The 228,324-nt window shown below is 71.0% G+C and carries 204 protein-coding genes, 4 tRNA genes, 1 other RNA gene and 1 riboswitch (2 of these 210 cut by a window edge); of the genes, 108 read left to right on the forward strand and 101 right to left on the reverse strand.

Features of this window, described 5'->3' with window-relative positions; all coding sequences use genetic code 11:
- The 4 genes in view from thiO to moeB are tightly spaced (at most 2 nt apart) and all read left to right on the forward strand, a layout consistent with a single transcriptional unit that may run on beyond the window.
- Positions 1-729: the 3' portion of a glycine oxidase ThiO gene (gene thiO, locus P8S73_RS05285; RefSeq protein ID WP_039100572.1), read on the forward strand. 543 nt of this gene lie to the left of the window's left edge; the window shows 729 of its 1,272 coding nt (coding positions 544-1,272); the start codon falls outside the window, past its left edge; the stop codon is at positions 727-729.
- Complete coding sequence (gene thiS / locus P8S73_RS05290; RefSeq protein WP_372747947.1) at positions 726-1,079, forward strand: sulfur carrier protein ThiS; 354 nt, start codon at positions 726-728, stop codon at positions 1,077-1,079. Before thiO ends, thiS begins: the two co-directional genes overlap by 4 nt.
- 2 nt (positions 1,080-1,081) lie before the next feature.
- Entirely contained in the window at positions 1,082-2,059 is a 978-nt protein-coding gene (locus P8S73_RS05295) for a thiazole synthase (RefSeq protein ID WP_039100571.1), read from the forward strand.
- Positions 2,056-3,315 carry a molybdopterin-synthase adenylyltransferase MoeB gene (gene moeB / locus P8S73_RS05300; RefSeq protein WP_039100570.1) on the forward strand — a complete coding sequence of 420 codons (1,260 nt, stop codon included), beginning with the start codon at positions 2,056-2,058 and terminating at the stop codon, positions 3,313-3,315. The genes P8S73_RS05295 and moeB overlap by 4 nt, the downstream gene beginning before the upstream one ends.
- A 245-nt stretch (positions 3,316-3,560) precedes the next feature.
- Here moeB and P8S73_RS05305 read toward each other — a convergent pair whose 3' ends face one another.
- From P8S73_RS05305 to P8S73_RS05315, 3 genes are read right to left on the reverse strand one after another with little or no spacing between them, the layout of a single operon-like run.
- Positions 3,561-4,205 carry an LUD domain-containing protein gene (locus tag P8S73_RS05305; protein ID WP_039102022.1) on the reverse strand — a complete coding sequence of 215 codons (645 nt, stop codon included), beginning with the start codon at positions 4,203-4,205 and terminating at the stop codon, positions 3,561-3,563.
- Complete coding sequence (locus P8S73_RS05310; RefSeq protein WP_039102021.1) at positions 4,202-6,187, reverse strand: LutB/LldF family L-lactate oxidation iron-sulfur protein; 1,986 nt, start codon at positions 6,185-6,187, stop codon at positions 4,202-4,204. The genes P8S73_RS05305 and P8S73_RS05310 overlap by 4 nt, the downstream gene beginning before the upstream one ends.
- Complete coding sequence (locus P8S73_RS05315; RefSeq protein WP_039102030.1) at positions 6,184-7,026, reverse strand: (Fe-S)-binding protein; 843 nt, start codon at positions 7,024-7,026, stop codon at positions 6,184-6,186. Before P8S73_RS05315 ends, P8S73_RS05310 begins: the two co-directional genes overlap by 4 nt.
- 326 nt (positions 7,027-7,352) lie before the next feature.
- Between P8S73_RS05315 and P8S73_RS05320 the strand changes: the two genes are divergently transcribed.
- Entirely contained in the window at positions 7,353-9,023 is a 1,671-nt protein-coding gene (locus P8S73_RS05320) for an L-lactate permease (protein ID WP_039102020.1), read from the forward strand.
- An 85-nt stretch (positions 9,024-9,108) separates the two neighbouring features.
- Entirely contained in the window at positions 9,109-9,852 is a 744-nt protein-coding gene (locus P8S73_RS05325) for a FadR/GntR family transcriptional regulator (protein WP_039102019.1), read from the forward strand.
- Between the two features lie 348 nt (positions 9,853-10,200).
- Here the strand turns inward: P8S73_RS05325 and P8S73_RS05330 are convergent, their stop codons facing one another.
- Positions 10,201-10,947, reverse strand: coding sequence for a response regulator transcription factor (locus P8S73_RS05330; protein ID WP_039102018.1), 747 nt, complete (start codon positions 10,945-10,947; stop codon positions 10,201-10,203).
- Between the two features lie 23 nt (positions 10,948-10,970).
- Between P8S73_RS05330 and P8S73_RS05335 the strand changes: the two genes are divergently transcribed.
- From P8S73_RS05335 to P8S73_RS05345, 3 genes are read left to right on the forward strand one after another with little or no spacing between them, the layout of a single operon-like run.
- Positions 10,971-11,177, forward strand: a complete 207-nt coding sequence (locus P8S73_RS05335) for a hypothetical protein (RefSeq protein ID WP_039102017.1) — start codon at positions 10,971-10,973, stop codon at positions 11,175-11,177.
- A complete protein-coding gene (locus P8S73_RS05340; RefSeq protein ID WP_235005127.1) occupies positions 11,174-12,373 on the forward strand; it encodes a sensor histidine kinase in 1,200 nt (399 codons plus the stop codon). The genes P8S73_RS05335 and P8S73_RS05340 overlap by 4 nt, the downstream gene beginning before the upstream one ends.
- Complete coding sequence (locus P8S73_RS05345; protein ID WP_135010758.1) at positions 12,370-12,708, forward strand: MGMT family protein; 339 nt, start codon at positions 12,370-12,372, stop codon at positions 12,706-12,708. Before P8S73_RS05340 ends, P8S73_RS05345 begins: the two co-directional genes overlap by 4 nt.
- Before the next feature lie 49 nt (positions 12,709-12,757).
- On the opposite strand, the gene P8S73_RS05350 is transcribed toward P8S73_RS05345, so the two are convergent.
- Together P8S73_RS05350 and purD are read right to left on the reverse strand one after the other, a co-directional pair.
- Positions 12,758-13,729, reverse strand: a complete 972-nt coding sequence (locus tag P8S73_RS05350) for a phosphoribosylaminoimidazolesuccinocarboxamide synthase (protein ID WP_039102014.1) — start codon at positions 13,727-13,729, stop codon at positions 12,758-12,760.
- Complete coding sequence (gene purD, locus P8S73_RS05355; RefSeq protein ID WP_208546988.1) at positions 13,726-15,087, reverse strand: phosphoribosylamine--glycine ligase; 1,362 nt, start codon at positions 15,085-15,087, stop codon at positions 13,726-13,728. The genes P8S73_RS05350 and purD overlap by 4 nt, the downstream gene beginning before the upstream one ends.
- A 70-nt stretch (positions 15,088-15,157) precedes the next feature.
- On the opposite strand from purD, the gene P8S73_RS05360 reads away from it, so the two are divergent.
- From P8S73_RS05360 to purM, 5 genes are all read left to right on the forward strand, one after another.
- Positions 15,158-16,159: an asparaginase gene (locus tag P8S73_RS05360; RefSeq protein WP_039102012.1), complete on the forward strand. Its 1,002-nt coding sequence runs from the start codon at positions 15,158-15,160 to the stop codon at positions 16,157-16,159.
- Between the two features lie 13 nt (positions 16,160-16,172).
- The gene (locus tag P8S73_RS05365; protein ID WP_039102010.1) at positions 16,173-16,532 is read left to right on the forward strand and encodes a sterol carrier family protein; all 360 of its coding nucleotides are present in this window, start codon (positions 16,173-16,175) and stop codon (positions 16,530-16,532) included.
- Between the two features lie 80 nt (positions 16,533-16,612).
- On the forward strand, positions 16,613-16,954 hold the full coding sequence (locus tag P8S73_RS05370) for a DUF2273 domain-containing protein (protein ID WP_019310023.1): 342 nt from the start codon (positions 16,613-16,615) through the stop codon (positions 16,952-16,954).
- Positions 16,955-16,967: 13 nt separating this feature from the next.
- Positions 16,968-18,515 carry an amidophosphoribosyltransferase gene (purF, locus tag P8S73_RS05375; RefSeq protein WP_121566328.1) on the forward strand — a complete coding sequence of 516 codons (1,548 nt, stop codon included), beginning with the start codon at positions 16,968-16,970 and terminating at the stop codon, positions 18,513-18,515.
- The gene (purM, locus tag P8S73_RS05380) at positions 18,512-19,669 is read left to right on the forward strand and encodes a phosphoribosylformylglycinamidine cyclo-ligase (protein ID WP_121566327.1); all 1,158 of its coding nucleotides are present in this window, start codon (positions 18,512-18,514) and stop codon (positions 19,667-19,669) included. Before purF ends, purM begins: the two co-directional genes overlap by 4 nt.
- 93 nt (positions 19,670-19,762) lie before the next feature.
- Here the strand turns inward: purM and P8S73_RS05385 are convergent, their stop codons facing one another.
- The 5 genes from P8S73_RS05385 to P8S73_RS05405 form a co-directional block, all read right to left on the reverse strand.
- The gene (locus P8S73_RS05385; RefSeq protein ID WP_019310020.1) at positions 19,763-19,963 is read right to left on the reverse strand and encodes a DUF3073 domain-containing protein; all 201 of its coding nucleotides are present in this window, start codon (positions 19,961-19,963) and stop codon (positions 19,763-19,765) included.
- Positions 19,964-20,340: 377 nt separating this feature from the next.
- Entirely contained in the window at positions 20,341-23,004 is a 2,664-nt protein-coding gene (gene clpB / locus P8S73_RS05390; RefSeq protein ID WP_191872552.1) for an ATP-dependent chaperone ClpB, read from the reverse strand.
- 99 nt (positions 23,005-23,103) lie between these two features.
- Positions 23,104-23,706: a DNA-3-methyladenine glycosylase I gene (locus P8S73_RS05395; RefSeq protein WP_121566325.1), complete on the reverse strand. Its 603-nt coding sequence runs from the start codon at positions 23,704-23,706 to the stop codon at positions 23,104-23,106.
- Complete coding sequence (locus P8S73_RS05400) at positions 23,703-24,413, reverse strand: GNAT family N-acetyltransferase (RefSeq protein ID WP_121566324.1); 711 nt, start codon at positions 24,411-24,413, stop codon at positions 23,703-23,705. The genes P8S73_RS05395 and P8S73_RS05400 overlap by 4 nt, the downstream gene beginning before the upstream one ends.
- Positions 24,410-25,102 carry a hypothetical protein gene (locus tag P8S73_RS05405; protein ID WP_121566323.1) on the reverse strand — a complete coding sequence of 231 codons (693 nt, stop codon included), beginning with the start codon at positions 25,100-25,102 and terminating at the stop codon, positions 24,410-24,412. The genes P8S73_RS05400 and P8S73_RS05405 overlap by 4 nt, the downstream gene beginning before the upstream one ends.
- A gap of 53 nt (positions 25,103-25,155) precedes the next feature.
- On the opposite strand from P8S73_RS05405, the gene P8S73_RS05410 reads away from it, so the two are divergent.
- Together P8S73_RS05410 and P8S73_RS05415 are read left to right on the forward strand one after the other, a co-directional pair.
- Complete coding sequence (locus P8S73_RS05410; protein ID WP_121566322.1) at positions 25,156-25,830, forward strand: HAD family phosphatase; 675 nt, start codon at positions 25,156-25,158, stop codon at positions 25,828-25,830.
- 226 nt (positions 25,831-26,056) lie between these two features.
- Positions 26,057-26,707 carry an HAD family phosphatase gene (locus tag P8S73_RS05415; RefSeq protein ID WP_059281727.1) on the forward strand — a complete coding sequence of 217 codons (651 nt, stop codon included), beginning with the start codon at positions 26,057-26,059 and terminating at the stop codon, positions 26,705-26,707.
- A 208-nt stretch (positions 26,708-26,915) separates the two neighbouring features.
- On the opposite strand, the gene P8S73_RS05420 is transcribed toward P8S73_RS05415, so the two are convergent.
- From P8S73_RS05420 to P8S73_RS05430, 3 genes are all read right to left on the reverse strand, one after another.
- Entirely contained in the window at positions 26,916-28,559 is a 1,644-nt protein-coding gene (locus P8S73_RS05420) for a DEAD/DEAH box helicase (protein ID WP_121566321.1), read from the reverse strand.
- Positions 28,560-28,745: 186 nt separating this feature from the next.
- Complete coding sequence (locus P8S73_RS05425; protein WP_121566320.1) at positions 28,746-29,498, reverse strand: SDR family NAD(P)-dependent oxidoreductase; 753 nt, start codon at positions 29,496-29,498, stop codon at positions 28,746-28,748.
- Positions 29,499-29,647: 149 nt separating this feature from the next.
- Entirely contained in the window at positions 29,648-30,427 is a 780-nt protein-coding gene (locus P8S73_RS05430; RefSeq protein WP_396350550.1) for a type 1 glutamine amidotransferase domain-containing protein, read from the reverse strand.
- A 205-nt stretch (positions 30,428-30,632) separates the two neighbouring features.
- On the opposite strand from P8S73_RS05430, the gene P8S73_RS05435 reads away from it, so the two are divergent.
- The gene (locus P8S73_RS05435; RefSeq protein WP_019310009.1) at positions 30,633-31,031 is read left to right on the forward strand and encodes a DoxX family membrane protein; all 399 of its coding nucleotides are present in this window, start codon (positions 30,633-30,635) and stop codon (positions 31,029-31,031) included.
- Positions 31,032-31,198: 167 nt separating this feature from the next.
- Complete coding sequence (locus tag P8S73_RS05440; protein ID WP_059281724.1) at positions 31,199-32,707, forward strand: sodium:alanine symporter family protein; 1,509 nt, start codon at positions 31,199-31,201, stop codon at positions 32,705-32,707.
- A 13-nt stretch (positions 32,708-32,720) separates the two neighbouring features.
- Here the strand turns inward: P8S73_RS05440 and P8S73_RS05445 are convergent, their stop codons facing one another.
- From P8S73_RS05445 to P8S73_RS05460, 4 genes are all read right to left on the reverse strand, one after another.
- Complete coding sequence (locus P8S73_RS05445; protein ID WP_059281723.1) at positions 32,721-33,578, reverse strand: D-hexose-6-phosphate mutarotase; 858 nt, start codon at positions 33,576-33,578, stop codon at positions 32,721-32,723.
- 62 nt (positions 33,579-33,640) lie between these two features.
- Positions 33,641-35,101: an amino acid permease gene (locus P8S73_RS05450; RefSeq protein ID WP_059281722.1), complete on the reverse strand. Its 1,461-nt coding sequence runs from the start codon at positions 35,099-35,101 to the stop codon at positions 33,641-33,643.
- A 218-nt stretch (positions 35,102-35,319) separates the two neighbouring features.
- Positions 35,320-36,786, reverse strand: coding sequence for a sodium:alanine symporter family protein (locus tag P8S73_RS05455; RefSeq protein WP_059281721.1), 1,467 nt, complete (start codon positions 36,784-36,786; stop codon positions 35,320-35,322).
- Positions 36,787-36,978: 192 nt separating this feature from the next.
- Complete coding sequence (locus P8S73_RS05460; RefSeq protein WP_059281720.1) at positions 36,979-38,229, reverse strand: multidrug effflux MFS transporter; 1,251 nt, start codon at positions 38,227-38,229, stop codon at positions 36,979-36,981.
- A gap of 100 nt (positions 38,230-38,329) precedes the next feature.
- On the opposite strand from P8S73_RS05460, the gene trmB reads away from it, so the two are divergent.
- Positions 38,330-39,160 carry a tRNA (guanosine(46)-N7)-methyltransferase TrmB gene (gene trmB / locus P8S73_RS05465; protein ID WP_059281719.1) on the forward strand — a complete coding sequence of 277 codons (831 nt, stop codon included), beginning with the start codon at positions 38,330-38,332 and terminating at the stop codon, positions 39,158-39,160.
- 162 nt (positions 39,161-39,322) lie between these two features.
- On the opposite strand, the gene P8S73_RS05470 is transcribed toward trmB, so the two are convergent.
- The 4 genes from P8S73_RS05470 to dnaK form a co-directional block, all read right to left on the reverse strand.
- Positions 39,323-39,829 carry a heat shock protein transcriptional repressor HspR gene (locus P8S73_RS05470; protein ID WP_059281718.1) on the reverse strand — a complete coding sequence of 169 codons (507 nt, stop codon included), beginning with the start codon at positions 39,827-39,829 and terminating at the stop codon, positions 39,323-39,325.
- 1 nt (position 39,830) lies between these two features.
- Positions 39,831-40,853 carry a DnaJ C-terminal domain-containing protein gene (locus P8S73_RS05475; protein WP_059281717.1) on the reverse strand — a complete coding sequence of 341 codons (1,023 nt, stop codon included), beginning with the start codon at positions 40,851-40,853 and terminating at the stop codon, positions 39,831-39,833.
- An 84-nt stretch (positions 40,854-40,937) separates the two neighbouring features.
- A complete protein-coding gene (locus tag P8S73_RS05480) occupies positions 40,938-41,564 on the reverse strand; it encodes a nucleotide exchange factor GrpE (protein WP_082698407.1) in 627 nt (208 codons plus the stop codon).
- Positions 41,561-43,429, reverse strand: a complete 1,869-nt coding sequence (gene dnaK / locus P8S73_RS05485) for a molecular chaperone DnaK (protein ID WP_019310000.1) — start codon at positions 43,427-43,429, stop codon at positions 41,561-41,563. Before dnaK ends, P8S73_RS05480 begins: the two co-directional genes overlap by 4 nt.
- 332 nt (positions 43,430-43,761) lie before the next feature.
- Between dnaK and P8S73_RS05490 the strand changes: the two genes are divergently transcribed.
- A complete protein-coding gene (locus P8S73_RS05490) occupies positions 43,762-45,750 on the forward strand; it encodes a BCCT family transporter (RefSeq protein WP_059281874.1) in 1,989 nt (662 codons plus the stop codon).
- A gap of 92 nt (positions 45,751-45,842) precedes the next feature.
- On the opposite strand, the gene P8S73_RS05495 is transcribed toward P8S73_RS05490, so the two are convergent.
- Positions 45,843-47,297, reverse strand: coding sequence for an MFS transporter (locus P8S73_RS05495; RefSeq protein WP_259905492.1), 1,455 nt, complete (start codon positions 47,295-47,297; stop codon positions 45,843-45,845).
- Positions 47,298-47,559: 262 nt separating this feature from the next.
- On the opposite strand from P8S73_RS05495, the gene P8S73_RS05500 reads away from it, so the two are divergent.
- From P8S73_RS05500 to P8S73_RS05515, 4 genes are all read left to right on the forward strand, one after another.
- Entirely contained in the window at positions 47,560-48,273 is a 714-nt protein-coding gene (locus P8S73_RS05500) for a TetR/AcrR family transcriptional regulator C-terminal domain-containing protein (protein WP_059281876.1), read from the forward strand.
- An 88-nt stretch (positions 48,274-48,361) separates the two neighbouring features.
- On the forward strand, positions 48,362-48,805 hold the full coding sequence (locus tag P8S73_RS05505) for a low molecular weight protein-tyrosine-phosphatase (RefSeq protein ID WP_223110227.1): 444 nt from the start codon (positions 48,362-48,364) through the stop codon (positions 48,803-48,805).
- Positions 48,775-49,428 (forward strand): uridine kinase, encoded by a 654-nt coding sequence (locus P8S73_RS05510; RefSeq protein WP_223110228.1) that lies wholly within the window; start codon positions 48,775-48,777, stop codon positions 49,426-49,428. Before P8S73_RS05505 ends, P8S73_RS05510 begins: the two co-directional genes overlap by 31 nt.
- On the forward strand, positions 49,425-50,324 hold the full coding sequence (locus tag P8S73_RS05515; RefSeq protein ID WP_121566600.1) for an aminotransferase class IV: 900 nt from the start codon (positions 49,425-49,427) through the stop codon (positions 50,322-50,324). Before P8S73_RS05510 ends, P8S73_RS05515 begins: the two co-directional genes overlap by 4 nt.
- A 99-nt stretch (positions 50,325-50,423) precedes the next feature.
- On the opposite strand, the gene P8S73_RS05520 is transcribed toward P8S73_RS05515, so the two are convergent.
- The 10 genes from P8S73_RS05520 to P8S73_RS05565 form a co-directional block, all read right to left on the reverse strand.
- Positions 50,424-51,227 carry an energy-coupling factor transporter transmembrane protein EcfT gene (locus P8S73_RS05520; RefSeq protein ID WP_191872566.1) on the reverse strand — a complete coding sequence of 268 codons (804 nt, stop codon included), beginning with the start codon at positions 51,225-51,227 and terminating at the stop codon, positions 50,424-50,426.
- Entirely contained in the window at positions 51,224-52,822 is a 1,599-nt protein-coding gene (locus P8S73_RS05525; RefSeq protein ID WP_019309992.1) for an ABC transporter ATP-binding protein, read from the reverse strand. The genes P8S73_RS05520 and P8S73_RS05525 overlap by 4 nt, the downstream gene beginning before the upstream one ends.
- The gene (locus tag P8S73_RS05530) at positions 52,819-53,442 is read right to left on the reverse strand and encodes an ECF transporter S component (protein ID WP_019309991.1); all 624 of its coding nucleotides are present in this window, start codon (positions 53,440-53,442) and stop codon (positions 52,819-52,821) included. Before P8S73_RS05530 ends, P8S73_RS05525 begins: the two co-directional genes overlap by 4 nt.
- A gap of 56 nt (positions 53,443-53,498) precedes the next feature.
- Positions 53,499-53,605: riboswitch (TPP riboswitch) on the reverse strand.
- Positions 53,606-53,769: 164 nt separating this feature from the next.
- Positions 53,770-54,042, reverse strand: coding sequence for a DUF4235 domain-containing protein (locus P8S73_RS05535; protein ID WP_019309990.1), 273 nt, complete (start codon positions 54,040-54,042; stop codon positions 53,770-53,772).
- A gap of 129 nt (positions 54,043-54,171) precedes the next feature.
- Positions 54,172-54,537: a monovalent cation/H(+) antiporter subunit G gene (mnhG, locus tag P8S73_RS05540; RefSeq protein ID WP_019309989.1), complete on the reverse strand. Its 366-nt coding sequence runs from the start codon at positions 54,535-54,537 to the stop codon at positions 54,172-54,174.
- Positions 54,534-54,803 (reverse strand): monovalent cation/H+ antiporter complex subunit F, encoded by a 270-nt coding sequence (locus tag P8S73_RS05545; protein WP_019309988.1) that lies wholly within the window; start codon positions 54,801-54,803, stop codon positions 54,534-54,536. The genes mnhG and P8S73_RS05545 overlap by 4 nt, the downstream gene beginning before the upstream one ends.
- Positions 54,800-55,447: a Na+/H+ antiporter subunit E gene (locus P8S73_RS05550; protein ID WP_019309987.1), complete on the reverse strand. Its 648-nt coding sequence runs from the start codon at positions 55,445-55,447 to the stop codon at positions 54,800-54,802. Before P8S73_RS05550 ends, P8S73_RS05545 begins: the two co-directional genes overlap by 4 nt.
- Complete coding sequence (locus P8S73_RS05555; protein WP_070636959.1) at positions 55,444-57,081, reverse strand: Na+/H+ antiporter subunit D; 1,638 nt, start codon at positions 57,079-57,081, stop codon at positions 55,444-55,446. The genes P8S73_RS05550 and P8S73_RS05555 overlap by 4 nt, the downstream gene beginning before the upstream one ends.
- Positions 57,071-57,601: a Na(+)/H(+) antiporter subunit C gene (locus P8S73_RS05560; RefSeq protein ID WP_019309985.1), complete on the reverse strand. Its 531-nt coding sequence runs from the start codon at positions 57,599-57,601 to the stop codon at positions 57,071-57,073. Before P8S73_RS05560 ends, P8S73_RS05555 begins: the two co-directional genes overlap by 11 nt.
- Positions 57,598-60,699 (reverse strand): Na+/H+ antiporter subunit A, encoded by a 3,102-nt coding sequence (locus tag P8S73_RS05565; protein ID WP_019309984.1) that lies wholly within the window; start codon positions 60,697-60,699, stop codon positions 57,598-57,600. Before P8S73_RS05565 ends, P8S73_RS05560 begins: the two co-directional genes overlap by 4 nt.
- Positions 60,700-60,917: 218 nt before the next feature.
- On the opposite strand from P8S73_RS05565, the gene P8S73_RS05570 reads away from it, so the two are divergent.
- Positions 60,918-62,339 (forward strand): MFS transporter, encoded by a 1,422-nt coding sequence (locus P8S73_RS05570; RefSeq protein ID WP_019309983.1) that lies wholly within the window; start codon positions 60,918-60,920, stop codon positions 62,337-62,339.
- Positions 62,340-62,343: 4 nt separating this feature from the next.
- Here the strand turns inward: P8S73_RS05570 and dcd are convergent, their stop codons facing one another.
- Complete coding sequence (dcd, locus tag P8S73_RS05575) at positions 62,344-62,922, reverse strand: dCTP deaminase (protein ID WP_019309982.1); 579 nt, start codon at positions 62,920-62,922, stop codon at positions 62,344-62,346.
- A 266-nt stretch (positions 62,923-63,188) separates the two neighbouring features.
- Between dcd and P8S73_RS05580 the strand changes: the two genes are divergently transcribed.
- The 7 genes from P8S73_RS05580 to P8S73_RS05610 all read left to right on the forward strand — a co-directional run bounded on the left by P8S73_RS05580 (position 63,189) and on the right by P8S73_RS05610 (position 69,542).
- A tRNA-Gly gene (locus P8S73_RS05580) sits at positions 63,189-63,259 on the forward strand.
- A 123-nt stretch (positions 63,260-63,382) separates the two neighbouring features.
- Entirely contained in the window at positions 63,383-63,835 is a 453-nt protein-coding gene (panD, locus tag P8S73_RS05585; RefSeq protein ID WP_121566962.1) for an aspartate 1-decarboxylase, read from the forward strand.
- 169 nt (positions 63,836-64,004) lie between these two features.
- Positions 64,005-64,925, forward strand: coding sequence for an AEC family transporter (locus P8S73_RS05590; protein WP_121566832.1), 921 nt, complete (start codon positions 64,005-64,007; stop codon positions 64,923-64,925).
- A gap of 127 nt (positions 64,926-65,052) precedes the next feature.
- A complete protein-coding gene (locus P8S73_RS05595; RefSeq protein WP_019309979.1) occupies positions 65,053-66,369 on the forward strand; it encodes an extracellular solute-binding protein in 1,317 nt (438 codons plus the stop codon).
- Positions 66,366-67,334, forward strand: a complete 969-nt coding sequence (locus P8S73_RS05600) for a carbohydrate ABC transporter permease (RefSeq protein ID WP_019309978.1) — start codon at positions 66,366-66,368, stop codon at positions 67,332-67,334. Before P8S73_RS05595 ends, P8S73_RS05600 begins: the two co-directional genes overlap by 4 nt.
- A gap of 6 nt (positions 67,335-67,340) precedes the next feature.
- The gene (locus P8S73_RS05605; protein ID WP_019309977.1) at positions 67,341-68,177 is read left to right on the forward strand and encodes a carbohydrate ABC transporter permease; all 837 of its coding nucleotides are present in this window, start codon (positions 67,341-67,343) and stop codon (positions 68,175-68,177) included.
- Between the two features lie 45 nt (positions 68,178-68,222).
- On the forward strand, positions 68,223-69,542 hold the full coding sequence (locus P8S73_RS05610; protein ID WP_019309976.1) for an ABC transporter ATP-binding protein: 1,320 nt from the start codon (positions 68,223-68,225) through the stop codon (positions 69,540-69,542).
- A gap of 232 nt (positions 69,543-69,774) precedes the next feature.
- Here the strand turns inward: P8S73_RS05610 and P8S73_RS05615 are convergent, their stop codons facing one another.
- Positions 69,775-70,425 (reverse strand): hypothetical protein, encoded by a 651-nt coding sequence (locus tag P8S73_RS05615; RefSeq protein ID WP_019309975.1) that lies wholly within the window; start codon positions 70,423-70,425, stop codon positions 69,775-69,777.
- 258 nt (positions 70,426-70,683) lie between these two features.
- Here P8S73_RS05615 and P8S73_RS05620 point away from each other — a divergent pair, with 258 nt between their 5' ends.
- A complete protein-coding gene (locus P8S73_RS05620; RefSeq protein WP_396350551.1) occupies positions 70,684-71,664 on the forward strand; it encodes a hypothetical protein in 981 nt (326 codons plus the stop codon).
- Positions 71,665-71,679: 15 nt separating this feature from the next.
- On the opposite strand, the gene P8S73_RS05625 is transcribed toward P8S73_RS05620, so the two are convergent.
- The 11 genes from P8S73_RS05625 to malQ all read right to left on the reverse strand — a co-directional run bounded on the left by P8S73_RS05625 (position 71,680) and on the right by malQ (position 84,086).
- The gene (locus P8S73_RS05625) at positions 71,680-73,752 is read right to left on the reverse strand and encodes an NHL domain-containing thioredoxin family protein (protein ID WP_224764949.1); all 2,073 of its coding nucleotides are present in this window, start codon (positions 73,750-73,752) and stop codon (positions 71,680-71,682) included.
- A 309-nt stretch (positions 73,753-74,061) separates the two neighbouring features.
- Entirely contained in the window at positions 74,062-76,212 is a 2,151-nt protein-coding gene (locus P8S73_RS05630; RefSeq protein WP_191551002.1) for a cytochrome c oxidase assembly protein, read from the reverse strand.
- Between the two features lie 85 nt (positions 76,213-76,297).
- Positions 76,298-77,563, reverse strand: a complete 1,266-nt coding sequence (locus P8S73_RS05635) for a Dyp-type peroxidase (RefSeq protein ID WP_145001341.1) — start codon at positions 77,561-77,563, stop codon at positions 76,298-76,300.
- The gene (locus P8S73_RS05640; RefSeq protein ID WP_145001343.1) at positions 77,553-78,335 is read right to left on the reverse strand and encodes a copper chaperone PCu(A)C; all 783 of its coding nucleotides are present in this window, start codon (positions 78,333-78,335) and stop codon (positions 77,553-77,555) included. Before P8S73_RS05640 ends, P8S73_RS05635 begins: the two co-directional genes overlap by 11 nt.
- Before the next feature lie 427 nt (positions 78,336-78,762).
- Positions 78,763-79,428 carry a copper resistance CopC family protein gene (locus P8S73_RS05645; protein ID WP_135010735.1) on the reverse strand — a complete coding sequence of 222 codons (666 nt, stop codon included), beginning with the start codon at positions 79,426-79,428 and terminating at the stop codon, positions 78,763-78,765.
- Between the two features lie 114 nt (positions 79,429-79,542).
- Positions 79,543-80,133, reverse strand: coding sequence for a hypothetical protein (locus tag P8S73_RS05650; RefSeq protein WP_191551003.1), 591 nt, complete (start codon positions 80,131-80,133; stop codon positions 79,543-79,545).
- Positions 80,134-80,293: 160 nt separating this feature from the next.
- The gene (locus P8S73_RS05655; RefSeq protein WP_019309967.1) at positions 80,294-80,578 is read right to left on the reverse strand and encodes an HU family DNA-binding protein; all 285 of its coding nucleotides are present in this window, start codon (positions 80,576-80,578) and stop codon (positions 80,294-80,296) included.
- A 74-nt stretch (positions 80,579-80,652) separates the two neighbouring features.
- Positions 80,653-80,958: a 30S ribosomal protein S14 gene (gene rpsN / locus P8S73_RS05660; RefSeq protein ID WP_012397436.1), complete on the reverse strand. Its 306-nt coding sequence runs from the start codon at positions 80,956-80,958 to the stop codon at positions 80,653-80,655.
- Between the two features lie 4 nt (positions 80,959-80,962).
- On the reverse strand, positions 80,963-81,130 hold the full coding sequence (gene rpmG / locus P8S73_RS05665; RefSeq protein ID WP_012397435.1) for a 50S ribosomal protein L33: 168 nt from the start codon (positions 81,128-81,130) through the stop codon (positions 80,963-80,965).
- 1 nt (position 81,131) lies between these two features.
- On the reverse strand, positions 81,132-81,368 hold the full coding sequence (rpmB, locus tag P8S73_RS05670) for a 50S ribosomal protein L28 (RefSeq protein ID WP_012397434.1): 237 nt from the start codon (positions 81,366-81,368) through the stop codon (positions 81,132-81,134).
- A 486-nt stretch (positions 81,369-81,854) separates the two neighbouring features.
- Positions 81,855-84,086: a 4-alpha-glucanotransferase gene (gene malQ, locus P8S73_RS05675; RefSeq protein WP_135010734.1), complete on the reverse strand. Its 2,232-nt coding sequence runs from the start codon at positions 84,084-84,086 to the stop codon at positions 81,855-81,857.
- A 103-nt stretch (positions 84,087-84,189) separates the two neighbouring features.
- Here malQ and P8S73_RS05680 point away from each other — a divergent pair, with 103 nt between their 5' ends.
- Positions 84,190-84,891: an HAD family phosphatase gene (locus tag P8S73_RS05680; protein ID WP_070636971.1), complete on the forward strand. Its 702-nt coding sequence runs from the start codon at positions 84,190-84,192 to the stop codon at positions 84,889-84,891.
- Positions 84,892-84,942: 51 nt separating this feature from the next.
- Here P8S73_RS05680 and P8S73_RS05685 read toward each other — a convergent pair whose 3' ends face one another.
- Together P8S73_RS05685 and P8S73_RS05690 are read right to left on the reverse strand one after the other, a co-directional pair.
- Entirely contained in the window at positions 84,943-85,788 is an 846-nt protein-coding gene (locus P8S73_RS05685) for a CoA ester lyase (protein ID WP_019309964.1), read from the reverse strand.
- A 363-nt stretch (positions 85,789-86,151) separates the two neighbouring features.
- The gene (locus tag P8S73_RS05690; protein WP_191551005.1) at positions 86,152-87,228 is read right to left on the reverse strand and encodes a glutathione S-transferase family protein; all 1,077 of its coding nucleotides are present in this window, start codon (positions 87,226-87,228) and stop codon (positions 86,152-86,154) included.
- A 157-nt stretch (positions 87,229-87,385) separates the two neighbouring features.
- Between P8S73_RS05690 and P8S73_RS05695 the strand changes: the two genes are divergently transcribed.
- Both P8S73_RS05695 and P8S73_RS05700 read left to right on the forward strand, forming a co-directional pair.
- Positions 87,386-88,204: a hypothetical protein gene (locus tag P8S73_RS05695; protein ID WP_396350552.1), complete on the forward strand. Its 819-nt coding sequence runs from the start codon at positions 87,386-87,388 to the stop codon at positions 88,202-88,204.
- 49 nt (positions 88,205-88,253) lie between these two features.
- Positions 88,254-88,739, forward strand: a complete 486-nt coding sequence (locus P8S73_RS05700) for a MarR family winged helix-turn-helix transcriptional regulator (protein WP_070636974.1) — start codon at positions 88,254-88,256, stop codon at positions 88,737-88,739.
- Between the two features lie 514 nt (positions 88,740-89,253).
- Here P8S73_RS05700 and P8S73_RS05705 read toward each other — a convergent pair.
- Together P8S73_RS05705 and P8S73_RS05710 are read right to left on the reverse strand one after the other, a co-directional pair.
- Positions 89,254-90,165, reverse strand: coding sequence for a LysR family transcriptional regulator (locus P8S73_RS05705; protein ID WP_019309960.1), 912 nt, complete (start codon positions 90,163-90,165; stop codon positions 89,254-89,256).
- Between the two features lie 134 nt (positions 90,166-90,299).
- On the reverse strand, positions 90,300-92,009 hold the full coding sequence (locus tag P8S73_RS05710; protein ID WP_019309959.1) for a long-chain-fatty-acid--CoA ligase: 1,710 nt from the start codon (positions 92,007-92,009) through the stop codon (positions 90,300-90,302).
- Positions 92,010-92,136: 127 nt separating this feature from the next.
- On the opposite strand from P8S73_RS05710, the gene P8S73_RS05715 reads away from it, so the two are divergent.
- The 5 genes from P8S73_RS05715 to P8S73_RS05735 all read left to right on the forward strand — a co-directional run bounded on the left by P8S73_RS05715 (position 92,137) and on the right by P8S73_RS05735 (position 97,211).
- Positions 92,137-93,132 carry a hypothetical protein gene (locus tag P8S73_RS05715; RefSeq protein ID WP_102613593.1) on the forward strand — a complete coding sequence of 332 codons (996 nt, stop codon included), beginning with the start codon at positions 92,137-92,139 and terminating at the stop codon, positions 93,130-93,132.
- A gap of 60 nt (positions 93,133-93,192) precedes the next feature.
- Entirely contained in the window at positions 93,193-93,909 is a 717-nt protein-coding gene (locus P8S73_RS05720; RefSeq protein ID WP_029603191.1) for a response regulator transcription factor, read from the forward strand.
- A 67-nt stretch (positions 93,910-93,976) separates the two neighbouring features.
- Positions 93,977-95,236: a sensor histidine kinase gene (locus P8S73_RS05725; RefSeq protein ID WP_102613592.1), complete on the forward strand. Its 1,260-nt coding sequence runs from the start codon at positions 93,977-93,979 to the stop codon at positions 95,234-95,236.
- Entirely contained in the window at positions 95,233-96,258 is a 1,026-nt protein-coding gene (locus tag P8S73_RS05730) for a hypothetical protein (protein WP_019309955.1), read from the forward strand. The genes P8S73_RS05725 and P8S73_RS05730 overlap by 4 nt, the downstream gene beginning before the upstream one ends.
- Before the next feature lie 410 nt (positions 96,259-96,668).
- Positions 96,669-97,211, forward strand: a complete 543-nt coding sequence (locus P8S73_RS05735; protein WP_019309954.1) for a DNA-3-methyladenine glycosylase I — start codon at positions 96,669-96,671, stop codon at positions 97,209-97,211.
- 199 nt (positions 97,212-97,410) lie between these two features.
- Here the strand turns inward: P8S73_RS05735 and P8S73_RS05740 are convergent, their stop codons facing one another.
- The 5 genes from P8S73_RS05740 to P8S73_RS05760 form a co-directional block, all read right to left on the reverse strand.
- Complete coding sequence (locus P8S73_RS05740) at positions 97,411-98,835, reverse strand: dihydrolipoamide acetyltransferase family protein (RefSeq protein ID WP_019309953.1); 1,425 nt, start codon at positions 98,833-98,835, stop codon at positions 97,411-97,413.
- 58 nt (positions 98,836-98,893) lie between these two features.
- On the reverse strand, positions 98,894-99,868 hold the full coding sequence (locus tag P8S73_RS05745) for an alpha-ketoacid dehydrogenase subunit beta (protein ID WP_019309952.1): 975 nt from the start codon (positions 99,866-99,868) through the stop codon (positions 98,894-98,896).
- Entirely contained in the window at positions 99,865-101,076 is a 1,212-nt protein-coding gene (locus P8S73_RS05750) for a thiamine pyrophosphate-dependent enzyme (RefSeq protein ID WP_019309951.1), read from the reverse strand. Before P8S73_RS05750 ends, P8S73_RS05745 begins: the two co-directional genes overlap by 4 nt.
- A gap of 608 nt (positions 101,077-101,684) precedes the next feature.
- Positions 101,685-103,784, reverse strand: a complete 2,100-nt coding sequence (locus P8S73_RS05755) for a lipase family protein (RefSeq protein WP_029603190.1) — start codon at positions 103,782-103,784, stop codon at positions 101,685-101,687.
- Positions 103,781-104,182 (reverse strand): hypothetical protein, encoded by a 402-nt coding sequence (locus tag P8S73_RS05760; RefSeq protein ID WP_047978544.1) that lies wholly within the window; start codon positions 104,180-104,182, stop codon positions 103,781-103,783. Before P8S73_RS05760 ends, P8S73_RS05755 begins: the two co-directional genes overlap by 4 nt.
- Before the next feature lie 192 nt (positions 104,183-104,374).
- Here P8S73_RS05760 and purB point away from each other — a divergent pair, with 192 nt between their 5' ends.
- Positions 104,375-105,817: an adenylosuccinate lyase gene (purB, locus tag P8S73_RS05765; protein WP_047978545.1), complete on the forward strand. Its 1,443-nt coding sequence runs from the start codon at positions 104,375-104,377 to the stop codon at positions 105,815-105,817.
- Here purB and P8S73_RS05770 read toward each other — a convergent pair.
- The 6 genes from P8S73_RS05770 to manA form a co-directional block, all read right to left on the reverse strand.
- Positions 105,805-106,770 (reverse strand): glycerophosphodiester phosphodiesterase family protein, encoded by a 966-nt coding sequence (locus P8S73_RS05770; protein WP_059280777.1) that lies wholly within the window; start codon positions 106,768-106,770, stop codon positions 105,805-105,807. The two genes, purB and P8S73_RS05770, sit on opposite strands and share 13 nt — an antisense overlap.
- 144 nt (positions 106,771-106,914) lie before the next feature.
- Positions 106,915-109,722, reverse strand: coding sequence for a pyruvate kinase (locus P8S73_RS05775; protein WP_396350553.1), 2,808 nt, complete (start codon positions 109,720-109,722; stop codon positions 106,915-106,917).
- A gap of 85 nt (positions 109,723-109,807) precedes the next feature.
- A complete protein-coding gene (locus P8S73_RS05780; RefSeq protein ID WP_082142023.1) occupies positions 109,808-110,146 on the reverse strand; it encodes an acylphosphatase in 339 nt (112 codons plus the stop codon).
- A gap of 142 nt (positions 110,147-110,288) precedes the next feature.
- Positions 110,289-110,951 carry an SDR family oxidoreductase gene (locus P8S73_RS05785; RefSeq protein ID WP_047978546.1) on the reverse strand — a complete coding sequence of 221 codons (663 nt, stop codon included), beginning with the start codon at positions 110,949-110,951 and terminating at the stop codon, positions 110,289-110,291.
- Between the two features lie 174 nt (positions 110,952-111,125).
- The gene (locus P8S73_RS05790) at positions 111,126-111,680 is read right to left on the reverse strand and encodes a TetR/AcrR family transcriptional regulator (RefSeq protein ID WP_047978547.1); all 555 of its coding nucleotides are present in this window, start codon (positions 111,678-111,680) and stop codon (positions 111,126-111,128) included.
- Between the two features lie 57 nt (positions 111,681-111,737).
- Positions 111,738-113,039 (reverse strand): mannose-6-phosphate isomerase, class I, encoded by a 1,302-nt coding sequence (manA, locus tag P8S73_RS05795; RefSeq protein ID WP_059280775.1) that lies wholly within the window; start codon positions 113,037-113,039, stop codon positions 111,738-111,740.
- A 90-nt stretch (positions 113,040-113,129) separates the two neighbouring features.
- Between manA and P8S73_RS05800 the strand changes: the two genes are divergently transcribed.
- Positions 113,130-114,539, forward strand: coding sequence for a phosphomannomutase/phosphoglucomutase (locus P8S73_RS05800; protein WP_047978548.1), 1,410 nt, complete (start codon positions 113,130-113,132; stop codon positions 114,537-114,539).
- 94 nt (positions 114,540-114,633) lie between these two features.
- On the opposite strand, the gene P8S73_RS05805 is transcribed toward P8S73_RS05800, so the two are convergent.
- From P8S73_RS05805 to P8S73_RS05815, 3 genes are all read right to left on the reverse strand, one after another.
- The gene (locus tag P8S73_RS05805) at positions 114,634-115,818 is read right to left on the reverse strand and encodes a globin domain-containing protein (RefSeq protein WP_047978549.1); all 1,185 of its coding nucleotides are present in this window, start codon (positions 115,816-115,818) and stop codon (positions 114,634-114,636) included.
- 123 nt (positions 115,819-115,941) lie between these two features.
- On the reverse strand, positions 115,942-116,433 hold the full coding sequence (locus P8S73_RS05810) for an Rrf2 family transcriptional regulator (protein ID WP_047978550.1): 492 nt from the start codon (positions 116,431-116,433) through the stop codon (positions 115,942-115,944).
- Positions 116,434-116,547: 114 nt separating this feature from the next.
- Complete coding sequence (locus P8S73_RS05815) at positions 116,548-118,413, reverse strand: phosphoenolpyruvate carboxykinase (GTP) (protein WP_047978551.1); 1,866 nt, start codon at positions 118,411-118,413, stop codon at positions 116,548-116,550.
- A 273-nt stretch (positions 118,414-118,686) separates the two neighbouring features.
- Between P8S73_RS05815 and P8S73_RS05820 the strand changes: the two genes are divergently transcribed.
- Both P8S73_RS05820 and P8S73_RS05825 read left to right on the forward strand, forming a co-directional pair.
- Positions 118,687-118,759: transfer RNA gene (locus tag P8S73_RS05820), tRNA-Arg, on the forward strand.
- A gap of 26 nt (positions 118,760-118,785) precedes the next feature.
- Entirely contained in the window at positions 118,786-119,952 is a 1,167-nt protein-coding gene (locus P8S73_RS05825; RefSeq protein ID WP_396350554.1) for a DUF1524 domain-containing protein, read from the forward strand.
- Positions 119,953-120,093: 141 nt separating this feature from the next.
- Here P8S73_RS05825 and P8S73_RS05830 read toward each other — a convergent pair whose 3' ends face one another.
- From P8S73_RS05830 to upp, 3 genes are all read right to left on the reverse strand, one after another.
- Positions 120,094-120,615 (reverse strand): histidine phosphatase family protein, encoded by a 522-nt coding sequence (locus tag P8S73_RS05830; protein ID WP_271073816.1) that lies wholly within the window; start codon positions 120,613-120,615, stop codon positions 120,094-120,096.
- Positions 120,616-120,779: 164 nt separating this feature from the next.
- Positions 120,780-121,580 (reverse strand): winged helix-turn-helix domain-containing protein, encoded by an 801-nt coding sequence (locus tag P8S73_RS05835; RefSeq protein ID WP_070636985.1) that lies wholly within the window; start codon positions 121,578-121,580, stop codon positions 120,780-120,782.
- Positions 121,581-121,798: 218 nt separating this feature from the next.
- Positions 121,799-122,434 (reverse strand): uracil phosphoribosyltransferase, encoded by a 636-nt coding sequence (upp, locus tag P8S73_RS05840; RefSeq protein ID WP_019309933.1) that lies wholly within the window; start codon positions 122,432-122,434, stop codon positions 121,799-121,801.
- Between the two features lie 341 nt (positions 122,435-122,775).
- On the opposite strand from upp, the gene P8S73_RS05845 reads away from it, so the two are divergent.
- The 14 genes from P8S73_RS05845 (at position 122,776) to P8S73_RS05910 (ending at position 142,988) form a co-directional block, all read left to right on the forward strand.
- Complete coding sequence (locus P8S73_RS05845) at positions 122,776-123,681, forward strand: ABC transporter ATP-binding protein (protein WP_059281448.1); 906 nt, start codon at positions 122,776-122,778, stop codon at positions 123,679-123,681.
- Entirely contained in the window at positions 123,678-124,961 is a 1,284-nt protein-coding gene (locus P8S73_RS05850) for an ABC transporter permease (RefSeq protein WP_121566895.1), read from the forward strand. Before P8S73_RS05845 ends, P8S73_RS05850 begins: the two co-directional genes overlap by 4 nt.
- 51 nt (positions 124,962-125,012) lie before the next feature.
- Complete coding sequence (locus tag P8S73_RS05855; protein WP_121566896.1) at positions 125,013-125,708, forward strand: hypothetical protein; 696 nt, start codon at positions 125,013-125,015, stop codon at positions 125,706-125,708.
- Positions 125,709-125,713: 5 nt separating this feature from the next.
- Positions 125,714-126,190, forward strand: coding sequence for a tRNA adenosine(34) deaminase TadA (gene tadA / locus P8S73_RS05860; protein ID WP_059281445.1), 477 nt, complete (start codon positions 125,714-125,716; stop codon positions 126,188-126,190).
- A gap of 215 nt (positions 126,191-126,405) precedes the next feature.
- A tRNA-Ser gene (locus tag P8S73_RS05865) sits at positions 126,406-126,495 on the forward strand.
- A gap of 158 nt (positions 126,496-126,653) precedes the next feature.
- On the forward strand, positions 126,654-127,706 hold the full coding sequence (locus P8S73_RS05870) for a flavin reductase family protein (RefSeq protein WP_249494090.1): 1,053 nt from the start codon (positions 126,654-126,656) through the stop codon (positions 127,704-127,706).
- Positions 127,707-127,776: 70 nt separating this feature from the next.
- On the forward strand, positions 127,777-128,889 hold the full coding sequence (locus P8S73_RS05875; protein ID WP_070636986.1) for an acyl-CoA desaturase: 1,113 nt from the start codon (positions 127,777-127,779) through the stop codon (positions 128,887-128,889).
- Between the two features lie 197 nt (positions 128,890-129,086).
- Entirely contained in the window at positions 129,087-129,908 is an 822-nt protein-coding gene (locus P8S73_RS05880) for a thioesterase family protein (protein WP_019309926.1), read from the forward strand.
- 278 nt (positions 129,909-130,186) lie between these two features.
- Positions 130,187-130,513, forward strand: coding sequence for a 2Fe-2S iron-sulfur cluster-binding protein (locus P8S73_RS05885; protein WP_019309925.1), 327 nt, complete (start codon positions 130,187-130,189; stop codon positions 130,511-130,513).
- Positions 130,514-130,564: 51 nt separating this feature from the next.
- A complete protein-coding gene (locus P8S73_RS05890; RefSeq protein ID WP_070636988.1) occupies positions 130,565-133,528 on the forward strand; it encodes an FAD-binding and (Fe-S)-binding domain-containing protein in 2,964 nt (987 codons plus the stop codon).
- On the forward strand, positions 133,525-134,313 hold the full coding sequence (locus P8S73_RS05895) for a DUF4232 domain-containing protein (RefSeq protein WP_039101655.1): 789 nt from the start codon (positions 133,525-133,527) through the stop codon (positions 134,311-134,313). The genes P8S73_RS05890 and P8S73_RS05895 overlap by 4 nt, the downstream gene beginning before the upstream one ends.
- On the forward strand, positions 134,303-139,675 hold the full coding sequence (locus tag P8S73_RS05900) for a DEAD/DEAH box helicase (RefSeq protein WP_396350244.1): 5,373 nt from the start codon (positions 134,303-134,305) through the stop codon (positions 139,673-139,675). The genes P8S73_RS05895 and P8S73_RS05900 overlap by 11 nt, the downstream gene beginning before the upstream one ends.
- A 119-nt stretch (positions 139,676-139,794) precedes the next feature.
- Entirely contained in the window at positions 139,795-141,864 is a 2,070-nt protein-coding gene (locus P8S73_RS05905) for a DUF262 domain-containing protein (protein WP_396350245.1), read from the forward strand.
- 116 nt (positions 141,865-141,980) lie between these two features.
- Positions 141,981-142,988 (forward strand): DNA-formamidopyrimidine glycosylase family protein, encoded by a 1,008-nt coding sequence (locus tag P8S73_RS05910; RefSeq protein WP_396350246.1) that lies wholly within the window; start codon positions 141,981-141,983, stop codon positions 142,986-142,988.
- Positions 142,989-143,058: 70 nt separating this feature from the next.
- Here P8S73_RS05910 and P8S73_RS05915 read toward each other — a convergent pair whose 3' ends face one another.
- Entirely contained in the window at positions 143,059-144,072 is a 1,014-nt protein-coding gene (locus P8S73_RS05915; protein ID WP_396350247.1) for a CAP domain-containing protein, read from the reverse strand.
- 221 nt (positions 144,073-144,293) lie between these two features.
- Positions 144,294-145,262: a pseudouridine synthase gene (locus P8S73_RS05920; protein ID WP_396350248.1), complete on the reverse strand. Its 969-nt coding sequence runs from the start codon at positions 145,260-145,262 to the stop codon at positions 144,294-144,296.
- A 74-nt stretch (positions 145,263-145,336) separates the two neighbouring features.
- Here P8S73_RS05920 and idi point away from each other — a divergent pair, with 74 nt between their 5' ends.
- Positions 145,337-145,879 carry an isopentenyl-diphosphate Delta-isomerase gene (gene idi, locus P8S73_RS05925; RefSeq protein WP_396350249.1) on the forward strand — a complete coding sequence of 181 codons (543 nt, stop codon included), beginning with the start codon at positions 145,337-145,339 and terminating at the stop codon, positions 145,877-145,879.
- A 104-nt stretch (positions 145,880-145,983) separates the two neighbouring features.
- On the opposite strand, the gene P8S73_RS05930 is transcribed toward idi, so the two are convergent.
- Positions 145,984-146,682 carry a type 1 glutamine amidotransferase domain-containing protein gene (locus P8S73_RS05930; RefSeq protein WP_102614054.1) on the reverse strand — a complete coding sequence of 233 codons (699 nt, stop codon included), beginning with the start codon at positions 146,680-146,682 and terminating at the stop codon, positions 145,984-145,986.
- A gap of 137 nt (positions 146,683-146,819) precedes the next feature.
- On the opposite strand from P8S73_RS05930, the gene P8S73_RS05935 reads away from it, so the two are divergent.
- From P8S73_RS05935 to P8S73_RS05950, 4 genes are all read left to right on the forward strand, one after another.
- Positions 146,820-147,398, forward strand: coding sequence for a TetR/AcrR family transcriptional regulator (locus tag P8S73_RS05935; protein WP_102614055.1), 579 nt, complete (start codon positions 146,820-146,822; stop codon positions 147,396-147,398).
- Positions 147,399-147,463: 65 nt separating this feature from the next.
- The gene (locus P8S73_RS05940) at positions 147,464-148,387 is read left to right on the forward strand and encodes an NAD-dependent epimerase/dehydratase family protein (RefSeq protein WP_135010718.1); all 924 of its coding nucleotides are present in this window, start codon (positions 147,464-147,466) and stop codon (positions 148,385-148,387) included.
- 122 nt (positions 148,388-148,509) lie between these two features.
- Positions 148,510-149,682, forward strand: coding sequence for a glycoside hydrolase family 76 protein (locus tag P8S73_RS05945; protein WP_135010717.1), 1,173 nt, complete (start codon positions 148,510-148,512; stop codon positions 149,680-149,682).
- A gap of 62 nt (positions 149,683-149,744) precedes the next feature.
- The gene (locus P8S73_RS05950; RefSeq protein ID WP_070637000.1) at positions 149,745-150,287 is read left to right on the forward strand and encodes an NUDIX hydrolase family protein; all 543 of its coding nucleotides are present in this window, start codon (positions 149,745-149,747) and stop codon (positions 150,285-150,287) included.
- Between the two features lie 31 nt (positions 150,288-150,318).
- Here P8S73_RS05950 and P8S73_RS05955 read toward each other — a convergent pair whose 3' ends face one another.
- Positions 150,319-150,717 carry a PIN domain-containing protein gene (locus P8S73_RS05955; RefSeq protein WP_396350250.1) on the reverse strand — a complete coding sequence of 133 codons (399 nt, stop codon included), beginning with the start codon at positions 150,715-150,717 and terminating at the stop codon, positions 150,319-150,321.
- Complete coding sequence (locus P8S73_RS05960) at positions 150,714-150,944, reverse strand: hypothetical protein (RefSeq protein ID WP_019309911.1); 231 nt, start codon at positions 150,942-150,944, stop codon at positions 150,714-150,716. The genes P8S73_RS05955 and P8S73_RS05960 overlap by 4 nt, the downstream gene beginning before the upstream one ends.
- Positions 150,945-151,081: 137 nt before the next feature.
- Between P8S73_RS05960 and tgt the strand changes: the two genes are divergently transcribed.
- Both tgt and P8S73_RS05970 read left to right on the forward strand, forming a co-directional pair.
- A complete protein-coding gene (gene tgt, locus P8S73_RS05965; protein WP_135010716.1) occupies positions 151,082-152,368 on the forward strand; it encodes a tRNA guanosine(34) transglycosylase Tgt in 1,287 nt (428 codons plus the stop codon).
- A gap of 367 nt (positions 152,369-152,735) precedes the next feature.
- The gene (locus P8S73_RS05970; protein WP_135010715.1) at positions 152,736-153,593 is read left to right on the forward strand and encodes an MBL fold metallo-hydrolase; all 858 of its coding nucleotides are present in this window, start codon (positions 152,736-152,738) and stop codon (positions 153,591-153,593) included.
- 43 nt (positions 153,594-153,636) lie between these two features.
- On the opposite strand, the gene P8S73_RS05975 is transcribed toward P8S73_RS05970, so the two are convergent.
- Positions 153,637-154,401: a queuosine precursor transporter gene (locus P8S73_RS05975; RefSeq protein WP_135010714.1), complete on the reverse strand. Its 765-nt coding sequence runs from the start codon at positions 154,399-154,401 to the stop codon at positions 153,637-153,639.
- 121 nt (positions 154,402-154,522) lie between these two features.
- Between P8S73_RS05975 and P8S73_RS05980 the strand changes: the two genes are divergently transcribed.
- The 3 genes from P8S73_RS05980 (at position 154,523) to P8S73_RS05990 (ending at position 157,725) form a co-directional block, all read left to right on the forward strand.
- Entirely contained in the window at positions 154,523-155,350 is an 828-nt protein-coding gene (locus P8S73_RS05980; RefSeq protein ID WP_070637566.1) for a hydroxymethylpyrimidine/phosphomethylpyrimidine kinase, read from the forward strand.
- 151 nt (positions 155,351-155,501) lie between these two features.
- Positions 155,502-156,167 (forward strand): TetR/AcrR family transcriptional regulator, encoded by a 666-nt coding sequence (locus P8S73_RS05985; RefSeq protein WP_039101642.1) that lies wholly within the window; start codon positions 155,502-155,504, stop codon positions 156,165-156,167.
- Positions 156,168-156,414: 247 nt separating this feature from the next.
- A complete protein-coding gene (locus P8S73_RS05990; RefSeq protein WP_135010713.1) occupies positions 156,415-157,725 on the forward strand; it encodes an endonuclease/exonuclease/phosphatase family protein in 1,311 nt (436 codons plus the stop codon).
- A gap of 156 nt (positions 157,726-157,881) precedes the next feature.
- On the opposite strand, the gene P8S73_RS05995 is transcribed toward P8S73_RS05990, so the two are convergent.
- On the reverse strand, positions 157,882-158,796 hold the full coding sequence (locus P8S73_RS05995; RefSeq protein ID WP_082019305.1) for a glycosyltransferase family 25 protein: 915 nt from the start codon (positions 158,794-158,796) through the stop codon (positions 157,882-157,884).
- 294 nt (positions 158,797-159,090) lie between these two features.
- Between P8S73_RS05995 and P8S73_RS06000 the strand changes: the two genes are divergently transcribed.
- Entirely contained in the window at positions 159,091-161,037 is a 1,947-nt protein-coding gene (locus P8S73_RS06000) for an ExeM/NucH family extracellular endonuclease (protein WP_070637005.1), read from the forward strand.
- A 264-nt stretch (positions 161,038-161,301) separates the two neighbouring features.
- Positions 161,302-161,697, forward strand: a complete 396-nt coding sequence (locus tag P8S73_RS06005) for a hypothetical protein (RefSeq protein WP_039101639.1) — start codon at positions 161,302-161,304, stop codon at positions 161,695-161,697.
- A gap of 188 nt (positions 161,698-161,885) precedes the next feature.
- Here the strand turns inward: P8S73_RS06005 and P8S73_RS06010 are convergent.
- Positions 161,886-161,970 (reverse strand) — tRNA-Ser (locus tag P8S73_RS06010).
- A gap of 152 nt (positions 161,971-162,122) precedes the next feature.
- Between P8S73_RS06010 and ffs the strand changes: the two genes are divergently transcribed.
- The 12 genes from ffs to cls all read left to right on the forward strand — a co-directional run bounded on the left by ffs (position 162,123) and on the right by cls (position 175,246).
- Positions 162,123-162,213: signal recognition particle sRNA small type (ffs, locus tag P8S73_RS06015), an RNA gene on the forward strand.
- Positions 162,214-162,280: 67 nt separating this feature from the next.
- Positions 162,281-165,490 (forward strand): DNA polymerase III subunit gamma and tau, encoded by a 3,210-nt coding sequence (locus P8S73_RS06020; protein WP_135010712.1) that lies wholly within the window; start codon positions 162,281-162,283, stop codon positions 165,488-165,490.
- 169 nt (positions 165,491-165,659) lie between these two features.
- Positions 165,660-166,265 carry a recombination mediator RecR gene (gene recR / locus P8S73_RS06025; RefSeq protein ID WP_012397356.1) on the forward strand — a complete coding sequence of 202 codons (606 nt, stop codon included), beginning with the start codon at positions 165,660-165,662 and terminating at the stop codon, positions 166,263-166,265.
- Positions 166,266-166,416: 151 nt separating this feature from the next.
- On the forward strand, positions 166,417-167,703 hold the full coding sequence (locus P8S73_RS06030) for an aspartate kinase (RefSeq protein ID WP_135010711.1): 1,287 nt from the start codon (positions 166,417-166,419) through the stop codon (positions 167,701-167,703).
- A 16-nt stretch (positions 167,704-167,719) separates the two neighbouring features.
- On the forward strand, positions 167,720-168,193 hold the full coding sequence (locus tag P8S73_RS06035) for a MarR family winged helix-turn-helix transcriptional regulator (protein ID WP_396350251.1): 474 nt from the start codon (positions 167,720-167,722) through the stop codon (positions 168,191-168,193).
- Entirely contained in the window at positions 168,186-169,097 is a 912-nt protein-coding gene (locus P8S73_RS06040; RefSeq protein WP_070637006.1) for a 3-methyladenine DNA glycosylase, read from the forward strand. The genes P8S73_RS06035 and P8S73_RS06040 overlap by 8 nt, the downstream gene beginning before the upstream one ends.
- Entirely contained in the window at positions 169,094-169,453 is a 360-nt protein-coding gene (locus P8S73_RS06045) for a Rieske 2Fe-2S domain-containing protein (RefSeq protein WP_135010710.1), read from the forward strand. The genes P8S73_RS06040 and P8S73_RS06045 overlap by 4 nt, the downstream gene beginning before the upstream one ends.
- A gap of 207 nt (positions 169,454-169,660) precedes the next feature.
- Positions 169,661-169,918, forward strand: a complete 258-nt coding sequence (gene purS / locus P8S73_RS06050) for a phosphoribosylformylglycinamidine synthase subunit PurS (protein WP_019309891.1) — start codon at positions 169,661-169,663, stop codon at positions 169,916-169,918.
- Between the two features lie 2 nt (positions 169,919-169,920).
- The gene (gene purQ, locus P8S73_RS06055; RefSeq protein WP_135010709.1) at positions 169,921-170,712 is read left to right on the forward strand and encodes a phosphoribosylformylglycinamidine synthase subunit PurQ; all 792 of its coding nucleotides are present in this window, start codon (positions 169,921-169,923) and stop codon (positions 170,710-170,712) included.
- Between the two features lie 173 nt (positions 170,713-170,885).
- Positions 170,886-173,183: a phosphoribosylformylglycinamidine synthase subunit PurL gene (gene purL / locus P8S73_RS06060; RefSeq protein ID WP_145000116.1), complete on the forward strand. Its 2,298-nt coding sequence runs from the start codon at positions 170,886-170,888 to the stop codon at positions 173,181-173,183.
- Between the two features lie 41 nt (positions 173,184-173,224).
- Complete coding sequence (locus P8S73_RS06065; RefSeq protein WP_102613961.1) at positions 173,225-173,746, forward strand: GNAT family N-acetyltransferase; 522 nt, start codon at positions 173,225-173,227, stop codon at positions 173,744-173,746.
- 9 nt (positions 173,747-173,755) lie between these two features.
- A complete protein-coding gene (gene cls, locus P8S73_RS06070; protein WP_396350252.1) occupies positions 173,756-175,246 on the forward strand; it encodes a cardiolipin synthase in 1,491 nt (496 codons plus the stop codon).
- Positions 175,247-175,487: 241 nt separating this feature from the next.
- Here the strand turns inward: cls and P8S73_RS06075 are convergent, their stop codons facing one another.
- The 4 genes from P8S73_RS06075 to P8S73_RS06090 all read right to left on the reverse strand — a co-directional run bounded on the left by P8S73_RS06075 (position 175,488) and on the right by P8S73_RS06090 (position 178,357).
- A complete protein-coding gene (locus tag P8S73_RS06075) occupies positions 175,488-176,552 on the reverse strand; it encodes an alcohol dehydrogenase (RefSeq protein ID WP_121566439.1) in 1,065 nt (354 codons plus the stop codon).
- Between the two features lie 317 nt (positions 176,553-176,869).
- Entirely contained in the window at positions 176,870-177,097 is a 228-nt protein-coding gene (locus P8S73_RS06080; protein ID WP_101888244.1) for a hypothetical protein, read from the reverse strand.
- A 96-nt stretch (positions 177,098-177,193) separates the two neighbouring features.
- A complete protein-coding gene (locus tag P8S73_RS06085; RefSeq protein WP_121566440.1) occupies positions 177,194-177,607 on the reverse strand; it encodes a hypothetical protein in 414 nt (137 codons plus the stop codon).
- Between the two features lie 69 nt (positions 177,608-177,676).
- A complete protein-coding gene (locus P8S73_RS06090) occupies positions 177,677-178,357 on the reverse strand; it encodes a trans-aconitate 2-methyltransferase (protein WP_121566441.1) in 681 nt (226 codons plus the stop codon).
- A gap of 215 nt (positions 178,358-178,572) precedes the next feature.
- Here P8S73_RS06090 and P8S73_RS06095 point away from each other — a divergent pair, with 215 nt between their 5' ends.
- Together P8S73_RS06095 and P8S73_RS06100 are read left to right on the forward strand one after the other, a co-directional pair.
- Positions 178,573-179,565, forward strand: a complete 993-nt coding sequence (locus P8S73_RS06095) for a hypothetical protein (protein ID WP_135010737.1) — start codon at positions 178,573-178,575, stop codon at positions 179,563-179,565.
- Entirely contained in the window at positions 179,565-180,281 is a 717-nt protein-coding gene (locus tag P8S73_RS06100; protein ID WP_239357574.1) for a succinate dehydrogenase/fumarate reductase iron-sulfur subunit, read from the forward strand. The genes P8S73_RS06095 and P8S73_RS06100 overlap by 1 nt, the downstream gene beginning before the upstream one ends.
- A gap of 111 nt (positions 180,282-180,392) precedes the next feature.
- On the opposite strand, the gene P8S73_RS06105 is transcribed toward P8S73_RS06100, so the two are convergent.
- The gene (locus P8S73_RS06105) at positions 180,393-180,968 is read right to left on the reverse strand and encodes a hypothetical protein (RefSeq protein WP_259900846.1); all 576 of its coding nucleotides are present in this window, start codon (positions 180,966-180,968) and stop codon (positions 180,393-180,395) included.
- A gap of 150 nt (positions 180,969-181,118) precedes the next feature.
- Between P8S73_RS06105 and P8S73_RS06110 the strand changes: the two genes are divergently transcribed.
- On the forward strand, positions 181,119-182,369 hold the full coding sequence (locus tag P8S73_RS06110) for a hypothetical protein (protein WP_396350253.1): 1,251 nt from the start codon (positions 181,119-181,121) through the stop codon (positions 182,367-182,369).
- A 159-nt stretch (positions 182,370-182,528) separates the two neighbouring features.
- Here P8S73_RS06110 and P8S73_RS06115 read toward each other — a convergent pair whose 3' ends face one another.
- Together P8S73_RS06115 and ilvD are read right to left on the reverse strand one after the other, a co-directional pair.
- Positions 182,529-184,016 carry an alanine/glycine:cation symporter family protein gene (locus tag P8S73_RS06115; protein ID WP_396350254.1) on the reverse strand — a complete coding sequence of 496 codons (1,488 nt, stop codon included), beginning with the start codon at positions 184,014-184,016 and terminating at the stop codon, positions 182,529-182,531.
- A 154-nt stretch (positions 184,017-184,170) separates the two neighbouring features.
- Positions 184,171-186,009: a dihydroxy-acid dehydratase gene (gene ilvD, locus P8S73_RS06120; protein ID WP_239357561.1), complete on the reverse strand. Its 1,839-nt coding sequence runs from the start codon at positions 186,007-186,009 to the stop codon at positions 184,171-184,173.
- Between the two features lie 445 nt (positions 186,010-186,454).
- On the opposite strand from ilvD, the gene P8S73_RS06125 reads away from it, so the two are divergent.
- Positions 186,455-187,981 (forward strand): gluconokinase, encoded by a 1,527-nt coding sequence (locus tag P8S73_RS06125; RefSeq protein ID WP_019309874.1) that lies wholly within the window; start codon positions 186,455-186,457, stop codon positions 187,979-187,981.
- Positions 187,982-188,019: 38 nt separating this feature from the next.
- On the opposite strand, the gene bioD is transcribed toward P8S73_RS06125, so the two are convergent.
- The 4 genes from bioD to bioB all read right to left on the reverse strand — a co-directional run bounded on the left by bioD (position 188,020) and on the right by bioB (position 192,816).
- The gene (gene bioD, locus P8S73_RS06130) at positions 188,020-188,739 is read right to left on the reverse strand and encodes a dethiobiotin synthase (protein ID WP_029603179.1); all 720 of its coding nucleotides are present in this window, start codon (positions 188,737-188,739) and stop codon (positions 188,020-188,022) included.
- A 138-nt stretch (positions 188,740-188,877) separates the two neighbouring features.
- Positions 188,878-190,056, reverse strand: coding sequence for an 8-amino-7-oxononanoate synthase (locus P8S73_RS06135; RefSeq protein ID WP_059281755.1), 1,179 nt, complete (start codon positions 190,054-190,056; stop codon positions 188,878-188,880).
- Complete coding sequence (gene bioA / locus P8S73_RS06140; RefSeq protein ID WP_035885159.1) at positions 190,053-191,387, reverse strand: adenosylmethionine--8-amino-7-oxononanoate transaminase; 1,335 nt, start codon at positions 191,385-191,387, stop codon at positions 190,053-190,055. Before bioA ends, P8S73_RS06135 begins: the two co-directional genes overlap by 4 nt.
- Positions 191,388-191,406: 19 nt before the next feature.
- On the reverse strand, positions 191,407-192,816 hold the full coding sequence (gene bioB, locus P8S73_RS06145) for a biotin synthase BioB (protein WP_396350255.1): 1,410 nt from the start codon (positions 192,814-192,816) through the stop codon (positions 191,407-191,409).
- A 263-nt stretch (positions 192,817-193,079) separates the two neighbouring features.
- On the opposite strand from bioB, the gene P8S73_RS06150 reads away from it, so the two are divergent.
- On the forward strand, positions 193,080-193,607 hold the full coding sequence (locus P8S73_RS06150; protein WP_019309869.1) for a TetR family transcriptional regulator: 528 nt from the start codon (positions 193,080-193,082) through the stop codon (positions 193,605-193,607).
- 195 nt (positions 193,608-193,802) lie between these two features.
- Positions 193,803-194,297 carry a GNAT family N-acetyltransferase gene (locus tag P8S73_RS06155; protein WP_019309868.1) on the forward strand — a complete coding sequence of 165 codons (495 nt, stop codon included), beginning with the start codon at positions 193,803-193,805 and terminating at the stop codon, positions 194,295-194,297.
- Between the two features lie 118 nt (positions 194,298-194,415).
- Here the strand turns inward: P8S73_RS06155 and P8S73_RS06160 are convergent, their stop codons facing one another.
- From P8S73_RS06160 to P8S73_RS06190, 7 genes are all read right to left on the reverse strand, one after another.
- Positions 194,416-195,810: a short-chain fatty acid transporter gene (locus tag P8S73_RS06160; RefSeq protein WP_191871862.1), complete on the reverse strand. Its 1,395-nt coding sequence runs from the start codon at positions 195,808-195,810 to the stop codon at positions 194,416-194,418.
- Between the two features lie 206 nt (positions 195,811-196,016).
- On the reverse strand, positions 196,017-196,973 hold the full coding sequence (locus tag P8S73_RS06165) for a cytochrome c oxidase assembly protein (RefSeq protein WP_223110040.1): 957 nt from the start codon (positions 196,971-196,973) through the stop codon (positions 196,017-196,019).
- Positions 196,973-197,512, reverse strand: coding sequence for a DUF2243 domain-containing protein (locus tag P8S73_RS06170; protein WP_144802032.1), 540 nt, complete (start codon positions 197,510-197,512; stop codon positions 196,973-196,975). The genes P8S73_RS06165 and P8S73_RS06170 overlap by 1 nt, the downstream gene beginning before the upstream one ends.
- Before the next feature lie 303 nt (positions 197,513-197,815).
- On the reverse strand, positions 197,816-199,006 hold the full coding sequence (locus P8S73_RS06175; RefSeq protein ID WP_121241440.1) for an acetyl-CoA C-acetyltransferase: 1,191 nt from the start codon (positions 199,004-199,006) through the stop codon (positions 197,816-197,818).
- A complete protein-coding gene (locus P8S73_RS06180) occupies positions 199,003-199,680 on the reverse strand; it encodes a CoA transferase subunit B (RefSeq protein ID WP_102614028.1) in 678 nt (225 codons plus the stop codon). Before P8S73_RS06180 ends, P8S73_RS06175 begins: the two co-directional genes overlap by 4 nt.
- Positions 199,677-200,417, reverse strand: a complete 741-nt coding sequence (locus P8S73_RS06185; RefSeq protein WP_019309862.1) for a CoA transferase subunit A — start codon at positions 200,415-200,417, stop codon at positions 199,677-199,679. The genes P8S73_RS06180 and P8S73_RS06185 overlap by 4 nt, the downstream gene beginning before the upstream one ends.
- A gap of 109 nt (positions 200,418-200,526) precedes the next feature.
- Positions 200,527-201,279 (reverse strand): 3-hydroxybutyrate dehydrogenase, encoded by a 753-nt coding sequence (locus tag P8S73_RS06190; protein WP_121241442.1) that lies wholly within the window; start codon positions 201,277-201,279, stop codon positions 200,527-200,529.
- A 282-nt stretch (positions 201,280-201,561) separates the two neighbouring features.
- Here P8S73_RS06190 and P8S73_RS06195 point away from each other — a divergent pair, with 282 nt between their 5' ends.
- From P8S73_RS06195 to P8S73_RS06215, 5 genes are all read left to right on the forward strand, one after another.
- Entirely contained in the window at positions 201,562-202,977 is a 1,416-nt protein-coding gene (locus P8S73_RS06195) for an MFS transporter (protein WP_191871864.1), read from the forward strand.
- Positions 202,978-203,179: 202 nt separating this feature from the next.
- Positions 203,180-204,403, forward strand: a complete 1,224-nt coding sequence (locus P8S73_RS06200; RefSeq protein ID WP_059281762.1) for a thiolase family protein — start codon at positions 203,180-203,182, stop codon at positions 204,401-204,403.
- Positions 204,404-204,410: 7 nt separating this feature from the next.
- Positions 204,411-205,361 (forward strand): enoyl-CoA hydratase/isomerase family protein, encoded by a 951-nt coding sequence (locus P8S73_RS06205; RefSeq protein WP_223110041.1) that lies wholly within the window; start codon positions 204,411-204,413, stop codon positions 205,359-205,361.
- Positions 205,358-206,224, forward strand: coding sequence for a 3-hydroxyacyl-CoA dehydrogenase family protein (locus P8S73_RS06210; RefSeq protein WP_191871866.1), 867 nt, complete (start codon positions 205,358-205,360; stop codon positions 206,222-206,224). The genes P8S73_RS06205 and P8S73_RS06210 overlap by 4 nt, the downstream gene beginning before the upstream one ends.
- A 535-nt stretch (positions 206,225-206,759) precedes the next feature.
- Positions 206,760-207,533: a hypothetical protein gene (locus P8S73_RS06215; protein WP_039101613.1), complete on the forward strand. Its 774-nt coding sequence runs from the start codon at positions 206,760-206,762 to the stop codon at positions 207,531-207,533.
- A 129-nt stretch (positions 207,534-207,662) separates the two neighbouring features.
- Here P8S73_RS06215 and rraA read toward each other — a convergent pair whose 3' ends face one another.
- The gene (rraA, locus tag P8S73_RS06220; RefSeq protein WP_102614022.1) at positions 207,663-208,130 is read right to left on the reverse strand and encodes a ribonuclease E activity regulator RraA; all 468 of its coding nucleotides are present in this window, start codon (positions 208,128-208,130) and stop codon (positions 207,663-207,665) included.
- 146 nt (positions 208,131-208,276) lie between these two features.
- Complete coding sequence (locus P8S73_RS06225) at positions 208,277-210,034, reverse strand: helix-turn-helix domain-containing protein (protein WP_223246185.1); 1,758 nt, start codon at positions 210,032-210,034, stop codon at positions 208,277-208,279.
- Positions 210,035-210,195: 161 nt separating this feature from the next.
- Between P8S73_RS06225 and aceA the strand changes: the two genes are divergently transcribed.
- The gene (aceA, locus tag P8S73_RS06230) at positions 210,196-211,482 is read left to right on the forward strand and encodes an isocitrate lyase (protein ID WP_102614021.1); all 1,287 of its coding nucleotides are present in this window, start codon (positions 210,196-210,198) and stop codon (positions 211,480-211,482) included.
- A 288-nt stretch (positions 211,483-211,770) separates the two neighbouring features.
- On the opposite strand, the gene P8S73_RS06235 is transcribed toward aceA, so the two are convergent.
- Positions 211,771-212,256, reverse strand: coding sequence for a hotdog fold thioesterase (locus P8S73_RS06235; RefSeq protein WP_223110042.1), 486 nt, complete (start codon positions 212,254-212,256; stop codon positions 211,771-211,773).
- A 186-nt stretch (positions 212,257-212,442) separates the two neighbouring features.
- Between P8S73_RS06235 and paaZ the strand changes: the two genes are divergently transcribed.
- A complete protein-coding gene (gene paaZ, locus P8S73_RS06240; protein ID WP_191871868.1) occupies positions 212,443-214,578 on the forward strand; it encodes a phenylacetic acid degradation bifunctional protein PaaZ in 2,136 nt (711 codons plus the stop codon).
- Positions 214,575-215,093: a GNAT family N-acetyltransferase gene (locus tag P8S73_RS06245; RefSeq protein WP_249494115.1), complete on the forward strand. Its 519-nt coding sequence runs from the start codon at positions 214,575-214,577 to the stop codon at positions 215,091-215,093. Before paaZ ends, P8S73_RS06245 begins: the two co-directional genes overlap by 4 nt.
- Here P8S73_RS06245 and P8S73_RS06250 read toward each other — a convergent pair.
- The 4 genes from P8S73_RS06250 to P8S73_RS06265 form a co-directional block, all read right to left on the reverse strand.
- Complete coding sequence (locus tag P8S73_RS06250; protein WP_019309849.1) at positions 215,083-215,229, reverse strand: hypothetical protein; 147 nt, start codon at positions 215,227-215,229, stop codon at positions 215,083-215,085. The two genes, P8S73_RS06245 and P8S73_RS06250, sit on opposite strands and share 11 nt — an antisense overlap.
- A gap of 29 nt (positions 215,230-215,258) precedes the next feature.
- Positions 215,259-215,885, reverse strand: coding sequence for a TetR/AcrR family transcriptional regulator (locus tag P8S73_RS06255; RefSeq protein WP_047979482.1), 627 nt, complete (start codon positions 215,883-215,885; stop codon positions 215,259-215,261).
- A 97-nt stretch (positions 215,886-215,982) separates the two neighbouring features.
- Positions 215,983-217,320: a phenylacetate--CoA ligase family protein gene (locus P8S73_RS06260; protein WP_047979481.1), complete on the reverse strand. Its 1,338-nt coding sequence runs from the start codon at positions 217,318-217,320 to the stop codon at positions 215,983-215,985.
- A 5-nt stretch (positions 217,321-217,325) separates the two neighbouring features.
- The gene (locus P8S73_RS06265; RefSeq protein ID WP_144802046.1) at positions 217,326-217,736 is read right to left on the reverse strand and encodes a PaaI family thioesterase; all 411 of its coding nucleotides are present in this window, start codon (positions 217,734-217,736) and stop codon (positions 217,326-217,328) included.
- A gap of 244 nt (positions 217,737-217,980) precedes the next feature.
- Here P8S73_RS06265 and paaA point away from each other — a divergent pair, with 244 nt between their 5' ends.
- The 8 genes from paaA (at position 217,981) to P8S73_RS06305 (ending at position 226,240) form a co-directional block, all read left to right on the forward strand.
- Positions 217,981-219,033, forward strand: coding sequence for a 1,2-phenylacetyl-CoA epoxidase subunit PaaA (paaA, locus tag P8S73_RS06270; RefSeq protein WP_070637033.1), 1,053 nt, complete (start codon positions 217,981-217,983; stop codon positions 219,031-219,033).
- Positions 219,034-219,035: 2 nt separating this feature from the next.
- A complete protein-coding gene (paaB, locus tag P8S73_RS06275; RefSeq protein ID WP_012397288.1) occupies positions 219,036-219,332 on the forward strand; it encodes a 1,2-phenylacetyl-CoA epoxidase subunit PaaB in 297 nt (98 codons plus the stop codon).
- Entirely contained in the window at positions 219,329-220,165 is an 837-nt protein-coding gene (gene paaC, locus P8S73_RS06280; RefSeq protein ID WP_012397287.1) for a 1,2-phenylacetyl-CoA epoxidase subunit PaaC, read from the forward strand. Before paaB ends, paaC begins: the two co-directional genes overlap by 4 nt.
- A gap of 50 nt (positions 220,166-220,215) precedes the next feature.
- Positions 220,216-220,752, forward strand: a complete 537-nt coding sequence (gene paaD / locus P8S73_RS06285) for a 1,2-phenylacetyl-CoA epoxidase subunit PaaD (RefSeq protein WP_082019307.1) — start codon at positions 220,216-220,218, stop codon at positions 220,750-220,752.
- Positions 220,753-220,754: 2 nt separating this feature from the next.
- A complete protein-coding gene (gene paaE / locus P8S73_RS06290; RefSeq protein ID WP_102614015.1) occupies positions 220,755-221,954 on the forward strand; it encodes a 1,2-phenylacetyl-CoA epoxidase subunit PaaE in 1,200 nt (399 codons plus the stop codon).
- A 206-nt stretch (positions 221,955-222,160) separates the two neighbouring features.
- The gene (locus P8S73_RS06295) at positions 222,161-222,934 is read left to right on the forward strand and encodes an enoyl-CoA hydratase/isomerase family protein (protein ID WP_144802049.1); all 774 of its coding nucleotides are present in this window, start codon (positions 222,161-222,163) and stop codon (positions 222,932-222,934) included.
- Positions 222,935-223,113: 179 nt separating this feature from the next.
- Positions 223,114-223,965 (forward strand): formate/nitrite transporter family protein, encoded by an 852-nt coding sequence (locus P8S73_RS06300; RefSeq protein WP_102614014.1) that lies wholly within the window; start codon positions 223,114-223,116, stop codon positions 223,963-223,965.
- 280 nt (positions 223,966-224,245) lie between these two features.
- A complete protein-coding gene (locus P8S73_RS06305; protein ID WP_144802053.1) occupies positions 224,246-226,240 on the forward strand; it encodes a M13 family metallopeptidase in 1,995 nt (664 codons plus the stop codon).
- A gap of 196 nt (positions 226,241-226,436) precedes the next feature.
- On the opposite strand, the gene P8S73_RS06310 is transcribed toward P8S73_RS06305, so the two are convergent.
- Complete coding sequence (locus tag P8S73_RS06310; RefSeq protein WP_249494117.1) at positions 226,437-226,892, reverse strand: DUF4190 domain-containing protein; 456 nt, start codon at positions 226,890-226,892, stop codon at positions 226,437-226,439.
- Between the two features lie 150 nt (positions 226,893-227,042).
- Between P8S73_RS06310 and P8S73_RS06315 the strand changes: the two genes are divergently transcribed.
- The 3 genes from P8S73_RS06315 to P8S73_RS06325 form a co-directional block, all read left to right on the forward strand.
- Positions 227,043-227,435, forward strand: a complete 393-nt coding sequence (locus tag P8S73_RS06315; protein WP_070637043.1) for a YidH family protein — start codon at positions 227,043-227,045, stop codon at positions 227,433-227,435.
- On the forward strand, positions 227,432-227,773 hold the full coding sequence (locus tag P8S73_RS06320) for a DUF202 domain-containing protein (protein WP_249494118.1): 342 nt from the start codon (positions 227,432-227,434) through the stop codon (positions 227,771-227,773). Before P8S73_RS06315 ends, P8S73_RS06320 begins: the two co-directional genes overlap by 4 nt.
- 279 nt (positions 227,774-228,052) lie before the next feature.
- On the forward strand, positions 228,053-228,324 hold the start of the coding sequence (locus tag P8S73_RS06325; protein ID WP_259906366.1) for an amino acid permease. Its footprint extends 1,120 nt past the window's final position; the window shows 272 of its 1,392 coding nt (coding positions 1-272); the start codon lies at positions 228,053-228,055; its stop codon lies beyond the right edge, outside the window.

Genomic DNA, 228,324 nt, shown 5'->3' on the forward strand with positions numbered 1-228,324 from the left:
GCCGGCCCGGTCACCTGGCTGACCCACCGGGTGGAGTCGGTGCAGGTCCCCCGCAAGGGCCCCCGCAGGGTGGAGGGTGCGCTCCTGGACAACGGCGAGCGGATCCCCGCGGACGCGGTGGTGGTGGCCTCGGGGCTCACGGCCAACACGATGGGCGGGCTGCCCGAGGACCTGGAGCTGCGGCTGCGACCCGTGTTCGGTGACATCCTGCGGCTGCGCGTCCCCGACTCCGTGCTGGGACCCGGTGAGGAGCACCTGCTGACCCGCACGGTGCGCGCCCAGGTCATGGGCCGCCCGGTCTACATGGTCCCGCGCGTGGACCGCACCCTGGTGGTCGGTGCCACCAACCGCGAGGACGGCCGGGAGTCGGTGCTGGCCGGAGGCGTCCACCAGCTCCTGCGGGACGCCCGCGCGGTGGTTCCCGCGATCGACGACTGCGACGTCCTGGAGATGATGGCCCGGGCCCGCCCGGGCACCCCGGACGACCTTCCCTACCTCGGGACCACCTCCGTGGCCGGGCTGGTGATCAGCACCGGGCACTTCCGCCACGGCATCCTGCTGACCCCGGTGGCCTCCCGCCTCGCGGCGGAACTCGTGACCGGGATCCTGGACCCCGCCGTGGACCACCAGCGGGACGTGGAGTTTCTCGCCGCCACGGATCCGGGGCGGCACTCCCGCCCGAACCACGACCTGCACGACACCACCGACTTCTCGGGAGGACTCGCATGAGCGCCCCTGCACCGCACACACCAGAGGCCGGCGCCGAGCCCGGTTCCCCGGACACCGGAGGACCGGTGCCCGCCACTGGCGAGCCCCCCGCACCGCGGCACCACGCCGGTCCGGGCACCGCGAGCATCAACGGCTCCCCTGTGGAAGTTGGAGAGGGGTTTACCCTCACCGATGCGGTGGCCCAGCTGACCGGCCGAGAGATCACCCCGCAGGGCACCGCCGCGGACGGGCACCCCCTGGGGATCGCCGTGGCCGTGGACGACACCGTGGTCCCCCGCTCCCTGTGGGCCACCACCTCCGTGGCACCGGGGCAGTCCGTGGAGGTCGTCACCGCGGTGCAGGGAGGCTGAGCATGACGGACAAGGATCTGGGCACAGCGCCGCTGACGGTGGCCGGGGTGGAGCTGACCTCACGGCTCATCATGGGCACCGGCGGTCTCACGGACCTCGCCATGCTCGAGCGCGCCCTGCTGGCCTCCGGCACCGAGCTGACCACGGTGGCCCTGCGTCGCTTCTCCCCCGGCCCGTCGCGGCCGGGTGCCGCCTCCGTTCCCGGTGGCTCCGGAGCGGGGGTGGACGGAGGCGGCCCGCGCGGAACGGGAGCCACCGGTGGGACGGGTGCGGCGGCGTCGTCGTCGGGGGCCCCGCAGGACAGCCTGTACGGAATCCTGCGCCGCCACGGCATCCGGGTGCTGCCGAACACCGCCGGGTGCTACACGGCCCGGGACGCGCTGCTGACCGCAGAGCTCGGACGCGAAGCGCTGGAGACGGACTGGGTCAAGCTGGAGATCATCTCCGACGAGGACACCCTGCTGCCGGACGGCGTGGAGCTGCTGGACGCCACCGAGAAGCTCGTGCGGCGCGGCTTCAAGGTTTTCGCGTACACGTCCGACGACCCCGTGCTCGCGCTGCGCCTCGAGGACGCCGGGGCCAGCGCCGTGATGCCCCTGGGTGCGCCGATCGGCACGGGACTAGGCGTCCTGAACCCCCACAACATCGAGCTGATCGCCTCGCGTGCCGGCGTGCCCGTGGTGCTGGACGCCGGCATCGGCACGGCGTCCGAGGCGGCGCTGGCCATGGAGCTCGGGTGCGACGCCGTGCTGCTCGCCTCTGCGGTGACCCGCGCCCAGGACCCGGTGGCCATGGCCCACGCCATGAAGCACGCCGTGCAGGCTGGTCTGCTCGCGCGCGGCGCGGGACGGATCGCACGTCGCACCCACGCTCTGGCGTCCTCGCCCATGGCCGGGCGGATCGGCGCGGGCGAGGACGCTCCCCGCGGGGACTGGCCCGCCCGGTCCGTGGCCGAGGCCGCGGGGGACGTCACCCGATGAGTGCTCCCTCCCCGTTCGACCCCCTGGTGGAACCGGCCGCAGATCTCACCCGCGAGGAGCTCGAACGGTACTCGCGCCACCTCACGCTCACGCAGTTCGGCCCGGAGGGACAGCGTCGGCTCAAGAACGCGCGCGTGCTCGTGGTCGGCGCCGGCGGCCTGGGCGCACCCGCACTGCAGTACCTTGCGGCCGCCGGTGTGGGAACCCTGGGCGTCGTGGACGACGACGTCGTGTCCGTCTCCAACCTGCAGCGCCAGGTGATCCACACTGTGGGGGACGTGGGACGGCCCAAGGTGGACTCCGCCGCGGACGCCGTAGCCCGTCTCAACCCGCTGGTCACCGTGCGGACCCACGACACCCGGCTCAGCACCGAGAACGCCCTGGAGATCCTCGGGCAGTACGACCTGGTGCTGGACGGCGCGGACAACTTCGCCACGCGCTACCTCGTGGCGGACGCCGCCGAGCTCACCGGCATCCCCGTGGTGTGGGGCTCCATCCTGCGCTTCGACGGCCAGGTCTCGGTGTTCTGGGCGGGCCACGGACCGGTGTACCGGGACCTCTACCCCGAGGCTCCCCCGGCGGGCTCCGTGCCCTCGTGCGCGGAGGGCGGGGTGCTGGGCGTGCTGCCCGCGACCATCGGCTCCGTGATGGCCACCGAGGCCCTGAAACTCCTCACCGGCCTGGGCACGCCCCTCGTGGGCCGGGTCCTCGTCCACAACGCGCTCGCCCAGACGTGGCGCACCCTCACCGTCCTGCCGGACCCGGAGCGCAAGCCCGTCACCGACCTCTCGCAAGTCTTCGTGGCGTGCGGCCTTCCCTCCCCCGGCGACGGCGCGGCGGACCGCGGGGACGTCTCGCCCGCTGCCCCCGAGGCCGGGGTGGGCACCCCGCCGGCCGGACCGAGCGCCGTCGAGACCGTGGACGCCACCGAACTCGCCCGGCTGCTGGAGGCCCGCGAGCGCGGCGAGACCGCCTTCACGCTCGTGGACGTGCGCGAGGACTGGGAGCGGCAGCTCGTGTCCATCCCCGGATCCGTGCCGGTGCCCCTGGACCGGCTGCTCACCGACGGCGTGCGGGCGCTGCCCGCGGGCACCGAGGGGGACGTGGTCCTGCACTGCAAGGCCGGGGTGCGCTCCGCGCAGGCCCTCGCGGCCCTGCGCGCCGACTACGCCCTGCGGGAGGACAACCTCAAGCACCTGGACGGTGGCATCCTCGCGTGGATCGAGGACGTGGACCCCTCGCAGCCGCGCTACTGAGCAGTGCAAGAGCCACGCGCCGCGAGCGCCTCGAGCCCCTCCCGCACCTCACCCGCCTGGCGCACCGTCAGCACCGCCCTCCTCCACGCAGAAAAAAGTGCAGATATTGCCATCTACCGGTTGGTAGATGGCAATATCTGCACTTAATCCCTCAGGGGTGAACCTGGGCATCAGCCCGTGGGTGGGTGGTCTCCGAGGCGGGTCCCCGGGGCGCCGCTGCGCGGGCCCGTCGAGCGGTCAGACCCTCAGCCCAGCAGGATCACGTCCAGCGTGCGCGGCCCGTGGACACCCTCCACGCGCTCGAGCTCGATGTCCGACGTGGCGGACGGTCCCGAGATCATGGTGGTGGGCGCGGTGGGTTCCACCCGGGCCATGGCCTCGGGGATCAGCTCCACCACGGAGTCCAGCGGCACGATGCAGATGTGGTGGTCCGGCACCAGCGTGATGGCGCGGCGCCCCTCGTCCGGGCGCCCGGACAGGAAGATGGTGCCCGTCTGCGCGCAGGACACCGTGGAGGAGGTCACCACGGCATCCACCCGGTTGAGGTCCCGCACGGTCAGTGCGGAGGCCTTGCGGCCGTCGTTGGGATCCACGATGGCCCGGCGCGCCGCGGTCTCCTCCGGCAGCAGCGCGGTGTCCAGCCCCTCGGGGATCACGTAGCGCGCGGACGCCCCCAGCTGCGTGGCAATCCGCTGCGCCACCGTCTGAGCCGTCTCCCGGTACACATTGGCCTTGTAGTCCAGCAGCCGGTCCTCGAGCATGTCCACGATCTCGTCCCGCGAGAGCTCCGAGGTGTGCCGGTAGTCCCGGGGGACCTCGGGCGCCTGCGGGTGGTCGGAGAGCGCACCGTGCAGCCGCTCCAGGATCTCGGTCTTGGCGTCCGCGCTCATGCCTGCTCTCCGTTCTGGTCCCCGCGCTCGGCGTGGCCGTTGGGGGCGTCGATGTTGTCCTCGTGCGGATCGCCCGTGGCCTCCCGCTGGCCCCCGGCTGCGGCATCGGGACCGGCACCCGGGGTGGCGGCGTCGTCGCCCGTGCCGGCGGCGGTCTCCGCCACGCGCGAGGCCTTGGCCGCGTCCTCGGCCGCGGGAGCGCCCGGGATGGCCGACGCCGCCGCGCTGTCCTCCGCGCGTTCGTCACCGCTGCGCTGCAGGCCGGACCCCGCCGGGACACCGTCGCGTGCGAGGCGCTCGTCGGTCTCCCCCTCGTGCTTCTTCCACCAGTTGCGGAAGGACTCCTTGGGCGGTTCGGGGATGTCCCGCTCGTCGGTCCAGCCGCCCACCATGCCGGGCAGCCAGCCGATGGCGTGGTCGCGGCCCGCCACCAGTCGGCCCATGGGCAGCCCGCGCTCGGCGAGGGACATCCGCTGACCGGAGGACATCACGAAGGACGCGCCCTTCATCATGGCGTCCATCTGCGTGGGCAGTCCTCGGGAGAGGAGGGCCCGGCGCATCCGGCGCCCGGCGCGGCGCGCCCGCGAGCCCAGCTGGGACAGGGATCCCTCGGAGGGCGCAGAGTCCTGACCGCCCTGACCCTCGTCCGCGGTGAGGGACTTCTCCTCGCGCCAGTCATCGGCGCCACCCACGGCCGGGTCCTCGGTGGCGGGAGCCGGTTCGGCCCGGTCCACGCGCTGACCGTGCTGGGTGCGGATGTCCTCGTCCCGCAGGTGCACCAGGATGTCCGGGATGTTGATCTTCACGGGACACACCTGGTAGCACGCACCGCACAGCGAGGACGCGTAGGGCAGGGAGGCGTTCTTCTCGGACGTGATGCCCGTGAGCTGCGGCGAGAGGATCGCCCCGATGGGACCGGGGTAGGTGGAGCCGTAGGAGTGGCCACCCGCGTGCTCGTACACCGGGCACACGTTCAGGCACGCGGAGCAGCGGATGCAGTGCAGCGCGGAGCGCCCCTTGGGGTCCGAGAGCACGGCGGAGCGGCCGTTGTCCAGCAGCACCACGTGGAAGTTCTTGGGGCCGTCCCCCGGGGTCACGCCCGTCCACAGGGAGGTGTACGGGTTCATGCGCTCACCCGTGGAGGAGCGCGGGAGGAGCTGGAAGAACACCTCGAGGTCCTGGTAGGTGGGCAGCAGCTTCTCGATGCCCATCACGGTGATGAGCGTCTCGGGGAGGGTGAGGCACATGCGGCCGTTGCCCTCGGACTCCACCACGGACAGGGTGCCGGTGTCCGCGATGCCGAAGTTCGCACCGCTGATGGCCACCTTGGTGGTCAGGAACTTCTCCCGCAGGTGCTGCCGCGCCGCCTCCGCGAGGACTCGGGGCTCGCTCGTGAGCTCGTCCGTGACACCGGGCATCTCGCGGCTGAAGATCTCGCGAATCTCCTCGCGGTTCTTGTGGATCGCGGGCACCAGGATGTGCGAGGGCTTGTCCCGCCCCAGCTGCACGATGAGCTCGGCCAGGTCCGTCTCCGTGGCGGTGATCCCGTGCTCGGAGAGGTGCTCGTCCAGCCCGATCTCCTGGGTGGCCATGGACTTCACCTTGATGACGTCGGTGGTGTCCTGCTCCTGGACCAGGCGGGTCACGATGGCGTTCGCCTCGTCCGCGTCCCGGGCCCAGTGGACGACGCCGCCGCGTGCCGTCACGTTCGCCTCGAACTGCTCGAGCAGCTCCGGCAGCCGCGCCATCACGGTCTCCTTGATGGCGGAGCCGGCGTCGCGCAGCTCGCTCCAGTCCGGAACCTCCCCCACCACGCCGGCGCGCTTGGCGCGGATGGTGTGGGTGGCGTGCCGGATGTTGGCCCGCATCTGCTCGTTCTGCAGCTCCTTCTTGGCGGCCTTGGGGAACGCCACCTGCGCGTGCAGGTTGCCCTGCCCGTGCACGGGGCGCACGGACGGCATGCCGAGGGACGTGACGCTCATCGAGTTGCTCCTGCGGTGGTGGCCGCGCTCGTCGAACGACGGCCGGGCTGGGGGATGGACAGCTCCACGGGGCCCTCCACGTGCAGCGGGTTGGACCGGGTGGACGCGAGGATCTCCGCGAAGTGGACGGTCTGGATGTCCACCTTGCGCTTGGAGGCGGCTCCGCCCAGGTGCATCAGGCAGGAGGCGTCCCCGCCGGTGCACAGGGAGGCGCCGGAGCCGCGGATGTTGTGGAGCTTGGCGTCCGCCATGGCACCGGAGACGTCCGGGTTTTTGAAGGAGAAGGTGCCGCCGAAGCCGCAGCACTCCTCGGCGTCCGGCAGCTCGTGGAACTCGATGTCCGCCACGGAGCGCACGAGATCCTTCTGGCGGTCCCCGAGACCCAGCAGCCGCATGCCGTGGCACGAGGGGTGGTACGTCACGGGGTGCGGGAAGTAGGAGCCCAGCTGCTCGGCGGCGTCGGTCACACCCAGCACGTCCACGAGCAGCTCGGAGAGCTCGTACGTGTTCCCGGCGACCATCTCGGCGTCCTCCGCCAGGGCGTCCTCACCGCACTCGCGGGCGACCATGGGCTGCTGGTGGCCCAGGGAGGCCACGCACGATCCGGACGGTGCCACGGCGACGTCGTAGTCCACGCTGGTGAAGGCGCGCACGTGGTTGCGGATGACCGGCACGGCGTCCTGGAAGTACCCGCTGTTGACGTGCATCTGCGAGCAGCAGCCCTGCCCCTGGGGGAACACGACCTCGTGCCCCAGCCGCTCCAGGATCCGCACGGTGGCCAGCGCCACCTTGGGGTACATGGCGTCCACGATGCACGTGGCGAAGAGCGCGATTCTCATGTGTGTGGTCTCCCAACCGTCTGCGCCGGTCATGCTGTGCCCCGGTCCATCTCTGTGGCCAGACCAGGCTACGCCCGTGAGTCCGGTCACAACAACGCGCAACCCACCCCGGGACACTTCGCCGGAGGGGCGCATGGGGCCCACGCCCGCGGGTGCGCGACTCCTTCACCGTGTGACATGGATCATGTACGCTGTGTGGTCGGACCACTATGGTCTGACCACTTATCGTACGACCCGTCCCGGACACGGCGCACACCGCCCCGCCGGGACCGCCCCCTCGATCCGGGAACCACGGTTCCGATCCGGCCCCACCCCTTGGAGAACCCGTGAACACATTCACCGCCGCCACCGATGCCGTGGCGGGCAGCGTGGGCTGGTCAGCCCTGGTCGGCTGCCTGCCCCTGCTGACCTTCTTCGTGATGCTGCTCGCCTTCAAGGCGAGCGCCTACGTGGCGGGTCTGACCTCGCTCGCCGTGGCCCTGCTCGTGGCGGTCTTCGGCTTCGGCATGCCGGCCCACCTCGCCGCGCTGACGGCCACCCAGGGCGCCGTCTACGGCCTGTTCCCCATCGTGTGGATCGTGGTCATGGCCCTGTGGTTCTACCAGGTGACCGTGCTGTCCGGACGCTTCGAGGACCTGCGCACCATCTTCGACACCATCGGCGGCGGCGACCTGCGCATCCAGGCCATGCTGATCGCCTTCTGCTTCGGCGGGCTGCTGGAGGCCCTCGCCGGATTCGGTGCCCCCGTGGCCATCACCGCCACCATGATCCTGGCCCTGGGTCTCAAGCCCCTCAAGACGGCCACCCTGGTCCTGATCGCCAACACCGCCCCCGTGGCCTTCGGCGCCATCGCCATCCCCATCACCACGGCCGGCACCCTGACGGACCTGGACCCCGCGCACATCGGCGCGGTCGTGGGACACCAGGCCCCGTTCTTCGCGTTCGTGGTTCCGTTCTTCCTGCTGATGATCGTCGACGGCGCCCGGGGCCTCAAGCAGGCCTGGCCCGCCGCGCTGGTGGTGGGCGGCAGCTTCGCCGTGGCCCAGTGGTGGTGCGCCACCCACTTCTCCTACGAGCTCACGGACGTGGTGGCCTCGCTGGTGGGCCTCGCGGCCATCGTGGTCCTCATGCGCTTCTGGCGGCCCAAGGGCGCGGAGGAGGTGCGCGCGGACCTGGGCGTCACCCGCCCCGAGAACGCGGCGGTGCTCACGCCGGCACGCGTGTGGATGGCCGTGCTGCCCTACGTGCTCGTGGTGGTGGTCTTCGGGATCGCCAAGCTGTGGACCGCGGGGGTCAGCATCCCCAAGGCCCTGGCCTCCACTGACGTGAAGATCCCCTGGCCCGGCCTGCACGGCCACCTGGTCAACGCCCAGGGGGACCCCATCTCCGGCACCGTCTACACGTTCCAGTGGCTCTCGAGCCCCGGAACGCTGCTGCTGTTCACCGGCCTGGTGGTGGCTGTGGTCTACGCCGTGTTCAACCACCACGGCACGTTCCGCCTGAACATCGGCGACGCCCTGGCGGAGATTGGCCGCTGCTTCTGGAAGATGCGCTTCTCCGCCCTGACCATCATGTCGGTCCTGGCCCTGGCCTACGTCATGAACTTCTCCGGCCAGACCCTGGCGATCGGCACGTTCGTCGCGGGACTCGGCGGGGCGTTCGCCTTCTTCTCCCCCGTGCTCGGCTGGGTGGGCACGGCCGTGACCGGATCGGACACCTCCGCCAACGCCCTGTTCGCCAACCTGCAGAAGACCGCGGCCCTGGGCTCCGGGCTGGACCCGTACCTGATGACCGCGGCGAACACGTCCGGCGGTGTGGTGGGCAAGATGATCTCCCCCCAGTCCCTGGCCATCGCGTCCTCGGCCGTGGGGATGCAGGGCAAGGAGTCGCAGATCTTCCGCTCCGTGCTCCCGTGGTCCCTGGGCATGCTGCTGGCGCTGTGCTGCCTGGTGTTCCTGCAGTCCAACGTGCTCGCGTGGATGCTGCCGGCGGCCTGAGACGGCCGGGTACAGTGAACAGCCTCGGCCCGCCACCGCAGCTCGCGGTGGCGGGCCATCGCACGTCAGGATCCGGGGAGGAACCATGAGCACTGCACCCGCCTACACGGTGGTGCTGGACTGGCTCGAGCAGCAGCTGCGCTCGGGAGGTCTGCGCGTGGGCGACAAGCTGCCCGCCGAGCGCGCCCTGGCCGAGGACTTCGGCATCTCGCGGGCGTCGGTGCGGGAGGCCGTGCGAATCCTCGCGGCCATGGGGCTGGTGCGCACCGCCACCGGATCGGGTCCGCAGTCCGGCGCCACTGTCATCTCGGATCCCTCGGCGGCCCTGGGCTGGGCGCTGCGGATGCACATCGCCACCCGCTCCCTGCCGGTGGCAGACGTGGTGAGCACCCGCATCCTGCTGGAGACGCAGTCGAGCCTGGACGCGGCGTCGTCGGAGACCGGGGAACGGGACCGCGTGCTTGCGGAGGCCGAGCAGATGCTGGACCGCATGGAGGACCCGGAGGTGGGGGACGAGGAGTTCCATGCCCTGGACGCCCAGTTCCACCTGCAACTCGCCTCGCTGGGCGGCAACGTGGTGCTCGAGACGATCATGGCGTCACTGCGGGAGGCCACGATCGGCTACGTCCAGGAGACCGTGGCGGCCACCTCCGACTGGCCGAGCATTCGAGCGCGTTTGCAGGAGCAGCACCGGGAGATCCACCGGGCCACGCGAGCCCGGGACGGGGAGCGTGCTGCACGGCTGCTGCGCGAGCACATCATGTGGTTCTACGGCCACGCGCCGGATGCGGGCCGAGCCACGGAGCAGCCAGCGGGCCACGGTCGCTGAACCGGAGGGAGCAGGGCACAGAAGAACCCCGACGCCCCCTGGTCGGAGGACGCCGGGGCCAGGCTCGTGTCTGCCCTGGACCGCTGACGCAGCGGGGATCCTCGGAGCTGCACGTGAGGTGATCCAGGCCTCACGGAACTCGTTCGGTCACACAGGGGACACGGGGACCCCCGCTGCGAACCCAGCGGCCCGCTCCGTCGGGGATGCGAACGCCGTACAACCGTCCGCCCCTCCGGAGCGCGTGGACATCTCATCCGATGTCCACGAACCACTCTGCCGTACGAGGACCCCGAACCACCATGGCCATTCGGCCAGACTTGTGAACCGAAACTGGGCAGGGACTGTGAGTCAGCGCGGCCCCGGGGTGGAGTCCGCGTCCAGCTCGGGGTGCACGAGACCCCACTGGATGCCGGAGATCAGCACCTGCACCCGGTCCCGCACGGCGAGCTTCTCGCACAGGTGGGACACGTAGGACTTCACGCTGCCGTGGGACACGGTCATCCGCTCCGCGATCTCCGCGTTGTTGAGACCCTTGGCGATCCACTCCAGCGTCTCCTGCTCGCGCGGGGTGAGCTTGGGCGCCCCGGGGTGCGGGCCCGGCGGCGGGGACATGGCCGCCTGGGTCAGGGCCCCACGGCCGCGTCCCCGCCGCACGGAGGGCACGGGGACGTCGCCCAGCACGTTGTTGGCCAGGGAGTTCGCCACGGACGGGGACAGGGCCAGCTCGTCGTCGCGGATGAGGGTCACGGCCGAGACGATGTCGTCGTGCCGGGCGTCCTTGACCAGGTAGCCGGAAGCGCCCGCGCGCAGCGCCGGAACCACGTACTCGAGGGTGGAGAACGTGGTCAGTGCCAGCACCCGGGTGTCCGGGCACTGCGCCACGATCTGGCGTGTGGCCTCGATCCCGTCCATCCCGGGCATGCGGATGTCCATGAGCACCACGTCGGGGGACAGCCGCAGACTCTCCGCGACCGCCTCGGCGCCCTCGGAGGCTTCCCCCACGACCTCGAACCCCGGCTCGGCGCGGAAGAGGTTCGCGAGGGCGTCCCGCATGAGCGGATGGTCGTCCACCAGAAGAAGCCTGCACAAATCCATGAAACGATCATAAACTTGCGCACATGACTCAGCATTCGCAGGATCTCGACGCCGCGGCCTCACCTGCCCGCCGCACCTCTCCTCTCCGCGCGGCCGCTGCCGCCGCCCTCGTGTTCTCCATGCTCTTCGCCTCCGCCGGCCCCGCCCTGGCGGTCTCCTCCGGTGACTCGGTGCGCGGACCGGGCCACGCGCTCTGCCGCTTCTTCCCCATTTACTGCAACCCCCGGTGAGTTCCGCCCCCGCCGTGACGGACGGGGTTCACACCGTACGGACCGGGGGGCTGCCCAGCTGGCTGCGCATCGCCCTGGTGCTGTTCGCCGCCGTGGCGGCCTTCGACGACCTCCACCTCCTGGAGTGGTCGGCGTTGCCTCCCACGACGGCCGCCCTGATCTCGGCGTGGATCGTCCTGAGCTACGGCGCGGTTGCGCTGCTCGCGTGGTCCGCCGCGGCGAGCGCCCTGGCCATCGTCCCCTCCTACGCCCTGTGCCTGGTGCTGGACGAGTACTCCGTGGCCCTGCTGTGCGGCTGCGTGGTGATGGTCGGCGCCGTGGCCATGCTCGGCCGCGCAGCGCTGGTCGCCCACCTTGTCGTGAACGCTGCCTGGGTGGCGGTCACGGCCTGGGTGCTGGAGAGCACGGACTTCTTCTGGGCGCTGGGCATCCCCCTGGGCATCGCCGCGCTGATCGGCGTGGCCGTGCGCTTCTTCCTGGGGCAGTACCGGCTCAACGCCCGCCGGCTCGCCGTCATGGAGGCCACGCACCAGCGCCTGCGCGAGCAGGAGCGGCTGGCCCTGGCGCGCGACCTGCACGACGTGGTGGCCCACGAGCTCACCCTGGTGACCATGCAGGCGGCAGGCTCCCAGCGGCAGACGGACCCCGCCGAGCTGCACCGCACCATCGACACCATGGACGCCGCGGCCCGCTCCGGGCTGACCGAGCTGCGGACGCTGCTGCACATCCTGCGGGACTCCCCCGGCGCGGATGACGCCGGGGAGGCCACCGAGGAGCGGGGCAGCGCCTCGGGCCTGACCACCGGTTCCCTGCACGGCGTGGTCCGGACCCTCGAGTCGAGCCTGAACCAGGCGGGACTGGTGCCGGAGTTCGAGGTGGGAGAGGGCGTGGACGATATCCCCACATCCATCCGCGGCACCGCGGCCCGGGTGCTGCAGGAGGCATCCACCAACATGATCAAGTACGCGCCCGCGGGGTCACCCTGCCTGGTGCGGCTGGGCGTGCAGGACTCTGCCGTGTGCATCCACACCGAGAACCGGGTGTCCCAGGGTGCCGTGGACCCGCAGCGCCACGAACTGGCCTCCGGCTTCGGTCTGCGGGGCATCCGGGAACGCGTGGCCCTGCTGAACGGCCAGGTGGACTACGGCCCGCAGAACCACGTGTGGCACCTGGACGTGCGGATCCCCGCCGCGTGAGCGGACCAGGCGCGGAGCAGACCCGCCGCGGTGAGGCTGCGGTCGAGGCGGTGCGCAGCGTCGTGCTGGGCATCCCGTCCGGGACCGTGCTCAGCTACGGGGACGTGGCCGAGCTGGCGCAGCTCGGAAGCCCCCGGCTGGCGGCGCGCATCATGAGCCTGGGCCAGGCCGGCGAGGACGTGCCGTGGTGGCGCGTGGTGCGGGCCGACGGCACTCTGCCGGACCGGCTGCAGATCGCCGCGCGGGAGCACTACGAGAGCGAGGGAACGGCCCTCAGAACCACCTGCGCGCACTGGGTGCAGGTGGACATGGCCCGCGGCCGCTGGAACGGCTGACGCCGAGGCCCGAGAGACCGACGCCGCTCTCCCTGCCTGCGCGCGGGGCTCAGGCGTCGGCGGGGCCCGTCACCTCGAAGAAGCCGCCGCGGGGGTCGAACGCCCGACCCGTGAGCCGTTCGTAGGCCTCCACGTAGCGTTCGCGCGTCTTGGCCACCACGTCCTCGGGCAGCGCGGGGACCGGCCCGTGGCCGTCCCAGCCGGAGGCGTCCGAACGCAGCCAGTCACGCATGTACTGCTTGTCGAAGGACGGCTGGGAGCGGCCCGGCTTGTAGGTCTCCATGTCCCAGAACCGCGAGGAGTCCGGGGTCAGCACCTCGTCCCCCAGGGTGATGGCCCCGCGGTAGGAGTCCAGGCCGAACTCCACCTTGGTGTCCGCCACGATGATTCCCCGTTCACGGGCGATCCGCTCGGCACGCGTGTAGATCTTCAGGGAGAGCTCCCTCAGCCGGTCCGCCACGGAGTTGCCCACCACGTTGGCCATCTCCCGGTAGGTGATGGGCTCGTCGTGCTCACCCAGCTCGGCCTTGCCCGTGGGCGTGAAAATGGGCTGCTCCAGGCGGTCGCCGTCCTGCAGCCCCTCCGGCAGCTCGATCCCGCACACCGCGCCCGTGGCCCGGTAGTCCTTGAGCCCGGAGCCGGTGAGGTAGCCGCGCACGATGTTCTCCACGGGGAACATCGAGAGGTTCTTGCACACCACGGCGCGCCCGCGCACGGACTCGTGGACGTCCGTGGAGAGGATGTGGTTGGGGATCCCGTCCAGCTGCTGGAACCACCACAGGGACAGCTGCGTGAGGATCGTGCCCTTGTCGGGGATCTCGGTGGGCAACACCTGGTCGAACGCGGAGATCCGGTCGCTCGCGACCACCAGCACGGCGCCCGCGCGGTACTCGGCGTCGTCGTGGATGGCTGCCCCCGTGGCCGCCAGGCGGGACTCGTCCGGGACGTACAGCTCCCGGACCTTGCCCGAGTAGACGTGCTTCCAGCCGGGGATCTCGCGGGGTGTGCCGTGCTCGCTCATGCCTGCTCCTCTGCCGCGTCCGCCGCGGGCCGTCCGTCCACCGCTGGTGCGTGCTCCGCCCCGGGGGACGACGCCGCCGGGGTCACCGGGGTCTCGATCCGCCCCTCGGACGCCGCGAGCGCGATGTCCGTGCGGTAGTGCGATCCGTCCAGGGTGATGTGCTCCATCCCACGATAACCGCGCTCCCGCGCCTGCCGCAGGTCCGCACCGCGGGACACCACGGCGAGCACCCGGCCACCGGCGGAGACCAGCTCACCGGCCTCGTTGCGATCCGTGCCGGCGTGGACCACCCAGGTGTCCGCTTCATGGGCGGCGTCCTCCAGTCCGGTGATCACGTCCCCCTTGCGCGGGGCACCGGGGTAGTTGTGCGCGGCGAGCACGATCGTCACGGACGCCCCGGGCGCCCACTCGAGGGCCCGGTCCTCGTCGAGGCGTCCCCGGGCGGCGTCGAGCAGCAGCTGACCCAGCGGCGTCTGCAGCACGGCCAGGACGGACTGGGTCTCGGGGTCCCCGAAGCGCGCGTTGAACTCGATGACCCGTGTGCCCCGGGAGGTCACGGCCAGACCGCAGTAGAGCACGCCCGTGAACGGGGTGCCGCGGCGTCGCAGCTCGTCCACCACGGGGCGGGCCACGCGGTCCACGACCTCCTGGGTGAACCCCTCGGGCAGCCAGTCCAGCGGCGTGTAGGCGCCCATGCCGCCGGTGTTGGGGCCCTGGTCCCCGTCCCGCACGCGCTTGAAGTCCTGCGCGGGCTGCAGGGGCACCACGTGGGTGCCGTCGCTGAGCACGAAGAGCGAGACCTCGGGGCCGTCCAGGAACTCCTCCACGAGCACCGATCCGCCGGCGTCCAGGCACTCCCGGGCGTGCGCCTCGGCGCGGTCCCGGTCCTCCGTGACCACCACGCCCTTGCCCGCGGCCAGCCCGTCGTCCTTGACCACGTAGGGCGCGCCGAACTCCTCGAACGCCTCGCGCACCCGGGCGAGGTCCGAGGTGGCGACGGCGCGCGCGGTCGGGACACCGGCGGCGGCCATGACCTCCTTGGCGAACGCCTTGGAGCCCTCGATGCGGGCGGCCTCGCGGGACGGGCCGAAGACCGGGATCCCCGCCTCGGTGAGGGCGTCCGCGGCACCGGCCACGAGCGGCGCTTCCGGACCGACCACCACGAGGTCCGCGGCCAGGTCCCGCGCGAGCGCCACCACGGCCTCAGGGTCCTGGGCGTTGAGGGGGTGCACGGGGACGTCCTGGGCGATCCCGGCGTTGCCGGGGGCAGCGTGGACCTCGCTGACGTGCGGGTCCCGCAGCAGGGACATGATCATCGCGTGCTCGCGGCCGCCTGGGCCCACCACCAAAACCTTCACGCGCTCAGCGTATCGGCAGGGGCCCTGACGAGGGCAACGGGGGTGCGCGCCCCGCTGTCATACTGGGGCCATGCAGACTTTCAGCTCGGACCAGGCCGTCGAACTCGCGGTGGTGCAGCGCAGCGGATACGTGGAGTCCCGCCACAGCGGTTCCGCCGTGGTGCTCGCCCCGGACGGGTCCGTGGCGTTCTCCGTGGGCGCCCCGGAGGAGACGATCTTCCCCCGCTCCACGCTCAAGCCGTTCCAGGCCATCGCCTCCATGAAGGCCGGGGCGGCGCTGCGGGGCGAGCAGGTGGCGATCGCGGCGGCGTCGCACACCGGCACGTTCGACCACCTGGATGCCGTGAGCTCGATCCTGAAGGCCGCGGACCTGGGCCCCGAGGCCCTGCAGTGCCCGCCGGACTGGCCCGAGGACGAGGACACCCGCGCGTGGCTGATCCGCACCGAGCGCGGCAAGAACCGGATGTGCATGAACTGCTCCGGAAAGCACGCGGCCTTCCTGCTCGCGTGCGTGACCAACGGCTGGCCCACGGACTCCTACCTGGACCCGGCCCACCCGCTGCAGCAGCTCGTGGTGGAGACCATCGAGGAGTTCTCCGGCGAGACGGTGGCGCACCTGGGGGCGGACGGCTGCGGAGCGCCGCTCACGGCCATCTCCCTGACCGGTCTGGCGCGCATGTACTCCACGCTGGGCCGCGCCGCGCGCAACATCCAGGCGGACGCCCGCGCCGCCACCGTGGCCACCTCCATGCTCGACTACCCCGAGTACGTCCAGGGCCCGGGCCGCTCCAACACCGTGGTCATGGAGGAGCTGGACGTGATCACCAAGCTGGGCGCCGAGGGCGTGCTGGGCCTCGGCACCCGCTCCGGGTGGTCCGTGGCCATCAAGATGCTCGACGGCTCCTCCCGCGCCAACTCCCTGGTGGGCCTCAACCTGCTCGTCCACGCGGGCGCCATCTCCCGGGCCGACGCCGACCGCGTCCTCGCGCGCGTCACGCACCCCGTCACCGCGGCCGGGCAGCCGGTGGGCGCCATCGAGCTCGCCCAGCCGCTGCTCGACCTCATGGCCTGAGGACAGCCCTGGCATGCGACGCAGGATCGACCCCGCGGACGGCTCCCTCGCGCTCGCGCGCTGGCGCCGGGACCCCGAGAACGCGAACCGGCGCACCACCGCCACCGCGGTGCGCTACTGCCTCGAGGAGCTCGGCTCCCGGGCCGAGGGCAACTCCGTGGAGGTGCGTGTGCCGCCCTTCGGCGTGACCCAGTGCGTCCCCGGGCCACGGCACACCCGCGGCACCCCTCCCAACGTGGTGGAGACGGACGCGGCCACCTGGCTGGCCCTCGCCACGGGCGCCGAGACCTGGGCGCACGCGGTCGCGGAGGGGACCGTGGCGGCGTCGGGAACCCGCACGGACCTCAGTGCGTGGCTGCCGCTGTTCGGGTGACACCAACTCCCAGCGGATCGCCAGCCCGCCCTCAGCGGGCTCGGCGCGCGGTCCCCGGAACGCGCGATAGCCTGGAGACCATGAGTTCCGCGAGCCCCGAAACCCCCGACCGACAGCCGCAGTCCGTGTCCCGGACGCAGGAAGTGACGGTGCGCCGCGCCCCCAACCTCCTGGCGTTCGTGGCCACCGGCGCCGCGGTCGGCGCCCTCGTGGGGCTCCTCGTGGGGGCGCTCGGCCCCGGCTCGATCGCCTATACCCGCGCGGCAATCATCGGCTTTTTCCTCATGATGTTCCTGATCCTGGGTGCCACCCTGGGTGCCGTGGTGGGCCTGCTGCTGGACCGGGTCTCGTTGAAGCGCTCACGGAACGCGTCCGCCGAGGTCGAGGACGTTCACGAAGGCGGGCACCGCACGCACTCGTGAGACACTGTCTCTCGTGGTTCGAGCTGACGGAAAACTCTCCCATGACCTTCTTCCCGGTGAGAAAGGCCCCCAGGACGCGTGCGGCGTGTTCGGCGTGTGGGCTCCCGGCGAGGACGTCGCCAAGCTGACCTACTACGGTCTCTACGCCCTGCAGCACCGCGGGCAGGAGTCCGCGGGCATCGCCACCTCGGACGGCGAGCGGATCTCGGTCTACAAGGACATGGGGCTCGTGTCCCAGGTCTTCGACGAGACCACCCTCAACACCCTCAAGGGGCACCTGGCCGTGGGCCACGCCCGGTACTCCACCACGGGCGCCTCCCACTGGGCCAATGCGCAGCCCACCCTGGGGGCCACGCCGCACGGCACCCTGGCGCTCGCGCACAACGGCAACCTGACGAACTCCGCGGAGCTCTACGACCTGCTGCTGGACAAGTCCGGGTTCCCCTCCCGGGGTGAGATGGCGCGCGGCAACACCACGGACACCGCCCTGATCACAGCCCTGCTGGCCGAGCACCCCCTCAACTCGCTCGAGGAAGCAGCCATGAAGCTGCTCCCCCAGCTCGTGGGCTCGTTCTGCCTCACGTTCATGGACGAGAGCACGCTCTACGCCGCCCGCGATCCGCTGGGCGTGCGTCCGCTCGTGCTGGGCCGCCTCGAACGCGGCTGGGTGGTGGCCTCCGAGACCGCCGCGCTGGACATCGTGGGCGCCTCCCTGGTGCGCGAGGTCGAGCCCGGCGAGTTCATCGCGATCGACGAGAACGGGCTGCGCTCGAGCCGTTTCGCGGAGCCCACGCCCGCCGGGTGCGTCTTCGAGTACGTGTACCTCGCGCGCCCGGACACCACCATCAACGGCCGCTCGGTGTACGAGTCCCGCGTGGAGATGGGGCGCCGGCTCGCGCAGGAGCACGCGGTGGACGCTGACCTCGTGATGCCCACCCCGGAGTCCGGCACCCCGGCCGCGATCGGCTACGCGGAGGCCGCCGGGATCCCCTTCGGCCACGGCCTGGTGAAAAACTCCTACGTGGGGCGCACGTTCATCGAGCCCTCGGACACCATCCGCCAGCTCGGCATCCGGCTCAAGCTCAACCCCCTGCGCTCGATCGTGGCGGGCAAGCGCCTGGTGGTCGTGGACGACTCGATCGTGCGCGGCAACACCCAGCGCGCCCTGGTGCGGATGCTGCGGGAGGCCGGAGCCGCGGAGATCCACGTGCGGATCTCCTCTCCGCCCATCAAGTGGCCGTGCTTCTACGGCATCGACTTCGCCTCCCCGGCCGAGCTGATCGCCAACGGCCTCACCGTGGAGGACGTCCGCGCCTCCCTGGGAGCGGACTCCCTGGGCTACATCTCCGAGGACGCCATGATCGAGGCCACCGCGCAGTCCCGCGGCAACCTGTGCACGGCGTGCTTCTCCGGCGAGTACCCCACGGCGCTGCCCAAGGCGGACCGCCTGGGCAAGGCCGTCCTCGAGGCTACCGGTGCCCACGCGGCGCCCTCCGCGGACCTAGTGGAGCCCCTCACCGACCGACCCGACGACGCCGCCACCCAGGAGACCCGCGCATGAGCCAGCAGCCCCACGAGCCCCAGTCCGTCACGTACGCGAGTGCCGGCGTGGACGTGGACGCCGGGGACCGTGCCGTCGAGCTCATGAAGGCCGCGGTGAAGGCCACCCACACGCCCGGCGTGGTGGGCGGCGTGGGCGGGTTCGCGGGTCTCTTCGACGTCTCGGAGCTCACCGCCTACCGCAAGCCGTACCTGGCCACGTCCACGGACGGAGTGGGCACCAAGGTGGCCATCGCCCAGTCCCTGGACATCCACGACACCATCGGGTGGGACCTCGTGGGCATGGTCGTGGACGACATCGTGGTGGTGGGCGCCAGGCCCCTGTTCATGACCGACTACATCGCCACCGGCAAGGTGGTCCCCGAGCGCATCGCCGGCATCGTGCGGGGCATCGCCGCCGCCTGCGAGGCCGCCGGCACCGCGCTGGTCGGCGGGGAGACCGCGGAGCACCCCGGCCTTCTCGGAGTGGACGAGTACGACGTCGCCGGGGCCGCCACCGGCGTGGTCGAGGCCGACGAGCTGCTCGGCCCGCAGCGCGTGAAGGACGGGGACGTCATCATCGGCATGGCCTCCTCCGGCCTGCACTCCAACGGCTACTCCCTGGTGCGCCGGGTCATCAACGTGGCCGGCTGGCAGCTGGACCGGCAGGTCAGCGAGCTGGGCCGCTCCCTGGGCGAGGAGCTGCTGGAGCCCACCCGCGTCTACGCCGCCGACGTCCTGGACCTCGCCCGAACCTTCCCCGTCAACGGGGAGGAGGGTGCCACGGGCCACGGCGTGCGCGGCTTCTCCCACGTGACCGGCGGAGGCCTGGCGGCCAACCTCGCCCGCGTGCTCCCCGCGGACCTGCAGGCCACCGTGGACCGTTCCACGTGGTCCCTGCCGCCGGTCTTCCGCCTGGTGGCGGAGCTGGGCAACGTGCCGCAGCCGGACCTGGAGCGCACCCTGAACCTCGGGGTGGGCATGGTCGCGATCGTGGACCCGGCAGTGGCCGACGCCGCCGTGGCCCACCTCAACGAGCGCGGTCTCCCCTCGTGGGTCATGGGCCGCGTGGGCCCCGTGGACCCGGACGCCGCCCGGCACGGCACCGACTGGGTGCAGGGCGCCAAGGGCGTGGCCGGTGGCGGCGTGCTGATGACCGGCGACTACGCCGACTGACCGACGGTACGCAACGAACCGCCCACACGGCAGTGTGGGCGGTTCGTTGCTGTGCTGAAGTCGAGCGGCGCGCTCACCGCGCCGGACGCCGGGTCAGTCGTAGTCGGAGTACTTCTCCACGTAGGTCGAGTAGTCGTCCTCGTCCTCGGGTCGTTCCTCGTGGTCCACGGCTCGGGAGGACGGTGTCGTGCCTCGCAGCTCGCGCTGCAGGGCCGAGTAGTCGGTCTGCGGGCTGAAGTACTTGATCTCCCGCGCCTGTCGTGTCGCCTTCGCCTTTTGACGGCCGCGCCCCATGGCGTGACCCCCTCTGCGTCTCGTGTCCGGTGGGCGGTGCCGTGTTGAGCACACAGTACGGCCCCGGAGTGTCTTGTCAGTTTTTCGTGAGTCCAGGGTACATGTTTTGAACGCTTCTCGCGTACCGGCCACCTGTGCGTTCACCCCCGGCCGGTCCGGGGCGGCTCAGGGGCGTGCCGCCGCCGTGGACGGGCCCGGATTCGACCCCGCTTCGGCCCATCCCCGGGCTGCCACAGGGGGCCGGAGAACGGGCGCCGGGCGGTTCCCCCGCTGCGTCGCACGGCGGCCCTGGGTGGGCCGGGAGGAGGGCGCCGGCGCGGAGGGATTCCTCACCGGCGCCCCGTGCCCGGCAACCGGTCACCGGGTGGGCGCAACGGTCACTCGTCCACGATCTCCGCATCCACGATGTCGTCGTCCCCCATGTCCCGGGAGGCCGCTGAGCCGCCCCGTTCGGTCGTGACCGTGAGGCCGTCCTCGGCGACGTCCGGGTCCACGTCCACCACCACGGTGTCGCCGTCCAGGATGGCCCCGGACAGCAGGCCCTTGGCCAGGCGGTCGCCGATCTCGCGCTGCACGAGCCGGCGCAGCGGGCGGGCGCCGTAGGCGGGGTCGTAGCCGGTCATGCCCAGCCACTCGCTCGCCGCGGGCGTGACCACCAGGGCCAGGCGGCGCTGCGCGAGACGCGTGGCCAGCTGGGCCACCTGGATGTCCACGATCTTCGCGAGGTCCTCGGTGCTCAGCGGCTCGAACATGATGATGTCGTCCAGCCGGTTGAGGAATTCCGGCTTGAAGGACGCGTTCACCACGCCCATCACGGCGTCGTTCTTGGCCTTGTCCTCCAGGGTGGGGTCCACCAGGAACTGGCTGCCCATGTTGGAGGTGAGGATCAGGATCACGTTGCGGAAGTCCACGGTGCGGCCCTGGCCGTCGGTCAGGCGGCCGTCGTCCAGCACCTGCAGCAGGATGTCGAAGACCTCGGGGTGGGCCTTCTCCACCTCGTCCAGCAGCACCACGGAGTACGGGCGGCGCCGCACGGCCTCGGTGAGCTGACCACCCTCGTCGTAGCCCACGTATCCGGGAGGGGCACCGACCAGCCGGGAGACGGAGTGCTTCTCCGAGTACTCGGACATGTCGATGCGGATCAGGGCGCGCTCGTCGTCGAACTGGAACTCCGCCAGGGACTTGGCCAGCTCGGTCTTGCCCACGCCCGTGGGACCCAGGAACATGAACGAGCCGATGGGCCGGTCCGGGTCGGAGATGCCTGCCCGGGAGCGGCGCACCGCGTCCGCCACGGCGGTCACGGCCTTGCGCTGCCCGATCAGCCGCTTGCCCAGGACGTCCTCCATGTGCAGCAGCTTCTCGGACTCGCCCTGCAGCATCTTGCCCGCGGGAATGCCCGTCCACGCGGAGATTACCTCGGCGATGTCGTCCGCGGTGACCTCCTCGGACACCATGGTGTCCTCGCTCAGTCCGCTCGCGTCCTCCTGGGCCTGGGCGGCGTCGAGCTCCTTCTGAGCGGCGGGGATCTCGCCGTAGAGCAGGCGGGAGGCCTCGCCGAGGTCGCCGTTGCGCTGGGCGCGCTCGGCCTGCGAGCGCAGGTCGTCGATCCGGGCCTTGAGTTCGCCCACCTGGTTCAGACCGGCCTTCTCCGACTCCCAGCGGGCGTTCAGCGCGTCCAGCTCGGCCTGCTTGTCCGCCTTGTCCTGGCGCAGGGCGGCCAGGCGCTCCACGGAGGCGGGGTCGCTCTCGCCGTCCAGCGCGAGCTCCTCCATGGTGAGGCGGTCCACAGCGCGGCGCAGCTCGTCGATCTCCTCCGGGGCGGAGTCGATCTCCATGCGCAGCCGGGACGCGGCCTCGTCGATCAGGTCGATGGCCTTGTCCGGCAGCTGGCGGCTGGGGATGTACCGGGTGGACAGCTGGGCCGCGGCCACCAGCGCGGAGTCCGCGATCTGCACCTTGTGGTGCGCCTCGTAGCGCTCCTTGAGCCCGCGCAGGATGGCCACGGTGTCCTCCACCGAGGGCTCCCCCACGTAGACCTGCTGGAAGCGGCGCTCCAGGGCGGCGTCCTTCTCGATGTTCTCGCGGTACTCGTCCAGCGTGGTGGCACCGATCAGGCGCAGCTCACCGCGGGCCAGCATGGGCTTGAGCATGTTGCCGGCGTCCATGGAGCCCTCGGACGCGCCCGCACCGACCACGGTGTGGATCTCGTCGATGAACGTGACGATCTGCCCCTCGGATTTCTTGATCTCGTCCAGGACGGCCTTGAGCCGCTCCTCGAACTCACCGCGGTACTTGGCACCCGCCACCATGGACCCGAGGTCCAGGGAGATCAGGGTCTTCCCGCGCAGGGACTCGGGGACGTCCCCGGCCACCATGCGCTGCGCGAGACCCTCGACCACGGCGGTCTTGCCCACGCCGGGCTCACCGATCAGCACGGGGTTGTTCTTGGTGCGGCGTGAGAGCACCTGCACCACGCGGCGGATCTCCGAGTCACGGCCGATCACGGGGTCCAGCTTGCCGTCCCGGGCGATCGCGGTGAGGTCCGTGCCGTACTTCTCGAGCGACTGGAAGGTGCCCTCGGGATCCGGGCTGGTCACCCGGCGGTCTCCGCGCACCTGAGGAATGGCCTCCGCGAGCGCCTCGGCCGTGACTCCGGCGCTCGAGAGGGCCTCCGCGGTCTTCTCCTGGCCGGCCGCGAGTCCGTAGAGGATGTGCTCCGTGGAGACGTACTCGTCCTGCAGCTCGCGCGCGTAGTTCTCCGCGGCCTGCAGCGCCTGCAGGGCACCGCGGCCCAGCTGCGGCTGGGCGGTGGAAGCCCCGGAGGCACTCGGCAACGCCTTGATGAGCGAGCTGGCCTTGAGGGACACGGAGTCGGCGTTCGCTCCCGTGGCCTGCAGGACGGCGACGGCCACACCGTCACGCTGGTCCATCAGGGCCTTGAGCAGGTGGGCGGGTTCAATGGTGGGGTTGCCCGCCGTGGCGGCGTTCGTGGCCGCGGCGTTCAGGGCCTCTTGAGACTTGGTGGTGAACTTGGTGTCCACGGCATCTCCTTTGCTTGACTAAAGGTTTGTCACTTGCCTTGAGTCTACCCCGCTCAACCTCAGAAGGGAAGAGTTTTCCACAGGTTGTTCCTTGGTCGGCTATCCCGCCCAGACCCCGGAGGACCCCCTGCGGTGGCTGCCCAGCAGGTGCGTGTCCACCATGCCGATCGCCTCCATGAGTGCGTACGCGGTGGTGGGCCCCACGAACGCGAACCACCGCCGCTTCAGCTCCCTAGACAGCGCAGTGCTCTCCTCCGAGGTGGTGGGCACCTCCGCGAAGCGCACCGGTTCGGGCGTGCGCCCTGGCTGGTACGACCACACGAGCGCCACGAGTCCCTCGTGCTCCCGCAGCGCCACGGTCGCACAGGCGTTGGTCACGGCCGCGCGGATCTTGCGCTCGTTGCGGATGATCCGGGCGTCCCCCATGAGCCGTGCCACGTCCGCCTCGGTCATCGCGGCCACGGCATCCGGGTCGAAGCCGTGGAACACCTCGCGGAACGCGGGCCGCTTGGCGAGCACCGTGCGCCACGAGAGCCCGGCCTGGAACCCCTCCAGCACGATCCGCTCGTACAGCCCGGCCTCGTCCCGCACCGGCATGCCCCACTCGGTGTCGTAGTACTCGCGCAGCAGCGGGTCGGTCGCGGCCCACACCGGCCGGGCGAGGCCGTCCTCGCCGGTCACCAGGTCCGGGTTCCCGTTCACGAGATGCCCCAGCTGTCCCGCGACCCGACGACGACGCCGCCCAGCCCGTCGCTCCCGCACCGACGTCCCGCGTCCCGGCCCAGGGGTTCTGCGTCTGCAGCCGTGCGCCCCGCGGGCCCGTGGTCTCCGGGAGCCCCGGGGCCCGACGACGTGCGGCCCGTTGCAGGGGCGATGGCGTCGGCCGGGGCAGTGATCTCGAAGAGCGCGCACTCGGCGTCGTAGTAGGCGCGGCTGAGTCCGAGCGACCGCATGCCCAGCCGCCGACAGACCGCCTGTGAAGCCTGGTTGCCGGGGTGGGTCACGGCGACCACGCGTGTGACTCCCGCTGAGAAGGCGTGCTCCAGCACGCCCCGCGCTGCCTCGGTGGCGTACCCGTGACCCCACGCCCGGGGGTGGAGGTGCCACCCGATCTCGATGTCGTGGGCGGTGTCCGCGCCCGAGTCCGGAATGGGCTTGAGCAGCAGGGTCCCCAGGGGCTCACCCTCGTGGGTGCTCACGAGCCACACGCCGTGCACGGGGTGGCTGCCGTGCAGCTCGTTCCAGCGCTCGATCTTCTCCCCCGCCGCGGCCAGGGTCCGCACCCGCTGGGTGCCGTCTCCGAGCCACCGCTGCACCTCCGCACGGGAGTAGAGGTCCAGGACGAAGGGGGCGTCCGCGGCGTCGTAGCCCCGCAGGGTCAGCCGCTCGGTGCGCAGCGCGGCGGTCACGGCTGCTCCCCCGACGACGCCGCCCGGTCCGCCCGCGCCTCGTCCCCGGTCCCGCTCGCGGGGCCCCGCGGCGTGGTGCGCGCACGGGAAGCGGCAACGGCCCCGGAATCATGTGTCGTGGCAGGGCCTGGGGCGTCCTGCTCCTGGTCGCGCTCGAGCCGGTCCAGGCGCTCGTCCTCCGTGAGCGGCTCGCCCCGCAGTCTGCGCGCCGTGACCCGCAGCTCCGTGACCGCCAGCAGCACCAGGGCCACCGCCGTGGCCACCGAGAGCACCCCGAGGATGTTCACGAACCCGTATCCCAGTTCGAGGTACTCGTCCCCCGCCACGTGGGTGAACACGGAGCGCATGCCCTCCGGCGTGGAGTCCGGGAGGAAGAAGCCGAGGCCCCACGTGATGACCCAGGAGGCCACGGCCGTGGCGATCGTCCGCCCGGTGACCGCGTGCGAGGGGTAGTTCAGGCTGTCCCGGCGGAACAGGGCGGCCGCGACCACGTGCAGCACCAGGATGGGAAGGGCGAGCGCCACCGCGTACACGGGGGTGAGGGCGCCCAGCAGCCCCACGATCCCACGCCCGAAGCCCACCCAGAGTGCCAGCAGCACGGCCATGACCACCATGACCACGGGGAAGCCGCGCGAGAACGCGGACCCCGGCCTGGACGGGACGGCGGACGGGCGATCCGGGGAGCTCATGGACCCATCGTAGGACGGTGGGGATGTCGGCACCGGCGCGTAGCGTGGAGAGCATGACCACCACAGACTTCCCCCGCGCAGTGCTCTTCGATCACGACGGAACCCTGGTGGACACCGAGCCCCTGTGGGAGCTGGGCAAGCAGCGCCTGGTGGCCGCCCACGGCGGGCAGTGGACGGAGCAGGACACGCAGGACACCCTGGGCCGACCGCTGGCCGCCACGGTGCAGCGCCTCGCCGAGCTCGGGGTGCCCGGCACCCCGGAGCAGGTCTTCCGGGATCTCTTCGGTGTCCTGGCGGAGGTCTTGGAGCAGAACCCGCCCACGTTCATCCCCGGCATCCGGCCGCTGCTGGACGAGCTGGACTGCGCGGGCATCCCCGCCGCGATCGTCACCAACGCCACGTCCGAGGTGGCGCGCTACACCGCGGGACTCGCGCCGGACAACCTGTTCCGGGTGATCATCGGGGACGAGGAGGTGGCGCAGGGCGTGAAGGCCAAGCCGGATCCGGATGCCTATCTCGAGGCCGCCCGGCGTCTCGGCGTGAACCCCGAGGACTGCGTGGTGCTCGAGGACTCCCCCTCGGGAGCCGCCGCGGGAGTGGCCGCCGGCATCACCACGGTGGTGGTGCCCGGTGTGCAGCAGGTTCCGGAGGGGCCGGGCGTGGTGCACGTCCGCGAGCACGCACACGTGACCTTTGAGTTCCTGCGCTCTCTGCGCCCTCGCCCCTGACGCCCCGGGCCCCGCGCACCATGGCCCGGGGCCCCGCCTCTGGTGGCCTGGGTACCCGCGCCCCGCCGCCACTAGACTGGCCGCGTTCCAGCACGCCGGACCGCACCGGCACAGTGCGGCTCCGCCCGGCCGAGCTGAGCCCCCGCGGGCACCGCACGACCCGCGAGCCGCACCCGCTGCTCCGCCGCAGAACGCCATTCCCGCAGCACCGCACCGAAAGGCAGCCATGACGTACCCCCAGGCCGTTCTCTTCGACCACGACGGCACCCTGGTGGACACCGAGCCCCAGTGGGCCCAGGCCAAGCGGGCCGTGGCCGAGCACTACGGCCAGAGCTGGAGCGTGACGGACGACCACGCCACACTCGGCGGCACCGTGCAGGACGCCGCGCGCACGTTCGTGGACCGGGGCGCCCCCGACTCCGTGGAGGAGATCACCGAGCGGCTCGCCCAGCACGTGCTCGAGAGCATGGGCGACGAGATCCCCTTCCTGCCCGGCGTCCGCGCCCTGCTGGTCGAGCTGCGGGACGCGGGGATCCCCGCCGCGATCGTCACCAATGCGCTCACCGTGATCGCCCGTCACACCGCCGAGGGTGCCCCGGAGGTGCTCACGCGGATCGTCTCCCACGACGACGTCACCCACGCGAAGCCGGACCCCGAGCCGTACCTGCGCGGCGCGGAGCTGCTCGGGGTGGAGCCGCGCAACTGCGTGGCCGTGGAGGACTCGGAACCGGGCGTCCGCGCCGCGGTGGCCGCGGGCATGACCGTGGTGGTGGTCCCGGGCGACAAGCCCGTCCCGGACGGCCCGCACCGCGTGTTCGTGGACTCCCACGAGGACGTCACGCTCGAGTTCCTTCGCTCGCTCACGCCGCCGGCCTGACCCGCACGCGCCCGACCGGCGCCAGAGCTCACCGGGCGCACGCGCGCCATGCGCCGCCAGGGCGACGACGGCGCGGGACGCCACGCACGCCCCCCGTCACGTCAGGGAGACAACCGTGCGTTCCGCCCCGGAAGCACGGACCCCGGCAGCAGAGAACCCCCGGCTCGATGACGTCGAGCCGGGGGTTCTGCTGTGGTGCACCGGGGTGTCAGCGCGCCGACTGCCCCGAACGGTTGTTCGCACGACGCCGCTGCGCCGCGGCCATCGCACGGTCCGGCACCTGACCCGCCGACTGGCCACGCTGGGCGGAGCCACCGCGGGAGGAACGGGAGGATGCCGTGCGCCCGGAACCGGACCCGGCGGCGTCGCCGGAACCGCGACGCGGGGACGAGGACCGGCCGCCGCCGTTGCGCGCGGGAGCCCCGCCGCGGGCGGAGTCGGTGCGACCGCCGCCCGAGCGTCCACCGCTGCGACCGGAACCCTGACCCGCGCCCTGCTCGGAGCGCTGGGCGGAGCCCTGGCCGGAACGCTGGGCACTGCCACGTCCACCACCGGAGCGGCCACCGCCCTGACGGGAGCCGCCGGAGCGGCCACCCGAGCGTCCGGTGGAGCGGCCGCCCGAACGGTTGCCGCCGCCGTTCTGCTGAGTGGGAGCCGGTGCGTAGGCCACGAGCTCGGCCCGCTCGCCCACGAGCTCCCTGACGATCTCGGAGTCCGGTGCCACCTCGTCCACGCGGGGCGTGACGCCGGCCTTCTTCATGAGCTTGTTGACGTCCGAGCGCTCCTCGGTGGTGGCGATCGTGATCACGGCACCGGAGGCACCGGCGCGCGCGGTGCGCCCGGAGCGGTGGAGGTAGGACTTGTGTTCGGCGGGCGGGTCGATGTGGACCACGAGCTCGACGTCGTCCACGTGCACGCCGCGGGCGGCGACGTCCGTGGCCACGAGCACGCGCACGTCACCGTCGGAGAACGCCCCGAGGTTGCGGTCGCGGGCACCCTGGGACAGGTTGCCCTGCAGGTCCACGGCGGGGATGCCGGCCTGGCTGAGCTTCTTGGCCATCTTTTTGGCGCGGTACTTGGTGCGCGTGAACATCATGCGCCGGCCCGTGCCGGAGGCGAGCGCCTCGATGAGGGCCTGCTTGTCGTCCGCGTGGGTCACCAGCACCTGGTGGTCCATGGTGGTCACCGCGGCCTGGGCATTGTCCGCCGAGTGCAGCACGGGGTCCCTGAGGAACTTCTTGACCAGCACGTCCACGCCGTTGTCCAGCGTGGCGGAGAACAGCAGCCGCTGCGAGCCCTGCGGGGTCTTGGAGAGGATGCGGGTGACCACGGGCAGGAAGCCCATGTCGGCCATGTGGTCGGCCTCGTCCAGCACGGTGACGCGGACGTCGTCGAGCGTGAGCAGGCCCTGCTTGATGAGGTCCTCGAGACGCCCGGGGCAGGCCACCACGATGTCCACGCCGTTGGCGAGCGCCTTCTCCTGGTGCTTCTGGGAGACGCCGCCGAAGATCACGGTGGTGTTCAGACCCGCGGCCTTGGCGAGCGGGGCCACGGTGCGGTCGATCTGGGTGGCGAGCTCCCGCGTGGGGGCCAGCACCAGGCCAGTGGGGCGGTTCGCGCGGCGGGACACCCGGCTGGAGCCGGGGGCGAGACCCGCGAGGCGGGAGACCAGCGGCAGCGCGAACGCCACCGTCTTGCCGGAGCCCGTGCGGCCACGGCCGAGCACGTCCCGCCCGGCCAGGGAATCGGGGAGGGTCTTCTCTTGGATGGGGAAAGCTTCCGTGATGCCCACGCGGGCGAGATCAGAGGAAAGCGCCTCGGGCACACCGAGGTCTTCGAAAGAATGAGACAAGGAACGTCTTTCAGGGTTGGTCCGCGCAAAACGATTTCACGCGCACGCGCCACACGGGGCGCGGTCTGCGCGCCTAGGACCGGCGCGCCTTCTACCCCGCGCTGTGCACGGGGGAACTGCTCGAGTCTACACCCCACGCGGTGCCCGCACGCGCGAGCCGCCTCACACCCGCCACGACAGCTCGGCTCACACCGCGGTGTACCCGCCGTCCACCAGGTAGTAGGAGCCGGTGATGAAGGAGGCCGCGTCCGAGAGCAGGAACACCGTCAGCTGCGCCACCTCCTCGGGCGTTCCCAGCCGGCCCATGGGGTGCTTGGCGATCAGCTCCGCGAGCACCTGCGGCGGGAGGTTCTTCAGCAGCGGGGTGTCGATGTACGCCGGCCCCACCGCGTTCACGCGGATTCCACGCTGCGCGTAGTCCACGCCGGTCTGCCTGGTGAGCCCCACCAGCCCGTGCTTGGCGGTGGTGTAGGCGCTGTTGCCCACGGTGGTGGCCACCGTGGAGTGGATGGAGCCCACGTTCACGATCGCCCCGCCCCCGTGCTGCTCGATCACCGGCAGCTGGGCGTGCATCCCGTAGGCCACACCGTGCAGGTCGATCGCCACCGTGCGCTCCCACGCCTCGAGGTCGGTCTCCCCGAGCGCCTCGGTCTGCCCGCCCACACCGGCGTTGTTCACGGCGTAGTGCAGCCCGCCGTAGGTCTGCACCGCGAAGTCCACGGCCGCGGCGGCGTCGTCCCTGCTGGAGACGTCCTGCCGGATCCCGGCGGCGTCCCCGCCGGCGGCCATGATGGCCTGCACCACGTCGTCGATCCCCGTGGAGTCCACGTCCGTGACCACCACCTTGGCGCCCTGCCGGGCCAGGTGCATGGCGATTGCCGCCCCGATCCCGGAGGCCGCTCCGGTGACCAGCGCTGTTCGTGAGGTGAACTCTGACATGGGGACTCCTGGGCGTCGATCTCCGTGCGGACGCCCCCAGTCTCACCCGGGGCGGCCACCCCCGGCCAGGGGGTTCACGAATGAGTCAGGGCCGGGGGCGACGCCGCGGCCGTCGCCCCCGGCCCCGCTGCGGACCGTGCCCGGGACGCTCAGTCCTCGTCCTCCGCGGCGGCCTTCTCGGCGTCGTGCTCGGCGCGCAGGTCCTGTGCGGCCTGCTCCTCCTCGGCCTTCTGCTCGCGCACCACCTCGGTGAGCAGCTTGGTCATCTCCTTGGCCACACCGGCCGCGGACTGCGGGTTCTGCCCGGTGACGAGGCGCTCGTCCACCTGGACGTTCTCCTCCCAGTTATCCGCCACCTCGACCGTGGCGCCCTGCTCCTCGAGCTTGTCCTGCAGCAGGTAGGGCACCGTGTCCTTCTTGCCCACTTCCTCCTCCTCGGCGGTGGTGAACGCGGCCACCTTCCGCCCGGAGAGCAGGTTCACGCCGTTGGAGAGCTCCACGTCCACCAGCCCGGACGGGCCGTGGCACACGGCGCCCACCACTCCGCCGGAGTCGTAGACGGCGGCCACGAGCTTCTGCAGCCCCTCGTGGCCGGTGAAGTCCCACATGGTGCCGTGCCCGCCCACCAGGTACACGGCGTCGTACTGGGAGGGATCCACCACGGAGACCTTGGGGGTGTTGTAGAGGGAGGCCTTGGCGGTCTCGTCCTGCGTGAACTCCACCTGGACGGGATCGTCCTCCTGCACGGCGTCCCGCGGTGGCTGACCGCCCGCGATGGAGGCGAAGTCCACGAAATAGCCGGCGTCCCGGAACACCTTCCACGGGTGGGCCGCCTCCGCCACGTTGTAGCCGGTGGCCTCGCCCGTCTCGCCCAGGGTGTCCTGGCTGGTCAGGACCAGGAGGATCTTCTTCATGGTGGTGATGTCCACGGGTTCTCCTTTCGTGAGCGCGCGGTGCGCGCAGCGTGGCACCACCCTAGACAGCGCCGCGCGGACCCGCGCCGGTCGTTCGCTGTGGGCATGGCGCCTGCCCCGACCCCCGGAAAGTCCCCGCTGTTAGCATGTTCAGCGATCCCCGGTGGAGGTGCTCACGCCCCCGCGAGACCCCCGCCGCTCCACGACGAAAGGCTCGATCATGCGCATCTCCAACGCCATCCTGCGCGGTGTCCCCGGCGCCTACCTGCTCCAGTCCGGCTACGGCAAGCTCAGCATGGACGCCCAGTCCGCCGAGGGCCTCCAGCAGTTCGCCGCCACGGGCGTGCCGCAGTTCGCGGAGTGGGACCCCAAGACCTTCGCCACGTTCGTCGCGGGCTCGGAGCTCGCCATCGGCGGTGCGCTGCTCACCCCGTTCGTGTCCAAGCGCCTGGCCGGCGCGGGGCTGCTCGCGTTCAGCGCCGGGCTGCTGTCCATGTACTTCCGCAACCCGCAGATGACCCAGGAGGACGGCATCCGCCCCTCCGAGGCCGGCATCTCCCTCTCCAAGGACGTCTTCCTCTCCGCCATCGGCGCCGCGCTGATGATGCAGAAGAAGTAGTCCCACCCCGTTCCACCACGACGCCGCCCGAGGGCCTTCGCACAGAAGGTCACCGGGCGGCGTCGTCGTTTCCCGTGGGCCACGCGGCCTGTACGCCGCGGAACGGAAGGCGACTGCTAGGTTGGTCACCAATTCGACGTGCCTCTCACGGAAAGTTCCGTACCCCCATGGAATCCCTGCAAAGCAGCTTGGACACCGTTCGCGACCTGATCTGGGGGCCGTGGCTGCTCCTGCCCCTGCTCTTCGGCACGGGCGTCTTCATGACCATCCGCCTGCGCGGCATCCAGCTCCGCCTGTTCACCAAGGCCATGAGCCTGGGGTTCGGGCGCCGCTCCCGCGCGAGCGGCGAGAAGGGGGACATCTCCTCGTTCGCGGCCATGTCCACCGCGCTGGCCGCGACCGTGGGCACCGGCAACATCGTGGGTGTGGCCGCCGCCATCTCGATCGGCGGGCCCGGCGCGCTCTTCTGGATGTGGATCACCGCGCTGTTCGGCATGGCCTCCAAGTACGCGGAGTGCTTCCTGGGCGTGCGCTTCCGCACCCGTGACACCGCGGGCCAGCTCACGGGCGGCCCGCAGGTCTACCTGGCGCGCGGCATCCCCAACAAGTTCGGCCGGTTCCTGTCCGTGATGTTCGCGGTGTGCTGCGTGGTGGCCACGTTCGGGATCGGCAACATGACCCAGGGCAACGCGATCGCCTCCAACCTGGAGCACTCGTTCAGCGTCCCGCCCGTGGCCACCGCGGTCGTCCTGGGCGTGGGCACCGGCCTGGCACTGGTGGGCGGCATCAAGTCGATCGCCAAGGTCACCACGTTCATGGTGCCGCTCATGATCGTGCTGTACATCGGCTTCGGGCTCTACATCATCGGCGTGAACTACCAGGGCATCCCCGAGGCCGTGGGGCTGATCCTCTCCGGTGCGTTCACCCCCATGGGGGCGGCCGGGGGCTTCGTGGGGTCCACGGTGCTCGTGGCCATCCAGATGGGTGCGGCCCGGTCCCTGTTCTCCAACGAGTCCGGGATGGGCACGGCCTCGATCGCTGCGTCCATCGCGCAGACCAGCCACCCCGTGCGCCAGGGCCTGGTGTCCATGACGCAGACGTTCGTGGACACTCTGGTGGTCATCTCCATCACGGGCTTCGTGATCCTGACCACCGGGATGTGGACCGAGGGGGATCCCGCGACCATGACCTCCCGCGCGTTCGCCACCGGGCTGCCCGGCGAGTGGGGCGGCACGATCGTGACGATCTGCCTGGTGCTGCTCGGCTACTCCACGGTGCTCGGCTGGGCCTACTACGGAGAGCGCAACGTGGAGCGGCTCGCGGGCGCCCGCGCGGCCATCGTGTACCGGGTGATCTTCTCGGTCGCGGCCGGCCTGGGTGCCCTGGCACCCCTGGCGCTCGTGTGGACGTTCTCGGACATCATGAACGGGCTCATGGCCATCCCCAACCTGATCGGACTGGTGCTGCTGTCCGGGCTGGTGGTGCGGGAGACCAAGCTGTACCTGGACCACGACCCGACGTTCAACGCCACCACGGAGCAGATCAACGAGTTCATGGGCACCCACCCCGGGGCGCTGGACGCGCAGCTGCACCACACGGTGGACCTCAGCTCCCCGAACCCGGCGCTGTCCGAGACCGGTTCCGCGCCGGGCCCCGCGGCCACCACGGGCCGCTGAGCCGCGGCGTCGCCTACTGCTCGGCGGGGAGCTCCCGCACCTCGACCACCTGGGCGATGGTGTGGGTCTCCCCCGCCGCCAGGCGCACCGGGGAACCCATGACGTTGCCGGCCTCGACACACAGCATGGTCTTCCACTCGTCGTCCGCGAAGTCGCTCATGCCCACGGCCTTGTCCGCCCACGGGTTCCACACCACGGTGCTGTCCGAGCCCTCCTTGCCGATCACGAGCTCACGGCCGAGCGCGGGATCCGCCACGCGCACCTCGCCGCGGTGGGCGAACACGGCGTCGGTCTCCCCCGTGAGACGCAGCTCGCCCTGCTGGACGCGCTGCTCCTTGGCCACCTTGTCGTAGTAGGAGGCGCCCTCCAGCCCGGACACCGTGACCCGCTCGGAGTCCCCCACGTGCAGGTAGGTGTGCAGGGCCTCCTCGACCTCGAAGGTCTCCGAGCCGGTGTTGGTCACGGTGAGCTCCAGGCGGAGCGTGTGCCCGGCGGTCATCCGGAAGCGCGCGGAGAAGTCGTGGGGGAACACCTCGCGCAGCTCCGGTGCGACGTCCTCGGAGGTGAGGGCGAACTCGGCGAACGGGTCGCCCTGCTCGTCCTCGCCCTGCTCGGCGAGCGTCCACTCCGTGATGCGCGCGAAGCCGTGGGCGGGCTCCATGTCCCCGGTGCGGCCGGGGCCGAACCACGGGAAGCACAGGGGCACGCCGCCCCGGATGGCGCGGCCCGTCTCGTTGTACGCGCGGGAGGACACCCACAGCACGGGCTCGTGCCCCTCCGGGGCCCAGGACAGTGCGTGGGCTCCGTAGCTCAGCACCGCTCCGTGGCCGTTGGGGCCGGACAGGGTCAGGGGTTCGGGCAGTCGTGTCATGCCTCCACCTAAGCACGCTCCCCGGTCGTTGCCGAGGAGCACCACGGCAGGTTACCGCCGGGTTACGAATCGCTGGGCGCCGCCGTCTCCGGCTCCGACACCTCCTGCTTGAACCACTCGAAGGCCTGCTGGTGGGACTCCGTGCGGCGCACGAAGAACCAGGAGACCCCCAGCACCGCGAGCCACACGGGCACCGCGACGAGACCGGCGGCCGTCTCGCTGTCCGTGCTCAGCGCCCACACCACGAAGGCGAAGAACGCCATCACCACGAAGCACATGGGCACACCGCCCGGCATCTTGTACTCGGAGGCGGCGTGGCGCTGCGGGAACTTCCGGCGGAAGCTGATGTAGGAGATCAGGATCATGGTCCACACGAAAATGAACAAGGTGGAGGCCACGGACGTGATCAGCGTGAACGCCTCGATGATCGAGTCCCCGGCGTAGAGCACCGGGATGGTCAGCAGCAGCACCAGGGCCGTGAGGAACAGGGCGCGCACGGGGACACCCACCTTGTTCAGCCCCCGGAAGAACCGCGGCGCACTGCCCTCGGCGGAGAGCCCGAACAGCATGCGGGACGTGGAGAACACCCCCGAGTTGGAGGAGGACATCGCGGAGGTCAGCACCACGAAGTTCACCACGGAGGCCGCCGCTCCGAGCCCGGCCAGGGAGAACATGGCCACGAAGGGCGACTGCTCCGGGTCGATCGAACGCCACGGGGTGACCACCAGGATGGCCAGCAGGGAGCCCACGTAGAAGATCAGGATGCGCAGGGGCACGGAGTTGATGGCCCGGGGCAGCGTGGTACGGGGATCGCGCGCCTCGGCCGCGGTGGTGCCCACGAGCTCCACGCCCACGAAGGCGAACACCGCGATCTGGAAGCCCGCGACCACGCCCATGGCCCCGTTCGGGAACCAGCCGCCGTCGTTCCACAGGTTGGACACCTGCGCCACGTGCCCGTCCGGGGACGTGAAGTGCGTGAGGGCCATGACGGCCCCCACCACGATCAGCGCGAGGATGGCCACGATCTTGATGAGCGCGAACCAGAACTCCATCTCCCCGAAGCTCTTCACGCTCATGGCGTTGAGCAGGAACACGATGACCAGCACCGCCACCGTGGGCAGCCACAGCGGCACGGTGGGCCACCAGAACTGCACGTACCCGGTGATGGCCACGAGCTCCGCGATCGCGGTGACGATCCAGCAGAACCAGTAGGACCAGCCCACGAAGAACCCTGCCCAGGGGCCGATCAGGTCCGCCGCGAAGTCCGCGAACGTCTTGTAGTGCAGGTTGGACAGCAGCAGCTCACCCATGGCCCGCATCACGAAGAAGAGGAAGAAGCCGATGGCCATGTAGACGAACACCACGGCGGGGCCCGCCAGGGAGATCGTGCGGCCCGAGCCCATGAACAGCCCGGTGCCGATGGCACCGCCGATCGCGATCAGCTGGATGTGGCGGTTGCTCAGACCTCGGGCGGGTCCGGAGTGGGAGTGGGGCGGCGACACCGCGGTGGAGCTGTTGGTCATGGCTCACGAGGGTACACGGGCATTCCTGGACGTCGTGGCCTGGGGCACACCGCGCCGCGGTGCCTGCCACCGGGTGTGGACGCGCGCCGTGGGAACGCCAAGGGCCCCGTGCCACCCGGAGACTCCGGGGGCACGGGGCCCTGGTGCCGGGCGGGGTCACCGTGCGGAGCACCCCGTTCCGGGGAGGCTTCCGGCGGCGCCACGCCGAGGTGCTGCCGTCAGCGCACGCGGGCCGAGCTCGCGGTCCCCGGCAGCACGTAGCTGTCGATCGCGCCCGGGTGGCCGTCCATGAAGCCGTCGATCTGCAGCTTGGAGGCGCGCAGCTGCGGGTCGTTGCGCAGGTAGTGCTTGGTCTCGCGGGCCACCAGACCGGAGAGGATCACCAGACCGATCAGGTTGGGGATGGCCATGAGACCGTTCATCAGGTCCGCGAAGGACCACACGATCGCCAGGGGCACGCTGCAGCCCACGAACACCACGGCCGAGAAGAACACGCGGTAGGGCATTACCGAGCCGCGCCCGAAGAGCCGCTCCATGCACCGCTCGCCGTAGTAGGCCCAGCCCAGGATGGTGGAGTACGCGAACAGGACGAGCCCGAGGGTCACGATCAGGTGCCCCCACGCCCCGGGGAGGCCGTGGCTGAAGGCGTCGCCGGTCATGGTGGCCGCGAAATCCTCGCCCTGCTCCCACACCCCGGTGGTCACGATCACGAGGCCCGTGCAGGTCACCACCACGATGGTGTCGATGAAGGTCTGGGTCATGGAGACCAGGCCCTGGCGCACCGGGTGGGTGGTCTGCGCCGCTGCGGCCGCAATGGCCGCGGAGCCCATGCCGGACTCGTTGGAGAAGATGCCGCGTGCCACGCCCATCTGCACCACCACCATGATGGCCGAGCCGGTGAACCCGCCCACGGCCGCGTGGCCGGTGAAGGCGGAGGTGAAGATGGTGGCGAACGCGGCGGGCACGGCCTCGATGTTGACCACCAGGATGAACAGGGCGCCCAGCACGTAGAACAGGATCATCACGGGCACCAGCGCGGAGGTCACCTTGCCGATGGACTTGATGCCGCCCACGAGCACCAGCAGGGTCATGACCGCGAGCACGAGACCCGTGATCCACACGGGCACGCCGAAGGACGACTCCACGTTCGCGGAGATCGAGTTGCCCTGGGTCATGTTGCCGATCCCGAAGGACGCGAGCACCGCGGCGATCGCGAAGAACAGGGAGAGGAACTTCCCGAAGCCATTGGGAATGCCGCGGAACAGGTAGTACTGCGGGCCGCCGGAGATCTCCCCCTTGGCGTCCCGGGCGCGGAAGCGCACGCCCAGGAACGCCTCCGAGTACTTGGACGCCATGCCCAGCACACCGGTGACCCACATCCAGAACAGGGCGCCGGGGCCGCCGATCGAGATGGCCGTGGCCACACCCACGATGTTGCCGGTGCCCACGGTGGCCGCGAGCGCGGTGGTCAGGGCCTGGAACTGGGAGACGTCACCGCCGGGGGCGTCCTTGTCCTTGCGCTCGAACAGGGCGAGCCGCAGGGCAGGAATCAGCTTGGTGACCTGCAGCCCCGCCAGCCGGGCGGTCAGCAGGATGCCCGTCCCGAGCAGCAGCGGCATCAGGACGAACGGCCCCCACACGACGCCGTCGATCGTGTCGAGGATGGTCTGGAGCGAATCGAGCATGGAGGTGTCCCTCGTTCGAGCGGGAGGCGCGGAGCCACGGATCAACTGTGAAGCAGGTCACTGCTGGGCACAGTGAACCACATCGCACGCCTGTCCCACCGCCCATTCGGCTTCGTTGCGACGGTGTTGGGCCACGGGTGTCACGGAACGGGCACGAAGACGCCGCGCGGCCGGCCCCCGGCCACGCAGCAGCTACCGCCGGGCCGCGAGCACCAGCCCCAACGAGACCACGGCGCACACCGCCATGCACACGAGCATGGGGACAGCGGTGAACTCTCCCCCGAGCCCCGTGAGCGGCGTGACCGCTCCCGCCATCGCAAACTGTGCCGTGCCCACCACGGCGGCACCCGTGCCGGAGAGCCCCCGGGACTGCGCCCGGCGCTGCGCCAGGGCCACGGAGTTGCCCAGCACAAAGCCCATGCAGGACTGCGCGAGGAAGATCAGCACGAGGGTCGCAGTGCCCACCACGCCCAGCAGTGCGAGCACGAGGTTGAGCGTGGAGAACACCGCGAGCCCGCAGACTCCCGCGAGCAGCAGGGGCTGCGGCGCGCGGGACCCCACGAGCCGTGTGTTGAGGATTCCCGTGGCGATCGACCCGCACGCGTTCACCGCGAAGATCACGGAGTAGCCCAGCGCACTGAACCCCAGCACGTTCTGAACCACGAACGAGGACGCGGAAATGTAGGAGAACAGCGCTCCGAACGCGAAGGCGAACCCCAGGGCGTGGAGGGTGAACCGCCGGTCCCCCACCACCCGCACGGCGTTGCGCAGGATCCGCCCCACCCCTCCCGCGGCGCGCGCGTGACGCGGCAGCGTCTCCGGGATCACGAGCACCGAGCACGCGAGCATCACCGCCCCGAAGACCGCGAGCACCGCGAAGGCGGTGCGCCAGTCCGCCACGGTGGCGATCACCCCTCCCGCGAGCGGGGCCACCACGGGCGCCAGGGAGGTGATGAGCGAGAGCACGGAGTACATCTGTGCGGCCCGGTGTCCGCGGGCGATGTCCGAGACCACCGCGCGGGCGATCACCACACCGGCCGCCCCGGAGATCCCCTGCAGCAGCCGCAGCGCGAGCACCACCCCGATTCCCGGCGCCAGGATGATCCCCACCGACGACAGCAGGAACACCAGGTTGCCGGCCACCATCAGCCGGTGGCGCCCCACCACGTCCGAGAGCGGGCCGAGCAGGAACTGCCCGCCCGCCATGCCCACCATGTAGGCGGTCAGACTCAGCTGGACCAGGCTCACGGGCGTGCCGAACCACTGCGCCATCTCCGGCATGGACGCGAGGTACATGTCCGTGGCCATGGGGCTCACCGCCGAGAGCACACCCAGCGAGCCCACGAGCGCGATCCGGTCCCAGCGCGGCGGCAGCCCCAGCCGGCTGCGGACGGCCCCGGGCCTGCCGGGCGCGGAGGCGTGCGGCTCGTGGTCCTGGGGCATGCGGTTCTCCTGCGCGGCGCGGGTGGCGGGTGGCCCTCCATCGTAGGGTCCGCCCGCCACGCCGTGACCTCCCGTGACGGCCCGCCTAGGATGTTCCTCGATGGAATCCAGCGACCAGACACCCCAGGCTCCCCAGAACGACGCCGCCCTGCCGGCCTCCCCCGCCGACGCTCCCGAGGGCACCGCCACGCCCGCGGCCTTCCACCGCCAGCCGTACTCCTTCGTGCGCCGCGGCGACCGGCTCTCCCCCAAGCGCCAGAAGTCGTGGGACGAGCACGCCGGTGAGTGGGTCCTGGACATTCCCCGCGTCATGACCGACACCTCCGTGGATCCCTCCTACCGGCTCGACCACGAGGCGGTCTTCGGACGGACGGCACCGCTCGTGGTGGAGATCGGCTCGGGGCTGGGTGAGGCGATCGTCGCGCACGCCGCCGCGCACCCGGAGCTGGACCACCTGGCCGTGGAGGTCTACAAGCCCGGCGTGGCGGACCTGCTCATGAAGGCCGCCCAGGCGGGGGTGACCAACGTGCGTGTGGCGCAGGCCAATGCCCCCGAGGTCCTGGAGCACATGCTCGAACCGGCATCGGTCCGCGAGCTGTGGGTGTTCTTCCCGGACCCGTGGCACAAGACCCGCCACCACAAGCGCCGCCTGGTCTCCCCCGGTTTCGCGGAGCTCGCCGCGCGCGTGCTCGAACCGGGCGGACTGTGGCGGCTGGCCACGGACTGGCAGGAGTACGCCGTGGTCATGCGCGAGGTCCTGGACGCCGCAGAGGCCGAGTTCGAGAACGTCCACCCCGGCCCGGCCGCGGACGACGAGCACCCCGACACCGGGTGGGCACCGCGCTGGGACGGCCGGATCCTCACGAGCTTCGAGCGCAAGGCCACCGAGGCCGGGCGCGTCCCCCGGGACCTGACCTACCGGCGTCGCTGACCCGGCGGCGAGAAGAATGCCGACCCGGGCGGTTCGGCCGCTGAGACCACGGATGTGACCCCGTGACCCTCCGCCCGGGATGCCACGGAGTGGGCAGATGCGCAGGAACCCCGCACCAGCTCGTGGTGCGGGGTTCCGTCGTGCCGTGGCACCTCGCTCCACTCAGGACGCGCTGCGGCTGCGCTTCGTCCCGCGTGCGGACGGGGCATCAGTGGCGGCGGTCTCGCGGCCACCGTGCTCCGGCCGGGCCGGGCGGTAGAGCATGAGCGCCTGCGAGACCTTGCGGGGCGCCCGGCGGGTGCCGCGGGCGATCCGCACCACGTCCCCCTCGGAGCCCGCGGTGAAGATCATGTCCCGCTCGCGCCGTGCCTCGCGCTCCCGGTCGAGCTCCTCGCTCAGCTCGGTGACCCGGGACTGCAGCGCCTGCACCTGGTTCTCCAGCTGCATGATGCGCTTGATCCCCTCCAGGGACACCCCCTCCTGGGAGAGCTCCTGGATCTGGCGCAGCTTCTGCACGTCCATCTGGGAGTAGCGCCGTGCCCTGCCGGAGGCGCGGGACGGTGTCACGAGCCCCATGCGGTCGTACTGTCGCAGCGTCTGCGGGTGCATGTCCGCGAGCTCGGCCGCCACCGAGATCACGAAGACGGGCTGGGTGAAGTCGATGGGCATCTCAGACCGCCGCCTCCTCGCTCAGGGACGCACGGGGATCGAAGCCCTCCGTGGCCCGGGCGAACTCGCGCAGGGCCTCCTGCGCGGCGTCGTCGAGATCCGCGGGGAGCTGGACCTGGACGGTGACGATCATGTTGCCCGTGGTGGACCCGGACGTGAATCCCTTGCCCTTCACGCGCATGCGGTGCCCGGAGGACGTGCCCGCCGGGACCTTGAGGTTCACGTGGCCCTCGTCCAGGGTGGGCACCTGAACGGTGGCACCCAGACCGGCCTCGCTCACGGTCACCGGGACCGTGACGTGGACGTCCTGGCCTTCCCGGGTGAAGAACGGGTGCTCCTTGACCTTGACGGTCACGAACAGGTCCCCGTTGCCGCCCGGGCCGGTGTGGCCCTTGCCCGCGATCTTGAGCCGCTGGCCGTCCTTCACGCCCTTGGGCACGCGCACCGTGGTGGTCTGCCCGTTGCCCCGGCGCAGCTTCACGGTGGTGCCGTGGTACGCGGAGCGCAGCGGGATGGTGGTGGTCGTGTGGATGTCCTCGCCCTTGGTGGGCGGGGCCTGGTAGCCGCCGAAACCACCCTGGCCGCCGAAGCCACCACCGGTGCTGAAACGGGTGTCCCCACCCTGGGCACCGCCGAACTGCGCGAACAGGTCCTCGAACCCGCCGCCGCTGGACGTGGTGTAGCGCCTGCGGCCGCCGCCACCGCCGTTGAACAGGTCCCCGAAGATGTCCTCGAAACCTGCACCCCCGGTGCCGCCCGCGGGCCCACCGGCCGTGAAGCGTGCACCCGAGCCCATGGCCCGGATGGCGTCGTACTGCTCACGCTCCTCCGGGTCGGAGAGCACGGAGTTCGCCTCGGTGATGTCCTTGAACTTCTTCTCCGCGGCCGCGTCCCCCGGGTTCTGGTCCGGGTGGTACTTGCGGGCCAGTTTGCGGTACGCCTTCTTGACGTCTTCCGGGGATGCGTCCTTGGAGACGCCCAGGACGCTGTAGAAATCCTTGTCGATCCAGTCCTGACTGGCCATGACGCCTCCTTCCTGTGAAATCTTCCTCAGTAGGACTCGGGGCGGGTCCCGTCATGTGGACCCGCCCCGAGGTGTTGGTGTGCTCTACGGCTGCGCCGCCACGGCCACCTGGGCCGCCCGGACCACCCGGTTGCCCACCTTGAAGCCCGAACGCAGCACCATGGACACGTGGTCTGGCTCCACCTCGTCGGTGGGCTGCTGCATCACGGCTTCGTGGACGTTGGGGTCGAAGCTCTCCCCCACCTCACCGATGCGGGTGAGACCCTTCTTGCCCAGGGCGTCCTCGAGCTTGGTGGCGATCGCCGCGAACGGGCCGTCCTCGAGGTCGCCCGCCTTGCGGGCGGCGTCGATGTCGTCCAGCACCGGCAGCAGCGCGGAGACCAGCTCGCCCGAGACGAAGTCCCGCAGCTGGTCCTTCTCCCGCACCGTGCGGTTCTTGTAGTTCACGAACTCCGCCTGCAGGCGCCGCAGGTCCTCGAGCCGCTCGTCCGCGAGCCGCTGGGCCTCGGAGTCGCCCTCCGGGGCGGCGTCGCCGGTCGACGACGCCGCGTCCGCGGACTCCGCGTCCTGGGACTGGGGGGTGTCGAGGATGTCGTCCACGGTGAGCCCCCCGTTCTGGGATGCGTCCTGCTGGTGCTGAGCGGGCTGCTCCGGATCCTCCGGCACGGACTGGCCGTGGCCCTCGGTGTTCTCGGAATCGCTCATGCTCACTTCTTCCCGTCGTTGTCGTCGTCCACGACCTCGGCGTCGACGATGTCGTCGTCCGATGCCTGGGCGCCCTCGGCACCGGCGGCGCCAGCCTCGGCGCCCGCGGCACCCTCGGCCTGGGACTGGGCGTACAGGGCCTCGCCGATCTTGGTCTGCGAGGTCTGCAGCTTCTCGAACGCGGTCTTCACGGCGTCGTCGTCATCGCCCTCGAGCGCGGCCTTGACGGCGTCCACGTCCGCCTGGACCTCGGTCTTGACGTCCTCGGGGATGGCGCCCTCGTCGTCCTTGATCAGCTTCTCCACCGAGTACGCGGTCTGCTCCGCGTTGTTGCGGCGGTCCGCGGCCTCGCGGCGCTGCTTGTCGGCGTCCGCGTTCGCCTCGGCGTCCTTGACCATGCGGTCGATGTCCTCCTTGGACAGCGAGGTGCCGCCCGTGATGGTCATCGACTGCTCCTTGCCGGTGCCCTTGTCCTTGGCGGACACGTGCACGATGCCGTTGGCGTCGATGTCGAAGGTGACCTCGATCTGCGGCATGCCGCGCGGGGCCGGCGCGATGCCGGTCAGCTCGAACGTGCCCAGGTTCTTGTTGTCCCGGGTGAACTCGCGCTCACCCTGGAAGACCTGGATGGACACGGACGGCTGGTTGTCCTCCGCCGTGGTGAAGGTCTCGGAACGCTTGGTGGGGATGGCCGTGTTGCGCTCGATGAGCTTGGTCATCACGCCGCCCTTGGTCTCGATGCCCAGCGACAGCGGGGTCACGTCGATCAGCAGCACGTCCTTGCGGTCGCCCTTGAGCACACCGGCCTGGATGGCGGCGCCGATGGCCACGACCTCGTCCGGGTTCACGCCCTTGTTGGGAGCCTTGCCGGCCATCTCCGTGACCTTCTCGGCCACGGCGGGCATGCGGGTGGAACCACCCACGAGCACCACGTGGTCGATGTCGGAGACGTTGATCCCGGCCTCGGTGATGACGTCCTTGAACGGCTTCTCCGTGCGGGCCAGCAGGTCCTTGGTGAGGTCCTCGAACTTGGCGCGGGAGAGCTTCTCGTCCAGGTGCACCGGACCCTCGGGGGTCACGGACAGGTACTGCAGGGAGATGGTGGTGGAGGTGGCCGAGGAGAGCTCCTTCTTGGCCTGCTCCGCGGACTCCTTCAGGCGCTGCAGGGCGATCTTGTCCTTGGACAGGTCCGCACCGGTCTTGGACTTCACCTGCTCCAGCAGCCAGTCCACGATCCGCTGGTCCCAGTCGTCGCCGCCGAGGCGGTTGTCGCCGGCGGTGGCGCGGACCTGGATGGTGGAGAAGTCGTCCTCGTCCTTGCCGACCTCCAGCAGGGAGACGTCGAAGGTGCCGCCACCGAGGTCGAAGACCAGGATGAGCTCGTCCTCCTTGCCCTTCTCCAGGCCGTAGGCCAGGGCCGCGGCGGTGGGCTCGTTGACGATGCGCAGCACGTTCATGCCCGCGACCTCGCCGGCCTCCTTGGTCGCCTGGCGCTCGGCGTCGTTGAAGTACGCGGGGACGGTGATCACGGCGTCCGTGACCTTGTCACCCAGGTAGGACTCCGCGTCCGCCTTGAGCTTCATGAGCGTGCGGGCGGAGATCTCCTGCGGGGTGTACTTCTTGCCGTCGATCTCGGTGGTCCAGTCGGTGCCCATGTGGCGCTTCACGGAGGCCACGGTGCGATCCACGTTGGTCACGGCCTGGCGCTTGGCCACGTCACCCACGAGGGTCTCGCCGTCCTTGGAGAACGCGACGACGGACGGGGTGGTGCGCGCACCCTCGGCGTTGGCGATGACGACGGGCTCGCCGCCCTCCAGCACTGCAACCACGGAGTTGGTGGTGCCGAGGTCGATTCCTACTGCACGAGACATTCTCTGTCCTTTCGTTGGAGCGGGGCGGTCCGGGGCTCCCCGTAGGGCTCCTGATCCGGACCGTCAATCCTTGAGCTTTCGAGACTCAAGTTTACTCATTGAGTCGGCGGTGTCAACCTAAGTTGAGTCCGCTTCACTCAAGACTGCGGAGTCGGCGGTCCCCGGAATTCTGCGGATGAGTTAGGGCGACTACCGATTCGACGTTACAATCGTGGGTTTGTACGCCCAGGGCGAAATACTGCCCGCTTCCGGGCGCGCGCCCACCACGTCCACGGGAGACCACACACCTTCACGAGATCGCACACTCCCCCGCCGCAGTCAGGAGAACTGTCTTGAGCACGCCACCGCATTCCCCGGAATCGGAACCGCAGCAACCCCCCGCCCACCACGGCTCCTCCGCCGGATCCACGACCCGCAGCAGGCCGCGGCAGATCTTCGACGAGCTGACGTACCCCCACGGCATCCACCCGGCACTGGTTCCGGGCGTGGGTGTGGAGGACCGCAAGGTGCGGTTCTCCACGGACAAGGCGGTGTTCATCATCACCGCCCTGCTGATCGTGGGCTTCATCGCCTGGGGTGTGCTGGGGACCGAGAGCCTCTCCGCCGTCTCCTCCACCGCGCTGGCCTGGGTCACGGAGAACACGGGGTGGTTCTTCATCCTGCTCTCCACCGCAGCCGTGTTCTTCATGCTCTTCATCGGCTTCACCCGCACCGGGCGCATCAAGCTCGGCCGTGACGACGAGGAGCCCGAGTACTCCTTCTTCTCCTGGCTCGCCATGCTCTTCGCCGCCGGGATGGGCATCGGGCTCATGTTCTACGGGGCCTTCGAGCCCATGACCTACTTCGAGAGCGGAATTCCCGGCTTCTCCCACGTGGCCGAAGCCGGGGAGGAGTCCATGGCGGTGTACGCCCTCGTGCAGTCCGCCTTCCACTGGGCACTGAACCCGTGGGCCATCTACGCCGTGGTCGGCGTCTCCGTGGCCTACGGCGCCTACCGCCGCGGCCGCGCACCCCTGATCTCCCGCGTGTTCACCGCGCTGCTGGGTCACAAGCGCGTGGACGGGCCCCTGGGCAAGCTCATCGACGTCTTCGCCATCTTCGCCACCCTGTTCGGCACCGCGGCCTCCCTGGGCATGGGCGCCATGCAGATCGGCTCCGGCATCTCGATCGTGGGCGGCATCGGCGAGCTGGGCAACAACGTCCTGATCCTGCTCATCGCACTGCTGTCCGTGGGCTTCATCATCTCGGCGGTCTCGGGCGTCTCCCGCGGCATCCGCTACCTCTCCAACATCAACCTGACGCTCGCGTTCGTCCTGGCGCTGTTCGTGTTCTTCGTGGGACCCACCGTCTACCTGCTGACGCTGATCCCCTCCACGTTCTCGACCTACATCTCCGAATTCCTCTTCATGACCGGCCAGTCCGCGGCGTGGGGACCTGAGAGCGCCGAGTTCTCCAACACCTGGACCGTGTACTACTGGGCCTGGTGGCTCTCCTGGTCCCCGTTCGTGGGCATGTTCATCGCCAAGATCTCCCGCGGGCGCTCCATCCGCCAGTTCGTGACCGTGGTGCTCGTGGTCCCGGCTTCCGTGTGCGTGCTGTGGTTCATCGTCTTCGGCGGATCGGCCATGTACTTCGCCAAGAACGGCGCGGACCTCTCCGTGGAGGACGGCGCGGAGTCCATGCTGTTCGGCCTCTTCGACCAGCTGCCGCTGACCGGGGTCACGTCCGTGCTCGCCATGGTCGTGATCGGCATCTTCTTCATCACCAGCGCGGACTCCGCCTCCGTGGTCATGGGCACCATGACCCAGCGCGGGCGCCCCGAGCCCAGCAAGTGGATCGTGGTCTTCTGGGGCGTGTGCCTCTCCGGCATCGCCATCGTGATGCTGCTGGTGGGCGGCGACGACGCCCTGGCCGGGATGCAGAACCTGGTGATCGTCTCCGCGCTGCCGTTCGCGTTCATCCTGGCGTTCATGATGGTGGCGCTCTACCGCGACCTGCGCAACGATCCCGCCACCCTGCGTACGCGCTTCGCGCTGTCCGCGGTGGAGAAGGCCGTGTCCACGGGCCTGGCCGAGCACGGCGACAACTTCGCGCTGCAGGTGGAGCACGCCGAGGGCCACCGTGCCGCCGGCGACTCCTTCGACTCGCACGATCCGGCCATCACCGAGTGGTACCGCCAGACGGACGAGAACGGGGACGAGACGGACTTCCAGTACAAGTCCCGCTGGGTCTCCTCCGCGGTGGACGACATCGTGGATCAGACGCCCCAGGACGAGGCGCCGTGGGAACAGACCACCCCCCACAACGCCAACCAGAAGTAGTGCGGGGGCGGTGACGCCCTCCTGAGAAGCACCGACCAACGGGGTGCACGTCCACGGACGTGCACCCCGTTGCTCATGGGCGGCGGCACCCGTCAGTGCTCCCCCGTCTGCCGGGAGTCCGGCGTGCGCAGACCCACGGCGGCCACCACCAGCACCGCGAGCAGCGCGAACGAGATCTGCTGCGAGTGCACGAACGCGAGGACGGTAGCGGGGTCCCACGCGCCAGTGGGCAGGGCGGTGCCCACCACGGATGCCATCACGGTGCCCACCAGCGCGAGCCCCACGGCATTGCCCACCTCCTGGGCGGTGTCGTTCATGGCCGATCCCATGGAGGTGTGGCTCTCGGGCAACGCCCCCATGAGTGCCACGGCCCCCGTGGTCATGATGGTCCGCATGGCGGCCGTCATCATGAGCATCCCCAGCGCGCACCACACGAACCCGTGGCCCACGGCGTAGACCCACACCCCGAGGCTCGCGAGCAGCAGCAGGACCGCACCGGTGGAGGTCCGCCGGTGCCCCCAGGCCGCCACCGCGCGGTCCACGAAGGGCCCCGCCCCCAGCATGCCCACCACGAACGGCAGGTTGGCGAGCCCGGCCTGCAGGGGGCTCCACCCCCAGGCGAACTGGTAGAGCTGGGTGGACACGAACATCACGCCGGCCATCGCGGTCATCACTGAGGTCTGCAGGATCGCGGACCCCCGCACCGTGGGGATGCTCAGCAGGGACAGGTCCAGCATCGGGTCCACCGCGGTGCGCTCCCGCCACACGAACCCGGCGAGCGCGAGCAGCCCTCCCGCCAGGATGCCCAGGGTGCGGAGGTCCAGCCACCCGTACTCCACTCCCGCGGTGAAGGTGTAGAGCAGCAGCCCCAGCGCCGCCACCGAGAGCACGGCCCCGGGAACGTCCGTGCCGCCGCCGCGACGGTCCTCATCCCGGTCCGGGGAGAGCCCCGCGCGCACGCCGATCCACGCGAAGAGCGCCACGGGGGCGTTGAGCACCAGCAGCATCTGCCACGGCATGTGCTCGAGCGCGAGTCCCGCCAGGGTGGGCCCCAGGGCGAAGCCGATGAGGGAGACGGTCATGACCAGGCCGATGGCGCGGACCCGGAGGTCGTCCCGGTCGAAGAGCCGGAACAGCAGGGACATGGTGATGGGCGCGATCAGCGCCGCGAAGGCTCCGGAGACGGCGCGCACCGCGATGAGCTGCGCGGGGGTCTGGACGAGCAGCACGGCGAGTCCCGCGAGTCCGAAGAGCGCGAGACCCCACGAGATGGTGCGGCGCCTCCCGAGACGGTCCCCCAGAGTGCCCCCGACCATGAGCAGCCCGCCGAAGGTGAGGGAGTAGGCACCCACGATCCACTGCAGGTCCGTGGGGCTGGCGTTGAGGTCCCGCCCGATCACGGGCACGGCCACGTTGAGGATGGAGTTGTCCACCATCTCCACGAGCTGGGTGAGGCACAGGCCCAGCAGTGCGGGCCACGCGGCACGCAGGCTCTGGGGTGCGGTGGCGGCGCGGTGCCGTGCGCCGCCGACGACGAGTTGGGTCATGACAGGTCCTTCCGGAAAGGTCGAACAACGTTCGATAATCGAATTGTGTTCGAGAATAGAACGGTGTTTGATTCCACGCAACACCCTGCGTACCGTGATCCCCATGACAGCCGCCCGCGGACCCGCAGCAGAGCCCTCCCCCGACCCGCACGCACGAGTGCCGCCGCGGGAGCCGCAGGATGGCAGCCCCGCTCCGCGGACTCGCGGCGCGAGTACCAGGGCGGGCGGGCGGCGTCGTGCGAGCCTGTCCGTGGAGTCGATCGTGGACACCGCGATCGCCATGCTGGACCGGGACGGCGCGGCGCGACTGACCCTGCGGGGGCTGGCCGCCGAGCTCAGAAGCGGCGTGGCGAGCCTCTACTGGTACGCCTCGGGCAAGGACGAGCTCATGGCCATGGTCGCGGACGAGGTGCTGGGCCGCGCGCTCGCGCAGTTCGAGACGCTGCGGGCGGCGGGGCAGAGCGCGCCCGAGCAGTTCGCGCAGCTGCGGGCCCCGGAACCGGACCCCCGCACGAGCGCCCGCACCCGGGAAGCCCTCGTAGACCTGCGCCGGCTCTCCCTGTGCCTGTTCGCCCAGATGCTGGAGCACCTCTGGCTCGCGGAGCAGCTGGTGCACGCGGGCCCGGACGAGGAGAACGCCCTGCGCACGTGGGAGTGCACCGGGCAGATCCTGCAGCGCATGGAGCTGAGCACCTCGCAGCAGTTCCACGCCTCCATGGCCGTGAGCAACTACGCCTCCGGGATGGGCGCGGAGATCTCCCAGCGCCAGGCCCAGCGCCACGAGCAGGACGCCGAGCAGATGTTCCGCGAGCAGCTCGAACGCTGGGACCACGCGAGCGCGCAGGACTTCCCGTTCGTGCACTCGGTGCTGGGCGAGTTCCGCCGCCACGACGACCGCGCCGAGTACGCGGCGGGTCTCGACCTGCTGCTCTCGGGCATCGAGCGCCAGACGTGGGCGGGACGCCCGGCACGGTGACGCACTCGCCGCCGACGGATTTTTCGTACAGTGGTGGCCATGATCGAAATCGTCACGGTGTGCACCGGCAACATCTGCCGCTCCCCCCATGGCCGAGGCCCTGCTTCGCCGTGAGATCGAGCGCGCCGGGCTCGGTGACGCCGTCACCGTGGGCTCTGCCGGCGTGAGCGACGAGGAGCACGGCAACCCCGTGGACCCCCGCGCCGGCGCCGTCCTCGCGGACAACGGGCTGGAGCTGCGGGAGCACAGCGCGCACCGCGTCACGGACCGCGAGCTCGCGGAGGCGGATCTGCTGCTCGCCATGACCGCCGAGCACGCCCGCAGGCTGCGTCAGCGGCTGCCCGAGGGCCACCCGGACACCGTGCGCCTGATGCGCAGCTTCGACCCGGCCGTGGATCCCGAGCACACGGACCTGGACATTGCCGACCCCTGGTACGGCGGGTCCGAGGACTTCAACACCGCGTGGGAGCAGATCAGCGCGGCCGTGCCCGGGGTGGTCTCGTGGCTGGGCGAACGGGTGTCCGCCTCGTGATCGCCCCCGACGAGGTGTTCCAGCCGGAGGAGATCGAGAACTTCCCGGACGGGGTCAACCTGGCGCGGCTGCTCCCGGCGGCCACGCGCAGGCCCTGCCTGGTGGGCATCGACGGGCGTTCCGGGGCTGGCAAGACCACGCTCACGGACCAGCTCGCCGCCGTGCTGCGCCGCTCGCACGACGTCGTGGTCTTCCGCCTGGAGGACCTCTATCCCGGGTGGGACGGCCTGCTGGAGGGCATGGCCGCGTACCGCACGGAGATCCTCGAGCCCCTGCGCCACGGCCAGGACGCGCACTGGACGGCGTGGGACTGGCTGACGAGTGAGCCGGGCACCCCGCGGCTCACCCGCACCGCCGAGATCGTCCTGCTGGAGGGCGTGGGCGCGTGCCACCGCGAGGCCCGGGTGCTCCTGGACACGTCCGTGTGGGTGGAGCTGCCCACCTCCCAGCGGCGACGGCGCGCCCTGGAGCGTGACGGCGCAGCCTACGAGGGCCACTGGGACCAGTGGGCCGCCCAGGAGGAGGAGTACCTCGCGGAGGATCCCGTGTGGGAGTGCGCGGACATCATCCACCCCGGCCCGTCCTCGGGGGAGCCCGCCCCGGAGGACCGGGACCCCTCATGACCCCACGCGGCGGCGCGGCCGTGGTCATCTCACCCGCGGGTGAACCGCGGCTCGTGGACCCTGAGCGTCCGCACGTGGTCCTCGAGGACCAGGCACTGACCCGCGGGGACGGCGTGTTCGAGACCATGCACGTCCTGGACGGGGACGCCTACAAGTTCGCCGCCCACCACGATCGGCTGTGCTCCTCGGCGCGCAGCGCCGCACTGCCCGCTCCCTCCGCCGCCACGTGCCGCACCGCTCTGCGCATGGCGCTCGACGCCGCCGGGCCCGGTTCCCGGGACGAGCTCCTGGGCCTCGGGGCGGAGCACGCGGTGAAGCTCAGCATCTCTCGGGGCGTCCCGGGCGGAGAACCCTGGGCATGGCTCACCGCCTCCCCGGTTCCCGCCGCCACGTTCGCGGCACGCCGGGACGGGTTGCGCGTCCTGCTGCTGGAACGCGGTCACGATCCCGCCGAGGACACCGACCTGCCGTGGCTGCTGCCCGGGGTGAAGACGCTGTCCTACGCGGTGAACATGGCCGCGGTGCGCCACGCGCGGGAGCACGGGGCGCAGGACGCCGTGTTCATGACATCCTCCGACCACCGCATCCTGGAGGGGGCCACGTCCTCGGTGATCTGCGCGCGCACCGCGCCGGGCGCCCAGCCCACCCTCGTCACGCCCGAACCGTCCCGCGGGATCCTTCCCGGGACCTCCCAGGCGCGGATCTTCGAGACCGCCCGCGCCCACGGCTGGGCGGCGGAGCACCGCCCCCTGTACCCACGGGACCTGCTGCGAGCGGATGCCGTGTGGTTGACGTCCTCGGTCCGCCTGGCCGTCCCCGTGACCGCCGTGGACGGGCACCCGGTGCCCACGGACCCGGAGCTCACGCGCACGCTCACCGGCTTCCTGGTGGGCTGACCCGGCCCGGGCCAGCGCCCGGCGCAAGTGCGCACTTCCCCCCACTGGCCACCTCCGGCGCGCAGAGAGCCGTCACGCCGGGCGGCGTCGGCGGCGGCCTCACTGCCAGATGAAGCGGTGCGTGCCCAGCGCCAGGGAGACCACCAGGGCACCCACCGCGGCGAGCACCACGGCGGTGCCCACGAGAACGTCCACGCGGCTGCAGTGCAGACTCCGCGCCCACGTGCGCGGCCCGGCGCCGAAGCCACGCGCCTCCATGGTCATGGCCAGCCGCGTGGCCCGGCGCAGGGACTGGACGAGCAGGGCGAACGCCTGACCGCCAAACTCCTGCGCGGCCCCCACCGGGCCGCTCCGGCCCCCCGCGCCGCGTGCCCGGCGGGCGGATGCGAGCACGCTCCACTCGGTGACCATGACCTCGACCAGCCGCATGGCCGCGAGCGCCGCGAGCACGAACCGCGCCGGCAGTCTGAGGGTCTGGGCGAGCCCGTCCGCGAGATCCGTGGGGTCGGTGGTCAGCAGCACGGTGATCCCGGGCAGGGCGATCGCGAGTCCGCGCAGGGCGATCGCGCCGCCCGCGGCCAGGGACCCGGTGGTGATCGTGAGCCAGCCGACCTCCACGAGGACCGTGCCGCCCGCGGGCGAGAGCATCGCGGTGCCCCAGCCGCTGATCAGCGCCGCCACCACCAGGGGCCACAGCAGCCGCAGCAGCCGCCACGGGCCGAGCCCCACCCCCGCGAGGAGCACGAGCTGCCCCGCGAGGGCCACGGCGTTGGTCACGGGGTCCGCGCTCACCACGATCACGAGCGTGATCAGCAGCGCCCCCAGCAGCTTGACCACCGGGTTGGCGCGGGACAGCAGCCCCGTGCGGGGACCGAACATGGACGGCGCCACGGGCGTGCTCATGAGCCGAGCCTCACGTCCTGCGCCTCCAGCGCCGCCACGAGGTCGCGGTCGTGGGTCACGGCGACCACCCCCGTGCCCCGGTCCATCTCCGCCACGAGCAGGTCCACGAGCTCCCTCCAGGTCTGGGCGTCCTGGCCGAACGTGGGTTCGTCCAGGATCAGCACGCGCGGGGCCGCCGCGAGCACGGTGGCCACCGACAGCCGGCGCTTCTGACCACCTGAGAGCGTGAAGGGGTTGGCGTCCGCGAGGTCCTCGAGGCGCAGGCGACGCAGCAGGTCCTCCACCCGGGCGGCGTCGTGCTCCGGCAGCTCGTCCTTCGAGGCTCCGGCGCGGTGCAGCAGCTGACGCGGTCCGAACTCGAGCTCGGCGCGCACGGTGGGACGCAGGAACTGGTGCTCGGGGTGCTGGAAGACCGTGCCCACGCGCGGGATCAGCTCCCCGCCGTCCCACAGCGAGGGGTCCTGCGGCGCGCCGTCCGCGAGCGCCGCGGAGGCCCGCACCGTGCCGCGCACGGGCACGAGCAGACCCGCCAGCGTCAGCGCCAGGGTGGACTTGCCCGCCCCGTTCACGCCGGTCACGGCGAGCGCACGGCCCGCGCGGACGTCCAGGCTGATGCCCTCGGCGGCCACGGGCGCGTCCCAGCCGTCCAGGGGGTCCACAGCCGCGTCCGTGCCGTGCCGCCAGGCCTTCCGGGCACGACGCCGCCTGCGGGCGATCTCGCGCCGCGTCGGCTGCACGCGGGAGACGGCGAGGTCCCGGGCGCTCAGCAGCACCTCCCCGGCGTCCGGGCCGCGGGTGTCCGCCGGGGCGGGTGCGCGCGTGGTCGGAACCCAGCCGGGCACCCACGTGCCCTGCTCCTGGAGCAGGTGGCGGGCGTCGTGGAGGGTCTCGCGCGTGGGACCGTCGAAGGCCACCCGGCCGTGCTCGTCCAGCACGATGACCCGGTCCACCACGGGTTCCCACAGGGCCACCCGGTGCTCCACGACCACGAGCGTGATGCCGTCCCGCGACACCGCCTCGGAGACGGCCCGGCACAGCTGCTCCGCGCCCTCCTGGTCCACGCTCGCGGTGGGCTCGTCCAGCAGCAGCAGCCGAGGCCGCATGGCCATGACGCCCGCGAGCGCGAGACGCTGCTTCTGCCCGCCGGACAGGGCCGTGGTGGAGTGCGCGAGGGGCAGCGTCAGCCCCACCCGCGCGAGCGCCTCGTCCACGCGGGGCCAGATCTGCTCGAGGGGCACCGAGATGTTCTCCAGCCCGAACGCGACGTCGTCCCCCACGCGGGAAAGGATCACCTGGGTCTCGGGGTCCTGGTGCATGAAGCCCACGGCCCCGCGCGCCTCCCGTGGGTCCACGCCGTCCACGCTCAGCCCGCCGGAGCGGGACTGCCCGTCCGGATCCTGTTCCACCCCCGCGAGGGCCTGCAGCAGCGTGGACTTCCCGGCGCCGGACGGCCCCAGCAGCAACACGCGCTCCCCGGGTTCGACCACGGCGGTGACGTCACGCAGGCTCGGATCCTGACGGCCGGGGTAGTGCCACCCGAACCGCTCCAGCCGCACGGCCGCGCCGGTGGGCGCAGACCCCGCCGGTTCCGTCATCGACGGCGCGTGGCGCCGGAGGCCAGGGCCCCCAGCACCCCGGTGGCCTGCAGTGCACGCACCACGAGCCACATCAGGGCACCGGCGATCACCGCACCCGAGAGGGTGGTGAGGGCGGCGTAGACGACCTTCTGGTCCAGCGCCCACTCGTAGTTGTACATGATGTCCTCGCTCACCCCGAGGAAGAGTCCCGAGAGCGCACCGGCCGCGGTGGCCACGGCCAGGCCGAAGCGGCGGTAGCGCGTCAGGAGGAACACGAGCTCCACTCCGAGACCCTGGACGAGACCGGAGATCACCACGGTCCACCCGAAGTGGGTTCCCAGGAAGCCCTCCAGCACCGCCGCGAGCAGCTCGCAGAACAGGGCCGCGCCGGGCTTGCGGATGATGAGCGCGCCCAGGGTGCCCGCCACGAGCCAGCCGCCCGAGATCAGCCCCGCCGAGGGCGGATACGCCACCGCGGCCGTGGACACCACGGGGTACAGCAGGTTGGACCACATCCAGAAGATCACCGCGCACGCCGCGGCGAGGACCGCCGCCACCACGATGTCCACGACCCGCCAGGACTGCGTGCGGGCGGTACCCCGTGCGGTTCCGGTGGGGGTGCTGCTGAGCTGTGTCATGAGAACTCCTCCTGAAGGTTCCAGGAGGGGAAGAGCCCCCGCGCACCGCGGACGGGCTCTTGAGATGCTCGACTCCCTAGCGCCGGTATGAACCGGATCAGGTTCGAGGGTCTGCGCTCGCGCGCACTCTCAGCGCCGCGGTGGCGCTCCCCTGTCGTTGAGCCACCAGTCTAGACCACCACGGCGGTCGGCCGGGGTGCTCGAGGCGCCCCGGCCGACCGCCGTGGTGCGAGGTGCGCGCCGCACCCCGGTCCCGCGCACTCCCGCCGCGAGGACGCGTCCAGTGACGCGTGGTCCTCACCGGCGGGCGAGCCGCGGGAGCAGGACTCAGACCTCGGTCTGCGAGGACTTCGTGGAGTCGTTGTCGTCGGACTGCATCTTGGACACCTGGCGGGCGATACCCACCTTGATGACCGTGCCCACCACACCGGTGATCATGGCCCAGATGATGATGTCGCGCCAGGCCTCGTCCTCGTCCGGGTTCTTGGCGGGGGGCTCGTTGCCCGTGACCTGCTTCCACGCCACGGTCAGAGCCTTGTTGGCCACGGCCACGCCGCCCAGAGAGGCCACCGTGCCGAAAATGTCCATCGCCTTGTTCATGGGATTCTCCTCGGTTTTCGAAAGTGCCGCCGGCGCGTGGTGGCCGGCGGCGTCGTGCTCCCACCCCAGCATACGAACCCGTGAGCCGGGGTGGCGCCACCTGCCCGGGTGGCACCACCGCGTGTGTCGTCAGTCGGGACGGTCCTCGCCGGCGCGGGCCACCACGTCACGCAGCTCGTCCGTCACGAGGTTCTCCTCGTGCAGGTGCTTGGAACGGTAGGCCGCACGGCCCACCATGTGCGCGGAGACCGGGACCGTGAGCAGCTGGAAGATCCACGCGAGGACCAGCAGGGGGACCATCCGGGGCTCCCCGCTGGCGAGCGCGAGGGCGGTGAGCAGCAGGAGCAGCCCGAAGACCTGGGGCTTGGTGCCCGCGTGCATGCGGGAGAGCAGATCGGGGAAGCGCACGAGACCCACCGCGGCCGCGAGCGACATGAACGTCCCCGCGACCAGGCACACCACTGCTGCCACGTCCGTCACCGTGTGCCAGTTCATGAGCGGTCCAGCCCCACGTTGCGCGCCACCGTGACGGATCCCAGGAACCCCACGAGGGAGACGATCACGAGCAGCACCAGGTTGTCCGTGTGGCGGTGGTACACCATCTCCACGGCCAGCGCGGCGCCCACGATGGCCAGGAGGACGTCCGTGGCGATCACCCGGTCCAGCAGGGACGGCCCTTTGGCCAGGCGGTAGATGGTGCCCGCGGCCGCGAGCGCGAGGATCGCACCGCACACCCACACGGCGACGTCGAACAGGGTCATGACCGTTCCTCTCCGGGCCCGCTCCCGGCCTCGTCCATGTCTTCGGTGGGGGACTCGACGGCGCCAGTGGCCTCCGTGCGGTCGGGGTCACCCTTGACCGGCAGCAGCGCCAGGTCCTCCCGCGAGCCCATGATGCGGATCCAGGCGGCCTCGGTGTCCAGCACCGAGCGCCGGAACGCCTCGGCCTGCTCCGGCGTGGCGATGTCCAGGACGTGGAAGTAGAGGATCCCGTTCCCCCGGTCCACCTCGACCACCAGTGACCCGGGGATCAGCGCCATGGTGTGCCCCACGGCGGTCATCAGCAGATCGTTGTTCTGACGCAGCGGCACCCGCAGCACGGCGTTGTGCACGCGCGGTCCCTGCACCAGCGCCACTCGGAACACGTGGATGCTCGCCTTGGCCACCTGCCACACGAACGTGACCACGAACAGCACGAAGTGCACCACGTTGAAGCGCCCGGACAGTCGGACCGGGGGCAGCACCAGGGTGCGCGTGACCAGCAGGGCCAGCAGCAGCCCGAAGACCAGGTTGCCGGGGCTCCAGTCCCCCCACAGCGCTCCCCACACCACCACGAGCCACAGGATCAGCGGCAGCTCGGCCCGCAGGGAGTTGCGGGCCTGGCGACGGACGGCGGATGTGCTCATGGTGCCTCCTCGCTCACGCCGCCCTCGCCCACGGGGGCCAGCACGGCGTCGACGTAGCGGTCCGGGTGCACCTGGTTGTCCGCGGCGCTGCCCGCGAGGTCGAAGAGCGGGCCCGCGAAGACCGTGAGCGCCACCCCCACCACCACGAGTGCGGTGGTGGCCCCCACCATGGTCCGCGGCAGCAGCACCACCTCGGAGCTGCCGGCCAGCACGCTGCCCGGGTTGCCGGTCACCACGCGCGAGCTGTGCGGGTGGTGTCCCTGGGCCGTGGTGGCCCGCAGCACGGGATCCGGGTACTCGGCGTCCTCCACGCGGCGCAGGAACACGCGGTTCCACACGCGGATCAGCGCCAGCAGCGTGAGCAGCGAGACGAGCACGGACACGCCCACCAGCAGGTAGTCCAGCCAGGTGCCGCTCGCGATGCCCGCCTCGAGCAGCCCCACCTTGCCCAGGAAGCCGGAGAACGGAGGGATCCCGCCCAGGTTCAGCGCGGGGATCAGGTACAGCACTCCCAGCAGCGGGGAGATCCGCAGCATTCCCGCGAGCCGGTCCACGTTGGTGGACCCGCCGCGGCGCTCGATCAGCCCCGCCACCAGGAACAGGCTGGTCTGGATGACGATGTGGTGGGCGATGTAGTAGACCACGGCCGCCAGGGCCTGGGGCGTGCCCACGGCAATCCCGAAGATCATGTAGCCGATGTGGCTGATGAGCGTGAAGGAGAGCATGCGCTTGATGTCGATCTGAGCCAGCGCACCCAGGATGCCCACGAGCATGGTCAGCAGAGCCACCCACATCAGCAGCCCGTTGATCTGCCGGTCCGGGAACAGCAGGGTCTCGGTGCGGATGATCGAGTAGACGCCCACCTTGGTCAGCAGCCCCGCGAACACCGCCGTCACCGGCGCGGAGGCCGTGGGGTAGGAGTCGGGGAGCCAGAAGGACAGCGGGAACACCGCGGCCTTGACCCCGAACGCGATCAGCAGCATGAGGTGCAGCTGCAGCTGCGTGCCCTGCGGGAGGTCGGCGAGCTTCACGGAGAGGTCCGCCATGTTCACGGTGCCGGTGGCGCCGTAGATCATCCCCAGGGTGATGAGGAACAGGATCGAGGAGATCACCGAGACCACCACGTAGGTCACGCCCGCCCGGATGCGCTGCGCGGTCCCTCCCATGGTGAGCAGCACGTAGGAGGCCGTCAGGAGGATCTCGAAGCCCACGTAGAGGTTGAACAGGTCCCCCGCCAGGAACGCGTTGGAGACACCGGCCACGAGCAGCAGGAACGTGGGGTAGAAGATCGAGATGGGACCCTCGTCGTCCCCTCCGGCCACGCCCTCGCTCACCGCGTAGACGAGCACCGCGAGGGACACGACCACCGACACCACGAGCATGAGCGCGGAGAGCTGGTCGACCACCATGACGATCCCGTACGGGGCCGCCCAGCCACCCAGGTGCACGGCCTGGGGGCCCTGGTTCCACACGTCCGCGAGCATGACGGCATCCAGGACCAGCGTCAGTGCCATGGCTCCCACGGTCACGGTGCGCTGGAGCCTGTTGCGGTGCACGATCACGAAGTTCAGAGCCGCACCGAGGAACGGGATGAGCACCGCGAGCGGTGCCAGCTGCGCCAGGTCAGTGCTCATGCGGATCCCTCCTGTCCGTGCGCAGCTGCGTCTCGACCCTGTGGTGGCCCGGTGACTCCGAGGCCTCCTCGGCGTTGTGGCGCGAGGGCGTGAAGGGGGCGTCCGGGGTGGCGAACTCCGAGGCGTCCTGCGGGATGGCGTCGTCGTCCTCGGCGTCGTACGAGGACTGCTGCGCCACGCGGCGGTCCTCGAGGTCGTCCTGGATCTCGTCCCGGCGGGCCAGGATCCAGGAGCGCCAGATCATGGACAGCAGGAAGGCCGTGGTGGCCAGGGAGATCACGATGGACGTCAGCACGAGGGCCTGGGGCAGCGGGTCCGAGTACTCGGAGGGGTCCAGGGACGAGTCGTAGAGCGGTGCCACGCCCGGCACCCCACTGGTGTGCAGGATCAGCAGGTTCGCGCCGTTGGTCAGCAGCATGAGGCCCAGCAGCACGCGCGTGAGGGAACGCTCCAGGAGCAGGTACACCCCCACGGAGAACAGCACGCCCATCACCACGAGCAGAGTCAGGTTCACGGTCACGGCCGCACCTCCGAGGTCTCGTCCCCCGAGACCATGGAGCCCTCGGGGGCGTCCGGGTCCTCGGAGCGGGTGGCGGTCATCACGGGCCCGTTGCGGGTCAGGCGGATGCGGGAGCCCCGGCCCGTGCGCTTGCGGTCGTCCTCGACCGCAGAGCGCTCGATGCGCTCGTCGATCCGCCCGCCCAGCGAGCGCAGGATGTCGAGCACCAGGCCCACCACGATCAGGTACACGCCTACGTCGAAGATCAGCGCGGTCACGAACTTCACGTGCCCGAACAGCGGCAGGTCCCACTCGAACGTGTAGCTCTCCATGACCGCCCCGCCGAGGAACAGGGGCGACAGGGCGTACAGGGAGGCCAGTGCGAGCCCTGCTCCGAGCATCCACCCGGCGTTGACGGGCGTGGCCCGCTCGAGCTCGTACCGGCCGCCGGCCAGGTAGCGCAGCGTCAGGGCCAGGGAGGCCATGAGCCCTCCGGCGAACCCGCCGCCGGGATCGTTGTGCCCCGCGAGCAGGAGGTAGAGGGAGACCAGCATGAACGTGTGGAACAGCAACCGCGCCACGACCTCGAAGATGATCGAGCGCCGCTCGGGGGCGAGCGTGCGTCCGGCCAGCAGGAACGGGTCCGCGTCCGGACGGGACGAGAAGCGCCGGGCCACCTCGATCTCCTGGGTCCTGGCCTGTGTGGAGTGGGCCGCGGAGTCGGCGCCGCGCAACGCCTGCAGCCGCCGGGTGTCCAGCTGGTGGCGCTCGCTGCGCAGCCGGTCGCCACGGCCCTTCACGAAGATCAGGGAGGCGATCCCGGTGGCGGCCACGGTGAGCACGGAGATCTCCCCCATGGTGTCCCACGCCCGGATGTCCACGAGGATCACGTTCACCACGTTCTCGCCGTGGCCCAGCTCGTATGCCATGGATGGCATGTCCAGGGAGATCCGCTCCGCGGTGCGGGAGGACATCGAGAAGGCGGCGAGCGCCATCATGAAGAGGCCGAAGACCACCGCGAAGACCGCGCGGAAGACCCGGTGCCCGGCCTTGCGCCGGTTCCACAGCGGGCCGGGCAGCGAGCGCAGCGCCAGCACGAAGGCCACCAGGGAGATCGTCTCCACGAGCATCTGGGTGAGCGCGAGGTCCGGGGCGCCGTGCAGCGCGAAGAGCAGGGCCAGCCCGTAGCCCGTGACGGAGACCAGCAGCACCGCAAGGAACCGCTTGCCCGCGGTGAGCACGAGCAGCGCCGCCACCACCATGGCGATCCCGGTGGCCAGCTGCGCCGGGGAGTCCGTCACGCGGAAGCCCGCAAGGGGTGGGGTCTCGAACCAGAACAGGGCCACGAGCGGCACCACCACGGCCGTCACGAGGATCACGGACAGGTAGAACATGAGCGAACCACGCTGGGTGCGCCCGGTCAGCCACACCGCCACGATGTCCAGCACGTTGATGATCCAGCGGTACACGTAGTCGCCCGAGGGCAGCGAGGGGAGCCGCCGCTGGAGGCGGGACACCGGCCTGCGTGCCCTGTGCAGCAGCAGCCCGGCCACGATGATGAACGCGGAGAAGCCCAGCGCCGGGGTCAGCCCGTGCCACAGTTCGAGGTGCACGTGGGACTCGTCCGCGTGGGGGAACAGCTCCTGGTAGGGCTTGATCCCCGCCTCCAGGGGCGCGGGGAACAGACCGAGCACCACGGTGGCTCCCGCGAGGACCATGGGCGCCATGAGGAAGGCCCACGACGCGGGCGTGAAGTCGCTGATGACCGACTGGCCGTCGGGGGCGGCGTCGAGATCCGAGAAGGACGCGGACTTGCGGGCGAAGCCGCCCCACAGGAAGCGGGCGCTGTACGCGACCGTGAGCACGGACCCGACCACGGCGCAGACCAGGGCCGCCGCCCCGGCGAGTTCGGAGACGTCACCCCAGAACGCGGTGAGCACGGCCTCCTTGGCCACGAAGCCCAGCAGTGGCGGAATCCCCGCCATGGAGGCCGCACCGATCACGGACACCGTGAACAGCTTGGGTGCCATGCGGCCCACGCCCGAGAGCCGGCGGATGTCACGCGTCCCGGCCTGGTGGTCGATCACACCCACGGCGAGGAACAGGGTGGCCTTGAACAGGCCGTGGGCCATGACCATGCCCATGCCCGCCATGGCCGTGTCCGCGGTGCCGAAGGACACCACAGCCGTGATGAACCCGAGCTGGCTCACGGTGCCGTAGGCCAGGATGAGCTTGAGGTCGTACTGCCGCAGCGCCACCCAGCCGCCGAAGATCATGGTGCCGAGCCCCAGGGTCAGCGTGACCGGGAGCCAGTACTGCGTCTGTGCGAACCCGGGGGCGAGCCGGGCCACGAGGTAGATGCCCGCCTTCACCATGGCCGCGGCGTGGAGATAGGCGGAGACCGGGGTGGGCGCGGCCATGGCGGCGGGCAGCCAGAAGTGCGTGGGGAACAGCGCGGACTTGGTCACCACGCCCGCGAGCACCAGCACCACGGCGACGTCCACCGTGGTGGAGCCCAGCATCTCCGGGGCGGCCGCGAGCACGCCGGAGATCCGGAACGTCCCGGCCTCGGTCCCCAGCATGATGAGCCCCACGAGCATGGCCAGCCCACCCGCCGTGGTGATCACGAGGGCCTGCAGCGCGGCACGCCGTGCGGCCAGCTTGGTCCGGGAGTAGGAGATGAGGAGGAAGGAGAGCACGGAGGTGATCTCCCAGAAGACGAACAGCACCATGAGGTCGTCCGCCGTGACCAGCCCGAACATGGCCCCGGCGAACGCCACGAGCTGCGCCGCGAACGAGCCGATGTCCCGCGCATCCGCCTTGAAGTAGCGGGCGCAGTACGCGAGCACCAGGGTTCCCACACCGAGCACCAGCAGGCACATCATGTAGGCCAGGGCGTCCATGCGGAACGAGAGGGTGATCCCCAGCTGGGGGATCCACTCCAGGGTGGTGGACCAGCCGTGCTCGGGGCCGTAGACGCGCGAGGTCTGGGACACCAGCCACACGAGACCCGCCAGGGGCGCGAGGGCCACCACGTAGAAACCGGAGCGCCCGGTGCGCTTGAGGATTGCGGGTGCGAACAGTGCCATGACTGCGTGGAGCAGCAGCACCGGGATCATGGGGTCCCACCTTTCGTGCCGCTGTTGGAGCACACCGGTTCCCAGGAAAGGCGCAGCAGGCACGCAGGGGAAACGGGGAGTATTGTCGAGACCCCATCGTAACAAAGGCGGTGGTTGACGTGTCCCCGACCCGGTCCCGGTGAACTCCCGGCAACATCTCCTCCCCCGCCCACTCCGGCTGTGGGCCGTGACGCGCGCCGCACCGTAGGGTGAGCCGCATGACCGCTGAGCGCACGAGCACGGCCCCGCACGGCCCCACCGACCCCGTCGACGCCGCGGCGGGAGGTTCCCGCGCGAGGGTGCTGATGTGGTGCCTCTGGGACACGGGCACCTCCGCCTACAACTCCGTGATGCTCACGTTCGTGTTCACGGTGTACCTCACGAGCTCGGCCTTCGGCACCCCCGAGCACACCTCCACCGTGCTGAGCATCGGCATGACGGTGGCGGGATTCGCGATCGCGCTCACCGCCCCGATCGTGGGCCAGCGCAGCGACACCCCCCGCTCCCGCGCCTCGTTCCTCACGTGGAACACCGTGGTGCTCGTGGCCTGCACCGCGCTGGCCTTCTTCGCCCGGCCGGAGCCCTCCTACCTGTTCCTCGGTGTGGCGCTCGTGGCCGCGGGCAGCGTGGCCCAGGAGTTCGCCACCGTGGGGTACAACTCGATGCTCCCCGCCCTGGCCGGTCCCGTGCGCATGGGCAAGGTCTCCGGCTGGGGCTGGGGCGCGGGGTACGTGGGCGGGATCTTCGCCCTGGCGTTCGTGCTCTTCGGCTTCGTCACGCCCGGGTTCCTGGGCATCCCCACCGAGGACGCCCTCAACTACCGGGCCGTGGCGCTGTTCAGCGCCGCGTGGATCCTCGTCTTCTGCCTCCCCCTGCTCTTCGCGGCGCGCTCCATGCCGTTCCGCGCATACGACGGAGCAGTGCGCGGCCCGTCCCCCGCCGCGACCCCCACGCTCGGCGGTCTCGCCGGGCCCGACGCCGCCCCCTCGCCCGAGCCGCGGCACCGGCGCGGGATCGTGGGTGCCTACCGGGAGCTCTTCGCCACGATCGCCGGGCTCTGGCGGGTCTCGCGGGGCACCGTGTTCTTCCTGCTCTCCTCCGCCGTCTACCGGGACGGACTGGCCGGGGTCTTCACGTTCGGCGGTGTGCTTGCAGCCGGCTCCTTCGGCTTCTCGCTCACCGAGGTCATCGTGTTCGCGGTGGCCGCCAACCTCATTGCCGCGCTCGGCGCGTTCGTGGGCGGCTCGCTCGACGACGCCCTGGGCCCCCGCAGGGTCATCGTCGGTTCGCTCGTGGGGGTCATGGCGGCCGGGATCGCGCTGCTGTTCTGGCACGGCAAGCCCGCGTTCTGGGTGTGCGGACTGGCACTGTGCCTGTTCGTGGGACCGGCCCAGGCGGCGTCGCGCACGTACCTGGGGCGGCTCATCCCCCCGGGGCGCGACGGGGAGATCTACGGGCTCTACGCCACCACCGGCCGCGCCGTGAGCTTCATGGCCCCGGGGCTGTTCGGCCTGTTCGTGTCCCTGATGGGCGCCCAGATCTACGGGATCCTGGGGATCCTCACGGTCGTGGCCGTGGGTCTGGCCCTGCTGCTGCTGACCCCCAAACCGCCCGAGGGGTTCACGACCACCCGCGTGTGACGCCCTACTCGATGACCGTGCGGTGGAAGTTCACGTGGCTGCGGGACGCCGTGGGGCCGCGCTGACCCTGGTACCGGTTGCCGTACGCGCCGCTGCCGTAGGGGTGCTCGGTGGGAGAGGAGAGCTGGAAGAAGCACAGCTGCCCCACCTTGGAACCCGGCCACAGCTTGATGGGCAGGGTGGCCATGTTGGACAGCTCCAGCGTCACGTGGCCCGAGAACCCGGGGTCGATGAACCCGGCCGTCGAGTGGGTGAGCAGACCCAGGCGCCCGAGCGAGGACTTGCCCTCCAGGCGGGCGGCCACGTCCTCCGGCAGCGTGACCTTCTCGTACGTGGCACCCAGCACGAACTCCCCCGGGTGCAGCACGAACGGCTCGTCCGGGGCCACCTCCACCAGACGGGTGAGCTCGGGCTGCTCCTGCTCCGGGTCGATGTGCGCGTACTTGTGGTTGTCGAACAGCCGGAACCAGCGGTCCAGGCGCACATCCACGCTCGCGGGCTGGATCATGGCGGGATCGCAGGGCTCCAGGCGCACGTGTCCCGAGTCCAGGTGGCGGCGGATGTCGCGGTCTGAGATGAGCACGGCATCCACGGTAGTCCACGGGCCGTGCTCACGGGTCGCGGGCCGCCTCCGGACGCCGGGGCCCACGATCCGCCGGGCGGGCCCGACGCGGTGACGTCCCGGCGTCGGGACCCCCCCGGCCGGGGCGGGCGTCGATGCCCTCGGCGTCCGGGGCGGGCGCCGTGGTTCCGCAGGGGCCGGTGGCGGGGGAACAGCGCCGCGCCCCAACGTGTTGTACAGTGGTGGGCGTTCTGTCCGGGCCGTTCACGAACGGCTCCCAGAGCAGTGCGGCTGTAGCTCAATGGTAGAGCGCACGCTTCCCAAGCCTGATACGCGGGTTCGATTCCCGTCAGCCGCTCCGCACCGATCGGTGAACGCCCCGGGTACCTGCCAAGGTCCCGGGGCGTTTCCGTCGGCCCACCGCCCCGCACCCTCCCGGCCCGGGACGCACCGGATCCCACACACCGCACCAGGAGCCACCATGCTGCGCACCATGTTCACCGGCAAGATCCACCGGGCCACCGTGACCCAGGCGGACCTGCACTACGTGGGTTCCGTGACCGTGGACCAGGAACTGCTCGACGCCGCGAACATCCTTCCCGGCGAGCTCGTGGCCATCGTGGACATCACCAGCGGCGCCCGGCTCGAGACCTACACGATCGCGGGCGAGCGCGGCAGCGGGGTGCTGGGCATCAACGGCGCCGCCGCCCACCTGGTGCACCCCGGCGACCTCGTGATCCTGATCGCCTACGGTCTCATGGACACCGCCGAGGCGCAGGCCTACGAGCCCCACGTGGTGCACGTGGACGAGCACAACAGGATCGTGGCCCTGGGCTCGGACCCCGCGGACGCCGTCGTCGGGGACATGGTGCGCCCGCCGCACGCTCTGGACCACGACGCCGCCCGGGAGGACGCCGCCGTCTCCGGCGCCTGATGCGCCCCGCAGGACGGGCCGGTCGCCGCCGCGGGGCGGCAGCGGCGTCGCCCTCCCGGAAGGGAGCACGCCGCGCACCCGACCGCCCGTGGTGCGCCCCGCCCCCTGCGGCGCCCCGTCCGTGGGCTAGCGGTGCACGCACCATCCCCGACCCGAGGAGCTGCCGGTCATGACAGGAGTGCTCGCGGGGTTCTTCATCGTGTGGGCCGTGATCGGGCTGGGCTACGGCATCGGGCGCCTGGGCGTGCTCGGCGCGGACGCCCAGCAGGTGCTGTCCCGGCTCGCGTTCTACGTGGGCTCCCCGCCGCTGCTGTTCCTGACGCTGTCCGAGGCGGACGTGCACCGGGTGTTCTCCGCCCCGCTGCTCGTGGCGGCCGGTTCCGCGTGGCTCACGATGCTCGCCTACGGGCTGCTCTCCCGGTTCGTGCTCCGCCGCGACGCCTCCACGGTGGTGATGGGAGCGCAGGCCGCAGGGCAGGTCAACGCCGCGAACCTGGGGATCCCCATCGCCATGTTCGTGCTGGGGGACGCCTCCCAGGTGGCCCCGGTGATGCTGTTCCAGCTGACCCTGAACACCCCCCTGTACCTGACGGTCATGGACACCCTCACGGGCGGGCGACGGCCCACGGTCTCCTCCGTGCTGCGGAGCATCGTGACCAACCCGCTGATCGTGGGCTCCGCCCTGGGCATCCTCTGCGCGGCCACGGGTCTCACCCTCCCCGACCTGGTCCTGGAGCCCGTGCGGATCGTCGCGGGCGCCGCGGTGCCCGCGATGCTGCTCGCGTTCGGCATCTCCCTGGTGCGCGCCCGCCCCCTGTCCGTCCCCGGCGCGCGCGTGGACACCCTGCTGGCCGCGGGAGCCAAGGTGGTGCTCCACCCGGCGCTGGCTTTCGCCCTCGCGTGGGCGCTGGGTCTCACCGGTCCCGCCCTGTACGCCGCGGTCGTCATGGCCTCCCTCCCCACCGCCCAGAACCTCTACGTGGCCGCGGTGCGCTACGACCGGGCGACCACCGTGTGCCGGGACACCGTCCTGCTCACCACGGTGTCCTCCATGCTCACGATGACGGCGGTGGCAGTTTTTCTCTCGTGACGTCGAGTCACACGTCACACGTGATGCGGGCCACCCGTAGACTGGACTGACGCTGGATCGGCCGCGACACCCGCGCAAGGACGCGCCGCATCGCCCAGCCCATGCGCTCTCCAGGGGAGGAACCACCGTGAAGTCCACTCACCACTCACACAGGGCCGGGAAACCGCGCACCGTCCGCAGCGTTGCGGCCGCCGCGGCCGCGTCCGCCATGCTGCTCACGGGGTGCAGCGGCGGGGAGGCCGGCCCGCCCACGCTCACGTGGTACATCAACCCCGACGACGGCGGACAGGCCGTCATCGCGCAGGACTGCTCCGAGGCCTCCGGCGGGAAGTACACCATCCAGACCTCCCTGCTGCCCCGCGACGCGTCCTCCCAGCGCGAGCAGCTCGCACGCCGCCTGGCCGCCGGCGACACCTCCATGGACATCATGAGCCTGGACCCGCCCTTCGTGCCCGAGCTCGCCGAGCCCGGCTTCCTGGCCAAGCCCCCGCAGGACGTCGTGGAGGCCACCACCAAGGACACCCTTGAGGGTCCGCTGCAGGGCGCAACGTGGAACGACGAGCTCGTGGCCATCCCGTTCTGGGCCAACACCCAGCTGCTGTGGTACCGGGACTCCGTGGCCAAGGCCGCCGGGCTGGACATGTCCAAGCCCGTCACCTGGGACCAGATCATCAAGGCGGCACAGACCCAGGACAAGTACCTGGGTGTGCAGGGCACCCGCGGCGAGTCCATGTCCGTGTGGGTCAACGGACTCGTGGAGTCCGGTGGCGGCCAGATCGTCACGGACGGCGAGGCCGGTCAGGACGCCCAGGTCGACCTGGACTCGGAGGCGGGGCAGAAGGCCGCCGAGATCATCGGGACCATCGGCAAGGAGGGCCTGGGAGGCCCCGGCCTGGCCACCCAGGACGAGAACGCCTCCATGATCCAGTTCCAGGGGGACAAGGGCTCGTTCATGGTCAACTACCCGTTCATCTACTCCGCGTCCAAGGCCGCGGTGGAGGACGGCTCCCTGGAGCAGTCCGTGGTGGACGACATCAAGTGGACCACGTGGCCCCGCGTGGACGCGGACACCCCGTCCGCTCCCCCGCTGGGCGGGATCAACCTCGGCGTGGGCTCGGCGTCCAAGCACCAGGACCTCGCATGGGACGCGGTGCAGTGCATCGTCTCCACCGAGCACCAGGCGCAGTACTTCGCCACCAACGGCAACCCGCCCTCGTCCGCCAAGGCCTTCGACGACCCCGCGGCCAAGGAGGCGTTCCCCATGGCGGACACCATCCGCACGTCCCTGGACGCCGCCAAGCCGCGCGCCCAGACCCCGTACTACAACGAGATCTCCACCGCGATCCAGCAGCACTGGACCCCGCCCAGCGAGGTGGACGAGAACACCCCTCGTGAGACCACCGCATTCATCGAGGAAGTCCTGAAGGGAGATGCGCTGCTGTGAGCACCACGGTCGATTCGCGCACCCGCGCCACCGGGACCGGGAAGCCGCGCCAGAAGGCGCAGCTCTCGGACCGGGCCCGCTCCGAGCGGAAGCTGGGGTGGCTGCTCGCCGGTCCGGCGTTCGTCATCATGCTCCTGGTCACGCTCTACCCGATCGTGCAGGCGCTGTGGGACTCCCTGTTCTCCTTCCGCCTCACGGCACCGGGTGACAAGGAGTTCGTGGGCCTCAGCAACTACGCCACGGTGTTCTCGGACATCGTGTTCTGGCGGGACCTCGGGGTCACCGTGCTCATCACCGTGGTCACCGTGGTCGTGGAGCTCGTGCTCGGTCTCGCGCTCGCCCTCGTGATGCACAGCGCGGTCAAGGCCACCCGCGGGATCCTGCGCACCGCGATCCTGGTGCCCTACGGCATCATCACCGTGGTCTCCGCATTCGCGTGGTTCTACGCCTTCGACATCACCACCGGCTACGTGAACAACTGGCTCTCGTGGCTGCCCATGATCGGCCCGGACTTCAACTGGTTTGGCTCCGCCGGCCCGGCCCTGGTCGTGATCATGGCCTCGGAGATCTGGAAGACCACGCCGTTCATCTCCCTGCTGCTGCTCTCCGGGCTGGCGCAGGTCCCCGGTGAGCTCACGGAGGCCGCGCGCGTGGACGGCGCCTCCGCGTGGCAGCGCCTGGTGCGGGTGGTCCTGCCGAACATGAAGGCCGCCATCATGGTGGCCGTGGTGTTCCGCGCGCTGGACGCCTTCCGCATCTTCGACAACGTCTTCATCATGACCCAGGGACAGTACGGCACCGAGACGCTCTCGCTGCTCGCGTACCGCACGTCCATCGGTCGTCTGGAAATCGGCCTGGGTTCGGCCATCTCGGTGATCCTGTTCGCGTGCGTGATGCTCATCGCGCTCGTGGCGATCAAGATCTTCAAGGTGGACCTGACCGGTGGCTCTGGGAAGGGGAAGTGACCCGCCATGCTGAGCACTAAACAGAAGATCGGTTGGGCCGTCATCTCCGTGGTGGTGCTGGTCTACGCACTGTTCCCGGTGCTGTCCATCCTGATGACGTCCTTCAAGTCCCCCTCGGACCTGAACTCCGGGAAGTTCCTGCCCACCGAGTTCGTCACCGAGAACTACGAGCAGATCTTCGTGGGCGACGCCAAGGACCTGTTCCTCCCGGCGCTGCGCAACTCGATCGGCATCTCGCTGATCGCCACGTTCATCGCCGTGGTGCTGGCCACGCTGTGCGCCTACGCGATCGCCCGCCTGGACTTCCCGGGCAAGAAGCTCGTGCTGACCACCGCCCTGGTGGTCTCCATGTTCCCGGTCATCTCGATCGTCACGCCGCTGTTCAACCTGTGGCGCCAGGTGGGGCTCTACGACACCTGGCTCGGCCTGATCATCCCCTACCTCTCGCTGACGCTGCCGATCTCCATCTGGACGCTCGCGGCGTACTTCCAGCAGATCCCGTGGGACCTGGAGCGCGCGGCGCAGGTGGACGGCGCCACCACGTGGCAGGCCTTCCGCAAGGTCATCGTGCCGCTGACCCTGCCGGGCGTGTTCACCACCGCCATCATCGCCTTCTTCATCGCGTGGAACGACTTCGTCTACGGCATCGGACTGACCTCCACCTCGGCGGCACGCCCTGTTCCCGCGGCCCTGGCGTTCTTCACGGGTGCGTCCCAGTTCGAGGACCCGGCCGGTGCCATCGCGGCCGCGGCGATCATCGTGACGATTCCCGTGGTGATCCTCGTGCTGGCCTTCCAGCGCCAGATCGTCTCCGGTTTGACCCAGGGCGCCGTCAAGGGCTGAGCCCGGCCCCTCCACACGCTCAGACACAGTAAGGACTGACACAACATGGCAGCTATCACCATGGAGCACCTCGTCAAGAAGTACGACGACGGCTTCCCTGCGGTCAACGACATCTCCATCGACATCGCCGACGGCGAGTTCCTCATCCTCGTGGGCCCCTCGGGCTGCGGCAAGTCCACGCTGCTGCGCATGGTCGTGGGCCTCGAGGACATCACCAGCGGGGACCTGAAGATCAACGGGGAGCGCGTCAACGAGCGGCAGCCGCGCGAGCGCAACCTGTCGATGGTGTTCCAGAACTACGCCCTCTACCCGCACCTCTCCGTCTACGAGAACATCGCGTTCCCGCTGCGCCTGGCCAAGGGCCAGTTCAGCAACGACGAGATCGACCGGAAGGTCCGCGAGGCCGCAGAGACCCTGGACCTCACCGAGCACCTCGAGCGCAAGCCGGCGAACCTCTCGGGCGGTCAGCGCCAGCGTGTGGCCATGGGCCGCGCGATCGTGCGTGACGCGGACGCGTTCCTCTTCGACGAGCCGCTGTCCAACCTGGACGCCAAGCTCCGCGGCCAGATGCGCACGGAGATCGCGCAGCTGCAGCGCCGCATGGGCATCACGTCGATCTACGTGACCCACGACCAGACGGAGGCCATGACGCTGGGCGACCGCGTGGCCGTGCTCAAGCGCGGTCAGCTGCAGCAGATCGCCTCCCCGCGAGAGCTCTACGAACAGCCCGTCAACCTGTTCGTGGCCGGGTTCATCGGCGCGCCGTCCATGAACTTCATCCCGGCCCGCATCGAGGGTGGGACGTTCCGCACGCCCATCGGTGACATCGAGGTTCCGGAGCGTGTCCGGGCCAGGCTCTCCGGGGCTCCCGAGCTCGTGCTGCTGGGGCTGCGCCCGGAGCACTTCGAGGACGCCAAGTTCGTGGACGAGGCCAAGGTGGGCCACGGCACCATGTTCGATGCCGAGTTCACGCACACGGAGTGGCTGGGCAACCAGCAGTACGGCTACATCCACTACCAGCAGGACGACACGGTCCAGCACAAGCTCAACGAGCTGGCCCAGGAGCTGGACGCGGACGAGATGCCCGCACAGGTGGTCGTGTCCCTGGATGCGTCCTCCCGCATCCGCGGTGGCTCGAACTCCAAGATCTGGCTGGACAGCCGCCGCATGCACGTCTTCAACCCGGAGACTGGCGAGAACCTCACGCGCGACGCCGAGGCGGGAGCGGAGCTGACCCGCGAGGCCAACGAGGAGCGCGAGTCCGAGATCGCACGGGCCCGGCAGCGCGACGGGGCCGCCACGGCCTCCGGCGCTCCCGCACGCTCGGGCCAGGGCGCGGACGGCGGCAGCAGCGCCGCACGCTGACTCCGACTGACCCGGCAACGCCGGTCCGCACGAGAACGGCCGGTCCCCGCGGGGGACCGGCCGTTCTCGTGCGCGGATGATGGGGCACCGCCTCGTCAGCCGGCGCCACTCACGGCGTCGCAGTTCGTGGCCGTCGTGGTCGCGGTCGTGGTGGGTGGCCGTGGTGCTGGGGCAACACCAGGAGAACTCGCGGCAGCAGGGCACAGCTGGGGGGGGCGGCGTCGCCCCGGAATCACCCCGCGCCCGGGACGAACGCCCACCACACGAGCGCGACCACCACGGCCACGAGGGCCGCCGAGGAGAGCGCGTAGCGCACCCGGGGGAATCGCACCCGCCAGGAGACGAGCCGGGGCCAGTGCTCGCTGACCTGGGCGGGCGTGGCCCGCCTGAAGTTCACGTGCTGGGCGCCGCTGAGCCGGGCGATCTCCTGCAGGGTCCGGGCATCCCACACCGTGCCGTCCAGGGACAGGGCGCAGCGTCCCGCGGCAGTCACGAACCACAGGTGGGGCCGGCCCCTGGTGCGCCCCTGCGCCGCATGCGGCGGGAGCAGCGCCTCCACGGTGACCACCTGTGGAACCCGTTCCCGTTCCACGGCCCGGAACCCCATCCAGCGGGACGTCAGCACGTGGCTGGCCGTGAGGACCACGAGTGCCGGGCGGAGGTAGGCGTAGCAGGCCACGGCTCCCGCGAGCGCCAGCAGCACCAGCAGCACCAGGGCGAGACCGCCCGCCCGGCGGACGTAGATCATGGCCACGGCCAGACCCACGAGCGCCAGCGGTGGGCACGCGGCCAGCAGCCGCCGCCCGTAGGATCCGATGCGCGGGTGGAACACGTGCTCGGGCTCCCCGTACCGGGGCGGCACCTGTCGGACGGTCTCTGCCATGTGCTGCCTCCGCGCTGGCGGTTCTGTGTGGGGCTCCGCCCTGGGGCGGATCTGCGGTGGGGGCGACGCCGCGGCGTCGCCCGGTCCAGCCTAGTTCCACCGGCGGGGCCCGGGACCCGTCTGCGCCGTGGGCACGGCCCCGCCGCCCAAGAACCTGGGATCCGGCCAAGGCCCTGCCACAACCTGGTCCGGCCACGGGCCCGCCGTCCGGTGACACGGGTCTGCTCCCTGCCCGCTCATCCACTAACGTGAAGATCCATGGAACGCAGCGATCGCATCATCAGGGCCGTGGGGGCGTGGTTCTTCCTGATCGTGCTGTCGGTCGCGGCGGCGGCGGTCACCATCGCCCTGGTGAACAAGTACCAGTACGGTCCGGAGACGGATGTCCGCGAGTACTTCCAGGCGCTGCAGGACGGGGACGGCGGCAAGGCTCTGGGGCTGCTGAACGCCCAGGTGCCGGATTCGAACGCGGCGCTGCTGGACGGGGACGCCCTCGCGGAGGCGGGCAGCCACCTGGACGAGGTGGAGGTGTCCACCGTGTCCTCGGACAAGGACCACGCGGTGGTGCGCGCGAGCTACCTGCTGGACGGGAAGCCGGCCTCCTCGGAGTTCACGCTGCACCCGGCGGAGACCCAGTGGGGGTTCTTCACGGTGTGGGACTTCGACCCGTCCACGCTGCCCACCATGACCGTGTCCATGCCCGGCTCCACCGCGGTGGACATCAACGGCGCCTCCGTGGCGCTGCCGGAATCCTCCCGGGACTTCGCGGTGTTCTACCCCGGGGTCTACACGGGGTCCTACAGCTCCCCCATGATCACGGCGGAGCCCCGCGAGGTGCCGGTCAGTGACGAGGACCAGCACACCACCATGGAGCTCACGGCCGTCCCGTCCGAGACGATGAAGCAGCAGGTGGACGAGCAGATCCACGCGCACCTGGACCGGTGTGCGGAGCAGGACAGTCTCTACCCCGAGGGGTGCCCGTTCTCCCACGACTTCCCGGGGCGGATCCAGGGTGAGGTGTCCTGGAGCATCAAGGACTACCCCCGGCCGGAAGTGCGCCTGGCCGGTCCGCACGCGGACCAGTGGTCGTTGCCGGACAGCAGGGGCACCGCGCACATCGAGTTCACCGCGGTGGACCTGTACGACGGCCGGACGTCCACGGTGTCCCGGGACGTCCCCTTCACGTTCTCCGCGGGTTTGAAGGTCACGGGGGACCAGGCCAGCGTCAGCCCCAGGTAGCGTCCCGCCCCGGGATCAGTCCGTGCCGCGCAGCTCGAGGGTCAGCTCAGCGGGGGCCGCAGGATCCACGGTGAACGGGATGCCCCAGTCCTGCTGGTAGAGGTGGCACGCGGCGTGCTCGGGGATCTCCCCGTCCGGGGAGCCGTCGCACGCGGCCGCGCGGGCGGTCACGTGCAGGACCCCTTCGGTGACGCCGTCCGCGAGGCGCAGCGTGCGGGTCAGGCCCTGGGACGTCCCGCCGCCCTCGACCAGCGCGTCCTCCGGGGACGAGGAGACCTTCAGCTGGGTGGGGTCCCCCCACCGGGTGTCGAGCTTCTGGCCCGCCGGCGCGGAGAAGCGCACCGCGAGCGCCAGCGCACCGGGTGCCACCGGGGTCCGCTTGCGCTGCACCTGGGCGGCACCCTCGTCCACGGTCTGCGCCTTCTTGGGCACGGGCACGCGCACGAGGCGGTGCGCGTTGGTCTCCACGACCACCAGCACGGGCTCCTCGTGTGAGGTGTCCAGCAGCACGTCCGAGGGTTCCGCGAGTCCGCGCGTGAGCGTGGAGACCTCACCGGTGGCGGGGTCGTGGCGGCGCACGGCACCGTTGTAGGTGTCCGCCACGGCCACGGAGCCGTCCGGGAGCACGGTCACGCCCAGGCAGTGCTGGAGCCGCGCCTCGGCGGCGGGGCCGTCCCGGAACCCGAAGTCGAAGAGCCCCAGCCCCACGGCGGACTCCACCGAGACCTCGGCAGCGGCGTCCACGGCGGCGGGTGCCCCGGAGCTGGTTGGCGACGCCGCGGCGTCGGGACGCGCGGGGGCCTCCCCGTCGGATCCCGCGGCGACCGGCCCGGCGGAGGACCCGGCCGGGTCGCCCACGGTCGTGGGCGCGTGGGGAGCCGTGGTTGCCTCAGGATCGGTGGGCGACGCCGCGGCGTCGCCGACCGCGCACCGCACCCGTCGCAGGGCGGAGGATTCCGAGTCCGCGACCCACAGGTCCCCGTGGGCGTCCTGGGCCAGCCCGGAGGGCTGCGCGAACCAGGACTCCCGGGCGGCGCCGTCCCGCAGGCCCTCGTCCCCGGTGCCGGCCAGCACGGCGAGCGCACCGGTGCGGGGGTCGAAGGAGAAGAGCTGGTGGGTCCCGGCCATCGCGACCACCAGGGTGTCGGCGGCGTCGGACCACACGAGGTCCCACGGGGAGGACAGTGCCACCTCGGTGGGATCGGTGGCCGTGATGACGTTCGGGTCCGTGCCGCGGGCGCGGGCGTCGTCGAGCAGACGCTGCACGCCGTTTCCGGCGAGGGTGCGCACGGAGCCGGAGCCCAGGTCCACACCCCGCAGCCGGTGGTTCACGGTGTCCGCGACCACGAGGTCGTAGCCCACCTCGGCGCGGACGTGCGCCGGGAGTGTGGCGATGCCCTGGGGCTCGTTGAAGCGGGCGAGCTCCCGCGGGCCGTCCACCCAGCCGCGCGTGCCGTCGCCGATTGCGCGGCGCACCGTGCTCAGGTCCGACTCGAGCTGCACCAGGCGGTGGTGGCCCGTGTCGCTCACCATGAACGAGCCGTCCGGCAGCCCGACCACCTTGCCCGGGAAGCGCAGCTCGCCCTCGGGGCGCGGGCGCGGCACGTAGGGCCCGTCCCCTCGGTGCAGCGTGCCCTTGGCCTCGTGCTCGGCCACGAGCTCCGCCACCAGGGACTCGAGCCCCGACACGTGGCCCTCGCCGGAGAGGTGCGCCACGATGTACCCCTCCGGGTCCACGACCACCAGGGTGGGCCACGCGCGGGCGGTGTACGCGTCCCACGTGCTCAGCTCGGGGTCGTCCAGGACGGGGTGGGTGATCTCGTAGCGGTCCACCGCGGCGGCCAGGGCGTCCGGGTCCGCCTCGTGCTCGAACTTGGGAGAGTGCACCCCCACGGTCACCACCACGTCCGAGTGCTTCTCCTCGAGCGGGCGCAGCTCGTCCAGCACGTGCAGGCAGTTGATGCAGCAGAAGGACCAGAAGTCCAGGATCACGATCTTCCCGCGCAGCGCCTGCAGGTCCAGTTCCCGGCCCCCGGTGTTGAGCCAGGCGCGGCCCGTCAGCTCGGAGGCGCGAACGGGGGTCTTCATGCGTGCAGCGGTCACGGGGGTCCTTCCACGGGGGTCAGGGGGTCTCTCAGGATCCAACGCTATCCGCGCGCCCACACTTCCCGTGCATCGCATGACGCCCCGCACACCGGCCCACCGCTCCGAACCCCCGCGCTGCGCTCCGCGCCCGCGCGGCCCGTGCCTGCGGCGGGGGACGACGCCGCCCGCCCACCCCGAGGAGGCCCGTCCCCTCCGCGGCCCGGTGGCCGTGCGGCGTCGTCGGGCCGGCGGCAGGCCGCGGCGCTGCGGGAACCCGGTGCGGGTGCGGCGTCGTCGGACCCCCGCCCCGGCTCAGCGGCGGGGCTGGTCCCGCTCGGCGAGCTCGGCCATCATCTCGTTGTACGCCCGCAGCTCGGCGTCGTCCGTGCGGTCCGCCTGGCGGTCCACGCGGCGATTCTCCTTGCTGCCCTCCATGGCCCACAGCACCGCCATGATGACGGCCAGCAGGAAGGTGGGGAACTCGCCGATCCCCCACATCAGCATGCCGCCCAGCTGCTGGTCCTCCAGCGCGCTGGGGCCCCACGGGCGGCCCATGTTGCCGAACCACGAGGCCTGCAGCACCGTGGTCAGGCTCATGATGCTGATGCCGATGAACGCGTGCGCGGCCATGGTGGCCAGCAGCAGCACCAGGCGCATGGGGTACGTGGGGCGGCGCGGGATGGGGTCGATGCCGATCAGCACCAGGGCGAACATGTACCCCGTGAACAGGAAGTGCACCATCATGAACTCGTGGCCCACGTGGTAGCGCAGCGTGAAGCTGAACAGGTCCGTGAAGTAGAACAGCACGATCGAGAACGCGAAGTTGGCGGCCGCGAAGATCGGGTGGGTCACAATCCTGCCCCACGTGGAGTGCACGAGCCGCAGGATCCACTCGCGGGGTCCGCGGGTGCCGTCCCGGCGCGGCTCGAGCGCCTTGAGCACCACCGTGACGGGCGCACCGGAGACCAGGAACAGCGGCACGATCATGGTCAGCGTCATGTGCTCCACCATGTGGGCGGAGAACAGCACGCGGGCGTAGATGGACACGCCGCCGCACGTGGCGTAGAGCAGTGCCGCGAGGCCCACGAACCAGGACGCGGTGCGCAGCGGGGACCACGTGTCACCGCGGCGCCACACCTTCACGGCCGCCCACAGGTAGACCACCGCGAAGAACGCCACCACGGCCACCCAGAACCAGTCCCAGCGCCACAGCGTGAACCAGTTGCCCAGGGTGGGCTCCGGGGGAAGCTCGTACCACGTGAGGATGCGAGCGGGTGACGCGTCCGGCTCCAGCTCCTCCGGAACGGGAGGGGCCGTGCGGCTCAGGGCGGTCGCGATGCCCATGAGCAGACCCATGAGCACCACCTCCACCACGATCACGCGCCACAGGGAGGCCGTGCGGGACCGGGAGCCGTCCGCCACACCGGGGATCAGCCACTGCCGGTGCGCGAACCCGGCCGCGGCCAGCAACACGGTCAGGCCCAGCTTGCTCAGCGCGATCACCCCGTATGACGACGTCAGCTGATCCCAGGAGCCGATCCGCACCGCGGCGTTGACGATCCCCGAGAGCAGCACGAGCACGTAGCAGCCCAGCGCCACGGCGGAGTACCGGCGCAGAACCACCGCGAGCAGCGGCTCGCGGCGGGTGCTGTCACCGCGGCGGCTCACCACGCTGGTCTCCCGGGAGAGCAGCGGGCCCACCCAGATCAGCACGATGAGCCCGCCCACCCACAGGCACACGCCCAGCAGGTGCAGACCGAGGGAGTTGACCGCACCCATGTGGTCCGCGCCCCCGGCCGCGTGGCCGGTGAGCGCCAGGGCCACGAGGGCCACGAAGGACAGCGCGAGGGTGCAGAGCAGCCCCAGCAGCGAGCGCACCCCGAACACCAGGGTGGTGACCACCGCGGCAACCATCACGATCACGGCCTGGGACTGGCCCGTGGCCAGCCCGGTGATGTAGTGCAGCAGCTCCTGGGTGTAGCTCTCACCGCGCCCGAAGCCCGAGCCGGAGACGTCCGCGTACGTGAACACGAGCACCGCCACAGCGGACACCGTCCACACCACGGAGGCGGCCTCCACGAGCCGCAGCACCTCCCGGTAGACCGGGTGCTCCGGCTCCCCCGCCTGGCCCCTGCTGTTGCGCGGGGGCCGCTTGCGCGAGGTGTCCGCGAAGCGCGGCACCACGCCGATGGCGAGCAGCAGCCCGCCCATGACCACCGACATCGCGATGTTGTGCACGGTCTCCACCACGGGCAGGCCCCACCGCACGAGCGCCCCGGGGTCCGCGACCTGCCGGGGTGCGGCCGCGCCGCCGAACACCAGCGCGGCCGACATCCCGATCATCGCGGCCACCAGGACCACCGAGATGGTCCACGGGCTCACGCTGACACCCCGGTTCTGCGGGGGTGCCGGCGTGCTCTTCCGGGCCGGGGCCGCGCCCCGGCTCCGTGCGGTGGTGCTCATCCTGGTGCTCCTCAGGCCTTCCGGCCGATCGCTGCGGTGCTCCCGGGGCGTGGTGCTCCCGGGCTCGTGCTCGGTGCTGTGCGGCTCACGTGAACAGCGCGTCCCCGATGAACCCGCCCGGCTGGCAGCCCGGCGGGATCGCGAACACCGCGGACCCGATGGGAACGGTCCACGTGTTCAGCATGTCCAGCTCGTCCAGCCGCTTCTGGATGGGCACGAACTGCCGGTCGGGGTCCGACTGGTAGGACGCGAAGATCAGTCCCGTGCTGGACACCCCGCCGGACACGTCGCCGGAGCGGCTCTGTCCCGAGGCGTCGCTCACCGCCAGATCATAGTTGTAGACCCTGCGGAAGATCTTCTCGTCCGGGTTCTCGCTGCGGGAGCGGCGCACGTGGCTGTAGGAGGAGATGACCGGGAACCCCAGGGGCCCCTTGGCCTCGAAGTCCGGTTCGTCGTGCTCCTGGCTGCCTGTGAGGGGCGCGCCGTCCGAGAGCCTGCGGCCCACCGCGTCCTCCCGGGCGGGCGTGTCCGCCTCGTCCCACGTGTCCAGGTTCATGTGGATGCGCCGGATCACCACGGAGGTGCCGTCCTGGATCCAGGGCGTGAAGCCGCCCTGGCCGTAGACCACCTTCTCGTGGTCGCTCTCCCCGGGGTAGGGGTTCGCGGTGCCGTCCACCTGGCCGAACAGGTTGCGCATGGTCTGGCCGTCCGGGGTGGCCCCCACAGTGTTGCGGAAGCCGTCCTGGACCCACCGCACGCTCGCGAAGGAGCGCGAGTCCTTGAGCAGCACCCGCTGGGCGTGGGCCAGGGTGAGCTTGTCGTCGCAGCACAGCTGCAGCAGCAGATCGCCCTGGTTCCACCGGGACTGCAGCTTGTCCACACCGAACGCGGGCAGCGGCCGCAGCCACCGCGGGGCGCGCGCGGGGTCGATCAGCTTCACCGTCCGGGGGCCGAAGCCCACGGTCACGGTGAGCCGCGAGGGGTTCTCCGCGAGCCAGGGCTCCTGGTCGTTGAGGGGCGCCTGCCCCTGGGTGAGCGCGGCGGCGTCGTCCGTGAGCACCCGCAGCATGCGCCGCAGGGAGTCGCGCGTGGCCCCCTCGTCGAGGTCCAGGGCCACGAAGGCGCAGAACGCCTGGGGCAGCGTGGCCACCCCCGCCTGGCGCGCCCCGTGGAACGGTTCGGTCTTCACTCCGTGGCGGGGTTCGTCCTGTGCTGCGGAGAACCGGGGGTCCCCGGCGCCCAGGGCCGCTGCGGAGACCGCGCCGAGACCCGTGGCGCCGGCGCCGGCGACCGCTCCCGTGAGGAGCGACCGCCGGCTCCACCCCGAGGAGGGGCTGCGATCAGTGGGCATGGCATTCCGGAAGGGCAGAGGAGGACGGCGACGCCGCGCCGGTGTGGCCCGCGTGGTCCTCCGTGGCGGGCGAGGACGTCGTGCCCTCGCCGTGGGAGGCGTGGCCCTCGTCCGAGCCGTGCTCGTGGGAGCCGTTCTCGTGGGCGCTGTGGTCGTCCGAGGAGCCGCTCGCGTCCTCGCCGGGCGCGTAGTTCTCCTTGGCCCCCGAGTAGTCCCGGACCGGCACGGTCACGTCCTGGGTGCCGCCGTCGGTCTCGAGCTGCAGGGGGAGATCGCTGCCGGCCTGCAGCGAACAGGTGAGGCCCATGAGCATGATGTGGTTCGCACCGGGTTCCAGCTTCACGCTCTGCCCCGGGGCAATCGTGAAGCCGCCGTCCTTCTTCTTCATCTGCGTGGACCCGCTCGAGGCGTCCATCGCGGTCTCGTGGAGCTCCACGTCCTCCGCGATCCCGTGCGCGGAGGCACCCTTGAGCGTGACCTCCTGGTCCGAGGTGTTCGTGACGGTGCCGAACACCGCCGTCATCCCGGACGGGGCGGCCTTGGCCCAGCCGTCGCTGAGCTCGAGGGGGCCCGCGGCCGTGCTCCGGCTCGCCGTGCTCTGCCCGGAGTCCGACGCCGCCTGGTCACCGCCCTGCGCGGAGCATCCCGTCAGGGCCGCCAGCCCCAGGCCGAGCGCCGCCGCGGCGGCGAGGGCCCGGTGGACGGGACGACCGGACTGCCCCGGTGTGAGGGCCGTGGCGGCGGTGTGGTTGTTCGTGGTGGGGTCGTTCATGGTGTGTGTCCTTCGCGTGAATCTGTGGACCGGCCGTGCACGGGGTCTGCGGGGCGCCCCGGGGCGGCGCCACCGGACGTCGTACGGGGCGCGGAGTCGAGTCCCGCCGAGCACGCCGTGCGGTGGGCACCGCCGGCTGCGCCCCATGGGCCGTGGGCGGACCGTCGGGGAGCATCCCCGGCGCCCGCCGCACGCTCTGCGCCTGCCGCCCGGTGGACCCTGCGCCTCGTCAGTGGTCGCGGTGCGAGCACCGGATCCGAGGCGGTCGCCACGGCTGCCACCGCGGCAGGGGCGCCTGCGATCTCCGTGGCTGACACCGGCGGCCGGTGCGGCCCGTGGCTGCGTCCCGGGGCTTTCGCGCCCGTTTCACATGCCGGTCTGAGTATGAACAAGTGGACCCGGTGTGGACCGGGAGGGTGAACCGGGCTCAGCGCTGCTTGGGGCGCGTGGCAAACACCAGGATCACGAGGAGCAGGACCAGGGCCACAACCCCGCCGATCACGGGGAGGACCCAGCTGGGGATCCCCGTTCCGGTCACGGTCTCCTCGCCGGACTCCGCGGCGGAGTCCGGCGATCCCGAGGCCACGGGCGCGGGGGACGCGGTGGTCCCGGCGCCCTCACCCACCATGTAGGTGTACGTGCCCTCGATGGGGTGCCCGTCCTGCGAGACCACGCGCCACGTGACGGTGTAGGTCTCGTCCGTGTCCCCGCCCTCGCGCAGCGGCTGGGACACCTTGGTGTTCTGCACCGCGAGCGTGCCGCGGGTGACGTCCGTGCCCCGGGAGTCGGTGACCCTGATCTCGCCGCCGATGTCCTGGATCTCTCCGGAGAACGTCAGCTCGAGCGTGGTGGGTGCCTTCTCCAGCGTGGCCCCGGCCTCGGGGCTGCTGCGCAGCAGCTCGTCGTGCGCCGCAGCGGGAGCGGCCGGCGCCAGCACGAGGGCCAGCGCGAGCAGCGCGGTGCACAGCGCCGGCAGGACCGCGCGAAGCCCCCCGCCGGTGGCCGTGGACCACGCGGGCGACGCCGCGGCGTCGGCTCCGTGCTCCGAGCCTCCCGACGTTCGGGTGGGCATGGACATGGGGTGGTGGGTCATGGGGGTGCTCTCCTGCGCCGGTGGGCGCGTTCGTGCCGCGAGGTGCGGCGAAGCGGATGCGATGAACGCTGACGGCGGCACCGGATCCGCGGGGTGCAGCACCCCGGGCGATGCCTAGGCGATCACCGGAGGCCCCCGGTAGCCGCACGCGGAGGGCAGCAGCAGCTGGTCGCTCAGCGACCGCGGCGAGGTCCAGGAGACGCGGCGCGGCACCGTGGCCACGGGGCGCAGCACGGGTGCGAGAATGCGCTGGATGCGCAGGGACAGCGAGCCCAGCAGCCGGAAGCCCGCCACTTCACCGTGACGGAGCAGGAGGTAGGTGGCCAGCGCCGCGACCACGTGGGCGGCGAGCATGCTGCCGCCGTGGTGCGCCACGGGGGCCACGGAGATCACCACGGCGGGACCGTCGGCCACCGCGGCCACGTGGTGGTGGGTGTGGTCCACGGCCGTCACGGCACCGGCGGACTGGGCGAAGAGCGTGTGCAGCAGCGCCTGTGACAGCACCACGCTCAGGGCCACGCACCAGCGGGAGAGCGTGCGCCCGGCCAGGAGCATGCACAGCGGTGCGGCCAGACACGTGGACAGCGCCACGATCATCAGGGAGGGCCAGGTGCCGTCCACCGCCGCGTGCGAACCCGCGGCGAGCGTGGTGGCCACGACGGCGGCCACCCAGCCCCGGGCAAGACGGCGGGCACGACGGGACACCGAACACCTCCGGGGCAGACACAGTGGATGGGACTCCCATTATGCGCCACCGGGGGCCTGAGTTCGACCACCCGGGGACACGCAGAGGGACCGCTCACGCGCAGTGCGTGAGCGGTCCCTCGAACGGTTGCGGGTAGCTGCGACCCGCTTCCGCGCTACCTCACTTGGAGGAGACAGCAGCCTTGAGCTTGGAGCCCGCGGTGAGCTTCACACCGTGGCCGGCCGGGATCTGGATGGCCTCTCCGGTCTGCGGGTTGCGGCCCTGGCGAGCGGCACGGTCGGTGCGCTCCACGGCCATCCACCCGGGGATGGTGATCTTCTCGCCCTTGGAGACGGAGCTCTCGAAGACCTCGAAGAGGGCATCCAGCACGCCGTTGACGGCGGCCTGGGTGTTGCCGGACTTCTCGGCAACCTCGGCGACGAGTTCGCTGCGGTTCATAGCCATGTGCTTGTCCTCCTGGACTTGGTGGGCGTTCTCTGGGGAAGGCGCGACCGGGGGGTCGGCTTCCGGTGCAGAAATTACCAGCTGGACTTGTAGATGCCGGGCAACTCGCCGCGGTGAGCCATGTCGCGGAAGCGCACGCGGGAGATCCCGAAGCGCTGGAAGGTGCCGCGGGGGCGGCCGTCGATCTGGTCGCGGTTGCGCACGCGGATCGGGGAGGCGTCACGGGGGAGCTTCTGCAGACCCAGGCGGGCCTCCTCGCGGGCCTCGGGGGACGCGTTCTCGTCCACGAGGGTCTTCTTCAGCTCAGCGCGCTTGGCCGCATAGCGCTCGACGATGACCTTGCGCTGCTCGTTCTTGGCGATCTTGGACTTCTTGGCCATGGATTCAGCGCTCCTCGCGGAAATCGACGTGCTTGCGGACCACCGGGTCGTACTTCTTCATGACGAGGCGGTCGGGGTTGTTGCGGCGGTTCTTACGGGTGACGTAGGTGAACCCGGTACCGGCCGTGGACTTCAGCTTGATGATGGGACGTACGTCCTTGTCCTTGGCCATCTCAGATCTTCTCCCCACGTGCGATGAGCTCGTTGACCACGGCATCGATGCCGCGGGCGTCGATGACCTTGATGCCCTTGGCGCTCAGGTTGAGCGTGACGTTGCGACGCAACGAGGGCACCCAGTAGCGCTTCTTCTGGATGTTCGGGTTCCACCGGCGCTTGGTGCGGCGGTGCGAGTGCGAGATGCTGTGGCCAAAGCCCGGCTGGGCCCCGGTCACCTGGCAGTGCGCTGCCATAGTGTTCTCCTCCAATGTCCAATGTCGACGAAATGACGGCACGCATGGTGGCCGCCGAGCGGTGCTCCGCCGGCAGCCGTGGCCACGAGTGATCCGCCACCTCAAGAAAATGCCACCGTTCGCGCGCCGGGCGTGATGGGTCTCTGCCCCGCGGCAGTACCGGTCAGGGCACTCGCTACGACGAAGACGGTGAAGATCAAGGCGCCGGTAGATGGACTCCACCACACGACAGCCTTAGATTCTAGGCTTCTGCGGGCTCTCTCGCAAACGCGGAACGCAGAACGGTGCGATTGAGCGCCCCTCGATCGTAGCCGGTGCCCCGCCCTCGGCCAATTCGACGGCGAAAAGGCACCCGGGGCGGCGGACCGTCCATGACCCGACCCACCGCCCCGCGTGTTTCCTGCGATCCCATCCCCTCACCCAGGAGATTAGGTAAGACCAGTGTTACCTAATTGCCCGTCGGAGGCAACCCTGCGGCGCACCGGCTCAGGAGGCGCCCCTGAACGGGTCCGCCTGGTCCCGGCGCTCGGGCTGCACGGGGGCCTTGACGTCCGCGGTGCGCCGGTGGGTGCCGAGTGCTGCGTTGACCACGTCCACGAGGGAGTTGACCCGGTCCAGCTGCGGCAGGGAGCCCAGCATCACCGGCCGTCCCTCGGCGTCCGCGAGGGGCACCCGCCAGTTGGGGTACTCGTCGCTCGTGCCGGGCTGGTTCTGGATCCGCTTCTCCCCCACGGCATCCACGAGGGAGACGTTGAGCAGCAGCGAGGGCGCATCGCACAGGTAGCGGTACAGCGCCTCGATCCTGCGCCGGTCCTCCGCTTCCTTCCCCTCGGGGAGGTAGCCCGCGTCCGCGACGGCGGCGAAGAACGTGTCCAGCTGCTCGCGGGCCTCCTGCCGCTCCTCCTCCGGGGACCGTGCGAGCAGCCCGAGGTCCTCCCGCAGCTGCAGCTGGACCCCCTCCAGGTAGCCCGGCGTGGGTGGCAGGTCGTGGGTGTTGACCGAGGCCATGCACAGCTCGCGGTAGCGGGACGGGTCCAGCGGCACGTCCCCGTCCATCTCGAACCACAGGATGGACGTGCCCAGCACGCCCTTGCTCCCGAGGTACTCCCGCACGCTGTCCTCCACGGTGCCGAGGTCCTCGCCCACGACCACCACGCCGGCGAGCTCGGCCTCCAGAGCCAGCACCCCCACCATGGCCTCGTGGTCGTAGTAGACGTATGTGCCGTCGGAGGCATTGTTGCCCTCGGGGATCCACCACAGCCGGAACAGGCCCGCCACGTGGTCGATCCGCACGCCTCCCGCGTGCCGGAAGATGGTGCGCATCATCTGCCGCCAGGGACGGTAGCCGAGCTCCGCGAGCTTCTCGGGATCCCACGGGGGCTGGCTCCAGTCCTGACCCAGCTGGTTGTACATGTCCGCGGGGGCACCCACACTCACCCCGGGCGCCATGGCGTCCTGAAGGGCCCACGCGTCCGCACCGTGCTTGTGCACGCCCACCGCGAGATCGTGCACCACACCGATGTCCATCCCCGCCCGGTGGGCCGCACGCTGGGCGGCCTCGAGCTGCTCGTCCAGCAGCCACTGCATCCACACGTGGAAGTTGATGCGGTGACGCAGCCGAGTGCGAGCTTCCTGCGCGTAGGGGGACTCGGGGGAGCGCGCCTCGTCCCGCCACAGCGGGGAGTCCTCCCCCAGCTCCTCGCGCAGGGCGCACCACAGGGCGAAGTCCTGCAGCGGCTGCCCGGCCTGAGCCACGAACGCCTCGAGCTGCTGCTGGCGGTACGGCGAGCGCCGCACGGTGTAGAGCAGTTCCAGGGCCTTGAGCTTGGCCGCGTACGCGGCGTCGCGGTCGATCGTGGAGGGGTCCAGCACGGCCTTGCGCTGGATGGCGGCCAGACGGTCCACCACCTCGCGGTCCGCGGGGCGCAGGTACGGGAACTCGGCCACGTCCGCCACCCGCAGGTAGAGGGGGTTGAAGAACCGTCGGCTCGAGGGCAGGTACGGGGAAGGCTCCACGGGCGGCTCCGGCTCCGCGGCGTGCAGCGGGTTGATGAGCACGTAGTCCGCGCCCTGCACACCGCTGATGGCCGCGAGGGAGGCCAGGTCCGAGAGGTCCCCCACGCCCCACGAGCGTGAGGACATCACCGAGTAGAGCTGCGCCATGTACCCCCAGCGGCGGCGCCCGCGCAGCCGGTCGGTGGTGCTCAACCGGCGCGGTGTCACCGCCACGTCCACGGCACTCTGCTCGCCCGAGTCCGTCACGGCCTCCAGGCGGTACCAGCCGAGGGGCAGCTCCCGGGGCAGCTCGTACTGCGTCCGCCGCCGCGTGAGGCCGTCCACCTCGCGTGTCTCGGCCTCCACCCCGGGAGCGGGGTGCAGCTCCCGGACCTGCTCCGGCTCGCCCTCGGGCCACACCCGCACGCGCACCGGATCGCCCTGGGCCGTGGTCACGGCCACGCGCGCGCCCTGCTCCTCCTCCGCGATCACCACGGGGGGCAGCAGTCGGCGCCACGGTGCCAGCTCGCGCTCGCGCAGGGTGCGCGCGGCGGCGTCGTCGTCCGTGACGTCCGCGCCCAGCGCGGTGAGCACACTGCGCAGCGTCTGCTCCGGAACGGTGACGGTGTCCCCCTCGAACCCCCGGTACTCGGTGGCCACACCGTACTCGGCGGCCAGTCGCTGCACCGTGCTCACCCCTGATTTGCCTGCGTCGTCAGCCATGCTCCCACTCTAGTCAGCCGACTGAGCCCACCCGCCCGGTCGACGACGCCGCCCCGCCTCCCCCGCGGCCGGCGGCACCCCGGGGGCGTGGTTGACTGGGGTCATGCAACCGACCCTGCCCGGCCCCGACCCGTCATGGCGTCCGCGCGCCGTCGTCTTCGACTGCGACGGTGTGCTCATGGACACCGAGCGTGCCTGGGCGCGCGTGCAGCACCGGGTGGCCGAGCAGGTGGGCGTGACGATCGACGAGCGCACCGAGGCCGGCCTCATGGGCCTGTCCGCGCGTGACATCGCCACCTTCATCGCCGCGCGCGCCCGGGAGGCCGCCGGCGCGTCCGCTCCCGGCGAGGACGAGATCCACGACCGGCTCGTGGGCACCGAGGCGGACGTCGTCGGGGCGTCGATGGACCCGCTGCCCGGAGCGGTGGAGACGGTGCGCGCCGCGGCACGCCACGTCCCGGTGGCGGTGGCCAGCAACTCCACGCGCGCGATCCTGGACCGCAAGATGCACGCGGTGGGGCTCGCGGACGTCCTGCAGACCTGGGTCAGCGCCGAGGACGTCCCGCGCGGCAAGCCCGCACCGGACATCTACGAGGAGGCGGTGTGCCGCCTGGGAGTCGACGCCGCGGACAGCCTGGCCGTGGAGGACTCCCCCGCCGGGGCCACGGCGGCCCGGACCGCGGGCCTGTGGGTTCTGGGGGCACCGCTCGGGCACAGCGAGCCGATGGCCACGCACTTCCTGGTGGGGTCCCTCGGGGACCCCACACTGCAGCCGATGCTGCGCGCCTGGGGCCTGGCCGACTGAGCACCGCGGGACCCTCGGGGTGCCACCCCGGCTCCGGGCCCCGCGCGGTGCTCAGCTGTTCCAGAGGCCGTAGGTCTCCGCGAGCTCCGACACCTTCTTGGCGCGTGCCAGGCGGGGGAGGTAGGAACCGTCCGCTCCCCCGTGTCCCGAGTTCGCCTGCTCGATCATCTCCCGCGCCCACCGGATCTCCTGGTCGCTCGGCGCCAGCGCGTGGTTGATCGCGTCGGTCTGGGCCGGGTCCAAGCACAGCTTGCCGGTCATGCCCATGGACTGGGTGACCTTGCACGCTGCCTCGAGCTCGTCCCCGGACACACCGTTGCTCGGCCCGTCGATGGGCCCCGGCAGCTCCCCCACGCGGGACGCCGTGACCAGGGTGGAGCGCGCGAACGCGAGGGCCATGGGATCCCCCGAGGCGCCGGTGTCCTTGCGGAAGTCCCCCACGCCGAAGGCCAGACGGAACACCCCGGGAGCCCGGGCGATGTCGTAGGCGTTCATGAGACCCACGGCGGACTCGATGAGCGCGACCACGGGGGTGCCCGCGCGGCTCATCATGGCGGTCTTGGTGATGTGGTCCGGGTGCTCCGTCTTGGCCAGCACGATGCCCCGCAGGTTGGGGACCTCGGTCAGCGCCGCCAGGTCCTTCTCCCAGTGCGGGGTGGTGATGTCGTTGATGCGCACCCACGCGGACACGCCGTCCTGCATGGCGGCGACCATCTCCCCGCGAGCGCGGTCCTTGTCCTCCTCCGGGACGGCGTCCTCGATGTCCAGGACCACGGAGTCCGCCTCCGAGGCCATGGCGGGGGCGAACAGAGAGGTGTCCGCCGCTGAGGTGAGCAGCCACGTGCGGGAGAGCCGTGCGGGAAGTGCTGCTGCGCGCTGGTTGCGGTACGGGGCCATGGATCTCCTCGATCGGGTGCGTGAACGGTGGACGCCGGTGGCGGCGCCGGGGTGGTTGGTGCTCTGCGCGGCCGGGGACCGCCCGGCCCGGGCGGGGACACAGCGCGCACAAGCCGCCTCAGGGGTGGTGGTGTGCGGAAGTGCCGCGGGGATCAGGCGCGGAGCACCCGCTCAACCCTAGTGGCCCCGCGCGGGGCCGGTCCCGAGGGGTGGGCACAAAAGGCCCCGCCCGGGATTTGTGCGGTTCCCACCACCGCACGCCGCGCCGGATCAGCCCAGCAACAGCTCAACGCCCTGCCCGCTCAACCCACCGTCCGCTCAGCCCCCGCCCGCTCAGCCAGGACCGGCTCAGCCCAGCGCTGCTCAGGAGGCCAGAGGGGTGTGCTCCGGGGCCACCCGCTCCTCGGCGCGCACCGGGCCGGGGGCCGTGGCGCCGGGCGCGAACGGCGAGCCGCCGAGCGCCTCCCGGCCGTGCGGCGTCGTCCAGGGGGAGAGATCGGGGCCGAGCGGCACGATGCCCGAGGGGTTGATGTCCCGGTGCACCACGAAGTAGTGCTCCTTGATCTGCTGGAAGTCCACCGTGTCCCCGAAGCCGGGGGTCTGGAAGAGGTCCCGGGCGTAGCCCCACAGGTTGGGCATTTCGGTGAGCTTGTTGCGGGAGGCCTTGAAGTGGCCCACGTAGACGGGGTCGAAGCGCACCAGGGTGGTGAACAGCCGCACGTCCGCCTCGGTGATGTGCTCCCCCATGAGGTAACGCCGCGTGCCCAGCCGGTCCTCCACCCAGTCGAGGGCGGTCCACAGCCGCTCGTACGCGGCGTCGTAGGCCTGCTGGGAACCGGCGAAGCCGCAGCGGTACACGCCGTTGTTGATCTCGGTGTAGACGCGCTTCATCACCCGTCGCATCTCGGGAACCAGCTCGGCGGGCCACAGGTCCGGGGCACCCTCGCGGTGGAACGCGGTCCACTCGGTGGCGAAGTCCTCGGTGATCTGTGGGAAGTCGTTGGTGACCACCTGCCCCGTGGGGACGTCCACGATCGCGGGCACCGTGATGCCGCGCGGGTAGTCCGGGAACCGCGCGAGGTAGTTCTGCTGCAGCCGCTGCGTGCCGAGCACCGGATCCCGGCCGTCGGGGTCCAGGTCGAAGCGCCAGGACCGGGCGTCGTGCGTGGGTCCGGGCATCCCCACGGAGATCGCGTCCTCCAGGCCCAGCAGCCGGCGCACGATCAGCGTGCGGTTGGCCCACGGGCACGCCCGCGCCGCGACCAGCCGGTACCGCCCGGCCTCGACCGGCCACGCGCGAGCGCCGGGGGCGAGCTCGGCGCTGTCCGGCTCCGTCACGATCCGGTCCTCGATGTACGTGGTGTCCCGCGTGTACTCCTCCCCCGCGTGGACGTAGAGCCCCGCGGTGGAGTGGGTGGTGCTCGTGGTGGGATCCGTCATGGCGTCCTCTTCCGGTGGTGTGACTTGATGATACGTCACGCTTTTTCCGCCCCCTGGCCCGCGACGGTCCCGGGCCGAGCGGACTACAGTGGCGGTGTCCAGCCCGTTCGCGGCACGGTCCGCACGGCACCGCCGACCACACCTTCGGATCGCCACCATGAACCCCGATCAGCGCCCCCGGGACGAGCACGACTCGCCGGATCCTCGCGCCGTGGACCCGCACGCCCAGAACCCTCGTGCCCGGAACTCCGCCGACCGCCCGCAGTACGGCATCCGCGTGGACCCCGCACAGACGCCACCTCAGGGCCCGGACAGGACGCCCACCAGCGGGACCGCCGCAGCTCGCGGCCCCGCGCACGGTGCGCGGGCGGCGTCGCCCACCGGGTCCGCGCACGACGCCGCCCCGGCCGGCTCCGAGGCCCGCACCACCGCGACCCGCGCCGCCCGGAGGATGGGCCGAGGGCTCTCCTTCACCGTGATCATGCTGGGGCTGCTCGCAGGACTGGCCCTCGTGGCCATGGACCTGTGGTTCGGCTGGGTGCTGGGCGCGATCCTCGTGGTGCTCGGCGTCCTGGGGTACGCGCTCGTGCAGACGCGCGCCCTGCCCGTCTTCCAGGATCCCGGCGAGCCCGAGCGCCGCTCGTGGTCCAAGCTCTGGCTGATCCCCGCCGTCCTGCTCGTCCCCGGCTTCGCGTGCCTGGGGATGGCGTTCGTGGTGCCCTCGTGGCTCGGCCCGTCCGTCCCCGCCGACCTGCTGGACGACTACGTCCTCGCGTTCATCGTGGGAGGGATGACCATGGTCGTGGGCGCCGGGCTGGGTTTCGGGCTCGTGGCGACCGCCCGCTTCACCCGCCCCGACGACGACGACTCGCCCCTGCGCCCCACGGACTACGCCGACCGGCTGCGTGAGCGCGAGCGCGGCACCGGCGGCACCCACTACGATTCGGACTGGATCAAACGCGACCCCCGCGCCTGAGACACCCCCCCTCCCGGCACGGGGTGCCTCCCCGAGGAAGCAGCAGAGCATGGACAGCACATCGAGCAACCGCACCCCACCCTGGCTGAACGCCCGGGAGCAGGAGGTGTGGCGGGCCTTCCTGGAACTGTCCCGCAGCATGGAGCGCGCCGTGGACCGGCAGCTGCAGCGCGACAGCGAGCTGTCCGGCTCCGAGTACGAGGTCCTGGTCCCGCTCTCGGAGTCGGCCACCGGCGAGCTGCCCTCCCGCGAGCTGCTGCGCATGCTCGGCTGGGAGCGCTCGCGGCTGTCCCACATGCTCTCCCGCATGGAGCGCCGCGACATGATCCGACGCTCACCCAGCCCCACCGATGCCCGCGGCCTGGTGGTGGGGATTACCGAGCACGGGCGCAGCTCCATCACCCGCGCGGCCCCCGCCCACATCGCCATGGTCCGGGCCGCCTTCGTGGACCAGCTGACCGAGGACGAGAGCACGGCCCTGCTGAGCATCGCCCACAAGGTGGTTCCCCGTCTGGGGGATCTGAAACTGGCCTGAGGCGCCGCACCGGGCGGGAGGACTCCGCGCCTCACCCGGTGCGGTCCGTTCGGGAAGGAGCCGGAAAGGCCCGTTAACAGGGGACGGGTCCTGCCACTTGGGGGATCGGCAGGACCCGTCGGACATCCCGAATCTGGGGGAGATCGGGACGCCGACCAGCCGGGGGATCATCCGGGTGCGCATTTGGGGGGATGCACCCGGGCCACTTCGGCCGACATCACCACTTTATGCGGCAAGTCCATCCAGACGCAAGTAAACCCGCAAAACAGCGCTGCAACCGGCCTCTGACCTGCACCGTTGCGGAACGTCGCTCGCACCGTCGAGCCACGGAGCAACGACCGCCTCGTCCTTCTCCCCCGTTCCCTGTCCCCCGGGTGAGCCACAGGGTCCGGGTGCTCCGAGGCGCCCCGCCGGGAGCGGAGACGGCCCGGATGAGCCCATCCGGCCCGCGGACACGCTGCGGTGGCCCGCGCAGCTGCCGCCCGGCGGGAGTCAACCGCGCGGCCCGGACCCGTCAGCGCGCCGCAGGGCTCGTGCCCGTGGCTCCCGCGGAGTCAACCCACCCCAGTGCAACATCCAGGAAAGCCCGCAGCCGGGCGGAGCGGTCCTCGTCACGCCAGGCGAGTGCGAGGTCGATCTGCGGGGACCCCTCGAGCTCCGCGTACACGACCCCCCGCAGCTGCAGGGCCCGCACGGACGCGGGAACCAGCGCCACCCCGCCTCCCGCCGCCACGAGTGACAGCATGCTCGCCGTGTCCTGCGCCACCTGCCCGATGCGCAGGGGGAGCCCCGCGGCGAGGAACAGCTCCTGGGCGGCCCGGTGCAGCGGTGACCCGGGCGGGTGCGCAACCACCGGAAGACCCTCCAGGGCGCCCACGCCAACCGACGGCCGCGCGGTCAGCGGTGCGTCGACGGGCAGGGCCACCACGAGGGGCTCACGCCCCACGACGCGGTGGCGGATGCCCGGCGAGGCCACGGGCGGGTGCAGCAGTGCCGCGTCCAGGCTCCCGTCCCGCAGCCCGGACTCCAGCGCCGGTGACGGCAGCTCACCCCGCAGGCTCAGGGTGACGCCGGGCAGCCCCGCCCGCACCGCGCGCGCCAGCTCCGGGACGACGTCGTACGCCGCGGCCCCGGCGAACCCCAGCCGGAGCACACCCGTCGAGGCGTCGCCCTCCCGCCGGACATCGGCCTCGAGCAGCTCGAGGTCGTGGAGGACCCGCCTCCCCCGGTCCAGCAGCTCCTGACCCGCGGGGGTGAGGTCCACCCTGCGCGTGGTGCGGTCCAGGAGTCTGGCACCCAGGTTCTCCTCCAGCTGACGGATCAGCAGGGACAGCGCCGGCTGCGCCATGTGCAGCCGCTCGGCGGCCCGGCCGAAGTGACGTTCCTCGGCCACCGCGACGAAGCAGGTCAGCTGCCGGATCTCCATGTCGGGCCACCTCCTCGGGTCCGGAGCCACGGCCTCCCGGCGGGCCGCCGAGAACGTGCTCCAGCCAGCCCACCCGGGCCGTTCCCCGGATGCGTCACACCGCTGCCGCCCGTGGCACCGGGTGCGCGGTGCGGTCAGGAGTCCAGGAGCTTCTTCTCCAGGATCTCCTCCTTGACGGCCCGTCGCAGGGTCTTGCCGAGCATCGTGCGGGGAAGATCGTCCATGGCGATGATCCGGCGGGGGACCTTGTACCGGGTGACCTTGTCGTAGCAGTGCTGGCGCAGGGCAGCCTCGTCGAGGCTCACCCCGGGTTCCAGCACCACGGCGGCCACCACGGTCTCGTTGCCGTCGTCGTTGGGGATCCCCACCACGGCGGCGTCGGCCACGCTGTCGTGCAGCTTCAGGGCGGTCTCCACCTCGGTGGGGGCCACGTTGAACCCGCCGGTGATGATGACCTCCTTGATGCGGTCCACCACCCGCAGGAAGCCGTCCTGGTCCACGGTGACGATGTCCCCGGAGCGCAGCCAGCCGTCCTCGGTGAAGAGCTTGGCGGTCTCCTCCGGGCGCTTCCAGTAGCCCTGGGTGGTCTGCGGGCCCTTGACCAGCAGCTCGCCCTCGCCATCCAGCGGAACGTCCTCACCCGTCTCCGGGTCCACCATGCGGATGTCGGTGCCGGGGAACGGGATGCCGATCGACCCCGCCCGGCGGTGGTCGTTGAGGGGGTTGCACGCCACCAGGGGTGAGCACTCGGTCAGCCCGTACCCCTCGATCAGCATGCCGCCCGTGGCCTGCTCCCATGTGGCCACCAGGGGCACGGGCAGGCTCATGGCACCGGAAACCGCCACACGGATGCCCGAGATGTCCTTGCCCTGCTCCCGCGCGGCGTCGAGCACCTTCTGGTACACCGGGGGAACCGCCGGCAGCACGGTGGGCATGGACTTCTTCATGGCCTTCAGGATCAGATCCGCACGCACCGTGGGGAACAGCACCAGCTTGGCCCCGAGTGACATGGCGAACGTGAGACCCAGTGTGAGCCCGAAGGCGTGGAACAGGGGAAGCACGCCGTAGACGACCTCGTCCGAGGAGCTGTCCAGCCAGTGCTGCCCCATCAGCGCGTTGGACTCCAGGTTCCGGTGGCTCAGCATCGCGCCCTTGGGCTGGCCCGTGGTGCCGGAGGTGTACTGCAGCAGGGCGATGTCCGTGGCACTCGGGCGGGGGTGGTCCGAGCGCAGGGGCGCGGAGTCCAGGAGGGACTTCCAGGCGATCGTGCCCGGAGCGGCGGCCGTGAGCTCGCGCCGCTGCTCCGCGAGCTTCTTGAGGGGCAGCCGCAGGCCCAGGCGCATGGCCGCGGGCATGGCGGCGGTGATGTCCACGGACACCACGTGCTCCACGGCCAGGTCCTTGGGCATGCTGGTGATCCGCGACGCCACCTTGTCCCACGCGATCACCACGCGGGCACCGTGGTCCTCGAACTGGTGGCGCAGCTCGGGGGTCGTGTAGAGGGGGTTGTGCTCCACCACGATCGCACCGAGCCGCAGCACGGCGTAGAACGCCACGATGTGCTGGGGGCAGTTGGGCAGCACGATCGCCACCCGGTCCCCGGCCTGCACGCCCAGCACCCGCAGCCCCTCGGCCACGCTCTGCACCTGCTCCCCGAGCTGCGCGTAGGTGGTTCCCGCGCCGAAGAACTCGACCGCGGTCTTGGCCCCGTGCCGCGCCACGGACTTCTCGAGCATGTGCACCAGGGAGGTCTCGGGCAGGTCCAGGTCCCGAGGGACCCCGGGGTCGTAGCTCGCCGTCCAGGGTCGGGTCGCCAGGAAGTCACGGGAATTCACGTCAGCCATGACAGCGAGATTACCCGCCCTGCGGCAGGCGCCCCGGCAGGCGGGGCACCGCTCCTGCCGGGCGCCCCGCCCTCGATAGACTTCGGGGGACCCGCCACAGGACTCCCCGCCGAATCGAGGCCCCCGCATGTCCCCCTCCTCCGCCCGCGACCCCTTCGACGACGGCAACGCGCCCTGGACGGGCGGACACGGCTCGGCGCGGCCCGACTCCGCCTCCCAGGACACCCGGCCCCTTCCCCGTCCCGACCACCGGTCCGGTCCCGACGGCCAGCCCGGGTCCGCCGCTGCGCAGGAGGCCCGCACCGCGGCCGTTCCCGCCTCCACGGCGGACGACGCCGCACGGACCCGCCCCCTGCCCAGCGCCCCTCCCACGGGCCGCACCGGCGTGGCCTCCGGGCGTCTGCACCCCCGGGACCAGCACTCCGGCCCGGCCAACCCGGTGGGCGACGACCACCTCACCCACCCCCAGGAGAGGATCTCCGCCGAGGCGTCGTGGGACACGATGCGACCCGCGGTCCGCCCCGGAGGCGCCTCCGCGGCCCCGCGTCTCACGGCGGAGGCCCTGCGCGCCCGGCAGCGTCAGCGTTTCGGGGGTCTGCAGATCGTCCCCGGGCTCATGGGGCTGCTCACGGCGGCGGCGCTGGGTGCGCTGCTGACGGCCCTCGCCATCCTCGCGGGCCCCGCCGTGGGCCTCGACACCGGGCTCAGCGCGGGAGACGCCCTGGCGCGGGCCTGGAACGAGCCGGGGTCCGCGCAGCTGTGGGGCGGCGTCGTCGTCCTGGGTGCGGTCGAGCTGCTGTCGATGCTGGCGGGCGGCTACGTGGCCGGGCGCATGGCCCGGTTCTCGGGAGCCGCGCAGGGGGTGTGCGTGTGGCTGTGGTCGGTCGTCGCCCGGGCCGCGGCCTCCGCCGCCGTGCTGCTGTGGGCGGGACAGGCCGCCGTGGAGGACGGTTCCCGCTGGGTGGCCCAGGAGATGATCGGGGCGAATCCAACCGTGGGTCTTGTGGCGATCGGCGGGCTGCTGGTGCTGGGTCTCGTGGGCGCGGTCCTCGGCGGACTGTGGGGAATGTACTACCACCGCAAAGTGGACGCTTGGAGCATTTCGCATGCAATGAGCCAGTAGACTTCCGTACTGTCGGGGGCCTGGGCTGGGCCTCCACAGGGGAGTACGGAGGAAACATCCATGCCTTCAACACTCGTCGCGATCGTCGACGACCATGAAGTGGTTCGGGAAGGTGTCCGCCTGGTGTCCATGACATCGCTGGCGGACGTCAAGCTGGTGGGGTCCTCGGACTCCGTGACCACGCTGCTGGACCAGTTGGGCCGGGACCCGGAGAATCCCGCCCTCACGGCGCAGGGGGCCAAGCGCATCGAGTGCGACGTCGTCCTGCTGGACCTGTCCCTGGCGGACAAGTCCCGCCCCGCGAGCAACGTGGAGCGGCTGCGCAGCGCGGGCATGAAGGTGCTGATCTTCAGCATCGCCGAGAACGCGGCACTGATCAGGGAGGCCCTGCGCGCCGGCGCACTGGGCCTGGTGCGCAAGTCCGACCCGCTGGAGCACGCCATCGAGGAGGCGCGCGCCATCGCGGACGGCAAGCCGGTGATCACCAAGGAGCTGGCCGCGGCGATCGACGGGGACGTGGAGTTCTCGCGCGCGGCCCTGTCCCCGCGCGAGCGCGAGACCCTGCGGCTGTACGCCTCCGGGTTCGCGCAGGTCCAGGTGGCGCGGCGCATGGGCATCAAGCAGTCCGCGGTGAAGACCAACATCGACAGGATCCGGGAGAAGTACGCCCGCATCGGACGCCCCGCGCCCACCAAGATCGATCTGCGCATCCGCGCCATCGAGGACGGTCTGGTGGATCCGGAGGACGACGTCACCACGGCTGAGAAGAAGCTGTGACGAGCACCCCGGGCACCCCGTGACCCTGCGCGGCAGGAGCTCGGGGAGCAGGGCCCGCTCCTACCGCGTGGTCAGCACCCAGCTGCGGTGGAAGCGGTTCTTCGCCACCACCGCGCCGGGGAAACTGGGGGTCTACACCTACCGTGCCCACTGGCTCGCGATGATCGGGGTGGGGGTCTTCGGGGTGACCCACCTGATCGAGGTGTTGCCCATCTTCGCCCAGCAGCAGTCGCACCTGCACGGCTGGTACAGCATCTTCCTGGCCGCGCTCGGTGTCCTGACGGGTCTCACCCTCTACTACGGGCTGCACCACTCGGTGCGCCCGTGGGTGTTCCGGGCGTACACCGCGGTGGTGGCCGCATCCATCCTGACGCTGCCCCTGGCCTACACCGGGGGCATGCTGCCCCAGAACCCGTGGATCTCGGGGTTCATCATCCTGGCCTCCGGGGCCGCGGCCGTGCTGTGGAGTCCCGCGGCCGCGGTGCTGTACACCGTGGGGATCGAGGCGCTCTACGCCCTGGTCTCCGTCCTGGTCGTCTCCGTGTCCCCCAACGCTGAGTCCTGGGTGGCCGGGGGACTCTCCCGCCTGGTGTTTGCCCTCACGCTCATCATGATCATCACGGTGGGCAAGCGTGGCACCGAGCGCATGGACCGCAACTACGCCGAGGCGCTGTCCGAGACGCTCGCCATGACCCGCAGCCGGTCGGAGACGGAGGACCAGGAACGGATCGACCGTCTGATCCACGACAACGTCATGGCCGCGCTGCTCGACGCCTCCCGCAACCACGGGGTGCTGCCCCGCAGGACCCGCGAGCTCGCCGCGCGGGCCCAGGATGTGCTGGCCGAGGAGTCCAGCCGTGCCTCGGGCGCGCACACCGTGATGGTGCACGACCTCATGGACGAGCTGATGGAGGCCCTGTCCCCGTGGCGGGACCGCGTGCGCTTTACCAACCTGCGGGCGCCCATGCGGCCCGTCGGTGAGCCCCGAGTGTTCGTCCCCGCCTACGTGGCCCACGGGCTCACGCAGGCCGTCACGGAGGCCGTGTCCAACAGCGCACGGCACTCCGGCAGCGCGATCACCACCGTGGCCATGGAGGGCGAGATCTGCGAGGCGAGCCCCATCAATCCCGAGGGCTTCTACCTGCGCTTCACCATCAGCGACAACGGCCGGGGCTTCAACTACCACGACGTGCCGAACCGCAGGCTCGGTGTGCGCGTGTCCATCATGGAGAACGTGGACTCCATCGGCGGGGTGGTCCACCTGGACTCCGCCCCGGGCCGGGGCACCCGGGTGGACCTCGTGTGGCCCAAGGACGTGGTGGCATGAGCGAGGTCACCCGCCCGGTCTTCGCCCACCGCTTCATGGGGCTCCTCGTCCTGGCCACGTTCGGCGCACCGTTCGTGGACGCGCTGCGTCACCTCGAGGACGCGACCTCCAGGTGGGCGATGTTCGTCTCCCTCACGGCGTACGCGGTGTCCGGGCTGATCATCGCCCTGCCGGCGTGGGACGGCCGCCGGTTCCACGTGGTCCCCACCGCGCTGAGCGCCACCCTGTTCCTGGTGGCGGCGCAGCAGGGCTACGCGGCCACTCCACTGACCACGGACGCCGGGCAGTCCCCGTGGTTCCACCTGGGGTTCATCGCGGAGCTGTTCGCCCTGGGCATGCGTCGCAGACCGGGGTGGGCGCTGCTGGTGTGGCTCGGCGTGACGGTCATGTCCGTGCTGCGCTGGCCCGTGGTGAACGGTGTCCCCCTCCCCATCGAGGCCTACCACGTGGTGGGTGTGGCCGTGATGATCGTGACCTGGATGGTGGAGCGGCAGTACAACTTCTTCATGAACCGGCGGGAGGAGACGCAGCGGATCCTCGACGCCGCCCGCAGCGGCGACGAGGCCGAGAAGGACATGCGCCACGCCTCGAGCCGCCGTGTGGACGAGGTGCGCCGCCTCGCCGGCGGTCTCCTGGAGCAGATCGCCCAGGAGTCCACGGTGGTCACCGACTACGACGTGCAGCAGTTCCGCCTCACGGAGGCGCAGCTGCGGGACAGCATCCGTGGCCGCGCGATCGCCACCCCCCACATCCTGGAGCTCACCCGGGCGGCACGTGCTCGCGGGATCACGGTGGACATCCTCGACGAGCGCGGCACCCCGCCGTCCGACGCGGTGCTCTCCGCCACCGCCCGCCAGCTCTCCGAGATCTTCGCCCACGTCCGCTCGGGAGTGGTCACGGTCCGCGCCCTGCCCCCGGGCGATCCCGCCGCCGTGTTCATCGTCCACGACTCCCAGAACCCCGACGACGACCCCCTGGCCGTGGAGATCGAGGACGTCACGGGCGCCGTGTCCACCTTCTGACCGGATGCCGCCGCCTCCTCCGACCGGGCGTCCTCCGGCGGGGCCGGTGATCGACGCCACGCACCGTGCACCGCGCACTTGCCAGGCGGCACCCGTCCTCCGGCTCGCCCGGGCGCGCCCCGCGGCGAGCGCCCTGCACACCCGGGTCCTCAGCCGCAGTCACCATCCCGCACTCCACAGAGCTGCCGCCCCACGGCACCGGGGCCTCACGTGCGTCCTAGCCTCCTGCCATGACGACGACGGCACGTTCCCTCCCCTGCCCGGCGCAGCCACCAGCCCCGGCACCAGATCCCCCGGCTCCCGGGCCGGCGCTGCCCACGTCCGGGACGCTCCCCGCGGCCGGCGGGAGCCATCAGCGCCCCACCGCCAGCCCCCGCGACGCCTTCCGCTCAGTGCTGTGCGGGGACGGTGTGTCCCGCTGCCCCTGGGCGCTCGGCACGGCCGGCGCACTCGCGGACCACGACGACGAGTGGGGGACCCCTCCGAGCACCCCCGCCGAGCACTTCGCCGCCCTCATGCTCGAACTGGTCGACTCGGGGCTGGCCCGGTGGTCGCAGTCCGCACGCCACGGGGCCTGGTACCTGCACATGGCCCACCTGCGCCCGGAGCGCGTGGCTCTGTTCGACGAGGACGACGTCGAGGACCTCCTGGTGACCGCTGACCTGATCCGCAACCGGGCCAAGATCGAGGCGGTGATCCACAACGCGGAGGTGTGCCAGGACTGGGACGTCACCCGGTGGAACGAGCTGCTCACCGAAGCCCAGGTGCCACCGGCGGAGGCACCACCGCAGAACGCGCTGGACCTGCCGGACAGCACCGCCGCGTCCCGCAGGCTGTCCCTCACCCTGCGCTCCCACGGGATCGTGCTGGTGGGTCCGGTGACCGCCCACCGGTGGCTGCAGCGGATCGGGCGGGCGCCCGGTCACGTGGCGGGGTGCTTCCGCGCCACGTGACACGCGCCCGGGACGACCCGTCCGTTCCCCGCTGCGGCGAGGCACTCCGGGCGGTGCCGCGGTTCACGGCGCCCGGCACGACGGAGGGGCGCCCGGCGCGGCGGAGGGGCGCCCGGCGCAGCGAGGGGCACCCGCGTGTGCCGCGGGTGCCCCTCGATGCGTCTGCGCCGAGCCCCGGAAGGGCCCGGTCAGCCGTGACTCACTCCAGCAGCAGTGCCGGCTCCTCCACGATCCGGGCCACGTCCGACATGAAGCGGGCAGCCAGCTCCCCGTCCACCACGCGGTGGTCGAACGAGCCGGAGAGGGTGGTGATCCAGCGGGGGACCACTTCCCCGTCCACCACCCACGGCTTCTGCTTGATGGCCCCGAACGCCAGGATGCCCGACTCCCCGGGATTGATGATCGGGGTGCCCGTGTCCGCTCCCAGGACGCCGATGTTCGTGATCGACAGCGTGCCGCCCTGCATCTCCGCGGGCTGCGTGCGTCCGGCACGTGCCGTCTCGGTGAGCTGCTGCAGCGCCACGGCGAGCTCGCGCAGCGAGAGATCCTGCGCGTCCTTGATGTTGGGCACCAGCAGACCCCGCGGCGTGGCCGCCGCGATCCCCAGGTTCATGAAGTGCTTCACGATGATCTCGGTGTCCGACCACGTGGCGTTCACGTCCGGGTTGCGCTCCGCAGCCCAGATCACGGCCTTGGCCACGATCAGCAGCGGGGAGATCTTCACGCCCTCCATGCGCGGGGACTGCTTGAGCCGCTTGACGAACTCCATGGTCCGGGTGGCATCCACCTCCACGAAGATGGACACGTGGGGCGCGGTGAACGCGGACTTGACCATGTTCTGGGCCGTGGCCTTGCGGACGCCCTTGACCTTGATCCGCTCGACACGCTCCCCGCTCTCGCGGACAGCCACGGGAGCCGCGGTGCCGGACGCGACTCCGGAGACACCGCCGCGCTCCGCGTGGGCCAGCAGGTCGCGCTTGGTGACCTGACCGGCCTCACCCGTGGCCTGCACGTCCGCGAGGTCGATGCCCATCTCCTTGGCGGCCTTGCGCACGGGGGGCTTGGCCAGACCGGGCCGCCGTGGCACCACGCCACCGGCGGGGGCCGTGGCACCGGCGGGGTCCCCGCCGCCTGCACCGGCCGGAGCCTGAGCGGGCGGTGCGCTCTCCGCCGCAGTCTCCTCGCGCTCCTGCACCGCGCTGGACGCCGGACGGCTGCGTCGCCGCCGACGCACGGGATCCGCCTTGGGCCCGGAGCCCACGAGGGCCTGGCCCTGGGGCTGGTCCTCGCCCTCCGCCCCCGTGGCCGCACCGTCCGCACCGGCTAGTCCGTTCTGCGGCACCGTACCGGTGTACCCGGGGTCGGTGCCGCCCGCGGGGGCGTCGTCACCCGAGCTGACCGTGATGATGGGCGTGCCCACGTCCACGGTGTCGCCCTCGGCGACCATGAGCTCCTGCACCGTTCCCGCGTACGGGGAAGGCAGCTCCACCACGGACTTGGCGGTCTCGATCTCCACGAGCACCTGGTTGACGGACACGGTGTCGCCCTTGGACACCTTCCAGGCCAGGATGTCGGCCTCGGTCAGCCCTTCGCCCACATCGGGCAGTGTGAAAACCTGGGACATCTGTTCTCCCTCCTGGGGACACCGCGCTCGTCGACGACCGCGGTGATGGTCTGAATGTCTAGTAGGTGAAGGAACGGTCGAGTGCGTCGAGCACCCGGTCCAGATCCGGGACGTAGTGCTCCTCCACCGCGGCCGGCGGGTACGGCATGTGGAACGCGCCCACGCGCAGCACCGGGGCCTCGAGCGAGTAGAAGGCCTGCTCTGTCACGCGCGCGGCGATCTCTCCGCCCAGGCCGCCGAACGTGGGGGCCTCGTGGGCGATCACCAGGCGACCGGTCTTGCGGACCGAGGCGGTGAGCGAGTCGAAGTCGATCGGCGAGATGCTGCGCAGGTCGATCACCTCCACGCTGCGCCCGTCCTCCTCGGCGGCGTTCGCCGCGGCCAGTGCCACGGGTACCAGGGGACCCCAGGCCACCACGGTGGCATCCTCGCCCTCGCGGATCACGGACGCGGAGAACGGGTCCATGGGTTCGGCGGTCTCGTCCACCTCGCCCTTGAGCCAGTAGCGGCGCTTGGGCTCGAAGATGATGACGGGGTCGTCGCTCGCGATCGCCTGCTGCTCCATCCAGTAGGCGTCGTGCGCGTTGGACGGGGTGATGATCCGCAGCCCCGCGGTGTGCGCGTACAGCGCCTCCGGGGACTCGGAGTGGTGCTCGACCGAGCCGATGACACCGCCGTACGGGATGCGGATGGTCATGGGCAGCTTGAGCTTGCCCTCGGAGCGCGCGTGGATCTTGGCCACCTGCGTGGTGATCTGGTTGAACGCGGGGAAGGTGAACCCGTCGAACTGGATCTCGCACACCGGGCGGTAGCCGCGCTGGGCGAGCCCCACCGCGGTGCCCACGATCCCCGCCTCGCCCAGAGGGCTGTCCAGCACGCGGTGCGCACCGAACCGGGCCTTGAGCCCCTCCGTCACGCGGTACACGCCACCCAGGGAGCCGATGTCCTCCCCCATGAGCATGACCTTGGGGTTGTCCTCCATGGCTCGCGTGAGCCCTGCGGTGATGGCCTTGGCAATGGTCAGCTTGCTCACGCGCCCGCTCCTTCCGGTTCCGAGTTCTGGGCTTCGTCCGCGACGTCGAATCCGGCCTGGTACTCCAGGTACTCGGCGCGCTCGGCGTCCACGAGCGAGTGCGGTTCGGCGTAGACGTTGTCGAACCGGTCCACGAACTCGGGCGGCGTCATGGCGAGGACGTCCGCGCGCATCCGGTTCGCGAGGTCGTCGTTCTCCTGCGCCACGGTGTCGAAGAACAAGTCCTCCACACCGTGCTCGGTGCGCAGGTGGACCTTGAGCCGCTCGATGGGATCGAGCAGGCCCCACTGGTCCTCCTCCTCCCGCTTGCGGTACTTGGTGGGATCGTCCGCCGTGGTGTGCGCGCCCATGCGGTAGGTCTCCGCCTCGATGAGGACGGGGCCCTCGCCCTTGCGGATCTTCTCCAGGGCGTAGCGGGTTGCGGCCACCACGGCCAGGATGTCGTTGCCGTCCACCCGCAGGCCCTCGAAGCCGTAGCCGGCCGCCCTCGTGGCCAGCGGCACGCGGGACTGCGTGGAGAAGGGCACCGAGATGGCCCACTGGTTGTTCTGGATGAAGAACAGCACCGGTGCGTCGTAGGACGCCGCGAAGACCATGGACTCGTGAACCTCACCCTCGGTGCTGGCGCCGTCCCCGAAGTACGCGACCACGGCCTCGGGGTCGGTCTCCAGCGGCGTGCCGGCGTCCTCGGCGGCCTTGCGGTCCATCATGGTGCCCATGGCGTAGCCCACGGCGTGGGGGGCCTGCGAGCCGAGCACCACGGTGTAGAGGTTGAGGTTGTGCTTCTCGGGGTCCCAGCCGCCCGCGGTGTGTCCGCGGAAGTAGCGCATGAGCTCGGAGGGCTCCACGCCGCGCTCGAAGGCCACGGCGTGCTCGCGGTAGGAGGGGTAGAGCCTGTCGGTGGGTCGCGTGGGCCACGCGGAGCCGATCTGCGCGGCTTCCTGGCCCCGCAGCGGCACCCACAGCACCAGCTGTCCCTGGCGCTGCAACGAGGTGCCTTCCTCGTCGATCCGCCGCGACATGGTCATGGAGCGGTAGAGGTGCTTGAGGTCATCGACGCTGATGTCCTCGGTATAGGGGGTCAGGAGCGGGTTCTGCGTGACGACGCCGCGCTCGTCCAGCAGCTGGTGCCGGGGGAGCGTGCTCTGCACAGCACCCGGATGGGTACGTGGTTCCATGGTCGGTCGTGGTCCTTCCACTGTCTTCATGACCGGAGGATCGCCCCGGTCATGTCGAGCCTTGCGAACACAGGTCCTCGGGGGCGCTCCGCGTCCGTTGCACTGCCGGGGTGTCGGCATGGTGCGCGGGTGCGGGTAGGTGGCGCTGAGTTCCAGGAAACGGGCGTTCGCCTCGGGTTCACCAGAGCCTACACGGGCGCCGGATGAAGTGTTGCAGGTCACATTGCGGGCGTGTTTGCTCGTCCGCCGTCACGGGAATTCGGACGAACCTGGTTCCGCGGCGCCCTTGCGAGTGCACGGAGATCCCCCGGGCTTCGTGCACGGCGCGCGACCCGTGGGAACGCGCCGCGTGCCCGCCGCCCCCCCTCCTTCGAGCGACCAGCACGACCCACCCGGAGCGCCGACCGGACCGAGCCGCCGTTGGATCCGCCCGCTTCTGCGAGAACTCACAGGCAACCGGACGTCTGAGTGCGTGGTGGCGTCCTCGGCGGACAGGCCTCCCGCCCAGGCCGGCACTCCCCGCCCTGCGTGCCCGGACCCGCGTCGACCAGCCCGCCTCGGCCACCCGGCCGCCGAGGGTTGCCGGTGCCGGCAGCGGGGGCGAAGGACGGGCGGCCGCGCACGGCGGCGCCTCCCGCTCACCGGACCGGCGGTGCGCCGCCGGCCGGGCTCTCCTCCACGTCCAGACCCGCATGCTCCTCCCACCCGGCGTACACGTAGGTCTCGGTCCGGACTCCCGGCCCGTGGGGAACAGCTGCGGCCAGCCGGTGCTCGTGCGCCTCCACGGTGGGGTCTCCGGACCCGGAGATGCCCTGGGCACCCACGACGTAGAGGTTCATCTCGTGCGCCGCGGTTCCCAGTGGTCCGTCCTTGTAGCGCAACGCGCCCGCGTAGGGTGTGCTCACCCGGACCGTGGACCGGTGTTCGCCGTCCGGGTTGGGCACGCCGTCCAGGGTGGGCACCAGGTCGTCGACGTGCTCCACGGCCATCACCGAGGTCTCGGCAGGAATCGCGAAGTCCCCCACGGGCGCCCCGTACGTGGTGACCGCCTGGACGTCGTAGCGGCTGCGGAACTCCTGGTTCGCGGCGAGCCCCGCGGCGTCGATCCCACCCAGGCTGTGCCCCGTGAGCACCACGGTGTCCCCCGGGCGGATGCCCGCGTCCTGCAGTGCCTGCACCGCCATGCGCTGGGCCTGCGGGAGCTCAGTGAGGGAGTCCGCGGGGGACGCGGTCATGCCCTGGCCGATGCCTTTGATGTCGTGCACGCCGGGACCGTCCGACCACTGCTCGGTCCCGGTGAGAACCACCGAGTACGCGGTGCGCCCGTCCGCACCGGTGGCCTTCTGCACCATCACCGTGCTGTTCTCCACGGGTTCGCCATCCGCGTCCGCGCCCGACACCATGGTCTTGGCGTCCTTGAGCGCCGCGGCCGTCCCCGCCACGGTGGTGGGGACGGCGCCGTCGTAGCGCACACCGGCGGGCAGCGGCCTGCGGGGCAACGGCGTCATGTGGTGCTCGCGGGCGCTGCGCGGCGTGATGCCGGTGAACACCTCCCGCCGGGCGGGGTACAGGGGATGGTCCTCCTCCAGGTTCCGAACCGTTCCCCTGAGAACCGCCCCGGTGCGTTCCGCCGGGTTCAGCCGACGGCCTTCGCGATACAGCGCATACACACCGGCCGCCCCGGGCACAGCCATCGCCATCGCGGCCACGGTCACCTCCAGTTCCGAGATGTCCGCGCCGTCCGCGGCAGGAGGTTCCTGAGCAGGGGCTCCGTCCGTCATCCGGCGACCCGCGGCGGAGAGCCGCTCCACCAGGATGTTCCGCAGCTGCTGGCCGATCGTCGGGCGCCGCCCCGTGGTCGACGCCGCGGGGCCCGCAGCCGCGCCGGACGCCCCCTCGGCCGCGCTGTCCTCCGCCGTGCTCCCGGAACCGGCCGCGGCGCCGTCGGGCCACGCCAGCTGGAGACCCCCGTCCAGGAGGTCGTCCACACCGGGACCTCGGATCACGGCGTCCGTGCCGCGGGGACCCCCACCGCGCACGAGGACCCCGAACAGGGTGAGATGGACCCGGTCCCGGAAAGACTCGGGGCTGTCGATCCCGGCGCGGGTGAAGGCCACCTCGAAATCCTCGATCGTGCCTGCCATGTCCCGCAGGAACGCCACTCCCGCTCCCGGCCAGGGTGCCTCCAGCTGCTCGGCTGTGAAGGACCCGGTGACAACCTGCTCGGCCGCCTCGTAGCGCTGCGCGGCCGCCTCGAGCTTCCGGGCCGTCAGCGCGACCTCGGCCGCGTGGTCCAACAGACCCGTCACGAGCAGTCCCGACATCACTGCCGCATCACCCAGCAGGGGTTCTCCGGTCAGGGCCCACAGCTGCGTCTCGACCGCGAGCGGCGTGAGACCGGCCGCCACCTCCCCGCACTCCGACGCCACGCGTGAGAGGTCCCCGGAGGTGGCCCGCATCCCGTCCGTGTCCACCGCGGTCCCGCCGGCCGCTCCCGCGCCCCCGTACACGGTCATGGTCTCCCGGGCGCCATCCACCGCGGCCGCGACGTCCTGTTCGGACTCGAACCCCTCCGCCGCGGGGCGGGGCGCCGCCGCGTCACCGTACAGCTCACCCTGCAGGTCCTCCGCGGGACCGCGGACCTCCGTGACGGCCCCACCCGGCGACGCCGCCTGGCGGGGTTCGTGGGCCGGTGGCACCGGATGCGTCGGGCGGCCCGCACCGTCCACGGGGCTCATGGCCGACGCCCCGCGGGTGCGGTCAGGAGACCCGGCCCCAGGACGGCCCCGAGGGCGGAGAGCAGCGGGGCGCCGATCCCCGCCGCGGTCTCGAGCTCGGCAAGGCGGTCGGCGAGCGCGGTCGCGGCCCAGCGCAGCGTTCGGGATGCCTCCCGGCAGCTCGCGATGTCCTCCCCCAGGCCGGCCACGTCGCGTTCCACCTGGACGGTGAAGAGGCGGGCGCCTGGTCCGCGCCAGGTTTCATGGGTCTCCCCGGCCTCGGCCACCCGGGTGCGCAGGGCACCCAGGTGTTCGGCGGCGTCGTCGTACCGCTGCGCGAGAGCCGTGAGGTGCTCGTGGACCAGTCCGCTGATCCCGGGGAACGCCCCGGGCGCGGCCGCGAGTGCCGTGGGTGTCATGTGGTGTCCTCTCCGCACTGCGCGGACGGGGGCCCGGCGCGCGGGACCAGGCTAGAAAGGGGCGTGGCCGAGCGAGAACCGCCCGGCGGGGACTGGGGACTCGGACCTCCCGGGCCACCCCGGGTGCCCGGCGGTGCAGGTCCCTCGCCGCGGCACCTCGCACCGGGCGGGCGCCCCCTGGCCCGTGGAAGAATGGGAACCATGTCGAACGCCGCGCAGACCCTCCCGTCCGGACGAGTGGCCCTGGGCCAGCAGAGCCCCGCCTTGGCGCTGGGGCCGTTGGACGGCCGCTACCGCCCTCAGACCGCCCCCCTGGTGGACCACCTGTCGGAGGCCGCACTGAACCGCGAGCGCGTGCACGTGGAGGTCGAGTGGTTCATCCACCTGTGCGAGCAGCGCGCCCTGGCCGGCCTGGAGCCCCTCACGGCCGAGCAGGAAGCGGGGCTGCGCGCCATCGTGACCGGCTTCGACGCCGCCGCCGTGGCGGAACTCGCGGAGCTCGAGGCCGTGACGGTCCACGACGTGAAGGCGGTGGAGTACTTCATCGGACGGCGCCTGCCGGAGCTGGGTCTCGGGCACCTCACTCCCCTGGTGCACTTCGCGTGCACCTCCGAGGACATCAACAACCTCTCCTACGCGCTGGGCATCAAGGACGCCGTGGAGCAGGTCTGGCTGCCCGCGGCGCACGGTCTCGTGGCCGCCGTCTCCGCCATGGCGCGTGAGACCAAGGCTGTGCCCATGCTCTCGCGCACGCACGGCCAGCCCGCCACACCCACCACCCTGGGCAAGGAGCTCGCGGTGTTCGCGCACCGTCTGGACCGTCAGGTGCAGCGCGTGGCCGGCACCGAGTTCCTGGGCAAGCTCAACGGCGCCACCGGAACCTTCGCGGCCCACACCGCCGCCGCACCGGACACGGACTGGCCGGGGATCTCCCGCTCGTTCGTGACCGGCCTGGGGCTCACGTGGAATCCCCTGACCACCCAGATCGAGTCCCACGACTGGCAGGCGGAGCTCTACGCGGACGTGGCGCGCTTCAACCGGATCCTGCACAACCTGTGCACGGACGTGTGGTCCTACATCTCGATCGGCTACTTCCAGCAGATCCCGGTGGAGGGTGCCACGGGATCCTCCACCATGCCGCACAAGGTCAACCCCATCCGGTTCGAGAACGCGGAGGCCAACGCGGAGATCTCCTGCTCCCTGCTGGACACCCTGGCCGCCACGCTCGTGACCTCCCGGTGGCAGCGGGACCTCACCGACTCGTCCTCCCAGCGCAACATCGGCGTGGCCTTCGGGCATTCGCTGCTGGCCATCTCCAACGTGGTCAAGGGCCTGGACCGCCTGGACGTCGCGGAGGCCACCCTGGCGGAGGACCTCGACCAGAACTGGGAGGTGCTCGGGGAGGCCGTCCAGACCGCCATGCGGGCGGAGGCCGTTGCCGGGCGCGAGGGGATGGACAACCCCTACGAGCGGCTCAAGGACCTGACCCGCGGTCACCGTGTGGACGCCCAGCGCATGCGGGAGTTCATCGGGGAGCTGGGGCTGTCCGAGGAGACCGCCCAGCGCCTCAGCGCCCTGACCCCGGGCGGGTACACCGGGCTGGCGGAACGGCTCGTGGACTCCTACGGCCTCTGAGCCGCCGGAACCAGTTCACGCTCCCGAACGCCTCGGCCGTGCGCCGAGGCGTTCTGCGCAGAGTCGACGTGCTCGGTGCTCCAGCGGCGGACGAGCGCGGGCACGTTGGTGGTGATCTGCTGGACCCCCAGGGCCAGGCACACGTGGGTGTCCGCGAAGGTGTCCACCGTCCACACCCGCAGCACGGCTCCGCGCTGGAGCCACTGCTCCACCAGCCGGGGGTTGTCCCGCACGAACCGGATCCCCGGCCCCGCGAGCTCCACCTCCCCACGGGAGATGAGGGGCACCCCGGGAGGCATCACGAGGCGCATGCCCGCGCGGCACACGGCCGCGGTGGCGGTGCCCACGCCGAGACCGGCGCGCACCGACTCCACGGTGGACTGAGAGACCAGCTGGCACACGTGGCGCGGTGGCACGTGGTCCAGCACGTGGCGCACGGCATCCGGGTGGAAGCTCATGATCGAGACCGTCACGGTTCCGAGCATCCCGGTCTCCGGGTTCCAGCCGCGCCGCATGAGCAGCACGAGCAGGGCCTCCTCCAGCCCGTGGCCGTACGGGCTGGGGTGCTTGGTCTCCACGGCGAGGCCCATGGGACGCCCGGCGGCCAGCAGCAGGTCCAGCAGCTCGTCCAGCGTGAGCAGCTGCTCGTGGGCCGCCCCGTGGGACGGCGGGATCTCCACACCCTTCCACGAGGTGAAGTCCAGCTCCCGCAGCTGCGCCAGGGTGTGCTGGGCCACTGGCCCGGAGCCGTTGGACGTGCGGCCCAGCTGGGCGTCGTGGTGCAGCACCAGGTGGCCGTCACGTGTCAGGTGGACGTCGCACTCCACGCCGTCCGCGCCGTCGGCGATCGCCTGGACGTAGGCCGCCCGGGTCAGCTCCGGATAGCGGTGCGAGGATCCGCGGTGCGCGTAGATCAGAGGACGGGCGGGAGGACGTTCGGTCGAGGCAGCCACGGCCCCACGGTAGGAAGCCGCGGCGACGGGAGACCGAGCACCAACTGACGCGCCAGTAGCCTTGGGATGACGTCCGCGTGAACGAACAGGCGCCCCGAGGACGGTGGTCCCCGGGGCGCCCGCTCCGTCACGCGGCCTGCAGTGTCACTCGCGCCCGGTGGTGGCGGTCTCCAGGGCCTCCTGCTGGGAGGCTGTGGTCCCGCCCTCGAACGCCTCTGCGCGGTCCCCGAGGGTCAGGTTGGGAGGGAACTGCTCCGGGAACTCCCCGGACGCCTCGTCGGCGGACTTGATGACCTGACGGGCCATGGCCAGGTTGGCGCCGCCGCCCACGAACGCGCCGATCCCGAAGGGCAGGGCGCGGCCCAGCATGGCACCGGACTGGCGGGCGATGAAGCGCTTGACGAACATGCTGCGGATGGACCGGCCCACGTCGAAGAACTTGGCGTTGCTGCCGGACTTGCCCATCATGAGCCCCCACTTGTTGGAGATGCTCTTGCTCGTGGAGGAGCTGGTGAGCAGCTGGCCCATGAGCGCCTGCCCGTCGTCCCCGAGCATCAGGGCCATGACCATGGTGCGGTTCTGGTCCTCGTCCTTGGGCTCGACCCCGTGCAGCTCCGCGACCGCCTGGGCGTAGAGCGCGGTCGCCTCGAGGTAGCCGGTGACGGCCACCGAGGACAGCCCGAAGGAGGTCAGGGTCCCGATCCCCGGGATCGCGGCGGTGGCGCCCACCGCGCCGCCGCCCGCGGTCACCGAGCGCACGTAGAGCTTGCGTGCGCGCTTGGCGAGCTGCGCGGGCGTCTCGTCGGGGTGCTGCCTGCGCATGTGCTTGATCATCTTGACCACCCAGGGCCGCTGGACGCGCAGCGCGTGGTTCAGGAACTTCTCCACGCCCGGCGACGGCTGCCCGTGCTCGTCGAACGCCTTGTTCAGGGGGTTTACGCGCATCTGTGTCCACTCCTCGAGACGGATAGGGGCTGCTCGGCGGCCGAGGCCGAGCACATCGGACTCACTATGGCACAGCGCTCGCGGCGGCGCGCGGGCCCGCGCACCCCGTACGCCCAGGGCACACAAGCCCCGGGCCCGGCAGACGGCACGCTCCGGGGCGGGTCCGCGCACGAAGTCCTCCCACGCGTTCAGCCGTCGCAGCAGGTCCGTCTTCTTGGAGGCGTGCCCGGACATCCGCTCGAGCACCGAGGACAGGGTGCGGATGGCCTCCACCACGAAGGGCCCCTTGTTGAGCATCACGCACTCGGCCTGCTGGCCCTGGGCGGCGTCCGTGATCTCCGCACGGGAGGGCAGCCCCTTCTTGGCGAGGGTCTCCAGCACCTGCGTGGCCCAGATGACGGGAACGTGCGCGGCCTCGCACAGCCACAGGATCTCCTGCTGGACCTCCGCCATGCGCTCGAAACCGGTCTCCACGGCCAGGTCCCCGCGGGCGATCATCACACCGGAGTCCTGCCACCGCATGGCCTCGAGCAGCACCATGGGCAGGTGCTCGAAGCCGCCCACGGTCTCGATCTTGAGCGTGATGTCCACCGAGTCGGCCCCCAGCGCCTGCAGCTCGGCCAGGAGGTCTGCCACGTCCTGGGCGCTGCGCACGAAGGACATGTTGACGATGTCCGCGTGCTGGACGACGAACGCCAGGTCCTCCCGGTCCTTCGCAGTCAGCGCGGGGATCCGCAGATCCGTGTCGGGGAAGTTGATGCCCTTCTCGGCCTTGAGCTTGCTGCCCGCCGGGCTCGCGTGGGTGATCTCCACGTCCATGTGACCGGCGTGCACATGGCGGATCACGCCGCCGATCTTCCCGTCGTCCAACCACACGCGCTGGCCCGCGGCCGCGTCCTGGAACGCCTCGGGCAGTGTGCACCCGATCCGCACCGGGGACGGCCCGCCCACCTGGACGGGTTCCGTGCTGTTGAGCAGCCGCAGCGTGTCCCCCGTGGCCACGCGGAGGTACTGCTCGGTCTCCGGCAGCTCCCCCAGGGTGGCCTCGGAACCGTCCCGGGTGCGCAGCACCAGACCCGTGGCGAAGTAGACGGTCTTGGAGAACTCCACCAGCACGGCGTCGTCGTGGGTCTCAACGACCCGCAGGGTGCGACCGGAGTCCCGCGCGTCCCGCAGCTGGAGGCGTTCGCCCACCGTGCGCTCGGCGAGCCACTGCTCGGGTGCGACCGCCACCGCGGGGACGTCCTCCGAGTGCTGGGCCCCGAGCCACAGGCGAGCGGGGCGGATCACGTGACCCGTGGCGTCCCGCTCGGGCTTGATCTTCTCGACGCGCGGCCCGGGCTCCACGGGGCCGGTGCGCACCTTGGGCCCGGCCAGGTCCATGGCGATGCGCACGTCCGTGCCCAGGTCCGACGCCGCGGCCCGCAGGTGCTCGATCATGCTGGACCACTCCTGCGGTCCGTCGTGGGCGCAGTTGATGCGGGCCACGTCCGTGCCCGCGGCCACCATGCGGGAGACGAGCGCGGGGTCCTGCGCCGCCTCAGAGGGCATGGTGACCATGATGCGCGTGGCCCTGCCCTCCGGCGCCTGGCCCACCAGCCGCACGGTGTTCCGCGCCAGTGTGACCGGTCCGGGGCGCAGGTCCTCCCCGGGGAGCAGCCCGGGGTCGAGGTCAGGCAGCTGCGGGTCCGGCAGCCCCGCCACGGCGGCGAGGGTGCGGGCCACGGCCGTGAGGTGCTCGGCCACGCCCGACTCCATGCGCCCCAGGGAGGAGACGCCCAGGCCCGCGAGCTGAATCTGCAGGTCGCGGACATCCTCGGAGCGCACCGCGGTGTAGTCCACCAGGTTGACCGCGGAGTGCCGGTGACGGGGGGCCACCCCGTTGATGCCCTCGAGCCGCACCTCGCGTGCCGCACGGATCCGCAGCAGCAGCTCGCGCACCCGCTCCAGGCACTGGGCGGCGCGCTCGGCCCGCGGGGGGATCTCCTCGGACTCCGTGACGGTCATGGTTCTCCTCGTGTGGCGGACTGCGAGTGCCCCCACCGTAGGCCGCGCAGGTCAACCGGAGGTGAACAGCGCCGGCCGTGCGGTCTCAGTGGGTGCTGAAGTCCGTGTACTGCCCCGTGGCGGGACCGAAGTGCTCGTCCACGGTGATCACAGCACCCGGGGTGTCCCGTGAGATCAGCGCCTGCAGGAAGTCCCCCACGGCCCAGCGCGGGCCCTCGGCGACGACGCCCACGGTGCCGTCCTCGTTGTTGGTCGCGGTGCCCGTGAGCCCCAGCTTCTCGGCCTGCCGCCAGCACCAGTACCTGAACCCCACGCCCTGGACCGTGCCGTGCACCACGGCGGTGAGGGCGATGACCTCGCTGAGGTCCAGGGGCTCCTGGTCGCGGCCGTCGGAGGATTCGGGGTGGATCGATGGCATCTGCATGCCCTCAGCCTAGAAGAACGCCCGGTGGGCGACACCCCTGTCAGGGCGTCGCCCACCGGGCGGTGCGGACTGCCTGGTCGCGGTCCGAGCTGCTGCGGCCGCTCGACCACGGCTCGAACCGGTGCGGCGGCGGGAGCCCCGGTCAGTCGAGCGAGTCGACGGCCTCGGCCACGGGGGTGTCCCCGTCCGCGAACTCGATGAACTTCTTCGCGGTCCCCCGGGGATCCGCGAGCACCCGGGCGGCCACGAGGGCCACGTTGCCGCGGGCGGTGGTGTTGGACTCGCCCTCCCCGGCCCTGCCGAGCGCGATGGCGCCCGTGGCGGCGTCGTCGGTGAGCATTCCGGGGCCCAGGATCGTCCAGGTGAGCGAGCTGGCGCGCAGATGGTCGTCAGCGTCCGCCTTGGACTGGGCGTACGCGTGGAAGTCGTTGTCCTCCGGGACCCCGTGGTCCTGGCCGGCCCCCATGTAGGAGACCATGACGTAGTGCTTCACCCCGGCGGCCTCCGCGGCGTCCATCGAGCGGATGGCCGCGTCCCGGTCCACGGCGTAGGTGCGCTCCGGGGACCCTCCGCCCGCGCCCGCGGACCAGACCACGGCGTCCTGGCCGGACAGCAGCTCCGTGAGGGCGGCCACGTCCATGTCCTGGACGTCCGCCACCACCGGGTTCGCCCCCGTGTCCTGGACGTCCTGGCGCTGCTCCTCCTTGCGGATCACGGCGTTGACCGTGTCCCCCTGTGCGGCGAGCAGCCTGCTCAGCTGGAGCCCCACCTTGCCGTGGCCGCCGATGATCGTGATCTCAGTCATCTCGAGTCCCTCCTGTCGGAACAAGTCCTCCGGGGAACCGTGTCCGTCCCCGGGCCACGTACAGCGGTGCGCGGCACGCGAATATTCCACGGTTCCCGCGCCACCCTCCGAGCCCGGCGGGCCGGTTCGGACCAGCTGCGTCTCAGCAGCTCACGGACGCGGCCAGACCAGAGGTCAGCTCACGGACGCGGCCAGACCAGAGGTCAGCTCCCGGACCAGGCCCTGCAGGTCGGCCTGGAGGTGCTGGACCAGGCTGTCGGAGATCACTCCCACGAGACCGTGGACGATGAAGCGGTCGCACTCGCCCTCGTCCCCGCCCGCGGCGGTCCCCCGCTGCTCGCGCACCTCCCGCAGCCCAGCGAGGGCGTGGTCCACCACCGCGTCACGCACCATGAAGCATCCCGGCCCGGACAGGACGGCCCGGTAGAAGGAGCGGAACTGCTCCACGTGCCGGGCGATGGGCGGCAGGACAGCGTCCCAGGGGCTGCGACCCTCTGCCCGGGCCGCCTCCGGCTCCAGGGGCACCTCGTGGAGCAGGGACTCGGTGGTGCTGCGCAGCACCTGGTCCCGGGATCCGAAGTTCTCGTACACGGCCTTGCGGCTCACCCCCGCGGCATCGGCGATCTCGGTCATCCCCACCTGCGCACCGCGGTCGGCCACCAGTGCCACTGTGGCCGCCACCACCGCTGCGCGGGTGCGTTCGATCCGCCGGTCCATCTGTTCTCCCATACATCGTCAAACCAGGGCCCAGCTATTCAACCCCTCGCGGCGAGGATGCGCGACAACCTAAAGGGTGAGATCGGGGTCCTCCGGTCGCCCGACGGTGACGGCCTCCACGAGGAACAGCTGACCGGTCCCCGTGGCCGTCACGGTGCACGGTCCACCCAGACGGATGAGCGACTCCCCCGCACCGGCGCGGGTTCCCGCTCCGGTCCGTGCGGCACCCCCCGCTCCCGGAGCTTCCTTCTCCGGGTCGACGACGCCGCCCGCACCGGTGCGCGCGGCGGCCGCCTCGCCCACCTCCAGGCGGTGAGCGTCCACCTCCAGGGAACCCTCGGTGACGAGCACCAGGCACGTGTCCGCGATCTCCCGCACGAGCGGCGTCTGCGGAGTGACGCGCGCGCTGAGCAGGGTGACGGCCGGGTCCCACAGGGGGTACCGCACGGCTCCGTCCTCCGCGGTGCGGGTCTCGAGCGGTGCCACGGGCTGCTGGGTCTCGGCCATGACCCGCAGCAGCTCGGGGACGTCCACGTGCTTGGAGGTGAGCCCGGCGCGCAGCACGTTGTCCGAGCAGCCCATGATCTCCACGGCCGTTCCGCTGAGGTAGGCGTGGACCTGCTGCGCGGGGGTGAACAGCGCCTGCCCCGGGCTGAGGTGCACCGCGTTCATGCACAGCGCCACGAGCAGCCCCCGGTCCTCCGGGTAGTGGTGGGTCAGCAGCCGGATGAGCCGGCGCGCGCGCTCGTTCGCGTCCTGCTCGGGGGACAGCGACACGGTCCCCTCTTGTGCGGACGCCGCCGTGTCGGGTGCGGGGGCGGCCGCGTTGACGCTCTCACGGACGGCGGCCGCGGCGGCGTCGTCGGAGAGCTCGAGCGCGTGGCGCAGCGGACAGGGGGAGGCGGCCGCCGTGGCGAGCCACGAGAGGCCGAGGTCCTCGGCCACGGCCGAGAGCTGGGCTCGGCTCTGCTGGCCCGCGAGCAGCCACATGTCCGTGAGTGCCACCACGGTCTCGGGCTTGGCGTGGGGGTCCTTGTAGTTGCGGTGGGGGGCGTCCAGGGCGATGCCCGCGGCGTTCTCCCGCTCGAACCCCTCCCGGGCCTGGTCGGACGTGGGGTGGACCTGGATGGACAGGGGCGCGTCGATGGCCAGGATCTTGAGCAGGAACGGCAGGTGGGGGGCCAGCTCGTCGAGCCCGCGCTGCTGCCCGTCCACACTCACACGGGACGGCGCACTGGCGTGCGCGCCCATCCACAGCTCCGCCTCGGGCTGCTCGGTGGGTCCGGGGCGGCCCTGCATCTCGGCGAGCACCGAGCAGGACCCCCAGGCGTAGTGCTGGATCGGGTTGCTCATCCTCAGGAACTCGGCCATGGCTCTCATGTAACCACAGCGGCCCACGGATGCCGTGGCACCGCGGATCGGCCCGTGGACGCTCACGGGGCTCCCGTAGAATCGTGCACCGTGACCACAGACCTTTCCTCATCATTCAAGGCCTACGACGTGCGCGGCATCGTGGGCGAGAGCATCACCGCCGAGAGCGTGCGGGCCACCGGCGCGGCCTTCGTGGACGTCCTGGGCCTGACCGGCTCCTCCGTGGTGGTGGGCGGGGACATGCGTCCCTCCTCCCCGGAGTTCATCGAGGCCTTCGCGGACGGCGCCACGCGGCGCGGGGCGGACGTCACGGTGATCGGCAGCATCTCCACGGACGAGCTGTACTTCGCGTGCGGCACCCTGGACTGCGCGGGCGCCACGTTCACCGCGAGCCACAACCCCGCCCAGTACAACGGCATCAAGATGGCGAAGGCGGGCGCGGTGCCCGTGTCCTCGGACACCGGGCTCTACGAGATCCGGGACACCGCCCAGGGCTTCCTGGACGCCGGGGAGATCCCCGCGGCCGAGCGCCGCGGCCAGGTGACGCGCCGGGACGTGCTGGGCGACTACGCCCACTACCTGCGCTCGCTCGTGGACCTGAGCGGCATCCGCCCCCTGAAGGTCGTGGTGGACGCCGGCAACGGCATGGCCGGTCTCACCACCCCCGCCGTTCTGGGGGATGCCCTGCTGGACGCGCTGCCGCTGGAGATCGTGCCCCTGTACTTCGAGCTGGACGGCACGTTCCCCAACCACCCGGCCAACCCGCTGGAGCCCGCCAACCTGGTGGACCTGCAGAAGGCCGTGCGGGAGCACGGCGCCGACATCGGCCTCGCGTTCGACGGGGATGCCGATCGCTGCTTCGTGGTGGACCAGGACGGCGAGCCGGTCTCCCCCTCCGCCGTGGCCGCGATCGTGGCCGAGCGCGAGATCGCCCGGGCCCGGGCCGCGGGCGAGGAGCAGCCCGCGGTGATCCACAACCTCATCACCTCGAAGGCCGTGCCCGAGCTGATCGAGGCGAACGGCGGCCGCGCCGTGCGGACCCGTGTGGGCCACTCGTTCATCAAGGCCGTGATGGCCTCCGAGCACGCGGTCTTCGGCGGTGAGCACTCCGCGCACTACTACTTCAAGGACTTCTTCAACGCGGACACCGGGATGCTCGCGGCCATGCACGTCCTGGCGGCCCTGGGCGAGCAGGACGGCACGCTCAGCGACCTCATGGACCGCTACGACCCCTACGTGGCCTCCGGCGAGATCAACTCCGAGATCGAGGACAAGGCCGCCGCGGTAGACCGCGTGCGCGCGCACTTCGCCTCGACCGATCCCGCGGTCACGGTCGAGGACATGGACGGCACCACGTTCACGCACCCCACCCAGGGCTGGTGGTTCAACCTGCGCCCCTCCAACACCGAGCCCTTCCTGCGGCTCAACGTGGAGGCCCCGGACACCGCCGCCATGGAGGCCGTCCGGGACACCGTCCTGGGCATCGTGCGCCAGGGCTGAGCGCCCCCGGACACCGCCCGCCCCGCCCCACCGCGGGTACGACGACGCCGCGCAGCCCACTGGGCCGCGCGGCGTCGTCGAATGCGCTGCAGGATCAGGCGGCGGCGCGTGCCTCGTCGTGCAGCATCCACAGGTCCGGGCCGAAGATCTCGTAGTGGACCGCCCGGCCGGGCACGCCGGAGTCGATCACCTGGGACCGCACGGACTGCATGAACGGGAGCGGGCCGCACATGAAGACCTCGGCGCCGGTGGGGATCTCCACCTGGGTGACGTCCATCCGCCCCTCGTGGTCCCCTTCCCCCGGGGTGCCGAGCCACGAGACCAGGCGCGCGTTCGGAAGCTGGGAGACGTACTCCCGGACCTGCTCCCGGCACGGCCACGCCGCCTCGGAGCGGTCCGCGTGCAGCACCAGCACCTCCCGCTCGGGGTCCTCGCGCACGAGCTGCTCCAGGAAGGCCAGCACGGGGGTGACTCCGATCCCCGCCGAGACCAGCACCAGCGGCGCGCGGGAGTCCGGGTCCAGGACCACGTCCCCGTAGGGGTTGGAGACCTCCAGCACGTCCCCCACGGCGACGTCCCGGTGCAGCACCGGGGTGACCTCCCCCTGCGGGTCCTCGCGCACGACCACCCGGCGGTGCCCGGGCTCACTGGGAACCAGCGTGAACTGGCGGGGCTGGCGCAGCCCGTCCGGAACGGTGACCTGGACGGACACGTACTGGCCCGCAACGGCCGGGGTCATGGGCGTGCCGTCCGCGGGCTCCAGGTCGAACGCGAGCACCCCGTCCGCGACCTCGTCCTTGGAGACCACCCGGTAGGGCGCGAACATCACGTCGTTCGCCTGCGAGGCGTAGAGGCCCTTCTCCAGCTTGATGAGGGCGTCCGCCATGAGCCAGTAGACCTCGTCCCACGCTGCGACCACCTCGGGCGTGGCCGCGTCCCCGAGGTCAGCGGCGATGGCCTTGAACAGGTGCTCGTGGACGGTGGGGTACTCCTCGGGCTTCAGGCCCAGCGAGGCGTGCTTGTGCGCCACGCGGGAGAGCACCTCGTCCGGGTAGGAGTCCGGGTGGTTCAGCAGGTGGGAGGCGAACATGGCGATGGATCCCGCGAGCGCCTGCGGCTGGGTGCCGTTCTTCTGGTTCGCCCTGCTGAACATCCCGTCCAGCAGGTCCGGGCGGGCCTCGAACATCGACCGGTAGAACTCCGGGGTGATGTGCGGGATCCGTTCGGCGACGACGCCCAGGGTCTGGGCGATGACCGGGCGGGACTTCTCGGACAGCATGGCGGTTTCCTCTCGTCGTGACCTGACGAGACTAATTTAGCATTCCATATGCTATTTATTGCGGGGGCGGTGCCCCCAGCCGTGTGCCCCGGCCGCGCGCACACCGCCCCGCAGGAGCGGACTTCACGAGCTCACGGATCCCTCGTGGTGCACAGGGCCCTCCCGTATGCCGGGCGGACGCAGTCCCAGCTCCACCGCGATGGGGCCCACCTGTCGCGGGTTCACCAGATCCGCGATGCGTACGGCGTCCAGCTCGCGGTAGAAGGCCTCCCTCGCGCCCGCGAGCGCGCTGCGCAGCCGGCACCCGTGGTTGAGCGGGCAGGCCGTCTCGTCCGCCTCGCACTCGACGATCGCGGTGTCCGCCTCCAGCACGCGCAGCACCTGTCCCACGCTCGCGGCGCGCCCCTCGTCGGTGAGCACGACTCCCCCGGCCCGCCCGCGCTGGGAACGCAGCAGGCCCATCCCGCGGAGTCTCGCCACGGTCTTGGCCACGTGGTGGTACGGGGCGCCCACGCCCTCGGCGATGCGCTGTGTGGACAGCCGGGTGCCGTCCGGCAGCCCGGCCATGAGCAGCAGCACCCGCAGGGCGATGTCGGAGAAGGCCGTGAGCCGCATCGTCGTCCTTTCCTCAGGGACCCGTCCGTCGGTGGACACGAGCACGCCGCGCGGTCGGATCGGCCGCGCGGCGTGCTCGTGCAGGGGTGGGCTCCGGCGGGCGCCGGTCCCGCATCAGCTGTTCTTCAGGCGCTCCTCCAGGCCGGCGCGCTGCTCGAGGATGACCTCGGGGACGTCGCGCAGGCGGGCGAACCACTCGTCGATGCCGGGCAGCTCCGCGAGCCACTCGTCCTTGTCCACGCGCAGGGCGGCGTCGAGTTCCTCGTCCGAGATGTCCAGGCCGGTGAGGTCCAGGTCCTCCTTGCGGGGCAGGATGCCCACGGGGGTCTCCTGACCGCCCGCGGTGCCCTTGAGGCGCTCCACGATCCACTTGACCACGCGGGAGTTCTCACCGAAGCCGGGCCACGCGAAGCCGCCGTCCGGGGTGCGGCGGAACCAGTTCACGTAGTAGATCCGCGGCATGTTCTCCTCACCCATGCGGGCGCCGGTGTCCAGCCAGTGCTCCAGGTAGTCGTTGGCGTTGTAGCCGATGAACGGGAGCATGGCCATGGGGTCGCGACGGACCACACCCACCGCGCCCTTGGCGGCGGCGGTGGTCTCGGAGGACAGCGTGGCACCCTGGAACACGCCGTGCTCCCAGCCGAAGGACTCGGACACCAGGGGCACCGTGGTCTTGCGGCGGCCACCGAAGATGATCGCGGACAGCGGCACACCCTCGGGGTCGTCGTACTCGGGCGCGAGCATGTCCACCTGCTTGATGGGCGTGCAGAACCGGGAGTTCGGGTGCGCGGCGGGACGCCCGGCGTCCGGGGTCCAGTCGTTGCCCTTCCAGTCCGTGAGGTGCTCGGGGACCTCGTCGGTCATGCCCTCCCACCACACGCCGCCGTCGTCCGTGAGGGCCACGTTGGTGAAGATGGTGTTGCCGCGGGCGATCGCGTGCATGGCGTTCGGGTTGGTGGACCAGCCGGTTCCCGGCGCCACACCGAACAGCCCGGCCTCGGGGTTGACCACGCGCGGGGTGCGGTCCTTGCCGAAGCGGATCCAGGCGATGTCGTCACCCACCATCTCGGCCTTCCACCCGGGCACGGTGGGCTCGAGCATGGCGAAGTTGGTCTTGCCGCACGCGGACGGGAAGGCCGCGGCGATGAAGCGGGAGTCGCCCTCGGGGTCGGTGACCTTGAGGATGAGCATGTGCTCGGCCAGCCAGCCCTCGTCGTGGGCGATCGCGGAGGCGATGCGCAGCGCGTAGCACTTCTTGCCCAGCAGGGCGTTGCCGCCGTAGCCGGAGCCGAAGGACCAGATGGCGCGGTCCTCGGGGAACTGCACGATGTACTTGGCGGGGTTGCAGGGCCAGGGCACGTCCTGCTCGCCCGGAGCCAACGGGGCGCCGAGGGAGTGGACGCACTCCACGAACGGAGCCTTGTCCCGGGACATCTTGTCCAGGACCTCGCTGCCGATCGTGGCCATGATGCGCATGGAGCACACCACGTAGGGGGAGTCCGAGATCTCCACGCCGTACTGGGGCTTCTGCGCGTCCAGGGAGCCCATCACGAACGGGATCACGTACATGGTGCGCCCGCGCATGGCACCGGAGAAGCGCTTGTTCAGCGTCTCCTTCATGACCTGCGGGTCCTCCCAGTTGTTGGTGGGGCCCGCTCCCTTCTGGGTCTTGGTGCAGATGAAGGTGCGCTCCTCCACACGCGCCACGTCCTCGGGATCCGAGAACGCCGCGAAGGAGTTGGGGAACTTCTCCTCGGACAGCCGCACCAGGGTGCCCGCCTCGACCATCTGGTCAGTCAGCTGCGTCCACTCGGCGTCCGAGCCGTCGGCCCAGTGGATGCGGTCGGGCTGCGCCAGCTCCGCGATCTCCCGCACCCAGTCCACCAGCCCGCGGTAGTCCGTGGGGGGATTCTCCAGCGACTGCCGGACCTCCTGGTTGAGTTCCGTGGTCCCGATGCTTGCCGTGCTGTTGTCAGCCATTGACATGTCTCCTCGTTGAGGCCGTCGTGCGTGCCGCGCCCCCTGGGGCCTGACCCTTCCGGTCCGAGCGCTCCACGTCGCTGTGGGGCGGCGCCGGGGTCCAGGCTCTCCTGGGTGGCACAGGGGTGTGGGCCGAGTCTATCGCGGGGAGGCCGCGCGCCGTCCCCCATGACGGCGCGGTGTGCCCCCGGGCCGCCCGTTCCACGATTTGTCCCCAGGGGCCCTCGGGTGTAAGTTATTACCCGTTGCGCAGCCCGTGGTTGCGAAACAGAGGCGCCCGTAGCTCAACGGATAGAGCATCTGACTACGGATCAGAAGGTTGGGGGTTCGAATCCCTCCGGGCGCACTCCCTCAGAACCCCGCATCCCCCGGATGCGGGGTTCTTGCGTTGAACGCCGCCCCCGCGGCACCGGCAGGATCGAGATCCCCCTGATTTCCCCCCGCACCTCCCCCACCGCACGGTTCGCCCTCGCCGCCTCCGCCCTCGTCCTGGCCCTCACCGGGTGCGGCACGCCGGGCGCTCCGACACCGTCTGCGTCCTCCACAGGCTCCGGCACCGCGCGGAGCACGACGACGCCGCCGGCCCCCTCCACCACGCCCGCCACCTCTGCGAGCCGCACCGGGGCGCCCGGGCCGAGCGCGGCGTCGTCGTCCGCCGGGGAGCACCGCGCCGAGGACCGCACGCGCGATGCCGCGCCCGGCACGGCGCTGGCGGCGCTGGACGAGATACCCGTGAAGGGCCGCGCCCCCAAGACCGGCTACTCCCGGGACGAGTTCGGACCGCGCTGGGCGGACGCGGACCACAACGGCTGCGACACCCGCAACGACGTGCTGCGCCGGGACCTCACGGGGATCGACGTGAAGCCCGGGACGCACGGCTGCACGGTCGCGGCCGGTTCCCTGCTGAGCCCGTACACCGGGGTGGCCACGGCCTTCACGGCGGGGCAGGACACCAGCTCCGAGGTGCAGATCGACCACGTGGTCGCGCTCTCCGACGCGTGGCAGAAGGGCGCCCAGCAGCTCGACGCCGCCCGGCGCACCGAGCTCGCCAACGACCCCCTCAACCTGCTGGCCGTGGACGGCCCCAGCAACAACCGCAAGTCGGACGGGGACGCCGCCACCTGGCTGCCGCCTGCCACGGGTGAGCGCTGCGAGTACGTGGCCACGCAGATCGCGGTGAAGAAGAACTACGAGCTGTGGGTCACGGACGCGGAGAAGAACGCGATGGTCCGGGTGCTGGAGGCCTGCCCCGGCCAGCAGCTGCCGCGTGCGCGCCAGTGGCCGGCGCCCGTGGACGAGCCCGTGGACGAGCCCGTCGCGGAGGTTCCTGCCCAGCCCGCGGCCCCCGCGCAGCCGGCACCACCCGCCGCACCGGCACCCGGGGCACCACCCGCCAACGCCCCCTCCGGGGACCTCTACTTCTCCCGGTGCGTGGACGCGCGCGCCGCCGGGATGGCACCCCTGTACGCGGGCTCCCCCGGGTACCGCACCGGTCTGGACGGGGACGGGGACGGGGTGGCCTGCGAGCCCAGGCGCTGACCCGGGACGGCCCGGGTGCCCGGCGATGGTGTCGCGGCGCGGGACCCCCGAAGCGCAGGCCCAGGGGTGCCGCCCGTGGCACAGATCGTCATTCCGCCGCCGGGCCGTGGAGCAACGCGCACAGTGAGCGCGCCGGCCCCCTCACACCCGCGGGGCGTGGAACCGCGTGAGCCGGGCGTCGGCACCGTCGAGCAGGGCCCAGTCCCCGGCAACCTCCAGCACCGCCGTTCCCGCGGTGGGGAACCCCGCGGCGGCGTCCATCATGGCGTCCTGGTCCGAGTCCCGTGAGGCCAGGCGCAGCACGGCGTCCAGGACACCGGGCATGTGCGCGACCACCAGCAGGGTGCGCACGGATTCCGGCACGTGGTTGACCGCGGCGAGCAGCTGCGCGTCCGAACCGTTGTACAGCGAGTCCCACAGCTGCGGGGTGGGGGCCCTCTCCCCGAGCTTGTGGCACACCCACGTGACCGTTTGTCGGGTGCGCAGGGCCGGCGAGACCAGGATCATCTCGGGCGGTGCGTTCTCCGCCAGCCACGCACCCGCCGCCGCGGCCTCCCGCGCTCCGCGGGGCACGAGCGGACGGTCGTGGTCCGGCACGTCCCGCGGGAAGTCGGCTTCCCCGTGGCGCATGATCACCAGCTGCTTGAGGTCGTGGCGCGTCATGCGTGCCAGTCTGTCACGGGCCGCTCACCCCGGCTGGCGACGCCGCCGGGCACCGTTGCGGGCGGCGTCGTGCGCGGCGCGCGGCATGGGCAGTGGCGTCCTGAGTGCGCACAGTGGTTGCACCGGCGGGGCGTGGAGTCTCGGCCGGATGAGCCGGAAGGCCGTCAGATGGAGTACTCGGGGGCGGCCCACACGACCACTTCGGGGTGGTCGTAGAACCGGTAGCCCTGCCCGCGCACGGTGCGCACCGTGTTGGCCAGGCGTCCCAGCTTGGAGCGCAGCCGCCGGACGTGGACGTCGATCGTGCGTTCGGAGGGGATCTCCTCGGCATCCCCCCAGAGGCTGTCGAGCAACTCGGTGCGGCCCACGGTGCGGGTGCCGTTCTCCACCAGGTAGTTGAGCAGCTCGAACTCGCGGTGGGTGAGGTTCAGCAGGTCCCCGTCCAGGAACACCTCGCGGCGGGACAGGTCGATCAGCACGCCCACGCGCTGGTGGTCGATGCGACTGCCGGCACCGCAGGCCGGCAGCGGGGTCAGGGGCTCGATGACCGGGTCCGTGAAGGTGGGGTCCCCCAGTGCGCTGCGCACGACCTCCAAGTCCGTGCCCTCGGCGTTCACCGGGGCGAGGGCCACGGCCGCGTAGGAGTCGGACTCGGGAACCGTGGAGCGGATGTGCTGGCGGATCTCCTGCACCAGCTGGACCAGGTTGATGCCGCGGTCCGCCGCGGCCTGCTCGTCCACGCCCACGTAGAGCACGAAGCCCCGGGCCTCCGTGGGCTGCTGCTCGAGCACCGCCTGCGCCTCGGGGCGGGCCTGGGGCGCGAAGTCCGCGGCCACGGAGCGCAGGTGCCGGTGGTCCTCCGACCCGATCGGGGCGCGATGGGTTCCACGAGTGCGCGCGGCGGGCTGGGCGCCGGGCACACGGTGCCGCTGCGAGATGTGGACGTAACCCGGTGCGCCTGACATTCCAACCCCTGCCTCGTTGAGCCCCGTTCCCGTGAATTCACTGGAAAACGGCGTTATCGTCCATGTTCGGCGACACACGACTCCACTGGCAAGTAATATACGCGCGATTTTCTCGCATCGTGAGATGGGACACGCCCCCGGTTACTCCCAGTGGAAAACTGCTTGCTTTTCCCGCCCGGATGGGGTCGGACGTCCCGCGAGTGGAGAACTGGGTGGGCTCAGTCCACCACGCCGTACAGCCGGTCCCCGGCGTCCCCCAGGCCCGGGACAATGTACGCGTTCTCGTCCAGCCGCTCGTCCACGGACGCGAGAACCACGTTGACCTGGCTGTCCCCGAGCTCGCGCTCCAGACGCTCCAGCCCCTCGGGCGCGGCCAGCAGGCACACGCACGTGATCTCCTCCGCGCCGCGGCGGTAGAGGAACTTGATGGCCTCGCTCAGGGTGCCACCCGTGGCGAGCATGGGGTCCAGCACGTACACCTGGCGGCCCGTGAGGTCGTCCGGCAGCCGCTCGGCGTAGGTGATGATGTCCAGGGTGGTGTCGTCCCGGGCCATGCCCAGGAAGCCGACCTCGGCCGTGGGGACCAGGCGGGTCATGCCCTCGAGCATCCCCAGGCCCGCGCGCAGGATCGGCACCACCAGCGGACGCGGCCGGCTCAGAGCGGTGCCCTGCGTCTCGGCCACCGGGGTCTGGATGGTCTTCGGCTCCACGCGCACCTCGCGGGTGGCCTCGTAGGCCAGCAGCGTGACCAGCTCCTCCACCAGCTGGCGGAACACGGGGGAGGACGTGTCCTTCTCACGCAACACGCTCAGCTTGTGGGCGACCAACGGGTGATCCAAGACGGTGACTCGCATACCCAGAATCTAGCAGTCGCGCCCAGCGGACGGGGTTGCGGCGGTCCGGGGCCACTCCGAGCACCTGAACGACGCCGCGGCGCCCCTCCCGTCGCGCCGCACCGGGACACCTGCCGCGGTGCCGGCCCGAGTCGTCGACCGGAGGTGGCGGCCGGAGGCGCTGGCCCGGGGGTTCACCGGACACCACCGGCGCCGTGGACCCCGCCGGCGGGGCGTCACGATGTCGTCACGGGCCCACCCTCCTCCGCCGGTGCCGGGAGGCCGTGCTCTATTCTCGGGGGGAACACAGTGTGACTTCACAGACATCCCGTGCACGGCAACCCTCGGAAGGGGCACCACACATGGCGGCTCCCGTTCTCGAAACGGAGAACCTGGTCAAGATCTACGGCAGGGGCGACACCAGGTTCGACGCCCTCAAGGGCATCAACCTGGAGATCGGCAAGGGCGAGTCGGTGGCCGTGGTGGGCAAGTCCGGTTCGGGCAAGTCCACCCTCATGCACCTGCTGGCCCTGCTGGACGGCCCCACGCACGGCGTGGTGGCGCTGGAGGGCAGGCCCACGGGCGATCTCAGCGCCAAGGAGCTCAACGAGCTGCGCAACTCCGCGTTCGGCTTCGTGTTCCAGCAGTTCTTCCTGACCCCCAACCAGAGCGTGCTGGAGAACGTCACGCTGCCGCTGAAGATCGCCGGTGTCCCGGCATCCGAGCGCAAGCGCCGGGGACTGGAGGCGCTCGAGCAGCTGGAGATGGCGGACAAGGCGGACAACAAGGCCACCGATCTCTCCGGCGGCCAGAAGCAGCGCGTGGTGATCGCGCGCGCTCTGATCAACAACCCGTCCGTGATCTTCGCGGACGAGCCCACGGGCAACCTGGACTCCGCCACCTCCAAGGTGGTGGAGGACATCCTCTTCGGTCTCAACCGGGACCAGGGCATCACCCTGGTGGTCGTCACGCACGACGAGGACCTCGCCCAGCGCTGCTCGCGTCAGATCTACCTGGTGGACGGTGAGGTGGTGCCGAACCCCGGCAAGAACACGAGCGGCGTCGCCGAGCAGGACCGGGCGCAGGAGCACCCCTGGGCCCAGCAGCCCGCCGGGGTCCAGCAGGTCACGGAGCCCGCGACCGGCGCGATCGTGACCCTCACCGAGGACGACGCCGCCGAGATCGCCCGCGCCGCGCAGGAACCGTCGCGCCCCGGCAGGCACGCGGCCCCCACCAGCACCACCGACCAGCCAGGAGCCACCGCGTGAAATTCATCGATCTGCTGCGCACGGCGATCGGCAACACCTTCCGGTCCAAGGCGCGCACCGTCCTGACCGTGATCGCGATCTTCATCGGCTCGTTCACGCTCACCCTGACCTCGGGGATCGGCACCGGCGTCAACGACTACATCGACAAGACCGTGGCCGCGTTCGGCAACGAGAACGCCCTGTTCGTCCAGAAGGTCTCCGAGCAGTCCACCCCCGGCTCGAACGAGGAGGACGGACCCACCGAGTACAACCCCGACGAGGCCGACGTGCGGCTGGGCTTCGGCTCCGTCAGCGGGCTCACGGATTCGGACATCGACAAGATCGAGAAGATCGACGGCGTGGGTTCCGTGGACCCCATGTACCTGGTCACCCCCAAGTACCTGGAGTCCGCCAACGGCAAGAAGTTCAAGCTGAGCCTGGGCTCGCCCCCGGAGGCGGACGGGCTGCAGCTGGAGTCCGGTGAGGTTCCCGAGCGCGCCAAGGACGAGATCCTGCTCCCGGCCTCCTGGGTGGAGCCGCTGGGCCTTGGATCGAACCAGGACGCCGTGGGCAAGACCGTGAAGATCGCCATCGGCAACGCCGTGGACCAGGACAAGACGTTCACGGCGAAGGTCTCGGGCGTGTCCCAGGCATCCCTGGCCGGCTCCTCCGACAACCCCATCCCCTCTGCGGGCCTGAACAAGAAGCTGTACGACTACCAGGCCTCGGGCAGCCCGCGGAAGGTGCCGAACTCCTACTTCACCGCCACAGCCACCGTGGACGACATGTCCAAGGTGGGCTCCATCAAGTCCGCGCTCGCCGACGAGCAGATGCGGGGTCAGACCGTGGAGGACCAGCTGGGCATGTTCCGCGCGGTCATCAACGGCATCGTGTGGATCCTCAACTCCTTCGCGATCATCGCGCTGCTCGCCGCCGGCTTCGGCATCGTGAACACCCTGCTGATGTCCGTGCAGGAGCGCACCCGGGAGATCGGGCTCATGAAGGCGCTGGGCATGAGCGGCGGCAAGATCTTCGGGCTGTTCTCCCTGGAGGCGGTCTTCATCGGCTTCCTGGGTTCCGCCATCGGGGCGGCCGTGGCCGTGGCCGCCGGAAGCATCCTCAGCGGGGTGCTGTCCAACGGGTTGCTGTCCTCGCTGCCCGGACTGAGCCTGTTCCTGTTCAACCCCGTGAACATTGCCCTGATCATCCTCTCGGTCATGTTCATCGCCTTCCTGGCCGGCACCATCCCCGCCGTGCGGGCCGCCCGCCAGGATCCCATCACCGCCCTGCGCTACGAGTGACCCCCCACACCTGCACCACCACTCGCACCACCCGATGAAAGGACGGCAGTCATGAGCACCACTCCGAACGAACCGCAGAACCCGCAGTCCGGCGCCCTCGGACAGCCCGGCCCGGGACAGTCCGGCCAGCCCATGCCCTACGGCCAGGGCGCGGTCAACGGCGCACCGCAGGGTGGCCCCAACGGCCAGCCCTCCGGTCAGCAGTACGGTCAGGCCGGCGGGAAGTACGGCACCGCGGAGTACAACCCCGGCCAGTACACCGGCACGATGGAGCGCCCCTCCACCGTGGACCGGTTGCTGAAGCTGACCCTGATCTCCCTGGGCATCTACGTGCTCAACGGCATCGTGGGTCTGATCGCCTCGGCGAACGTCGACTACCTGCAGTACTTCAAGGACAAGGGCCTGAGCACGGAGATGGCCACCAAGGCGGCTGACCAGGCCGCTGGTGTCGGAGGCACCGCAGGCACAGTGGTGGGTCTCGTCGTCACCGCGGCCCTCTACCTGCTGGTCTACACGTTCCTGAAGAAGGGCAAGAACTGGGCCCGCATCCTGGGCACGGTGTTCGCGGCCATCGCGATCCTCTCGTCCCTGTTCAGCGTGTTCGGTCTGGGCATCTACCCCGCGCCGTGGAACATCATCATCATCGTGCTGGTCGTCGCCAAGCTGATCGTGGACATCCTCTGGATCGTCACCGCGTACAAGGCGCCCACCTCGGCCTGGTTCAACCAGAACCGGGTCCAGCGCTGACCCTGATGTCTCTTCCGCACACCGCCAGGTCCATCCAGCTCGCGGGCTGGATGGACCTGGCGCTTTCCGAGGCGGCACTCACGGCGGGGTCCGGGGACGTGCCCATCGGCGCCGTCGTCCTGGACGCGGACGGCCGGGTCATCGGCACCGGCCGCAACCGTCGCGAGGAGTGCGGCGATCCCACCGCGCACGCGGAAGTGCTGGCCCTGCGCGAGGCGGCCGCACAGCGCGGTGAGTGGCGCTTGGAGGGATGCACCCTCGTCGTCACTCTGGAGCCGTGCGCCATGTGCGCCGGGGCCATCGTGCTGGCGCGCGTGCCCACCGTGGTGTTCGGCGCGTGGGACCCGAAGGCCGGGGCGTGCGGCTCGGTGTTCGACATCGTGCGGGACCCCCGCCTCAACCACTGGGTGGAGGTCACCGGGGGCGTCCGGGAGAGCGAGTGCGCCGCCCTGCTGCGCGAGTTCTTCCGCACCCACCGCTGAGCGCCGCTGACCGCTCCGCGGCACGACGCCGCCCCCGCGCGGCCTCGCCCCCGACCCTCCGGCGCCCCGGCATTCCGTAGCCAGCCCGCGCCAGCTCCCACCGCACCGGCCGATCCCCGCCTCACAGCCAGGCACCCCGACGCCGCCGCGGACCGTGCCAGCACACGGCTCCGGTTTGGAGGGGTTGCGTCCCGGCCTGTAAAGTGCTGGGAGCTGGTGACGTGTCCGAGCGGCCGAAGGTGCATCACTCGAAATGATGTTTGGTGTCAAAGCCAACGTGGGTTCAAATCCCACCGTCACCGCCACTGTCCCGATCAGGGACTTCGAGAACACCCCGAACCTCAGGTTCGGGGTGTTCTTCGTTGCAGGGGTGCGCCACGCCGCAGCGCCTCCAGGAAGCCCGAAGGATGAAAAGGGCCCGCAGGGATTGCCAGCCTGCTTATCAATCGGATAGAACTTGGGCATGGGCCGCTCCGGGATCGTGAGATTCCTCCACACAGCAGCCGGCATCCTGAGCTACCCCCAGGATCCGCGCTCTTTCGCACAACTCTTCGGCGCACTCTCGAGCGCCCACTACACGCGCGGGCGGATCACCCGCATCCACCGGGAGACGCCCGACACCGTGACCGCCTTCTTCACCGCCGGCGACGGCTGGATCCCGCACCGCGCGGGCCAGTGGGCGCGGATCGGCGTGGAGGTGGACGGGAAGCGGATCTGGCGCCCCTACTCCCTCAGCGCTCCCGAGCACGGCGACCCCTCGATCACCGTCAGGGCCCAGGGCACCGTGTCCGAGCACCTCGTCCACCGGGCCGCTCCCGGGGACGTGCTGTACCTGGAGCGCCCGGAGGGTCAGTTCATCCTCCCGGAGATGCCCACGGAGCTGCTCTTCATGGTGGCCGGTTCCGGCATCACCCCGGTGATGTCCATGCTGCGGACCCTCATGCCTCGCAGACCGGATCACGACGTGGTCCTGGTCTACGTGGCCAGGAACCGGGAGTCGTGCATCTTCCACGACGAGATCCCGGAGCTCGCCGACCAGTTCCCCGGCCTCCGCCCGGTCCTCTGGTTCACCGAGGAGCGCGGCAGGCTCGACGCCGCGGACCCGGGTGAGGTGGGCGCGCTGTGCCCCGACCACCGGGCGCGCGCGACGTACGCGTGCGGCCCAGACTCCTTCGTCACGGCCGTGGAGGCACTGGGGGAGGTTTCCGGCCACGCCCCCGTGGTGGAGAGGTTCGATGTGGCGCGCGCAGCCACCGGCGGGCGCCCGGGAGAGATCCGTCTCCAGCGCAGCGGCCTCACCGTGGCGGTGGGTGAGCGCGACACCATCCTGGAGGCCGCCGAACGCGCCGAGCACCCCTTGCCCCACGGCTGCCGGATGGGCATCTGCCACAGCTGCCTGATTCCCATGACGGACGGAGCGGTCACCAACATCCGCACCGGTGAGCTCCACCGGGAACCCGGGCCCATCCAGACCTGCGTGACGAGGCCCTCCCCCTACGCCGCATTCGACGCCTGACACCCGCCACTCTCCCCTCTCCGCCGGTACCGATCCCTCCGGCCTGCACCCCTTGAACAAAGGAACCCCCATGACGCTCACCTCAGCCACCCCCACCCCGGACACCAGAACAGCGCCGCGTCCACCGGGTGATCCCCTGAATCTCACGCGGGCGGAACTCGACGACCTCGCGGCACAGCTCGACGCCGTGCGGGAGGACATCTTCTCCCAGCGCGGGCAGTCGGACGCGCGATACATCCGCCGTGTGGTGGCCCTGCAGCGCGGCCTGGAGCTGACGGGGCGCGCGTGCATGATCTTCTCCCGGCACAAGCCCCTGTGGTGGAGCGGCGTGGGCTGCCTGAGCGTGGGCAAGATCCTGGAGAACATGGAGATCGGGCACAACGTCCTGCACGGTCAGTGGGACTGGATGAACGACAAGGAGATCCACTCCACCACGTGGGAGTGGGACTTCGTGGCACCGTCCGTCGGCTGGCAGCGCACCCACAACGATCTCCACCACACCTGGACCAACGTGCTCGGCAAGGACCGGGACGTGGGGTACAACGTGCTGCGCATGGACCCGGACCAGCCGTGGCGGCCGGTGAACCTGCTCAATCCCGTGATCAACCTCCTCCTGGCCCCGGCTTTCGAGTGGGGGATCGCCATCTACGACGTGGAGCTGGACCAGTTCCGCGCCGGGACCAAGTCCGGCCGAGCCACCTGGGAGGACTTCAAGCGCGTGATGAAGAAGCTCGGGCGGCAGTCCGCGAAGGACTTCGTGGTCTCGCCCCTGCTGGCGTCCCTCACCGGGTCGGGGAAGGCGTCGATCAAGGGCTTCCTGGCGGCGAACGTGATCCGCAACATCTGGGCGCACGCGGTGATCTTCTGCGGCCACTTCCCGGACGGTGCAGAGACCTTCACGGAGGACGAGGTGGAGAACGAGTCGCGGGGGCACTGGTACCGGCGGCAGGCCATGGGATCCGCGAACATCGACGGCTCCCGCCTCATGCACTTCATGAGCGGCAACCTCTCCTTCCAGATCGAGCACCACCTGTTCCCGGACATGCCCTCCAACCGGCTGGCCCAGATCGCACCGCGCGTGCGGGAGATCTGCCAGCAGTACGGGATCCGCTACACCTCCGGTCCGCTGCCCCGCCAGGTGTTCCAGGCGTGGCGCAAGGTGTTCCGGCTCGCCCTGCCCTGATCCCGCCCGGTGTCCGTGGCAGGAGCTCGGCTCACCGAGAACTCCCGCGGGACAGGCGCGAGCTCGCACTACGCGCCGGTAGGCGTTCACACGGCCCTCCCCCTAGGGTGTAATCCGGCACACACTTTGGCCGTGGATGGGGGTGTCCCCTGGGATGCGCCGCGCGCCCACGGCCCGGACAGGAAGAGGATCAGCGCATGAGCGACGAGCAGCCCGTGGGCCACCTGGGCGTGAACGGCGAGGACACCCCGGACGCCCACTACATCCGCACCGGTGAGCACAGTTTCCGCACCACCGTGTTCACCCAGGGTGCATGGAGCCCCCAGGAGCAGCACATGGCGGCGTCCTCCGGGCTGCTGGTGCACGAGATCGAGCGCAACCACCCGCGCGAGGACATGATCCCGGTGCGCTTCTCGTTCGACATCCTGGGGTTCATCGCCGGCGGCGAGATCGAGGTGCACACCCGCGTGCTGCGCCCGGGCAAGACCATCGAGCTGGTGGAGGCCACCATGAGCAGCGGCGGGCGGGACTGCATCCGGCTGAGCATGTGGCGGCTGAAGACCTCGGACACCCAGGACGTGGCGGGCGGGGAGATCGAGCCGCTCACGCCGCTGGAGCAGTGCGAGGAGCTGAACATGTACGAGCAGTGGGGCGGCGGCTACATCGGCTCCCTCGAGGCCCGCGTGGCGCGCATGCCCCGCCCGGGCAGCGGCGCGGGCTGGCTGCGGATCAGCAAGGCCGTGGTGGAGGGCGAGGAGTCCTCCCCCACCGCCCAGTTCATCAGCGCGGTGGACGCCGCCAACGGCCTGGCGCCCCGCGTGGAGATCGGCCCGTGGGCGTTCCCCAACGTGGACCTCACCATCCACATGTTCCGCGCCCCGGTCTCCGCGTGGGTGGGCCTGGACACCAACGTGGAGTTCGGCGGGGACGGCGTGGGCCTGACCCACTCGGAGCTCTTCGACGAGCAGGGCCCGATCGGCCGGGTGGCCCAGGCGCTGACCGTCCGCCGCATGGGCTGAAGCCCCGCTGCGCGAACGACGCCGCCCGCCCCGGCGGGTGCGGGCCGGTTCGGCAGTGCGGTCCAGGCCCCTGGCTGGCGCCCCCGGTGCGATGCACCCCCCCGGCCGCGCCCCGAGCACCCCGGGCGGCACGGGTGGCACGGGCGGCACGGGACCCGCGTGCGGAAGCCGGCCGGGCGGCGTCGTGCGATGACGCGGGGTTTGACGGGCGCTCGTAGAATGGCGGCTGGTTCCCAGAACAATTCGGCCGGGGCGAGTGCCCCAGGAGGTCCAGGCGAGTGAGCAGCATCCAGATCAACGTGACCGACCGCGACGGTGTGCGCACCGAGGGTGTGGAGTGGAAGGACTTCGAGTCCCTCATGGAGTGCCTCACCCGCAACAAGTTCCCCATCCTGGCCACGTGCGGCGGCAACGCCTCGTGCTCCACGTGCCACTCGTACCTTGACCAGGAGACGTTCGTGAAGACGGGCGGCACCAACGAGGAGGAGGAAGACCTCCTGGAGATGCTGGACGACACCCGTCACGACAACTCCCGCCTGACCTGCCAGGTGGAGTGGTCCGAGGACCTGGACGGCGCGGAGATCGAGATCGCCCCGGAGTGGTGAGCGCCCACCGCTGAGACGAGCACGGCCACGCGCGGAGGAAGAGAGAGCAGCATGACGGTCCTGCGGGACGATCTGACCACGCGCGCGGCGTACGTCTCGGACGCCTCGATCTACCGCAGGCTCCCCGCCGCGGTGGCCGAGCCGAGCTCGGTCGCGGAGATCCGCGAGCTGCTCGCCACCGCGCGGGAGAACGGCTGGTCCGTGGTCCCCCGCGGCGGCGGCACGTCCGTGGCGGGCAACGCGATCGGCGAGGGCCTGGTGATCGACACCTCCCGCCACTTCCGCCGCATCCTGGAGATCGACCCGCAGGCCTGCACGGCGCGGATCGAGCCCGGGGTCATCTGCGACCAGCTGCGGGAGGCCGCCTCCGAGTTCGGCCTCACCTACGGCCCGGACCCCTCCACCCACTCGCGCTGCACGGTGGGCGGCATGGTGGCCAACAACGCGTGCGGCTCCCACTCGGTTGCGTGGGGCACGAGTGCGGAGAACCTGGTCTCGGTCACGGTCATGCTGGCCGACGGCCGCCTGGTCACCCTGGACGCGGGCGGCACCTCCGAGCCCGCCCTGACCTCGCAGCTGGAGCGGCTGCGCAACGACCACCTGGCCATGCTGCGCACCGAGCTGGGCCAGTTCCCGCGCCAGGTCTCCGGCTACGGGCTGCACTACCTGCTGGGCGAGAACGGCTTCGACACCGCCAAGGCCTTCGCGGGCACCGAGGGCACGTGCGGGATCATCACGGAGCTCACGGTCAAGCTCGTGGCCAAGCCCGCGCACACCGCGCTGGCGGTCCTCGGGTTCCAGGACGCGATCGACGCCGCGAGCGCCGCACCCGCGCTCCGGGTCTCCGGCGTCACCACCATCGAGGGCATGGGCTCGGACCTGCTGGCCGCCCTGCGCACCCGCCCCGGCCAGGAGCAGGCCGGTTCCGAGCTCCCGCGCGGGGGCGGCTGGCTGTACTGCGAGGTCGCCGGGGACACCCCCGAGCAGGCGTACGACGCCGCCCGGAGACTCCCCGCGCTGGTCGAGGAGACAGTGGTGGACTCGGTGGTGGTCGGCGACCCTGCGCAGGCCCGGGCCCTGTGGCACATCCGTGAGGCCGGAGCGGGCATCGTGACCCGCCTGCCGGACGGCGGCGAGGCGTGGCCCGGGTGGGAGGACTCCGCGGTGCCTCCGGCCCGGCTGGGCGAGTACCTGCGGGACCTCTACGCCCTGCTGGAGGAGATGGATCTGCGCGGCATCCCGTTCGGCCACTTCGGCGAAGGCTGCGTGCACATCCGCATCTCCTTCGACTTCAACTCCGAGCACGGGGTGGCGCGGTACCGGGAGTTCATCGAGCGGGCCGCCGAGCTGGTGCACCGCTACGGCGGCTCGGTCTCCGGCGAGCACGGGGACGGACGCGCCCGCTCCGAGCTGCTGAGCACGATCTACACGCCGGAGGCACTGGCGGCGTTCGGGCGCTTCAAGCGGATCTTCGACCCCGAGGGTGTGTTCAACTCCGGCGTGCTGGTGGATCCGGAGCCGCTGGACCGTGGCATCCGCCCCGGACCGGGTGCGCGCACGTTCGAGCTCACCCCGGTGCACGCCTTCTCCCACGACAACGGCTCGTTCGGCCAGGCCGTGAACCGCTGCGTGGGGGTGGGAGCGTGCCGCTCGGACTCCGGGGCCATGTGCCCCTCCTTCCACGCCACCGGGGACGAGGTGCACTCCACGCGAGGCCGCATGCGCTCACTCGCGGAGATGCTGCGCGGCGAGCACCTCACGGACGGCTGGAAGTCCAAGGAGACCTACGAGGCCCTGGACCTGTGCCTGTCCTGCAAGGCGTGCGCCACCGAGTGCCCCGTGAACGTGGACATGGCCACCTACAAGGCCGAGTTCCTGCACCACCACTTCCGGCAGGGCCTCCGCTCGTTCATCGGCCGGGACCGCCGGCCCATGGCGCACCTCACCATGGGGTGGATGCCGTGGCTCATGCGGATCGCGGCCCGCGTGCCCGGCTCCCTGCGCGCGGTCAACGTCCTGGAACGCATCCCGGCCGTGGAGGCACTCACCAAGAAGCTCGGCGGCATCGAACCGCGCCGCGACATGATCCGCTTCAACGACACCCCGTTCACCGCGTGGTTCCGCGCGCGCTCCCAGCACGCGGGCCACGTTGCCGGGAACGACGCCGCCGGTGCGGCTCCGCGCGGAGGCGGCCGTGCGGCGTCGTCGGTCCGCAGTGCCCAAGCGACTGGGATGGCGGGGGCCGATCCCGCCGGGCGCCCGTCCGTGGTGCTGTGGCCGGACACGTTCACCACCTACTCCGCGGACGGACCCGGCAAGGCCGCCGTGGAGGTCCTGGAGGCCATGGGCTACCGCGTGCTGATGCCCATGGGGGACGTGTGCTGCGGGCTCACGTGGCACTCCACGGGTCAGCTGGACATGACCCGGAAGGTGCTGCGGCAGACCCTGGACGTGATGGCACCGCTGCTGGAGGCCGGGTACCCGGTGATCGGGCTGGAGCCGTCCTGCACGGTGATGCTCCAGCACGAGATCACCGAGCTGCTGCCCGATGACCCCCGGGCCCACGTGGTGAAGGGCCTCACCCGGACCCTGGGCGAGTTCGCGGCGGCCCACCTGGAGGCCGGCGGGGACTGGCCGTTCGAGCCGCTGGAGACCCGGCAGGGTCCGAGCAGCGCGGTGTGCCAGGTGCACTGCCACGAGAAGGCCATGGGGGACTACTCCCCAGAGCTCACCGTGCTGGAGAAGCTGGGCGTGGACACCTCCGTGGTGGGCGGCGGGTGCTGCGGGCTGGCCGGGAACTGGGGCTTCGAGCCGGGGCACTACGAGATCTCGCGGACACTCGGCGAGCGCAACCTCTTCCCCGCGATCCGGGCCGCGGAACCCGGGGCGATCGTGCTGGCGGACGGTTTCTCGTGCCGCACGCAGATCGCCCAGGGCACGCAGGCCGACGCGGTGCACCTCGCAGAGGTGATGTGTGCCGCATTGCCGACGAAACGTAGGACACTGTCACCATGACGACCTCATCGCCCGACCCCCGGGGCACCCACAGGCACTCCCGTCCGCTGCTCGCCGCCACTGCCCTGACCGCCCTGCTGGCGCTGTCCGCGTGCGGTTCCTCCGGCGATGAACCGTCCTCCGGCGACGCGAGCTCCGCGAGCTCGAGCACGTCGGCGAGCCCGTCCGCGTCCCCGAGCCCGACCACGTCCCCGAGCGCGACGAACGGTTCCGCATCGGCCACGCCGGCGCCGCCCACCGCCTCGACCGAGACCACCCAGGCCGAGGACGCCTCCAAGCCCCAGCCCACGGAGACCCGCATGGCGTCGGCTCCGGAGGTGGGCATGCCCACCGCGAGCCCCTTCGACAAGGAGAAGGCGGACCAGCAGGCCGCGGGTGCCGTGTGCAACGCGTCGAACCTCAGCGGCACCGCAGCCCCCTCCAACGGTGCGGCCGGGCACACCATCACGACCCTCACCCTGACCAACAAGGGCTCCGCGCCCTGCACCCTCAACGGCTACCCGGGGGTCTCCTTCGTGGACGCGGGCGGAGCCATCGTGGGCGCCCCCGCCTCCCGCACGGAGGCCCCCACGGCGCCGGTCACCCTGCAGCCGGGAGCGTCCACGAGCACCAGCGTGAGCATCACCAATCCCGGCGTGATCGGGCAGGTGTGCAACCCGCACGACGTCACGGGCCTGCGCATCTACCCGCCGGGCAGCCACGAGTCGCTCGTGGTCTCCTACCCGGGTCAGGCCTGTGGCAACCCCAAGGTCTCCCAGCTCCAGGTCAAGGGCTTTGGATCCTGACTCGGTCCTGAACCTCTTCTCCCCCGCGACCGCGCAGTGGTTCGACGCCGCCTTCCACGGGCCCACGGCGGCCCAGCGCGGCGCGTGGGAGGCCATCTCGGCGGGCCACCACGCTCTCGTGGTGGCCCCCACCGGTTCCGGCAAGACCCTCGCGGCGTTCCTGTGGTCCATCGACCGGCTGCTCGCGGTCAAGTCCCCCGCGGGTTCCCCTGACGGGAGCTCACGGGGCGGCACCGCCGCCCCGGGCTCCTCCGGGGACGACGACGCCGCGGCCGCCCCTGCCGAGGACCGCACCTCGGTGCTCTACATCTCCCCGCTCAAGGCCCTGGGCGTGGACGTGGAGCGCAACCTGCGGGCCCCGCTGATCGGGATCACCCAGGCGGTCAGGGCCGCCGGGGGTGAGCCCCCGGGGATCTCCGTGGGGGTCCGCTCGGGGGACACCCCCCAGGCGATCCGCCGCTCCCTGCTGGCCCACCCGCCGGACATCCTCATCACCACCCCCGAGTCCCTGTACCTCATGCTCACGTCCAAGGCACGGGAGACCCTGCGCCACGTGAACACCGTGATCATCGACGAGGTGCACGCGGTGGCCGGGACCAAGCGCGGCGCGCACCTCGCGGTGAGCCTCGAACGCCTGGACGACCTGCTGGAGGAGCCGGCCCAGCGGATCGGGCTCTCCGCCACCGTGGAACCCGTGGACACCGTGGCCGGTTTCCTGGGCGGCTCGCAGCCCGTGGACGTGGTGCGCCCGCCGTCCGAGAAGGACTGGGACCTCACGGTCTCCGTGCCCGTCCCGGACATGACCGTGCTGGGCGGGGCGGCGACGTCGCCGTCATCGGACGGCTCCCCGACCCTGGACGGGGACCTGGGCGGGTCCGGGCAGGCCACGGCGTCCATCTGGCCGCACGTGGAGGAGCGGATCGTGGACCTCGTGGAGGCCCACCGCTCCACGATCGTGTTCGCGAACTCCCGCGGGCTCGCGGAGAAGCTCACCGCGCGGCTCAACGAGATCCACGAGTTCCGCATGGAGAACGCCGCGGAGCAGTCCCCGGTCGGCGAGCGCTCCGGGGACCCCGTGGCCGTGGGGGACGCGCTGAACCACCTCTTCGCGGAGAGCGCGCGGCGCGCGGCCGGGGAGGAGGGCGCCGGGCCCGAAGGTCCCAACGGTTTCGCGGTCGAGGGGGACGACACGCCGGGCACCCCCGGTGCACCCTCGGACGGTCCCGGCCGTCACGGGCGAGCCCCCGACCACGCAGCGCCGTTCGGCGCCCCCGGGGACGGGACTGGCGCGCCCGACGGCCCGGGCGGCGTCGCCCGCCCTGCGACAGGCGACCGGGAGCCCGCCGCGATCCCCCGGCAGAGCAACCGGCACGAGGGGGCTTCCCCGGTGCTCGCGCGCGCCCACCACGGCTCGGTGTCCAAGGACCAGCGCAGCCTGATCGAGGAGGACCTCAAGACCGGGCGGCTGCGGTGCGTGGTGGCCACCTCGTCCCTGGAGCTGGGCATCGACATGGGCCACGTGGACCTGGTGGTCCAGATCGAGTCCCCGCCCTCGGCGGCCTCCGGCCTGCAGCGCGTGGGGCGTGCCGGGCACCAGGTGGGTGAGGTGTCGATCGGGCGGATCTACCCCAAGCACCGCGGGGACGTGCGGGACGCCGCGGTGATCGCGGAGCAGATGCTCGCCGGGAACCTGGAGCCGCTCTCGGTGCCCGCCAATCCCCTGGACATCCTGGCCCAGCAGACGGTCTCCGCGGTGGCCGCGGAGGACGTGGACGTGGAGGCCTGGTACGACACCGTGCGCCGCAGCGCCCCGTTCCGCTCCCTGCCGCGCTCCGCGTACGACGCCGTGCTGGACCTGCTTGCCGGGCGGTACCCCTCGGACGAGTTCGCGCAGCTGCGCCCGCGCCTGGTGTGGGACCGCGAGACGGGAACGCTGCAGGCCCGCCCCGGTGCGCTGCGCCTGGCGACCACGAGCGGCGGCACCATCCCGGACCGCGGTCTGTTCCCCGTGTTCCTGGTGGGCGAGCAGGACTCCAAGTCCCCCAAGCGCGTGGGCGAGCTGGACGAGGAGATGGTCTACGAGTCCCGCGTGGGGGACATCATCGCGCTGGGCGCCTCCAGCTGGCGGATCGAGGAGATCACCCACAACCGGGTGGTCGTGGCCCCGGCGCCGGGTGTTCCGGGCAAGCTGCCGTTCTGGCACGGGGACGGGCTGGGGCGGCCCGTGGAGCTGGGGCGCGCCGTCGGGCGCTTCACCCGCGAGCTGGCCGGTGCCGCGAACGCCGAGGCCCGCGAGCGCCTGGCGGTGTCCGGGCTGGACGAGTGGGCCCAGGACAACCTGCTGGCGTACCTCGCGGAGCAGCGCGAGGCCACGGAGCACGTGCCGGACGACCGCACGCTCATGGTCGAGCGCTTCCGGGACGAGCTCGGGGACTGGCGCGTGGTGCTGCACAGCCCGTTCGGCACGCCCGTGCACGGTCCGTGGGCGCTGGCCGTCCGCGCGCGGCTGGACGAGCGCTGGGGGCTGGATGCTAGCGCCCAGGCCGCGGACGACGGCATCGTGCTGCGCGTGCCCGCCACGGACGAGGAGCCACCCGGGGCGGAGCTGTTCCTCTTCGAGCCGGAGGAGCTGGAGCAGATCGTCACCGAGGAGGTGGGCGGTTCCGCGCTGTTCGCGTCCCGGTTCCGGGAGAACGCCGCGCGCGCCCTGCTGCTGCCGCGCGCCGATCCCGGCAAGCGCACGCCCCTGTGGCAGCAGCGCCAGCGTTCGGCCCAGCTGCTGGACGTGGCCCGGAAGTACCCGCAGTTCCCCATCATTCTGGAGACGGTGCGCGAGTGCCTCCAGGACGTGTACGACGTCCCCGCCCTGCTCCAGCTGCAGCGGGACCTGGCCGGGCGGAAGCTGCGGGTGGTGGAGACCACCACGGACTCCCCCTCGCCCTTCGCTCGCACCCTGCTGTTCGGGTACGTGGCGCAGTTCCTATACGAGGGCGACTCCCCGCTGGCCGAGCGCAAGGCCGCCGCTCTGTCCCTGGACCCCGCCCTGCTCAACGAGCTGCTGGGCCGTGCCGAGCTACGCGAGCTGCTGGACCCCGAGGTCATCGAGACCACCGTCCTGCAGCTGCAGCGCCTGGCCCCGGACCGCCGCCTGCGCGGGGTAGAGGGCGCGGCGGACCTGCTGCGCCTGCTCGGACCCATGACCGCCGACGACGCCGCCCTGCGCCTTCGCGGGGACGGTTCCGTTCCGGCGGGGTCGCCGGCTGTGGGGTCCGCTTCCGCTGGGAGCAACGGCCCCGGGGCGGGGGCCGCGGAGCCAGACGCCCCGGCCGCCGACGCTGAGGCTTCGGGCGCCGCGTCGTCCGCGGTACCGGAGGCCGCGAGCACCGCCGTGTCCGCCCTGATCGGGGACGAGGGCGGCCCGGGTGACGCGGCGGCGTCGGGCGGTCCTGACGACGAGGAGACGGAGCGGGCCGAGGACCCCGCGTACCGGGCGATCTCCCCCGATGCCGCGCGCGAGCTGCTGGACACCCTCGTGGACACCAACCGCGCGATCGTGCTGCGCGTGGGTGGGCGCGAGGTGTACTGCGCGGTGGAGGACGCAGCCCGGATGCGGGACGCCCTCGGTCAGCCCCTGCCCATGGGGGTGCCGCTCGCGTTCCTGGAACCGGTGGCGGATCCCGTGGGGGACCTCGTTTCCCGGTACGCCCGAACGCACGGGCCGTTCAGCGTGGCCGAGGCCGCACAGGCCCTGAGCCTGGGCCCCGCCGTGGTGGAGTCCGCGCTGCGGTCCCTGGGCAAGCAGCGGCGCGTGAGCGAGGGGGCGTTCCGGCCGAGCGGTGACCCGGCGGCGTCGGACTCGGAGTGGTGCGACATCGAGGTGCTGCGGACCCTGCGGCGTCGTTCGCTGGCGGCACTGCGCGCGGACGTGGAGCCGGTGGACCCGCAGGCGTACGCCACGTTCCTGCCCGCGTGGCAGCACGCGGTGAAGGGGCACCAGCTGCGGGGGCTGGACGGGGTGCTGACCGTGATCGACCAGCTCGCCGGGGTGCCGATCCCGGCGTCCGCGTGGGAGCCGCTCGTGCTGGCGCAGCGCGTGGTGGACTACCGGCCCGCCATGCTGGACGAGCTCATGGCCACGGGTGAAGTCGTCTTCTCCGGCGCCGGGTCCCTGGGTGGTGAGGACGGCTGGGCGGCGTTCCACCTGGCCGAGTCCGCGGAACTCTCCCTGCCGCCCGTCGCCCAGCTGGACGCCACAGCGGATGCCCTGGACTCCACGCTCGAACGGGAGCTGCTCACGGTCCTGCAGGGCGGTGGCGCGTACTTCGCGTGGCAGCTGATCCAGCCCCTCGCGGCCGCGGGCGTGAGCGTGGACATGGCCCAGCTGCGCACCGCCCTGTGGAACCTGCTGTGGGCGGGGCTGATCACCAACGACACGTACGCCCCGGTTCGCGCGCTGATCTCCGGCGGGCACTCCGCACACAAGACGCCCAAGCGGCCGGGGCGTTCCCGCTCCGCGGGGCGCCGGGGTGCGGCGCGGCTGCGCGCCGTGGGGCGCGGTCCGGCCGGCTTCGACCCCGCGGGTTCCTCCGACGACGCCGCTCCGTCCGGCACGCGCGTGGTGCGCGCCTCCGGGGGTGGCGAGGAGCGCACGACGGCGGGCCGGTGGTCCGTGCTGCGCCCCGAGCCGCTGAACCCCACCGTGCGCGCGCAGGCCCAGGCGGAGCTGCTGCTGGACCGCTACGGGATCCTCACGCGCGGGCCCGTGGCGGTGGAGGACGTGCCGGGCGGTTTCTCAACCGTCTACAAGGTGCTGCGCGCTCTGGAGGACGCGGGGCGGGCGCGGCGCGGCTACTTCATCGAGGGCCTCGGGGCCGCCCAGTTCACGCAACCGGCAACGGTTGACGTGCTGCGCAGCTTCACGGACGACGACGCCGCCCGCAAGGCCGAGCCCCAGGTCCTCGCCCTGGCGGCCACGGACCCCGCGAACCCGTACGGTGCGGCGCTGGACTGGCCGGAGGCTGTGGTGCTGGAGTCCAGCACGAATCACCGGCCGGGGCGCAAAGCCGGTGCGGTGGTGGTGCTCGTGGACGGCGCGCTGACCCTGTACCTGGAGCGCGGTGGGAAGACGGCACTGGCATTCGTCTCGGACCCCGCGCTGCTGCACCTCGCGGCGGAGGCGGTGGCCGGTCTGGTGCAGCGCAAGGCCGTGGACTCACTGGTGGTGGAGAAGGTCAACGGGGACTCGGTGCTCTCCTCGGAGGAGCTGGTCACCGCGGTGCGGGACGGGCTGCTTGCGGGCGGCTTCTACCAGACGCCGAAGGGTGTGCGGATGCGGGCTCCGGTGGGTGGGGGCAGAGGGTGACTGGTGACTGCCCGTCCGGGGCTGTGTGGCGAACCCCGAGACGTCAAAACGGGCCCTCTTCCTCCTGAAACGTAGCACTCGTAGTGGGATCCCCCGCGTGCATCAGGTATAGATGAGGCATGGTTGCAGCCCAAGAAACATCACTTCAGCGCATTCTCGAAGGTGAGAAGCAGTACATGGTCCCGCTGTATCAGCGACCGTACCAGTGGAGCAAGAAGCAGTGGTCAGTGCTGTGGGACGATGTCGCTCAGCTCGCTGAGGACAGGGAGGACCATCCCGCTTCTACCCATTTCATCGGATCTCTCGTCCTTGCCCCGTCTCCGGAGAATGTGGCTGGCAGCATCACCAGGCATCTCGTGGTTGATGGACAGCAGCGGCTCACTACTCTGACCATCCTCCTGGCCGCGATCCGCGATCATATTCTAGAGGTTAGCCCCGAAGATCGACGAGGGGCGAACCGGATCATGAACCAGTTCCTCGTCAATGAATACGCCGATGAACCCCATCGCATCAAACTTGCACCCACGCAGGCTGACAGGGCGCCGTACACGAACGTGATCGATGGGACCCCGGGAGCTGACGGCGAAGGAACTATTGGACAGGCATATCGGTTCTTTCGAGCCCAAATTCTGGGGCAGGGCATCGACGTCAACGCCGTGGAGAAGGCTGTAACCAGCGGACTGTCGCTTGTCTCGATCAGCACATCCGAGTCCGACAACGTACATCGAATTTTTGAATCGCTCAACAATACCGGCCTCAAGCTGTCCCAGGGCGACCTCCTGCGAAACCATATATTTATGCGTTTGCCCACCCTGGGCGAGGAGGTCTACCGCACCACCTGGAAACCCCTCCAGGACCTCCTGACGCGCGAGGACATGGATGCCCTGTTCTGGCTGGATGCCGTCCAACGCAACGCAAAGGTCACCGTCGGTGACACCTATCAGGAGCAGAAGCACCGCTTTGACCGCTTTCAGACGGAGAATCAGATCGCTGCAGAAGTGGCGCGACTGCTCCAGTTGGCACGCCTCTACCGGGTTATCAAACACCCTGAAGAGGAGGAGTCAGCAGAGGTCAGACACCGCCTCCAACGGCTTTCCGATTGGGGGTCGGCCACTGCCGCCCCACTACTCCTTCACCTCCTCGCGGGACGCGCCGCTGGTCGGTTCGATGATCAGGCCTTGGCGAGTGCTCTGCTCGTGATCGAATCACTTCTCGTCCGTCGCGTGCTGATTGGTCGCACATCAGCCAGCCTGAACCGCATGTTCGCCCAAGCGGTGGCGGAGATTCCAGGGACGGCCGATGTGGTCAACGAAGTGACGAATTACTTCTCAAGCGGACAGCGACATTTCGCGTCCAATAAGGAAGTTCTGCAGTCCATCCATACGATGCCGTTCTACCAGCAGGGTCGTGCTAATCAGCGCAAACTAGTTCTTCTGTGGATAGAAGAAACGTACGGCAGCAGAGAACCTGTTTCTCCGGAAAATCTCACCATTGAGCACGTACTGCCCCAGACCCTCTCTTCTGAATGGCGGCGGACACTGGAATCCTCGAACCCTGCGGCAGATGTGGACGAAGTCCATCAGAGCCTTGTTCATACTCTCGGGAATCTGACGCTCAGCGGATACAACTCGAAGCTGAGCAATCGCCCTTTCGCCGAGAAGCGCGTGGAGCTAGGCCGGAGCGGCCTGCGCATGAATCAGTTCATCGCCGAGAGGCAAACCTGGGGCGCTGATGACATCTCTACCCGCGCAGATGAATTGGCTTCCATGGTCTGCAAGGCATGGCCAGCGCCCAGCACGACAGTTCCGGACGGGTGGCCGGGTGACCTCTGGTCCAGACTTGATCAGATGCTGGCAGAAATTCCGGCGGGACGATGGACCACCTATGGCGACCTTGCGAGAGCACTGGGCACCGCGGCCCAGCCCATCGGCAACAGGCTCCGCGATCACCCTGTTCCGCACCCACATCGTGTGCTCACAGCGGATGCCCGCCCCGCAGCGAACTTCCGGTGGTCCTCCGACGAGCAGAAAGAAGACCCTGCTGAATTGCTGCGTCAGGAAGGCGTGACTTTCGACGCTCACGGGTGCGCCGACCGTGAGCAGCGACTGCACCCAGCGGATCTTGCCGCGCTGGTGGCGGACCCGGACGATGAGAGCGGTCTGGAGGCGGAGAACACCCGCATCGATTAACGGGAGAGCAATAACATAAGTTCTGCGCCGGATGGCCGGGGGCCCAGCAGTGCAGGCTTTTTCGCGGTCAGCGCCTATCCCCGACGAACTCCCCACCCGCAACCCAGGAGGCCCCCGTGCCCGAAGGTGATTCCGTCTACCGCCAGTGCAAGATGCTGCGCGAGGCGCTGGAGGGTGCCGTGATCGAGAGCTCGGACTTCCGGGTGCCCGCCCTCGCCACCTCGGACGTGTCCGGGCGCACCGTGGTGGCGGTGGTGCCGCGCGGAAAGCACATCCTCATCCGGCTCTCAGCCGCCCCGGACGCGGCGGATCTGAAGTCCGGCGCCGAGCCCCTCACCCTGCACTCGCACCTCATGATGGACGGCACCTGGCGGGTCTTCGACCGGCAGCAGGACGACGCCGCCGCGCGCCCCGGCCGGCGACGGAGCCGACCCGGGGCGAGCCCCTACCGCCCGCGCGGACAGGCCCGCCGAGGCGGCAGCGTACGTTCCGCCGCCGAGGCGCGCACCCGCATCAGCGCGGACGTGGCCATCGGGCAGGGCTCGCACACCATCCGCGCGATCCTGCGCACCAAGGACGTGGAGGCCGTGGGCTTCGACGTCAAGGACGTGCGCCTGGTGCCCACCCGGCTGGAGGAGCCGGAGCTCGTGGGCTACCTGGGCCCGGACATCCTCGGCCCGGACTGGGATCTGGAGAAGGCGCTGGAACGGTTGAGCGCCCAGCCGGACCGCGCGATCGGCACCGCCCTGATGGACCAGCGCAACCTCGCGGGGATCGGCAACGTGTACCGCGTGGAGACCCTGTTCATGACGCGCACCAACCCGTGGGCCCGCGTGGACTCCCTGCCGGAGGGCAAGCTGCGCGAGATCGTCACGCTCGCCCACAAGCTGCTGCACCTGAACAAGGACCGCTCCATGCGCTCCACCGTGGGCCAGGCGCCGCAGGGCCGCCCCCTGTTCTGGGCGTACGGCAAGGACGGTCAGCCGTGCCGCCGCTGCGGGACGCAGCTCAAGCGCGGGGAGATCGACGACGCCCTGCTCACCGTGGACCCCACCCCCTCACGCACCGCGGTGCAGCACCTGCGCACCATCGCGTGGTGCCCCCGCTGCCAGGCCGCGACCTGACACACCGCCGCCCCGCGGACCCGTGCCGAGGCAGGGAGTCCGCGGGGCGGCGTCGTCGTGGAGAGACGGGTCAGCGCGCGATCCAGGTGCGGCCGGTGGTGCGGGACCAGTGCACGGTGTAGCCGTTGGAGAAGCGCTGGCGCACCTCGGAGCCGGAGCGGTACTCGTCCGTGACGGGATAGCCCAGGCCGCGCTCGTAGCCGCGGGCCTTCCAGGTCTTGCCGATCGCGCCCGTCTCCTTCACGGCGTGCGCGCCGCTGCGGGGGGACCACAGGATCTTCCACTGTGCGCCGTTGGGGGCGCGGAAGCTCTGGTACACGCCCCCGCCGGGAAGTCCGCCGCGCTCGGGCGTCACCGGGGTGCCGATCACAGCCGCACCGCCCAGGGCGTTGTACCGGGCGCGGATGCCGCCCGTGACGGGGTAGTTGGCGGCGGCCGCGCCCGTGGACGGCTTGGACTGCGGCGCCACCGGGCCACCCGTCACGCTGGTGCGGGTGTCGGCGGGTGCCCGGCCGGCGGGGTAGCCGTACGAGGTCACGGTGCCGACCAGCCGCCAGCCCTGCCCCGTCCGACCCAGGCTGCCGTCCACGTAGGTGAGCCCGATGCCCACCACCTCCATGCGAGGATCCGTGAGCACCTTGTTGTGCGCGGGCGAGCCCTTCCACCAGGTGGTGAGCTCCGTGACGTTGTTCTGCCAGGACAGCGCGTGGATCTCCCCGGCGGCGTCGTAGCCGGCGGCCCGGGAGTCGGTGAGGAACGTGTTGGTGTGGCTGATGACTTCCTGGTTCACCAGCCGGTTGGACTGGCCCTGGGCGATCCCGGAGAGGGATGGCGAGTACTTCACGGGCTTGAGACCGCGGGCGGCCCGGTGGCTGTTGATCTGCCCGAGCATCTCCTGGGCGTCCGCGTTCCGGGTGCCGGAGGACACGGAGACGATGTCCGAGGAGGAGGCGTTGGCCGCGGGCGCGGTGAACAGGCCGCCGGCGAGGACCACGGCGGCCGCCGCGGTGGATGCTGTGAGCGCCGTGACGGCACGCTGGAAGGAGCTCTGCCCGGTGCGGACAGCGAGGTGGCGAGGAGGCATGTGGCGTCGTTTCGTCTTCGGGCGCGCAGGGATCCCGCCGCGGGGTGCGGCGGGGCGGTGCACGCTGCGGGGACAGCTCGCGTCGGCAGGCGCCGACTGGTGCCGCTCATGCCCCGTGAGCGGCATGTCCGGCGTGGGCCCGGAAACGGAGGGAAGACCCACGGGCCACGGTACCCCGGCGGGGCATGCTCGGGTGCGACCCGTCACATGTTACGCAATCGTTACGTGACGGCTCCGGTGGCTGCCGCGTGGCTGCTCGGTGTCAGACGCGAGTCGATCCGCACGTCACGTCCAGTGCGGGGATGGACGAACTCGACGGAGCGGGCGATCAGCTGCAGCGGGTTCTCCGGGTCCTCCACGTCGAAGTCCTCGCGCGGCTCGGGGTAGAGCCTGTCTCCGCGCAGCGGCAGCCCGAGCGAGGTCATGTGCACGCGGATCTGGTGGGTGCGCCCGGTCAGCGGGGCGATCTCGTAGAGCCCCCACTCCCCTGCCACGTCCTGGAAGGTCTCCACGCGCCGCACGTCCGTGACCGCGTTGACCTCCCCGGGCTCCTCGAACGCCTGCACCACGCCCTGGATCTTGCGGATCCGGGACTCCACGCGCACGGTCTGCTCCCCCACGCGCTCGTTCACCCCGGCCACGGCCCAGTACGTCTTGCGCACCGTGCGCTCCTGGAACATCCGGTGGAACGCACCGCGGTCCTCGGCGTGCTTGCACAGCAGCAGCACCCCGCCGGTGGAGCGGTCCAGGCGGTGCAGCGCGGAGATCTCGTCGTTGCCGAACTGGCACCGCGCGGCCACCACCACCGAGCGCCGCACGTTCTCCCCCTTGGGTGTGCTGCACAGCCCGTGGGGCTTGTCCACGGCCACGATCCACTCGTCCTCGTGGAGCACGTCCAGCGTGACGGGCGGGGCGTCCTCGTCCGGCACGGGGCGGTGGAACCACACGGACACCCCGGGTTCGTAGGGCGTTTCCGGGGTCACGACGACGCCGCCGTCCCCGACCACGCGACCGGCCGCCACCTGCTCGCGGAACCAGGCGGCGTCGTCGGGAAAACGGTCCCGGACGTAGGCCACCGCGGTGGCGGGCAGACCGGGGAGGGCGTCGAGAACGGGGTCCGGGGCGCCCGGGCCGGGCATCCGCACCCGGGTGGGGCCCACCCCGCGAACGGTGGGCAGCGGAGGGGTCACGCGGCGCCTCACTGCGTGTCCGCCCCGGCCGATACCATGGCGAGGAACCTAACACACCACCGTGAGGCGGGACCGTGAGCGAGAACAGCACCCCGGAGCGCGTCGTGCTCCTGGACGAGCAGCACCAGCCGGCCGGGACCGCCCTGAAGTCCGAGGTCCACACCGAGGCCACCCCGCTGCATCTGGCGTTCTCCTGCCACGTGCTCAACCCGGGCGGTCAGGTGCTCGTGACCCGGCGCGCGCTGAGCAAGCGCACGTGGCCCGGCGTGTGGTCCAACAGCTTCTGCGGCCACCCCGGACCGGACGAATCCTTCGAGGACGCCATTGCGCGCCGCGCCCGCCAGGAGCTCGGGCTGCAGATCCGGGACCTCACCCTGGTGCTGCCGGAGTTCCAGTACCGCGCCACGGACGCCACCGGCGTGGTGGAGAACGAGTTCTGCCCGGTGTACGTGGCCGCCACCGATGCGGATCCGCGCCCCGCTGAGACGGAGGTGGCGGAGTTCGCGTGGACGGCCCCGCGGGACCTCGTGGCCGCCGTGACCAGCGCGCCCTACGCGTTCAGCCCGTGGCTCGCGGAGCAGCTCCGCGAGCCCACGCTGCGGGAGGCGCTGGGCTGAGGAGGCACGACGACGCACCACGCCGTCGTCGTTTAACGTCACCTTCATCGGACCGCCAGACCGGGCCACGTGCCCGCACCACTCGTTCGCCCCCACGGCTGCCCTCAGGTGAGGTCCGCGAGGATCCGCTCCGCGAGCGCGTGCGCGGACTGCGGGTTCTGGCCCGTGTAGAGCGCGCCGTCCACCTCCACGAAGGGCCGCAGCGGCAGCAGCCCCTTGCGGTAATCGATTCCGGCCTCGGTGAGCGCGTCCTGCAGGTACCACTTCGCCTTCCACCCGAAGGGGTTCAGCCGCTCCTCCGCGTTGGACAGCCCCGTCATCCGCCGGCCCGCGAAAGGGTTGCCGCTGTTCTCGTCCGCCGCGGCCAGCACGGCGACGGGCGCGTGGCACAGCAGCGCGAGCGGCTTGCCGGAGGCCAGCCGGTTCCGCAGCAGCTCGCCCGAGACGGGGTCGAAGGCGAGGTCCTCCATGGGCCCGTGGCCGCCGGGGTAGAACACGAGGTCGTACTCGGACTCGTTCACCTGGTCCAGGGCAACGGGGTGCTCCAGCTGCCCCTGGATGGAGTCGAGGTACGCGCGGACCTCCTTGCGGCGCTTCGGGAGACCACCTGCAACCCCCAGGCTCAGCTCGTCCAGCGTGGGAGCGACTCCCCCGGGCGTGGCCACGGTGATGTTCCACCCCGCCTCGGTGAACATGCGGTGCGGTTCCGCCAGCTCCTCCGCCCAGTAGCCGGTGGGGTGCACCGTGCCGTCCTTGAGCGTCCAGCCGGTGGCGGCGGTGACGACGAAAAGTACCTCGGTCATGTGCGTGTCCTCTCTCTCGACGGTGGCGCCAGGGCTCGGCGGCCCCGACCACAGCCGCACTGCCGTGCAGTGACGGTGGCGCGAGCTGTCGGCCAGCCCTAAAGTGTTCACTGTCAACTTTAGGCGGAGGAGCACCGGTGTCAACGACCACGCACAAGCAGTCCCACCACCACGGCAACCTGCGGGAAGTCCTGGTGGAGGCCGGGATCGCCCTGCTGGAGTCCGGGGACGCCTTCTCGCTGCGGGCCGTGGCGCGCCAGGTGGGCGTGTCCCAGACCGCCCCCTACCGGCACTTCCCCGACAGGTCCCACCTGGAGGCCGCCATGGCCACCACAGGTTTCGTGCGGCTGCGGCGGCGGCTTGAAGACGTGCTGGCACACCCCGAGCCCGCCGCATCCGTGCTCACGGGCCTGGCGGTGGCCACCGTTCGCTTCGCCGCGGAGAATCCCGCCCTCTACACCCTCATGTTCTCCCGGTGCTGCGGGGCCGACGACGCCCGCCTCCCCGCGTCCGCCGAGGTCTTCAACCTGCTGCAGCGCGCCGCCGCACAGCACTTTCCCGGCGTGGACGCCCACCACCTGGCCACCGCGGGCTGGACCATGACGCACGGGCTCGCCTCCCTCCACCTGAGCGGCCAGCTCCGCGCGGCCACCCCGTCCGAGCTGGACGAGCGGGTGGCCGGCGCCTTCTCCGCCGTGCTGGCCGCCCACCCCTGACCTCCCCACACCTCGTTGCGGCCGTGGAGCCGCACCACGAACCACCACCCCGAAAGGACCACCCCATGCAGACCATCCTCGGAGCCGGCGGACCCATCGCCGACGAGCTCGCCCGAGAGCTGCACCGCGAGTTCACGCAGGACATCCGTCTCGTGAGTCGCCACCCCTCGAAGGTCAATGACACCGACGAGCTGGTGGCGGCAGACCTCACGAACGCGGAGGCGACCTCGCGCGCGGTGGCCGGCAGCGACGTCGTCTACCTCACCGTCGGTCTTCCCATGGACTCCCAGCTGTGGGAGGAGACGTTCCCCGTGATGATGCGCAACACCATCGCGGCGGTGAAGGAGCACGGCGCGAAGCTCGTGTTCTTCGACAACACCTACATGTATGCGGGGACCCCCGAGCCGCAGACCGAGGACACCGCGTTCGCGCCCAACGGCCGCAAGGGGGCCGTGCGCGCCGAGATCGCGACCATGCTGCTGGACGAGATGACGGCGGGAACGGTCGAGGCGCTGATTGGCCGGGCACCCGAGTTCTACGGGCCGGGCAAGACCAAGAGCTGGACCAACGTGCTCGTCTTCGATCGCATCCGCGCGGGCAGGCGGCCGTTCGTGCCGGTCAGCGCGGGCACGCGCCGCTCGCTGATTTGGACTCCGGACGCGAGCCGCGCGCTCGCGCTGCTGGGCAACACCCCGGACGCCTTCGGGCAGACGTGGCACCTGCCCATCGACCAGCACCGGCTGACGTACCGGCAGATGGTCGAGATCGCCTCCCAAGTCACAGAGCGGAAGATCCGGTACACAGTGCTGCCGCGCGTGGTCTTCGAGGTTGGCGCGCGGTTCGTCCCAGCGCTGCGGGAGGCCAACGAGCTCCTGCCGCGCTACCGCGGGGACAACCTCTTCGACACCTCGCGGTTCGCGGGGCGCTTCCCCGAGTTCCGGGTCACCACCTACCGCCAGGGCATCGAGGAGATCCTCACGCAGGACTGAGCCGCGCTCAGGCGGGTTCTGGGGGCCGCGCCGCCCCATCCGCCCTCGCCAGGGGCGGCCCCACCGCACCCACCCCCGGTAGGCTTCTGCCACACCCCACCAACCCCCGCAGGAGCACCGCAATGCCCGAGTCCCCCGCCCACCGCGCCGCCACGGCCGCCCGCTCCGTGGACCGCCTGTTCGGCTCCCGCGCCTTCCGGGTTCCGGGCACGTACCTGGGCGCGGTCGCGTTCCCGCACCCGCGCCGCGGCCCGTGGCACTACTGGTGGCAGGCGCACCTGCTGGAGGCGTTCGTGGACGCCGCCGCCCGCGAGCGCCTGGCCGGCCACGACGACGCCGCCGCGCAGGCCCGCGAGCGCGCCCACCAGCTGCGGCGGGGCATGGCCGTGCACAGCGGCGGCCGGGTGACCAACAACGTGTTCTTCGACGACATGGCGTGGCTCGCTCTCGCCCTCGGCCGACTGCGCCACGAGGACGTCGCCGCCACGGGGGCCACCACGCGCGCGGTGCAGGACGACGGCGTGGCACTGGCCAGGCGGCTGGAGGCGGGGTGCGACGGCAACCTGGGCGGCGGCGCGTGGTGGAACATGACCCGCGACTACAAGAACACCGCGTCCACGGCTCCGGTGGCCCTCACGTTCCTGCGGATGCACCGGGTGGACGAGGCCCGCGCGCTGCTCACGTGGCTGTTCGACACCCTCTTCGACGCCGAGCGCGGCGTGTTCCTGGACGGCATCCGCATGGTCGCCGCCGGCTCCGGCTCGGAGATCACGGCGGTGGACCCGCACGTGTACACGTACAACAGCGGCCCCGTGCTGGGTGCCGCGCTCGAACTGGCCCGCGTGACGGACGACGCCGCCGAGAGCGAGCTCTGGCTCTCCCGCGCCTCCCAGCTCGTGCAGGGGGCGGCGCAGCAGTTCACGGTCCCCGGCCTGCACGGAGCACCCGTACTCACGGGGCAGGGCGGCGGGGATGCCGGACTGTTCACGGGGATCCTGGCGCGCTACCTGGGCGAGGCGGCGGCGTCGTCCGAACTGGATGCCGAGGCACGCCGCACGGCGCGGGCGCTGGTGTGCGACACCGCGGACGCCCTGTGGGACGGGCGCCGCGAGTTCGACCCGGACGAGGACTTCTCGAATCCTGGCGCGAGCGGCGGCGAGACCGTGGCCGTGTTCTCCCCCGAGCCCGCGCAGCACGCCAACCAGGCCCAGCGCACGGGTGCCCCCGTGGAGCTGAGCACCCAGGTGCAGGCGTGGACGGTGCTGGAGGCTGCCGCGCGTTCGGCTGACCGCTGAACCGGGCCCGCCACGCGGGAGGACTCTGGCCCGCGGGGGTGTGCCGGGGGTAGAAACGAGGCATGAGCTCAGTACGCACCCCGGACCCGAACCCTGGTTGGCTCAGCGAGGACGACCTCAACCGAGCCCGCGCCACGCTGCCCATCGTGTACGTCCAGGCCATTCCCGTGCGCCTGGACCCCCTGGGCTGCCTCTCTGAGATCGGGCTGCTGCTGACTGCCAACGACGAGGGCCGGATGGTCCGCACGTTCGTCTCCGGGCGCGTGATGTACCGGGAGACCGTGCGCGCCGCGCTGCTGCGCCACCTGGAGAAGGACCTGGGCCCGCTGGCTATGCCGCAGATGCCCTCCACCACCGTGCCGTTCGCGGTGTCCGAGTTCTTCCCGTCCCCGTCCGAGACCGGGCTGACCGACGACCGCCAGCACGCCGTGGCCCTGAGCTACATCGTCCCCGTGCGCGGCGAGTGCGAACCCCGCCAGGACGCGCTGCAGCTGTCATGGATGACCCCGGACGAGGCACTGTCCCTGGACGTCCAGGAGGAGTTCGAGGGCGGGCGCGAGGACCTCATCCGCCAGGCGATCGCCCACGCCGGCTGGGGCCGCTGAGCGTCTCCGCCGTCCTGGAGGGACGGCGATGTCATGCCAGGGCCGTGACCTGCTCCGGGTACCTGACGCTCAATGCCCGGTCGAAAGTGGCGAGTCTCGCCCCCGCGTGGCTGGCCAGCATGACGAGGTACTCGTCCGTGACCTGACGGTGGCCGGTGAGCGTTCCGAGCGGCACGCCCAGGTAGGACGGCGAATCCGCCAGGAAGTCGATTCTCTGGTGGTCGTGGAGCGCGACCAGAACCTGCTCCACGGCCTCACCCCGCTCCCCCAGACGCAGAAGCATGCGTACGAGCGCGCCCTCAACCACCGAGCACAGCAGCAACCGCTCCTGGTCCTGGTCCTGGAACCACGTACGCGCCTGGTGGTGGTGTTCGTGCTCCGTCACGACCAGCGCGATGACCACGTTGGCGTCGAGAAGATGTGGTCTCACTCCTCGTCCAGCAGCTCACGGACATCTGCGTCCGTGAGAGTCCGGGCCAGCGAGAGGGAGGGAAGCCCCGTCACGGGATCCACCGAGACCGTCACTGGCTCGTTCCTCTCCGCGAGACCTCTCACCACGAGGTCCGCCAGCACGGCGGACAACGACTGCCCCTGCTGGTCCGCGAGGTCCCGGGCCCTCCGGTGGACGGCCGGAGGAAGGTCTACGGTAGTGCGCATGAATTGCATCATAGATGATGCAGCGCTAATGCGGCAGCGGAGGCCAGGGCGGAACGGCCCAGTTGCCGGGCGTCACCCGGAGGCTCCGCCGGGAACCTCCGGAACAGTTCAACCGCCGGACCCGGCACAATGGTCGGGTGCCCATCTCAGATCCCACACCCCCGTTCAGCTTCGAGCTCCACACCCGGCTGCGTGACAGCCCCTCCCTTCCCGAGGAGCGGGTGGGCGAGAACGGCGGACAGTTCCAGGCCCGCACGGGCACCATCACCACGCCGCACGGGCAGATCCAGACGCCCGCGTTCATCCCCGTGGCCACCCAGGCCGCCATGAAGGCCGTGCTGCCGGAGTCGATGGCGGCGGAGGGTGCCCAGGCCATGCTGGCCAACGCGTACCACCTTTTCCTCGAGCCCGGGGACGACGTCCTGGACGAGGCCGGTGGGCTGGGCACGTTCATGAACTGGCCCGGGCCCACGTTCACGGACTCCGGCGGGTTCCAGGTGATGTCCCTGGGGTCGGGGCTGGGCAAGGTGATCGACATGTCCACCGTGGCCAACCCCCTGGGGGACTCCCAGATGGCGCCCGGCCAGAAGCGCATGGCGCGCGTGGACGACGACGGCGTGTGGTTCCGTTCCTACCTCAACGGGGACTTGCACCGGTTCACCCCGGAGGTCTCCATGCGGGTGCAGCACAACATCGGCGCGGACATCATGTTCGCGTTCGACGAGCTCACCACCCTCCACAACACCCGCGAGTACCAGGAGACCGCTCTGGAGCGCACCCGCAAGTGGGCGCTGCGCTGCGTCGCGGAGCACCGCCGGCTCACGGAGGAGCGGGCCCACAAGCCCTACCAGGCGCTGTTCGGCGTGATCCAGGGCGCCCAGTACGAGGACCTGCGGCGGAAGGCGTGCCGGGACCTGTCGGAGATGGGTTTCGACGGCTTCGGCATCGGCGGCGCGCTGGAGAAGTCGCAGCTGGGCACGATCGTGCGCTGGTGCACCGAGGAGCTGCCGGAGAACACCCCCAAGCACCTGCTGGGCATCTCCGAGCCGGACGACATCTTCACCGCGATCGACAACGGCGTGGACACCTTCGACTGCGTCTCCCCCACCCGCGTGGCCCGCTCCTCCGCGGTGTACACCCCCACCGGCCGGGTCAACCTCACGAACATCCGCTTCAAGAGGGACTTCACGCCCATCTCGGACACGTGCCCTTGTTACACATGCACGCACTACACCCGCGCGTACCTGCGGCACCTGTTCAAGTCCAAGGAGCGCAACGCCGCCACCCTGGCGTCCATCCACAACGAGCGCTTCGTCCTGGACCTCGTGGCCGGCGCCCGCGCCGCGATCGAGGCGGACACCTACTTCGAGTACCGGGACGAGTTCCTGGGCACCTACTACGGCACCGCCCAGCCCACCGCCTGACGACGACGCCGCGGGGCCGGCTCCGGTGATCCACTCGCGGTGGTGCATCCGCCTGTACGGCGCTGAGGCGGGTGCGCCCGGACCTGGCACGACCTTCCCTCGCGTTAGACTGCCGTGAACTTCTTCAACCCGCCGGGAGTCCTCTGCACGCGGATCCACGGCCCCGGTGGGTCCACCCGGTCCTCTGCCGCAACAGGCGGGGGTTCAGGGATCCGCAGGTTCGAGGGCCCCACGTGTTGAGCGAGACCAGGCGCATCCCGGCCACGGGACCGCTCTGCCGCCCCGCGCGCACGGTGACCCGGGCCGCGCGAGCCGGCGGCAGCGGCGTCGTCGTTCTCGCGGAGACCGAGCAACGGGGCGCCCGAGCATGAGCGCGCAGCCCGACTTCACCGTCCCCGGCGTGCTGCACCGCGTGAGCGCGTGCACCGGGATGATCCTGGCGCCGAACCCCGGGCCCATGACCCTGGACGGCACCAACACCTGGATCCTCTCCGCGCCCGGCACCGGGCCGGAGCACCCGAACTACGGCCAGCACCCGTCCGCGCAGGGGCGGGGCGAGTGGCCGGGACCGGACGTCGTCGTCGTGGACCCGGGCCCCCTGGACGAGGACCATCTGCAGGCCGTGGCCGCCACCGGCAGGGTGGTGCTGATCCTGGTGACGCACCGCCACGGGGACCACACGGACGGCATCGACCGCCTGCACGAGATCACCGGCGCCCCCGTGCGCGCCGCCCTGCCCGAGTTCTGCCGGGACAGCGGCGAGCCCCTGCGGGACGGGGACTGCGTGCTGGCCGCGGGCGTGAGCATCCGCGTGCTGGCCACCCCGGGCCACACCTCGGACTCCGTCTCGCTCCTGCTGCACCACGACGAGCCGGAGACCGTCCTCACCGGGGACACCGTTCTGGGCCGCGGCACCACCATGATCGACCACCCGGACGGCACCCTGGACGACTACCTGCACACCCTCGAACGGCTCGGCAAGCGCTCGGGTGCCATGGGCCTGCCCGCCCACGGCGCACCGCTGCCAGACCTGCAGGACGTGTGCGACGAGCTCGCGGAGCACCGCCTGGAGCGGCTGGAGCAGGTGCGCGGCGTTGTCGCCGAGCTGGGGGACTCCGCGAGCGTGGAGACCGTCACGGACGCCGTCTACGCGGACGTCCCCGCCGGGGTGCGCCGCGCGGCCGAGCACTCGATCGCCGCCCAGCTCGCCTACCTGAACCGCTGAGCGCAGCGCACGACGACGCCGCACGCGCCGTTCCCTGGGGCGCTCAGCCCTGCAGCGGGACGGGCTCCGCGTAGCTGGGCTCGCGGCGCTTGACCCACGCGATCGCGGCGTAGGTGACCGGCATGATCACCACCTCCACGAGGCACTTGTAGACGTAGCCCACGAGCACGTAGTTGAGGAACCCGGACCACGAGTTGATGCCGATGATGGGCGCGGCGATCGTGCAGAAGATGACCGTGTCCACCAGCTCGCCCACCATGGTGGAGGAGATCAGCCGCGCCCACAGGTGCTTCTCCTGGGTGCGCTGCTTGACCTTGACCATCACGTACGCGTTGAGCAGCTGGCCCACCAGGTAGCCCAGCAGGGACGCCACCACGATGAGCGGCACGGGCCCCAGCACCGCCTCGAACGCTGCCTGGTTCTCGTAGAACGGGGCCGGGGGCAGGATGATCACGATCCAGAACACCACCGAGGCGAACGCCCCGAAGAAGAACGAGGTGAGGATCGCCTTGCGGGCCGCGCGGAAGCCGTAGACCTCGGAGACCACGTCCCCCAGCACGTAGGCCAGGGGGAACAGGAAGAACCCGCCGTCCGTGATGACCGGACCGAACTGCACACCCTTGGTGGCGCCGATGTTGGAGAGCACCAGGATCACGCAGTACGCCGCGAGGATCACGTCGAAGTACGTGCGGGGGCGGCGGGCGAAGACCGGCTGCGCGGTGGCTGCCGGGGACGCGGCGCGCGCGGCGGCGTCGTCCGGTGAGGTGGAAGAGGTGGCGGCGCGGGGCGGGGTGGCGTGGGAAGACACGGGTGTCCTTGGGTCGACGTGTGCGGTGAGGGGACGTCGCCTGCCACCCGACGTCGCGCACCAGTGTAGTGCGGCGTTCGAAACTCGCGGGTCCGGTGCCGCTCGGAGCACAATGTGGAGCATGAGCGAAACCACACGCAACCAACCGCCCGTCGCCATGACCGTCGCGGGCTCCGAAGCCACCGGCGGCGCCGGGGCGCTCGCGGACATCAAGACCTTCACGTCCCTGGGGGTCTTCGGCTCCCTGGCGCTGACGTGCATCGTCGCGTTCGACCCCGAGAACGAGTGGGGCCACCGCGTGACCCCCGTGGACCAGCAGACCCTGGCGAACCAGCTGCAGACCATCACCGCGGCCTACGACCTGGACGCCGTGAAGATCGGGATGCTCGGCCACCCGGACACCATCCGCACCGTGGCCACGGCCATGAAGGAGCTCGAGCCCCGCCATCTGGTGCTGGATCCCGTGCTGATCTGCAAGGGCCAGGAGCCGGGTGCCGCGCTGGACACGGACCAGGCGCTGAAGGCGGAGGTGCTGCCGCTGGCCACGTTCGTGACCCCCAACCACTTCGAGTCCCTGTCCCTGTCCGGGATGGAGTCCATCGACTCGGTGGAGGACCTCAAGGAGGCCGCCAAGCGCATCCACGACTCCTCGGGGGCCGCCGTGCTCGCCAAGGGCGGCGTACGACTGGCCGGCGCGGAGGCCGTGGACGTGTTCTATGACGGCTCCACGCTCGAGGTCCTCACCGAGCCCAAGGTGGGCGAGGTGCCCGTGTCCGGCGCGGGCTGCTCGCTCGCGGCGGCCGTCACGGCGGAACTCGCCAAGGGGGCCACCCCGCTCGACGCCGCCCGCACCGCCAAGAGCTTCGTCACCGCTGGCATCCGGCACCGCCTGGGATCGCACCTGCCGTTCGACTCCCTGTGGCAGGGCGGATACGCCGCTGAGGCGTAGCCGGACAGCGCCACCGAGGTTCCTGGGAGCCTTCGGGGAATGCCCTGCTCTGCGGGGCATTCCCCGATCTCATGGGGTGGAATGGACATCGAACCCGCACGAGTGGTCAGCGAGACCCGATTTTGCTGACAGAACAAGGTAAGGTGTCGTCATGCCCCGCATCACAGCTCCCAGCAACGCCGCTCAGCGCGAGCGGACCCAGCGCGCGATCCTCGACGCGTTCGGCGAGCTGCTGTACAGCAACGGGCTCACGGACCTGACGATGACCCGCGTGGCCAAGACCGCCGGTGTGGGCCGCACCGCGGTCTACAACTACTTCGCAGACATGGGTGAGCTGCTCGTGGCCTACGCCCTGGACAAGACCGAGCGCTTCGTCGCGGACCTCAACCGGGATCTCTCGGCCACCGAGAACCCCGTGGACCAGCTGGGCGTCTACATCCAGCACCAGATCGAGGACCTCAGCCGCCGCCACCTGCCCCCCGGCCAGGCTATGCGCACCGTGCTCTCCCCCGAGGACTTCGCCAAGCTCGGCGAGCACGTGCAGAAACTGCAGGGCGTGCTCGCGGGAATCCTGCGGCGCGCCATGGACGAGGGCTACCTGCCCGAGGGGGACACCCACGAGCTGTCCCAGCTGGTGCACGGCTCCCTGACCTCCACCGCGGACCGCACCACCTCCGTGGAGAGCTCTCGAGCCCAGCAGGAGCGCACGATGGCCACGGTCCGCTTCATCCAGCGCGGCCTGGGCGCCCAGTTCGACGCCCAGATGCACCCCGTCCGGCTGCCCCAGCAGCCCCCGCGGCTGAGCGCGGTGTCCTGATCCCCGGCCCCTGCGAGAGGCCCCGCACCACACCGGTGCGGGGGCCTTCCCCGTTGGTGCTCCTCCCGGGACTCGTTCTGGCGCCCGACGGACCGCCCCGCCGCCACCTTTCGGCGCAGGTGCTTGCGCCTCGTGGCGGGCCCGGTGTCTCACGCTCGACACGCACCGCAACTTCACGCTGCGGTCATGACCTGGACCGATGCAGCTCCTACTCTCGTGCGCACCAGTTCCGACACAGGGAGCAGTCATGAAGAACTCACTCACCGCCCTGGCAGCCACCTGCCTCGTTCTCCCCCTCGCGTGCGCCACCCCCGCGCTCGCCTCCCCCGCCGTGCCGGCGTCCGCCACGGCGGCGACCTCCGGGGCGGCGACCTCCGGGGCCGCGGCGGCGACAGCGGCGGCGTCGTCCGCGAACGGCCAGCAGGGGCAGAAGGCCCAGCAGGGGAACTCGCCGCTGCGCGTGGCCACGTACAACGCGTCCCTGAACCGCGGCGCGGAGGGGCAGCTGCTCCGTGATCTCAGCACGCCGGACAACGAGCAGGCCCAGAACATCGCGGAGGTCATCCAGATCAACGCGCCGGACGTGGTGCTGGTCAACGAGTTCGACTACGTGTCGGGCGGAAGGGCCGCCGAGGCGTTCCGTGACAACTACCTGTCCGTGAGCCAGAACGGCAAGGCGCCCCAGGACTACCCGTACTACTACACGGCCCCCGTGAACACGGGTGTGCCCTCCGGAATGGACCTGGACCAGAACGGCTCCGTGGGCGGGCCCGGTGACGCGTGGGGCTTCGGCCAGTTCCCCGGGCAGTACGGCATGGTCGTCTACTCCAAGTACCCGATCGACCGGGACCAGGTGCGCACGTTCCAGAACTTCCGCTGGCAGGACATGCCCGGCAACGAGATGCCCACGTCCTACTACACCCCGGAGCAGCAGCAGAAGCTGCGGCTGTCCTCCAAGTCCCACTGGGACGTCCCCGTGCGGGTGGGCGGCAAGACCGTCCACGTGCTCGCGGCTCACCCCACCCCGCCGAGCTTTGACGGCCCCGAGGACCGCAACGGCCGCCGCAACAACGACGAGATCCGCTTCTGGTCCGACTACGTGGGCTCCCCGTCCCGGTCGCGCTACATCTACGACGACGCCGGGGCGCGCGGCGGCCTCAAGCCCGGCGAGCGCTTCGTGGTCCTGGGCGACTACAACTCGGACCCGAACGACGGCGACTCCTACCCCGGTGCGATCGACCAGCTCCTGGGCAGCTCCCGGGTCCGCGATCCGCGCCCCACCTCCGCCGGTGCTGTGCAGGCGGCCGCTCTGCAGGGTGGCGCCAACCGCACCCACGTCTCCGATCCCGCGTACGACACCGGGGACTTCTCCGACACCCCCGCCCCGGGCAACCTGCGGACGGACTACGTGCTGCCCTCCAAGAACCTCCAGGCGTGCCGGAGCGGGGTGTTCTGGCCGAAGCTCGGCGAACCCGGTTCGGAACTCACGAGCGACCCCGCAGCGACCACCGACCACCACCTCGTGTGGGTAGACGTGAAGGTCCCCGGCAAGCACTGACCTGTTCCGGCTGGTGGCCGGGCTGCCGGGGCGGGGGCTTCCCGCAATCCGGCCACCTCGACCACCGGCCCCGTGCTCATTGCTCCCGCCCGGTGACCGTACCGGCCTGCGGGAGAACCGCGCATCGGCCACCCCGCGGAACGACGACGCCGCAGGTCACTCCCGCGGCGATCTGCGGCTCGTCCCCCGCTGCGCTTTCACGCTGGCGCGCCGTGTCCGCCGGAACGCGAGATCGTCCACCGTGGCCCTCAGCGCCAGACGTGCGCCGCGGATCCGTGAGCGCGCGGCCACCCGCAGTGCCAGCCGGTCCCGGAGGGTGAGGGGCGGAGCAGCGGCCAGCTCGGCGGCTTCCCGTTCCAGGTCCTCCGGGGCGAGGATGGTGGAGCCGCCGGACCAGGTGACCAGGCTGGGACGAGTGAGAGCGACGTCCCACCCGCACAGCTCCTGGAACGCGGGCCAGGCATCGGCCACATGCTCCAGCTTCTCGCCCGGCAGGGACCGGACGTAGTCGTCGAAGGCCCTCGCGGCCCGGCGCGTGATCGCGTACAGCCCCGCGCAGTCCCCGTGGCCCGCATACCGGCCGACGCGGTAGAGCCGCCGTTTCCCGCGCAGCACCCGTGAGAGCCAGGACACCTGGGACATGGCCGTGATCCGACGCCGCACCACGGTGCGCCGGTGCCGGGTCCACCCATCACCGAGCACCACGACGTCGTGCCCCAGGGGGGACTGGAGAAGGGTGCGCCCCACACGCGCGAAGTCCTCGGTGAACCTGGCATCGTCCTCCGCAACGAGCAGGACATCCGAGTCCGCACCAGCCTCGGCGGCGAAGTCCCGGATCACCCGGGCGTGGCTGATGGCGCAGCCGATCTCCGCTGGAACCGGGGCGCGCCCGTAGTGCTCGGCGAACCGCGCCGCGTCGAAGTACGGGGTCCAGTCCTGGGTGGCGCCGTGGAACGCCTCCGCCACCTCGAACACGCCGGCCAGCGGCTGCGCGAAGAAGCCCCGCCTGCGGCCGCTGCCGGGCAGGCTGACCACCGCCGCGCGGGCCACGGGAAGAGCTGAATCCACCATGCGCGAAGAATACCCGTGCGTCAGGGGCCGAGCGGGTGCTCCCCCAGTGCCCCCGGTCGTGCGCGGCAGCCCGTCCCTGGGAACCAGGGAACCAGGGAGCCAGGGAGCCAGGGAGCCAGGGAGCCAGGGAGCAGCGTGATGCACCTCACGGAGAGTTCACTTTCCCGTCATGACCTGGTCTCTTGCTCTTCCTACGCTCGCTGGCAGCAGTGCTGGACCGAAAGAACCGGTCGCCCCCTCTCGATCGTTCACCCCGTCGGCACCACTTCCACAGCCCATGCCCAGGAGATCACCGTGCAGACACCCCACTCCGCCACCCCCGCCAGCGCCGTGCGCCGTGGCGCGCTGGCCATCTCGCTCAGCGCCGCGCTGCTCACCACGGGACTCGGTGCCGCCCCCGCCTTGGCCGCGCCGAGCACCACGAGCATTGCCGCCATCCAGGGGACCGGTGAGAGCACTCCCCTGGCGGGCCAGACCGTCACCACGGAACCCGCGGTGGTCACCGCGGTGTACCCGCCAGGACCCGGGTCCCTCGGCGGATTCGTGATCCAGACGCCGGGCTCCGGAGGGACGATCACCGGGACCACGGCCTCCACCGGGCTGTTCGTCTACACCGGGCAGGCGCCCGTGACCGTGCAGAAGGGCGATGCCGTGCAGGTCACCGGAACCGCCGGCGAGTACAAGGGCCTCACGCAGCTCTCGGGAAACGTGAGCGTCAAGAAGGTCGTCAAGAAGGTGGCACCCGTCAAGCCGGTCACCACCGACTGGGCCTCCACCACCTCCTACCGGGAGAACCTGGAGTCCATGGTGTACCAGCCCCGGGAGAACTTCCGGGTGGCGGACACCTACGGTGTGGGTCGCTACGGGGAGCTCGGCCTCTCGGCGGGCTCGGCGCTCCCAGCCCAGCCCACCGACGTCGCCCTGCCCCGCAGCCCCGAAGCGGAGGCGCAGGCCGCGCGCAACGACGCCATCTCGGTGACCCTGGACGACGGCACCAACCGGGGCTTCGCCGCGAGCCCCCAGCAGGAGGCGCGCACCGTCCCGTACCTGGATCCCCAGAACCCCGTGGAAGTGGGCGACCGCGCGAAGATCACCGCTCCCGTGATCGTGGACTATCGGCACGACTCCTGGCGGTTCCAGCCCACGTCCGAGATCACCCGGGGCACTGAGCCCGCCCGCTTCACCACCGCCTCCGACAAGACCCCGCGCGTGGGAGGTCAGATCTCCGTGGCCTCGTTCAACGTGCTGAACTACTTCACCACCACGGGACAGCAGAAGAAGTGCAAGGGCGGCAACTACTCCACCGACGGCACCTACAACGTGGCCCAGGGCTGCGACGTCCGCGGCGCCTACGACGCGGCGGACCTCCAGCGCCAGCAGGCCAAGACCGTGGCGGCAATCAACCAGCTGGACGCCTCCGTGGTGGGTCTCATGGAGATCGAGAACTCCGCCAAGCTGGGTGAAGAACCGAACGAGGCGCTCGCCGCCCTGGTGGGCGCGCTCAACGGTGCGGCCGGCTACGAGAAGTGGGCCATCGCCCCCGTGGACGCCTCCCAGCTGCAGCCGGTGGCGGACCAGGACTTCATCACCAACGCGATCATCTACCAGCCCGCCGAGGCGAGCCTGATGGGTGAGGCCCAGGCGCTCGGCACTGAGGCGGGCGCCGGCGGGGCCTTCGAGAACGCCCGGACCCCGCTGGCGGCGTCCTTCACCGCCACGCAGGGCAAGGGTCGCGGCTCCAACGACCCGATCACCGTGGTGGTCAACCACTTCAAGTCCAAGGGCTCCGGACCCAAGAACGGCCCCAACGCGGACGCCGGGGACGGGCAGGGTGCCTGGAACGCGGCCCGGGTGGCCCAGGCCGAGGCGCTGGTGGACTGGATCCCGGAGCTCACGGACCGCGCCGGATCCGAGGACGTGGCCCTGCTGGGCGACTTCAACTCCTACACGCAGGAGGACCCCATGCAGGTCCTCTACTCGGCCGGCTTCGTCTCCGCACCCGCGGCCGCCGAGCACACCTACGTGTACGGCGGGCAGGTGGGCTCCCTGGACCACCTCCTGGTCTCGCGAAGCCTGCAGCAGCGCACCACGGGCGCGGACGTGTGGAACGTCAACTCCGGTCAGTCGCCCCTGTTGCAGTACGCCCAGTACCGCACCACCGCGCTGGACTACTACCGCCCCGACGCTGCCGCCTCCTCGGACCACGACCCGGCCATCGCCGGGTTCCGGGCGGGCCGGTAGCAGCTCGCCCAGACGACGTGCCCCTGTGGCCGCCACCTGGCGGTCGCAGGGGCACTGTCACGCCCCCGCAGTCCGCACGGTCGGGTCGTGAGGTTTTTCCATGAGCAATCATGCGTAATTTTCACTCGCGAACCCACGGTCCGCCGTGGGCGGGGCTACGATCCTGCTGTTCTGATCACCCTCGGGCGCAGGAACGGATCGGCCGGGCTGTCGATCACCGAGCACTGCAGAATCCCCAGTGCGCCCCTCTGCAAAGGACCCACCATGGTCACCACCGCGCCCCTGCGCCGTTCCGTCGCCGCCACCATCCTCGCACTCGCCCTGGCCGCGGGTCTCTCCGTGGCCGACGCCGCGCCCGCCGAAGCCGCGAGCTCCGCCAAGCCGTGCACCGCAAGTGTCTCCGTCAAGAACCCCCGCCAGTGGACCACCACGGTGGTGAACGTGTCCCGCGTGGGCGCCAACGCCAAGGTGACCACCCGCGCGAAGTACAAGACCACAACCAACACCAAGCAGGCCAAGGCCTCCGCCCGCGGCACCGCCGCAGTGAAGTACCCGATCGCCGGGGCAACCCCGGGCCGCACGGTCTGGGTGGATGTCACCGCCGTCTCCGGCAAGACCACGTGGAAGTGCTCCACCTCGTTCACGCCTCGCCGCAAGTAGTTCCCGTCCTGGCTGCGGGGCCCGTGGCCGCCGCAGCCAGAGAGGTTTCCGGACCGGCACAGCGATTCCTCGGGTGCGCCACGTCGGCGCCGGGGCGGCATGAAAAGGCCGCAGGTCCTACCAGGACCTGCGGCTCCGAATGACATGAGCCGCGACAACGTAAACGTTGTCGCGGCTCATGTCTGCTGCGGAGGATGGGGGATTTGAACCCCCGAGGGCGTTAACCCAACACGCGTTCCAGGCGTGCGCCATAGGCCGCTAGGCGAATCCTCCAGGCACGCACGTGTTCCGCTCTCGCGGGGCACGTGCGGCAATCAGCATAGCCGAACTCCCGTCCAGCGCGCGAATCCGCACCCGCCTGGGCGTGGAGGACGCGGAGGATGGCCGGTTCGAACTCGGCGCGCGCTTGGGCTAAAGTAGTGGCCAGCCCCTCGTGTGGCGCCATCTCGTAAAACTCCCCCAGGGCCGGAAGGCAGCAAGGGTATACGGGCTCTGGCGGGTGCACGGGGGGTCTTCACGTTCCTGGCTCCCCATGCGTGCGCGCCCCCTGAGGGCGTCTGCGACCCCCGCTAGAGTCTTGTCTGTGACTACCGCCCTGTACCGCCGCTACCGCCCGGAGACCTTCGAGGACGTCATCGGTCAGGAGCATGTGACCGAGCCGCTGATGACCGCGCTGCGCAAGAACAGGGTCAACCACGCCTACCTCTTCTCCGGACCCCGGGGCTGTGGCAAGACCACGTCCGCCCGCATCCTCGCCCGCTGCCTGAACTGCGCCGAGGGGCCCACGGCCACCCCGTGCGGACGGTGCGAGTCCTGCCAGGACCTGGCCCGGGACGGTGCCGGCTCGCTGGACGTCATCGAGATGGACGCCGCCTCCCACGGCGGCGTGGACCACGCGCGTGACCTCCGGGAGCGCGCCACCTTCGCACCCGTACGGGACCGCTACAAGATCTTCATCATCGACGAGGCCCACATGGTCACGCGCGAGGGCTTCAACGCGCTGCTGAAGATCGTGGAGGAGCCGCCGGAGCACGTGAAGTTCATCTTCGCCACCACGGAACCCTCCAAGGTGCTCACCACCATCCGCTCCCGCACGCACCACTACCCCTTCCGGCTGGTGCCGCCCGAGCCCCTCATGCGCTACCTCGAGCAGCTGTGCCAGGAGGAGGGCGTCACCACCGAACCCGGTGTGCTCTCCCTGGTGGTGCGCGCCGGTGGCGGGTCCGTGCGCGACTCGCTGTCCGTCCTGGACCAGCTCATGGCGGGCTCGGACGAGCGCGGGCTCACCTACGACCTCGCGGTCGCCCTGCTCGGCTACACCCACGCGGCTCTGCTGGACGACGTCGTTGACGCCTTCGCCGCCGGGGACGCCGCCACGGTGTTCTCCTCCGTGGACCGCGTGATCCAGACCGGGCAGGACCCGCGCCGCTTCGTGGAGGACCTCCTCGAGCGCTTCCGGGACCTCGTGGTGGTCAACGCCGTCCCGGATTCTGCCGCCAACATCCTGCACGGTATGCCCACGGACCAGATCAACCGCCTGCGCAACCAGGCCACCCAGCTGGGCGCCGCAGAACTCTCCCGCTCTGCGGACATCACCAACGAGGCGCTCAACGAGATGACGGGGGCCACCTCCCCGCAGCTGCACCTGGAGCTGCTGTGCGCCCGCATCCTGCTGCCCTCCGCGGACGACACCACCCGCGGCATCACCTCCCGCGTGGACCGGCTGGAGCGGCGCCTCAGCATCCCGCGGGGCGCCGGGATCCGGCAGGGCGGCCAGGAGGTGCCCGCTGCATCGGGAACGGTGGAGCAGAGCGACGCGCCCGCAGCTCACGCACCCGGTGCTCCCGAGATCGCACCCGTGGCCCCCGACGCGTCGTCGGACCCCGACTCCTCTGCGGCCCCCGCCCGTGAGCCCTCGGACCCGACGCCGTCCGGGCCCGTCCGGCAGGACGGCTCGGAACCGGGCCGCGCCGCCATGACCACACCGGACATCGCCGAGCCCTCGATCCCCGAGGACGAGGCGGAGGATCCGCAGGGCAGCGAGCACCCCGCCGCCGGCGAACCGGTCCCAGAGGGCGCCCGCGGTCCCCAGGGAAGTCACCCGCCCGCAGACGGCACCACGTCCGCCCCCGAAGCCGCAGCACAGAACAACGTGTCCGACCGGCCCCGTTCCGAACGCGAACGCGGTGGATCCGCCACGGGTCGTCCCGCCGGTCGAGACACCGCAGCAGCACAGGGGCAGCAGGCTGCTGCTTCTCAGCACGCCGAGCACTCCGGCGGGAACGACTCCGGCGGGGGCGACGCCGCCGCCAGTGACGTCACGAGCGGCGAGCTGGAGCTGCTGCGCTCCTCCTGGCCGGAGATCGTGTCCGCGCTCGCGGAGATCCGGCGTGTGGCCTGGGCCATCACGGTGCGCGGCACCCCCATCTCCTACGAGAACTCCACGCTGCGCATCGCCTTCGAGGGTGACGGCGACATCATGAACTTCCCCCGCTTCGAGGCAGACGTCCGCGCTGCCATCCAGAACGTGGTGGGTCTGGAGTGCGCGGTCGAGGCTGTGCGTCCCGGGGACACGAGGGGCCAGGGCGGCGGCGCGGACGGACCGTCCGCCGGCCCCGGGAAGGGCCCTGGTGGGCGAGGTCCAGCACCCCGCGCCCCTCGCGGCCCCTCTGCCACGGCCCCGTCGTCCCCCCAGGAGCAGCCGGACTACTTCCGGGAGCCGGAGGGCTTCGGAGTCAACCGACGACGGCAGGCACCGTCCTCCGATGAAGCGGGCCACGGGTCCCCGCAGGGACCGTCCGCGCCACCGTCCCGGGCGGGGGCCGGTGGGCAGCCAGCCCCACAGGAGCCGCAGCCGCGCGGGTCGCGCGCCTCCGACACCGCACCACCGGAGGACGACGAACCGGTCACCTCGTGGTCCGTGGCCGCGATCCCCCAGCCGGGCACCGAGTCCGGAGAGAGCCGAACGAGCTCCGAATCTCAGAGCACCCAGGCACCCCGGGAGCCCGGCCCCGCAGACACCGTGTCGTCCTCGGCGCCGCCGGTCGACTCGACGTCCGGGGCAGTCGAGGATCCCGGCACCGCCACAGGCCCCGATCCCCGGCCCGGAAACCCGGCACCGGACGGCTCCGGCGCCCCCACCGGTGAGCCCCTCGCCCGTGACGTTCGTGGGCGCCGCGCTCCGGGCGCGGCGGCCTTGGACGGGACCCAGGGAAGCGAGCAGGCAACCGGTTCCAAGAGCGGCGCGGTGGGGTCTGCTCATGTCCCCGACCCTCGGAACGGCGGCTCCGCAGGGGAAACCCGGGACGACGACGCACTGCGGCCCAGCCCTCACGGCGGGGGCTGGCAGGACCACGGCCCGTCGACCGCCCCTGCTCACCGCCCCTCCGCCGATCGCGGTCCCGAGTACTGGAGCCCCGAAGAACCGCCCCCTCCACCGGAGGACGAACCTCCGGCGGACATGTACGACGAGCCGAGCCCGTCGGCGTCGCCGGCGTCTGCGCCTGCCGCACCCTCCGAGGCCGCGGAGAGCTCCCCGGGCAGCACGGGCGGCCCGGGAACCCCGCGTCGCGGCTGGCGCGAGCGCCACGCGGCAGCCATCGCGGCGGCCAGCAGAGGATCCGCGAAGATCGCGCCGCCCAGCACCCGCAGCCCCGGCGTGGACGAGGAGAACTTCGTCCCGGGCGCGGACGACGAATCCCTGGAGGACTCGTCCCTGTACGGGAAGGCCGCGATCGAACGCATCCTGGGTGGGATGCTCATCGACGAGCGGGCGCACGACGCGAGCCAGTGACCCCGGCGCGCCACGGCGGCCCGCCCGGCACGACAGGACGCTACAGAGTGCCGCGCACCGAGCCACAGGGCCGCGTAGCCGCCCTCCCGCGACACTGCCCCGCCGCACCACCGTACGGTGACCCGCCGGCCCGCGGCTCCGGCCACCACCATCTTCCCGAAGGAGCACCGTGTACGAAGGACCGGTCCAAGACCTCATCGACGAGCTGGGACGCCTGCCCGGCGTGGGCCCCAAGTCCGCGCAGCGCATCGCGTTCCACCTGCTGGACGCGGACAAGGACGAGGTCCAGCAGCTCGTGGACGCCATCTCCACGGTGAAGACCTCCGTGTCCTTCTGCGTGATCTGCGGAAACGTGACCGAGCAGGAGGAGTGCGCCATCTGCCGGGACGCCCGCAGGGACCGCAGCGTGATCTGCGTGGTGGAGGAGTCCAAGGACGTGATGGCCATTGAGCGCACCCGCAGCTACCGCGGGCTCTACCACGTACTGGGCGGCGCCATCTCCCCGCTGCAGGGAGTGGGCCCGGACCAGCTGCGCATCCGGGAGCTGATGACCCGGCTGTCGGACGAGACAGTGCAGGAGATCGTCCTGGCCACGGACCCCAACCTCGAGGGCGAGGCCACGGCCACGTACCTGTCCCGGCTGCTGAAGACCCTGGGCATCCGAGTCACCCGTCTGGCCTCCGGGCTGCCGGTGGGCGGTGACCTGGAGTACGCGGACGAGGTCACACTGGGCCGCGCGTTCGAGGGCCGCACGGTGGTCTCGGAGGCCACGTAGGGCACCGCGCTGGCCCGCCGGACAGTGCGCCTGCCTGCCCGGAGCCGCCCCGTGATCCCGTGATCGGCGGTCCCCCGAACCAGTAGCATGGAGCAGAATCCCCGAGACCGCCCGCCCGCACAGGGCAGGTGCCCGTCCGCGAGAGGAATGCATGAGCCTCATTGTCCAGAAGTTCGGCGGCTCGTCGGTCGCCGATGCCGACGGCGTCCGCAGGGTCGCCCGGCGAGTGGCCGAGACCCGCAACGCCGGCAACCAGGTGGTCGTGGTCGTCTCCGCCATGGGCGACACCACCGACGACCTCCTGGACCTCGCCAACGAGGTGGCCCGCAAGCCACCCGCCCGCGAGCTGGACATGCTGCTGACCTCGGGTGAGCGGATCTCCATGGCGCTGCTGGCCATGGCCATCTCGGACCTCGGCGTCCCGGCGCAGTCCTTCACGGGCTCCCAGGCGGGCATGATCACGGACGGCGCCCACGGCGCGGCCAAGCTCGTGGAGGTCAGCCCGCTGCGGGTCCGGGAGGCCCTGGACAACGACAACGTGGCGATCATTGCCGGTTTCCAGGGCATGAACCGGTCTTCTAAGGACATCACCACGCTCGGCCGTGGCGGCTCGGACACCACCGCCGTGGCGCTGGCCGCAGCCCTGAAGGCGGACGTGTGCGAGATCTACTCGGACGTGGACGGCGTGTACTCCGCAGATCCGCGCATCGTGCCCTCGGCCCAGAAGCTGGACCGGGTCTCCTCGGAGGAGATGCTGGAACTGGCGGCGAACGGCGCCAAGATCCTGCACCTGCGCTGCGTGGAGTACGCCCGCCGCTTCAACGTCCCGCTGCACGTCCGCTCGTCCTTCACCCACAACGAGGGCACCTGGGTCCTGCCCAGCCCCGACGAGATCCTCACTCCCCAGAAGGAGATCCCCTTGGAACAGCCGCTGATCGCCGGTATCGCTCATGATCGCAGCCAGGCCAAGATCACGATCGTGGGCGCGCCGGACCACCCGGGCATCGCCTCACGGATCTTCCGCCTGCTCGCGGACTCCGAGGTGTACGTGGACATGATCGTGCAGAACGTCTCCACCGGCGAGCACCCGCTCACGGACGTGTCCTTCACCCTGGACGAGTCCCAGGGCACGCTGGCCATGAACCTGCTGCGCGCCGCCGAGGAGAAGATCGGCTACACCCGCCTGGACTACAACAGCGAGGTGGGCAAACTGTCGCTGGTGGGGGCGGGCATGAAGACGAACACGGGCGTGGCCTTCCAGTTCTTCCAGGCGCTCGCGGACGCGAACATCAATGTGGACATGATCTCCACGTCCGAGGTCCGCATCTCGATCGTGACCTCCGTGGACAAGCTCGACGAGGCCGTGCGCGCCGTCCACACGGCCTTCGACCTGGACTCCAGCGAGGAAGCGACCGTCTACGGGGGCACGGGGCGCTGACCCCTGCGCACCTGCCATGACCACACGCCCCACGCCTGCCGAGGACCCGCTGGCCCTGTCCAACCAGCTGTGCTTCTCCCTGTCCGTGGCCTCGCGCATGGTGGTGCACAGCTACCGCCCGGTCCTGGAGCCGCTGGGTCTGACCCACCCGCAGTACCTGGTGATGCTGACCCTGTGGGACCGCCACCCGCGCACGGTCAAGGACCTGGGTGAGCACCTCATGCAGGATTCCGCCACACTGTCCCCGCTCCTCAAGCGCCTGGAGGCCCGCGGGCTCATCACCCGGGAGCGGGATCCGGGCAACGAGCGGGCGCTCGCCGTGACCGTCACCCCGGAGGGCGCGGCGCTGCGGGAGCGTGCCGTGCAGGTCCCGGAGGAGATGATGCGCCGGCTGCGGGTCACCGCGGAACAGGTGCAGCGGCTCAACGAGGAGATGCACCTGCTGATCGCCACCGCACAGGAGAACGAGGAGGACGGCACCCGTGCGTGAGGTCCTCAGCCGGGAGCAGTGGACCCGGAGGGAACGGGCCCACCAGGACCGGGTCTCCCGCTGGACGGAGCCGTTCCTGGAGCGCCGTTCCCGCGGGGAGAAGCACCCCGTGGAGGACTTCCTCTTCACCTACTACACGCTCTCCCCCGCGCAGTTCACCCGCTGGCACCCGGGCCCCGGGGTCGTCCTGCTCGACGCCCCGGAGCGTGCGGACTGGAAGTTCTACCGCCCCGCCACCGCCGCGGAGCTGGCCGCCACCGTGGCTGTACGGGAGGCCGCGAGCGGCGTCGTCGTGGATGCGGACGCTTTCCTGGCCAAGCGTGAGACGGCGGTGAAGTTCACACGCGAGATCCTGGCGAACACGGCCGGGAAGACCGGCACGTTCGACTGCTTCGGGCTGCACGAGTGGGCCATGGCCTACCGCGCGGACGAGAACGGAGTGCGCCACGAGAACGCGGCGCTGCGCCTGGGCGCGAGCGGCACCGATGCCGTGGTTGAAGGGCACCGGATCCGGTGCTCGCACTTCGACGCGTTCCGCTTCTTCCAGCCGCAGGCCGTGGAGCGCAACGAGCTGCAGCCCACGCGCGAGGCCCAGCGCACCATGGAGCAGCCGGGGTGCCTGCACGCGAGCATGGACCTCTACAAGTGGGCGTACAAGCTGCTGCCCGCGGTGGACTCGGAGCTGCTCGCGGACTGCTTCGAGCTCGCGTGGGACGTGCGCGTCACGGACATGGAGGCCTCCCCCTACGACCTCGCGGACTGGGGCTACGAGCCCGTGCGGATCGAGACCACCGAGGGCAAGGCCGAGTACGTGCGGCGGCAGCGCGCGTTCGCCGCACGCGGCACCGCGCTGCGGCAGCGCCTCGTCGCCGCCACGGACCGCATTCTGGCGGCCGCCGCGTGAGCTGGCAGCAGGTTCCCGACGCCGCCGCGGCCGCCAGCGCGCTCGCGGCCCCGTCCAGCGCGGTCCCGGTGCGCGTGGGGGACGCCGCCCTGGTCCTCACACGGGACGCGGCCGGAACCCTGCGGGCCCTGTCGAACGAGTGCCCGCACCAGGGCGCCACCGTGTGCCGCTCGGCGGAGCAGGGCGCCGATGCGCTGGAATGCCCCAACCACTACTGGGTCTTCGACCTCGCGGGCACGTTCCAGGGATCCCGGCTGGCCCTGGACATGGGCCGCACCGCGCCCCCGGACCCGGCCAAGAACCTGCCGGAGGTCCCGTGCCGGGAGGTGGCCGGTCTCGTCGAGGTGAACGTGTGAGCCCCGCGCCGGCTCTCCCCGGGGTGGGCCGGAAATCGAGAGTTGCGGTCCGCTGATGCCGCAGCGGGTCGCGGGCACCCACTAAAGTGGGGAGCGCAAGCTCGCGGAGCGTCGTCGTCGCCTGGGGAGGACCCCGGACGCGCCCGGCGTGAGACGGCACCGACTCCGCGCGCCCCACAGTTCCCACACCGCGTACAGGAGCGTTCCATGGCCCGAATCGTCGTCGACGTCATGCCCAAGCCGGAGATCCTCGACCCGCAGGGCAAGGCCATTGCGAACGAGCTGCCCCGCATCGGTCTCAGCGGCTTCACCGAGGTCCGCCAGGGCCGCCGCTTCGAGCTCACCGTGGAGGGCGAGGCCACCGAGCAGGTGCTCGCGCAGGCCCGCGAGGCAGCGGAGAAGCTGCTCTCCAACCCGGTGATCGAGGACGTGGTCAACGTCAGCGCACTGCCCGAGGAGCACTGAGCGTGGCCCAGAACCTGAGCCCCGAGCAGACGCCCCTGGTGGCGGACCTCTCCCAGCCCGCCCCGGACTCCCGCCTCGCGGCCGTGCGCGTGGGCGTGGTGACCTTCCCCGGGACCCTGGACGACCGCGACGCCGCCCGCGCCGTGGAGATCGCCGGCGGCACCGCTGTGCCGCTGTGGTACGCGGAAGAGGACCTGCAGGGCGTGGACGCCGTGGTTCTGCCCGGCGGCTTCTCCTACGGCGACTACCTCCGGGCCGGTGCGATCGCGCGCTTCGCCCCGCTCATGGACAAGATCGTGGACGCGTCGGGCGCGGACGGCGGGATGCCCGTGCTCGGCATCTGCAACGGCTTCCAGGTGCTCACCGAGGCGCACCTGCTGCCCGGGTCCATGATCAAGAACGAGCAGCTGAAGTTCATCTGCCGGGACCAGCGCCTGCGCGTGGAGAACGCGGACACCGCGTGGACCGGTCGCTTCACGGCCGGCCAGGAGATCGTGGTGCCGCTGAAGAACCAGGACGGTCAGTACGTGGCGGACCAGCGCACCCTGGACGAGCTCGAGGCCGAGCACCGCGTGGTTTTCCGCTACACGGGCGGCAACCCCAACGGCTCCCGCAACGACATCGCCGGGATCACCAACGCGCAGGGCAACGTGGTGGGGCTCATGCCGCACCCCGAGCACGCCGTGGAGCCCGGTTTCGGCGCGGACCTCTCCGGCGCCGGCACCGTGGGGATGCGCGAGGGCACGGACGGGCTGGACGTGTTCGTCTCCGTCCTGGAGCGCCTGACCCGCTGACGCACGACGACGCCGCGGACCTGGGCGGCGTCGTCGTGCCGCAGCGCACGGCAGGCCAACCTCCCCTCCTCCGCGAGCGGGCCACCGCCGCCGCGCAGCACCCACCAGCCACCACGAACCGGCGTGAGCGCACCTCACGCCCCACCCGTTCACGTAAGGGACCCGCAGACGTCATGAGTGAAACGCACTTCAACCTGGACACCGTGGAGCACGCCACCTCCACCCCGGACACCGAGCTGCCCTGGGCCGAGCTGGGCCTGAACGAGGCCGAGTTCGAGCGCATCAAGGAGATCCTGGGCCGCCGCCCCACCGCGGCGGAGCTGGCCATGTACTCCGTGATGTGGTCCGAGCACTGCTCCTACAAGTCCTCCAAGGTGCACCTGCGCCAGTTCGGCGAGAAGGTCACGGACGAGATGCGCCAGAACCTCATGGTGGGCATCGGGGAGAACGCCGGTGTCACGGACATCGGGGACGGCTGGGCCGTGACGTTCAAGATCGAGTCCCACAACCACCCGTCCTACGTGGAGCCCTACCAGGGTGCGGCCACGGGCGTGGGCGGGATCGTGCGGGACATCATCTCCATGGGCGCCCGCCCCGTGGCCGTGATGGACCCGCTGCGCTTCGGCGCGATCGACCACCCGGACACCCAGCGCGTGGTGCACGGGATCGTGGCTGGCGTGGGCGGCTACGGCAACTCGCTGGGGCTGCCGAACATCGGTGGCGAGGTGGAGTTCGACCCCTGCTACCAGGGCAACCCCCTGGTCAACGCGCTGGCCGTGGGCGTGATGCGCCACGAGGACATCCGCCTGGCCAACGCCTCCGGCACGGGCAACAGGGTGGTGCTCTTCGGAGCGCGCACCGGCGGTGACGGCATCGGCGGCGCGTCCGTGCTGGCGTCGGAGTCCTTCGACGACTCCAAGCCCTCCAAGCGCCCCGCCGTGCAGGTGGGTGACCCCTTCGCGGAGAAGGTGCTCATCGAGTGCTGCCTGGAGCTGTTCAAGTCCTCCCTGGTGGAGGGCATCCAGGACCTCGGGGCGGCGGGCATCTCCTGCGCCACCTCCGAGCTGGCCTCCAACGGGGACGGCGGGATGCGGGTGAACCTGGACGAGGTGCTGCTGCGCGATCCCTCGCTGACCCCGGGTGAGATCCTCATGTCCGAGTCCCAGGAGCGGATGATGGCCGTGGTCACCCCCGAGAAGGTCGAGGCCTTCGAGGCGGTCATGGACCGGTGGGACGTGGAGTACTCGTGGATCGGCGAGGTCACGGACACCGGCCGGCTGGTGATCGACTACCACGGCGAGGTGATCGTGGACGTGGATCCGCGCACCGTGGCCCACGACGGCCCCGTCTACGAGCGCCCCTATGACCGCCCCGCGTCCCAGGACGCCCTGCAGGAAGCGCACTTCACCGGCTCCCCCGAGGACGCCGCGCGCCCGTCCGGCGCGGAGCTCGGCCCCGCGCTGCTCGAGCTGATGGCCTCCCCCAACCTGTGCTCCAAGGAGTGGGTCACCAGCCAGTACGACCGCTACGTGCAGGGCAACACGGCCATGGCCATGCCCGACGACGCCGGCGTGGTCCGCGTGGACGAGCGCAGCAACCTGGGCGTGGCCCTGTCCACCGACTCCAACGGCCGCTACACCCGCCTGGACCCGTACCACGGTGCCCAGCTCGCGCTCGCGCAGGCGTACCGCAACGTGGCCACCGCGGGCGCCCGCCCCGTGGCGGTCTCCGACTGCCTGAACTTCGGCTCCCCCGAGGACCCGGACGTGATGTGGCAGTTCGCGGAGGCCGTGCGAGGTCTCGCGGACGGCTGCCAGGCCATTGGCGTGCCTGTCACGGGCGGCAACGTGTCCCTCTACAACCAGACGGGCGGTGTGGCCATCAACCCCACCCCGGTGGTGGCCATGATGGGCGTGTTCGACGACGTCACGCGCCGCACCCCCTCGGGCTGGCGCGAGGACGGCCAGGCGATCTACCTCATGGGAGAGACCGCGGACGAGCTGGACGGCTCCGAATGGGCACGCATCCGCGGCCACCTGGGCGGCACGCCCCCGCGCGTGGACCTGGACCGGGAGCGCGTGCTCGCGGACATGCTGATCAACATGTCCCGGGACGGCATGATCGACGCCGCGCACGACGTCGCCGAGGGCGGGCTCGCCGCCACGCTCGCCGAGATGGCCCTGCGCTTCGGCGTGGGCGCCCGGATCGGGCTCGGGGAGGTGGCCGAGCGGGACGGGCTGGACCTGTTCACGCTGCTGTTCTCGGAAACCCAGGCGCGCGCCGTCGTGAGCGTGCCGCGCTCCGAGGAGGTCCGCTTCCGGGACATGTGCACCGTGCGCAACTATCCTTTCGCAAGGATCGGCGTGGTGGACACCGAGAACGGCTCCCTGGACGTCCAGGGCGAGTTCGCGGTGCCGCTGGACGAGCTGCGGACGGCCCACGAGGCCACGCTGCCGCGGCACTTCGGCTGATCCCCGCGAGTGCGCGGGCGGCACGAGAGACTCTGGAGGGAATGGGCATGCTGGACGAGCTGCCGGGCGCCGAGCCCCCGGCCCCGATAGTCACGCAGCGGCTGGAGCTGCGACCGTTCACGCGGGACGAGCTGGAGGCCGTCGCGGCAGGGAACGGGATGCCCCACTTCGCGCAGGGTTTTCCCTCCGCTCAGAACCAGGACTGGGCGCGGGACGCCCTGGCCGCCGGGGAGCACTTCTTCACCGAGTCCCGGTGCGCCCAGCGCGCCGTGGTGGAGCGCTCCTCGGGGCAGGTCGTCGGTGCGGCGGGGTTCGCCGGTCCCGCCATGGACCACGAGCTCGAGGTCGAGGGCTCGCTGGTGCCGCAGCTGCGGGGCCAGGGGCTCGCGTCCGAGGCGCTGCGCGCGCTGCTCGAGGAGGCGTTCGAGGATCCCGACGTGCGAGCGGTCCAGGCCTCGGTGCCCACGGGCGAGCACCCCGCACACCACGTCCTCGCGCGGTGCGGCTTCCAGCCGGTGCCCTCCGACGGGTCGGAGGACTCCTACCGCCTGCCGCGCCCCTGAGCCTCTCCCGTGAGCCCCTGGATACCCTTCAACCTGCTGCCCGCGGACACCCTGCCCGAGTGGATCCTGGTGGCCCTCGCGGGGCTGGACCTGCTGCTCAAGATCGTGGCTCTGGGCTGGATCCCCCACCGGCGCCGCCCGTCCGTGGCGCTCGCGTGGCTGCTGGCCATCTTCCTGGTGCCGTACGCGGGGATCGTGCTGTTCCTGGTGCTCGGCTCCGCCCGCCTGCCGCGCAAGCGCATGGAGCAGCAGGCTCGGATGAACCACGTGATCCAGGAGAACACTCCCCCGGGGGTGGTCGTGGACCGCGAGCTGGAGCGCTACCCCCAGTGGGTGCGCACCACGGCGGAGCTCAACCAGAACCTGGGTGCGCTGCCCATGGTGGGCGGCAACCACTTCGAGATCCTTCCTGACAACCACGAGAACATGGCGCGGATGGCCGCGGACGTGGACGCCGCCACGGACTACGTGCACTTCGAGTTCTACATCGTGGCCGTGGACCAGGTCTCCCGCGACCTGCTCAACGCCCTGATCCGGGCCCACGAGCGGGGCGTGCGCGTGCGCATCCTCATCGACCACGTGGGCTCCCTGGGCTACCCGGGCTACGCCGAGCTGGTCAAGGAGTTCGACCGCTGCGGTGTGCCGTGGCGCCGCATGCTGCCCATCCGCCCGTGGCGCGGGGAGTGGCAGCGCCCGGACCTGCGCAACCACCGCAAGATCCTGGTGGTGGACGGGCGGGTGGCCCACACGGGCTCGCAGAACATCATCCACCGCTCGTACAACAAGCGGAAGAACATCCGGAAGGGCCGCCAGTGGCGTGACCTCATGATCCGCTGCACCGGCGCCGTGGTCACGGAGCTCAACGCCGTGTTCGTCTCCGACTGGTACTCCGAGACGGACGACCTGCTGCTGGACGAGTCCCCCTCCGCCCTGGAGCCGAGCCCCGGGCCCGCGTACGCGCAGGTGGTCCCCTCCGGGCCCGGCTTCGAGACCGAGAACAACCTGCGGCTGTTCAACCACCTGATCTACAACGCCAACCGCCGGGTGGTGATCTCCAGCCCGTACTTCGTGCCGGACGAGTCCCTGCTCCACGCCCTCACCACGGAGGCGCAGGCCGGGGTGCAGATCCAGCTGTTCGTGGGAGAGACCTCGGACCAGTTCCTCGCGCAGCACGCCCAGAACTCGTACTACTCCGAGCTGGCGCGCGCCGGTGTGGAGATCTACCGCTACAGCTCCCCCACGGTGCTGCACGCCAAGTTCGTGCTCGTGGACGACATCGTCTCCGTGATCGGCTCCTCCAACATGGACGAGCGTTCCTTCGCCCTGGACCTCGAGGTCTCCGTGATGATCGTGGACCGGGAGTTCCGCGCCCGCATGGAGCGCGTGGTCGAGGACTTCACGGCGTGCTCCATGCTCCTGGACGTGGCCGCGTGGGAGCAGCGCTCCCTGGGGCGCAAGTACGTGGAGAACATCTGCCGCCTCACCTCCGGCCTGCTCTGACACCACCCCGGACGACGACGCCGCACGGCCGGGTGGGCACAGTCCGTCCCCTCGGCGCCGCCCACTCCGTGCCGCCCACTCGGAGCCGGGCGGCCCGGGTGCGGCATGGGGAAGCCGGGCCGCGCTGGGGTGTGCCCGCGTGCGCGTTCCGCGCCCGGGTGCGCGAACGCCGTCGCCGACCCGTGAGATCGGGGCGGCGACGGCGTCGTCGTGCGGCACGGCTCTGTGCCTGGGGCCGAGGTCAGTCCGCGACGAGCACCGCGCGGCCGTTGAGCGTGCGGTTGCGCAGGCCGTCCAGGGACGCGTTGACCTGCTCTGCGCTGAGCGGAACCTCCACGATGGGCGGCCGGGGCAGCTCCACGTCCTGGGCGAGCTTCACGAGCTCCTTGAGCTCCGGGAGACTGCCCACGAAGTTGCCACGGATGTTCAGCAGGTTGAACGCGGCGAGCGCGGTGGGGAACTGGTACTGGCCGCCGAACAGGCCCACGCTCACCAGGGTGCCGCCGTTGGCCATGGCGAACAGTGCGGCGTTGGAGGTGTCCCCGTTGTTGACCAGGTCGATCGCCGCGGCGATCTTCTCGCCGCCGGCCGCGACGATGTCCTTGTGGGGTGCCTCGCCACCCGCGACCACGGTGGCCGTGGCACCCATTGCGGTGGCGTTCTCCAGTGCCTTCTCGCTCATGTCCACCGCCACGATGTTCTCGTGGCCCAGGGCCTTCAGCAGCGCAATGGTCATGAGCCCCACGCCACCGGCGCCGATGACCGCGACCGGCTTGTCCGCGGGGACCGGCATGATCTTCTGGATGGCCGAGTAGGACGTCAGCCCGGAGCAGGCCAGCGTGGCGCCGAAGGACGGGTCGATGTCCCCCAGTGGCACCAGGTAGCGGTCCCCGGGAACCAGGACCTCCTCCGCGTAGCCGCCGTTCAGTGCCACCGAGAGGTTGCGCTTGGCGCCGCTGCAGTAGTTCTCGCGGTCCTCCTGGCAGGCCTGGCACTCACCGCAGCCGACCCAGGGGTAGACGATGTACTTGGTCTCCCCCGGCTGCACCGTGGCCTCCGGGCCCACTTCCACCACCTCTCCCACGATCTCGTGGCCCAACACCACCGGGTACTGTGCGCCCGAGGCGGTCAGCTCGCGACGCCCCGCGCTGCCCAGGTCGAAGTACCCGTCCTGGCAGTGGACGTCCGAGTGGCACACCCCCGAGTTCGTGACGCGGACCAGCACCTCGGAACCCGTGAGCTGGGGCTTCTCCAGCTCGATCTCCTCCGCCGGCGCACCGGGTTCTGCGTGACCGAAAACCTTCATGGCTGACTCCTTTGCAGCGTGTTCGGATGTGCACTTCACATGTGGGCTGCACTGTCACTGTAGGCCGCGTCACACGGGGAGAACACCGGCTCGCGGGACCATTTCAACTCGGGAGTAACATCCGCGCGCGGCGGCCGAGACGCCGCACCGGGGCGCAACATCGCCGCGGGCTGGCGCGACCGACGAGACGACCTGGACCGGGCGGCGTCGTCCGCCGGTCGAGGCACGCGGAACTGATCCGCGAGGCGCTCGACGCGGCCACGGGGGAATGAGCGGACGGCATCCCGGCCCCTGGTGCTGGCGGGGGACGGGAACGTCTAGGGGGACGCCGCCTGCCGTGCCGCCCGCACATCCCGGCGGATGTTCACGCCGATCTGCAGGAGGGCGACGAGGGACACGAGCCCGCCCAGCCACGGCGAGTGAGAGACGTTGACCGGCCCGATGTTCAGTTCGCTGCCCGTCAGGCTGATCCCCAGAAGGAGGATGGCAACCCAGCCGACATAGGTTTGGGCGCGGTCCCACTTCCGGGCAGTGCTCCGCTTCATGATGTTCTCCCGTCGGGGCGCTCGCGATGTTGCTATGACTCGCCTCTGGTGCCCGGGGTCCGCTGTGTGGAGATCGAAGCTATCACGGCCCCGAGTTCAGCCGTCCCGCTCCAGCAATCCCTGGTACCGCTCGGACGTGAGCTTCGAGAACAGCAGCACCAGCAGGACCGAGACGACGCTGACCAGCACGAGCCCCACGGACCACGGCACCCACACGGAAAAGAGCGCGGCAATCACCAGGACGAACACGACGGCCGAGCAGATCTGGGTGGCCACCTTGTTGTGAGTCAGGGCCAGGAACGCGGCGTCCACCAGCGTGTCCACCAGCATGAGCACCACCAGGACCACGCACGTGGCCAGGAACTGCTCCAGCAGGGTGAGCGGCCCGGTGGCCTGGTGCTCCCCGAAGACCTGCCACAGCACCTGGGGAGCCATCACCGCCAGCGGGATCCCCGCCAGCACCAGGCACAGCTCCGCCAGCACGCCCCACTCCTTGGCCTTGCCGCTCATTCCCACGTCCTACATCGATCGTCTGGTTCTCACGGTGACCTGTTGGCCCCACGTAGCCACCGGGACCGCTCAGCACCCGTCCACCGAGCACCCCCTGCTCACCGGCACAGCCGGTGGCTCGGACGTCTCCTTGACCGCGAGCAGGTGGCACTCCGGGAACCGGTGGTCCGCGTCCGGGCGGCTCACCGTCCGCCACCGCTCCGTGAGGCCCGCGCGCAGGAGATGGTCCGCCATCACGTCCGGGTGCCAGCGCCACGCGGGAGCCACCGCGTGGTCGAAGGAGACCACGGCGCGACCGCCGTCCACGGCCTGGAACGCCACCAGCACCACACCGCCGATCGGCAGGCGCTCCGCCCACGAGCGCAGGATCCCGGGCACACGGTCCGGGGCCACGTGGATCAGGCTGAACCGCGCCAGCACGGCGGCCGGCGGCTCGTCAGCACCCAGGGCCTGCGTCCAGGTGACGGGATCGCAGGTGCCGCGCACGAACCGCAGTTCCGGATGCGCCGCCCGTGCGATCTCCAGCATGGCTTGCGAGGGGTCCACGCCCACCACCGGGACACCGGCCGCCGCGAGCGCCGCCGTCACGTGACCCGTCCCGCACCCCACGTCGACCACGGAGCCCTCCGCCGCGCACTCCTTCACCTGCTCGGCGAACGCGGCCACGACTCCGCGTTCCAGGGGCGAGCGGAAGGCCTCGGGAAACGCGCGCTCGTACTCCGCGGCGAGGTGGTCGTATCCGGGTTGCATGGGCTCCACGCTCACACACCACGGCTGGCGCCTCAAGGGCGGCGCCACGCAGCCGCCCCTGAGCAAGACGCCCGGGGGGGGACATGGGCTCGGAACGCACTGCAGCGGCGTCGTGCGCCCCCGGGGTGGGTGCCGTGCCCGGGCGGAACGGGCATGACCGCGTGTGACCCCGGGAACTGATGGCCCTCCCGGGGAGCTTCTAAGATGGCTCAGTGATGAACCCCGCCACCCCTCCCTCGCGCCAGGGCACCGCACCGACCGCTGCGCCGCCGACGCGCCGGGCCGCACCCGCCACCGCCGACGACGCCGCCCCGGCGCCCACGGGCGCGTGGCAGGCCTCGGTGGGAGCGGCGTCGAACGCAGACCTGAAACTCGCGATGGCCGCTTCCGGGACCGTGCTGAGCGTGTTCACCGTGGGACACATGGCGGGCAACATGCAGGTCTACCTGGGGCGGGAGCGGTACAACCGCTACGCGCTGCTGCTGCGCCACGCGGGCGCGCCGGTCCTGCCCGCGAACACCCTGCTGTGGGCGGCGCGGATCGGACTGCTCGCGAGCACGGCCACCCACGTGGCCGCCGGCACGGAGCTGACCCTGCGGGCCTGGCGCGCCGAGGGACGCACCGTGGCGGGAACCGTCCGGCAGGTCACGCGGCAGGTCGCCACGGTGGTGGACCGGCGCCCCCGCCTCGCGCTGCCCGGACGGCCCATGGGCGTGCCCAGGCAGATGACGGGCACAGCGCAGGTTTACCGTCGCGCCCCGTTCGACGGTGCCCTCCTCCCGGGCCGCTTCGACGCCGACGCCCCCCGCAGGCGCCCTCGGGGACGACGCCGCTCGGTCCCCCAAATGATCGCGCGCTCCATGCGGTCCACGGGCGCCGTGCTCGGCTTGTTCGTGACCTACCACGTGCTGGACCTGACCACGGGCACCCGCCCGGCGGCCTCACGGTCCTTCGAGCACGGGGACGCCTACGGGAACCTGGTGGGCAGCCTCTCCCGGCCCGTGGTGGCGGTGTTCTACACGGCCTCCATGGCCGCGCTGGCCGGGCACATGGTCCACGGGCTGCGCACGGCCGCACTGGACACCGGGCTCACGACCACGGCCCGGCGCGTGCACCGGGTGGATGTCGCCGCGAAGGCCGTGGGCGCCGTCGTCGCCGTGGGCAACGCGAGTATTCCCCTGGCCGTATCTTTCAAGGTGGTGCGCTGATGCTGCTGACCGTGCACGTGTGGCGCCAGGCGGACGCCAGCACCCCCGGGGGCTTCGAAACCGTCCACCCCGTGGAGGCCCGCGAGGACATGAGCGTCCTGGAGCTGCTGGACGCCGTCAACGAGACACTCGAACGCCAGGGGGACGAGCCCGTGAGCTTCGACGACGGCTGCCGCGAGGGCATCTGCGGCAAGTGCGGTGTGACCGTGGACGGCGTGCCGCACGGCCCGGACCGCAACAGGGCCTCGTGCATGCAGTCCCTGAACGCCTACCGGGACGGGGACGAGGTCTTCATCGAGCCCCTGCGCGCCGGGGCACTGCCCGTCACGAAGGACCTCGCCGTGGACAAGAAGTCCCTGCGGCGCGTGTCCAAGGAGGCCAAGTTCCCGGTGGCCATGAAGGCGCTGAACACCGCGGGCTGCATCAGCTGCGGCGCGTGCATCGCCGCGTGCCCCAACGGTTCCGGGCAGCTGTTCGTGGGCACCATGCTCAAGCACCTGCCGCCGCTGGCCAAGACCCCCGAGGAGCGTGACGAGCGCGCCGCCAAGGTGCTGGACGCCGCGGACCGGGAGTTCGGCCCGTGCTCCCTGCTGGGGGACTGCACAGAGGTGTGCCCCGCGGGGCTGCCGCTGGAGAACCTCACGTCCGTGGCCCGGGAGAACCTGCACCGCAGCTTCCCGGACCGGTACCCCGCGCCCGGGGATACGCAGGACTGACGCGGCCCCGGGGTGCCCGGGCATCCCGCACGCGTGCGTTGCTGGTGCGGCCCGCTCAGGCGCGCACTGGTGGTTGCGCCCGCTCAGGCGCGCTGTGGTGGCGCCACCCGCTCAGGAGAGCCGCAGCACGGCGGCCGCGCGCCGCCACCCCTGGGGCTCAAGCCCGGGAACGTCGTCCTCGGGCACCACGGCGTAGAGCCGCTGCGCGTCCGCCAGGAACGCCTCGTTGGCCATCGCGGACACCAGCGGGTCCACCACCTCCGCGGGGTCCCGGTCCTCGGCGGTGCCCGCGACTACCGGCCCCATGAACGCCACCTCCCCCTGCACGGAGAGGGTCGAGTGCGCCACGGGGCGGCCCCACTCGTCCACCTCGAAGCGCAGGTGGTCCCCCATGGGGGCGTCGAACATCCCGGCATCCCCGGGGAAGCCCAGCCCGCGGTCCAGCTCTTGGACGTCACCGCTCAGCAGCACCTCGGTGGCCAGCACCTCCCGGCCCGCCGCCCGCGCCGCGGCCCGAACCTCCTCCGCCTGCCCGGGCTCGCACACGAGCACCGCACCGTCACCGCGCCCACCGGGCAGGGCGCCGTCCCACGCCCGCACCTCGCCCGGCGGTGCGTCCTCCTCGACCGCGTTCCACCCCGCCGCCCAGGCCTCCAGATCCGACTGCCACTGCTGCACCACGGCCACTCCCTCCACTCGTCGCCCGCCCTCGAGTATCCCACCGCCGCGGGGCCCGGGCGGTCCGGCTCCGGCGCATTCTCTATGCTTGGCCCGACAGGTTGTCACGCCGCGGCGTGCGCACCACGACATTCACCCACCCCTCGAGGAGATGCTCTCGTGTCCGCCAAGAAAACCCTTCAAGTCGCCCTGGCCTTCATCGGCCTCATGGTGGGCGCCGGCTTCGCCACGGGCCAGGAAGTCATCCAGTACTTCGTCTCGTTCGGCCTCTGGGGGCTCGCGGGAGCCGTCGTGGCGGGCATCCTGATGATCACGGCGGGAGCGGTGATCATCAACATCGGCAGCTACTTCCTGGCCGACGAGCACCTGGGGGTGTTCCGCTCCGTCTCCGCCCCCGTGGTCTCCCGCTTCCTGGACATCTCCGTGTCCCTCACCCTGCTGGCCATGGGCATCGTGATGCTCGCCGGCGCGGGCTCCACCCTGGAGCAGCAGTTCGGGCTCCCGGCGTGGATCGGCTCCGCGATCATGGTGGCCATCGTGATGCTCACCGGTCTGCTGGACGTCAACAAGGTCACCAACATCATCTCCGCCGTGACCCCGGTGATCTTCGTGGCCGTGATCGTCGCGTTCGTCTACACCCTCATGCAGCTTCCCGTGGACCTCGGTGCCATGAGCGATCTGGCCGTGCAGGCCGACTCCCCCGTGAGCCCGTGGTGGCTCTCCGCGATCAACTACACCTGCATGGCGCTGATGCTGGGCGTGTCCATGTCCCTGATGATCGGCGGCAACACCCTGGACCCGCGCGACGCCGGGCGCGGCGGCCTGCTGGGTGGCGTGGTCTACACCATCCTGCTGGTGATGAACGCGTTCGCGCTGCTCGTGAACTTCGACGCCGTGGGGGACGCGGACGTGCCCATGCTCAAGCTCTTCGAGAGCATGCACCCGGTGGCCTCCCTGGCCATGGTGTTCGTGACCTTCCTGATGATCTACAACACCACCATCAGCATGTTCTACGCGCTGGGCCGCCGCATGACGGTCAACCACCGCAAGCGCTACGTCCCGGTGTTCCTGGGCATCTGCGTCCTGGGCTACGTGATCAGCCTGGTGGGCTTCGGCACGCTGATGAGCGTGGTGTACCCGGTGATCGGCTACGTGGGCATGGTGCTGGTGGTCGTCATGTTCATCTGGTGGTTCCGCAACCGCGAGGCCATCGGTGTGGAAGCCGGGCGCCGCACCCGCATCCGCGCACTCATGACCAAGCGCGGTGACGAGACCAAGGAGTTCACCGAGTACAACGAGAACCAGCTGCGCGACGCCACCGAGGAGTCCCCCGCGGACAACGAGGCCCTCACCGGCGCCATGGAGGTCCAGGTCAAGCGGGAGCTCGGCGAGGACAAGTCCTCCTCCTGACGACGCCGCTGGGCGGCCTCCCACAGCACCGCAACCCGCCCTGCACACCCTGCAGGACATGACGAAACCCCCGGCAGCGACCGGGGGTTTCGTCATGGACGGGAGCGGGCGGCGTCGTGATCCGGTGCGGACGGATCCGCCGTGCGCCCGCGGGAGGGTTCAGCCGCGGGCGGTGTTCCTCTCCTGCGTGCGCTGCTCCCAGAAGATCGGCAGGGTCACGGTGTCCGTGCCGTCCCACGCGGACAGGCCGTGGATGCCGGGAATGTCTCCCGCCTTGAACACGGGCTCCACGCCAGCCTTGCGCTGCTCCATGTAGTTCTGCAGCACCTTGGCCGCCACACCTGCGAGCATCACCAGCGCAATGAGGTTCAGTGTGGCCATGATCGCCATGAACAGGTCCGCGAGCGACCACACGAGGTCCAGGGCCAGCACCGCGCCCATGAACACGCACACCAGCACGGCGAAGCGGTAGACGCCCATGGTCACGCGGGAGCGGGTCATGAAGCGGATGTTGGACTCGCCGTAGTAGTAGTTGCCGATCACGGAGGACCAGCCGAAGAGGAAGATCGCCACGGTCAGGAAGTGCACGGCCCACTCGCCCAGCTGCATGCCCAGCGCGGTCTGCGTGAGGGACGCACCCTGGCGCTGGTCCCCGTAGGTGGGGTTGGACAGCAGCACGATGAACGCGGTGATGGAGCACACCAGCATGGTGTCGAAGAAGACGCCCAGGGACTGCACGAAGCCCTGCTTTGCCGGGTGGGAGATGGACGCGGTGGCGCCGGCGTTCGGGGCGGAGCCCATGCCGGCCTCGTTGGAGAACAGACCGCGCTTCATGCCCTGGATGATCACGCCGATCAGACCACCCGTGATGAACTCGCGAATGCCGAACGCCCCCTCGATGATCATGCCGAACATGGCGGGGATCTCGGTGATGTTCAGGACCACCACGAGCAGCCCCAGCACCAGGTACAGCACGGCCATCACGGGCACGAGGATCTGGGTCACCGCGGAGATGGAGCGGATGCCACCGAAGATCACCAGTGCCGTGATGACCACCAGGGCCAGGCCCAGCACCACGCGCAGCCACATGTTCTGGCCCTCGGTGACGTCCACGTCGAAGGAGCCGGCCACGGCGTCCACGATCGAGTTGGACTGCACGGAGTTGAACACGAAGCCGTAGGTCACGGTGATGATGACCGCGAAGAGCACGCCCATCCAGCGCTTGTTGAGCCCGCGCTCCATGTAGTACGCCGGGCCGCCCACGTAGCCGTCCGACGTCTTGACCTTGTAGAGCTGGCCCAGCAGGGACTCCACGAACGCGCTGGCCGCGCCGATCGCGGCGATGATCCACATCCAGAACACGGCACCGGGTCCGCCCAGGGTGATGGCGATGGCCACGCCGGCGATGTTGCCCGTGCCCACGCGAGCCGCTGCGGAGACCGTGAATGCGCGGAACGAGGAGATGCCCTTGCGCCCGTCCTCCTCACCGGCCGGATCGGTGAGCACGCGGAACATCTCGGGGATGCCGCGCAGCTGGATGGCCTTGGTGCGGACGGTCAGGTACAGGCCCACGCCGATGAGGACGGCGAAGACGACGTACCAGACGTACTCGCCCACCGTTCCGACGAGTTCGGTCAGTGCTTCCATGGAAAACTCCGGGATCTTCGGGGATGCCCGGACCGTGGGACTGTTCCAGTCGCGCGAGGGCCCGGGCGGGAAAAGAATGTGTGCTGCCACACCAATTCAGCACAGATTATCCGATTCCCACCCGGGCCGAGACCATCCGGGGTGCCGCGCGGGGTCAGTCCTCCACGACGCGCACCGCACCCTTGTCCGCACTGGTCACCATGGACGCGTACGCCTTCAGCGCCTTGGACACCCGGCGCTCGCGCGGCTTGGTGGGCTTCCAGGGGGCGTCCCCCTTCTCCTGGCGACGGCGCGCGAGCTCGGCGTCGTCCACGTTGACCCGCAGCACGCGGTTCTCCACGTCGATCTCGATCTCGTCCCCGTGCTCCACGAGGCCGATGGCCCCGCCCGCGGCGGCCTCCGGGGAGATGTGCCCGATCGACAGCCCGGAGGTGCCGCCCGAGAAGCGGCCGTCCGTGATGAGCGCGCACGTCTTACCCAGGCCCAGACCCTTGAGGTAGCTGGTGGGGTAGAGCATCTCCTGCATCCCGGGACCGCCCTTGGGGCCCTCGTACGCAATGACGACGATGTCCCCCTCCGTCACGTTCTTGGAGAGGATCTCGTGCACGGCCTCGTCCTGGGACTCCACCACGAACGCCCGGCCCGTGAAGTGGAACAGCTCGGGGTCGATGCCCGCGGTCTTGATGACCGCGCCGTCCTCCGCGATGTTGCCGAACAGCACGCACAGCCCACCCTCCGCGGTGTAGGCGTGCGCCACGGAGCGGATGCAGCCCTCGGCGGCGTCCACGTCGTGGTCCTCGTACTCGTTGGCCTGCGAGAACGCCTGGGTGGTGCGCACCCCGCCGGGAGCCGCGAGGAAGAAGTCGCGGGCGGCGTCGGATGCCTTGCCCGAGCGGATGTCCCACTCGTCCAGCCACTCGCCCATGGTCTGGGAGTGCACGGTGTGGACGTCCTCGTTGAGCAGTCCCCCGCGGCGCAGCTCGCCGAGGATCGCGGGGATGCCGCCGGCGCGGTGCACGTGCTCGATGTGGAACTTTGTGGAGTTCGGCGCCACCTTGGCCAGGCACGGCACGCGGCGGGAGAGGGCGTCGATGTCCGAGAGGGTGAAGTCCACCTCGGCCTCCTGCGCGGCGGCCAGGATGTGCAGCACGGTGTTGGTGGAGCCGCCCATGGCGATGTCCAGGGCCATGGCGTTCTCGAACGCGGCCTTGGTGGCGATGTTCCGCGGCAGCACGGATTCGTCGTCCTGCTCGTAGTACTTCTTGGCGGACTCCACCGCACGCCGACCGGCCTCCAGGAACAGCCGCTTCCGGTTGACGTGGGTGGCCAGGGTGGTCCCGTTGCCGGGCAGGGAGAGCCCCAGCGCCTCGGTGAGGCAGTTCATGGAGTTGGCGGTGAACATCCCGGAGCACGAGCCGCACGTGGGGCACGCGTTCTCCTCGATCTGCGCGAGCTGCGCGTCCGTGACGGACTCGTCCACGGCCAGGGACATGGCATCCACCAGGTCCACGCGGTGCTCCACCACGCCCTCCACACCCTCGCCGGACTCCATGGGTCCGCCGGAGACGAACACCACGGGGATGTTCAGCCGCAGCGCCGCCATGAGCATGCCCGGGGTGATTTTGTCGCAGTTGGAGATGCACACCAGCGCGTCCGCGCAGTGGGCGTTGACCATGTACTCCACGGAGTCCGCGATGATGTCCCGCGAAGGCAGCGAGTACAGCATGCCGTCGTGGCCCATGGCGATGCCGTCGTCCACCGCGATGGTGTTGAACTCCTTGGCCACGCCCCCGGCCTCCTGGACCGCGGACGCCACCAGGTCACCCATGTTCTTGAGGTGCACGTGGCCGGGGACGAACTGCGTGAACGAGTTCGCAATCGCCACGATCGGCTTCCCGAAGTCCTCGCTCCCCATGCCCGTGGCCCGCCAGAGGGCGCGCGCTCCCGCCATGTTGCGGCCGGTGGTGGACGTTGCTGAACGCAGCTGCGGCACTGTGGTTCCTTCCCGAAAGACAGTGCCGGGGCGGGCCGTCGCTCTCCAACCCCGCCCCGGCACACGTGTTGCGTCCCAGCCTACGCGCGGCCCCGGGGCGGGTTTCACATCGCGGTCACGGATCTCACATCCCGGACCCTCCACCCCTACTCCCCCGCCCGCCGACGACGACGCCGCACGGCCACTTCCCCGCCCGCCTCACCGCTCACGTCACCACCCCCACCCCTCCGCCCTCCACCGTTCAGCCGCCCCGCTGAGCCTGCCGGTCCCCCGCGGCATGGTCCGCACCGCCTGAGGTGCACTTCTGCCCCGGAATTCCGTGACATCCGGGGCAGAACTGCACCTCAGACGCTCTCGGCCCGGGCGCCCCCGGCGGCGGTTCCTAGACTGGGGCGCAGACCACCGGAACCCGAGAGCCCGCGGCGGACGCGGGATCAGGAGAGACATGGGCAAGCACAAGAAGACTCCCCGCCCGCACGACGGCGCCGACTTCGCCGTGGACCTGGCGGACGCGCGGGATCCGCTGGTGATGACGCTGGACATCGGTTCCACCGCGACCCGCGGGTCCCTCTACGATGCCACCGGCACGCCCGTGCGCCACTACCGGGACAAGGTGCCGCACGAGTTCACCACCGCGTCCGACGGCACGTCCGTGATGGACCCGGACCAGGTGGTCGGGGAGATCACGGAGATCCTGGACCGTGTGTGCGACCGGCCGGAGCTCGCGGGGCGCGTGGGCGGCGTCGGGCTGGACTCCTTCGCATCCTCCCTGGTGGGCGTGGACGCGGACGGCGGGGCCGTGACCGAGTGCTTCACGTACGCGGACTCCCGGTGCGCGCCGCAGCTCGCGCGGCTGCGGGAGGAGCTGGACGAGCGCGAGGTGCAGCAGAAGATGGGCGCGCGGCTGCACACGAGCTACCTGGCGCCGCGCTTCCGGTGGCTGCGGGAGACCCGGCCGGAGGACTTCGAAGCCGCGGAGCGGTGGCTGAGCATTGGCGAGTACGTGTGGCTGCGGCTGCTCGGGACCACCGCAGCCGGGACCGCGACCGCCGCGTGGACGGGGCTGCTGAACCGGCGCTCGGGCAACTGGGACCAGCGGATGCTGCGCGCCGCCGGGATCACCGCGGAGATGCTTTCCCTGATCCTCGAACCCCACGAGCCGCTGCCGGGTGTGGACCCGGAGCGCACCGCACGCTGGCGGGGACTGACCGGAGCGCAGTGGTTCGCCCCCGTGGCGGACGGGCTGTGCGCGAACCTGGGCGTGGGCGGCGCGGACGAGGACACCATGGTGGTCTCCGCCGCGACCTCCGGCGCCATGCGGGTGCTGCTGCACCACATGCCGCAGCAGATCCCCGCGGGGCTGTGGTGCTACCGGATCGACTCCTCCCGGTGCCTGCTGGGCGGGGCGCTCAACGACGTGGGGCGCGCCGTGAGCTGGTTGCAGGACACCTTCGCCCTGGACACCGAGGTGCTGAACGGGATCGCCGCCGCTCCCGTGAGCGCCGAGACCCCCGGCGTGCTGCCGTTCCTCACGGGTGAGCGCTCCACGGGGTGGGCGGGCAGCGCGCGGGCGGTGTTCTCGGACGTCTCCGCCGCCACGGATGCACCCGCCATGGCCCGCGGGATGCTCGAGGGGATCGCCGGGTCCTACCGTCGCGTCTCCGACGAGCTGGAGAGCGCCTCCACGGGTGTGGAGCGGATCGTGGCCGCCGGGCGGGTCACCCAGGAGCTGCCCTCGTGGCTGCAGATCCTGGGCGACTACCTGGGCACACCCGTGATCCACCAGACCATGAAGCGCTCCACGTGCCGCGGCAACGCGCTACTGATGCTGGAGTCGCTGGCGCCGGACGTCGAGCGGTCCTCGCCAGAACCCGCGGGCACGTACTCCCCGCGCGAGGCGGCGCAGGAGCACTACCGCCTGGTCCACGAACGGTTCGAGCGGCTGTACGGGGCCACGGTGGCGGGGGGCTGAGAGCGGCACGACGACGCCGGCCCCCGCCTTTCCAGCGATCAGCGGCTCCCGTGCCCCCATCCTTGCGGGACGGCACCCAGCAGCGGGATGCGCTGCCCGTCGAGCGCCGGGAGGTCCGCCAGGTACTCCCGGTTGGAGACCTGCAACCGGTCGGGTTCGTGGGGCCAGCTGCCCAGCACCACACCGGCCACCCGCACCCCACGGTGCAGCAGGGCCTCCAGGCTCAGCAGCGTGTGGTTGAGTGTGCCGAGGTCCGGGCGGGCCACCAGGACGGTCTGCGCGCCGAGCGCCTCCTCCTGCTGCAACGCCGCCGCCAGATCGGCAATCGTGCGCCGGTCTGCGTCCAGCTCCACGAGAACGCCGCCGCTGCCCTCCACCAGCACGAGGTCGTGGGATTCTTGTAGTTCCAGGATTTTCGCCACGTGGGCCGTGATCGGCAGCAGCTCCACCCCGTCGATGGCCGCGGCGGGAGGGGGCGCCATGGGTTCGGTCAGCCGCTGCCCCTCCGACATGGTGAGCGCCTCGGACGGGACGCCGGCGGCGCGGGCCAGCCGAGCGACGTCGTGCACGTCCCCCGGCTCGTCACCGCGCACGCCGGTCTGCTGCGGCTTGTAGACGGCAATCCGCCGCCGCCCCGCGTACCAGCCGGCCACCGCGAGAGCAGCCGTGGCGTAGGTCTTGCCCACGTCGGTGTCCGTTCCCGTCACCACCACGGTGCGCGGGAGCGACAAAAAGATGCCGTTCAAAGGATTTTTCATGGTGTCTCCTGCCCGTTGCTGATGTAGTGGCGAAGGACCGTAGCGAGGACCGCCCACGCCCTGCGTGCCGCGCCCGGGGACGTGCTCCCCCTGAGCCACCGCTGGAACAGCACGCGTGGACTCGTAGCCCGGGACCGCTCACGGGGTGACCGGGTCACCCCCGGACACGTCCGCCAGCACCTCGCGAACGTGGTCCAGCGCCCCCGACAATTCCTGTAATTCCATGTTTCCCGGCGCCGTGATGCGCAGGCGGCTGATGCCGTCCGGCACCGACGGCGGACGGAAACAGCCCACCGCGATTCCCCGGGCCCGCAGCTGCTCCGCGGCCCGAACCGCAGACTCCGGGGTGACCATGGGCACGGACTGCACCGCCGCCCTGGCGTGCGGAACGTTCAGCGTGGTGGCCACGAACCGCGCCCGCTCGTGCAACCGGTCCGCCAGCTCGGGAGCCTCCCCGATGATCCGCGCGGCCTCGGTCGCGGCCGCCGAGGACGCCGGCGCCAGGGCCGTGTCGAAGATGAACGGGCGCGCCGTGTTCACCAGGTGCTCCCGCAGTGCGGGTGAGCCGAGCACCGCCCCGCCCTGCGCGCCGAGCGCCTTGGACAGTGTGAGGGTCAGCGCCACGTGCGGGGATCCCGCAAGCCCGAGCTTGTGCACGAGCCCCCGCCCTCCGCCGGCCACGCCGATGCCGTGCGCCTCGTCCACGAGCAGGAGGGCATTCTGCCGCTTGCACATCTCTGCGAGGTCCCGAAGTGGCGCGTGATCACCCCACACCGAGTAGACCGACTCCACCACCACGATGGCGCGCGTCTCCGAGCGCTCGGCCAGCAGCTGCGCCACGTGCGCGACGTCCGAGTGACGCGCGATCCGCACCGGCGAGCGGGACAGCCGGGCCCCGTCCACCAGCGAGGCGTGCGCGTGGGCATCCGAGACGATGAGCGTGTCCGCATCCCCCAGCGCGGTGAGCACGCCGGTGTTGGCGGCGTACCCGCTCGAGAACGCCAGTGCCGCGGGCTGGCCGGTGAGCGCACACAGCTCCCGTTCCAGCCCCTCGTGGATTCCCAGCGTGCCCGTGACCAGGCGCGAGGCGCGTGATCCGGTTCCAAACTCGTCCAGCGCCGCGCGGGCCGCGGCCACGACGCGCGGGTCCCGGGAGAGCCCCAGGTAGTCGTTCGACGCCAGGTCCACACAGCCTGCAGGCAGGGGCCGCAGCCGACGCCGCAGCCCCGCCTCCTCCCGCTGCTCACGCCGTTCGCGGAGCCAGTCGTCGAGCGGTCCCGCGGTATCCACTGTGCGTGCGGAAGCAGCAGCAGTCATGACCCGGCCTGCAGTTCCACGTGCTGGGCGGCCCGGAGCAGGGCGTAGGCGATCGTGCGGACCTCCTCGTCCGTGCACACGTACGGCGGCATGGTGTAGAGCAGCGGGCCGAACGGGCGGAACCACACCCCCTGCTCCAGCGCCGTGCGCGTGAGCAGTGCCGGATCCGGTGCCTCGTGGAACTCCACGACCCCCACCCCGCCGATCGCCCGCACATCCTTGACCACCGACAGGTCCGCCGCCACAGGGAGGATCTCGCTCAAGGCCGCGGACAGCCGTGCCACGTCCTCCGACCATGTCTCACGGAGCATACGCACCGACTGCAAGGCCACGGCGCACGCGAGCGGGTTGGCCATGAACGTGGGCCCGTGCATGAGCGCGCGCTGCTCGGACGCGGTGATCACCTCCCCCACGGCTGCGGAGACGAGCACCGCCGCCAGGGTCATGTACCCGCCCGTCAGGGCCTTGCCCACACACATGACGTCCGGGACCACGTCCGCCCACTCGCTCGCGAACCACTTGCCGGTGCGCCCGAAGCCCGTGGCGATCTCGTCCACGATGAACACCAGGTCCAGCTCGTCCGCCAGTTCCCGCAACGCCCGCAGGCACGCGGGGTGGTAGATGCGCATCCCACCCGCGCCCTGCAGCACGGGTTCCACGATGATCCCCGCGAGCTCACCCCGGTGCTTCCGCGCGGTGGCCCGGACGTCCTCGATCCACTGCGTCACGCAGCCCTCGTCCGCGTGCCACACGGAACCGTCGGGCGTGGTGGCCGCCGGCGGCGGTGCCACGAACAGCTGCTCCGCCACCAGACCCGAGAACTCGGCGTGCATCCCGCCCTCGGGGTCGCACACGCTCATGGCACCAGTGGTGTCCCCGTGGTAGCCGCCGCACACCGTGAGGATGCGCCGCCGCTCCGGGTGACCCCGCGCCGCCTGGTACTGCACAGCCAGCTTGAGGGCCACCTCCACGCTCACCGATCCGGAGTCCGCGAAGAACACGTGCTGCAGCTCTGGTGGCGTCACCTCCACCAGCAGCTCGGCGAGCTCCACGGCAGGGCGGTGCGTGAGCCCGCCGAACATCACGTGAGAGAAGGCGGTGACCTGGTCCACAACCGCGCGGTCCAGCTCCGGATTCCGGTATCCGTGCACCGCGCACCACCACGAGGCCATGCCGTCGATCGCCTCGATGCGCTCACCCTCGGGGCTCGCGAGCGTGAGGGTCACGCCCTCCGCCGCCTCCACGGTGTACGGGGCGGGACCGTCCAGCGCGGCGTACGGGTGCCACAGCAGCCCACGGTCCCGCGCGGCAAGACTTTCCCCTGACGGCATGTTTCCCACGGCGCCGGGCTCAGGCATTCGGCGCCACCGAGGTCCCCGCACCACGACGCCGCACGGTCGGGCTCAGCTCCAGTCCCACCCGGGTCTCGTCCTCGTCCCGCTCGGGGCCGTCCCCCGAGCCCAGCAGCGCCGCGAGGGCCGGGGACATGCCGGTGCCGGTCGACGCGGACGACGTCGCGGCACTACGGCTGCGGGCCGGATCGCCAGCATTTCGGGAACCGTCCTCGGGAGCACTGCCGACTGCCTCGGCAAGTCCGCTCCGGGGCACGTCTGCGGGGGCGCTTCCACCGCCCGGCGCGGAAACGTCACCGGGCGAGGAACCGGCGGCCGATCCGCACACGGACCCGCACGGCGTCGTCGTCTGCTCCCCCGAGCCCTGCTCCGCACCGCTCCCCTGGGCCGCCGCCGGGCCGACGTGACGGTCCCGGGACGGATCCGGACCGGCCCCGAGGACGGTGAACCCGGCGTCGGCGATCATGGCCAGGTCCGCCTCGGCGGCCTGGCCCTCGGAGGTGAGGTAGTCACCCAGGAAGAGGGAGTTGACCACGTGCAGCGCGAGGGGCTGCAGCGAGCGCAGGTGCATCTCGCGCCCGCCGGCCATCCGGATCTCCTTGTCCGGGCACACGAAGCGCACCACGGCGAGGATCTTCAGGCACTTCTGCGGGCTGAGCTGCCACGTGCCGGCCAGGGGCGTGCCTTCGAACGGCATGAGGAAGTTCACGGGCACGGAGTCCGAGCCCAGGTCCCGCAGCGCGAACACCGCCTCGACGAGCTGCTCGTCCGTCTCCCGCATGCCCACGATCAGCCCGGAGCACGGGGAGAGCCCGGCGTCCTTCGCGCGCTCCACGGTGTCCACACGGTCCTGGTAGGTGTGGGTGGAGCAGATGGACTCGTAGTGGGACTCGGCGGTGTTGAGGTTGTGGTTGTAGGCGTCCACCCCCGCGCCGCTCAGTGTCTCCGCCTGGCCGTCCTTGAGCAGGCCCAGGCATGCGCAGACCTCCACATCCGGGTGCTGCTCCTTCAGCGCCTCGACCGTGCGGCTCACGTTGCTCACCTCACGGTTGGACGGGCCGCGACCGCTCGCCACGAGGCACACGCGGCTCGCACCACCGCGGATGCCGTACTCGGCCTGCTCCACCGCCTTTTCGGGGCTCAGCCACGAGTACTTGAGGATGTCTGTCCCGGCGTTCAGGCGCTGGGAGCAGTAGCCGCAGTCCTCGGCGCACAGCCCGGACTTCAGGTTGACCAGGTAGTTCACCTTCACGGTCATGCCGAAGTGCTTGCGGCGCAGGCGCGCGGCGGCCGCCACGAGATCCAGCATGCCGGGATCGTCGGTGCGCAGCAGTTCGAGGGCTTCGTCCGGGGTCACGGGGGTGCCGGCGAGAACGCGCTCGGCCAGCTCTGCGGGGTTCTTGAACATTGTTCAATTATTGAACGGTGTTCAGGAAAGTCAATTCGTGACGGGAGCACGCGCGCCCACCAGGACTCGCCCCGGCGACGACGCCCCTTGCGGACGGTCTGGCCTCGCAGAACGCACCATCGCGAGCAGACCGGGCGTCCGAGCCTCCCCTGGGCCGGCAGGGCCCCGAACGACGGCGCCCGCACAGCACACAGCCCACCCACCCCTACTCGGTAGAGTTTCCGCGGAGCCCGCACCCGGGCACGAGAGCAGGGAGGCACGCCGTGGCACTGGACCGCAGCCAGGTGGTGGATGCCGCGTGGCACATCCTGCAGACCTACGGTCTCGGTGACCTCTCCATGCGCCGCCTGGCCAGGGAGCTGGGCGTCCAGCCCGGGGCGCTCTACTGGCACGTTGCCAACAAGCAGGAGCTGCTCGCGGTTCTCGCGCAGCGCATGGTCGCGCCGCTCGAGACCCCCTCGGTCCGCCCCGCGCACACTGCGGACCACGACGCCGCCGCGCTCCTGCTCATCACCCGGTTCCGTTCCGCGGTGCTCGCCGTGCGGGACGGCGCGGACGTGGTGAGCGTGGCGCACGCCCTGGACCCGATGGGGATGCAGCCCGTTCCCCTGCTCATCACGGTGCTGACGGACCGGGGCAGGAGCCCGGCGGACGCCGAGACGGTGGCCCTCACGCTCACCCGCTTCACCCTGGGATCCGTGACCGCCCAGCAGACCCGCGAGTCGATGGACCTACCCACCGCCACTATGGACGCCGAGTTCGAGGCGGGCGTCCGCGCGATCCTGGCGTAGCGGCGTCGTCGTGGGTCGTGCGAGGCGTGGCCCGGCAAGCAGGACGCTGTGAGGTGGAGTAAATGCAGCATCGCGCCCGCGAATCTGCATTTGCTCCGTTATTGCAGGCATTGAGAGGCGGACGTCCGCGTGGTCCTGGTGCAGCGGCGTCGTCGTCCTCTGTCCCGCGCGAGCAGGACGGGGAAGAATGCCCGCATGACCACGACCCCTTTCGCCCTGCGAGTGCCTTCGCCCGAGGACGCCCCGAGGATTGCCGAGGTCCACGTGCAGTCCTGGCGCGAGACCTACACGGGACTCGTGCCGGAGCACTTCTTCGGGGACGCCGCCCGGCAGGCCCGACTGAGGCTGTGGACCGGGCTGCTCGCGGACCCGACCGTACGCGAACGAATCCGGGTGGCCGAGGTGGACGGGACGATCGTGGGGTTCGCGGAGCATGGCCGCCCCGTGGAACCGGACCCCGCCCGCGAGCGGGAGCTGCGCGTGCTCTACGTCCTCCGCGAGCACCACGGCAGCGGGGCGGGGCAGGCACTGCTCGACGCCGTTCTTGGCGAGGAGCCCGCGCAGTTGTGGGTGGCCGAGGCCAATCCCCGCGCAATCCGCTTCTACGAGCGCAACCGGTTTCGGGCGGACGGGGCCTCTTTGACCGACCCCGCCCTGGAGGACCTCCGCGAGATCCGCATGGTGCGCTGAGGCGTGCCGCCAACACCTCGGGCCCAAACGTCGTCACCTGGGTGACATCTCGATCGCCCGACACATGCGGACATTCGCAGCGATGGCGGCTCGTGTGCGCGGCCCGGCGGCGTCGTGCTCAGGCGCCCGCGCCCACCACGAGCATGGTGGCCCCGAAGACCAGGCCGGAGACGATGAGCACCACGGTGGTGTAGCTGAGAATGTCCCGGATCTTCAGCCCGGCGATCGCCAGCAGGGGCAGGGCCCAGAACGGCTGGATCATGTTGGTCCACTGGTCGCCGTACGCCACGGACATGATGATCACGGACGGGTCCACGCCCAGGCGGGCGGCGGCGTCGAGCAGGATGGGTGCCTGGATGGCCACCTGACCACCGCCGGACGGGACGAAGAAGTTGACCAGGCCTGCGGAGAGGAAGGCCAGCAGGCCCAGGGTCTGCGGGGTGGCGACCGCCACGATGGAGTCGGAGAGCACCTGGATCAGCCCCGTGGCGGTCATGATGCCCATGATCCCGGCGTACAGCGGGAACTGCAGCAGGATGTCGCCCACGTTCGCGGCGGCGTTCTTCACCAGAGCCATGACCTCGAACGCGTTGCGGGACAGCAGGAAGATCAGGGCCAGGAACATCCAGTTCACGATGTCCAGGGTGACGCTGCCGCCACCCGTGAAGTGGATGACCAGATAGGCCACGAGCGCGAGACCCACGAACAGGGTGGGGATCCGGGAGGCGTCCAGGTGGTCGGCGGGGGCCTCGATCGCGGGCTCGGGAATTCGCTGCTCGGACTGCGCGAGCGCCTCGGCGGTGATGCTGTGGGACTCGGGGACGGAGCGCGGGGCCACGAGCCACAGGGCCAGCGCCACGAGGACCACGGTGACCACCGCGGCGGTCATGTTCCACCAGGAGAACGTGGTCTCGGAGACGGGGATGACGTGACCCACCTGCTGCTCGATGAAGGAGCCGGGGGTGGCCGCGGTGAGCGGACCAGAGCCGGAGTACCCCATGTGCCACACGACCATGCCGGAGAAGCCGGCGGCCACGAGCATCGGGAAGCTCACGGGGGTGCCGCGCCGGGAGAACTCGGCGGCCACCTCGCGCGCAAGCAGCCCGCCCACCACCAGGCCGAAGCCCCATGTGATGAGGCACGCCACCGCGGCCACCACGAACACGAACACGTACGCGGCCAGCGCGGTCTGCGGCATGGCCGCGAGCCGCCCGAGCAGCGCCCGCACGGGCCGGGTGCTCGCGAGGGCGTGGCCCAGCAGCAGCACCAGGGCCATCTGGGTCATGAACGCGAGCAGTCCGGAGAGCCCGGCCCCCCACCCCTCGATCACGGCCACGGGGCTCGCGTCCGTGAGGAGCAGCGCCATGACGCCGACCACCGCGGTCAGCACGATCGCGAAGATCAGTGCGGAGGGGATGAACCGCTCCACCACGTAGTTGACGGGGCGCATGGCGCGGGCCAGGAACGGTTCGGAGGAGGCCGCTCGGGCCGGGGAGTGCTGCGGGGAGCTCATGGGGGTTCCTCAGGGGTGGTTCGGATCAGGTACCGCCCCGATCCTAAGGAAAGTGACATGCGTTACATGGTGTGCGCGCAGTGTGACGGTCCCGCGCGCCTTCCCGCCTCGTGCGCATCCGCAGTCCCGCCCGTCCCCCCGCCTCGTGCCACGTGCCCACGACGGCGCGGCGCAGACCCACGCGGCCCCGCTCCCGCCCCGCCCGCTCACGCCCGATTGCGCGCCGTGACCTCCGGGTGCCGGGCGCCGGGCTCTCCCGGCGCCGTCGCCCGGTGGTGGCCCAGGAACAGCAGCACGATGAGGGCCACGTCCACCACGTCCCCGCCGTAGTACATGAGCTGCGCTCCGACCTCCGCGTCCACGGGCGCCACCCCCGCGGGCGGATGGACGAACAGCCACTTGGCCAGGATGGAGTGGGCGGCGATGAACAGCACCAGGACGGTCGCGCGCACGCGGAAGGACGAGCGGTGCGGATCCGGGTCCGGCCCGGCGATCGAGGCGGTGAACACGTACCCGGCCAGGAAGATGTGCGTGTGCACCACCGCGTGGCCGAGCGCCGAGGCGTGCATCCAGTGGAACAGCCCGGTGGTGTAGAGCAGCCACAGTCCACCGGCGTTGAGCACGGCGGCCACCGCGGGGTGCATCACGCACCGGATCCACGGGAACCGCAGCACCCGCGTGACCCTCCGGGCCCCGGCCGTGGGCAGCCCGCGCAGCAGCACCCGCACCGGGGCGCCCAGCACCAGGAGCAACGGCCCGATCATCCCCACCAGCAGGTGCCCCACCATGTGCACCGTGAAGCTCGCGTGACCGGCCTGGGCCACGGGCCCCACCAGCCCGACACCCACGCACGCCAGACCCGCGAGGAAGCAGACCGGGCGCCAGGTGGCCACGCCGCGTCGCCCGCGCCCGGCCCACAGGCACCAGCAGTACGCCACTGCGGCGAGCAGCAGGAGCACGAGGACCAGCCACTCGAAGGCCGACCACGGAGCGGCCACTGCGGCGTCCGCGTGCCCAGCGGCACCGCCACCGTGCTGCCCGTGGTCCCCGCGCTGGTGGTGCCCCTGCTCCCCCGGTGACTCCTGCTCCTCCGCGTGCACCGCGTACGCCGGGAGCCCCAGGAGGGCCGGCCACCCGGGGAGAACCAGGGTCCCCGGGCCCATCACGCCGCCCGGTACGCCCGGACGCCGCGCCGCATCACGAGGTACCCCACGAGCATGAGAATTACGGCCGTGCCGTTCCACACCAGGTCGTACGGCAGCAGGTCCACGCCGTAGCGGATCTGGTGGATGCCCAGCAGCTTGTGGTCCACGATCCCGTCGAAGAGCTGGAAGGAGCCCACGCCCAGAACCACGGCACCCGCCCAGTGGGGCCACTGCACCCCGCCACGACGTCGCACGTCGGCCAGCATGAACAGGCCCCACACCGTGATGAACCATGCGAAAGCATGGAAGAAGCCGTCGGTCACGAGAGCGACCTCGTGCGTGGAGAGGTCGTAGAAGTGGTGCCACTGCAGGCCCAGGTGGAAGATGAACAGGTCGATCATGGCCGCCGCGATCCCGCAGCCGAACAGGAACCCGGACAGCGCGGCCCGCTTCCGGGTGCGGGTGACGTCCGGGGTCGACGCCGCCCGGTCAGCCGTCCTCTCGCTCCTGCCCGATTCTGCGGACGGGGCAGCGGGTGTGGATTCCGGATGTGCCATGTTCCCTCCCGGGTCGCGCGGTGGCCCGTGGTCGGACGCAGCGCGCGTGTCCCGAGCGGGAACCGCACCGCCGCCCACCCTCGGACCGCTTGCCCTCATCAGCCTACTGACGCGTGCGCTCCGTGGCACGGGTCCCGCACCCGCAGCGGCCGACATGACGTGTCCGCCCGGACCTGCGGGGCCACCACCCACCCCCGGGCCCGACCCTCCGCCCATGCCCCGGGCCACGAGAACGGGGCGCCCCGCTCTGGTGAGTGGGACACCCCGTCGGTCGTGCGGCGCCGCCCGGCGGCACCACTCGTGTCAGCGGCTCAGCAGCAGGGCCTCGCCCTGACCGCCGCCGCCGCACAGCGAGACCGCGGCCTTGCCGGAGCCGCGGCGCGCGAGCTCCATGGCCGCGTGCAGCGCCAGGCGGGCACCGGACGCACCGATGGGGTGGCCCAGGGCGATCGCGCCGCCGTGGATGTTGACCTTGTCCATGTCCACGCCGAGGTCCCGGACGGACTGCACGGACACCGCGGCGAACGCCTCGTTGATCTCGATGAAGTCCAGATCCGCCGCGGTCCACTCCGCGCGGGACAGTGCGTGCTCGATCGCGCGCGAGGGCTGCGAGTGCAGGGAGGTGTCAGGCCCGGCCACCTGCCCGGGCCTGCCCACCACGGCGAGCCAGTCCAGGCCGTGCTCCTGCGCGTAGCCGCGCGTGGTCAGCACCATGGCGGCCGCGCCGTCGGAGATCGGGGAGGAGTTGCCCGCGGTGATGGTGCCGTCCTTGGTGAAGGCGGCCCGGAGCTTGCCGAGCCCCTCGGCCGTGGAGTTCGGGCGCACGCCCTGGTCCTCGGACACCGTCACGGGATCGCCCTTGCGCTGCGGGATCTCGATCGGGGCGATCTCGTCCGCGAACACGCCGTCCTGCTGCGCCTTGCCCGCGAGCTGGTGGCTGCGGGCGGCCACCTGGTCCTGCTCCTCGCGGGAGATGGAGCGTTCGGAGTTGCCGGTCTCGGTCAGCTCCCCCATGGGGATCTGCAGCTCCACGTCCACCAGGCCGTCGTGGGCCAGTGAGTCGGCGAGGGTCATGTCCCCGTAGGACGTCCCCTTGCGAGCCCCCAGCGCCAGGTGCGGGGCGTTGGTCATGGACTCCATGCCGCCGGCGACGACGACGTCCGCCTCGCCCGCGCGGATCATCCGCGCGGCCTCGGTCACGGCCACCAGCCCGGACAGGCACACCTTGTTCAGGCTCATGGCGGGCACGGTCATGGGAAGCCCCGCGGCCACGGCGGCCTGCTTGGCGGGGTTCTGCCCGCCGCCGGCCTGCACCACGTTGCCCATGTAGACGTAGTCCACGTCCTCCGGGGCCACACCCGCGCGCTGGAGGGCGTGCTTGATGGCGTGCGCCCCCAGGTCCACGGCGCTCTGGGACGCGAGGGCCCCCAGCAGCTTGCCCTGCGGGGTGCGCGCCCCGTTGACGATCACGATGTCATTGGCGTTCTCTGTCACTGTTCCTCCTGAACGGGTACGGAATCGGGGGTCACGTCCACCAGATCCACCCGGTAGTTCGCTTCGGTCTTCTCGGCCACCTCGGCCTCGGTCACGCCGGGGGCCAGGGTGCGCAGCACCAGTCCGGCCTCCTCGACGTCGAACACGCACAGGTCCGTGATGATGCGGTCCACCACGCCCACCCCGGTGAGCGGGAGGTCGCACTCGCGCTTGAGCTTCGCGGAGCCGTCCTTGGCCACGTGCTCGGTGAGCACCAGCACGCGAGGGGTTCCGGCCACGAGGTCCATGGCGCCGCCCATGCCCTTGACCATCTTGCCCGGGATCATCCAGTTGGCCAGGTCCCCGGTCTCGGAGACCTGCATGGCGCCCAGGATGGCCATCTTCACGTGCCCGCCGCGGATCATCCCGAAGGACGTGGCGGAGTCGAAGATCGCCGCCCCCGGCTGCAGCGTGATGGTCTGCTTCCCGGCGTTGATGAGGTCCGGGTCCTCGTCCCCCTCGTACGGGAACGGGCCCATGCCCAGCACGCCGTTCTCGGACTGCAGCACCACGCTCACGCCCGGCGGCAGGTTGTTGGCCACGAGCGTGGGGATGCCGATCCCCAGGTTCACGTAGTCGCCGTCCGCCAGTTCCGACGCCGCGATGGCCGCCATCTCGTCGCGTGTCCAGCTCATGCCGCTCCTCCCTCGACGCCGCCCGCGCCCTGCGCGTCTGGCCGAGGCCGGGTGGTGCGCTGCTCGATCTCCTTGGGCGCTCCCGAGTACTGCACCACGTGCTGCACGTACACCCCCGGGGTCACGATGTGGTCCGGGTCCAGCTCGCCGGGGGCCACGATCTCCTCGACCTCCGCGAAGGTGACCCTCCCGGACGCCGCGCACACCGGGTTGAAGTTGCGGGACGTGCGCCGGTAGACCAGGTTTCCGTCCGTGTCTCCGCGCCACGCGTGCACCAGGGCCACGTCCGCCACGATCCCGCGCTCCTGCACGTACGTGCGGCCGTCGAACTCGGCGGTGGGTTTGCCCTCCGCCACGGGTGTGCCCACACCGGTGGCGGTGTAGAACGCGGGGATTCCCGCGCCGCCGGCCCGCAGCCGCTCCGCGAGGGTGCCCTGGGGGTTGAACTCCACCTCCAGCTCACCCTCCAGGAACTGGCGCGCGAACTCCTTGTTCTCCCCCACGTAGGAGGCCAGCACCTTGGAGACCTGGCGGTTCTCGAGCAGCAGCCCCAGACCCTTGCCGTCCACGCCCATGTTGTTGGAGACCACCGTGAGGTCCTTGACCCCGCTCTCCCGCACCGCCTCGATGAGATCCCGCGGGACACCGGAGAGCCCGAAACCGCCCACCGCGAGCGTCATGCCGTCCCGCAGGGTCTCGGCCAGCAGCTCCGCCGCGCTGTCTCTGAGTTTGGACATGGCCACCCTTTCGCATTGTGTGCACGTGTGATCCGCATCTCAGCGTAGACGGTCCGCGTCCCGGCCGCCGAACGCGTGGCGCGGCAGGCGCGCGGGCGGCGTCGTCGGCTCAGGAGGCCATCCAGCCGCCGTCCATGGCGTAGGAGGAGCCCGTGACCATACCCGCGGACGGCCCGGCCAGGAAGGCGATCAGCTCGCCCACCTCCTCGGGCTCCACGAGGCGCTTGATCGCGGACTCGGTGAGCATGATCTTCTCGACCACCTGCTCCTCCGGGATGCCGTGCGTGGCCGCCTGGTCCGTGATCTGCTTGTCCACCAGCGGGGTGCGCACGTAGCTGGGGTTCACGCAGTTGCTCGTGACACCGTGCGGCGCACCCTCCAGGGCCACGGCCTTGGAGAGCCCCTCGAGTCCGTGCTTGGCCGCCACGTACGCGGACTTGAACGCGGACGCCCGCAGCCCGTGCACCGAGGACACGTTGACGATCCGACCCCACCCCTGCTCGTACATGTGGGGGACGGCGGCGCGGATCAGCAGGAACGGGGACTCCAGCATGAGGGTGAGGATCCGGTGCAGGTCCGCGGGGTCGAAGTCCTGGACGGGCGAGACCTTCTGGATGCCCGCGTTGTTGACCAGCACGTCCACGTCCAGGCGCAGCTCCGCGAGCGCGGCGGTGTCCGTGAGGTCCACGGCCCACGCCTCACCGCCCACCTCGTCCGCGAGGCGCTGGGCGGCGTCGTGGTCGATGTCCGCGACCACCATGTGGGCGCCGCGCGCGGCGAGCGCCCGGACCGCGGCGGCTCCGATGCCGCTGGCACCGCCGGTCACGAGCGCCTTCTTGTCGTTGAGAGTGGTCTCGGTCATGTCGGCTGTCCTCACTCGCGGTGGTCTTTGCTCCAGGGTACGCAGGCCCGCCCCCGCTCGGAACGGTGCGGTCCGCGCCACCGACCATGTCAGGACCGGGCGAGAGGTCGAGACGCCGAGCCCCTTGCACCCGACGTAACATATACGATTTGATACACGAAGCGGGTGACGCGGTTCACATCCAGCTCTACACTCACTTCACGACCATTTGGTCGGTTAATGCGTGACCCATCCGCCACTGGCACCCCACGGACTCCGGTCCGACGATCCTGGAGACCCCACATGGCAACCACCACAGCGCCCGCTCAGGGCCGCACCATGTCACGAGAAGAGCGCAAGGTCCTTGCGGGAACCCTCGTGGGCACCACCATCGAGTGGTACGACTTCTTCATCTACGCGCAGGCGGCCGCCTTCATCCTGGCCGCCCACTTCTTCAACCCCCTGGGTGCGGAGAACGCGCAGCTCGCGCAGGTGGTCTCCTGGGCGTCCCTGGGCATCAGCTTCCTGTTCCGCCCGCTCGGGGCCATCGTGGCGGGGCACATCGGCGACCGGTTCGGCCGCAAGGTGACCCTGGTGATGACCCTGTTCGGCATGGGTGCGGCCACCACGCTGATCGGCCTGCTGCCCACGTACGAGCAGATCGGCATCGCGGCACCCATCCTGCTGATCCTGCTGCGCATCCTGCAGGGCTTCTCCGCCGGCGGCGAGTGGGGCGGGGCGGCCCTGATGTCCGTGGAGCACGCGCCCGTGAACAAGCGCGGCCTGTTCGGCGCCTACCCGCAGATCGGCGTGCCGATCGGCATGCTCATGGCCACCCTGTTCATGTTCTTCCTGACCACCACCCTGACCCCCGAGCAGTTCGAGACCTGGGGCTGGCGCGTGCCGTTCCTCTTCTCCATCGTGCTGATCTTCGTGGGCTGGATCATCCGCCGCTCCGTGGACGAGTCCCCGGTGTTCCTGGAGATGCAGCAGCGCGCCAAGGAGTCCTCCGCACCCCTGGGCCAGCTGTTCCGCAAGAACCCGCGCGAGGTGCTCCTGGCCGCGCTGATCTTCGCGGGCAACAACGCCGCGGGCTACCTGGTGATCGCGTTCTTCGCGTCCTACGGCACCAAGGCGCTGGGCATGTCCCGCCCCGAGACGCTGATCGCCTCCATCGTGGGCGGCGTGGGCTGGCTCATCTTCACCATGCTCGGCGGGTGGATGTCGGACCGAATCGGGCGCAAGCTCACGTTCCAGATCGGCTACGGCATCATCATCCTGTGGGCCATCCCCATGTGGTGGATGCTCAACACGGCGTCCCTGCCGCTGTTCGCACTGGCCATCTTCATCCTCACCATGGGCCTGGGCCCGTCCTACGGTCCGCAGTCCGCGATGTACGCGGAGATGTTCCCGGCCCGCGTCCGCTACTCGGGCGTCTCGATCGGCTACGCCCTCGGCTCGATCATCGGCGGTGCGTTCGCCCCCATGATCGCGGAGCTGCTGCTGGGCCGCACGGGCCAGGCCTGGACCATCGGGCTCTACATCGCCCTGCTGTCCCTGGTGTCCTTCATCGCGGTGTGCTTCGTGAAGAAGTCGGACCAGGGCAAGGACCTGCACGTGGCCGAGGTGCACGAGGAGTACGTGCGCTCCCACCCGGGCGAGACCGTGGCCCCGGTGGCCGGCGAGCCCGAGACGGGCACGGACACCGCGCGCCACTGAGCCTCGCGCTCCACAGCTCCCGGTCGGTGTGCACTCGGGGGCTGACCGGTTCCCCACCGCGGGCCCGGCATCCGCCCAGGATGCCGGGCCCGCGGTCTGTTCGGACAGAGGCTGACATGCACGGTCACCGATTGACGTGGCTCACACGATCGGGGAACCTGAACTAGAACGAACGGTCAGTTATTGCACCTGAGGAGATGCCATGTCCGAGATGCCCCACGCCTTTCTCGTCGGAGGAGCCCGCACTCCCGTGGGCCGCTACGGAGGGGCCCTGTCCTCGGTGCGTCCGGACGACCTCGCCGCCCTGTGCATCCGCTCCGTGGTGGAGGACTCCGGGATCGACCCCTCCCTGGTGGACGAGGTCATCCTGGGCAACGCCAACGGCGCCGGTGAGGAGAACCGCAACGTGGCCCGCATGGCGTGGCTGCTCAACGGCTACCCGGACACCGTTCCCGGGATCACGGTGAACCGGCTGTGCGCCTCGGGCATGTCCGCGATCACGATCGCCTCGCAGATGATCAAGTCGGGTGCTGCGGACATCGTGGTGGCCGGCGGCGTGGAGTCCATGTCCCGCGCCCCGTGGGTCATGGAGAAGCCCACCACGGCGTTCGCCAAGCCCGGTGAGGTCTACGACACCTCGATCGGCTGGCGTTTCCCCAACCCCGCGTTCGTGGACGGCCCGCTCTCCCGGGACGGCAAGATGACCTACTCCATGCCGGAGACCGCGGAGGAGGTCGCCCGTGTGGACGGCATCTCCCGCGAGGACGCGGACGAGTTCGCGGCGGAGTCCCACCGCAAGGCGCTCGCGGCCATCGCGGCGGGGCACTTCACGGACGAGATCGTCCCGGTGGAGGTCAGGGGCCGCAAGGGTGCGGTCACCGTGGTGGACACGGACGAGGGCCCCCGCGAGGGCTCCACCACCGAGGTGCTCGCCAAGCTGCGCCCCGTGGTGAAGGGCGGCTCCGTGGTCACCGCCGGCAACTCGTCCTCGCTCAACGACGGCGCATCCGCCGTGATCGTGGCCAGCGAGCGTGCCGTGACCAAGTACGGTCTCACCGCCCGGGCCCGGGTGGTGGACGGCGCCTCCGCCGGTCTCGCGCCCGAGATCATGGGCCTGGGCCCGGTGCCCGCGTCCGAGAAGGTCCTCGAGCGCGCGGGCTGGTCCGTGGGGGACCTCGGCTCCGTGGAGATCAACGAGGCCTTCGCCACGCAGTCCCTCGGCTCCATCCGCCGCCTCGGCCTGGATCCCGAGATCGTCAACCGGGACGGCGGCGCCATTGCCCTCGGTCACCCGCTGGGCTCCTCCGGCTCGCGCATCGTGATCACCCTGATGGGCCGCATGGAGCGCGAGCGCACCGCCAAGGGCCTGGCCACCATGTGCATCGGCGTGGGCCAGGGCGCCGCCCTGCTGATCGAGCGGGTGTGATCCGGCCGTGACGGACACGAACACCACGCACGACGACGCCGCACGCGACCCCCGCGCGGACGGCACCGCCGCGGCGTCGTCCTCGGAGAACGGGAACACGGCGGGGGCCGCCGCCCCCGGCACCATGGCCACCGGCGACTCCCCCGCGGCAGCCACCTCGGAGGAGCAGGCAGCGGGCGGAACACCCGCGTGGGCCGCGGACTTCGAGGCGCTGCGTGTGAGCGAGCGCCCGGACCGCCTGCACGTGGCCCTGGACCGCCCGGACGTGCGCAACGCGATCGACCAGGTCATGGTGGACGAGCTGCACACGGTGTGTGGGCACCTGGAGCGCGAGCCGAAGATCATGGTGCTCAGCGGCACCCGCGTGAACGGCAAGGGGATCTTCGCCTCCGGTGCGGACATCGCCCAGCTGCGCGAGCGGCGCCGTGAGGACGCCCTGCGCGGAGTGAACTCGCAGATCTTCGACCGGATCGCCAAGCTGCCCATGCCCGTGGTCGCTGCCCTGGACGGCTACGCCCTGGGCGGCGGCGCGGAGCTCGCGTGGGCCGCGGACTTCCGGATCGGCACACCGCGCCTGAAGGTGGGTCAGCCGGAGACCGGGCTGGGCATCATCGCGGCGGCCGGCGCCCTGTGGCGGCTCAAGGAGCTCGCGGGGGAGGCCCTGGCCAAGGACATCCTGATGGCCGGGCGCATCCTCTCCGCGGACGAGGCCCTGGAGGCCCGCCTGATCACCGAGATCCACGAGCCGGACGAGCTGCTGACCGCCGCGGACGCGCTCGCGGACCGGATCGCCGCGCAGGACCCGCTGGCCGTGCGGATCTCCAAGCGGGTGTTCGCCATGCCGCGCGAGGCGCACCCCCACGTGGATGAGCTCGCGCAGGCCGTCCTGTTCGAGTCGCAGGCCAAGTTCGACCGCATGCAAGCGTTCCTGGATCGCAAGAAGGAGCCCACAAAATGACCAAGAAGACCGAGTCCGCTGTTCCCGCCACCGTGGGTGTGCTGGGTGGTGGCCGCATGGGTGCGGGCATCGCGCACGCGTTCCTGATCGCAGGATCCCGCGTGACCGTGGTGGAGGTGGACGCCCCCGCCGCGGAGGCGGCGAAGGAGCGCGTGGAGTCCGACCTCGCCAAGTCCCTGGAGCGCGGGAAGATCGACGGCAACCTGGACGTGTGGACCGAGAATTTCGCGGTGAGCGTGGACTACGCGGACTTCGCACAGTGCGACCTGGCGGTTGAGGCCGTCCCCGAGCTCTGGGACCTCAAGGTCTCCTCCCTGCAGAACGTGGAGGCCAACCTGCGCGAGGACGCGTGGCTCGCCTCCAACACGTCCTCCCTGTCCATCGACGGGCTCGCCGCCGAGCTGCAGCGCCCCGAGCGCTTCTGCGGCATGCACTTCTTCAACCCGGTTCCGGCCTCCAAGCTCGTGGAGATCGTGGTGGGCGAGCGCACCGGGCAGGACATGCAGGACCTCACCGCACAGTGGGTCGCGGGTCTCGGCAAGACCCCCGTGACCGTCAAGGACGCCCCCGGTTTCGCATCCTCCCGCCTGGGTGTGGCCCTGGGGCTCGAGGCCATCCGCATGGTCGAGGAGGGTGTGGCCTCCCCCGAGGACATCGACAACGCCATGGTGCTCGGCTACAAGCACCCCGTGGGTCCGCTTGCGCTGACGGACATCGTGGGCCTGGACGTCCGCCTGGGGATCGCCGAGTACCTGGAGAAGGAGCTCGGACCCCGCTTCGCTCCCCCGCAGCTCATGCGGGACATGGTGGAGCGCGGTGAACTGGGCAAGAAGTCCGGGAAGGGCTTCTACGACTACTCCTGACGCCGCGCGCACCGTCTGAGCACGTCAGAGTGGTGTTCTGCACTGCAGCCCGCCACCCGGAGGCCCCGGGTGGCGGGCATTTTCCTGTCACGAATCGGTCACGGACGGTTGCACACGCAAATCTCCTGCTTCAAGGTAGAGCGTGTCCCACCCGAAGGATCCGGGCCCCCACCCGGAGGGGAGAAATGGGTCGGCGCCGGGGTTGGGACCCGGCGCGGGGAGATGGGGAGAGAACCGGGGTTGGGACCGGAGGGGACGAAGACGAGCGGCTCGCACAGCAGTGTGTGGGCCGCTCGTTCTCGATTCCGGGCCGCCCACCTCCAGGGCCGCCCGCGCTGCGCCACCCACCAGGACACCCGAGCTGCGGACCATGAACTCCCGTCCGAGAGTGCCGAGGCGATCGAGTGCGGGCGCACGGAGCAGGAGCGAGGCGGGCGCCGGTCACGATTGCATCACAGGTGTTGCTATTGCAAATACGAGGTCGCAGGGTGGAGGTGTTGGCAATCGCAGGTGATCCATCCGAAAGGTGAGAACCATGAACAGCCAGAAGCTCAAGATCGTGACCGCAGCCGCCGTGGCCGTCCCGCTCCTCGTGGGGTGCGGACAGGGTGGGGAGTCCGCCGAGGCGAGCAGCCCGGCCGCCTCGCAGACCCAGGCCGCAGCGGCGTCGTCCGCACCGGCCAGTCCCGCTGCCACGACCGGCGGGGGCGACGCCGCCGGCTCACCCGCCGCCAGCGCCGCGCCCTCCGCGAGCGGGGCGCCCGGCTCCGGCTCCACGCTGCCCACCGTGAAGGACCCGTGCGCCGGGGTGTGCGAGGAGACCGCCCGCGTGAAGGTCGAGCACCCCGCGTTCGGACCCATGGAGATCGTGTCCTACACGCTGACCACCGTGCCGGACATGGCCCCCCAGGGGAAGCGGCCCAGCTATGCCGTCTACCAGAACGGCCAGCCCGTGGGATACGCCTCCTCCCCGGAGAAGACCACCGCCGTCTCGTTCGGCGCCGAACCCATGATCGGCGACCAGCTGTGGGAGGTGGACCCCAAGAATCCCGTGGACAAGTACGGCAACGTCTACTTCTCGGACAGCATGGGCGTCACGGTGATCAGCCCCACCGAGAAGGGCTACGACTCCCACGGCACGCTGCCTGGGTCGGACAAGTCGCAGTACCCGTTCGAGCAGGCGGGCGTGACGATCGATGCCGCCGGGGAACCCACTGTGACCCAGAAGGTCGTGGGCTCGGACGGCGTTCTCACCGGGGAGACGGTGCAGTGGACGTGGAACGGGTCCGCGTTCGAGGCCCAGAAGTAGCGCTCACACCCCTGGCAGGCAACGCCTGACCAGCGACAGGAGAGGAGCGGTCCCGCTGCGGCGGGTCCGCTCCTCTCGTCTGCCGGATCCCCGGTGGCCGCCCCCTGCGCCCGCACGGGGACGCGCACCTCAGCGCTCCACGAGGATCCCGTCCTCGTCCGCCCACAGGGTCTTGCCGGGCCGGAAGGTGACGCCGCCGAAGTTGAGGATCACGTCCGTCTCTCCGAAGTCGTTGGGCGAGGACTTGCGGGGGTTGGTGCCCAGCGCCTTGACGCCGATCTCCAGGGTGCCGAGCTCCACACGGTCCCGCACGGGGGCGTTGATCACCAGTCCGGCCCAGCCGTTCTCCATGGCGGTGCGTGCCACGTTGTCCCCCAGCAGCGCGCAGTTCATGGAGCCCTGCCCGTCCACCACGAGCACCGCGCCCTCACCCGGGGTGGCCACCAGCTCCTTGACGTCCACGTTGGACTCGAAGCACCGCACCGTGCGGATGGGGCCGGTGAACTGGTGCACACCGCCCACCGAGATGAACTGGGTGGTCACGGACTGCAGCTCGTCACCGCGCTCGTCGTAGAGGTCGCACGTGGAGATGGTCATGGGACTGGCCTTTCGTCGCGGACGGGGCCGCGCGGCGTCGTCGCCCCCGGAGTGGCCCGGGTGCGATGGACCCGACGGCGCCCCGGAACGGAACACGCACGGGCCCGCGGACGGCAGGCTACGCGGCAGTAGGAATGTGATGGAGGTTACGCGAGGTCTTCGTCCAGTTCAACGGCGGGCGCGTGGCGCTGCAGGAACCGAAAGACCTCCGTCTCGTCCACTCCGGGGAACGCTCCGGCGGGCATGGCCGCGAGCATGTGGGTGGCCGGACGCGCCGAGGGCCAGGCCTGCCCCTCCCACTGGTCCGCGAGCGCCGGGGAGGGCTGCTGGCAGCACGCGGGGTCCGGGCACGTGGAGGTGCGCCGGTAGGAGGTGGCGCGGCCGCGGAACCACTTGACGTGCTCGTAGGGCACCCCGAAGGAGATGGAGAACTCGCCGTGCTCGGAGCCCTCCACGCGCGCCGAGCACCAGTACGTGCCGTGCGGGGTGTCCGTGTACTGGAAGTGGGACAGCAACCTGTTGGTGCCCGAGAACGCCTGGCGGGCGGAGAAGAACCGGCACGCGCGCTGACCCTCCACGGCACCGCTGTGGTCCGTGGGGAACTGCAGGCCGTCGTTCTGCCACGCCTTGTGGATGATCCCGGAGGAGTGCACCTTCTCGAAGTGCGTGGGGATGTCGAAGTGGTGGGTCATCAGGTTGGTCATCCGGTGCGCGGCGGTCTCGTGGGACACCGCGAACGCGTCCCGGAGGTCGTCCACGGACAGCTCCCGCTGGGACTTGGCGCGGGCCAGCAGGTCCACCGCCGAGGCCTCAGGAATCATCAGCGCCGCGGCAAAGTAGTTGGTCTCAACGCGCTGCTCCAGGAACTCGCCGTAGTCCGCGGGCCGGCGGTGCTCCAGCAGGTGGTGCCCCACAGCCTGCAGCAGCACGGACCACGGAGAGCCCGCCCCCGCGGAGGTGGGCAGGTAGAACCGCCGGTTGCGCAGGTCCGTCACGGAGCGCGTGGAGTGCGGCAGGTCCGGGACCTGGTGGATCTCGAAGCCCACGTGCTCCACGAGCCGGGAGATGTGGTGCTCGGACAGCGGCCCGCCCGTGTGCTTGATCGCGGCCAGCAGCTCCGCAGCCATGGTCTCGATGCGCTCGAAGTAGTTGTTCACACCCTGCATCCGCGCGCGCAGCTGAGTGTTGGCGCGCCGGGCCTCCTCCGGGGTGGCGGCCTGCTCCTCCAGGCGCTGGCCGAGCTGCTGCTGCAGGGCCGCGAGCGCCTCGAGGGTCTCGGTACTCATCCCCGGACCCACGCGCACGGTGGGCAGCCCGAGGGCCGCGTACATGGGCCCGCGCTGCACCCGCTCCACCTGGATCTCCAGCTCCATGCGGCGGGACGGCGCCTTGGACCCGAGCAGCTGCTCCACACCCATGTCCAGCGCACCGGCCAGGGCCGAGAGGGTGCTGAGCTTGGGCTCGCGCTTGCCGTTCTCGATCAGGGACAGCGCACTGGGTGCCATTCCCACGGTGCGCGCGAGCTCCTCCAGGGTGATCCGCAGCCGCTTGCGGCGGTACCGGATCCGGCGCCCCAGCACGATCGGGTCCGTGGGGTCCCCCGCCTCCTCCGGCGGCACCGGGGACGGCGTCCGGGCGCCCGCACCGGTTCCCGCTCCGGTGCGTGAGCCCCGCAGGGCGTCGCGGCCCCCGGAGGACGACGCCGCCGCGCCGGGTACCGCGCGTCCGGCACCGCTGCCGTCACGGCCGGCAGCGGCCGCCGAGGGGGTCCGCGACCCCGCGGTGCCGCGCGCGGCGGGGGTCGTCCCCCCGGCGGTGTCCGCGGGGGTGCGACCGGTGGCGGAGGGGGAGGGAGCGGCGTCGACGGTGCGGCGCCGCCTGCGGGGGCCTGTGGTCGGGGTCATACCCCGAGTTTAGAACCAATTTTCTCAGGCGTGAAGAAATGCGGTTCTTCACTCGGAAAACCCCTTTTCAGGGGTGCAGATCGCGGCAAAAGTAGAACTCATCAAGTTACCCGGGCGAAACTTCCCCGTACCGCCCGGACGACCGATCGAAGGAGACCGAGATGAGCACCGAGAACAGCAACCTCCGCAGCGCCGCCGAGCTGGCCCGCGACTGGGAGGAGAACCCCCGCTGGGCGGGCGTGACCCGTGACTACGCCCCCGAGGAGGTCCTGCGTCTGCAGGGCTCCTTTCGAGAAGAGCACACCAACGCCCGGCGCGGCGCGGAGCGACTCTGGAACCTGCTCAACTCGGAGGATTACATCAATGCTCTGGGCGCTCTGACCGGCAACCAGGCGGTCCAGCAGGTCAAGGCCGGGCTCAAGGCCATCTATCTCTCCGGCTGGCAGGTGGCCGGTGACGCCAACCTGGCGGGCCAGACCTACCCGGACCAGTCCCTCTACCCCGCGAACTCCGTTCCGCAGGTGGTGCGCCGGATCAACAACGCGCTCAAGCGCGCGGACCAGATCGAGCACGCCGAGGACGTCCACACCGTGGAGAACTGGATGGCGCCGATCGTCGCGGACGCGGAGGCCGGCTTCGGCGGACCGCTCAACGCGTTCGAGCTCATGAAGTCCATGATCGATGCGGGCGCGGCCGGCGTGCACTGGGAGGACCAGCTGGCCTCCGAGAAGAAGTGCGGCCACCTGGGCGGCAAGGTGCTGATCCCCACCCAGCAGCATGTGCGCACCCTCAACGCGGCACGCCTGGCGGCGGACGTGGAGGACGTCCCCAGCATCATCATCGCCCGCACGGACGCCGAGGCAGCCACGCTGATCACCTCGGACGTGGACGAGCAGGACGCCGAGTTCATCACCGGCGAGCGCACCGCGGAGGGCTTCTACAAGGTCCGCAACGGCATCGAGCCCTGCATCGCCCGCGCCAAGGCGTACGCCCCGTACTCGGACCTCATCTGGATGGAGACCGGCACGCCCGACCTCGAGCTCGCCAAGCAGTTCGCGGAGGCCGTCCACGAGGAGTTCCCGGACCAGATGCTGGCGTACAACTGCTCGCCGTCCTTCAACTGGAAGAAGCACCTGGACGACGACACCATCGCCAAGTTCCAGCGCGAGCTCGCCGCCATGGGCTACCGCTTCCAGTTCATCACCCTGGCGGGCTTCCACGCCCTGAACTATTCCATGTTCGACCTGGCCCACGGCTACGCCCGCAACCAGATGAGCGCCTACGTGGACCTGCAGGAGCGCGAGTTCGCCGCCGAGGAGCGCGGCTACACCGCCACCAAGCACCAGCGCGAGGTGGGCACCGGCTACTTCGACCTGGTGTCCCAGGTGGTCAACCCGAACTCCTCGACCATCGCTCTCAAGGGCTCCACCGAGAGCGCCCAGTTCTGAGCCGCCCAGCGGCCACGGACTGAACCGGACCCGCGGGGGTCGCAGCAGGTCATTGGGGCCTTTGACTTCGCACCCCGACCCCCGCGTTCACCCCGTCCGCACCGAGGGGCTCCTCAGCCCTCCCGCGGACGACGAACCGCCCCGGCACCGCAACCCTGCGGCGCCGGGGCGGCTCTGTGCGTGCGGGCGCGCCACCCCGGGTCGGCGGCGTTCACCGGCTGCGACCGGGAGGCGCCCACGGCGACCCACCGGGCCGCCCCAGGTCCCGCCCGCACGCCGAGGCACAGCTCAGGAGCTCGGTGCGTCCTTGAGGAAGTTGGTAATCCGCACCGTGCACAGCCGGCGGCCGGTGTCGATGTGCGTGATGACCACCTCGTGGCTGGTCATGGTGCGGCCCAGGCGGATGGCCGTGGCCACCCCGCGCACCCGCCCGCTCGTGGCGGAGGCGTGGTGGGTGGCGTTGATGTCCACACCCACGGCCACCTTGCCCATGGTGGAGCCGTGGATCACCGCGGCCCACGAGCCCAGCATCTCCCCGAGCGCCACGGACGCACCGCCGTGCAGCAGCCCCAGCGACTGCCGGTTGCCCTCCACGGGCATGGTCGCCACGATCCGCTCGGCGGACTGCTCCTCCACCTCCACACCCATCTTCCGGTCCAGCTCGCCCAGCTCGATGCTCCAGGGGTCGAAGGCCCTGCCCTTCTGCTCGTCCGACGACGTCGCGCGCCGCTCGTTCTCCACGCGTGCGTCCGCGGGGGTGGGGTCCTCGTGCATGTCTGCTCCTCGTGTCGTGGGGGGCACGACGCCGTCCGGGTGCGCTCCGCAGGAAAGCCCGCCGGGCGGCGTCGTGAGCGGGAAACTCGCGTGACGGCCATGGTGTGCCTGTGTGACCTAGGTTATCCTGGGGGCAATACTGACCGATCGTTCGGCTAACGGCCGCGACAGTCCGGAGGACCCCGCGTGAGCACCCAGAACCAGGCAACCGACACCTCGCAGCCGCAGATCCTGCCCAGCTTCGTGAAGGGTGAGTGGTGGCGCCCGGAGGATCCGCAGAAGGTCGCGGACGTGCGCAACGCCGCAACCGGCGAGCTCGTGGCGCGCGTGAGCACGGACGGGATCGACACCGCCGGTGCCGTGGAGTACGCGCGCACCGTGGGCCAGGCGTCCCTGGGGACCCTGCGGATCCACGACCGCGCGCTGATCCTCAAGCAGCTGGCCCAGCACCTCGGGGAGCACAAGGAGGAGCTGTACGCGATCTCCTACGCCACGGGAGCCACGGCCAAGGACCACCTGATCGACATCGACGGCGGCATCGGCACGCTGTTCACGTTCTCCTCCAAGGGGCGCCGCGAGCTGCCCAATGCGAACGTGATCGTGGACGGTGCCGTGGAGCAGCTCTCCCGGGACGGCTCGTTCCTGGGCGAGCACATCTACACCCGGCTGCCCGGTGTGGCCGTGCAGATCAACGCGTTCAACTTCCCCGTGTGGGGCATGCTCGAGAAGTTCGCGCCCGCGTTCATCGCCGGGGTACCCACCATCGTGAAGCCCGCGACCCCCACCGGGTACGTGACCGAGGCGTGCGTGCGGCTCATGCTGGACTCCGGGCTGCTGCCGGAGGGTTCCCTGCAGCTCATTTCCGGCTCCGCCCGGGACCTGCTGGACCATCTGGACGCCCGGGACCACGTGGCGTTCACCGGTTCCGCCGCCACTGCCCGGTCCCTGCGCGCGCACAGCCACGTGCAGGAGAAGGGCGTGCGCTTCACTGCGGAGACCGACTCCCTCAATGCCGCCATCATGGCCCCGGACGTCACCGAGGACTCCCCCGAGTTCGAGGCGTTCGTGAAGTCCGTGGTTCTGGAGATCACCGCCAAGGCCGGCCAGAAGTGCACGGCCGTCCGCCGCGTGATCGTGCCGCAGGAGATCAAGCCGGCCGTGGTCGCGGCCCTGAAGGAGCGCGTCGCGCAGCGCGGCGTGGTGGGCGATCCCCGGGACCCCGCCACCACCGTGGGCCCGCTCGCTTCCGAGGACCAGGCCTCCGAGGTGCTGCGCTCCGTGCGCACCCTGATCGACGCCGGCGCCACGGTGGAGCTGGGCGGGCCCGAGGAGCTGTCCTCCGTGCCCCAGGACGGCGCGTTCTTCCCCGTCACCCTGCTCTCGTTCGACGACGCCCGCACCCCCGCCGTGCACGAGGTCGAGGCGTTCGGCCCGGTCACCTCCGTGCTCGGCTACTCGGGTGACGTGGCGGACGCCGTGGAGATCGCCGCCCTGGGCGGCGGTTCCCTGGTGGCCACCGTGTGCACCCACTCCCCCGAGCTCGCGGCGCAGTTCGCGTCCGGGATCGGTGCGCACCACGGGCGCGTGCTGTTCCTGGACCGCGACGACGCCAAGACCTCCACCGGTCACGGCTCGCCCGTTCCCCACCTGGTGCACGGCGGACCCGGCCGTGCCGGCGGTGGCGAGGAGCTGGGCGGCGTGCGCGCCGTGAAGCACTACATGCAGCGCACCGCCGTGCAGGGCTCCCCGGACCTGCTCACCGGGATCACCGGTCAGTGGCACTGGGGCGCCACCGCCAACACCGTGACCCGCGAAGACGTGGAGAACGGCACGGGCGAGCACCCCTTCCGCAAGTCCCTTGAGACCCTGCGGATCGGGGACCAGTTCGTCTCGGACCTGCGCACCGTGAAGCTCGAGGACATCCTGGAGTTCGCGGAGAAGACCGGTGACACCTTCTACGCGCACACGGACGAGGAGGCCGCCACGGCCAACCCGTTCTTCCCGCGCCGCGTGGCCCACGGCTACCTGCTGGTCTCCTGGGCCGCCGGGCTGTTCGTGGAACCCGCCCCGGGGCCCGTGCTCGCCAACTACGGGCTGGAGAACCTTCGCTTCATCACCCCGGTGACCTACGACGACGCCATCCGCGTGACCCTGACCGCCAAGAAGATCACCCCGCGCGTCACGGACGAGTACGGCGAGGTGGCGTGGGATGCCCGCCTGACCAACCAGAAGGACGAGATCGTGGCCACCTACGACGTCCTGACCCTGGTGGCCAAGCAGTGGCCCGTGCCGGACGGCGAAGCGGACCAGGACGTGGCGTGACCATCCAGGTGACGGACGCCGTGTGGGTGCTGCCGGACGGGTCCCGGTGCCGCCCCGGCCGGGCGGGTCTGGAGGATGTCCCCGCGCTCGTGCGCCTCCTGGCGGACGATCCGCTGGGGAGCACGCGCGAAGGCGGGGACATGGGCGTCTACCAGCGCGCCTTCCAGGAGATCGACGCCGATCCGCACCAGTTCCTGACCGCCGTCCACAACGACGCGGGCGACGTGGTGGGCACCCTGCAGCTCACGGTGATCCCGGGCCTGTCCCGCGGGGGCGCACGCCGTCTGCAGATCGAGTCCGTCCGGGTGTCCTCCAGCCTTCGTGGCCAGGGGCTGGGTGAGCGGATGTTCACCTGGGCGGAGGCCGTTGCGCTCGCCTCGGGGTGCTCGCTGCTGCAACTGACCACCGACACCTCACGGCCTGACGCCCACCGTTTCTACGAGCGTCTGGGTTACCGCCCGTCCCACGTGGGTTTTAAGAAGCAGGTGCAGAGCCCGGGCCCGTTCAGCGCATGATCGCGAGCGTGGTGCAGCCCAGGTCCGGGGTGGGGCGGAAGCCCAGGGAGCGGTAGAGCGCGACCACATGGCTGTTCCCAGCGGCGTCGTCCGTGGTGATGTAGACCTGGCGAATGCGGGACGTCTCGGCCAGCACCTCGTGCGCAGCTCCGGCGGGAGCGCCGACTACGCCCGCAGGCCCGCGAAGACCATGGTCACCACGGTCGCGGCCAGCTGGTCCACCGTGCCGGAGCGCCCGGGCTGGTACCAGTCCACGATCGAGTTGACCATCCCCAGCATCAGGCGCGGCGCGGACTTCCCCGAGATGTCGGTGCGCAGCTCGCCCAGCTCCTGGGCCTCGCGCACCAGGTCCTCCAGGTTGCGCGTCAGGGTACGACGCCGCTGCAGCGCCGCCTCCTCGACCTCCGAGTTCCCGCGCAGCCGCAGCAGCAGCGTCACGTAGGGCATCTGCGCCACGAGCACCCGCACGGAGCCGTCAAGGATCCGCTCGAGCTTGACCACGGGCCCGCTGTCGCTCGCGAGCACCTCCGCGAAGACCGCCTCGAGGGCGTCCAGGGCGCGGTCCAAGGCCTGCCCCAGGATCTCCTCCTTGGACTCCACGTGGTGGTAGATCGCGGACTTGGAGATCCCCAGGTGCTTGGACAGCATCCCCATGGACGTGGCGTCGTAGCCGTAGCGGTTGAACACGTCCACGCACACGGACAGCAGGGTCTCGCGGTCGTAGCCGGGACGGCCGCGCCGAGGTGCGGCAGCGGCGTCGTCGGCGGTGGCGGTGGTGCGCTCGGGGGACATGGGCGTGGGCCTCGATCTTCCGGGGGACGGGATGTTCAGGTTACCGGCTCGTCACCTGGCTCCCGCTCCCACGGAGGACCGGCGGCAGGGCGGGGAGCTACTTGTCGCGGCGGTCGTACACGCGGCGCAGCTTGCCCGAGGAGCGCTCCAGCGTGCCGGGCTCCGCGATGTCGATGGCCGCGCTGGAACCGATCTTGGTCTTGATCTCGTGCTGCAGCGCGCGGCCGGCCTCCTGGGCCTCCTCCACCGTGGCGTCCTCCCGGCGCTCGATGTGGATGGTCATCTGGTCCATGCGGTTCGGCCGGGTGATCTCCAGCGTGAAGTGCGGGGACAGCGCGGGGATCTTCAGCGCGAGCTCCTCGATCTGCGAGGGGAACAGGTTCACGCCGCGCAGGATGATCATGTCGTCCGAGCGGCCGGTGATGCGGCCCATGCGCCGGTGCCCCGGACGGGCGGTGCCGGGCAGCAGGCGGGTGAGGTCGTGCGTGCGGTAGCGGATGATCGGCAGCGCCTGCTTGGTCAGCGCCGTGAACACCAGCTCACCGGGGCGGCCTGTGGGCAGCACGGTGTCGTCGAACGGGTCGATGATCTCCGGGCGGAAGTGGTCCTCCCAGATGTGCGAGCCGTCCTGGGACTCGCAGGACTCGCCGGCCACACCGGGGCCCATGACCTCGGAGAGCCCGTAGATGTCGCACGCGGTGATGCCGAAGGTCTTCTCGATCTCGTGGCGCATCTCCTCGGTCCACGGCTCCGCCCCCAGCACGGCGTGCTTGAGCGAGGTCTCCCGCGGGTCGAGGCCCAGCTTGCGGAACCCGTCCGCGATCGTGAGCAGGTAGGTGGGCGTGGAGAGGATCGCCTCGGGCTCGAAGTCCCGGATCAGCTGCACCTGTTTCTCGGTCTGCCCGCCGGACATCGGGATCACGGCGCACCCCAGGCGCTCGGCGCCGTAGTGGGCGCCCAGGCCGCCGGTGAACAGGCCGTAGCCGTACGCGTTGTGCACCTTGTCCCCGGGCGTGATCCCGGACATCCGGAAGCAGCGGGCCACCAGGGAACCCCACGTGAGGAGGTCCTCCTCGGTGTAGGCCACCACGGTGGGCTGGCCGGTGGTGCCCGAGGACGCGTGGATCCGGCGGATCTCGGACATGGGCGTGGCGAAGGACTTGAACGGGTAGGCCTTCCGCAGGAACTCCTTGTCCGTGTACGGGAACTTGGCGAGGTCCTCGAGCTCCCGGAAGTCGTCCGGGTGCACTCCGTGCTCGTCGAAGAGCTCCTTGTAGGACGGGACGTTCTCGTACGCGTAGTGCAGGGTCCAGTTCAGCCGCTCGGTCTGCAGGGCCTCGATCTGGTCCCGGCTCATCAGCTCCTCGGCATCCGGCTGGGACGGATCCTGCGAAGCCTCGGGGCGGTACGGGTTGGCAACGGAGCACGACGTCATGGGATTCACGCTTTCTGGCGAAGGGGCACGGTGCGGCTGCGGCCGCGGAACTGGGCGATCACGTCCCCGTCCTGGGTGGTGACGGTGATGTCGCACAGGCCGCTGCGCCCGGTGCTGGCGATCTGGCGGCCCTCCGCCACCAGGGTCTGACCGGGTTGAGCGGAACTGAGGAAGTTGATGTCCACGCCCTGTGCCACCGTCATGGAGGTACCGTCCGGGGTGGGGTCGTTGCAGGTCATGGCGAAGCACGTGTCGGCCAGGGCAAAGATCATGCCGCCGTGGGCGATCCCGAAGCCGTTGCGCATCTCGTCACGCACGAGCATGGAGATCACACAGTGGCCAGGGTCGGCGCGCTGCACGGTGATGCCCAGCCACTCGGAGGCACGATCTCCCGTGAGCACCGGATGATGTGGCACGGGGGAGCTCCTTCCGATTTTCAGAACGATCGGTCAGTAGACAATCGCGAAATGTGACGTGTGTCAACAAGTTCCCGCTTCGTTGCAGCACCTCGACCGTTGACGCACCCCCTGGCCGGAGGCGGAAAATGTGTTGACGGCCACACCGGGGGTCTATATTCTGAACGAGCGGTCAGTTATTATCGTCGGCAGCGTACAGAGTTCATCCTCCGCTCCCATCTCACCCGTGAACCGAGGACACACCATGACTGAGCAGACCACCACTGCGGACCAGGCGGCCACCACCGCCGAGCAGCAGCACTTCGACCACCTCATCAGCGAGGACTCCCGCGTGGAGCCCCGCGACTGGATGCCCGAGGCCTACCGGAAGAGCCTGACCCGCCAGGTCTCCCAGCACGCGCACTCCGAGATCATCGGCATGCAGCCGGAGGCCAACTGGATCACCCGCGCCCCGAGCCTCAAGCGCAAGGCCGTGCTGATGGCCAAGGTCCAGGACGAGGCCGGCCACGGGCTGTACCTCTACTCCGCCGCGGAGACCCTGGGCACCCCGCGCTCCGTGCTCAACGAGCAGCTGCTCAGCGGCAAGGCCAAGTACTCCTCGATCTTCAACTACCCGGCCCGCACGTGGGCCGACATGGGTGCGATCGGCTGGCTCGTGGACGGCGCCGCGATCTGCAACCAGGTCCCGCTGTGCCGCGCCTCCTATGGGCCGTACGGCCGCGCGATGGTGCGCATCTGCAAGGAGGAGTCCTTCCACCAGCGCCAGGGCTGGGAGATCCTCTACGAGCTCTCCCACGGCACCGAGGCCCAGAAGCAGATGGCGCAGGACGCCGTGAACCGCTTCTACGGCCCCGCTCTCCAGATGTTCGGCCCCCCGGACGCCGACTCCCCCAACTCCCAGCAGTCCATGGAGTGGAACATCAAGCGCTTCTCCAACGACGAGCTGCGCCAGCGCTTCGTGGACATGATCGTCCCGCAGGCCGAGGCCCTGGGCCTGACCCTGCCGGACCCGGACCTGAAGTGGAACGAGGAGCGCGGGCACTACGACTACGGCCAGCTGGACTGGAACGAGTTCATGTCTGTGATCAAGGGCTCCGGGCCCTGCAACGTCCAGCGCATGAAGCGCCGCCGCGAGGCGCACGCCAACGGCGCGTGGGTGCGCGAGGCCGCCGAGGCCTACGCCCAGCGGCAGGCCCGCGAGACCGCGGAGGCTGCGGCAGCGGCGTCGTCGGCCGAGGCGAACGAGGACTTCACCGTCATGGCGGGGCGCGGCTCCGCCGAGCTGATCGGAGCGTGAGCATGAGCGAGAACCAGAACGGCAACTGGCCCCTGTGGGAGGTCTTCGTGCGCTCCTCGCGCGGGCTGTCCCACGTGCACGCGGGCTCGCTGCACGCCCCGGACGCCACCATGGCCGTGCGCAACGCGCGTGACCTCTACACCCGGCGCAACGAGGGCACGAGCGTGTGGGTGGTCCCCGCAGACGCCATCACCGCCTCGGACCCGGACTCCAAGGGCGGCTACTTCGAGTCCGCGCAGGGCAAGAGCTACCGCCACGCCACGTACTACACCAAGAGCGAAGGGGTGAAGCACCTGTGAGCGCCTTCGCCTCCCACGACTCCGCCACCAAGCAGTCCGCGGGCGTCGCCATCACCGCCGAGGACATTGCGGAGACCGGCGGCAGGGCTCCCGAGGCCGTGGCCCAGTACGCGCTGCGGCTCGGCGACGACGCCCTGATGCTGTCCCAGCGTCTGGGCTGGTGGATCTCGCGGGCACCCGAGCTCGAGGAGGACATCGCGCTGGGCAACATCGCCCTGGACCTCATCGGCCACGCGCGCTTCCTGCTGACCTACGCGGGCTCCGCGTGGGGCAAGACCGAGGACGAGCTCGCGTACTTCCGCAACGAGGAGGAGTTCCGCTCCGTGCGCCTCGTGGAGCAGGAGAACGGGGACTTCGGCCAGACCATCGCGCGTCAGCTGCTGTTCTCCTTCTACCAGTACGAGCTCTACTCCGCGCTGCAGTCCTCCACGGACCAGACCCTGGCCGCGATCGCGGACAAGGCCCTCAAGGAGGTGGAGTACCACCAGGACCACGCGGCCCAGTGGATCCTCCGCCTGGGCCTCGGCACCGAGGAGTCCAAGCGGCGCATCCAGGACGGGCTCTACTACATGTGGCCCTACCTGGACGAGCTGTTCGCGGACGAGCCGCTGCACGACGAGCTCGAGGGCGTGGCCGTGCGCCCCTCCACGCTGCGCGAGCGGACCATGGACCGCGTGACCGCGCTGCTGGCCGAGGCCGAGCTCGAGGTCCCCAACGTGGCCCAGGCCCGGCTGTCCGCGGAGCCCCGCGACGGCGCCTACTCCGAGTACCGCGGGTACATCCTCGCCGAGATGCAGTGGCTCGCCCGCCAGCATCCCGGCGCCACGTGGTGAGTTCCGTGTTCTCCCGCGTTCCGCCCCGTTCCCTGCCGCCCACCGGTGGCGTGGCGCCCCGTGAAGTCCCCCTGGGGCCCTCGCGGCGCCCGGACGACCCGGCCGACGCCGCCCTGTGGGACGTCGCGGCCACCGTGTGCGACCCCGAGATCCCCGTGCTCACGCTCGAGGACCTCGGGGTGCTGCGGGACGCCGTGGCCGGGGAGGACGAGACGGTGGTGGTCATCACCCCCACCTACTCCGGGTGCCCCGCCATGGACACCATGGCCGCGGACCTCGAGGCGGCCGTGACCGCCGCCGGCTACGAGAACGTGCGCGTGGTGCAGGTGCTGCGCCCGGCGTGGACCACGGACTGGATGTCCGCCGAGGGCCGCGCCAAGCTCAACGAGTACGGCATCGCACCGCCCACCGGGCGCACTGCCGCCGGTCACAACTCCGGGCCCGTGCGGTTGAGCCTGGCCGTGAAGTGCCCGCGCTGCGAGTCCCTGCGCACCCACGAGATGACCCGCTTCGGGTCCACGTCCTGCAAGGCCCTGTGGGTCTGCGACGACTGCAAAGAACCCTTCGACTACTTCAAGGTGCACTGATCATGAGTGAAACCGCGGACACCTCCACGCTGGAGGACGCCACCGAAGCCAGCGCGGGCGGCGGCAAGCGCCGTGCCGTGTTCAACACCCTCACGGTCTCCGAGGTGCGCAAGCTGACCTCCGACTCCGTGGAGGTCACGTTCGACGTGCCCGAGGACCTCGTGGCGGACTACGACTACCTCCCGGGTCAGTACGTGGCCATCCGCGCGCAGATCAACGGCCACGAGGTGCGCCGGTCCTACTCCATCTGCGCCGACCCCACCCCCGGTGAGATCCGCGTGGCCATCAAGAAGGACATGGGCGGCGTGTTCTCCACGTGGGCCAACGAGCAGCTGGCCGCCGGTGACACCCTGGACGTGATGAACCCGCAGGGCGCGTTCACCTCCAAGGTCAACATCACCTCCATGAACGATCCCGAGAAACTGGCCGAGAAGGAGGTGGCCAAGAAGCGCAACGTGCACCTGGTGGCCTTCGCCGCCGGTTCCGGGATCACCCCCATCATGGCGATCGCCCGCGCCCTGCTGCGCGCCTCGGACACCGCCCAGATGGACGTGATCTACGCGAACCGCTCCTCCATGGACGTGATGTTCGCCGAAGAGCTGGGTGACCTCAAGGACAAGTACCCCGCGCGCCTGGCCGTGCACCACGTGCTGTCCCGCGAGCAGCGGATCTCGCCGCTGATGTCCGGGCGGATCGACCACGACAAGCTCGAGGAGCTGCTGGACCGCGTGATCCAGGTGGACTCCGCGGACGAGTGGTTCCTGTGCGGCCCGTTCGAGCTCGTGCAGCTGTGCCGGGACGTCCTCAAGGAGCGAGGCGTGGACGAGTCCCGCGTCCGCTTCGAGCTGTTCACCACGGGCAAGCCCACCGCTCCCCAGGGCCAGCAGGGCCGCCCGGTCGTGGCGGACCCCAAGGGCGAGAACTACACAATCGTCTTCAACCTGGACGGCACCTCCGCCCAGGTGGAATCCCCCAAGTCCGCCGCGGAGACCGTGCTCAACGCCGCTCTGCGCGTGCGCCCGGACGTCCCCTTCGCGTGCGCGGGTGGGGTGTGCGGCACCTGCCGCGCCAAGGTCACCAAGGGCGAGTTTGAGATGGACGAGAACTTCGCGCTCGAGAAGGACGAGGTGGACGCCGGCTACGTGCTCACGTGCCAGACCCGCCCCACCTCGGACGAGCTGCGCGTGGACTTCGACGCCTGACCCACTCCCCTGACGACGACGCCGCGCTGGGCCCCAGGCGGCGTCGTCGCCGTACCTGCCGGCTCGCGTGGGGCGCGCACCGTGCGGACGCGGCGCGCATGCGGCGGCGCGGTGCCGGTGCGTGGGCCCGCTGAGTCGGAACGACGCCGCCCTGTCAGCCAGCGCCCACCGCACCCCGCCGAGACCCCAACCCCGAGGAGAACACCGTGATCGACCTGACCATCGAGGACGAGATCGCCCACGTGGTGCTCAACGCACCCGAGAAGATGAACTCGCTGGACGTCTCCGCGCTGCGCGAGCTGACAGATGCCTACACCGAGGCGGAGGCGGCCGCTGTCCGGGCGCTGCTGCTCACGGGTGAGGGCAGGGGTTTCTGCGCGGGCCGGGACATCTCCGGGGTGGATCCGGCCACGGACGACACCGAGGGCTACCTCACCGGGACCCTCCAGCCGCTGCTGCAGCGGATGTCCGCGTTCCCCGCGCCCACGTTCGCCGCGGTGCAGGGTGCGTGCCTGGGCGTGGGGCTGGGCCTGGCGATCGCCACGGACGTGGTCTACGTGGCGGAGAACGCCAAGATCGGCTCCCCCTTCGCGAATCTCGGGGCCACGCTGGACTCCGGCGGGCACGCGCTGTTCACCGAGCGGCTCGGCGCCCACCGCACGCTGGACCTCATCTACACCGCGGAGCTCATGAGCGGCGCGGAGGCCGTGGCGTCCGGGCTGTTCTCCCGCGCGGTGCCCGCGGAGGAGCTCATGGACTTCACGCTCACGCGGGTGCGCCGTGCCGCAGACGGGGCCACGCAGGCGTTCGTGGCATCCAAGGAGCTCGTGGCGCAGATCCGGGACCAGCGGATCGGGCTGTGGGAGTCCATGGCCGCGGAGAACGCCGCGCAGACCGCGCTGTGCGCCACCGCCGACTACCGCGAAGGCTTCAAGGCGTTCCAGGAGAAGCGGAAGCCCGAGTTCACCGGCAAGGGCTGAGTGCGGGCCACCCCCGAAACGCCCCCGGAGCAGGCCCGGGCACCCCTGGACGCCCGGTGCATGTGCTCCGTTAGTGCATACATTGAGCGCCCATTCTGCATCTGCTCCGCTGATGCACGCCGTGTGCGGTGGCGCGGGCGCGCGCACCGGGGTCTTCCCCGTGCCCTACGCTGAACCCCATGGCCGCCACCCGAGACAGTGAGACCGCACGGCGTTCCTCGGGGCGCACGGACCAGCCCCTCGAGGACGAGCTGGTCGAGGAGTTCAAGAACACCGTCCAGGAGGGCACGGACCGGTTGCACCGCACGTGGCGGGCGCTGATCGTCACGGGGCTGTTCGGCGGGATCGACGTGGGGCTCGGGATCATGGCCATGCTCGCCGTCATGGACGCCACCGGCTCCAAGCTGCTGGCCGGAACGGCGTTCGGCATCGGTCTGCTGGCCCTGCGCCTGGCCCACTCGGAGCTGTTCACGGAGGACTTCCTGCTGCCCATCAACGCGGTGGTGGCCGGCCACGGCTCGTGGTGGGCGCTGCTGCGGCTGTGGGTCGTGACCCTGGTGACCAACCTGGTGGGCGGGTGGGCGTTCATGTGGGTGGTGGTTGCCGCGTTCCCCGATTTCTCCACCACGCTCGTGGAGGTGGCCACCGGGTACGTCTCGGACGGGTTCGGCACGGAGACCGTGTGCCTCGCCCTGCTGGCCGGTTCCACCATCACCCTGATGACGCGAATGCAGCAGGGCACCAACAGCGACATGATGACCGCCGTGATCTCCCTGATCGGCGGTTTCCTGGTGGTGGGCCTCGGCATGCTCCATGGTGCCCTGAACTCGATCGTGATCTTCGGAGCCATGCACGCCGGCTGGGACTACTCCTACCTGGACTGGCTCGGGTGGTTCGCGTGGGTCATCCCGTTCAACATGCTGGGCGGACTCGTGATCATCTCGCTGCCCCGCCTGGTCCGCACGTGGGAGCTGCTCATGGCCGAACGCCGCGGAGAGAAGATCTCGGATGCGGAGCCCGCGGACGCCTGACGCGGCCACGGCTCGTGACCTCCGCGGTCGGACCACCCCCGGCAGCGCCGACCCGATCCCAGCACCCGGCACCCGGCACCCAGGTTAAGTGCAGCTTTTGCCACATTTCGCGCTCTGTGTGGCAAAAGCTGCACTTAATCCTGGTCGGGTGGGGGCCCCGGCGGCCGTTCGCGCACAGCGGGGTGCGGGTGGCGGGCGGGCCCGCCGGACGGGTTTAGCCGTCCGCAGATTCGACCCGCCACCCGTGGAGCCGCTCAGCGCTGGTGGTTAGCGTGTGACCATGACGACTTCTGTGTTCGACCTCGACGCCTTCGACCGCTCGGTCCGTCCCCAGGACGACCTCTTCCGCCACGTCAACGGCACGTGGCTGCGCACCGCGCAGATCCCCGACGACAAGGCCAGCACCGGTGCCTTCGTCGAGCTGCGGGACCAGGCCGAGCAGGCGGTGCGGGAGATCATCACGGGCGCGAGCGCGGACGGCGAGCAGGCGGCGTCGGCGGGGGAGCAGAGCGCCGAGACGAAAATCGCGCTGCTGTACCGGTCCTTCATGGACACCGAGCGGATCGAGGCGCTGGGCACCGAGCCGCTGCGCGAGGACCTGGACGCCGTGGCCGCGATCGACTCCCCGCGGGCTCTCTCGCGCTGGTTCGGCACGGCCATGCGGCGCGGCATCGGCGCAGCGCTGGACATCGACCTGGACTCGGACCCGGGTGACCCGCAGCGCAACCTCGTGTTCGTGGGCCAGTCCGGGCTGGGCCTGCCGGACGAGGAGTACTACCGCGAGGAGCAGTACGCGCAGATCCGTGAGCAGTACGTGACGCACGTCCAGACCATGCTCGAGCTCGCCGGGTTCGACGACGCCGCGCAGCAGGCTCGCGCGGTTGTGGACCTGGAGACGCGCATCGCCTCCCACCACTGGGACAAGGTCACGGTCCGGGACCTCACCAAGATGTACAACCCCATGAGCTTCGAGGAGCTCACGGGCCAGACGCAGAACCTCGACTGGAACGCGGTCCTCGAGGGCATAGGTCTCACGCCGGAGCACCTGGCCACGGTGGTCAACGCCCAACCGAGCTTCTTCACGGGCCTGGACGAGCTGCTCACCCCGGACGAGCTGGACGCGTGGAAGTCCTGGGCCCGCTGGCACGTGGTCTCCTCCCGCGCCGCGTACCTCTCGGAGGCGTTCGTGGCCCAGAACTTCGCGTTCTACGGCACGGTGCTGTCCGGGACCCCGCAGCTGCGCGAGCGGTGGAAGCGCGGCGTCGGGCTGGTGAACGGCGCGCTGGGCGAGGCCGTGGGCAAGCTCTACGTGGCGGAGCACTTCTCCCCCACGGCTAAGGCCCGCATGGACGAGCTGGTGGCCAACCTACTGGACGCGTACCGGGACTCCATCGAGAACCTCGAGTGGATGACCGAGGGCACGCGCGCGGAGGCGCTCAAGAAGCTCTCCGGGTTCACCCCCAAGATCGGCTTCCCGGAGAAGTGGAAGGACTACTCCGCCCTGGAGATCCGCGGGGACGACCTCGTGGGCAACGTGGTGCGCACCACCCAGTTCGCGGTGGACGAGCTCGCGCGCAAGGCCGGGCAGCCCGTGGAGAAGCACGAGTGGCTCATGACCCCGCAGACGGTCAACGCCTACTACCACCCGCTGCGCAACGAGATCGTGTTCCCCGCCGCCATCCTGCAGCCCCCGTTCTTCGACGAGACCGCAGACGACGCCGTGAACTACGGCGGCATCGGCTCGGTGATCGGCCACGAGATCGGGCACGGCTTCGACGACAAGGGCTCCACGTGCGACGGCGAGGGCCGGCTGCGCAACTGGTGGACCGACGAGGACCGCGCGGCCTTCGAGGAGCGCACCGCCCGCCTCGTGGGCCAGTACGCGGCTCTCACCCCCGCCCAGTTCGGTGACGACGACGCCGCGCCGCACGTCAACGGCGAGCTCACCCTGGGCGAGAACATCGGAGACCTGGGGGGCCTGTCCATCGCCTACAAGGCATGGAAGCGCGCCCAGGAGAAGAGGCCGACGCCGGACACGGAGAGCATCGACGGCTACACCCCCGCGCAGCGGCTGTTCATCTCGTGGGGCTACGTCTGGCAGGAGAAGTCCCGGGACGAGGCCCTGCGCACGCGCATCGCCACGGACCCCCACTCCCCCGCCGAGTTCCGCGCCGGGCAGACCCCGCGCAACGTGGACGCGTTCTACGAGGCGTTCGACGTCACGGAGGGCGACGGCATGTGGCTGCCCGAGGAGGAGCGCGTCACCATCTGGTGACCCTCCCCGGGTACGACGACGGCCGGTTCCCTCGCGCTCGAGGGGACCGGCCGTCGTCGTCACGGACTCGTGGAGCCGGCCTGCGGTGTCCCACGAAACCGCCCGGGCGGGAGGCGGGGCACCTCACGGGTGGGTGCCGAGTGACAGGGTGTGTGCGGCGGTGCCGCGAACCTGCCCAGCGCTCCGCCCTGGAACGTCAGACCGAGGAGTCCGCCACGCTCGGCATCTGGGTGATGAACACTCCCCACATCACCAGGATGAACACGAGCCAGAGGATCACGAGCACCAGCATGACCAGCCCCACCCAGCCCAGCACCTTGCCCGCGGTGGCTCGGCCGCCCAGCTTCTCAGCCTTGTTCGCCTGCCACAGCGCGAACGGCGCGAGGAGAGGGAGGACGGTGACGGACAGGATGCCGAGCACCAGGGACATGTCCGTGCTCCTGGTGGCCTCCGCGTAGCGCTGCGCGTCCTGGGGGCAGCCGGGAACGTACTCCCAGCGCCCCGCCGGCTGGGCGTAGGGGTGGTACTGGTTGGTGTCCACGGGCACGCCCCGAGCTTCCTGCGGATCCACGGAACCGTGGTGTCGCTGCGGGCCGCGAGGGACGTCCTCGTGGTTCCGGGGTTCCCGGGTCGGCTGGTTGCTCGAACTCATGGTGCGTCCTCCAGGACGTAGGTATTTGCGAGTGCGACCATCCTCTCCCGGGTTGCTCCCAGGAACAAGGAGCCGGGACTGGGCACCGGTCGTCCGCTCCGGATCCGCCGTACGGCATACCATCGGGGGAGGAGCACCCCGAGGAGGACCGTGAGCCATCCCGAAGACCCGGACGCGCGCCGTCGTGACCCCGTGAGCCGCCGCCTGCTGCGCGGCGGGACAGAGCCGGACCCCCGGTTCACGCTGGCCAACGAGCGGACCTTCCTGGCCTGGATCCGCACCTCCCTGGCCTTCCTGGCCGGGGGCATCGCCGTGGAGGCGTTCACGGGCGACATCTTCGACCTGGCACTGCGGAAGGTGCTGTCCATCGTGCTGCTGCTGCTCGGCATGCTGCTCAGCGCCGGAGCCGCCGTGCGGTGGATCAAGGTGGAGCGGTCGATGCGGCACAAGACCCCCCTGCCGCTCCCGCTGATCGCCCCGTTCGTGGCAATCGGCGGGGCCATTGCCTCCGGCGTCCTGGTGGCCGTGGTCCTGGCGCGATGACCTCCCCACCGGCCGCGAACGTGTGCGGGCACGACGACCCGGGGCTGCAGCCCGAACGCACCGTGCTGTCCTGGGGCCGCACGCTGCTGTCACTGTGCGGTGCGACCGCTCTGCACCTGCGGTGGCTCGCGACGCACGGCGCCTTCGTCCTCAGCCTGCTCATCGTGGCCCTGAGCCTCGCGGCCGGTATCTATGCCACTCAGCGCATGCGCTATCGCCGCTCCGTCACCGGTATTGCCACTGACGAGATCACCCCCGACGCCGCCTCTGTCCTCCTGACCGCCGCGGCCTGCGTGCTCCTGGGACTGCTGGGTATCGTGGCCATCCTGTTTTTCTGAGGAGTTGTCACCACTTAGGCGGGTCCGGGCGTGGGAATGCCCCGCGAGCCGGACGGGCCGCGCATAATGGCGGACAGCCGCAGAACCGCTGCGCGACCCCGGATCCACAATCCCTGGGAGGACCCAGTGTCTTCATCTTCATCCGGCGGCGGACACGCCGGGGCGGCCACCACGCCACCCCACGCCACTGTCAACCGCCAGCCCGATCCGCAGCAGCCCGGCCAGGGAGATCCCGCTGACGGCTCGCTGCAGCGCACCCTGAAGTCCCGCCACCTGACCATGATCGCCATGGGCGGTGCCATCGGCACCGGCCTGTTCGTGGCCTCGGGCAACTCCATCAACACCGCGGGCCCCGGCGGCGCGCTGGTGGCGTACGCGGCCATCGGCCTGATGGTGTTCCTGCTCATGCAGTCCCTGGGCGAGATGGCCACGCACCTGCCGGTGGCAGGCTCTTTCGAGGAGTACTCCACCCGCTACATCAGCCGCTCGTTCGGCTTCGCCATCGGCTGGAACTACTGGTACAACTGGGCCATCACGGTGGCCGCAGAGCT

Origin of the sequence: Kocuria sp. ChxB (assembly GCF_044359605.1) — a bacterium.
Lineage (GTDB): Bacteria > Actinomycetota > Actinomycetes > Actinomycetales > Micrococcaceae > Kocuria > Kocuria rhizophila.

Coding starts and splice junctions, on each gene's coding strand:
- thiS (WP_372747947.1), top strand. CDS start 726: ATGAGCGCCCCTGCACCGCACACACCAGAGGCCGGCGCCGAGCCCGGT.
- P8S73_RS05295 (WP_039100571.1), top strand. CDS start 1,082: ATGACGGACAAGGATCTGGGCACAGCGCCGCTGACGGTGGCCGGGGTG.
- moeB (WP_039100570.1), top strand. CDS start 2,056: ATGAGTGCTCCCTCCCCGTTCGACCCCCTGGTGGAACCGGCCGCAGAT.
- P8S73_RS05305 (WP_039102022.1), bottom strand. CDS start 4,205: ATGAGCGCGGACGCCAAGACCGAGATCCTGGAGCGGCTGCACGGTGCG.
- P8S73_RS05310 (WP_039102021.1), bottom strand. CDS start 6,187: ATGAGCGTCACGTCCCTCGGCATGCCGTCCGTGCGCCCCGTGCACGGG.
- P8S73_RS05315 (WP_039102030.1), bottom strand. CDS start 7,026: ATGAGAATCGCGCTCTTCGCCACGTGCATCGTGGACGCCATGTACCCC.
- P8S73_RS05325 (WP_039102019.1), top strand. CDS start 9,109: ATGAGCACTGCACCCGCCTACACGGTGGTGCTGGACTGGCTCGAGCAG.
- P8S73_RS05330 (WP_039102018.1), bottom strand. CDS start 10,947: ATGGATTTGTGCAGGCTTCTTCTGGTGGACGACCATCCGCTCATGCGG.
- P8S73_RS05335 (WP_039102017.1), top strand. CDS start 10,971: ATGACTCAGCATTCGCAGGATCTCGACGCCGCGGCCTCACCTGCCCGC.
- P8S73_RS05350 (WP_039102014.1), bottom strand. CDS start 13,729: ATGAGCGAGCACGGCACACCCCGCGAGATCCCCGGCTGGAAGCACGTC.
- P8S73_RS05360 (WP_039102012.1), top strand. CDS start 15,158: ATGCAGACTTTCAGCTCGGACCAGGCCGTCGAACTCGCGGTGGTGCAG.
- P8S73_RS05365 (WP_039102010.1), top strand. CDS start 16,173: ATGCGACGCAGGATCGACCCCGCGGACGGCTCCCTCGCGCTCGCGCGC.
- P8S73_RS05370 (WP_019310023.1), top strand. CDS start 16,613: ATGAGTTCCGCGAGCCCCGAAACCCCCGACCGACAGCCGCAGTCCGTG.
- purM (WP_121566327.1), top strand. CDS start 18,512: ATGAGCCAGCAGCCCCACGAGCCCCAGTCCGTCACGTACGCGAGTGCC.
- P8S73_RS05385 (WP_019310020.1), bottom strand. CDS start 19,963: ATGGGGCGCGGCCGTCAAAAGGCGAAGGCGACACGACAGGCGCGGGAG.
- P8S73_RS05405 (WP_121566323.1), bottom strand. CDS start 25,102: ATGAGCTCCCCGGATCGCCCGTCCGCCGTCCCGTCCAGGCCGGGGTCC.
- P8S73_RS05410 (WP_121566322.1), top strand. CDS start 25,156: ATGACCACCACAGACTTCCCCCGCGCAGTGCTCTTCGATCACGACGGA.
- P8S73_RS05415 (WP_059281727.1), top strand. CDS start 26,057: ATGACGTACCCCCAGGCCGTTCTCTTCGACCACGACGGCACCCTGGTG.
- P8S73_RS05425 (WP_121566320.1), bottom strand. CDS start 29,498: ATGTCAGAGTTCACCTCACGAACAGCGCTGGTCACCGGAGCGGCCTCC.
- P8S73_RS05435 (WP_019310009.1), top strand. CDS start 30,633: ATGCGCATCTCCAACGCCATCCTGCGCGGTGTCCCCGGCGCCTACCTG.
- P8S73_RS05440 (WP_059281724.1), top strand. CDS start 31,199: ATGGAATCCCTGCAAAGCAGCTTGGACACCGTTCGCGACCTGATCTGG.
- P8S73_RS05445 (WP_059281723.1), bottom strand. CDS start 33,578: ATGACACGACTGCCCGAACCCCTGACCCTGTCCGGCCCCAACGGCCAC.
- P8S73_RS05450 (WP_059281722.1), bottom strand. CDS start 35,101: ATGACCAACAGCTCCACCGCGGTGTCGCCGCCCCACTCCCACTCCGGA.
- P8S73_RS05455 (WP_059281721.1), bottom strand. CDS start 36,786: ATGCTCGATTCGCTCCAGACCATCCTCGACACGATCGACGGCGTCGTG.
- P8S73_RS05460 (WP_059281720.1), bottom strand. CDS start 38,229: ATGCCCCAGGACCACGAGCCGCACGCCTCCGCGCCCGGCAGGCCCGGG.
- trmB (WP_059281719.1), top strand. CDS start 38,330: ATGGAATCCAGCGACCAGACACCCCAGGCTCCCCAGAACGACGCCGCC.
- P8S73_RS05470 (WP_059281718.1), bottom strand. CDS start 39,829: ATGCCCATCGACTTCACCCAGCCCGTCTTCGTGATCTCGGTGGCGGCC.
- P8S73_RS05475 (WP_059281717.1), bottom strand. CDS start 40,853: ATGGCCAGTCAGGACTGGATCGACAAGGATTTCTACAGCGTCCTGGGC.
- dnaK (WP_019310000.1), bottom strand. CDS start 43,429: ATGTCTCGTGCAGTAGGAATCGACCTCGGCACCACCAACTCCGTGGTT.
- P8S73_RS05495 (WP_259905492.1), bottom strand. CDS start 47,297: ATGACCCAACTCGTCGTCGGCGGCGCACGGCACCGCGCCGCCACCGCA.
- P8S73_RS05505 (WP_223110227.1), top strand. CDS start 48,362: ATGGCCGAGGCCCTGCTTCGCCGTGAGATCGAGCGCGCCGGGCTCGGT.
- P8S73_RS05515 (WP_121566600.1), top strand. CDS start 49,425: ATGACCCCACGCGGCGGCGCGGCCGTGGTCATCTCACCCGCGGGTGAA.
- P8S73_RS05520 (WP_191872566.1), bottom strand. CDS start 51,227: ATGAGCACGCCCGTGGCGCCGTCCATGTTCGGTCCCCGCACGGGGCTG.
- P8S73_RS05525 (WP_019309992.1), bottom strand. CDS start 52,822: ATGACGGAACCGGCGGGGTCTGCGCCCACCGGCGCGGCCGTGCGGCTG.
- P8S73_RS05530 (WP_019309991.1), bottom strand. CDS start 53,442: ATGACACAGCTCAGCAGCACCCCCACCGGAACCGCACGGGGTACCGCC.
- P8S73_RS05535 (WP_019309990.1), bottom strand. CDS start 54,042: ATGAACAAGGCGATGGACATTTTCGGCACGGTGGCCTCTCTGGGCGGC.
- mnhG (WP_019309989.1), bottom strand. CDS start 54,537: ATGAACTGGCACACGGTGACGGACGTGGCAGCAGTGGTGTGCCTGGTC.
- P8S73_RS05545 (WP_019309988.1), bottom strand. CDS start 54,803: ATGACCCTGTTCGACGTCGCCGTGTGGGTGTGCGGTGCGATCCTCGCG.
- P8S73_RS05550 (WP_019309987.1), bottom strand. CDS start 55,447: ATGAGCACATCCGCCGTCCGTCGCCAGGCCCGCAACTCCCTGCGGGCC.
- P8S73_RS05555 (WP_070636959.1), bottom strand. CDS start 57,081: ATGAGCACTGACCTGGCGCAGCTGGCACCGCTCGCGGTGCTCATCCCG.
- P8S73_RS05565 (WP_019309984.1), bottom strand. CDS start 60,699: ATGATCCCGGTGCTGCTGCTCCACGCAGTCATGGCACTGTTCGCACCC.
- P8S73_RS05570 (WP_019309983.1), top strand. CDS start 60,918: ATGACCGCTGAGCGCACGAGCACGGCCCCGCACGGCCCCACCGACCCC.
- panD (WP_121566962.1), top strand. CDS start 63,383: ATGCTGCGCACCATGTTCACCGGCAAGATCCACCGGGCCACCGTGACC.
- P8S73_RS05590 (WP_121566832.1), top strand. CDS start 64,005: ATGACAGGAGTGCTCGCGGGGTTCTTCATCGTGTGGGCCGTGATCGGG.
- P8S73_RS05605 (WP_019309977.1), top strand. CDS start 67,341: ATGCTGAGCACTAAACAGAAGATCGGTTGGGCCGTCATCTCCGTGGTG.
- P8S73_RS05610 (WP_019309976.1), top strand. CDS start 68,223: ATGGCAGCTATCACCATGGAGCACCTCGTCAAGAAGTACGACGACGGC.
- P8S73_RS05615 (WP_019309975.1), bottom strand. CDS start 70,425: ATGGCAGAGACCGTCCGACAGGTGCCGCCCCGGTACGGGGAGCCCGAG.
- P8S73_RS05620 (WP_396350551.1), top strand. CDS start 70,684: ATGGAACGCAGCGATCGCATCATCAGGGCCGTGGGGGCGTGGTTCTTC.
- P8S73_RS05625 (WP_224764949.1), bottom strand. CDS start 73,752: ATGAAGACCCCCGTTCGCGCCTCCGAGCTGACGGGCCGCGCCTGGCTC.
- P8S73_RS05630 (WP_191551002.1), bottom strand. CDS start 76,212: ATGAGCACCACCGCACGGAGCCGGGGCGCGGCCCCGGCCCGGAAGAGC.
- P8S73_RS05635 (WP_145001341.1), bottom strand. CDS start 77,563: ATGCCCACTGATCGCAGCCCCTCCTCGGGGTGGAGCCGGCGGTCGCTC.
- P8S73_RS05640 (WP_145001343.1), bottom strand. CDS start 78,335: ATGAACGACCCCACCACGAACAACCACACCGCCGCCACGGCCCTCACA.
- P8S73_RS05645 (WP_135010735.1), bottom strand. CDS start 79,428: ATGACCCACCACCCCATGTCCATGCCCACCCGAACGTCGGGAGGCTCG.
- P8S73_RS05655 (WP_019309967.1), bottom strand. CDS start 80,578: ATGGCTATGAACCGCAGCGAACTCGTCGCCGAGGTTGCCGAGAAGTCC.
- rpsN (WP_012397436.1), bottom strand. CDS start 80,958: ATGGCCAAGAAGTCCAAGATCGCCAAGAACGAGCAGCGCAAGGTCATC.
- rpmG (WP_012397435.1), bottom strand. CDS start 81,130: ATGGCCAAGGACAAGGACGTACGTCCCATCATCAAGCTGAAGTCCACG.
- rpmB (WP_012397434.1), bottom strand. CDS start 81,368: ATGGCAGCGCACTGCCAGGTGACCGGGGCCCAGCCGGGCTTTGGCCAC.
- malQ (WP_135010734.1), bottom strand. CDS start 84,086: ATGGCTGACGACGCAGGCAAATCAGGGGTGAGCACGGTGCAGCGACTG.
- P8S73_RS05680 (WP_070636971.1), top strand. CDS start 84,190: ATGCAACCGACCCTGCCCGGCCCCGACCCGTCATGGCGTCCGCGCGCC.
- P8S73_RS05685 (WP_019309964.1), bottom strand. CDS start 85,788: ATGGCCCCGTACCGCAACCAGCGCGCAGCAGCACTTCCCGCACGGCTC.
- P8S73_RS05690 (WP_191551005.1), bottom strand. CDS start 87,228: ATGACGGATCCCACCACGAGCACCACCCACTCCACCGCGGGGCTCTAC.
- P8S73_RS05695 (WP_396350552.1), top strand. CDS start 87,386: ATGAACCCCGATCAGCGCCCCCGGGACGAGCACGACTCGCCGGATCCT.
- P8S73_RS05700 (WP_070636974.1), top strand. CDS start 88,254: ATGGACAGCACATCGAGCAACCGCACCCCACCCTGGCTGAACGCCCGG.
- P8S73_RS05705 (WP_019309960.1), bottom strand. CDS start 90,165: ATGGAGATCCGGCAGCTGACCTGCTTCGTCGCGGTGGCCGAGGAACGT.
- P8S73_RS05710 (WP_019309959.1), bottom strand. CDS start 92,009: ATGGCTGACGTGAATTCCCGTGACTTCCTGGCGACCCGACCCTGGACG.
- P8S73_RS05715 (WP_102613593.1), top strand. CDS start 92,137: ATGTCCCCCTCCTCCGCCCGCGACCCCTTCGACGACGGCAACGCGCCC.
- P8S73_RS05720 (WP_029603191.1), top strand. CDS start 93,193: ATGCCTTCAACACTCGTCGCGATCGTCGACGACCATGAAGTGGTTCGG.
- P8S73_RS05730 (WP_019309955.1), top strand. CDS start 95,233: ATGAGCGAGGTCACCCGCCCGGTCTTCGCCCACCGCTTCATGGGGCTC.
- P8S73_RS05740 (WP_019309953.1), bottom strand. CDS start 98,835: ATGTCCCAGGTTTTCACACTGCCCGATGTGGGCGAAGGGCTGACCGAG.
- P8S73_RS05750 (WP_019309951.1), bottom strand. CDS start 101,076: ATGAAGACAGTGGAAGGACCACGACCGACCATGGAACCACGTACCCAT.
- P8S73_RS05755 (WP_029603190.1), bottom strand. CDS start 103,784: ATGAGCCCCGTGGACGGTGCGGGCCGCCCGACGCATCCGGTGCCACCG.
- P8S73_RS05760 (WP_047978544.1), bottom strand. CDS start 104,182: ATGACACCCACGGCACTCGCGGCCGCGCCCGGGGCGTTCCCCGGGATC.
- purB (WP_047978545.1), top strand. CDS start 104,375: ATGGGAACCATGTCGAACGCCGCGCAGACCCTCCCGTCCGGACGAGTG.
- P8S73_RS05775 (WP_396350553.1), bottom strand. CDS start 109,722: ATGACCGTCACGGAGTCCGAGGAGATCCCCCCGCGGGCCGAGCGCGCC.
- P8S73_RS05780 (WP_082142023.1), bottom strand. CDS start 110,146: ATGCAGATGCCATCGATCCACCCCGAATCCTCCGACGGCCGCGACCAG.
- P8S73_RS05785 (WP_047978546.1), bottom strand. CDS start 110,951: ATGACTGAGATCACGATCATCGGCGGCCACGGCAAGGTGGGGCTCCAG.
- P8S73_RS05790 (WP_047978547.1), bottom strand. CDS start 111,680: ATGGGAGAACAGATGGACCGGCGGATCGAACGCACCCGCGCAGCGGTG.
- manA (WP_059280775.1), bottom strand. CDS start 113,039: ATGGCCGAGTTCCTGAGGATGAGCAACCCGATCCAGCACTACGCCTGG.
- P8S73_RS05805 (WP_047978549.1), bottom strand. CDS start 115,818: ATGCTGTCCGAGAAGTCCCGCCCGGTCATCGCCCAGACCCTGGGCGTC.
- P8S73_RS05810 (WP_047978550.1), bottom strand. CDS start 116,433: ATGCGGCTCACGGCCTTCTCCGACATCGCCCTGCGGGTGCTGCTGCTC.
- P8S73_RS05815 (WP_047978551.1), bottom strand. CDS start 118,413: ATGGCTGACAACAGCACGGCAAGCATCGGGACCACGGAACTCAACCAG.
- P8S73_RS05825 (WP_396350554.1), top strand. CDS start 118,786: ATGCGGGGTTCTTGCGTTGAACGCCGCCCCCGCGGCACCGGCAGGATC.
- P8S73_RS05830 (WP_271073816.1), bottom strand. CDS start 120,615: ATGACGCGCCACGACCTCAAGCAGCTGGTGATCATGCGCCACGGGGAA.
- P8S73_RS05835 (WP_070636985.1), bottom strand. CDS start 121,580: ATGTCAGGCGCACCGGGTTACGTCCACATCTCGCAGCGGCACCGTGTG.
- upp (WP_019309933.1), bottom strand. CDS start 122,434: ATGCGAGTCACCGTCTTGGATCACCCGTTGGTCGCCCACAAGCTGAGC.
- P8S73_RS05845 (WP_059281448.1), top strand. CDS start 122,776: ATGGCGGCTCCCGTTCTCGAAACGGAGAACCTGGTCAAGATCTACGGC.
- P8S73_RS05855 (WP_121566896.1), top strand. CDS start 125,013: ATGAGCACCACTCCGAACGAACCGCAGAACCCGCAGTCCGGCGCCCTC.
- tadA (WP_059281445.1), top strand. CDS start 125,714: ATGTCTCTTCCGCACACCGCCAGGTCCATCCAGCTCGCGGGCTGGATG.
- P8S73_RS05870 (WP_249494090.1), top strand. CDS start 126,654: ATGGGCCGCTCCGGGATCGTGAGATTCCTCCACACAGCAGCCGGCATC.
- P8S73_RS05875 (WP_070636986.1), top strand. CDS start 127,777: ATGACGCTCACCTCAGCCACCCCCACCCCGGACACCAGAACAGCGCCG.
- P8S73_RS05880 (WP_019309926.1), top strand. CDS start 129,087: ATGAGCGACGAGCAGCCCGTGGGCCACCTGGGCGTGAACGGCGAGGAC.
- P8S73_RS05890 (WP_070636988.1), top strand. CDS start 130,565: ATGACGGTCCTGCGGGACGATCTGACCACGCGCGCGGCGTACGTCTCG.
- P8S73_RS05895 (WP_039101655.1), top strand. CDS start 133,525: ATGACGACCTCATCGCCCGACCCCCGGGGCACCCACAGGCACTCCCGT.
- P8S73_RS05905 (WP_396350245.1), top strand. CDS start 139,795: ATGGTTGCAGCCCAAGAAACATCACTTCAGCGCATTCTCGAAGGTGAG.
- P8S73_RS05915 (WP_396350247.1), bottom strand. CDS start 144,072: ATGCCTCCTCGCCACCTCGCTGTCCGCACCGGGCAGAGCTCCTTCCAG.
- P8S73_RS05930 (WP_102614054.1), bottom strand. CDS start 146,682: ATGACCGAGGTACTTTTCGTCGTCACCGCCGCCACCGGCTGGACGCTC.
- P8S73_RS05940 (WP_135010718.1), top strand. CDS start 147,464: ATGCAGACCATCCTCGGAGCCGGCGGACCCATCGCCGACGAGCTCGCC.
- P8S73_RS05945 (WP_135010717.1), top strand. CDS start 148,510: ATGCCCGAGTCCCCCGCCCACCGCGCCGCCACGGCCGCCCGCTCCGTG.
- P8S73_RS05950 (WP_070637000.1), top strand. CDS start 149,745: ATGAGCTCAGTACGCACCCCGGACCCGAACCCTGGTTGGCTCAGCGAG.
- P8S73_RS05960 (WP_019309911.1), bottom strand. CDS start 150,944: ATGCGCACTACCGTAGACCTTCCTCCGGCCGTCCACCGGAGGGCCCGG.
- P8S73_RS05970 (WP_135010715.1), top strand. CDS start 152,736: ATGAGCGCGCAGCCCGACTTCACCGTCCCCGGCGTGCTGCACCGCGTG.
- P8S73_RS05980 (WP_070637566.1), top strand. CDS start 154,523: ATGAGCGAAACCACACGCAACCAACCGCCCGTCGCCATGACCGTCGCG.
- P8S73_RS05985 (WP_039101642.1), top strand. CDS start 155,502: ATGCCCCGCATCACAGCTCCCAGCAACGCCGCTCAGCGCGAGCGGACC.
- P8S73_RS05990 (WP_135010713.1), top strand. CDS start 156,415: ATGAAGAACTCACTCACCGCCCTGGCAGCCACCTGCCTCGTTCTCCCC.
- P8S73_RS05995 (WP_082019305.1), bottom strand. CDS start 158,796: ATGGTGGATTCAGCTCTTCCCGTGGCCCGCGCGGCGGTGGTCAGCCTG.
- P8S73_RS06005 (WP_039101639.1), top strand. CDS start 161,302: ATGGTCACCACCGCGCCCCTGCGCCGTTCCGTCGCCGCCACCATCCTC.
- P8S73_RS06030 (WP_135010711.1), top strand. CDS start 166,417: ATGAGCCTCATTGTCCAGAAGTTCGGCGGCTCGTCGGTCGCCGATGCC.
- P8S73_RS06035 (WP_396350251.1), top strand. CDS start 167,720: ATGACCACACGCCCCACGCCTGCCGAGGACCCGCTGGCCCTGTCCAAC.
- purS (WP_019309891.1), top strand. CDS start 169,661: ATGGCCCGAATCGTCGTCGACGTCATGCCCAAGCCGGAGATCCTCGAC.
- purL (WP_145000116.1), top strand. CDS start 170,886: ATGAGTGAAACGCACTTCAACCTGGACACCGTGGAGCACGCCACCTCC.
- P8S73_RS06065 (WP_102613961.1), top strand. CDS start 173,225: ATGGGCATGCTGGACGAGCTGCCGGGCGCCGAGCCCCCGGCCCCGATA.
- P8S73_RS06075 (WP_121566439.1), bottom strand. CDS start 176,552: ATGAAGGTTTTCGGTCACGCAGAACCCGGTGCGCCGGCGGAGGAGATC.
- P8S73_RS06080 (WP_101888244.1), bottom strand. CDS start 177,097: ATGAAGCGGAGCACTGCCCGGAAGTGGGACCGCGCCCAAACCTATGTC.
- P8S73_RS06085 (WP_121566440.1), bottom strand. CDS start 177,607: ATGAGCGGCAAGGCCAAGGAGTGGGGCGTGCTGGCGGAGCTGTGCCTG.
- P8S73_RS06090 (WP_121566441.1), bottom strand. CDS start 178,357: ATGCAACCCGGATACGACCACCTCGCCGCGGAGTACGAGCGCGCGTTT.
- P8S73_RS06095 (WP_135010737.1), top strand. CDS start 178,573: ATGAACCCCGCCACCCCTCCCTCGCGCCAGGGCACCGCACCGACCGCT.
- P8S73_RS06100 (WP_239357574.1), top strand. CDS start 179,565: ATGCTGCTGACCGTGCACGTGTGGCGCCAGGCGGACGCCAGCACCCCC.
- P8S73_RS06115 (WP_396350254.1), bottom strand. CDS start 184,016: ATGGAAGCACTGACCGAACTCGTCGGAACGGTGGGCGAGTACGTCTGG.
- P8S73_RS06125 (WP_019309874.1), top strand. CDS start 186,455: ATGGGCAAGCACAAGAAGACTCCCCGCCCGCACGACGGCGCCGACTTC.
- bioD (WP_029603179.1), bottom strand. CDS start 188,739: ATGAAAAATCCTTTGAACGGCATCTTTTTGTCGCTCCCGCGCACCGTG.
- P8S73_RS06135 (WP_059281755.1), bottom strand. CDS start 190,056: ATGACTGCTGCTGCTTCCGCACGCACAGTGGATACCGCGGGACCGCTC.
- bioA (WP_035885159.1), bottom strand. CDS start 191,387: ATGCCGTCAGGGGAAAGTCTTGCCGCGCGGGACCGTGGGCTGCTGTGG.
- bioB (WP_396350255.1), bottom strand. CDS start 192,816: ATGTTCAAGAACCCCGCAGAGCTGGCCGAGCGCGTTCTCGCCGGCACC.
- P8S73_RS06155 (WP_019309868.1), top strand. CDS start 193,803: ATGACCACGACCCCTTTCGCCCTGCGAGTGCCTTCGCCCGAGGACGCC.
- P8S73_RS06160 (WP_191871862.1), bottom strand. CDS start 195,810: ATGAGCTCCCCGCAGCACTCCCCGGCCCGAGCGGCCTCCTCCGAACCG.
- P8S73_RS06165 (WP_223110040.1), bottom strand. CDS start 196,973: ATGGGCCCGGGGACCCTGGTTCTCCCCGGGTGGCCGGCCCTCCTGGGG.
- P8S73_RS06170 (WP_144802032.1), bottom strand. CDS start 197,512: ATGGCACATCCGGAATCCACACCCGCTGCCCCGTCCGCAGAATCGGGC.
- P8S73_RS06180 (WP_102614028.1), bottom strand. CDS start 199,680: ATGAGCTGGACACGCGACGAGATGGCGGCCATCGCGGCGTCGGAACTG.
- P8S73_RS06185 (WP_019309862.1), bottom strand. CDS start 200,417: ATGTCCAAACTCAGAGACAGCGCGGCGGAGCTGCTGGCCGAGACCCTG.
- P8S73_RS06190 (WP_121241442.1), bottom strand. CDS start 201,279: ATGACCGAGACCACTCTCAACGACAAGAAGGCGCTCGTGACCGGCGGT.
- P8S73_RS06195 (WP_191871864.1), top strand. CDS start 201,562: ATGGCAACCACCACAGCGCCCGCTCAGGGCCGCACCATGTCACGAGAA.
- P8S73_RS06200 (WP_059281762.1), top strand. CDS start 203,180: ATGTCCGAGATGCCCCACGCCTTTCTCGTCGGAGGAGCCCGCACTCCC.
- P8S73_RS06210 (WP_191871866.1), top strand. CDS start 205,358: ATGACCAAGAAGACCGAGTCCGCTGTTCCCGCCACCGTGGGTGTGCTG.
- P8S73_RS06215 (WP_039101613.1), top strand. CDS start 206,760: ATGAACAGCCAGAAGCTCAAGATCGTGACCGCAGCCGCCGTGGCCGTC.
- rraA (WP_102614022.1), bottom strand. CDS start 208,130: ATGACCATCTCCACGTGCGACCTCTACGACGAGCGCGGTGACGAGCTG.
- P8S73_RS06225 (WP_223246185.1), bottom strand. CDS start 210,034: ATGACCCCGACCACAGGCCCCCGCAGGCGGCGCCGCACCGTCGACGCC.
- aceA (WP_102614021.1), top strand. CDS start 210,196: ATGAGCACCGAGAACAGCAACCTCCGCAGCGCCGCCGAGCTGGCCCGC.
- P8S73_RS06235 (WP_223110042.1), bottom strand. CDS start 212,256: ATGCACGAGGACCCCACCCCCGCGGACGCACGCGTGGAGAACGAGCGG.
- P8S73_RS06255 (WP_047979482.1), bottom strand. CDS start 215,885: ATGTCCCCCGAGCGCACCACCGCCACCGCCGACGACGCCGCTGCCGCA.
- P8S73_RS06260 (WP_047979481.1), bottom strand. CDS start 217,320: ATGACGTCGTGCTCCGTTGCCAACCCGTACCGCCCCGAGGCTTCGCAG.
- paaA (WP_070637033.1), top strand. CDS start 217,981: ATGACTGAGCAGACCACCACTGCGGACCAGGCGGCCACCACCGCCGAG.
- paaB (WP_012397288.1), top strand. CDS start 219,036: ATGAGCGAGAACCAGAACGGCAACTGGCCCCTGTGGGAGGTCTTCGTG.
- paaE (WP_102614015.1), top strand. CDS start 220,755: ATGAGTGAAACCGCGGACACCTCCACGCTGGAGGACGCCACCGAAGCC.
- P8S73_RS06300 (WP_102614014.1), top strand. CDS start 223,114: ATGGCCGCCACCCGAGACAGTGAGACCGCACGGCGTTCCTCGGGGCGC.
- P8S73_RS06305 (WP_144802053.1), top strand. CDS start 224,246: ATGACGACTTCTGTGTTCGACCTCGACGCCTTCGACCGCTCGGTCCGT.
- P8S73_RS06310 (WP_249494117.1), bottom strand. CDS start 226,892: ATGAGTTCGAGCAACCAGCCGACCCGGGAACCCCGGAACCACGAGGAC.
- P8S73_RS06320 (WP_249494118.1), top strand. CDS start 227,432: ATGACCTCCCCACCGGCCGCGAACGTGTGCGGGCACGACGACCCGGGG.